Annotated in this window: 211 protein-coding genes and 4 tRNA genes (2 of these 215 cut by a window edge); 114 read left to right on the top strand and 101 right to left on the bottom strand. The window is 69.6% G+C overall.

Translation table 11 applies throughout. From position 1 onward, the window contains the following. Positions 1–883: the 5' portion of an AbrB family transcriptional regulator gene (locus AC1MGR_RS19875; protein ID WP_480232669.1), read on the bottom strand. The gene continues 167 nt to the left of window position 1, outside the view; only the first 883 of its 1,050 coding nucleotides appear in the window; its start codon is at positions 881–883; its stop codon lies off the left edge, out of view. A gap of 61 nt (positions 884–944) precedes the next feature. Then, the gene (locus AC1MGR_RS19870) at positions 945–1,919 is read right to left on the bottom strand and encodes a LysR substrate-binding domain-containing protein (protein ID WP_108034169.1); all 975 of its coding nucleotides are present in this window, start codon (positions 1,917–1,919) and stop codon (positions 945–947) included. Between the two features lie 150 nt (positions 1,920–2,069). Here AC1MGR_RS19870 and AC1MGR_RS19865 point away from each other — a divergent pair, with 150 nt between their 5' ends. The 3 genes from AC1MGR_RS19865 (at position 2,070) to AC1MGR_RS19855 (ending at position 6,892) form a co-directional block, all read left to right on the top strand. Continuing rightward, entirely contained in the window at positions 2,070–3,659 is a 1,590-nt protein-coding gene (locus AC1MGR_RS19865) for a catalase (RefSeq protein ID WP_480232668.1), read from the top strand. Between the two features lie 214 nt (positions 3,660–3,873). Further along, positions 3,874–4,628 (top strand): IS5 family transposase gene (locus AC1MGR_RS19860; protein WP_480232667.1). Its coding sequence is split into 2 segments (ribosomal slippage): positions 3,874–4,224 and positions 4,227–4,628, totalling 753 coding nucleotides; the frame shifts between segments, so codons are not numbered across the junction. 248 nt (positions 4,629–4,876) lie between these two features. Then, on the top strand, positions 4,877–6,892 hold the full coding sequence (locus tag AC1MGR_RS19855; RefSeq protein ID WP_480232666.1) for a putative bifunctional diguanylate cyclase/phosphodiesterase: 2,016 nt from the start codon (positions 4,877–4,879) through the stop codon (positions 6,890–6,892). A gap of 117 nt (positions 6,893–7,009) precedes the next feature. Here the strand turns inward: AC1MGR_RS19855 and rplS are convergent, their stop codons facing one another. After that, entirely contained in the window at positions 7,010–7,465 is a 456-nt protein-coding gene (gene rplS / locus AC1MGR_RS19850) for a 50S ribosomal protein L19 (RefSeq protein WP_055957797.1), read from the bottom strand. Between the two features lie 280 nt (positions 7,466–7,745). Here rplS and AC1MGR_RS19845 point away from each other — a divergent pair, with 280 nt between their 5' ends. The 4 genes from AC1MGR_RS19845 to AC1MGR_RS19830 all read left to right on the top strand — a co-directional run bounded on the left by AC1MGR_RS19845 (position 7,746) and on the right by AC1MGR_RS19830 (position 10,580). After that, entirely contained in the window at positions 7,746–8,312 is a 567-nt protein-coding gene (locus tag AC1MGR_RS19845) for a NifU family protein (RefSeq protein WP_463769733.1), read from the top strand. Positions 8,313–8,471: 159 nt separating this feature from the next. Further along, a complete protein-coding gene (gene tsaB / locus AC1MGR_RS19840) occupies positions 8,472–9,149 on the top strand; it encodes a tRNA (adenosine(37)-N6)-threonylcarbamoyltransferase complex dimerization subunit type 1 TsaB (RefSeq protein WP_480234846.1) in 678 nt (225 codons plus the stop codon). After that, positions 9,146–9,667, top strand: a complete 522-nt coding sequence (locus AC1MGR_RS19835; RefSeq protein ID WP_108034174.1) for a GNAT family N-acetyltransferase — start codon at positions 9,146–9,148, stop codon at positions 9,665–9,667. The genes tsaB and AC1MGR_RS19835 overlap by 4 nt, the downstream gene beginning before the upstream one ends. 34 nt (positions 9,668–9,701) lie before the next feature. After that, positions 9,702–10,580 (top strand): lysophospholipid acyltransferase family protein, encoded by an 879-nt coding sequence (locus tag AC1MGR_RS19830; protein WP_480232665.1) that lies wholly within the window; start codon positions 9,702–9,704, stop codon positions 10,578–10,580. Positions 10,581–10,599: 19 nt separating this feature from the next. Here the strand turns inward: AC1MGR_RS19830 and AC1MGR_RS19825 are convergent, their stop codons facing one another. Continuing rightward, positions 10,600–10,986: a BrnA antitoxin family protein gene (locus AC1MGR_RS19825; protein WP_480232664.1), complete on the bottom strand. Its 387-nt coding sequence runs from the start codon at positions 10,984–10,986 to the stop codon at positions 10,600–10,602. Next, positions 10,961–11,248, bottom strand: a complete 288-nt coding sequence (locus AC1MGR_RS19820; RefSeq protein ID WP_480232663.1) for a BrnT family toxin — start codon at positions 11,246–11,248, stop codon at positions 10,961–10,963. Before AC1MGR_RS19820 ends, AC1MGR_RS19825 begins: the two co-directional genes overlap by 26 nt. A 173-nt stretch (positions 11,249–11,421) precedes the next feature. On the opposite strand from AC1MGR_RS19820, the gene miaB reads away from it, so the two are divergent. From miaB to AC1MGR_RS19790, 6 genes are all read left to right on the top strand, one after another. Further along, positions 11,422–12,762, top strand: a complete 1,341-nt coding sequence (gene miaB / locus AC1MGR_RS19815; RefSeq protein ID WP_480232662.1) for a tRNA (N6-isopentenyl adenosine(37)-C2)-methylthiotransferase MiaB — start codon at positions 11,422–11,424, stop codon at positions 12,760–12,762. Positions 12,763–12,894: 132 nt separating this feature from the next. Then, complete coding sequence (locus tag AC1MGR_RS19810; RefSeq protein ID WP_480232661.1) at positions 12,895–14,019, top strand: PhoH family protein; 1,125 nt, start codon at positions 12,895–12,897, stop codon at positions 14,017–14,019. Next, positions 14,016–14,546, top strand: coding sequence for an rRNA maturation RNase YbeY (gene ybeY / locus AC1MGR_RS19805; RefSeq protein WP_480232660.1), 531 nt, complete (start codon positions 14,016–14,018; stop codon positions 14,544–14,546). Before AC1MGR_RS19810 ends, ybeY begins: the two co-directional genes overlap by 4 nt. Before the next feature lie 48 nt (positions 14,547–14,594). Further along, positions 14,595–15,707, top strand: a complete 1,113-nt coding sequence (locus AC1MGR_RS19800) for a hemolysin family protein (RefSeq protein ID WP_108034178.1) — start codon at positions 14,595–14,597, stop codon at positions 15,705–15,707. A gap of 10 nt (positions 15,708–15,717) precedes the next feature. Beyond that, complete coding sequence (gene lnt / locus AC1MGR_RS19795; RefSeq protein ID WP_480232659.1) at positions 15,718–17,394, top strand: apolipoprotein N-acyltransferase; 1,677 nt, start codon at positions 15,718–15,720, stop codon at positions 17,392–17,394. After that, on the top strand, positions 17,391–18,566 hold the full coding sequence (locus AC1MGR_RS19790) for an MFS transporter (RefSeq protein WP_480232658.1): 1,176 nt from the start codon (positions 17,391–17,393) through the stop codon (positions 18,564–18,566). Before lnt ends, AC1MGR_RS19790 begins: the two co-directional genes overlap by 4 nt. A gap of 73 nt (positions 18,567–18,639) precedes the next feature. Here the strand turns inward: AC1MGR_RS19790 and AC1MGR_RS19785 are convergent, their stop codons facing one another. Further along, positions 18,640–20,706 (bottom strand): protein meaA, encoded by a 2,067-nt coding sequence (locus AC1MGR_RS19785; RefSeq protein ID WP_108034180.1) that lies wholly within the window; start codon positions 20,704–20,706, stop codon positions 18,640–18,642. 595 nt (positions 20,707–21,301) lie between these two features. Here AC1MGR_RS19785 and ccrA point away from each other — a divergent pair. After that, positions 21,302–22,579, top strand: a complete 1,278-nt coding sequence (ccrA, locus tag AC1MGR_RS19780) for a crotonyl-CoA carboxylase/reductase (RefSeq protein ID WP_108034181.1) — start codon at positions 21,302–21,304, stop codon at positions 22,577–22,579. Positions 22,580–22,607: 28 nt separating this feature from the next. Here ccrA and AC1MGR_RS19775 read toward each other — a convergent pair whose 3' ends face one another. After that, the gene (locus tag AC1MGR_RS19775) at positions 22,608–22,775 is read right to left on the bottom strand and encodes a hypothetical protein (RefSeq protein ID WP_181017318.1); all 168 of its coding nucleotides are present in this window, start codon (positions 22,773–22,775) and stop codon (positions 22,608–22,610) included. 175 nt (positions 22,776–22,950) lie between these two features. On the opposite strand from AC1MGR_RS19775, the gene leuD reads away from it, so the two are divergent. The 4 genes from leuD to AC1MGR_RS19755 all read left to right on the top strand — a co-directional run bounded on the left by leuD (position 22,951) and on the right by AC1MGR_RS19755 (position 26,228). After that, the gene (leuD, locus tag AC1MGR_RS19770) at positions 22,951–23,553 is read left to right on the top strand and encodes a 3-isopropylmalate dehydratase small subunit (protein ID WP_056475361.1); all 603 of its coding nucleotides are present in this window, start codon (positions 22,951–22,953) and stop codon (positions 23,551–23,553) included. 148 nt (positions 23,554–23,701) lie between these two features. Continuing rightward, positions 23,702–24,907 carry a lytic murein transglycosylase gene (locus tag AC1MGR_RS19765; RefSeq protein ID WP_480232657.1) on the top strand — a complete coding sequence of 402 codons (1,206 nt, stop codon included), beginning with the start codon at positions 23,702–23,704 and terminating at the stop codon, positions 24,905–24,907. Next, on the top strand, positions 24,904–25,290 hold the full coding sequence (locus AC1MGR_RS19760) for a RidA family protein (RefSeq protein WP_480232656.1): 387 nt from the start codon (positions 24,904–24,906) through the stop codon (positions 25,288–25,290). The genes AC1MGR_RS19765 and AC1MGR_RS19760 overlap by 4 nt, the downstream gene beginning before the upstream one ends. A 14-nt stretch (positions 25,291–25,304) precedes the next feature. Beyond that, positions 25,305–26,228, top strand: coding sequence for an NAD-dependent epimerase/dehydratase family protein (locus tag AC1MGR_RS19755; RefSeq protein WP_480232655.1), 924 nt, complete (start codon positions 25,305–25,307; stop codon positions 26,226–26,228). Between the two features lie 61 nt (positions 26,229–26,289). On the opposite strand, the gene AC1MGR_RS19750 is transcribed toward AC1MGR_RS19755, so the two are convergent. The 4 genes from AC1MGR_RS19750 to AC1MGR_RS19735 all read right to left on the bottom strand — a co-directional run bounded on the left by AC1MGR_RS19750 (position 26,290) and on the right by AC1MGR_RS19735 (position 29,541). Further along, the gene (locus tag AC1MGR_RS19750; protein ID WP_108034184.1) at positions 26,290–26,619 is read right to left on the bottom strand and encodes a hypothetical protein; all 330 of its coding nucleotides are present in this window, start codon (positions 26,617–26,619) and stop codon (positions 26,290–26,292) included. 111 nt (positions 26,620–26,730) lie between these two features. Further along, entirely contained in the window at positions 26,731–27,573 is an 843-nt protein-coding gene (locus AC1MGR_RS19745) for a DUF1206 domain-containing protein (RefSeq protein WP_480232654.1), read from the bottom strand. A gap of 24 nt (positions 27,574–27,597) precedes the next feature. Continuing rightward, positions 27,598–27,942 (bottom strand): hypothetical protein, encoded by a 345-nt coding sequence (locus AC1MGR_RS19740; RefSeq protein ID WP_480232653.1) that lies wholly within the window; start codon positions 27,940–27,942, stop codon positions 27,598–27,600. Positions 27,943–28,095: 153 nt separating this feature from the next. Then, positions 28,096–29,541 carry a homospermidine synthase gene (locus tag AC1MGR_RS19735; RefSeq protein WP_480232652.1) on the bottom strand — a complete coding sequence of 482 codons (1,446 nt, stop codon included), beginning with the start codon at positions 29,539–29,541 and terminating at the stop codon, positions 28,096–28,098. A gap of 320 nt (positions 29,542–29,861) precedes the next feature. On the opposite strand from AC1MGR_RS19735, the gene AC1MGR_RS19730 reads away from it, so the two are divergent. Next, entirely contained in the window at positions 29,862–30,038 is a 177-nt protein-coding gene (locus tag AC1MGR_RS19730; protein ID WP_181259548.1) for a hypothetical protein, read from the top strand. Between the two features lie 24 nt (positions 30,039–30,062). Here the strand turns inward: AC1MGR_RS19730 and AC1MGR_RS19725 are convergent, their stop codons facing one another. Then, positions 30,063–30,632, bottom strand: coding sequence for a GNAT family N-acetyltransferase (locus AC1MGR_RS19725; protein ID WP_480232651.1), 570 nt, complete (start codon positions 30,630–30,632; stop codon positions 30,063–30,065). 155 nt (positions 30,633–30,787) lie between these two features. After that, positions 30,788–31,954, bottom strand: coding sequence for a type III PLP-dependent enzyme (locus AC1MGR_RS19720; protein ID WP_480232650.1), 1,167 nt, complete (start codon positions 31,952–31,954; stop codon positions 30,788–30,790). Between the two features lie 676 nt (positions 31,955–32,630). Here AC1MGR_RS19720 and AC1MGR_RS19715 point away from each other — a divergent pair. Next, positions 32,631–34,235, top strand: a complete 1,605-nt coding sequence (locus tag AC1MGR_RS19715; protein WP_480232649.1) for an OpgD/OpgG family glucan biosynthesis protein — start codon at positions 32,631–32,633, stop codon at positions 34,233–34,235. Continuing rightward, on the top strand, positions 34,232–34,726 hold the full coding sequence (locus tag AC1MGR_RS19710; RefSeq protein ID WP_480232648.1) for a GNAT family N-acetyltransferase: 495 nt from the start codon (positions 34,232–34,234) through the stop codon (positions 34,724–34,726). The genes AC1MGR_RS19715 and AC1MGR_RS19710 overlap by 4 nt, the downstream gene beginning before the upstream one ends. Positions 34,727–34,803: 77 nt before the next feature. Here the strand turns inward: AC1MGR_RS19710 and AC1MGR_RS19705 are convergent, their stop codons facing one another. Together AC1MGR_RS19705 and AC1MGR_RS19700 are read right to left on the bottom strand one after the other, a co-directional pair. Then, positions 34,804–35,043, bottom strand: coding sequence for a hypothetical protein (locus AC1MGR_RS19705; RefSeq protein WP_480232647.1), 240 nt, complete (start codon positions 35,041–35,043; stop codon positions 34,804–34,806). A 141-nt stretch (positions 35,044–35,184) separates the two neighbouring features. Continuing rightward, complete coding sequence (locus tag AC1MGR_RS19700) at positions 35,185–36,063, bottom strand: SDR family oxidoreductase (RefSeq protein ID WP_480232646.1); 879 nt, start codon at positions 36,061–36,063, stop codon at positions 35,185–35,187. A 107-nt stretch (positions 36,064–36,170) separates the two neighbouring features. Between AC1MGR_RS19700 and AC1MGR_RS19695 the strand changes: the two genes are divergently transcribed. Further along, entirely contained in the window at positions 36,171–36,569 is a 399-nt protein-coding gene (locus AC1MGR_RS19695; RefSeq protein ID WP_480232645.1) for a winged helix-turn-helix transcriptional regulator, read from the top strand. Between the two features lie 18 nt (positions 36,570–36,587). Here AC1MGR_RS19695 and glyS read toward each other — a convergent pair whose 3' ends face one another. Then, the gene (gene glyS, locus AC1MGR_RS19690) at positions 36,588–38,720 is read right to left on the bottom strand and encodes a glycine--tRNA ligase subunit beta (RefSeq protein ID WP_480232644.1); all 2,133 of its coding nucleotides are present in this window, start codon (positions 38,718–38,720) and stop codon (positions 36,588–36,590) included. Between the two features lie 60 nt (positions 38,721–38,780). After that, positions 38,781–39,710, bottom strand: coding sequence for a glycine--tRNA ligase subunit alpha (locus AC1MGR_RS19685; RefSeq protein ID WP_480232643.1), 930 nt, complete (start codon positions 39,708–39,710; stop codon positions 38,781–38,783). Positions 39,711–39,923: 213 nt separating this feature from the next. Between AC1MGR_RS19685 and AC1MGR_RS19680 the strand changes: the two genes are divergently transcribed. Further along, positions 39,924–40,163 carry a hypothetical protein gene (locus AC1MGR_RS19680; protein ID WP_108034194.1) on the top strand — a complete coding sequence of 80 codons (240 nt, stop codon included), beginning with the start codon at positions 39,924–39,926 and terminating at the stop codon, positions 40,161–40,163. Between the two features lie 38 nt (positions 40,164–40,201). Here AC1MGR_RS19680 and AC1MGR_RS19675 read toward each other — a convergent pair whose 3' ends face one another. Then, positions 40,202–41,056, bottom strand: a complete 855-nt coding sequence (locus AC1MGR_RS19675; protein ID WP_480232642.1) for a S49 family peptidase — start codon at positions 41,054–41,056, stop codon at positions 40,202–40,204. A 192-nt stretch (positions 41,057–41,248) separates the two neighbouring features. On the opposite strand from AC1MGR_RS19675, the gene AC1MGR_RS19670 reads away from it, so the two are divergent. Further along, complete coding sequence (locus AC1MGR_RS19670) at positions 41,249–41,575, top strand: hypothetical protein (RefSeq protein ID WP_480232641.1); 327 nt, start codon at positions 41,249–41,251, stop codon at positions 41,573–41,575. A gap of 9 nt (positions 41,576–41,584) precedes the next feature. Here AC1MGR_RS19670 and AC1MGR_RS19665 read toward each other — a convergent pair whose 3' ends face one another. Further along, the gene (locus AC1MGR_RS19665; RefSeq protein ID WP_480232640.1) at positions 41,585–42,355 is read right to left on the bottom strand and encodes a tRNA1(Val) (adenine(37)-N6)-methyltransferase; all 771 of its coding nucleotides are present in this window, start codon (positions 42,353–42,355) and stop codon (positions 41,585–41,587) included. Beyond that, the gene (locus AC1MGR_RS19660; RefSeq protein WP_480232639.1) at positions 42,348–42,572 is read right to left on the bottom strand and encodes a putative signal transducing protein; all 225 of its coding nucleotides are present in this window, start codon (positions 42,570–42,572) and stop codon (positions 42,348–42,350) included. Before AC1MGR_RS19660 ends, AC1MGR_RS19665 begins: the two co-directional genes overlap by 8 nt. Before the next feature lie 159 nt (positions 42,573–42,731). On the opposite strand from AC1MGR_RS19660, the gene AC1MGR_RS19655 reads away from it, so the two are divergent. Continuing rightward, the gene (locus tag AC1MGR_RS19655; protein ID WP_480232638.1) at positions 42,732–43,751 is read left to right on the top strand and encodes a polyprenyl synthetase family protein; all 1,020 of its coding nucleotides are present in this window, start codon (positions 42,732–42,734) and stop codon (positions 43,749–43,751) included. A gap of 24 nt (positions 43,752–43,775) precedes the next feature. Here AC1MGR_RS19655 and AC1MGR_RS19650 read toward each other — a convergent pair whose 3' ends face one another. From AC1MGR_RS19650 to AC1MGR_RS19635, 4 genes are all read right to left on the bottom strand, one after another. After that, on the bottom strand, positions 43,776–45,428 hold the full coding sequence (locus AC1MGR_RS19650; RefSeq protein ID WP_480232637.1) for a putative bifunctional diguanylate cyclase/phosphodiesterase: 1,653 nt from the start codon (positions 45,426–45,428) through the stop codon (positions 43,776–43,778). A 117-nt stretch (positions 45,429–45,545) separates the two neighbouring features. Next, complete coding sequence (locus AC1MGR_RS19645; protein WP_480232636.1) at positions 45,546–46,421, bottom strand: 4-(cytidine 5'-diphospho)-2-C-methyl-D-erythritol kinase; 876 nt, start codon at positions 46,419–46,421, stop codon at positions 45,546–45,548. A gap of 81 nt (positions 46,422–46,502) precedes the next feature. Beyond that, complete coding sequence (locus AC1MGR_RS19640) at positions 46,503–48,356, bottom strand: tetratricopeptide repeat protein (protein ID WP_108034200.1); 1,854 nt, start codon at positions 48,354–48,356, stop codon at positions 46,503–46,505. Positions 48,357–48,520: 164 nt separating this feature from the next. After that, positions 48,521–50,182, bottom strand: a complete 1,662-nt coding sequence (locus AC1MGR_RS19635; RefSeq protein ID WP_480232635.1) for an electron transfer flavoprotein-ubiquinone oxidoreductase — start codon at positions 50,180–50,182, stop codon at positions 48,521–48,523. A gap of 231 nt (positions 50,183–50,413) precedes the next feature. On the opposite strand from AC1MGR_RS19635, the gene AC1MGR_RS19630 reads away from it, so the two are divergent. From AC1MGR_RS19630 to moaB, 3 genes are all read left to right on the top strand, one after another. Further along, complete coding sequence (locus tag AC1MGR_RS19630; RefSeq protein ID WP_480232634.1) at positions 50,414–51,316, top strand: uracil-DNA glycosylase; 903 nt, start codon at positions 50,414–50,416, stop codon at positions 51,314–51,316. Between the two features lie 103 nt (positions 51,317–51,419). Next, a complete protein-coding gene (ypfJ, locus tag AC1MGR_RS19625; protein ID WP_108034203.1) occupies positions 51,420–52,331 on the top strand; it encodes a KPN_02809 family neutral zinc metallopeptidase in 912 nt (303 codons plus the stop codon). Positions 52,332–52,416: 85 nt separating this feature from the next. After that, positions 52,417–52,974 (top strand): molybdenum cofactor biosynthesis protein B, encoded by a 558-nt coding sequence (gene moaB, locus AC1MGR_RS19620; RefSeq protein ID WP_480234845.1) that lies wholly within the window; start codon positions 52,417–52,419, stop codon positions 52,972–52,974. A 198-nt stretch (positions 52,975–53,172) separates the two neighbouring features. Here moaB and AC1MGR_RS19615 read toward each other — a convergent pair whose 3' ends face one another. Next, on the bottom strand, positions 53,173–53,694 hold the full coding sequence (locus AC1MGR_RS19615; protein WP_480232633.1) for a hypothetical protein: 522 nt from the start codon (positions 53,692–53,694) through the stop codon (positions 53,173–53,175). 168 nt (positions 53,695–53,862) lie between these two features. Here AC1MGR_RS19615 and AC1MGR_RS19610 point away from each other — a divergent pair, with 168 nt between their 5' ends. Continuing rightward, on the top strand, positions 53,863–54,987 hold the full coding sequence (locus tag AC1MGR_RS19610; RefSeq protein WP_480232632.1) for a PA0069 family radical SAM protein: 1,125 nt from the start codon (positions 53,863–53,865) through the stop codon (positions 54,985–54,987). Here AC1MGR_RS19610 and AC1MGR_RS19605 read toward each other — a convergent pair. The 3 genes from AC1MGR_RS19605 to AC1MGR_RS19595 form a co-directional block, all read right to left on the bottom strand. After that, positions 54,953–55,582, bottom strand: a complete 630-nt coding sequence (locus AC1MGR_RS19605; RefSeq protein WP_108034206.1) for a ribonuclease HII — start codon at positions 55,580–55,582, stop codon at positions 54,953–54,955. The genes AC1MGR_RS19610 and AC1MGR_RS19605 overlap by 35 nt on opposite strands. 67 nt (positions 55,583–55,649) lie before the next feature. Next, the gene (locus AC1MGR_RS19600) at positions 55,650–56,729 is read right to left on the bottom strand and encodes a glycosyltransferase family 4 protein (protein WP_480232631.1); all 1,080 of its coding nucleotides are present in this window, start codon (positions 56,727–56,729) and stop codon (positions 55,650–55,652) included. Next, the gene (locus AC1MGR_RS19595; RefSeq protein WP_108034208.1) at positions 56,726–57,547 is read right to left on the bottom strand and encodes a UDP-2,3-diacylglucosamine diphosphatase; all 822 of its coding nucleotides are present in this window, start codon (positions 57,545–57,547) and stop codon (positions 56,726–56,728) included. The genes AC1MGR_RS19600 and AC1MGR_RS19595 overlap by 4 nt, the downstream gene beginning before the upstream one ends. Before the next feature lie 585 nt (positions 57,548–58,132). Between AC1MGR_RS19595 and AC1MGR_RS19590 the strand changes: the two genes are divergently transcribed. From AC1MGR_RS19590 to AC1MGR_RS19550, 9 genes are all read left to right on the top strand, one after another. Then, complete coding sequence (locus tag AC1MGR_RS19590; protein WP_480232630.1) at positions 58,133–59,341, top strand: aminotransferase class V-fold PLP-dependent enzyme; 1,209 nt, start codon at positions 58,133–58,135, stop codon at positions 59,339–59,341. A gap of 115 nt (positions 59,342–59,456) precedes the next feature. Continuing rightward, positions 59,457–60,395: a D-2-hydroxyacid dehydrogenase gene (locus tag AC1MGR_RS19585; protein WP_480232629.1), complete on the top strand. Its 939-nt coding sequence runs from the start codon at positions 59,457–59,459 to the stop codon at positions 60,393–60,395. A gap of 117 nt (positions 60,396–60,512) precedes the next feature. Continuing rightward, a complete protein-coding gene (locus tag AC1MGR_RS19580; RefSeq protein ID WP_055957917.1) occupies positions 60,513–61,373 on the top strand; it encodes an NADP-dependent methylenetetrahydromethanopterin/methylenetetrahydrofolate dehydrogenase in 861 nt (286 codons plus the stop codon). Between the two features lie 5 nt (positions 61,374–61,378). Then, a complete protein-coding gene (gene fchA / locus AC1MGR_RS19575) occupies positions 61,379–62,020 on the top strand; it encodes a methenyltetrahydrofolate cyclohydrolase (RefSeq protein WP_480232628.1) in 642 nt (213 codons plus the stop codon). A 240-nt stretch (positions 62,021–62,260) separates the two neighbouring features. Further along, positions 62,261–63,451, top strand: coding sequence for a malate--CoA ligase subunit beta (locus tag AC1MGR_RS19570; RefSeq protein ID WP_108034212.1), 1,191 nt, complete (start codon positions 62,261–62,263; stop codon positions 63,449–63,451). Between the two features lie 20 nt (positions 63,452–63,471). Beyond that, complete coding sequence (gene sucD / locus AC1MGR_RS19565; protein WP_108034213.1) at positions 63,472–64,365, top strand: succinate--CoA ligase subunit alpha; 894 nt, start codon at positions 63,472–63,474, stop codon at positions 64,363–64,365. A gap of 195 nt (positions 64,366–64,560) precedes the next feature. After that, on the top strand, positions 64,561–67,320 hold the full coding sequence (locus AC1MGR_RS19560) for a phosphoenolpyruvate carboxylase (protein WP_108034214.1): 2,760 nt from the start codon (positions 64,561–64,563) through the stop codon (positions 67,318–67,320). Positions 67,321–67,450: 130 nt separating this feature from the next. Further along, positions 67,451–68,425 carry an HpcH/HpaI aldolase/citrate lyase family protein gene (locus AC1MGR_RS19555; RefSeq protein WP_108034215.1) on the top strand — a complete coding sequence of 325 codons (975 nt, stop codon included), beginning with the start codon at positions 67,451–67,453 and terminating at the stop codon, positions 68,423–68,425. Positions 68,426–68,645: 220 nt separating this feature from the next. Beyond that, the gene (locus AC1MGR_RS19550; protein ID WP_108034216.1) at positions 68,646–69,080 is read left to right on the top strand and encodes a heme-binding protein; all 435 of its coding nucleotides are present in this window, start codon (positions 68,646–68,648) and stop codon (positions 69,078–69,080) included. A gap of 104 nt (positions 69,081–69,184) precedes the next feature. Here AC1MGR_RS19550 and AC1MGR_RS19545 read toward each other — a convergent pair whose 3' ends face one another. Further along, a complete protein-coding gene (locus AC1MGR_RS19545; protein WP_108034217.1) occupies positions 69,185–70,054 on the bottom strand; it encodes a porin in 870 nt (289 codons plus the stop codon). 230 nt (positions 70,055–70,284) lie between these two features. On the opposite strand from AC1MGR_RS19545, the gene AC1MGR_RS19540 reads away from it, so the two are divergent. Then, positions 70,285–70,464 carry a hypothetical protein gene (locus AC1MGR_RS19540; RefSeq protein WP_056189372.1) on the top strand — a complete coding sequence of 60 codons (180 nt, stop codon included), beginning with the start codon at positions 70,285–70,287 and terminating at the stop codon, positions 70,462–70,464. A gap of 131 nt (positions 70,465–70,595) precedes the next feature. Next, a complete protein-coding gene (locus AC1MGR_RS19535; protein WP_108034219.1) occupies positions 70,596–70,814 on the top strand; it encodes a hypothetical protein in 219 nt (72 codons plus the stop codon). A 7-nt stretch (positions 70,815–70,821) separates the two neighbouring features. On the opposite strand, the gene AC1MGR_RS19530 is transcribed toward AC1MGR_RS19535, so the two are convergent. From AC1MGR_RS19530 to AC1MGR_RS19520, 3 genes are all read right to left on the bottom strand, one after another. Beyond that, positions 70,822–71,667, bottom strand: a complete 846-nt coding sequence (locus AC1MGR_RS19530; RefSeq protein WP_480232627.1) for a formate/nitrite transporter family protein — start codon at positions 71,665–71,667, stop codon at positions 70,822–70,824. Positions 71,668–71,738: 71 nt separating this feature from the next. After that, positions 71,739–72,497 carry a competence/damage-inducible protein A gene (locus tag AC1MGR_RS19525; RefSeq protein ID WP_480232626.1) on the bottom strand — a complete coding sequence of 253 codons (759 nt, stop codon included), beginning with the start codon at positions 72,495–72,497 and terminating at the stop codon, positions 71,739–71,741. A 67-nt stretch (positions 72,498–72,564) separates the two neighbouring features. After that, the gene (locus AC1MGR_RS19520; protein ID WP_480232625.1) at positions 72,565–74,835 is read right to left on the bottom strand and encodes a lytic transglycosylase domain-containing protein; all 2,271 of its coding nucleotides are present in this window, start codon (positions 74,833–74,835) and stop codon (positions 72,565–72,567) included. Between the two features lie 187 nt (positions 74,836–75,022). On the opposite strand from AC1MGR_RS19520, the gene dapA reads away from it, so the two are divergent. Both dapA and smpB read left to right on the top strand, forming a co-directional pair. Beyond that, positions 75,023–75,922, top strand: coding sequence for a 4-hydroxy-tetrahydrodipicolinate synthase (gene dapA, locus AC1MGR_RS19515; RefSeq protein WP_480232624.1), 900 nt, complete (start codon positions 75,023–75,025; stop codon positions 75,920–75,922). A gap of 82 nt (positions 75,923–76,004) precedes the next feature. Beyond that, positions 76,005–76,478: an SsrA-binding protein SmpB gene (gene smpB / locus AC1MGR_RS19510; protein ID WP_055957959.1), complete on the top strand. Its 474-nt coding sequence runs from the start codon at positions 76,005–76,007 to the stop codon at positions 76,476–76,478. 309 nt (positions 76,479–76,787) lie between these two features. Here the strand turns inward: smpB and AC1MGR_RS19505 are convergent, their stop codons facing one another. The 3 genes from AC1MGR_RS19505 to rpoZ all read right to left on the bottom strand — a co-directional run bounded on the left by AC1MGR_RS19505 (position 76,788) and on the right by rpoZ (position 80,712). Further along, entirely contained in the window at positions 76,788–77,462 is a 675-nt protein-coding gene (locus AC1MGR_RS19505; RefSeq protein WP_108034224.1) for a LabA-like NYN domain-containing protein, read from the bottom strand. Between the two features lie 416 nt (positions 77,463–77,878). Continuing rightward, positions 77,879–80,122: a RelA/SpoT family protein gene (locus AC1MGR_RS19500; RefSeq protein ID WP_480232623.1), complete on the bottom strand. Its 2,244-nt coding sequence runs from the start codon at positions 80,120–80,122 to the stop codon at positions 77,879–77,881. A 179-nt stretch (positions 80,123–80,301) separates the two neighbouring features. Next, the gene (gene rpoZ, locus AC1MGR_RS19495; protein ID WP_056211011.1) at positions 80,302–80,712 is read right to left on the bottom strand and encodes a DNA-directed RNA polymerase subunit omega; all 411 of its coding nucleotides are present in this window, start codon (positions 80,710–80,712) and stop codon (positions 80,302–80,304) included. Between the two features lie 232 nt (positions 80,713–80,944). Here rpoZ and AC1MGR_RS19490 point away from each other — a divergent pair, with 232 nt between their 5' ends. From AC1MGR_RS19490 to AC1MGR_RS19450, 9 genes are all read left to right on the top strand, one after another. Continuing rightward, on the top strand, positions 80,945–81,667 hold the full coding sequence (locus AC1MGR_RS19490; protein ID WP_108034226.1) for a carbonic anhydrase: 723 nt from the start codon (positions 80,945–80,947) through the stop codon (positions 81,665–81,667). Between the two features lie 118 nt (positions 81,668–81,785). After that, positions 81,786–82,727 (top strand): ACP S-malonyltransferase, encoded by a 942-nt coding sequence (fabD, locus tag AC1MGR_RS19485; RefSeq protein WP_480232622.1) that lies wholly within the window; start codon positions 81,786–81,788, stop codon positions 82,725–82,727. A gap of 30 nt (positions 82,728–82,757) precedes the next feature. Beyond that, a complete protein-coding gene (gene fabG, locus AC1MGR_RS19480) occupies positions 82,758–83,498 on the top strand; it encodes a 3-oxoacyl-[acyl-carrier-protein] reductase (protein ID WP_480232621.1) in 741 nt (246 codons plus the stop codon). Positions 83,499–83,922: 424 nt separating this feature from the next. Then, entirely contained in the window at positions 83,923–84,159 is a 237-nt protein-coding gene (locus tag AC1MGR_RS19475; protein ID WP_018044468.1) for an acyl carrier protein, read from the top strand. An 87-nt stretch (positions 84,160–84,246) separates the two neighbouring features. Further along, positions 84,247–85,509, top strand: a complete 1,263-nt coding sequence (gene fabF / locus AC1MGR_RS19470; RefSeq protein WP_480232620.1) for a beta-ketoacyl-ACP synthase II — start codon at positions 84,247–84,249, stop codon at positions 85,507–85,509. A 1,301-nt stretch (positions 85,510–86,810) separates the two neighbouring features. Beyond that, entirely contained in the window at positions 86,811–88,172 is a 1,362-nt protein-coding gene (gene mltG / locus AC1MGR_RS19465) for an endolytic transglycosylase MltG (protein WP_108034229.1), read from the top strand. 268 nt (positions 88,173–88,440) lie between these two features. Continuing rightward, positions 88,441–89,319: a YicC/YloC family endoribonuclease gene (locus AC1MGR_RS19460; protein WP_480232619.1), complete on the top strand. Its 879-nt coding sequence runs from the start codon at positions 88,441–88,443 to the stop codon at positions 89,317–89,319. 12 nt (positions 89,320–89,331) lie between these two features. Continuing rightward, positions 89,332–89,994 carry a guanylate kinase gene (gene gmk, locus AC1MGR_RS19455; protein WP_108034231.1) on the top strand — a complete coding sequence of 221 codons (663 nt, stop codon included), beginning with the start codon at positions 89,332–89,334 and terminating at the stop codon, positions 89,992–89,994. A 100-nt stretch (positions 89,995–90,094) separates the two neighbouring features. Continuing rightward, on the top strand, positions 90,095–91,492 hold the full coding sequence (locus AC1MGR_RS19450) for a dihydrolipoyl dehydrogenase (RefSeq protein ID WP_480232618.1): 1,398 nt from the start codon (positions 90,095–90,097) through the stop codon (positions 91,490–91,492). A gap of 31 nt (positions 91,493–91,523) precedes the next feature. Here the strand turns inward: AC1MGR_RS19450 and AC1MGR_RS19445 are convergent, their stop codons facing one another. The 3 genes from AC1MGR_RS19445 to AC1MGR_RS19435 form a co-directional block, all read right to left on the bottom strand. Next, positions 91,524–92,438: an EamA family transporter gene (locus tag AC1MGR_RS19445; protein ID WP_480232617.1), complete on the bottom strand. Its 915-nt coding sequence runs from the start codon at positions 92,436–92,438 to the stop codon at positions 91,524–91,526. Positions 92,439–92,448: 10 nt separating this feature from the next. Further along, positions 92,449–93,555 (bottom strand): lysylphosphatidylglycerol synthase domain-containing protein, encoded by a 1,107-nt coding sequence (locus tag AC1MGR_RS19440; protein ID WP_480232616.1) that lies wholly within the window; start codon positions 93,553–93,555, stop codon positions 92,449–92,451. 100 nt (positions 93,556–93,655) lie between these two features. Next, positions 93,656–94,033, bottom strand: a complete 378-nt coding sequence (locus tag AC1MGR_RS19435; RefSeq protein ID WP_480232615.1) for a (2Fe-2S) ferredoxin domain-containing protein — start codon at positions 94,031–94,033, stop codon at positions 93,656–93,658. Between the two features lie 230 nt (positions 94,034–94,263). Here AC1MGR_RS19435 and AC1MGR_RS19430 point away from each other — a divergent pair, with 230 nt between their 5' ends. Continuing rightward, entirely contained in the window at positions 94,264–95,577 is a 1,314-nt protein-coding gene (locus AC1MGR_RS19430) for a KpsE/RkpR family capsule polysaccharide export protein (RefSeq protein WP_480232614.1), read from the top strand. A 26-nt stretch (positions 95,578–95,603) separates the two neighbouring features. Continuing rightward, positions 95,604–95,882: a hypothetical protein gene (locus AC1MGR_RS19425; protein WP_108034236.1), complete on the top strand. Its 279-nt coding sequence runs from the start codon at positions 95,604–95,606 to the stop codon at positions 95,880–95,882. A gap of 24 nt (positions 95,883–95,906) precedes the next feature. Here the strand turns inward: AC1MGR_RS19425 and flbD are convergent, their stop codons facing one another. From flbD to AC1MGR_RS19385, 8 genes are all read right to left on the bottom strand, one after another. Then, positions 95,907–97,274 (bottom strand): sigma-54-dependent transcriptional regulator FlbD, encoded by a 1,368-nt coding sequence (gene flbD / locus AC1MGR_RS19420; protein ID WP_108034237.1) that lies wholly within the window; start codon positions 97,272–97,274, stop codon positions 95,907–95,909. 63 nt (positions 97,275–97,337) lie between these two features. Then, positions 97,338–97,682: a flagellar motor switch protein FliN gene (fliN, locus tag AC1MGR_RS19415; RefSeq protein WP_055958008.1), complete on the bottom strand. Its 345-nt coding sequence runs from the start codon at positions 97,680–97,682 to the stop codon at positions 97,338–97,340. 40 nt (positions 97,683–97,722) lie between these two features. Continuing rightward, positions 97,723–98,322, bottom strand: coding sequence for a FliH/SctL family protein (locus AC1MGR_RS19410; RefSeq protein WP_108034238.1), 600 nt, complete (start codon positions 98,320–98,322; stop codon positions 97,723–97,725). Continuing rightward, positions 98,319–99,371 carry a flagellar motor switch protein FliG gene (gene fliG / locus AC1MGR_RS19405; protein WP_480232613.1) on the bottom strand — a complete coding sequence of 351 codons (1,053 nt, stop codon included), beginning with the start codon at positions 99,369–99,371 and terminating at the stop codon, positions 98,319–98,321. Before fliG ends, AC1MGR_RS19410 begins: the two co-directional genes overlap by 4 nt. A gap of 42 nt (positions 99,372–99,413) precedes the next feature. After that, positions 99,414–101,027, bottom strand: coding sequence for a flagellar basal-body MS-ring/collar protein FliF (fliF, locus tag AC1MGR_RS19400; RefSeq protein ID WP_108034451.1), 1,614 nt, complete (start codon positions 101,025–101,027; stop codon positions 99,414–99,416). 226 nt (positions 101,028–101,253) lie between these two features. After that, positions 101,254–101,529, bottom strand: a complete 276-nt coding sequence (sciP, locus tag AC1MGR_RS19395) for a CtrA inhibitor SciP (RefSeq protein ID WP_018044452.1) — start codon at positions 101,527–101,529, stop codon at positions 101,254–101,256. Between the two features lie 101 nt (positions 101,530–101,630). Beyond that, positions 101,631–102,308, bottom strand: coding sequence for a flagellar hook capping FlgD N-terminal domain-containing protein (locus AC1MGR_RS19390; RefSeq protein WP_108034240.1), 678 nt, complete (start codon positions 102,306–102,308; stop codon positions 101,631–101,633). A 12-nt stretch (positions 102,309–102,320) separates the two neighbouring features. Continuing rightward, positions 102,321–103,748, bottom strand: coding sequence for a flagellar hook-length control protein FliK (locus AC1MGR_RS19385; RefSeq protein WP_480232612.1), 1,428 nt, complete (start codon positions 103,746–103,748; stop codon positions 102,321–102,323). A 274-nt stretch (positions 103,749–104,022) separates the two neighbouring features. On the opposite strand from AC1MGR_RS19385, the gene mnmA reads away from it, so the two are divergent. The 4 genes from mnmA to AC1MGR_RS19365 all read left to right on the top strand — a co-directional run bounded on the left by mnmA (position 104,023) and on the right by AC1MGR_RS19365 (position 108,362). Further along, positions 104,023–105,174, top strand: a complete 1,152-nt coding sequence (gene mnmA, locus AC1MGR_RS19380; protein WP_480232611.1) for a tRNA 2-thiouridine(34) synthase MnmA — start codon at positions 104,023–104,025, stop codon at positions 105,172–105,174. A 52-nt stretch (positions 105,175–105,226) separates the two neighbouring features. After that, positions 105,227–105,880 carry a class I SAM-dependent methyltransferase gene (locus AC1MGR_RS19375; RefSeq protein ID WP_480232610.1) on the top strand — a complete coding sequence of 218 codons (654 nt, stop codon included), beginning with the start codon at positions 105,227–105,229 and terminating at the stop codon, positions 105,878–105,880. Continuing rightward, a complete protein-coding gene (locus AC1MGR_RS19370; RefSeq protein WP_480232609.1) occupies positions 105,877–106,686 on the top strand; it encodes a TVP38/TMEM64 family protein in 810 nt (269 codons plus the stop codon). Before AC1MGR_RS19375 ends, AC1MGR_RS19370 begins: the two co-directional genes overlap by 4 nt. A gap of 185 nt (positions 106,687–106,871) precedes the next feature. After that, a complete protein-coding gene (locus tag AC1MGR_RS19365) occupies positions 106,872–108,362 on the top strand; it encodes a sensor histidine kinase (protein ID WP_480232608.1) in 1,491 nt (496 codons plus the stop codon). Between the two features lie 37 nt (positions 108,363–108,399). Here the strand turns inward: AC1MGR_RS19365 and bioB are convergent, their stop codons facing one another. Then, positions 108,400–109,419 (bottom strand): biotin synthase BioB, encoded by a 1,020-nt coding sequence (gene bioB / locus AC1MGR_RS19360; RefSeq protein WP_480234844.1) that lies wholly within the window; start codon positions 109,417–109,419, stop codon positions 108,400–108,402. Positions 109,420–109,469: 50 nt separating this feature from the next. Further along, positions 109,470–110,354, bottom strand: a complete 885-nt coding sequence (locus tag AC1MGR_RS19355) for a fumarylacetoacetate hydrolase family protein (protein WP_108034246.1) — start codon at positions 110,352–110,354, stop codon at positions 109,470–109,472. 435 nt (positions 110,355–110,789) lie between these two features. Here AC1MGR_RS19355 and AC1MGR_RS19350 point away from each other — a divergent pair, with 435 nt between their 5' ends. After that, positions 110,790–112,127 (top strand): OmpP1/FadL family transporter, encoded by a 1,338-nt coding sequence (locus tag AC1MGR_RS19350; RefSeq protein ID WP_480232607.1) that lies wholly within the window; start codon positions 110,790–110,792, stop codon positions 112,125–112,127. Positions 112,128–112,140: 13 nt separating this feature from the next. On the opposite strand, the gene AC1MGR_RS19345 is transcribed toward AC1MGR_RS19350, so the two are convergent. Further along, positions 112,141–112,599 (bottom strand): GNAT family N-acetyltransferase, encoded by a 459-nt coding sequence (locus AC1MGR_RS19345; protein WP_108034247.1) that lies wholly within the window; start codon positions 112,597–112,599, stop codon positions 112,141–112,143. Positions 112,600–112,607: 8 nt separating this feature from the next. Next, positions 112,608–114,413, bottom strand: a complete 1,806-nt coding sequence (locus AC1MGR_RS19340) for a PHA/PHB synthase family protein (protein WP_480232606.1) — start codon at positions 114,411–114,413, stop codon at positions 112,608–112,610. Between the two features lie 144 nt (positions 114,414–114,557). Between AC1MGR_RS19340 and AC1MGR_RS19335 the strand changes: the two genes are divergently transcribed. From AC1MGR_RS19335 to AC1MGR_RS19320, 4 genes are all read left to right on the top strand, one after another. Continuing rightward, entirely contained in the window at positions 114,558–114,884 is a 327-nt protein-coding gene (locus tag AC1MGR_RS19335) for a hypothetical protein (RefSeq protein WP_108034249.1), read from the top strand. A 235-nt stretch (positions 114,885–115,119) separates the two neighbouring features. Beyond that, positions 115,120–116,352, top strand: a complete 1,233-nt coding sequence (locus tag AC1MGR_RS19330; protein ID WP_108034250.1) for an LL-diaminopimelate aminotransferase — start codon at positions 115,120–115,122, stop codon at positions 116,350–116,352. 163 nt (positions 116,353–116,515) lie between these two features. Beyond that, on the top strand, positions 116,516–116,728 hold the full coding sequence (locus tag AC1MGR_RS19325; RefSeq protein ID WP_108034251.1) for a hypothetical protein: 213 nt from the start codon (positions 116,516–116,518) through the stop codon (positions 116,726–116,728). 211 nt (positions 116,729–116,939) lie between these two features. Beyond that, the gene (locus tag AC1MGR_RS19320; RefSeq protein ID WP_480234843.1) at positions 116,940–117,260 is read left to right on the top strand and encodes a hypothetical protein; all 321 of its coding nucleotides are present in this window, start codon (positions 116,940–116,942) and stop codon (positions 117,258–117,260) included. Here the strand turns inward: AC1MGR_RS19320 and AC1MGR_RS19315 are convergent. Next, entirely contained in the window at positions 117,257–117,631 is a 375-nt protein-coding gene (locus AC1MGR_RS19315) for a ribosomal maturation YjgA family protein (protein WP_480232605.1), read from the bottom strand. The genes AC1MGR_RS19320 and AC1MGR_RS19315 overlap by 4 nt on opposite strands. A gap of 122 nt (positions 117,632–117,753) precedes the next feature. Here AC1MGR_RS19315 and prfB point away from each other — a divergent pair. Beyond that, a protein-coding gene (prfB, locus tag AC1MGR_RS19310; RefSeq protein ID WP_108034253.1) for a peptide chain release factor 2 occupies positions 117,754–118,882 on the top strand; the annotation gives its coding sequence in 2 pieces (ribosomal slippage) (positions 117,754–117,822 and positions 117,824–118,882; 1,128 coding nt in all). A 147-nt stretch (positions 118,883–119,029) separates the two neighbouring features. Here the strand turns inward: prfB and AC1MGR_RS19305 are convergent. Both AC1MGR_RS19305 and AC1MGR_RS19300 read right to left on the bottom strand, forming a co-directional pair. Then, positions 119,030–120,250 carry a peptidoglycan DD-metalloendopeptidase family protein gene (locus AC1MGR_RS19305; RefSeq protein ID WP_480232604.1) on the bottom strand — a complete coding sequence of 407 codons (1,221 nt, stop codon included), beginning with the start codon at positions 120,248–120,250 and terminating at the stop codon, positions 119,030–119,032. A 97-nt stretch (positions 120,251–120,347) separates the two neighbouring features. Continuing rightward, a complete protein-coding gene (locus AC1MGR_RS19300; RefSeq protein WP_480234842.1) occupies positions 120,348–120,815 on the bottom strand; it encodes a peroxiredoxin in 468 nt (155 codons plus the stop codon). A 173-nt stretch (positions 120,816–120,988) separates the two neighbouring features. Here AC1MGR_RS19300 and AC1MGR_RS19295 point away from each other — a divergent pair, with 173 nt between their 5' ends. Continuing rightward, entirely contained in the window at positions 120,989–124,438 is a 3,450-nt protein-coding gene (locus AC1MGR_RS19295) for a YhdP family protein (protein WP_480232603.1), read from the top strand. A 45-nt stretch (positions 124,439–124,483) separates the two neighbouring features. Here AC1MGR_RS19295 and AC1MGR_RS19290 read toward each other — a convergent pair whose 3' ends face one another. Continuing rightward, positions 124,484–125,374 carry an aldo/keto reductase family oxidoreductase gene (locus tag AC1MGR_RS19290; protein ID WP_480232602.1) on the bottom strand — a complete coding sequence of 297 codons (891 nt, stop codon included), beginning with the start codon at positions 125,372–125,374 and terminating at the stop codon, positions 124,484–124,486. A gap of 92 nt (positions 125,375–125,466) precedes the next feature. Here AC1MGR_RS19290 and AC1MGR_RS19285 point away from each other — a divergent pair, with 92 nt between their 5' ends. The 3 genes from AC1MGR_RS19285 (at position 125,467) to AC1MGR_RS19275 (ending at position 127,297) form a co-directional block, all read left to right on the top strand. Beyond that, entirely contained in the window at positions 125,467–126,420 is a 954-nt protein-coding gene (locus AC1MGR_RS19285) for a LysR family transcriptional regulator (protein WP_480232601.1), read from the top strand. A 423-nt stretch (positions 126,421–126,843) separates the two neighbouring features. Then, on the top strand, positions 126,844–127,086 hold the full coding sequence (locus AC1MGR_RS19280) for a hypothetical protein (RefSeq protein WP_108034259.1): 243 nt from the start codon (positions 126,844–126,846) through the stop codon (positions 127,084–127,086). Positions 127,087–127,096: 10 nt separating this feature from the next. Next, positions 127,097–127,297, top strand: a complete 201-nt coding sequence (locus AC1MGR_RS19275; RefSeq protein WP_480232600.1) for a hypothetical protein — start codon at positions 127,097–127,099, stop codon at positions 127,295–127,297. Between the two features lie 591 nt (positions 127,298–127,888). Here the strand turns inward: AC1MGR_RS19275 and AC1MGR_RS19270 are convergent. Both AC1MGR_RS19270 and tyrS read right to left on the bottom strand, forming a co-directional pair. Then, positions 127,889–128,113: a hypothetical protein gene (locus AC1MGR_RS19270; RefSeq protein ID WP_480232599.1), complete on the bottom strand. Its 225-nt coding sequence runs from the start codon at positions 128,111–128,113 to the stop codon at positions 127,889–127,891. Between the two features lie 100 nt (positions 128,114–128,213). Continuing rightward, the gene (gene tyrS / locus AC1MGR_RS19265; RefSeq protein WP_108034262.1) at positions 128,214–129,518 is read right to left on the bottom strand and encodes a tyrosine--tRNA ligase; all 1,305 of its coding nucleotides are present in this window, start codon (positions 129,516–129,518) and stop codon (positions 128,214–128,216) included. Between the two features lie 135 nt (positions 129,519–129,653). Between tyrS and AC1MGR_RS19260 the strand changes: the two genes are divergently transcribed. From AC1MGR_RS19260 to ribB, 3 genes are all read left to right on the top strand, one after another. Beyond that, positions 129,654–130,793 (top strand): anhydro-N-acetylmuramic acid kinase, encoded by a 1,140-nt coding sequence (locus AC1MGR_RS19260; RefSeq protein WP_480232598.1) that lies wholly within the window; start codon positions 129,654–129,656, stop codon positions 130,791–130,793. A 94-nt stretch (positions 130,794–130,887) separates the two neighbouring features. Then, complete coding sequence (aroC, locus tag AC1MGR_RS19255) at positions 130,888–131,991, top strand: chorismate synthase (protein WP_480232597.1); 1,104 nt, start codon at positions 130,888–130,890, stop codon at positions 131,989–131,991. A 50-nt stretch (positions 131,992–132,041) separates the two neighbouring features. Then, a complete protein-coding gene (gene ribB / locus AC1MGR_RS19250; protein WP_108034264.1) occupies positions 132,042–133,118 on the top strand; it encodes a 3,4-dihydroxy-2-butanone-4-phosphate synthase in 1,077 nt (358 codons plus the stop codon). A 77-nt stretch (positions 133,119–133,195) separates the two neighbouring features. On the opposite strand, the gene AC1MGR_RS19245 is transcribed toward ribB, so the two are convergent. Next, positions 133,196–133,405 carry a hypothetical protein gene (locus tag AC1MGR_RS19245; protein WP_480232596.1) on the bottom strand — a complete coding sequence of 70 codons (210 nt, stop codon included), beginning with the start codon at positions 133,403–133,405 and terminating at the stop codon, positions 133,196–133,198. Between the two features lie 372 nt (positions 133,406–133,777). Between AC1MGR_RS19245 and AC1MGR_RS19240 the strand changes: the two genes are divergently transcribed. After that, positions 133,778–134,911, top strand: a complete 1,134-nt coding sequence (locus tag AC1MGR_RS19240) for an FAD-dependent monooxygenase (protein WP_480232595.1) — start codon at positions 133,778–133,780, stop codon at positions 134,909–134,911. A gap of 126 nt (positions 134,912–135,037) precedes the next feature. Here AC1MGR_RS19240 and AC1MGR_RS19235 read toward each other — a convergent pair. Both AC1MGR_RS19235 and AC1MGR_RS19230 read right to left on the bottom strand, forming a co-directional pair. Continuing rightward, positions 135,038–135,122 (bottom strand) — tRNA-Leu (locus AC1MGR_RS19235). A gap of 135 nt (positions 135,123–135,257) precedes the next feature. After that, entirely contained in the window at positions 135,258–135,563 is a 306-nt protein-coding gene (locus tag AC1MGR_RS19230; protein ID WP_108034267.1) for a FliM/FliN family flagellar motor switch protein, read from the bottom strand. Between the two features lie 14 nt (positions 135,564–135,577). On the opposite strand from AC1MGR_RS19230, the gene lipB reads away from it, so the two are divergent. Continuing rightward, positions 135,578–136,369: a lipoyl(octanoyl) transferase LipB gene (lipB, locus tag AC1MGR_RS19225; protein WP_480234841.1), complete on the top strand. Its 792-nt coding sequence runs from the start codon at positions 135,578–135,580 to the stop codon at positions 136,367–136,369. A gap of 94 nt (positions 136,370–136,463) precedes the next feature. Here lipB and AC1MGR_RS19220 read toward each other — a convergent pair whose 3' ends face one another. From AC1MGR_RS19220 to AC1MGR_RS19205, 4 genes are all read right to left on the bottom strand, one after another. Beyond that, a complete protein-coding gene (locus tag AC1MGR_RS19220) occupies positions 136,464–137,147 on the bottom strand; it encodes a type 1 glutamine amidotransferase domain-containing protein (RefSeq protein ID WP_480232594.1) in 684 nt (227 codons plus the stop codon). Positions 137,148–137,546: 399 nt separating this feature from the next. After that, positions 137,547–138,149 (bottom strand): TetR/AcrR family transcriptional regulator, encoded by a 603-nt coding sequence (locus tag AC1MGR_RS19215; RefSeq protein ID WP_480232593.1) that lies wholly within the window; start codon positions 138,147–138,149, stop codon positions 137,547–137,549. A 107-nt stretch (positions 138,150–138,256) separates the two neighbouring features. Further along, positions 138,257–139,144 carry a cation diffusion facilitator family transporter gene (locus tag AC1MGR_RS19210; RefSeq protein WP_108034272.1) on the bottom strand — a complete coding sequence of 296 codons (888 nt, stop codon included), beginning with the start codon at positions 139,142–139,144 and terminating at the stop codon, positions 138,257–138,259. 137 nt (positions 139,145–139,281) lie between these two features. Continuing rightward, complete coding sequence (locus tag AC1MGR_RS19205) at positions 139,282–139,521, bottom strand: hypothetical protein (RefSeq protein WP_480232592.1); 240 nt, start codon at positions 139,519–139,521, stop codon at positions 139,282–139,284. Positions 139,522–139,691: 170 nt separating this feature from the next. On the opposite strand from AC1MGR_RS19205, the gene queA reads away from it, so the two are divergent. The 3 genes from queA (at position 139,692) to AC1MGR_RS19190 (ending at position 142,193) form a co-directional block, all read left to right on the top strand. After that, a complete protein-coding gene (gene queA, locus AC1MGR_RS19200) occupies positions 139,692–140,777 on the top strand; it encodes a tRNA preQ1(34) S-adenosylmethionine ribosyltransferase-isomerase QueA (RefSeq protein WP_480232591.1) in 1,086 nt (361 codons plus the stop codon). 58 nt (positions 140,778–140,835) lie between these two features. Next, positions 140,836–141,999, top strand: coding sequence for a tRNA guanosine(34) transglycosylase Tgt (gene tgt, locus AC1MGR_RS19195; RefSeq protein WP_480232590.1), 1,164 nt, complete (start codon positions 140,836–140,838; stop codon positions 141,997–141,999). A 118-nt stretch (positions 142,000–142,117) separates the two neighbouring features. Then, positions 142,118–142,193: transfer RNA gene (locus AC1MGR_RS19190), tRNA-Lys, on the top strand. Between the two features lie 159 nt (positions 142,194–142,352). On the opposite strand, the gene AC1MGR_RS19185 is transcribed toward AC1MGR_RS19190, so the two are convergent. Beyond that, positions 142,353–142,428 (bottom strand) — tRNA-Glu (locus AC1MGR_RS19185). A 152-nt stretch (positions 142,429–142,580) separates the two neighbouring features. Between AC1MGR_RS19185 and rlmB the strand changes: the two genes are divergently transcribed. Next, entirely contained in the window at positions 142,581–143,408 is an 828-nt protein-coding gene (gene rlmB / locus AC1MGR_RS19180) for a 23S rRNA (guanosine(2251)-2'-O)-methyltransferase RlmB (RefSeq protein WP_480232589.1), read from the top strand. Positions 143,409–143,440: 32 nt separating this feature from the next. On the opposite strand, the gene AC1MGR_RS19175 is transcribed toward rlmB, so the two are convergent. Next, on the bottom strand, positions 143,441–144,988 hold the full coding sequence (locus tag AC1MGR_RS19175; protein ID WP_480232588.1) for a CYTH and CHAD domain-containing protein: 1,548 nt from the start codon (positions 144,986–144,988) through the stop codon (positions 143,441–143,443). Between the two features lie 266 nt (positions 144,989–145,254). Between AC1MGR_RS19175 and AC1MGR_RS19170 the strand changes: the two genes are divergently transcribed. The 10 genes from AC1MGR_RS19170 to AC1MGR_RS19125 all read left to right on the top strand — a co-directional run bounded on the left by AC1MGR_RS19170 (position 145,255) and on the right by AC1MGR_RS19125 (position 151,530). After that, entirely contained in the window at positions 145,255–146,001 is a 747-nt protein-coding gene (locus AC1MGR_RS19170; protein WP_480234840.1) for a TlyA family RNA methyltransferase, read from the top strand. Beyond that, a complete protein-coding gene (locus AC1MGR_RS19165) occupies positions 145,998–147,263 on the top strand; it encodes a class I SAM-dependent RNA methyltransferase (RefSeq protein WP_480232587.1) in 1,266 nt (421 codons plus the stop codon). Before AC1MGR_RS19170 ends, AC1MGR_RS19165 begins: the two co-directional genes overlap by 4 nt. 44 nt (positions 147,264–147,307) lie before the next feature. After that, a complete protein-coding gene (locus AC1MGR_RS19160; protein ID WP_480232586.1) occupies positions 147,308–147,763 on the top strand; it encodes a hypothetical protein in 456 nt (151 codons plus the stop codon). Between the two features lie 288 nt (positions 147,764–148,051). Continuing rightward, positions 148,052–148,456 (top strand): hypothetical protein, encoded by a 405-nt coding sequence (locus tag AC1MGR_RS19155; RefSeq protein WP_146180429.1) that lies wholly within the window; start codon positions 148,052–148,054, stop codon positions 148,454–148,456. Then, positions 148,453–148,854 carry a hypothetical protein gene (locus tag AC1MGR_RS19150; protein WP_055952760.1) on the top strand — a complete coding sequence of 134 codons (402 nt, stop codon included), beginning with the start codon at positions 148,453–148,455 and terminating at the stop codon, positions 148,852–148,854. Before AC1MGR_RS19155 ends, AC1MGR_RS19150 begins: the two co-directional genes overlap by 4 nt. A gap of 98 nt (positions 148,855–148,952) precedes the next feature. After that, the gene (locus AC1MGR_RS19145) at positions 148,953–149,213 is read left to right on the top strand and encodes a hypothetical protein (protein WP_108034288.1); all 261 of its coding nucleotides are present in this window, start codon (positions 148,953–148,955) and stop codon (positions 149,211–149,213) included. Positions 149,214–149,319: 106 nt separating this feature from the next. Further along, a complete protein-coding gene (locus tag AC1MGR_RS19140) occupies positions 149,320–149,787 on the top strand; it encodes a DUF2934 domain-containing protein (RefSeq protein ID WP_480232585.1) in 468 nt (155 codons plus the stop codon). A gap of 208 nt (positions 149,788–149,995) precedes the next feature. Then, entirely contained in the window at positions 149,996–150,298 is a 303-nt protein-coding gene (locus tag AC1MGR_RS19135) for a hypothetical protein (protein ID WP_108034290.1), read from the top strand. Between the two features lie 105 nt (positions 150,299–150,403). Beyond that, a complete protein-coding gene (locus tag AC1MGR_RS19130) occupies positions 150,404–151,078 on the top strand; it encodes an HAD family hydrolase (RefSeq protein ID WP_480232584.1) in 675 nt (224 codons plus the stop codon). 242 nt (positions 151,079–151,320) lie between these two features. Then, complete coding sequence (locus AC1MGR_RS19125) at positions 151,321–151,530, top strand: hypothetical protein (protein WP_108034292.1); 210 nt, start codon at positions 151,321–151,323, stop codon at positions 151,528–151,530. A 10-nt stretch (positions 151,531–151,540) separates the two neighbouring features. Here the strand turns inward: AC1MGR_RS19125 and AC1MGR_RS19120 are convergent, their stop codons facing one another. From AC1MGR_RS19120 to AC1MGR_RS19105, 4 genes are all read right to left on the bottom strand, one after another. Further along, positions 151,541–151,774, bottom strand: coding sequence for a hypothetical protein (locus tag AC1MGR_RS19120; protein WP_480232583.1), 234 nt, complete (start codon positions 151,772–151,774; stop codon positions 151,541–151,543). A gap of 76 nt (positions 151,775–151,850) precedes the next feature. Continuing rightward, a complete protein-coding gene (locus AC1MGR_RS19115) occupies positions 151,851–152,156 on the bottom strand; it encodes a hypothetical protein (RefSeq protein WP_480232582.1) in 306 nt (101 codons plus the stop codon). Beyond that, positions 152,153–152,608: a hypothetical protein gene (locus AC1MGR_RS19110; RefSeq protein ID WP_480232581.1), complete on the bottom strand. Its 456-nt coding sequence runs from the start codon at positions 152,606–152,608 to the stop codon at positions 152,153–152,155. Before AC1MGR_RS19110 ends, AC1MGR_RS19115 begins: the two co-directional genes overlap by 4 nt. Before the next feature lie 131 nt (positions 152,609–152,739). Further along, positions 152,740–153,243 carry a peptide deformylase gene (locus AC1MGR_RS19105; RefSeq protein ID WP_480232580.1) on the bottom strand — a complete coding sequence of 168 codons (504 nt, stop codon included), beginning with the start codon at positions 153,241–153,243 and terminating at the stop codon, positions 152,740–152,742. 120 nt (positions 153,244–153,363) lie between these two features. On the opposite strand from AC1MGR_RS19105, the gene AC1MGR_RS19100 reads away from it, so the two are divergent. Beyond that, complete coding sequence (locus AC1MGR_RS19100) at positions 153,364–153,552, top strand: hypothetical protein (RefSeq protein ID WP_480232579.1); 189 nt, start codon at positions 153,364–153,366, stop codon at positions 153,550–153,552. Positions 153,553–153,555: 3 nt separating this feature from the next. Here AC1MGR_RS19100 and AC1MGR_RS19095 read toward each other — a convergent pair whose 3' ends face one another. Both AC1MGR_RS19095 and AC1MGR_RS19090 read right to left on the bottom strand, forming a co-directional pair. Continuing rightward, the gene (locus AC1MGR_RS19095) at positions 153,556–157,920 is read right to left on the bottom strand and encodes a translocation/assembly module TamB domain-containing protein (protein WP_480232578.1); all 4,365 of its coding nucleotides are present in this window, start codon (positions 157,918–157,920) and stop codon (positions 153,556–153,558) included. Beyond that, positions 157,920–159,818: an autotransporter assembly complex protein TamA gene (locus AC1MGR_RS19090; RefSeq protein WP_480234839.1), complete on the bottom strand. Its 1,899-nt coding sequence runs from the start codon at positions 159,816–159,818 to the stop codon at positions 157,920–157,922. Before AC1MGR_RS19090 ends, AC1MGR_RS19095 begins: the two co-directional genes overlap by 1 nt. A gap of 629 nt (positions 159,819–160,447) precedes the next feature. Between AC1MGR_RS19090 and AC1MGR_RS19085 the strand changes: the two genes are divergently transcribed. Further along, entirely contained in the window at positions 160,448–160,657 is a 210-nt protein-coding gene (locus AC1MGR_RS19085; RefSeq protein ID WP_055952791.1) for a cold-shock protein, read from the top strand. A gap of 252 nt (positions 160,658–160,909) precedes the next feature. Then, the gene (locus AC1MGR_RS19080; RefSeq protein ID WP_480232577.1) at positions 160,910–161,284 is read left to right on the top strand and encodes a DUF6481 family protein; all 375 of its coding nucleotides are present in this window, start codon (positions 160,910–160,912) and stop codon (positions 161,282–161,284) included. A gap of 128 nt (positions 161,285–161,412) precedes the next feature. Here the strand turns inward: AC1MGR_RS19080 and AC1MGR_RS19075 are convergent, their stop codons facing one another. Beyond that, positions 161,413–161,670 (bottom strand): hypothetical protein, encoded by a 258-nt coding sequence (locus AC1MGR_RS19075; RefSeq protein ID WP_480232576.1) that lies wholly within the window; start codon positions 161,668–161,670, stop codon positions 161,413–161,415. 115 nt (positions 161,671–161,785) lie between these two features. Then, complete coding sequence (locus AC1MGR_RS19070) at positions 161,786–163,903, bottom strand: TonB-dependent receptor (RefSeq protein ID WP_480232575.1); 2,118 nt, start codon at positions 163,901–163,903, stop codon at positions 161,786–161,788. Positions 163,904–164,139: 236 nt separating this feature from the next. Here AC1MGR_RS19070 and AC1MGR_RS19065 point away from each other — a divergent pair, with 236 nt between their 5' ends. The 4 genes from AC1MGR_RS19065 to AC1MGR_RS19050 all read left to right on the top strand — a co-directional run bounded on the left by AC1MGR_RS19065 (position 164,140) and on the right by AC1MGR_RS19050 (position 169,106). Then, a complete protein-coding gene (locus AC1MGR_RS19065) occupies positions 164,140–164,406 on the top strand; it encodes a ferredoxin (RefSeq protein WP_055952804.1) in 267 nt (88 codons plus the stop codon). After that, positions 164,403–165,710, top strand: a complete 1,308-nt coding sequence (locus AC1MGR_RS19060) for an NAD(P)/FAD-dependent oxidoreductase (protein ID WP_480232574.1) — start codon at positions 164,403–164,405, stop codon at positions 165,708–165,710. Before AC1MGR_RS19065 ends, AC1MGR_RS19060 begins: the two co-directional genes overlap by 4 nt. Further along, positions 165,707–166,969, top strand: a complete 1,263-nt coding sequence (locus tag AC1MGR_RS19055; RefSeq protein WP_108034301.1) for a cytochrome P450 — start codon at positions 165,707–165,709, stop codon at positions 166,967–166,969. Before AC1MGR_RS19060 ends, AC1MGR_RS19055 begins: the two co-directional genes overlap by 4 nt. A gap of 292 nt (positions 166,970–167,261) precedes the next feature. Then, the gene (locus tag AC1MGR_RS19050; RefSeq protein ID WP_480232573.1) at positions 167,262–169,106 is read left to right on the top strand and encodes a methyl-accepting chemotaxis protein; all 1,845 of its coding nucleotides are present in this window, start codon (positions 167,262–167,264) and stop codon (positions 169,104–169,106) included. 134 nt (positions 169,107–169,240) lie between these two features. Here AC1MGR_RS19050 and AC1MGR_RS19045 read toward each other — a convergent pair whose 3' ends face one another. Then, positions 169,241–170,815 carry a multicopper oxidase family protein gene (locus AC1MGR_RS19045; protein ID WP_480232572.1) on the bottom strand — a complete coding sequence of 525 codons (1,575 nt, stop codon included), beginning with the start codon at positions 170,813–170,815 and terminating at the stop codon, positions 169,241–169,243. A 407-nt stretch (positions 170,816–171,222) separates the two neighbouring features. After that, positions 171,223–172,227, bottom strand: a complete 1,005-nt coding sequence (locus AC1MGR_RS19040) for a DUF2778 domain-containing protein (RefSeq protein WP_480232571.1) — start codon at positions 172,225–172,227, stop codon at positions 171,223–171,225. 526 nt (positions 172,228–172,753) lie between these two features. On the opposite strand from AC1MGR_RS19040, the gene AC1MGR_RS19035 reads away from it, so the two are divergent. Beyond that, the gene (locus AC1MGR_RS19035) at positions 172,754–173,350 is read left to right on the top strand and encodes an AprI/Inh family metalloprotease inhibitor (RefSeq protein ID WP_108034304.1); all 597 of its coding nucleotides are present in this window, start codon (positions 172,754–172,756) and stop codon (positions 173,348–173,350) included. Positions 173,351–173,411: 61 nt separating this feature from the next. On the opposite strand, the gene AC1MGR_RS19030 is transcribed toward AC1MGR_RS19035, so the two are convergent. Then, positions 173,412–174,680 (bottom strand): outer membrane beta-barrel protein, encoded by a 1,269-nt coding sequence (locus AC1MGR_RS19030; protein ID WP_480232570.1) that lies wholly within the window; start codon positions 174,678–174,680, stop codon positions 173,412–173,414. A gap of 723 nt (positions 174,681–175,403) precedes the next feature. Here AC1MGR_RS19030 and AC1MGR_RS19025 point away from each other — a divergent pair. Beyond that, on the top strand, positions 175,404–176,432 hold the full coding sequence (locus AC1MGR_RS19025; RefSeq protein ID WP_480232569.1) for a KpsF/GutQ family sugar-phosphate isomerase: 1,029 nt from the start codon (positions 175,404–175,406) through the stop codon (positions 176,430–176,432). A 4-nt stretch (positions 176,433–176,436) separates the two neighbouring features. On the opposite strand, the gene AC1MGR_RS19020 is transcribed toward AC1MGR_RS19025, so the two are convergent. Continuing rightward, positions 176,437–177,525, bottom strand: coding sequence for a glycosyltransferase family 61 protein (locus tag AC1MGR_RS19020; RefSeq protein ID WP_480232568.1), 1,089 nt, complete (start codon positions 177,523–177,525; stop codon positions 176,437–176,439). A gap of 161 nt (positions 177,526–177,686) precedes the next feature. Here AC1MGR_RS19020 and mutL point away from each other — a divergent pair, with 161 nt between their 5' ends. Beyond that, the gene (gene mutL, locus AC1MGR_RS19015; protein WP_480232567.1) at positions 177,687–179,588 is read left to right on the top strand and encodes a DNA mismatch repair endonuclease MutL; all 1,902 of its coding nucleotides are present in this window, start codon (positions 177,687–177,689) and stop codon (positions 179,586–179,588) included. Here mutL and AC1MGR_RS19010 read toward each other — a convergent pair. Continuing rightward, positions 179,585–180,196, bottom strand: a complete 612-nt coding sequence (locus AC1MGR_RS19010; RefSeq protein WP_480232566.1) for an FMN-dependent NADH-azoreductase — start codon at positions 180,194–180,196, stop codon at positions 179,585–179,587. The two genes, mutL and AC1MGR_RS19010, sit on opposite strands and share 4 nt — an antisense overlap. 76 nt (positions 180,197–180,272) lie before the next feature. On the opposite strand from AC1MGR_RS19010, the gene AC1MGR_RS19005 reads away from it, so the two are divergent. Then, a complete protein-coding gene (locus tag AC1MGR_RS19005; protein ID WP_108034310.1) occupies positions 180,273–180,668 on the top strand; it encodes a winged helix-turn-helix transcriptional regulator in 396 nt (131 codons plus the stop codon). A 15-nt stretch (positions 180,669–180,683) separates the two neighbouring features. Here AC1MGR_RS19005 and AC1MGR_RS19000 read toward each other — a convergent pair whose 3' ends face one another. The 4 genes from AC1MGR_RS19000 to AC1MGR_RS18985 form a co-directional block, all read right to left on the bottom strand. Further along, complete coding sequence (locus tag AC1MGR_RS19000) at positions 180,684–181,817, bottom strand: SPL family radical SAM protein (RefSeq protein ID WP_480232565.1); 1,134 nt, start codon at positions 181,815–181,817, stop codon at positions 180,684–180,686. Between the two features lie 123 nt (positions 181,818–181,940). Beyond that, positions 181,941–182,498, bottom strand: a complete 558-nt coding sequence (rsmD, locus tag AC1MGR_RS18995) for a 16S rRNA (guanine(966)-N(2))-methyltransferase RsmD (protein WP_480232564.1) — start codon at positions 182,496–182,498, stop codon at positions 181,941–181,943. Beyond that, the gene (locus tag AC1MGR_RS18990; protein WP_480234838.1) at positions 182,495–184,492 is read right to left on the bottom strand and encodes a pseudouridine synthase; all 1,998 of its coding nucleotides are present in this window, start codon (positions 184,490–184,492) and stop codon (positions 182,495–182,497) included. The genes rsmD and AC1MGR_RS18990 overlap by 4 nt, the downstream gene beginning before the upstream one ends. Positions 184,493–185,605: 1,113 nt before the next feature. Continuing rightward, entirely contained in the window at positions 185,606–185,809 is a 204-nt protein-coding gene (locus tag AC1MGR_RS18985; RefSeq protein WP_056474959.1) for a CsbD family protein, read from the bottom strand. Positions 185,810–186,127: 318 nt separating this feature from the next. On the opposite strand from AC1MGR_RS18985, the gene AC1MGR_RS18980 reads away from it, so the two are divergent. Continuing rightward, on the top strand, positions 186,128–186,595 hold the full coding sequence (locus AC1MGR_RS18980; RefSeq protein ID WP_480232563.1) for a nucleoside deaminase: 468 nt from the start codon (positions 186,128–186,130) through the stop codon (positions 186,593–186,595). A gap of 112 nt (positions 186,596–186,707) precedes the next feature. On the opposite strand, the gene AC1MGR_RS18975 is transcribed toward AC1MGR_RS18980, so the two are convergent. Next, positions 186,708–187,028 (bottom strand): hypothetical protein, encoded by a 321-nt coding sequence (locus AC1MGR_RS18975; RefSeq protein WP_480232562.1) that lies wholly within the window; start codon positions 187,026–187,028, stop codon positions 186,708–186,710. Positions 187,029–187,127: 99 nt separating this feature from the next. Continuing rightward, the gene (locus AC1MGR_RS18970) at positions 187,128–188,618 is read right to left on the bottom strand and encodes an MFS transporter (protein ID WP_480232561.1); all 1,491 of its coding nucleotides are present in this window, start codon (positions 188,616–188,618) and stop codon (positions 187,128–187,130) included. Positions 188,619–188,749: 131 nt separating this feature from the next. Here AC1MGR_RS18970 and AC1MGR_RS18965 point away from each other — a divergent pair, with 131 nt between their 5' ends. Then, positions 188,750–189,007: a hypothetical protein gene (locus AC1MGR_RS18965; RefSeq protein ID WP_480232560.1), complete on the top strand. Its 258-nt coding sequence runs from the start codon at positions 188,750–188,752 to the stop codon at positions 189,005–189,007. Here the strand turns inward: AC1MGR_RS18965 and AC1MGR_RS18960 are convergent. From AC1MGR_RS18960 to AC1MGR_RS18935, 6 genes are all read right to left on the bottom strand, one after another. Beyond that, positions 188,991–190,073, bottom strand: a complete 1,083-nt coding sequence (locus tag AC1MGR_RS18960) for an ABC transporter permease (protein WP_480232559.1) — start codon at positions 190,071–190,073, stop codon at positions 188,991–188,993. The genes AC1MGR_RS18965 and AC1MGR_RS18960 overlap by 17 nt on opposite strands. Continuing rightward, complete coding sequence (locus AC1MGR_RS18955; protein ID WP_480232558.1) at positions 190,070–190,993, bottom strand: ABC transporter permease; 924 nt, start codon at positions 190,991–190,993, stop codon at positions 190,070–190,072. The genes AC1MGR_RS18960 and AC1MGR_RS18955 overlap by 4 nt, the downstream gene beginning before the upstream one ends. After that, the gene (locus AC1MGR_RS18950) at positions 190,990–192,591 is read right to left on the bottom strand and encodes a peptide ABC transporter substrate-binding protein (RefSeq protein ID WP_480232557.1); all 1,602 of its coding nucleotides are present in this window, start codon (positions 192,589–192,591) and stop codon (positions 190,990–190,992) included. The genes AC1MGR_RS18955 and AC1MGR_RS18950 overlap by 4 nt, the downstream gene beginning before the upstream one ends. A 4-nt stretch (positions 192,592–192,595) precedes the next feature. Then, positions 192,596–193,030 carry a GlcG/HbpS family heme-binding protein gene (locus tag AC1MGR_RS18945; RefSeq protein WP_055952868.1) on the bottom strand — a complete coding sequence of 145 codons (435 nt, stop codon included), beginning with the start codon at positions 193,028–193,030 and terminating at the stop codon, positions 192,596–192,598. A gap of 131 nt (positions 193,031–193,161) precedes the next feature. After that, entirely contained in the window at positions 193,162–194,145 is a 984-nt protein-coding gene (locus AC1MGR_RS18940) for an alpha/beta fold hydrolase (RefSeq protein ID WP_480232556.1), read from the bottom strand. Positions 194,146–194,707: 562 nt separating this feature from the next. Then, on the bottom strand, positions 194,708–196,582 hold the full coding sequence (locus tag AC1MGR_RS18935; protein WP_480232555.1) for an ABC-F family ATP-binding cassette domain-containing protein: 1,875 nt from the start codon (positions 196,580–196,582) through the stop codon (positions 194,708–194,710). A 185-nt stretch (positions 196,583–196,767) separates the two neighbouring features. Between AC1MGR_RS18935 and AC1MGR_RS18930 the strand changes: the two genes are divergently transcribed. The 4 genes from AC1MGR_RS18930 to AC1MGR_RS18915 are packed head-to-tail and all read left to right on the top strand — an operon-like array spanning position 196,768 to position 200,219. Beyond that, positions 196,768–197,460 (top strand): Crp/Fnr family transcriptional regulator, encoded by a 693-nt coding sequence (locus tag AC1MGR_RS18930; protein WP_108034322.1) that lies wholly within the window; start codon positions 196,768–196,770, stop codon positions 197,458–197,460. Positions 197,461–197,476: 16 nt separating this feature from the next. Then, on the top strand, positions 197,477–198,565 hold the full coding sequence (locus AC1MGR_RS18925) for an ABC transporter ATP-binding protein (RefSeq protein WP_480232554.1): 1,089 nt from the start codon (positions 197,477–197,479) through the stop codon (positions 198,563–198,565). Further along, positions 198,562–199,449, top strand: a complete 888-nt coding sequence (locus AC1MGR_RS18920; protein ID WP_480232553.1) for an ABC transporter permease — start codon at positions 198,562–198,564, stop codon at positions 199,447–199,449. Before AC1MGR_RS18925 ends, AC1MGR_RS18920 begins: the two co-directional genes overlap by 4 nt. After that, positions 199,446–200,219 carry an ABC transporter permease subunit gene (locus AC1MGR_RS18915; protein WP_480232552.1) on the top strand — a complete coding sequence of 258 codons (774 nt, stop codon included), beginning with the start codon at positions 199,446–199,448 and terminating at the stop codon, positions 200,217–200,219. The genes AC1MGR_RS18920 and AC1MGR_RS18915 overlap by 4 nt, the downstream gene beginning before the upstream one ends. A gap of 25 nt (positions 200,220–200,244) precedes the next feature. Here AC1MGR_RS18915 and AC1MGR_RS18910 read toward each other — a convergent pair whose 3' ends face one another. Next, positions 200,245–202,119 (bottom strand): AsmA family protein, encoded by a 1,875-nt coding sequence (locus AC1MGR_RS18910; protein ID WP_480232551.1) that lies wholly within the window; start codon positions 202,117–202,119, stop codon positions 200,245–200,247. 393 nt (positions 202,120–202,512) lie between these two features. Between AC1MGR_RS18910 and AC1MGR_RS18905 the strand changes: the two genes are divergently transcribed. From AC1MGR_RS18905 to AC1MGR_RS18890, 4 genes are all read left to right on the top strand, one after another. Next, entirely contained in the window at positions 202,513–203,241 is a 729-nt protein-coding gene (locus AC1MGR_RS18905) for a CoA transferase subunit A (RefSeq protein ID WP_480232550.1), read from the top strand. 23 nt (positions 203,242–203,264) lie between these two features. After that, positions 203,265–203,924 carry a 3-oxoacid CoA-transferase subunit B gene (locus tag AC1MGR_RS18900; protein WP_108034327.1) on the top strand — a complete coding sequence of 220 codons (660 nt, stop codon included), beginning with the start codon at positions 203,265–203,267 and terminating at the stop codon, positions 203,922–203,924. A 144-nt stretch (positions 203,925–204,068) separates the two neighbouring features. Beyond that, entirely contained in the window at positions 204,069–204,242 is a 174-nt protein-coding gene (locus tag AC1MGR_RS18895) for a hypothetical protein (protein ID WP_181259557.1), read from the top strand. A gap of 221 nt (positions 204,243–204,463) precedes the next feature. Beyond that, the gene (locus tag AC1MGR_RS18890; RefSeq protein WP_108034328.1) at positions 204,464–204,751 is read left to right on the top strand and encodes a hypothetical protein; all 288 of its coding nucleotides are present in this window, start codon (positions 204,464–204,466) and stop codon (positions 204,749–204,751) included. Positions 204,752–204,861: 110 nt separating this feature from the next. Here AC1MGR_RS18890 and AC1MGR_RS18885 read toward each other — a convergent pair whose 3' ends face one another. Then, complete coding sequence (locus tag AC1MGR_RS18885) at positions 204,862–205,356, bottom strand: HD domain-containing protein (protein ID WP_480232549.1); 495 nt, start codon at positions 205,354–205,356, stop codon at positions 204,862–204,864. 210 nt (positions 205,357–205,566) lie between these two features. Between AC1MGR_RS18885 and AC1MGR_RS18880 the strand changes: the two genes are divergently transcribed. Both AC1MGR_RS18880 and AC1MGR_RS18875 read left to right on the top strand, forming a co-directional pair. Beyond that, positions 205,567–205,977, top strand: coding sequence for a hypothetical protein (locus AC1MGR_RS18880; protein WP_480232548.1), 411 nt, complete (start codon positions 205,567–205,569; stop codon positions 205,975–205,977). Between the two features lie 425 nt (positions 205,978–206,402). Continuing rightward, positions 206,403–206,756 (top strand): DUF3140 domain-containing protein, encoded by a 354-nt coding sequence (locus tag AC1MGR_RS18875; RefSeq protein WP_480232547.1) that lies wholly within the window; start codon positions 206,403–206,405, stop codon positions 206,754–206,756. Positions 206,757–206,832: 76 nt separating this feature from the next. On the opposite strand, the gene AC1MGR_RS18870 is transcribed toward AC1MGR_RS18875, so the two are convergent. Further along, a tRNA-Ala gene (locus tag AC1MGR_RS18870) sits at positions 206,833–206,908 on the bottom strand. 121 nt (positions 206,909–207,029) lie between these two features. Between AC1MGR_RS18870 and AC1MGR_RS18865 the strand changes: the two genes are divergently transcribed. Both AC1MGR_RS18865 and AC1MGR_RS18860 read left to right on the top strand, forming a co-directional pair. Continuing rightward, the gene (locus tag AC1MGR_RS18865; protein ID WP_056474884.1) at positions 207,030–207,332 is read left to right on the top strand and encodes a YggT family protein; all 303 of its coding nucleotides are present in this window, start codon (positions 207,030–207,032) and stop codon (positions 207,330–207,332) included. Positions 207,333–207,424: 92 nt separating this feature from the next. After that, positions 207,425–208,471 carry a MaoC family dehydratase gene (locus AC1MGR_RS18860; protein WP_480232546.1) on the top strand — a complete coding sequence of 349 codons (1,047 nt, stop codon included), beginning with the start codon at positions 207,425–207,427 and terminating at the stop codon, positions 208,469–208,471. 117 nt (positions 208,472–208,588) lie between these two features. Here the strand turns inward: AC1MGR_RS18860 and AC1MGR_RS18855 are convergent, their stop codons facing one another. Beyond that, positions 208,589–209,389, bottom strand: coding sequence for a TSUP family transporter (locus AC1MGR_RS18855; protein WP_108034333.1), 801 nt, complete (start codon positions 209,387–209,389; stop codon positions 208,589–208,591). Positions 209,390–209,466: 77 nt separating this feature from the next. After that, positions 209,467–210,039 (bottom strand): L,D-transpeptidase, encoded by a 573-nt coding sequence (locus AC1MGR_RS18850; RefSeq protein WP_108034334.1) that lies wholly within the window; start codon positions 210,037–210,039, stop codon positions 209,467–209,469. A 275-nt stretch (positions 210,040–210,314) separates the two neighbouring features. On the opposite strand from AC1MGR_RS18850, the gene AC1MGR_RS18845 reads away from it, so the two are divergent. From AC1MGR_RS18845 to AC1MGR_RS18835, 3 genes are all read left to right on the top strand, one after another. Further along, the gene (locus AC1MGR_RS18845; RefSeq protein WP_480232545.1) at positions 210,315–210,746 is read left to right on the top strand and encodes a hypothetical protein; all 432 of its coding nucleotides are present in this window, start codon (positions 210,315–210,317) and stop codon (positions 210,744–210,746) included. Positions 210,747–211,076: 330 nt separating this feature from the next. Then, a complete protein-coding gene (locus tag AC1MGR_RS18840) occupies positions 211,077–212,441 on the top strand; it encodes an efflux RND transporter periplasmic adaptor subunit (RefSeq protein WP_480232544.1) in 1,365 nt (454 codons plus the stop codon). Positions 212,442–212,444: 3 nt separating this feature from the next. After that, on the top strand, positions 212,445–215,609 hold the full coding sequence (locus tag AC1MGR_RS18835; RefSeq protein ID WP_108034336.1) for a multidrug efflux RND transporter permease subunit: 3,165 nt from the start codon (positions 212,445–212,447) through the stop codon (positions 215,607–215,609). Between the two features lie 165 nt (positions 215,610–215,774). On the opposite strand, the gene AC1MGR_RS18830 is transcribed toward AC1MGR_RS18835, so the two are convergent. From AC1MGR_RS18830 to AC1MGR_RS18805, 6 genes are all read right to left on the bottom strand, one after another. Then, positions 215,775–216,578 carry a succinate dehydrogenase iron-sulfur subunit gene (locus AC1MGR_RS18830; RefSeq protein WP_055952937.1) on the bottom strand — a complete coding sequence of 268 codons (804 nt, stop codon included), beginning with the start codon at positions 216,576–216,578 and terminating at the stop codon, positions 215,775–215,777. 62 nt (positions 216,579–216,640) lie between these two features. Continuing rightward, entirely contained in the window at positions 216,641–218,461 is a 1,821-nt protein-coding gene (gene sdhA, locus AC1MGR_RS18825) for a succinate dehydrogenase flavoprotein subunit (RefSeq protein WP_480232543.1), read from the bottom strand. Positions 218,462–218,490: 29 nt separating this feature from the next. Then, positions 218,491–218,904 (bottom strand): succinate dehydrogenase, hydrophobic membrane anchor protein, encoded by a 414-nt coding sequence (gene sdhD / locus AC1MGR_RS18820; protein WP_480232542.1) that lies wholly within the window; start codon positions 218,902–218,904, stop codon positions 218,491–218,493. Between the two features lie 12 nt (positions 218,905–218,916). Next, on the bottom strand, positions 218,917–219,318 hold the full coding sequence (gene sdhC, locus AC1MGR_RS18815) for a succinate dehydrogenase, cytochrome b556 subunit (RefSeq protein ID WP_480232541.1): 402 nt from the start codon (positions 219,316–219,318) through the stop codon (positions 218,917–218,919). 165 nt (positions 219,319–219,483) lie between these two features. Further along, complete coding sequence (locus tag AC1MGR_RS18810) at positions 219,484–220,806, bottom strand: SLC13 family permease (protein ID WP_480232540.1); 1,323 nt, start codon at positions 220,804–220,806, stop codon at positions 219,484–219,486. Positions 220,807–220,906: 100 nt separating this feature from the next. After that, positions 220,907–222,524: the 3' portion of a glycosyltransferase family 2 protein gene (locus AC1MGR_RS18805; protein ID WP_480232539.1), read on the bottom strand. It continues 608 nt past the right edge of the window; 1,618 of the gene's 2,226 nt are visible here — the last part of the coding sequence; its start codon lies off the right edge, out of view — the gene reads right to left on this strand; it ends in the stop codon at positions 220,907–220,909.

The raw sequence follows: 222,524 nt of genomic DNA, 5'->3' as shown, positions 1-222,524 counted from the left end.
GGTAGGCGGTGAGGAAGTCGATCGGCAGCAGGAAGGTCAGGCCGTAGGCCCAGCCGCCGCAGAGGGCGATGACCCCGAGGGTGGCCACGACGATGCCCGGCATCGCGCTGAGCGTCTCGCGCAGGGTCTCGCGCCGGAAACGCAGGCCGACATACCAGCCGATGGTGGCGTAGGCGAGGTCGAGGATCGGCATCGGCAGCGCCATCGAGACCAGGCCGGAGGCGTGCAGCGCGGCGCCGAGCAGCATCGGCCCGGTCAGGGCGAAGGCCGGCAGGCGCAGGAGCCTGGCGAGGCCGGCACCGCAGGCGGCGACCGCCAGGGTCGCCAGGAGGGCGAGCGGGGCCACCGTGACGGGATCGGAGGCCGGGACCACGTCGGAGACGTTGGTGAGCAGGCGCGCCATGATGGAGGCCGAGAGCACCACGGCGACCACGCGGACGTACTGCATGAAGGCGACGAGGCGCGGGTCGGCGCCGTATTCCTCCGACATCGCCACCATGGCGGCGGCGCCGCCGGGCGACGAGCCCCAGGCAGCCGTGGAGCCCGGCAGGATGCGCAGGCGGGTCAGCGCCCAGCCGACCGCCCCGCCGACCAGAACGGTGACGAGGACCACGGCGAGGATGAGGAAGCCGTCATCGACTACGGTACCGACGATCTCGCCCGTCACCGTGTGGGCCACGAGACAGCCGATCATCGCCTGGGCGGCCTGGAAGCCGAATTTCGGCACCGACAGGTTCGCGCCCCCGACCCCGAAGGCGATGGCGGCCACCATCGGCCCGAGCAGGAGGGCCGCCGGGAAATGCGCGTGGTCCAGGGCGTAGGCGAAGAGGCCGGAGGCCGCGAGGAGAGCCGCCCAACGGCCGATGAAGCGCAGTGAGAGCACGGTGCTGCCGGGAGCTGGATGCCGGGAAAGGACCGGGCAGGAATGCCCGTCGCGCCGGGCGCTACACCGGATCGCTCACGCTGTCACGACGCCCGGTACGCGGACGAGGCATGCCGTCGTCCCGGCAGGCCGTGGTGCCCGCCGGTGCGTGGGCGCGGAAGAACGCCGCCAGATGGGCGAGGCCGTCGGCGCGCGGATCGCTGGTGCGCCAGGCCAGGGCGACGGTGCGGCCGGGTCCGTCGACATCGAAGCTGCGCGTCACCGTGAGGCCGCTGGGATCGGGCCCGGAGGGCACCGCCAGGGCGGGGAGCAGGGTGTAGCCCGCCCCCGCCGCCACCATCGAGCGCAGGGTCTCCAGGCTCGTCGCGTGGCGCCCGGCGGCCGAGCCGGCGCCGCAGGCCGCCACGGTCTGGTCGCGCAGGCAGTTGCCCTCGTCGAGGAGCAGCAGGTCGGGCCCGGCGATGTCGGTGGCCCGCAGGGCGCCGCCCCGGGCGAGGGGATGCTCGGCCGGGCAGGCGAGCTGGAACGGCTCGACGAACAGGGGCGATACGGTCAGGCCCGAGGCCGGGACCGGGAGGGACACGAGGGCGGCGTCGATGCGGCCGTTGCGCAGACCCTCGAGGATCTCGGCCGTCCGGGCCTCGCTCAGGGCGAGGGCGAGGAGCGGGAATTCCTGGCGCAGCGTGCGCAGGATCAGTGGAAACAGGTAGGGCCCGAGGGTCTGGATCGCCGCCAGGACGAGGCGGCCGGTGAGCGGCGCGCCGCGGCCCTCGCTCGCCAGCACCAGGAGGCGCTGGGCCTCGGCCATCACGATGCGGGCCTGCCGCACGATGGTCTGCCCGGCCGGCGTCAGCATCACGCGGCGGTTGCCGCGCTCGAACAGGGCGAGGCCGAGAAGATCCTCCAGCTTGCGGACCTGGACGCTGAGGGTGGGCTGGCTGACGTTGCAGCGCTCGGCCGCCCGGCCGAAATGCATCTCCTCCGCCACCGCGACGACGTATTCGAGATCCCGCAGAGACAGGCCGGACATATTCATAGGCGATATCTATCAGTGCGTTCGCCACGATGCATTAGCCAAATCGGTCGCAGCGGTTCATAAGGCTGTCTCAGAACCATTCCAGGTTTTCAGCCAAGGTCTGGACGCGGCCACCGCCGTGTCGACCTAACCTGAGCGAGAGAGCACCGCATGAGCGATCAGCGCCCGATTCTCACCACCCGTCAGGGCCATCCGGTTCGTGACAACCAGAGCACCCGTACGGTGGGCGAGCGCGGCCCGGCGACCCTCGAGAACTACCAGTTCATCGAGAAGATCACCCATTTCGACCGTGAGCGGATTCCGGAGCGCGTGGTCCATGCCCGCGGCGCCGGCGCGCACGGCTACTTCGAGGCCTACGGCAAGATCGGCAGCGAGCCGGCCTCCAAGTACACCCGCGCCCGCGTCCTCAACGAGACCGGCGTGAAGACCCCGATGTTCGTGCGCTTCTCCACCGTGGCCGGCGCCAAGGAGAGCCCCGAGACCGAGCGCGACCCGCGCGGCTTCGCGGTCAAGTTCAAGACCGTCGACGGCAACTGGGACCTCGTAGGCAACAACCTCAAGGTCTTCTTCATCCGCGACGCGATCAAGTTCCCCGACATGATCCACGCCTTCAAGCCGGATCCGGTGACGAACCGCCAGGAGGCGTGGCGCTTCTTCGACTTCGTGGCGCAGCACCCCGAGTCGATCCACATGGTCACCCACCTGAAGTCGCCGTGGGGCATTCCCGCCAACTATCGCGAGATGGAAGGCTCGGGCGTGAACACCTACAAGCTGGTCAACGACCAGGGCGAGGCCGTGCTCTGCAAGTTCCACTGGGAGCCCAAGCAGGGCGTGCGCAACCTGACCTCCGCCCAGGCCTCCGAGATCCAGGGCAAGGATGTCGGGCACGCCACCCGTGACCTCTACGACAACATCAAGGCCGGCAACTTCCCCGAGTGGGAGTTCTGCGTGCAGATCATGCCGGACGGCCCGAACGACCACCTGTCGTTCGATCCCCTCGACGACACGAAGCTCTGGCCCGTCGACCAGTTCCCGCTGCTTCCGGTCGGACGCATGGTGCTGGACCGCGTGCCGGACAACTTCTTCGCCGAGGTCGAGCAGTCGGCCTTCGGAACCGGCGTTCTCGTGGACGGCATCGACTTCTCGGACGACAAGATGCTTCAGGGCCGGACGCTGTCCTACTCGGACACGCAGCGTTACCGCGTCGGCGCGAACTACCTGCAGCTGCCGATCAACGCGCCGCAGCCGGGCGTGAAGGTCTATTCCAACCAGCGCGATGGGCAGATGACCTACGGCGTCGACGGCACCGGCCCTAACAAGCACATCAACTACGAGCCCTCGACCCTCGCCGAGGGCCTGCGCGAGGCTCCGAAGCCGGCCAAGGACTACCACCAGCCGGTCCAGGGCAACCTCGGCCGCTACCAGACCTCGCGCACCGAGGACGACTACACCCAGGCCGGCGTGCGCTACCGTTCGTTCCAGGATTGGGAGCGCGACGACCTGATCGCCAACCTCGTCGGCGACATGAAGCAGTGCCCGGAGCCGATCCAGCTGCGGATGGTCTGGCACTTCCTCCATGCCGATGAGGATTACGGTCGGCGCGTCGCCGAGGGTGCGGGCATCGACCTGGAGAAGGCGCGCGCCCTGCCGCCGCTGCCGGGCCGTGCGGCCCCGGGCAAGCGTCTTCAGTCCGAGACCTACACCGACGGCAGCCAGGCCCACAGCATCGCGGCCGAGTAAGTCTCAAGTCGTAAACGGGACGTCGTTCCTGAACGACGGTTAGAGCCCCGCCGGGTCACAGGACCCGGCGGGGTTTTTTCATGGGCAGCACGACCGATTGACGAGGCGACCCATCCGTTTTGCTGGCCTTCGAAACGAGGAGGACTAGCGTCCGGACCCATAACGGTGGCGCGGACGGCGTAGGTGTGATTCACGGCTCCCATGGGAGGGGCCGATGGATCAGTTCTGGCTGACGGACGAGCAGTTTGCGCGGATCGCACCGCACCTGCCCACCGACACGCGGGGCAAGGAGCGCGTGGACGACCGGCGGGTGATCAGTGGTATCGTCCACGTGCTCAAGTCCGGCGGCCGTTGGACGGACGCGCCGCGGGACGTCTACGGGCCGAAGAAGACGCTCTACAACCGCTTCGTGCGCTGGGCGGCCAAGGGGGTCTGGGTCGGGTTATTCGAGACGCTGTCCCAGGCCGGCGGGCCGCCCTCCCAGGTGCTGATCGACTCCACCGCCGTGAAAGCCCACCGCTGCGCCGCCGGGGGTAAAGGGGGGAGCAAAACCAGGCCATCGGCCGCTCGCGGGGCGGGCGCACGACCAAGATCCATGCTCTCACCGACCGCGCCTGCCGCCCGCTCGCCTTCCTGCTGACTGGCGGGCAGGTCGCCGACTGCAAGGCCGGTGCGCTGCTGCTCGAACGCCTGCCCGCCTGCCGCGTCGTGCTGGCTGACAAGGGCTACGACAGCGATGCCATCCGCCGACAAATCGAGGCGGCCGGAGCCGCGCCCAACATCCCGTCCAAGGTCAACCGGCGCTGGAAGCCGTGCTTCTCGCCTGTGCTCTATCGGGGCCGCAACAGCATCGAGCGGATGTTCGGTCGCCTGAAAGACTTCCGCCGGATCGCCACGCGCTACGACCGCTCGGCGATCAACTTCCTCGCCGCCGTCTGTCTCGCCGCGACCGTCAGCTACTGGTTATGAGTCCGGACGCTAGCGCTGCGCAGCCATCAATGTGCCGGGACGGCGCAAGACCTTCTGGAATCTCCGCAGCAGATAAGTGATACATACATGGAATGAGTATTCGATTATTTGAGAAAATCCAAATTTTATCAGAATTATAGCGCCAATCTGGAAAAGTATTACGCTCTTTTCATCTCTATCGCTGTCCAATGGTGTCAGGGCGGCCTCCGGTCGCCGGCCCGAAGGACAGATTGAGATCGGCATCGGCCATGACTCCCCCGCCCCCTGTCGACGTGAGCATCCGGCGCGATCAGGCCAGAGACGTCCTGCGGGGCATGAATGCGACCCTGCTCTCGAACCTGTTCGTGTCGTTCTCCCTGGCCGGCATGGTCTGGCCGTTCGTGCCCCATGCGGAGATTCTCGGCCTGTTCGCGGTCAATGCCGGGATCAATGCCGGTCGCGGCGCGCTCGTCCAGGTCTGTCAGCGGACGGGGCTGGCGATCTCCGCGCCCGAGCGGGTTCTCACCTATTGCTGGATCGGCGCCCTCCTGTCGGGGCTCTGCTGGACCGTGGCGCTCATCGGCCTCGCCCATCACGGGCAGGCCTACACGATCTCGTCCGGCCTCGCCTTCCTGAGCATCAATGCCGGAGCGATCATCCAGAACAAGTTCGCCCGCGCGCCGGCCTTCGCCTTCGTGCTGCCGAACGTCACGATCCTGATCCTCCTCTTCATCCTGGATCGCTCCTTCGGTGCGCAGATCGTCGCCGTGAATCTCATCCTGCTGACCGGCCTCCTGCTCCGCTGCGCCAATGAGCAGGAACGCCATTACCTGCGGGCGAAACGCCTGACCTACGAGGCGATCGCGCTCACGGATTCGCTGAAGGCCGCCAACGTTGCCGCCGGACAGGCCATGCAACGCCTGGAGCATTCGGCCACGCACGACCACCTGACCGGACTGGTCAACCGTGCCGCCTATCAGGCGGCCTTCGAGACCTGTCTGGCCGAGGCCGGTACGACCGCGTTCTGGATCATGATGATCGACCTCGACCGCTTCAAGCGAATCAACGACCGGTTCGGGCACGTGATCGGCGATGCGATCCTGGTGGAGGCCGGAGCGCAGCTGCGCCGGATCCTCGGACCGGATTCGGTGGTCGCCCGCCTGGGCGGCGACGAATTCGCCGCGCTGGTCCCGGGCTATCCGGACGACCAGGGGGGCGAGCGCCTGGCGCAGGCCGTGGTCCTGGGCCTGGAAAGCCTCCTCCTGCCCTCCGGGCAAACCCTGCAGATGGGCGCCAGCGTCGGCCTCGCCCAGCACCCTCGCGACGGGCGGACCCTGACGGACCTGCAGATCCACGCGGATCTCGCCCTCTACGCCGCCAAGACCGGGGGCCGCAGCACATGGCGGCCCTTCCACGAGACCATGGGCGCTCGGGTGAAGGCGCGCCACGTCCTCGAACGGGATCTCCCGGAAGCGCTGAAGAATGGGGCGATCCAGGCCTGGTTCCAGCCGCAGTTGAACTGCAGCACCGGGCAGGTCATCGGCTTCGAGGCACTCCTGCGCTGGAAGCATCCGGCGCTGGGCTGGGTCTCACCACCGGATGCGATCGCCGCCGCCGTCGCCACCCGTCGATCGCAGGCGCTGACCCAGACCATCCTGCGGCAGGCCTGCCGCATGGCCCAGGTGCTCGAAGCGAACGGGCACGACGCTGCCGTGGTCTCGGTCAACGTTTCGCCCAACGAGTTCGGGACCTATCCCATCGCCGACATGGTGGCGGCGGAACTGCGGGCGCACAACGTGTCCGCCACCCGGATCGCCCTCGAGATCACCGAGGAGGCGGTCTTCTCGAACGAGCGCGGCGGCAAGGACGTGGACGCCCTCGTCGACATGGGGGTGGGCATCATCGTCGACGATTTCGGGGTGGCGTATTCGTCGATCGGCGCGCTGCGCGATCTTCGCTTCGACAGCCTGAAGGTCGATCGGAGCTTCATCCAGGGGATCGTCGACAATCCCCAGGACCGGGTGCTGCTGGAGGCCGTCCTGGCCTTCGCCCGTACCCTCGGGGTCACGGTGCTAGCCGAGGGCGTCGAGACCGCCGAGCAGTTCCAGCTGCTGCGCCAGCTCGGATGCCCGGCCGTCCAGGGCTACCACTTCGCCCGGGCCATGCCGCCGAACCAGGCCCTGGCCTGGATCACCGGAAACGATCTCGTCGCGCGCATCGCCCGGCAGGGCTGGGCGGATGGCGGCTGGACGATCGCAGCGCGTCCGGCGCTCGCGCTGGCCTGATCGTCGCGGCCGAAAAAAAGCCCGCTCGATTACGCGAGCGGGCTTGATGGTGCGGGGGGCGGGCGCCGGAGGCGCTGCCCGAACCCTGCCCGGTGCCGGTCTTACCCGGCAGCGGTCTTACTCAGCAGCGGTCTTGGCGGCGCTCTTCGCGGCCTTCTCGGCCTTGCGAGCGTCCTTGTTCGCCTTGGAGGCGTCGGCCTTGGCGGCCTTCTCGGCGGGACGGTCGGCGCGCTCGACGATGCGGGCGGACTTACCGCGACGGTCGCGCAGGTAGTAGAGCTTGGCGCGACGCACCTTGCCGCGACGGACGACGGCGATCGAATCGATCAGCGGCGAGTAGAGCGGGAACACGCGCTCGACGCCCTCGCCGTAGGAGATCTTGCGGACGGTGAAGCTCTCGTTGAGGCCGCCACCGGAGCGGGCGATGCACACGCCCTCGTAGGCCTGCACGCGGGTGCGCTCGCCTTCCTTCACCTTGACGTTCACGGTGACCGTGTCGCCGGGCTGGAAATCGGGGATGGTCTTGCCGAGCGAAGCGATCTGCTCCTGCTCGAGCTGCTGGATGATGTTCATGGTCAAGTTCCTGCCGGTGCGCGCCCGAGGCCCCCGGATGGGGCCGCGTGCGTCAGGATTTCGGCATCCTGTTTTGAATTGAGGCGGGCCATACACGAGGTGCCGGCGCTTGTCCAATAGCCGGCGGCCGACCCTCGCGGGCGCGCCTGCGCATCCGGCGCGCATCCGGCGCGGTTGAGAAAATCCCGTGCGCGGTCCACATGGAGGGCGGCGGCGGAGACTCCCGCCGCCATTCCCGGCCGGCCTTGAACCGGCGCAGCGGACGAGGATCCCGTTCCCAATGTTCATCCAGACCGAAGCCACCCCCAATCCCGCCACCCTGAAGTTCCTGCCGGGCCGCGTCGTCCTGCCCGAGGGCACCTTCGAGGCGCGCGACAGCGAGGCCGCCGCCCGCTCGCCCCTGGCGAGCCGTCTGTTCGACGTGCCCGGCGTCTCGGGCGTCTATCTCGGCCACGATTTCATCTCGGTCACCAAGGCCGAGGACGACAACCTCTGGCCCCAGGTGAAGCCGGCCGTCCTCGGCGCCATCATGGAGCACTTCCAGTCCGGCGCTCCGGCCCTGGCCGAGGGCCACGTCGCCGGCAGCGAGGATGCCGAGGAGTTCTTCGATCCGGCCGACATCGAGACCGTCGAGACGATCAAGGACCTGCTCGAGACCCGCGTGCGCCCGGCGGTGGCCGGCGACGGCGGCGACATCACCTTCCGGGGCTACAAGGAGGGCGTGGTCTACCTGGAGATGAAGGGGGCCTGTTCGGGCTGCCCGTCCTCCACGGCGACCCTGCGCAACGGCGTGCAGAACCTGTTCCGGCACTTCCTGCCGGAGATCCGCGAAGTCCAGGCGATCTGACCCGTCGAATTCCGGCGGGCCGACGCAAAGCCGCAACAGGTTCGCCCGAATATCTCCACGATGGCCGCTCCGCCCTGACGGAGCGGCCGTTTTTGTCTTAAAGTCGTGGCCCCGGACGGCTCTGCGCTTTCCGGGCGTGTGGCACGATCGGGAGTGAGTTTGCGTATCCTCGCCATCGACACGGCGCTCGACGCCTGTTCCGTCTGCATCGCCTCGGATTCCACCGACGATCTCCTCGCGCACGAGTCGATGATCCTCGGCCGCGGCCATGCGGAAGCCCTCCTGCCGATGATCGAGCGGGTGGTCGCCCGGGCCGAGGGCGGATTCGAGGCCCTGGACCGGGTCGCCGTCACGGTCGGGCCGGGCAGCTACACCGGCCTGCGGGTCGGGCTCTCGGCGGCCCGGGCGGTGGGGCTGGCCACCGGCATCCCCGTGGTCGGCGTCACCACCCTGTCCGCCCTGCTGGCGCCCCTGCTCGCGCAGAACGGCGAGGGCCTGATCGTGGCCGCGATCGATGCCCGGCACGGCTCGGTCTACCTGCAGGCGATGAGCATGACGGACGGGATCGTCGTGCCGCCGAGCCATCTACCGGTGGCCGAGGCGGCGGCGATGCTCGACGGCGTCGTCACCCTGGTCGGGTCCGGCGCGCCCCTGGTCGCCCAGGCCGCGAAGGCCCGGGGCCTCGACACCGTGGTCGCCGGCACCGGCGCGGCCGAGATCGCCTGGGTCGCCTCCCTCGGCATGCTGGCCGACCCCGCCCAGGCGCTGGCGCGTCCCCTCTATCTCCGCGGTCCCGACGCCCAGCCGCAAGATCACGCGAGGCTCGCCCGCCGATGACCCGTTCGCTGACGCCGTTCTGGCCCTTCGAGATCTGGTCCGCCTGGTGGGAAGCCTGGGGCACGGCGCCCTACGTCACGCTGCTGCGGGATTCCGGGCAGGCGCGGGCCCTGGCGCGCATCCACGCCACCGCCTTCGCGCGCCCCTGGGACGCGCACGAGTTCGAGCGCATGCTGTGCGAGCGCTCCACGGAGGCGCATGCCCTGTGGAAGAGCGGCGCGATCCAGGGCTTCGTCCTGTCGCGGCGGGCGGCCGACGAGGCCGAGATCCTCACGGTCGTGCTGGCGCCGGCGGCGCGCGGCGGCGGCCTCTCGCACAAGCTCATCGCCGCCCATCTGGAACACCTGGTGCAGTCCGGGGTGCGGACGGTCCATCTCGAGGTCGACGAGGGCAACGCCCCGGCCCTGAAGCTCTACGCGCGCCACGGCTTCCGACAGGTGGGCGAGCGGACGGGGTACTACACCCGGGCCGACGGGGCTCGCGCCACGGCCCTGACCATGACGGCGGTGCTGGCGTGACGCCACCCGGCGCGCGCTAGGCGCTAGGCAGCCGATGTCCCGCCTTGGCGCGTTCTGCCGCCTGGCGCTCTGCGCCCTGGCCTTCCTCGTCATCGTGGGGCCGCACCTTCTCAGCCTCCGCTTCGGCAGCGGCCGGATCGCGGCCTGGATGCCCGTGCTGTTCCACCGGGCCTTCGTCGCCCTGTTCGGCCTGCGGGTGACCCAGAGCGGTACGCCGCCGGAGGCGGGCGAACCGGCGCTGGTGCTGTCGAACCACGTTTCCTGGCTCGACATCATCGTCCTCGGCTCCCTGCGCCCACTCTCCTTCGTGGCGAAATCCGAGATCGCCGGCTGGCCCGTCATCGGCACCCTGGCGCGGCTGCAGCGCACGGTCTTCATCGACCGGGCGCGCCGGGCCGACACCGCCAACGTCAACGCCACGGTGGCGCAGCGTCTCGGCTGCGGCGACCTCATCGTGCTCTTCGCCGAGGGCACCACCGGGGACGGCACCCGCCTGCTGCCGTTCCGCTCGTCGCTGGTGGGGGCCGCCCGCGCGGCCGTTGCGGGGGAGGGACCCGCCCGGGTCCGGCTCCAGCCGCTCGCCATCACCTATCCCCGGCGCAACGGCCTGCCGCTGGTTCGGAGCGAGCGCCCGGAGGTGGCCTGGTACGGCGACATGGAGCTGGCACCCCATCTCGCCGCCTTCTTCGACGGCGGACCCATCGACGTCCACGTGGTCTGGGGCGCGCCGATCGCCGTCGAGGCCGGCACCGACCGCAAGCGCGCCACCGCCCTGGCGGAGGCCTCCGTTCGGGCCGCCCTCCAGCGCGGCGTGACGGGCCGGCCGCCCCTGGGGCCGGTCTGGCCGGGGCGATTCCGGGAACCGGTGGATCGGGGTACGGCGGTCACGGGCGCAGACCTGACGATCCGCTGATCGTATCGCGTTCGCGGCATCACGCGGAGTTCGGGCCGACCTTCCGCAGCGATCTCGTGGGCCGTTGCGTCTCGAAAAAGTCTTGCTCAGCGGATGAGGCCTGCCGAGATCTCAAGCCTGCGGCCAGGGCGTCCTGCATCCTGACCTGCCAGCCGGGACCGGTCGCCTTGTAGGCCTCGATCAAGGCTGGCTCGACCCGCAGCGTGAGGTTGACTTTCGCGTCCGCACGCTTCGGCCGGCCGCGCCCACGCTGCGGAAGCAGGGCGAAGAGTTCGGGCATATCGCGGGCCGGGCGCAGATCGGCGAGCTCCGCTTCGGAGAGCTCCGGCGTGTCGGATACATCGTCCCAATCCACCTGGGTATAGCCGGGCTTGGCAGTATCAGGTTTCGGTGCGGTGTCGGTCATAGGCGGATCTCTCCGGAAGGCTGGCGCTGCGCAAGCTGACCAGGGACAAGGCCTCGGTGCCGAGAGGCGAGACGATCACGGCTACCACCCGCTGGCCATTCCAGTCCCCGATCAACAGGTAGCGAGCGCGACCGTTTCGACTGGGACGAGCCGGCCGGATCAGGGACGTCTCGCCATCGAAGTGAGTCTCGAAATCGGCGAAGTCGTAGCCGTGCTTCGCGAGATTCGCCTGCCGCTTCGCCTCGTCCCAGGTGATCGTCATGGCAGCGGGTTATCTCTGCGGGGAGGATGCCATACCAACGAATTTCTGCAACTGCGTAAATTCGAGAATGCGGCTTTCGGCGGACGGGGGAGAGAGACGACAGCGGTGCCGCGACGGCGCTGCCAATCCATGCTAAGGCCGCTCGCAGACCAAGAATTTCCGGAATCGGACTGTTGAAGAAAGCCTACGTCAAATCCTACGGTTGCCAGATGAACGCCTACGACGCCGCCCGGATGGCGGACGTGCTGGGCGCCGAGGGCTACGCGGCGACCGACGCGGTGGAGGAGGCGGACGTCGTCATCCTCAACACCTGCCACATCCGCGAGAAGGCCGCCGACAAGGTCTATTCCGAGCTCGGCCGGCTGCGGGTGCTCAAGGGTGAGCGGGCGCAGGCCGGGCACGAGACCCGGATCGTCGTCGCCGGCTGCGTCGCCCAGGCCGAGGGGGCCGAAATCCTGGCCCGCGCGCCGACCGTCGACGTGGTGGTCGGCCCGCAGAACTACCACCGCCTGCCGGACCTGCTGGCGCGCTCGGCCACGAAGCGCGTGGTCGACACCGAGTTTCCGGTGGAGGACAAGTTCGACCACCTCCCGGCCCGCAGCACCCACGGGGTCACGGCCTTCCTCACGGTGCAGGAGGGCTGCGACAAGTTCTGCGCCTTCTGCGTCGTGCCCTATACCCGCGGTGCCGAGGTCTCCCGCTCCGTGGAGGCGATCCGGGCCGAGGCCGAGAAGCTGGTGCGTGGCGGCGTTCGGGAGATCACCCTGATCGGCCAGAACGTGAATGCCTATCACGGGCTTGGTCCGGACGGCGGGAGCGCGACCCTCCCGGCTCTGATGCGCGCCCTGGAGGGCATCCCCGGCCTCCTGCGCCTGCGCTACACGACCAGCCATCCCAACGACATGGACGACGACCTCATCGCCGCCCACGGGACCCTGCCGGCCCTGATGCCCTACCTGCACCTGCCGGTGCAGTCGGGCTCCGACCGGGTGCTCAAGGCGATGAACCGCAAGCACACCGGCGACGCCTATCGCCGGATCATCGAGCGGGTGCGCGCGGCCCGGCCCGACATCGCCCTCTCGTCCGATTTCATCGTCGGCTTTCCCGGCGAGACCGATGCCGAGTTCGAGGACACCATGCAGCTGGTGCGCGACATCGGCTTCGCCAGCGCCTTCTCGTTCAAGTACAGCCCGCGCCCCGGGACCCCGGCGGCCGAGAGCGCCGACGCGGTGCCCGAGGCCGTGAAGTCCGAGCGCCTCGCTGCGCTCCAGACGCTCCTCGACGCCCAGCGCCACGCCTTCAACGCATCCGCGGTCGGCCACGTGGTCGAGGTGCTGGTGGAGAAGGCCGGACGTCATCCCGGTCAGGTGGCCGGTAAGACGCCCCATCTCCTGCCGGTCCAGTTCGACGCGCCGACGGCCACCATCGGCACCGTCGTCCCGGTGCGGGTGATCCGCGCCGGCTCGAACAGCCTGTTCGGCGAGGCCGCCGGCGGCACGGCGGCTGCCGCTTGAGGACGCGTCGCGGCCCGGTCGGTCGATACGCCGCGCCGATCCGCCACTGTCCGGCGCGGGCCGGCTGCCCATCTCGGGATCGTCTGCGATGCGGTGCGGCCCCGGCCGGCCGACGCGGATCCCCTGCAACGAATGAAGGACGACGGCGTGCCAGGATCTGAAGGATCGAGTGGACGCGGTGGCGTGCTGCGCGGGCGCGGCCCGGCGGCGCGGATCGGGGGACTGGTCGAGACCGAGGAGGTCTCCCTCACCTTCGACGATAACCGGCTCGCGAGCCTGGTCTTCGGCCAGTACGACCAGAACGTCGCCCATATCGAGCGGCGCCTCGCCGTGACCGCCACCGCGCTCGGCAACCACCTCGTGGTCAAGGGCAGCGTCGAGGCGGCCGAGAAGGCGCGGAAGGTGTTCGAGCGCCTCTATGCCCGGGTGAAGGCGAGCGGGTTGCCCCTGACTCTCGGCGACGTCGACGGGGCGATCCACGAGACGACCCAGCAGGGCAATCTCTTCCCGGCTGCTGAGGTCAGCGCCGAGCCCGACCGGGCGGTGTTCGACCAGCTCGCCACCCGCAAGCGCGGCGCCGTGCGCGCCCGCAACGCGGCCCAGGACGCCTACATCAAGGCCCTGCGCAGCCACGAGCTCGTCTTCGCGGAGGGGCCTGCCGGTACCGGCAAGACCTGGCTCGCCGTGGGCTATGCCGTTTCGCTGCTGGAGCAGGGGCATGTCGAGCGCCTGATCCTGTCGCGCCCCGCCGTGGAAGCCGGCGAGCGCCTGGGCTTCCTGCCGGGGGACATGCGCGAGAAGGTCGATCCCTACCTACGGCCGATCTACGACGCCCTCTACGACTTCATGGAGGCGCGCCACGTCGACCGCGGCCTGCAGACCGGCGTCATCGAGATCGCGCCCCTGGCCTTCATGCGCGGCCGTACCCTGACCAACGCCGTGGTGCTCCTCGACGAGGCGCAGAACACCACTTCGATGCAGATGAAGATGTTCCTCACCCGCCTCGGTGAGAATTCCCGCATGATCATCACCGGCGATCCGAGCCAGATCGACCTGCCGCCGGGCCAGAAGTCCGGCCTGGTCGAGGCGGTGCGCGTCCTCGATGGCGTCGAGGGTATCGGCCGCATCACCTTCCGGGACGTCGACGTGGTGCGCCACGACCTCGTCCGCCGCATCGTCACCGCCTACGAGGCCGCGTCCCACGGGGAGGGCGATGCCGACCGCAGCCCGGTCTCGCGCCGGAGGCCGCTGTCGTGAGCGCGCCCCCTGCCTGTGCGGCGGAGATCGACGTTTCGGTCGAGGACGCGCGCTGGGAAAGCGTGGCGCCCGATCTGGAAGCCTTCGTGATTCGCGCCGTCGAGGCCGGCCTCGCCGTGGCCCCCGAGCCGCCCGAGGGCTCTATCGAAATCAGTATCCTGCTCGCCACCGACGCGGTGGTTCAGGACCTGAATCGAACCTGGCGCGGCAAGGACAAGCCCACCAACGTCCTGTCCTTCCCTGCGCCGGCGCAACCCGCCCATGCAGGCATGCCGGTGCCCCTGGGCGACGTGGTTCTTGCGTATGACACGATGCTGCGCGAAAGTGCGGAGCAGTCGAAGCCGCTCAGCGACCATCTGGCCCATCTCCTCGTCCATGGCACCCTTCACCTCCTTGGTCAGGACCACGAGACCGGCGAGGCGGATGCCGACGCGATGGAGGCCCTCGAGGTCGCGGCCCTCCGCACCCTCGGTGTTCCCGATCCCTATGCGCCTGACCTCGCGCCGGCAGACCCGCCTGCCGCGTGAGCGGCCCCACGCGCGGCGATCCCGCCCGACACTCCAGATCAGAGAGACATGACAAACGATCGAAGTCGCGGCGCGGCCCAGGCCGCGCCCAGTTCCGGCGACGGTGAGAGCCAGGCCCGCGAGCCCTGGTACGACCGCCTCCTGCACGTCTTCCATCTTCGTCCCCGCGATTCGCTGCGCGACGACATCGAGGACGCGCTGGCCGAGCCCGACACCGGCGAGAACGCGTTCTCGCCCCTCGAACGCGCCATGCTCAAGAACGTCCTCGGCCTGCACAAGGTACGGGTCGACGACGTGATGATTCCCCGGGCCGACATCGTCGCGGTGTCGATGGAGACCAGCCTCGGCGACCTTCTGAAGCTGTTCCGCACGGCGGGGCATTCGCGCCTGCCGGTCTATGGCGAGACCCTCGACGACCCCCGCGGCATGGTCCACATCCGCGACTTCGTCGATCACATCGCCGCCCGGGCCGAAGCCGGCAGCCGCCGCACACCGCCCGCGGCGCCCGCGACCGATGGCGAGGCCGCTCCCGTGCTGCCGCCCCGGGCACGGCGGGGAGCACGGGCCCTGCGCACCCTCAACCTCGCCAATGTCGACCTCTCGGCCACCCTGGCCGCCACGCGCATCCAGCGCCCGGTGCTGTTCGTGCCGCCCTCGATGCCAGCCATCGACCTGCTGGTGCGGATGCAGGCGACGCGCACCCACATGGCCCTCGTCATCGACGAGTACGGCGGCACCGACGGACTCATCTCCATCGAGGACCTGATCGAGGTGGTGGTGGGCGACATCGAGGACGAGCACGACGTCGCCGAGGGGCATCTCGTCCAGCGCGTCGACGGGGAGGGCGACGTGTTCGTGGCCGATGCCCGGGCCGGCCTCGCCGAAGTTTCGGCCGCGAGCGGCGTCGACCTCGTGGCGGCTGTCGGCGAGATGGCCGAGGAGATCGACACCATCGGCGGCCTGATCGTGACCCTCGCGGGCCGGGTGCCGTCGCGCGGCGAGCTCATCAGCGGACCGGGCGACCTCGAATTCGAGGTGCTCGACGCCGATCCGCGCCGAGTAAAGCGCCTGCGCCTCCAGCGCGGCGACGCCCGCATCACGGCCGTGGTACCCCTGGCGCTGCCCGCGCCGAAGCCCGCGTCCGAATCACCCGCCGCGTGACGGAGCCGGCATGACCTCGATCCCCGCGGACCGCGCCGGGCGCGGTCCGGCGACGGGACCGCTCGCCGCCCTGGCCCAGTGGGTCATGCTGACCGCCGGCTGGCGCCGTCTCGCCGTCGCCATGGCCTCCGGCGCCCTCGGCGCCCTCGCCATGCCGCCCTTCGGGCTGTTTCCCGCCCTCGTGGTCTCCCTGAGCGTCGCCGTCTGGCTGCTCGACGGGGCCGCCACCGGGCGCAGGGCCACCCGCGGCGCGGTGCTCGCCAGCGCTCTGATCGGCTGGGCCTGGGGATTCGGCTACCTGACCGCCGGCCTGTGGTGGCTCGGCTCCGCCTTCCTGGTGGAGGCGGAAGAATTCCTCTGGGCCTTGCCCCTCGGCGTCGTCGGCTTGCCGGCGGTGCTCGCCCTGTTCTACGCCTTCGGCTTCGCGCTGGCCCGCCTGCTCTGGTCGCGGGGGGCCCTGCGCCTCGTCGGCCTCGCCCTCGGCCTCTCCGCCTGCGAGTGGCTGCGCGGGCATCTCTTCACCGGCTTTCCCTGGAACACCCTGGGCATGGCCCTCGGCCAGAACCTCTGGCTGATGCAGGGCGCGGCCGTAGCCGGCCTCTACGGCCTGACGTTCCTGGCGATCCTCGTCGCGGCGGCGCCCGCGACCCTGGCGGTCGCCGATACCTGGCGCGGCCGCTTCCTCCCGCTGGTCCTCGCCGGTCTCGCCCTGGCGGGGCTCGCCGGTTTCGGCGCCCGGCGGGTGCCGGCGGCTGCGGACCCGGTGGTCCAGGGCGTGCGCCTGCGCCTCGTCCAGCCGAACCTGAACCAGGACGCCAAGTTCCGGCCGGAGAACCGCCAGGACATCCTCGACCGCTACCTTGAGCTCAGCGACCGGGCCGCCGCGCCCGACCGCACCGGCATCGCCGATGTCACCCACGTGATCTGGCCGGAATCCGCCTTCCCGTTCCTGATCCAGCGCGACCCCGAGGCCCTCGCCCGTGTCGCCGCGGCGTTCCCGCCGGGCAAGCAGCTCATCACCGGCGCGGCTCGCGCCGAGGTGCCGGTGGGCGACGAGCGACCGCGCTTCTTCAACAGCATCCTGACGATCTCGGCCGGGCCGAAATTCGGCGACATCTACGACAAGGTGCACCTCGTGCCGTTCGGCGAGTACCTGCCAGGCCCCCTCGACGCGACCCTTCGGGCCCTGCACATCCGGCAGTTCGTCTCGATCCCGGGGGGCTTCACGGCCGGCGACCGGGCGACCCAGCGGATCATGACCGTGCCGGGCCTGCCGCCTGTGGCGGCGACGATCTGCTACGAGGCGATCTTTCCGGGCGCCATCGTGCCGGGCGCGACGCCGAACGGTCCGCCGCCGGTGGCTGGGCTGATCCTCAACCTCACCAACGACGCCTGGTTCGGCGATACGCCGGGACCGCGCCAGCACCTCGCCCAGGCTCGCCTGCGTGCCGTGGAGGAGGGGCTGCCTCTTATCCGCGACGCCAATACCGGCATCTCGGCCGTGGTCGACGCCCATGGGAGGATCACCGCCAGCCTGCCGCTGGGCGTCGAGGGCGTCCTCGACGCCGATCTCCCGGCGCGCCTCCCGGGTCGGACGCTCTATGCGCGCCTCGGCGACCTGCCCTTCGGCCTGGTCTGGCTCGGGGCCTTCCTCACCCTCTTGGCGGCACGGCGGCGAAGCGCGTGAAGACCACCCTGCCGGTCACGGCCCGTCCGATCCTGCTCGGCCTCGGCATCATGCTGGTTGCCTTCAACATGCGCCCGGCCCTGACAACCGTCGGCCCGCTCCTGGAACGCATCCGGGCCGAGACGGCCCTCAGCGCCGCCGGGGCGGCCCTGCTCACCACGCTGCCGGTGCTCTGCATCGGCCTCGCCTGCACCATCGGACCCTGGGTGATGCGGCGCCTCGGCTCCGATCGCGGCGTGCTCCTCGCCGTGGCGGTGGTCGCCCTGGGCTCCGGCCTGCGCGGCCTCGGGGGCTTGGGGCCGCTCTTCGCCGGCGCTTGCCTCGCCGCCCTCGGGATCGGTCTCTCGGGGGTGCTGCTGCCGGGCCTGGTCAAGCGCGACTTCCCGGGCCTGACGGGCGTCGTCACCGGCCTCTACACCATGGTGCTGTGCCTCGGCGCCGCGGCGGGGGCGGGGCTCTCGGTGCCCCTCGCCGACGGTCTCGGCGGCTGGCCCGCCGCGCTCGCCCTCTGGGCCGTGCCCGCCCTCGTCGCGACCCTGGCCTGGGCGCCCTTCGCCCGGGCGCCCGAGACCGCGCCGGGAGCGACGCGGCGGATCTCGCTCTGGCGGGATCGACTGGCCTGGCAGGTCACCGGCTTCATGGGCCTGCAATCGTCGCTGGCCTACATCATGTTCGGCTGGCTTCCGCTGGTGCTGCACGACCGGGGGCTGAGCGCGGTGGAGGCCGGCTTCGTCTCCTCGCTGATGAGCATCGGGCAGGCGCCGGCGGCGCTGCTGGTGCCGTCCTTCGCGGCCCGGGTGCGCGACCAGCGCGGCTTCGCCGCCGGCCTCCTCGCCCTCTGCGTCCTGGCCCTCGTCGCCCTGGTCTACGGTCCGCTCGCCTGGGCGCTGCCGGTCGGCATGCTGCTCGGTGCCGGCCTCGGCGGCCTGTTCGGCCTCGGCCTCACCATCATCGTCCTGCGGGCCCGCGACCCGGCCACCGCCGGCAGCCTCGCGGCGATGTCCCAGAGCGTCGGCTACACGGTGGCATCCCTCGGTCCCCTGAGCTTCGGGTTGGCGCACGACCTGACGGGGAACTGGGCCGCCTCGACGGCCCTGTTCTGCGCGATCGCGGCCTGCGCCTTCCTGTGCAGCCTGGGCGCGGGGCGCGACCGTTTCGTGGGCAAGCCCTGACGACGGGGCGCCGGTCGCCCGACGCGCGTCGCCTGCTCCGTCCGGAGCGAAGGCGACGCGTGCGGGCGGCGCGTCAGAACACCTTCTCGGCCGTGTCGCTGCGTGGGGTCGCCCCGGCGATCCCGGCTTTGGCGTCCGCCTGCTCGGCGGCGCGCTTGTCGAGGGCGCGCTCCACCACCTTGGCGATGCCCACCATGATGGTGTCGAGGACGTAGTCCTTCGGGGTGTAGACCGCCGTGACGCCCATGTTCTTGAGCACCAGCTCGTCGTCGGGCGAGATGATGCCGCCGACCACGAGGGGGATGTGGTCGAGGCCGGCCTCGCGCATCTTCGCCCGGACGTCGCGCACCAGCGGCACGTGGCTGCCCGACAGGATCGACAGCCCGACCACGTGGGCGCCGGTGGCCTTGGCCTTGGCGACGATCTCGGCCGGGGTTTGGCGGATGCCGTCATAGGTCACGTCGAAGCCCACGTCGCGGGCGCGCAGCGCGATCTGCTCGGCGCCGTTCGAGTGGCCGTCGAGGCCGGGCTTGCCGACCACCAGCTTCGGCGTCTCGCCGAGGCGCTCGCCGAGATCGGCGATGAGGAGCTTGGCGTCCTGGGCCGCCCCCGACGAGATGGTCTCCAGGGTGACGCCGGTGGGGGCGCGGTACTCGCCGAAGACCTGGCGCAGGCGCCCGCCCCACTCGCCGGTGGTGACGCCGGCCTTCGCCGCCGCGATCGAGACCGGCATGATGTTGGCGCCCGAGCGCGCCGCGGCCTCGAGATCGTCGAGGGCCTTCTCCACCGCCCGGCCGTCGCGCTTCGACCGCCATTCGCGGATGCGCTGCTCGGCCTCCATCTCCACCGTCTCGGAGACGGTGAAGATGGCGCCCTCGCCGGCGGTGAGCGGGGAGGGCTCCCCGGCCTGGAACTTGTTGACGCCGACCACGACCTGGTCGCCGGCCTCGATGGCGGAGATGCGCTTGGCGTTGGATTCCACCAGCGCGCGCTTGAGGGCGCCGGTCTCCACCGCCGCCACGGCACCGCCGATGCCGCCGATCTCCTCCAGGGCCTTGCGGGTCTCGGCCTTCAGCGCCTCGACCTTGGCGTCGATGACCTTCGAACCGTCGAAGATGTCGTCGTATTCCAGGAGATCGGTCTCGAAGGCGAGGATCTGCTGCATCCGCATCGACCATTGCTGATCCCAGGGGCGCGGCAGGCCGAGCGCCTCGTTCCAGGCCGGCAGCTGCACGGCGCGGGCGCGGGCGCGCTTCGACAGGGTCACGGCCAGCATCTCGATCAGGATGCGGTGGACGTTGTTTTCGGGCTGCTGCTCGGTGAGACCGAGGGAATTGACCTGGACGCCGTAGCGGAAGATCCGCTTCTTGGGATCGGTGATGCCGTAGCGCTCCTGGGCGATCTCGTCCCAGAGTTCGGAGAACGCCCGCATCTTGCAGATCTCGGTGACGAACCGCATGCCGGCGTTCACGAAGAACGAGATCCGGCTGAAGACGTCGGCGAAGCTCGCCTCGTCGAAATCCGGGTCGTCGCGGACGGTGTCGAGCACCGCGATGGCGATGGCGAGGGCGTAGGACAGCTCCTGCACCGGCGTCGCCCCGGCCTCTTGCAGATGGTAGGAGCAGACGTTCATCGGGTTCCACTTCGGCACTTCCTTGGTCGTGAACAGGATCACGTCCTTGGTCAGCCGGAGGGAGGGTGCGGGCGGGAACACGTAGGTGCCGCGCGACAGGTATTCCTTGATGATGTCGTTCTGGGTGGTGCCCTGCAGGCCGGCGAACGGCGCCCCCTGCTCCTCGGCCACCGCGAGATAGAGCGACAGCAGCCACGGCGCCGTGGCGTTGATCGTCATCGAGGTGTTCATCTGCTGCAGCGGAATCTGGTCGAACAGCGTCCGCATGTCGCCGAGATGCGCGATCGAGACGCCGACCTTGCCGACCTCGCCGCGGGCGAGCTCGTGGTCCGGGTCGTAGCCGGTCTGCGTCGGCAGGTCGAAGGCCACCGAGAGGCCGGTCTGTCCCTTGGCCAGGTTGCCCCGATAGAGCGCGTTCGACTCCTTGGCATTGGAATGACCCGCATAGGTGCGGATGATCCACGGCTTGTCGCGCTTGGTCTCGGCGACCGCTGCCTGTCCGCTCATCCCGGAACACTCCCTCAAGACTGAATTTGATGTGATCTCAAATTGCATTTGACTGCTGTCGATCACTTGCGGCGCACCCTAGCGAAGCGCGTTCGCCACGTCATCAGCACCAAAGAACATCCGAAGCAGCCCGCCGCTTCGTTGTCTTGCCGAGGCTTCGCACTCACGGAAATGTGCCGCGCATTGCACCGCCGTTCGATCCAACACGCGTGCACAAGCCCGCTTCTTCCGGCCGCTGCCCGGTGCCCTGTGGACAAGATCGGCGCGCCGAGGAGGATCGGCCAGCGTTCCGACACTTCGGAGGATTGGACATTGGTACAAGCCGGCGCCCGGCTTGTACCGCCGTATGCCAGACCTCCGAAGATCGAAACGGGTCGGATGCGGGCGAATAAGCCTGTGTATGAAGGGCGCTAAAGGCCCTGGGCACCACGATAATATTGAATACAGGATGGCCTTCACTCAGGGAGCGGCTTCATCTTGAGTGCGTGAAGGTTTCTTGGCCTCCGTCGAAAAGATTCTTGCCCGTTCGGGCTCTTGGACGGCTCTCGGTTCGCCGATATAGCGAGCAGCACAAGAAGTCATGGGGAGAGCCAAGATGGCCGCGAGCGCTGCGTCGAGCACGACGGAACTGAAGGACCTGTACGAGATGGGCGAAGTTCCGCCCCTCGGGCACGTGCCGGCGAAGATGTACGCCTGGGCGATCCGGCGCGAGCGGCACGGGCCGCCCGAGCAGTCGCACCAGCTTGAGGTGCTGCCCGTCTGGGAGATCGGCGACGACGAGGTTCTGGTCTACGTCATGGCCGCCGGCGTGAACTACAACGGCGTCTGGGCTGGCCTCGGCGAGCCGATCTCGCCCTTCGACGTGCACAAGGGCGAGTACCACATCGCCGGCTCGGACGCCTCCGGCATCGTCTGGAAGGTCGGCGCCAAGGTGAAGCGCTGGAAGGTCGGTGACGAGGTCATCGTCCACTGCAACCGCGACGACGGCGACGACGAGGAGTGCAACGGCGGCGACCCGATGTTCTCGCCCTCCCAGCGCATCTGGGGCTACGAGACCGGGGACGGCTCCTTCGCCCAGTTCTGCCGGGTGCAGTCGCGCCAGCTCATGGTGCGCCCCAAGCACCTGACCTGGGAGGAGGCGGCCTGCTACACGCTCACCCTCGCCACGGCCTACCGCATGCTGTTCGGCCACGCGCCCCACACCGTGCGCCCGGGCCAGAACGTCCTCGTCTGGGGCGCGTCCGGCGGCCTCGGCGTGTTCGCGGTGCAGCTCTGCGCGGCATCGGGCGCCAACGCCATCGCGGTGATCTCCGACGACACCAAGCGCGATTACGTCATGAGCCTCGGCGCCAAGGGCGTGATCAATCGCAAGGAGTTCGACTGCTGGGGCCAGCTGCCCAAGGTGAACTCGCCCGAGTACAACACCTGGCTTAAGGAAGCCCGCAAGTTCGGCAAGGCGATCTGGGACATCACCGGCAAGGGCAACGACGTCGACATCGTGTTCGAGCACCCGGGCGAGTCGACCTTCCCGGTCTCGACCCTTGTGGCCAAGCGCGGCGGCATGATCGTGTTCTGCGCCGGCACCACCGGGTTCAACATCACCTTCGACGCCCGCTACGTCTGGATGCGCCAGAAGCGAATCCAGGGTTCGCACTTCGCGCACCTGAAGCAGGCCTCGGCCGCCAACCAGTTCGTCCTCGACCAGCGCATCGACCCCTGCATGAGCGAGGTCTTCCCCTGGGAGAAGATCCCCCAGGCCCACACCAAGATGTGGAAGAACCAGCACGCCCCGGGCAACATGGCCTGCCTCGTCAACGCTCCCCGCGCCGGCCTGCGCACGGTCGAGGACGTGATCGAGGCCGGAAAGCGCTAAGCTTTCCGGACCGCCCGCGAAGCGATCATCACCTGCCCTTCTCGGAGGGCAGGTGTTTTGCGTATTCCTCGCGCTCTTCCTTCTGCTTGATCAGGTCCGCGTAGGCCTGGCGCATCTCGGGGGACACCGTCACCGAGCGGGCCTTCTCCTTCTTGCGTTTGGGCGCTTTCTTGAACTGGTTGGTGGTCTCGGCCATCGTTGCCCCCGTGTCGTCCCTCGGCCGCAGCATAGGCGCGATGCGCGACGATCGCGAGACGCGCGTCTCCGTCTTTCAGGGGCGCGCCCCGGCTGTTAGATGTCCTCCAAGCGCGACGCCCCGACCGTCCCCGGGAGAGGCCTCCGCGCATCGCGAGACCACGGCGACCGGCATCATGGACAAGTTCACCACCCTGGAGGGCGTCGCGGCGCCCATGCGGATCATCAACGTCGACACCGACCGGATCATCCCGAAGCAGTACCTGAAGACCATCAAGCGCACCGGCCTCGGCAAGGGCCTGTTCTCCGAGATGCGCTATCGCGACGATGGCTCGGAGAACCCGGACTTCGTGCTGAACAAGCCGGCCTACCGCAACGCCAAGATCCTCGTGGTCGGCGACAACTTCGGCTGCGGCTCGTCGCGCGAGCACGCGCCCTGGGCCCTGACCGATTTCGGCATCCGCTGCGTCATCTCCACCAGCTTCGCCGACATCTTCTTCAACAACTGCGCCAAGAACGGCATCCTGGCGATCACGGTCTCGCCCGAGGACCTCGAGAAGCTGTTCGAAGATGCGGAGCGCGGCTCCAACGCGACCCTCTCGGTGGATCTGGAGGCCCAGACCATCAAGGGGCCCGACGGCGGCACCCTGCACTTCGACATCGATCCCGGCCGTAAGGAGAGCCTCCTCAACGGCCTCGACGAGATCGGCCTGACCCTGAAGCGGGCGCCCGCCATTGACGCCTACGAGCAGAAGCTCGCCGCGCGCGGTTTCGCCTGAGCACGATCGGGGCGGGGTCTGGCCCGGGGCGGCCGGAATCCCGCGCCGATCGCCGCGGTCATTCGGTGCCGGCCTCAACCGTTCGTTAACCCTGGTATCGCCTGAATCGGCGATCACAGTCTCGACGAACGCATTGGCGGAGAACACGATGGCATTCGGCCGATCGGGTAAGACGGCGACCCTCTCCTGCGGAGCGGCCGCGGCCCTCCTGGTGATCTGCGTAACGGCCCGGGCCGACTTCCAGGATTGCCTCGGCAGCTTGCAGGCCCAGGCTGCCGCGCAGGGCATCTCGGCCCAGACCTTCCGGGCGGCGACGGCCGGGATCACCTACGACGAGAAGGTCATCGAGCTCAGCCAGGCCCAGCCCGAATTCAAGACGCCGATCTGGGACTACATGGCCGCCCTCGTCGACGAGGAGCGCGTCGACGACGGCAAGGCTGCCATGCGCCAGCACGCCCAGGCCCTGGCCAATGCCGAGGCGCGCTACGGCGTCGACCGGCACACCATCGCGGCGGTCTGGGGCGTCGAATCGAATTTCGGAAAGAACCTCGGCAAGATGCCGCTGGTGCAGTCCTTCGCCACGCTGATCTGCGCCAACCATCGCCGGAAGGAGTTCTTCAAGGGCGAGCTGATGGCCACCCTGAAGATCATTGAGCGCGGCGACATCGATCCGTCCCGCCTCAACGGATCCTGGGCCGGTGCCTTCGGGCAGACCCAGTTCATGCCCACCACCTATCAGCGCCTCGCCGTCGACGGCGACGGCGACGGGCGGCGCGACCTCGTCGATTCGGTGCCGGATGCCGTCGCCTCCACGGCAAACTTCCTGCGCGTGGCCAAGTGGAACAACGGACAGCCTTGGGGCTACGAGGTGAAGGTGCCGCGCGGCTTCAACGCCGGCGCGGCGGGCCGCAAGAACAAGAAGGCGATCGCTCACTGGGCCTCCCTCGGCGTCACTCGCGTCGACGGCCGCCCGCTCTCCGGCGAGGGGCCTGCCGGCATCCTGCTGCCGGCCGGCATTGACGGACCGGCCTTCCTCGTGACGAAGAACTTCGACGCGCTCTATTCCTACAACGCGGCCGAATCCTACGGCCTCGCCATCGCGGTGCTGTCCGACCGCCTGCGCGGGCGCGGCGGCATCCAGGCCGACTGGCCCACCGACGATCCGCCGCTGTCGCGGGCCGAGCGCCGCGACCTGCAGGCCCGCCTGACCAAGCGCGGATTCGACGTCGGCGAGCCGGACGGCAAGGTCGGGTCCAAGACCCGCGACGCCATCAAGGAGGTCGAGCGCAGTCTCGGCATGCCGGCCACCGGGCGCCCCGGGGCCAAGGTGCTGGAAGCGCTGCGGCGCGGATGAGCGGACGCCGCCTGATCGGCTCCGGCTCACCCTTCGAGTCGGCCTACGGCTATTCCCGTGCCGTGGTTCAGGGCGGCTTCGTCTTCGTCGCCGGCACCACCGGCTACGATTATGCCAGCATGACGATGCCGGCCTCGGCAGCCGCCCAGGCCGAGGCTTGCTGGCGGAATATCGGGGACGTCCTGGCGCAGGCCGGCGCCGGTCTCGGAGACATCGTGCGGGCGACCTACTATGTCATGGATCGGATGGAGGCCGAAGCGGTGCTCGGAATCTGCGGCCAGGTCCTGGCCGAGATCCGGCCTGCCGCCACGATCGTGATCGTGGCCGGCCTGTTGCGTCCCGAGATGAAGGTCGAGATCGAGGTCACGGCGCTGCTGCCGTAGGAGGGGTTCGTCCCATGGGTGGACCGCTGATCGCACTCACCGGCGCCACGGGCTTCATCGGGCGGCACCTGCTGCGGAGCCTGTCGCGGCGCGGCTTTCGGGTGCGCGTCCTGCTCCGGCGGCCGGTGGAGGTCCCGGAGGGGGCGAGCAGCGCCGTCGTCGGGGATCTGACCCGGCCGATGAACATGGCGGCGGCCCTCGCAGGCGTCGACGCGGTGGTGCATTCCGCCGGATTGTCCCTGACCATGTCGGGGACGCCCGAGGACGATTTCCGGTCGTCCAATACCGAAGCGACCCTCCGCCTCGCCGAGGCCGCAATCCGCGCCCGGGTCCAGCGCTTCGTCTTCCTGTCCTCCATCCGGGCGCAGACCGGCATCTCGGCCCCCGGGATCGTCACGGAATCCGATCCTGCGGCTCCGACCGAGGCCTATGGGCGCTCCAAGCTCGCGGCCGAGGCAGCCCTGGCCGAGACCGGGCTCGACTGGGTCGCGCTCCGGCCCGTGCTGGTCTACGGGGCCGGCGTGAAGGGCAATGTCGCGACCCTCCTGCGAGTGGCTCGCTCCGCCACGCCGCTGCCCTTTGCGAACCTCGGGGCCCGGCGCTCCCTCGTCTCGGTGGAATCGCTGGCCCAGGCGGTCGCGGTGGCACTGGAGGCGCCCGGTCCCCTCCGTCGTCCGCTGATCGTCGCCGAGCCCGACCCGCTGACCCCGGCCGAGATGGTCACGGCCCTGCGGGCGGGATTCGGGCGGAGTGCCGGACTCCTGCCGGCGCCGTCCGCGCTGCTCGGGCTCGCCTGCCGCCTGGCCGGACAGGACGCCGCCTATGCCCGGCTCTCGACCGGTCTCGTGGCACGGGCGGACGGGCTGACGTCCCTCGGATGGTCGCCGGAGAGCACCGCGCGCGAAGGTCTCGAACGCTTCGCCCGCAGTCAGGCATGACGAAGGCCCGGCATCACCTGCCGGGCCTCGATCAAAGCAAGCGGTTGAGCCGTGTGTCCGCTCAGCGGCGGACGTCGATCACGTCGCCGGAGCGGCTGTCGAGCACGACGCTGATGTCGTCGCCGCGCCGATCGGAGCCGCGAACAATCATCCGCGGCCCGCGGCGGTCGACGCCGTCGACATCGACCAGACCCTCGCGTCGCGCGATGCGGGCGGCCTCGCCACGGGTCAATTCGCTGCGCGGCGGGCCGCGGTCATCGTAACCACGGCGGTAGCCCGGATCGACCTGGACGCCGCCGGGTCCGATGGAAATGCCCTGCGCGAAGGCCGGAGCCGTCGCCAAGCCGAGGGCCAGGAGGCTCCCCGCGAGGATCGTCGAACGGATACGCATGATGTCTTCCCCCCCTCTGTCTGCGGCGGCGCGTCGACCAATGGCCGACGCGCCGCCGCCGCGAGATTCGGGCTTCAATCGCCGAACGTTCGCTTTTGTTCCTCGGACGCGTCAGTGCACTGCGCGGATCGCGGCCACCACGGCGTCGTCGGTCTGGTCGATATCGGGCGCATCGATGTGGCGGAAACGGGCCTGGATCAGACCGAAAGCGCCGAAGGCGAAGTGGCCCGCGGCCACGATGGCGAGCAGCATCCAGCCATAGGGCTGCGCCCGCAGAGCCGCGAAGGCGCCCGCGAGGCCCTTCACCTCGGAGGACGCCTGGTACCAGGCCGCCGCGATGAAGAAGCCGCCGATGATCAGGAAGGCGACGCCGCGCGCGGCGTAGCCGAACTGGCCCACGGGCTTGGCCCAGCGGCAATGGTCGGAATCGAGCTTGAGGCGGTCGGTGACGTCGCCCTTGAACGCCTTGACCAGGAACGCGACGCCGCCGCCCATGACGCCGAGGCCGATCAGGCCCACGAGCCACAGGCCGAAGGGCTTGGCGAGGAGCCAGGCCGTCCAGTCCTGGGCGGCTTCGCCGCCCTTGCGCCCGAGGCCGAGGGCGAGGCTCGCCGCGGTGATGGCAAGGCCGGTATAGATCGCGGCGCTCAGAAGATGGGCGAGGCGGACGGTCACGCCCTTGAGGGAGGTCCCGCGCCGGTCGGCATCGGTGATGCTCTCGATGAAGCGCCAGACGGCGAATCCGAGCAGGCCGGCGGCGATCAGGCCGACGAGCACCACACCGAAGGGCCCGGCAAGAACCCAGCGGAGCGCACTCTCGCTGTCGCCGGCGCGGCCGCCCTGGCCGATGGCGGCCAGCACCGCCAGCCCCCCGATGATGCAATAGACGATGCCGCGGGCGCCGTAGCCGAACCGAGCGACGCGCTCAATGGTGTTGTGTCCGAGGTTGAGCAAGGCGTTTCCCGGGGTCGCGCGACGTTATCCGTCGGAGGAACGCGCAGCCTTGCCAAATAGTGCCACGTAGAAACCGAGGCCGTCGCCAGCCGGAAGGGTCTGCAGGCGATCGACCAGGCCCTTGCGCTTGGCGTCGAGGAGGAGGCGCCCGACCGGCTGGAACAGGGTTTCGCCACCACCCTCCGGCGGCGGAGCGAGCCGGATCGCCACCGTCTTGCCTTTCCCGAAGCGGCTGCGTTCCAGCATGTCCGCCAAGGAGGCCTCCGCCGTCGGACGATTCGTCTCGCGCAGGTCGAGGATCGATTCCGCGTCGGTCACGCCCAGCGAACCGCGGAGCTTGTTGGCGTAGAAATCTTCGAAATGGGGCACCGGGCGGCTCAGTCCTGGCTGGAGACGAAGATGGCGCGCATCGCGGCGCGACGCCATCGTAGCCGTCCGTCAGTCCCCGGCACAACGGGCTTCGGATGCAATGGTCGCGTCCCCGGCGCGGAGGCCGTACCGGGGACGCGGAGGCGCAGGGTCTCAGCCGTGCACGAGCACGTTCCGGAACTGCCAGGGATCGCTGGTGTCGATGTCCTCGGGGAACAGGCCCGGGCGCCCGGTGAGCGGGGTCCAGTCTGTGTAGACGCCGATGACGGGGCCGAGATACGGGGTCTGCACCTCGAGGCAGCGACGGAAGTCCATCTCGTCGGCCTCGACGATGCCGGCCTCCGGGTTCTCGAGTGCCCAGACCATGCCGGCGAGCACCGCTGAGGTCACCTGCAGGCCCGTCGCGTTCTGGTAGGGAGCGATGCGGCGGGTCTCCTCGATGGAGAGCTGCGAGCCGTACCAGTAGGCGTTCTTGGCGTGGCCGTAGAGGAGCACGCCGAGCTCGTCGATGCCGTCCACGATCTCGGTCTCGTCGAGGATGTGGTGCTGCTCCTGAACCTTGCCGCCATTGCCGAACATCTCGTGCAGCGACAGCACCGCGTCATTGGCCGGATGGTAGGCGTAGTGGCAGGTCGGCCGGTACGCGGCGCGCTCGCCTTCCAGTACCGTGTAGTAGTCGGAGATCGAGACGGCCTCGTTGTGCGTGACGAGGAAGCCGAACTGCGACTGGGCCGTCGGCGTCCAGGAGCGCACGCGGGTGTCGGCACCGGGCTGTAGCAGGTAGATCGCGCAGCGCGAGCCCTTCTCCTGCTCCCGGGCATTCTCCGGCTTCCAGGTCTCGTGCGTGCCCCAACCGAGCTCGGCCGGCTGGTTGCCCTCGGAAACGAAGCCTTCCACCGACCAGGTGTTGACGAAGACGCCCATGGGCTTGGCCGACTTGGCGCGCTGCGTGTCCCGCTCGGCGATGTGGACGCCCTTGACGCCGACCTTGCGCATGAGGGCGGCCCAGCCGGCACGATTCTTCGGCTCCGGGGTCTCGAGGCCGAGGTCGCCGGCGATGTTCAGGAGCGCCTGCTTGACGAACCAGGAGACCATGCCCGGATTGGCGCCGCAGCACGACACGGCGGTGGTCCCACCCGGGCTCGCAATGCGGGCGTCCAGGATTTCCTGGCGCAGGGCGTAGTTGGTGCGGTCGCCCTGGCTCTTGTTCTTGTCGAAGTAGAAGCCCGGCCAGGGCTCCGCGACGGTATCGATGTAGAAGGCGCCGAGCTCGCGGCAGAGCTCCATGATCGCCCGCGAGGAGGTGTCGACCGAGAGGTTCACACAGAAGCCCTGGCCGCCACCCTCGGTAAGCAGGGGCGTGAGGATCTCGCGGTAGTTCTCCTTGGTCAGCGCAACCTGTTCGAAGCGCAGGCCGTGCTGATCGGCCAGGGATTTGTGCGCGTCGGACGGCTCGACGACTGTGAAGCGGTCCTTGTCGTAGGTGAAGTGACGCTCGATCAGCGGGAGCGTGCCGCGCCCGATGGAGCCGAAGCCGATCATCACGATGGGGCCGGTGATGCGGCCGTGGACGGGCCAGGCGGTAGCGGCGTCAGTCATGGGCGTGGAGTCCTTCTCATACGCGTGTCGTTGTCGGTCGTCGCACGGCGACCGCATGCCTTAGGCGGCGCAAATGACGAACAAGCGACGGGCTCAGTGACGTTTGCGGCTCCAGCGGTCAACCGCTGCGGCGCGGCCAGCCCCTGCGCGAAGCACGGAGTCTTACGGAAGATTGAAGGGGCGCATGTCCTGCACGCAGGGCGACATCCCATCGCGACGGATTGCGGCCCTGGTCCCGCGCGCCGATATTGCACTGCAACAGAACAAGAGCGACCCCCGACGAGGAAGCGTCCGTCCCCTCAACGATACGGACCCCTACCATGCTCGCACTCATCACCTCGCGCCTTGCCGCTCCGGCCGACGAGCCCATCGACCGCGATCCCGGCATCATCACCCTGGCCGCCTCGCTGCTCCGAGCGGTGACGCGCCGCCACGATGCAGCCTTCCAGCGCCGCTGCGAACTCGCTGCCAAGACCGAACATCACACGGCCGTCTGACCGGCCGCTGCGCCGGACCAGCCGTCAGGCGACCCGTCGTCGGGACCCTGTGCCGATCTCGGCCACCGCCGGCACCGGGGAGAGGGGGGGAGCCTGATCCCAGGCGCCCGCAGCCCGCAGGATGCCCCGGGCTCCAGCCAGGGCCCTGGGACGGAGTTCCAGTCCGAGGAAGCGCTCGCGCTCGAACGGCCCAGGCATGAACAGCCCCTCCGCGAGATCGGCCGAGAAGCCGAAACGCGTATAATAGGGCGCATCACCCATCAGCAGAACCGCGCCGTGGCCGAGAATGTCCGCGCGACGCAGCGCGGCCCGCATCAGGATCGAGCCGAGGCCGAGCCCCTGGATCGCCGGGTCGACCGCCAGCGGCCCGAGCAGCAGGGCCGGACGACGGGATCCGGCCTCGACATGCCAGAGACGGCAGGTGCCGACAACGCGTCCGTCCTGCTCGGCGATGAGGGCGAGGCCCTCCGCCGGAAGTCGGCCCTCGCGCAGGCGCTCGGACGTCTTGAGGCGGCGTGCCTCTCCGAGGCACGCGTCGAGGAGTTGCTCGCGGGCGACGACGTCGCCGGCCACTTCATCACGGATCTGGACCAAGGCCGCACCCTTCCCGAACGTTGGGCAGGCGACAGGACGAGTCCGTTCAGGCTGCGGCAGAAGCCGTCGACCTGCACGGGGCGAGCGTGTGGGGTTCCACCGCCGGGCGTCCCCAGAGGGAATGCCCGGCGTTCGCGTCATGACCTTGAAGGGGTTTAGATGACGTATTGCTGGAGGGGCGGGAAGCCGTTGAAGGCGACCGCCGCGTAGGTCGTGGTGTAGGCGCCGGCTCCCTCGATCAGCACCTTGTCGCCGATGGAGAGCGAGACGGGCAGCGGATAGGGCACCTTCTCGTAGAGCACGTCCGCCGAATCGCAGGTCGGGCCTGCGAGCACGCAGGGTGCCATGCGGTCCTCGTCGTGCTCGGTACGGATCGCGTAGCGGATGGACTCGTCCATGGTCTCGGCGAGGCCGCCGAACTTGCCGATGTCGAGGTAGACCCAGCGCACCTCGTCCTCGGCGTCGGACTTCTTGGAGACCAGCACCACCTCGGCCTCGATCACGCCGGCATTGCCGACCATGCCGCGACCCGGCTCGATGATGGTCTCCGGCATGTGGTTGCCGAAGTGCTTGGTCAGGGCGCGGAAGATCGCGTCGCCGTAGGATTCCACGCCCGGCACCGCCTTGAGGTACTTGGTCGGGAACCCGCCGCCGAGGTTGACCATCGACAGGCTGATGCCGCGCTGGGCGCAATCCTCGAAGATCGCGGCGGCGGAGGCCAGCGCGCCGTCCCAGGCGCCGGTATTCCCCTGCTGCGATCCGACGTGGAACGACACGCCGTAGGCGGTGAGGCCCTGGCGGTAGGCGTGCTCGAGCACGTCGACGGCCATCTCCGGCACGCAGCCGAACTTGCGCGACAGCGGCCACTCGGCGCCGGCGCCGTCGCAGAGGATGCGGCAGAAGACCTGCACGTCGGAGGCCTCGACGCCAGCGGCCTCGGAAGCCCGGGCGATCTTCTCGACCTCGGCCTGGCAATCGACGGCGAACAGGCGCACGCCGAGCTTGAGCGCGCGCGTGATGCAGCGCTCCTTCTTGATGGTGTTGCCGAAGGAGACCCGGTCGGCGGTGGCGCCGGCGGCGAGCGCCATCTCGACCTCGACGACCGAGGCCGTGTCGAAGCAGGAGCCCATCTCGGCGAGGAGACGCAGCACCTCCGGTGCCGGGTTCGCCTTGACGGCGTAGAACACGCGGGTGTCGGGCAGGGCGCGGGCGAAGGCCGTGTAGTTGTCGCGCACGACCTCGAGGTCGAGCACCATCACCGGGCCCTCGTCCTGGCCCATGTCGCGGCGTGCGCGCAGGAAATCGCGGATACGATCGGTCATGGTCGTTCCAACCCACAGGTTCGCAAGCGCCCTTATGGGGCGCGCTGTCGAATGTCAGGACGACAGGATGCCGTCCGGCGTCTGGGGGCGCTGCGACGCGACGCGCCACGTGCTTTGGAGACACGCGAGGGCATCGCAGGCGCGAGAGCACCCGGAAGCTGCCTTGGATTGGAAGGGGGATCCCCACCGCACGCCGGGCAAAGAGAAACAAGCCTCTTCGGTGCCGGCCTTTGGAGGGCCGACGAGACCAAAAAAGCCCGTTCGTCGTTGCTTTAAGCTGCGTCCCCCGTGGAGAGCGGGGTTCGCCGGTTTCGCCTCCGGCTGCCGGTTGTTGTCGGGGTCCGGTGTTGCCACCTGGATGCCGGCCGGAGGGAATCCACCCTGTCGACCATCGATCCTTTAAGACCCCTGGCGGCTGTCCGGCAGTTGGCCGGATGCCCACCAACCGACACGCGGCCACAGGCACGTGCGAAATTGGGCAAGGCGCATATACGGTCAGGGTGTTCTTGCGACAAGGGAAAACCGCGATTTTTCACCCGAATCCCGGTCGTCTCCCCCGGCTGTTGCACAAACGCCGCGGACTTCGCCGCCGAGCCTGTGATGGGCTCTTCCCAAGCCCGTGCGGACGGGCCATCAAGCGCACGGTTTCCCCTCAGGCGCACCGGATTGCAGGACGATGTCAGAACCCAACCGGCGCAGGATCGTCCAGGGACTCGCGGCCACGACCCTCACAGCCACGACTTTCACAGCGACGACCCTCTTGGCCGCGACCGGGGAGGCTCAGGCCCAGCGCCGCGACGGGCGACCCGAGACCCCGTTCGGCTTCGACGACGTGGAGCGCCGGGCGCAGGACCTCGCCAAGGTCGCCCACGATCCGCGCATCCCGACCCTGCCGACGCCGATCGCCAAGCTCGACTACGATGCCTGGCGTGACATCCGCTTCAAGCCCGACAAGGCCTTCCTCGGAGAGGGGAGCCCGTTCCGGCTCCAGCTCTTCCATCTCGGCTTCCTCTACACCCGCCCGGTGACGGTGAACCTCGTGCGCGGGGGCGTGGCGACGCCGATCGCCTACCAGTCGAGCCTCTACGACATGGGGCGCACGAAGCTCGACAAGGCTTTACCGGTCGATCTCGGCTTTGCCGGCCTGCGCATCCATGCGCCGTTGAACAAGCCGAATCTGCTCGACGAGCTCATCGTCTTCCTCGGGGCCAGCTACTATCGCTTTCTCGGGCGCGGTCAGCGCTACGGGCTCTCGGCCCGGGGATTGGCCGTCAACGTCGAGGGGCAGGGCGGTCCGGAGGAGTTTCCGGTCTTCCGCGAGTTCTGGGTCGGGGTGCCGGAGAAGACCGACGATGCTTTGACGCTCTACGCGCTCCTCGACAGCCCCTCGCTCACGGGCGCCTATCAGTTCACGGTGACGCCGGGCGACGAGACCCGCGTGGCGGTGCGCGCCACCCTGATCCCGCGGGTCGACCTCGCGACGGTGGGCCTCGCGCCGCTCACCTCGATGTTCTTCATCGGCGAGAACGATCGCCGCTACGCCGACGATTATCGTGCGGAGCTCCACGATTCCGACGGGCTCCAGATGGCGGCGGGCAGCGGGGAGTGGCTGTGGCGCCCGCTCCACAATCCGCGCGACCGGCGCATCTCCAGTTTCGTGGACCGTGACCCGAAGGGGTTCGGACTGATGCAGCGCGACCGAACCTTCGAGTCCTACCAGGATCTCGAGGCCGCCTACGATCGCCGGCCCGGCTATTTCGTGGAACCGGACGGCCCCTGGGGTGAGGGCGCGGTGATGCTGATGGAGCTGCCCACCGACACCGAGACCAACGACAACGTCGTCGCCTGCTGGCGGCCGGCGAGGCCCTATCCGGCGGGCACGCCGGTCACGCTGTCCTACAGGGTCCGCGCGGTCGGCGGCGCGGCGCTCCATCCCGGTGGACGGGTGGTGAACACCTTCAGCGTCGCCCCGGTGGCGAGCGGCACCGCCAAGGCCGAGGAGGCCAAGGGCGGCCTGACCCGTCGCTTCCTCGTGGATTTCGCCGGTGGCGACCTCGACTATTACCTAGCCGATCCGAGCCCGGTGGAGGTGGTGGTCAGTACCTCCGCCGGCCGGATCACCCACAGCTCAGTGGCGCCGAACCCGCATATCCGGGGCCTGCGCGCCGCCCTCGACGTGACGATGGAGGCCTCCGGCCAGACGACGGACCTGCGCGTCTTCCTGCGGGCCTCCGGCCGCGCCCTGTCCGAAACCTGGGTCTATCCCTGGACAGCCCAGTGAGCGCGCCCTCGATCAAGCTCGATCCGGCGCCGGTGGTGGCGATTCGCCCGGCGACCCCGGCCGATCTCGACGCCCTCGTGGCCCTCGAACACGCCGCCTTCGCCAGCGACCGGGCCGAGCGCCGGGCGATCCGCCATGCGATCCGCTCGGCCAGCATGTCGCTTCTCGTCGCGATCACGCACGATGCTGCGGGCCAGGAGACCCTCGTGGGCTCCGCCACCCTGGAGCGCCGGCGCAGCAGCCGCAGCGCCCGCCTCTCCTCCATCGCCGTCTCCCCGGCACGGGCCGGCCTCGGGCTCGGCAGCCTCGTCCTCGATGCCGCCGAGGCGGATGCGCGGGCTCATGGCTGCACGCGCCTGCGCCTCGAAGTCCGCGCCGACAACGGCGCCGGCATCCGGCTCTACGAACGGCGGGGCTACACGCGCTTCGCCGTCATCCCGGATTACTACGAGGATGGCATGGAAGCCTGGCGCTACGGGAAGATCCTTTGAAGGCGCCCCTGACACGCGAACGCCCGCCCCGGTGGGACCGGAGCGGGCGTCGCGACCATCCGGGATCGGACGGTGGGTTAGTCGCAGCTCTCCTTGGTGACTGTCTTGCGGTCGCCGAGATCGTTCTCCTTGGTCACGGTCTTCGAGGAGCAACCGTCGCTGGACTCCCGGCGCTCGACCGTGCGGCTCTCGGTGGACGGACGGTCGACCACGACGGTGTCGGGCGCATCGCGGCGGATGACCGTGGTCTCCGCCTGCGCGGCCGAAGCGCCGAACAGCGTTGCCAGGGTTAGGGCGGCGATGATGGGGTTGCGCATGAACATCTCCCTTCAGGAAAATCTGCTGCCCCAACGGCGATCATCGAGAAACCGTTCCGCTTATTCATGGTCGGCCTGATCGAAATCCAACGCCTTTCGACGCATCATTGAAGGATCTCTCGAAACCTCCGCCCCGAGACCTTACGCGATCGCCCCGGCGATGACGCTGGCGAACGGCGTCGTCGGCCGGCCGATCAGGTCGCGCAGGGCATGGCCGTCGTCGAACAGGGCGCCCCGCGCCGCACCGGCATCGGAATCCGCAAGCAGGCGCGCGACCCCCTCGGGAAGCCCCGCCGCGCGAAGGGCCGCCTCATAATCCGCGGGCGGCAGGTCCTGGTACCGGAGCGGCCGGCCGGTGGCCCGTGCGGCTTCCGCCGCGAAGTCGGGCAGAGTGTAGGCCTCGTCCCCCGCCAACTCGTAGACGCGCCCGACCGCCTGATCGGTGGTGAGTACCGCAGCGGCGGCCTCGGCGTAGTCGGCCCGGGCGGCGCTGGCGATCCGGCCCGACCCGGCGCTTCCGAACATCACCCCGTGCGCGAGGGCGGACGGCAGGGAGGCTGTGTAGTTCTCGGTGTACCAGCCGTTGCGCAGGACGATGGCCGGCAGGCCGGACTCCCGGAGGATTGCCTCGGTGGCGCGATGCTCCTCGGCGAGCCCGAGAGGCGAGGTGTCGGCGTGCAGGAGGCTGGTATAGGCGATCAAGCCGACGCCCGCTCTGGCCGCAGCCTCGATGACGTTCCGGTGCTGGCTCACACGCTGGCCGATCTCGCTGGAGGAGATCAGCAGGAGCCGATCGATCCCCGCGAGCGCCTCCGCGAGGGTCTCCGGGCGGCTATAATCGGCGACGCGCACCGTGACGCCCTGCGCGCGGAAGTCCTGCGCCGCCGGGGCCTCGCCGTGCCGGACGCCGGCGACGATCCGGGCCGCGGGTACCCGACGCAGGAGCGCCGCGACGACGAGGCGGCCGAGTTGACCGGTGGCTCCGGTGACGAACAGCTGTGGGGAAGAGGTTTGGGACATGTCTGGCTGCCTCGTGGTTCCGTCTCACCACGTGGTCTATAAAAGAGACCGACAGGCCCCGTAAGGCGGCAGGTTTTCGAACCCTGGTTACCTGGAAGGAACCGTCCATGCCCGATGGCCCCGATCTCGCGGATCGATTCGCGGCATGGCAGGGTCTCGGTTTCGATCCGCATCACTGCCCGGTGCGCGACGTGCTGAGTCACCTCGGCGACAAGTGGACGACCCTCATCATCGCGTCCCTCGCCGGCGGCACACGCCGGTTCGGCGCCATCCACCGGGTGATCCCCGACATCTCGAAGCGGATGCTGACGCAGACGCTGCGCGACCTGGAACGCGACGGCCTCGTCACGCGGCGCGTGTTTCCGACGAGCCCGCCCAGCGTGGAATACAGCCTCACGCCCCTGGGCGGTTCGTTGCTCGGGCCCCTTGCGGGGCTGGTCGACTGGGCGGAGCGGAATCACCCCGCCATCCGCGCGGCCCGGACGCGGTTCCGAGCCGAAGCGTGAGCGCCGAAACGCCGGCTTTCAGCCCTCGATGCGCGAGAAGTCCGCGACCTCGCGGGTTGCCGCCCGCAGGGCGTTGAGCAGGGCGAGGCGGTTCTGGCGCAGGGCCGGATCGTCGGCGTTCACCGTGACCCGCTCGAAGAACGCATCCACCGGCGCGCGCAGGGTCGAGAGCGCTTGCATCGCCCCGGCGAAATCCTCCGACGCCACCGCCGCCGACGCGGTCTCGCGCGCCGCCGCCAGGGCCTCGGCGAGCGCCCGCTCCTCGGGCTCGCCACCTGCAGCCAGGGCCGCATCGGGCGCGGCGTCGTAGGCGCGGCCGTCCTTCTTCTCCTCGATGCGCAGAATGTTGGCGGCGCGCTTGTAGCCGGCCAGCAGATTCTTGCCGTCGTCGGTCTCGAGGAAGCTGCCCAGGGCCTCGACGCGGCGAACCACCATCAGCAGATCGTCCTGGCCCGGCAGGGCGAAGACGGCGTCGATGAGGTCGTGACGGGCGCCCTTGTCGCGCAGGTAGACCTTCAGGCGGTCGGCGAAGAAAGCGAGGAGGCTTGCGGCATCCGCATCTCCGTCGGTTGCCTCGGCGCCCGCCGTGCCGCCGTAGTTCGCATGGCCGTCGGCGGCGGCCTGATAGCCGTCGCGCAGCAGCGACAGCTTGACGGTATTCTCGATCAGCAGCCGGATCACCCCGAGCGCCGCACGGCGCAGGGCATAGGGATCCTTGCTACCCGTCGGCTTCTCGTCGATGGACCAGAACCCGACCAGGGTGTCGAACTTGTCGGCGAGCGCCACGGCCGCGGCGACGGGATCGGTGGGCACCCGGTCGGAGGGGCCGACCGGCTTGTAGTGATCCTCCAAAGCCGCCGCGACGCTCGACGTCTCGCCCTGCAGCGCGGCGTATTTGCGCCCCATCAGGCCCTGAAGCTCGGGGAATTCGCCGACCATCTCGGTGACGAGGTCGGCCTTAGCGAGCGTCGCCGCGCGCTCGGCCTGATCCGGGTCGGCGCCGACCAGGGGCGCCAGCTCGCGGGCCAGGGCCGCGATGCGCTGCACCCGAGCGCCCTGCGTGCCGAGCTTCTCGTGGAACACGATGGTGTCGAGCTTCGGCAGCCGGTCTTCGAGGCGGATCGCCTTGTCGGTCTCCCAGAAGAACTTGGCATCCGACAGCCGGGCGCGCACGACGCGCTCGTTGCCGGCGGTGATGGCGAGCCCGCCGTCGCTGGCGACGAGGTTCGAGGTCAGGACGAAGGCCGGCGCCAGGGTGTCGGTGCCGGCACGGCGCAGCACGAAACACTTCTGGTTGGCCCGGATGGTGGCGCGGATGGCCTCGGCCGGGATGTCGAGGAACGCTTCGTCGAAGGAGCCCATCAGCACCACGGGCCACTCGACAAGGCCGGCGACCTCCTCCAGCAGGCCCTCGTCCTCCACGAGCTCGAGGCCCCGCGCGAAGGCGAGGTCGCGAGCATCGTGCAGGATGATGTCCTTGCGCCGCTCGACGTCGAGCACGACCTTCGCGCGCTCCAGGGATTGAACGTAGTCGTCGAAGCGCCGGACCTCGATGGCGTCGGGCGCCAGGAAGCGGTGGCCGTAGGTGGTGGTTCCGGCAACGATGCCGTCCACGGCGAATGGGACGACGTCCGGCGTCTCGGTCTCCGGCCCGAAGGTGGCCACGATGGATTGCAGCGGGCGCACCCAGCGTAAGCTCCCCGGCTGTGCGGAGGCCTTGCCCCAGCGCATCGACTTCGGCCACGGGAAGCTGCGGATGATCTGCGGCAGGATCTCTGCGAGGACGTCGAGGGTCTCGCGGCCGGGCCGCTCGATCACCGCGACGTAGAATTCGCCCTTTTTCGGGTCCGTGACGATGGTCGCCTGGTCGAGGCTCGCCAGCCCCGCGCTCTTCAGGAAGCCCTGGACGGCGCCGTCCGGCGACCCGACACGGGGGCCTTTGCGCTCCTCGCGCACGTCCTGGCCGCGCGGCGGCAGGCCGGCCACGTGCAGCGCCAGACGGCGCGGCGTGGCGAAGGCCTTGGCGCCCTCGTAGAGGAAGCCACGCTCCACAAGAGCGTCGGTGACGAGCTTCTTCAGGTCGTCGGCCGCCCGCCGCTGCATGCGGGCGGGAATCTCTTCGGAGCGCAGTTCGAGGAGGAGGTCGGGCATGGGATCAGGCGGCGTCCAGGTGATGGTGTTCGGGGTGGCGGTCGCGGTCGGCGACGCGGATCAGGCCGCGCCGCCTCCCGCCGTGCGCAGGTACGCCGCCCCGCAAGCCTTCGCGAGTTCGCGCACCCGCAGGATGTAGCTCTGTCGCTCGGTCACCGAGATGACGCCGCGAGCGTCGAGCAGGTTGAAGATGTGACTCGCCTTGATGCATTGGTCGTAGGCCGGCTGGGCCATCCGGTGCCGTTCGGTCTCATTCTCTGGTGCGCCGGCGTCGAGATAGGTCCTGCAGGCCTTCTCGGCGTCGGTGAACTGCCGGAACAGCATCGCGGTGTCCGCCGCCTCGAAGTTGTGGCGCGAATATTCCTGTTCGGACTGGAGGAAGACGTCGCCGTAGGACACCCGGTCCTCGCCGGTCCCCCCGTTGAAATTCAGGTCGTAGACATTCTCGACGCCCTGGACGTACATCGCCAGGCGCTCCAGACCGTAGGTGAGCTCGCCCGCCACGGGGGCACATTCGAACCCGGCGACCTGCTGGAAATAGGTGAACTGGCTCACCTCCATGCCGTCGCACCAGCACTCCCAGCCGAGGCCCCAGGCCCCGAGGGTCGGGCTCTCCCAATCGTCCTCGACGAAGCGGATGTCGTGCAGCTTCAGGTCCACCCCGATGGCGTCGAGGGAGGCGAGGTAGAGCTCCTGCAGGTTGGGCGGGTTTGGCTTCAGGATGACCTGAAACTGGTAATAGTGCTGCAGCCGGTTCGGGTTCTCGCCGTAGCGGCCGTCCTTCGGCCGGCGGGACGGTTGGACATAGGCGGCCTTCCAGGACTTCGGGCCGAGCGCCCGCAGGGTCGTGGCCGGATGGAAGGTGCCGGCGCCGACCTCCATGTCATAAGGCTGGAGAATCACGCAGCCCTGCGCCGCCCAGAATCGCTGCAGGGTCAGGATGAGGCCCTGGAACGAGGTTTTGGGCGCGAGATCGACGGCGCTCGACATGGGTTTTCCGGTCCGTGGAGGGGGCGGCCAGCGTTTAAGAGGCGGCCCGGTGGTGTCAAGCGACGGTACGGCGGGACGGGCGTGCGTCGGCACACACAATTCGGCCACGATTCGCTTTAGCGGTGGAACGGTCTCGCTTGCTGCCAAGTTTATCTGGCAATCAAGGGGTTCTCACCGTCCTCAAGGGCGGTCGACAATTTGGAACATCGCGCCATGCGCTCGTCCTTCACAGTCTTCGCCGCCCTCGTCGCAGCATCCCTGGTGGCCACGCCGCTGGTGATCACCGCGTCGAACGCGCTCGCCACGGCCGAATATTCGGATGCGGTCACGATGCCCGCCGCCGTGACTCCTATCGAGGTCGCGGCCGTGCCGGCTCCCGCTGTCGCCGAGACCTGCACCCGCAAGGTCCGGGTGGTCTATGCCGGCTACGGCACCGAGACCTGCAAACGGTGAGTTCTTGCAAGCGCTGAGTTCCTGCAAGCGCTAAGAACCTACAGGCCGTAGCGGGCGAAGGCCGCGCGATCCTCGATCGCCGCGAGCACTTCGCCCGCGACGCTGCTCCCGGGAGCCGAGCGCCGCAACAGGCGGGCAACGAGGGAGCCCTTCTTCTCGGCGATGAAGACGAGGTCGACCTTCTCCCCGTAGCGGGCCCGCAGGGTCGAACGGGCATCCCCCAGCCCATCGACGAGGCCGAGCGGCAGGGCCTGCTGGCCGGTCCAGACAGCCCCGGTGAACAGGTTCTCCTCGTTCGGCGCGAGCCTGAGGCGGCGGGCGCTGACGAGGGCCGTGAACAGTGTCTGCACGTCCGCCTGGATGGCCTTGAGACGCTCCACGTCGGCCGGGTCTTCGGGTCTGAACGGATCCAGCATGCCCTTGGCCTCGCCCTGCGTATGTACCCGGCGGTCGATGCCGATCCGCGCGATCAGCCGGTCGAAGCCGAAGCCGGCCGAGACCACGCCGATCGATCCGACCAGGGACATCGGGTCTGCGATGATCTCGTCGGCCGCGCAGGCGATCATGTAGCCGCCGGAGGCTGCCACATCCTCCACGAAGGCCAGGACCGGGAGCTGCTTCTCGGCCGCCAGGGCGCGGATGCGCTGATGGATCAGGTGCGACTGCGCGGGCGAGCCACCGGGCGAGTTGATGACCAGCGCGACCGCCGCGATGCCGGGGGTCGCGAAGGCTTGCTCCAGGCTGCTCGCGAGACCGGCGATCGACAATCCGGACCGGAACGGAGACACGGCGCCGATCGCCCCGCTGAGGCGCAGGACGGCGACGCGTGGGCCGGTACGGCGCCAGCGCCGGGGCAGCAACGCGCGCAGGGGACCCGGCAGGGAAACAGGCATGCGGTCTCGACTCGGATTCGAGGGACGGGAGGATGTCGCGCCTCGGCCATGGACAGCCGAGCGGCTTGGGCGTTGAGGTGGGGCGGGACGAACCCTTTTGCCAGCGTCGCCGTTGTCGCCTCACGCCGCCGGATCGTGGCGGCCGCCGAGCCTCCCGAGGAGGGCTCGCGCAGCAGCGAAGGAGATGCAACCATGCGCGTGATGCGTTGGATGGCCCTGGCACTCGGCATGCTCGCCGGCGCCATCGGATTCGGAGCCACGGTGAGCGCCGCACCGATGCCGGTGGCGGGTCTCGAGACCGGGGCGCAGGCCCCCTTGGTGGCGCAAGCCCGGTGGCACGGGCATCGGCGTCACTGGCACCACCGCCGGCACTGGCATCATCGCCATCACTGGCACCACCGCCGGCACTGGCATCACCGCCGTCACTGGCATCACCGTCACCATTGGCGCCGACATCACGGCTGGGGCCACCGCCATTACGGCTGGCACCGGCCGTACCGGGTCCGGACGTTCTACTGAGGGACGCCCTCAGGCGGACCCGCCGACGCCATCGATCCACCCGCGGCCCTCGTTCAGGGCCGCGGCGTGCGCGGTGAACGCACCCACGTCGTCATGAAGGATGAGGGGCGGCAGGAGCCGGAGCGGAGCGCGGCTCCCCTTCACGCCACTGACCAGAATGCGGATCGCCGGCTGATCGCGCTTCGCGTGGACAGGCCGGATCGCCAGCGCGCCGAAGCGACCCCGCAGCGCGTCGAGGCAGGCGGTGAGATGATCCGCCCGGTGGATCAGGCCGAGCCGCCCCCGTGGGCGGAGAAGATCGACGCAGCTCCGCATCCAGGCCTCGATCCCACCCTCCACATACGTATGGGCGCTGGCCTTGCCGGGTACGGGGGAGGGCCGGTGCCGTCCGGGTTCGAAGTAGGGCGGATTCGTGAGGACAAGGTCGGCGAGGCCGGGCGTGAGGCCATCGGCATGCCGCTGCGCCCCTGGCGCCAGAACATCCGCCTCGATCACCGTCGTCCGGTCGGATACGCCGTTCGCCTCCGCGTTACGCCGGGCATAGGCGGCCAGATCCGGATCGCGCTCCACCAGCACCACGCGGCAATCGGGGCTGCGCAGGGCGACGGCGAGGCCCACGGCGCCACTCGCCGCTCCGACATCGCAAACCACCCCACCGGGCTCGGGTTCGAGGAGACCCGCCAGGAGCACCGCATCCGTGCCGGCCCGGTGCGCCCCGCGCGGCGGCTGGATCAGCCGGAGCCGCCCGCCGAGCCAGAGATCGGCCCCGGCTTCAGGCATCCCGCAACTCATGGGCGAGGCCGGCATCGGTAAGGAGACGGCGGGCCTGCATCACCTGATCCTGCGGCACCAGGAGCCGCCGGGCGAAGGCGCCGATCGAGCCTTCGAGGAGGCTCATATGCTGGTCGGCCACGAGAGCCGGAATGTCGGCCGCCGCCAGGATCGACTGGGCGAAACCGATCAGGACGACATCGTTGCTGCGAATGAGTTCGGTCATACACCCTCTCCCCGGCGCCATCGCCGGCAACACCGGCGGATCTATACCTTGCGGCATGGTGCGTGTTGCAGCGCCTCCGGGCGCATGCGATGGGGTGTCACGGACGTGGTCGATTGGATCGCGCCGCGTTGGCGTAGGGAAGCGGGAGGCCTCGAGGTCTTGGGCGTCGTAGTTCCGATCGATGAGAGAAGTCCCGATCCCGAGGCGAGCCTGGCCGACCTCGTCGCCCTGGTGTCCGGTGGGATGGAGCGCGTCAACGCGACGATCCTGTCCCGCACCGGATCCGACGTCCAGATGATTCCCGAAGTGGCCAACCACCTGATCTCCTCGGGCGGCAAGCGGCTGCGGCCGATCCTCACCCTCGCGACCGCCGACCTCTGCCACTATGCCGGCGACGGCGCCGTGAAGCTCGCCGCCAGCGTCGAGTTCATGCACACCGCGACCCTCCTGCACGACGATGTCGTCGATGGCAGCGACATGCGGCGCGGCAAGGTCGCGGCCCGCATCAAGTGGGGCAACGAGGCCAGCGTCCTGGTGGGCGACTTCCTCCTCGGCCAGGCCTTCCGCATGATGGTCGAGGTCGGATCGCTGAAGGCCCTCGACATCCTCTCCGCGGCGGCCACCATCATCGCCGAGGGCGAGGTGATGCAGCTCACCGCGGCGAAGAACACCGAGACGAGCGAGGCGGAATACCTCGCGGTGATCAGTGCCAAGACGGCCGAGCTGTTTGCCGCCGCCTGCGAGGTCGGTCCGGTCCTGGCGGGGCGCGACGCCGCCGAGCAGGCCGCCTGCCGCGCCTACGGCATGAACCTCGGTATCGCCTTTCAGCTCATCGACGACGTGCTCGATTACGGCGGCACCAGCGATACCCTGGGCAAGAACGTCGGCGACGATTTTCGCGAGGGCAAGATCACGCTGCCCATCGTCCTGGCGGTCCGGCGTGCCACGGGCAGCGAGCGCGGCTTCTGGAAACGGACGCTCGAACTCGGCGATGTCGCGGACACCGATCTCGAGACGGCGCGCGCCATCCTGCGGCGTCACGGCGCCCTGGAAGAGACGATGGCCCGCGCTCGCCTGTACGGCGACCGGGCCCGGGATGCCCTGAAGACCTTCCCGGCGAGCCCGATGAAGCACGCCTTGCTTCAGGTCGTCGATTTCTGCATCGCCCGGGCGCACTGAGCGCCACCGCGCGGCTGCGGACCGTCAGGCCGCCGCCTGACGCATCACCGGGCTGGGCGCGAGGGAGACGAGCCCGCAACCGGTGGCCTCGGTCGTTTCGGCCTGCGACGGCGCGATCACGATCCGGCCGTCCTCAGCGGACCATTGCGTGAGGAGGCCGTCGGTGGTGGCCTTGTCCATGGGCCGTCCGAAGAGGTAGCCCTGGCCGTAGGTGCAGCCCTGGCCGGCCAGCCAGTCGACGCTGGTCCCGCTCTCGATGCCCTCTGCCGTGGTGAGAAGTCCGAGGCTGGAGCCGAGGGCGATGATCGCATCCACGAGCTTGGCCCGCTCGCTGCTCTGGCGCATCGATTCGACGTAGCTCCGATCGATCTTGAGCTTGTCGAACTGCAGCTCGCGCAGGTGGTACAGGCTGGAATAGCCCGTGCCAAAATCGTCGAGGGCGATGCGGACGCCGAAGCTCTGCAGCGACTTCAGGGCAGTCCGCGCCGCTTCAAGATCGTTGACGAGAGCCGTTTCGGTGATCTCGATCTCCAGGCGGCCCGGCGCGAATCCGGTCTCCGTCAGGATGCCGAGGATGTGCTCGGGCAGATGCGGATCGCGCAGTTGCAGCGGTGAGATGTTGATCGCCAGCTGGAGATGGGCGGGCCAGAGCCGAGCGTCCCGGCAGGCCCGGCGCATCAGCGACCAGGTCAGCTCGGCGATCAGGCCGGTCTCTTCGGCGAGGCTGATGAAATCGGCAGGGGTCAGGACGCCGAGCCGCGGATGATTCCAGCGGGCCAGCACCTCGAACCCGATCAGATCGCGGCCGGGCAGGGACACCACCGGCTGGTAGAACGGCTCGATCTCGCCCTGCTCGATACCGACCCGCAACTCGCCCTCCAGACGAGCCCGCGCCTTCAGCGCCTGACCCATGTCGAGATGGAAGAACCGATAGGTCCCGCGCCCGTCCCGCTTGCCCTGGTACATGGCGACATCGGCGGCGTGCAGCAGCGCCTCCGCGGTGCGGCTTTCCTCCGTCGCCGTGGCGATGCCGATGGTGGCGCCGATCTCGAGACGGCTCTGGGTCCAGGCGATCGGCTGTGAGAGCGAGGCGATGATGCTCTGTGCGAGACGGGCCAGGATCTCCGGATCGCTGCCGGCGTCGAGGAGGAGAGCGAATTCATCGCCTCCGAGACGTGCAACGAGGCTCTGGGGCGGGGCGAGCGCCCGAAGACGATCGGCGATGACGCAGAGGACCGCATCGCCCGCGGCGTGGCCGTGCACGTCGTTGACCGGTTTGAAGCGGTCGAGGTCGATCAGCATCACGGCGACCCGCGGAAGACCGGTGGCCACGCGGATGCGCGCTTCGAGGGTTTCCCGAAACAGGCGGCGATTGGCGAGACCCGTCATCGCATCGTGGCGTGCGACGGCCTCGGCATGGGCCTCGGCTCCGTCCCGGTCCTGCATCGCCTTGCGCAGCTTGAACGACTTGCGAACGGCCGCGACGACCACGCCCAGGCTCATGCAGAGGGACAGCATCAGGAGATCCTGAAGTTGATGCGTCCGGGTCGCGTCGATGAGAACCGTGAAGAATCCGAGCTGGGTGCCGACGATCCAGATGCAGGAGCCGATCATCATCAGGCACAGGAGTTCTCGGAGCTCGCCCTCTCCCCAAGAGTTGTTTTTGTGATCGGGCATGCACCGCTCCTTGCGCGTGCCGATCCTGCAGACTCAAACCTTGAGCGAGCGTAAAGCTGACGGCGCAAGTCGACGTGGATGCACGGAAAGTTGCTATCCGACCGGGATGCCGAATGCTTAGCGCAGCATCGCTGCGCTGACCCACCAACCTGGATGAGCCCTCACGATGCTGTGTGCAGCGCGGGCCGCCTCGGACCGATGCTCGAAGACTCCGAACACCGTCGCACCGGACCCCGACATCCGTGCCAGGCGGCAGCCGGGGGCGGCCCGCAGCGCTTCGAGCGTGACATCGATCACGGGGGCGATGCACCGCGCCGGGGCTTCGAGATCGTTCCGCGCCGGCGTGATCGCGTGGAGGAGTGCCTCCGCCCCGAGACCGGGGGCGATGACGGGATGTTCACCTGAGCCGTGGCGATCGCCGACCGCGAGCCCGAGGGCGCGGAATACCGGTGCGGTCTCGACCGGGACACCCGGATTGATCAGGACCGCCGGCAGCGGGGCCATCGCCAGGGCGGGCCCGACCGCTTCGCCGGCACCCGCCATCATGCGGGCGCAGGGGACGAGGCAGACCGGGACATCGGCGCCGGTGGCACGGGCAGCCGCGACCAGATCCGCATCGTCGGGGGCCATGTCGTTGAGGCGGCCGAGCAGGCGCAGGGCCGCGGCGGCGTCGGAGGAGCCACCGCCGATGCCGGCGGCGACCGGCAGGCGCTTCACGAGATGGAAGGTGCCGTGGCGCAGTCCGGGCCGCCGGCGTGCGAGGTGACGCGCGGCGCGGATGACGAGGTTGTCGTCGAGGGGGCCGGCCGGACCGGCCGTCGGGCCCGAAACGGTCAGGCCCAGTTCGGGTCCCGGCTCCAGGCTGAGCGTGTCGCCGGCCCCCGTGAACGCCACGAGACTTTCGAGCTCGTGGTAGCCGTCGCCGGCCCGGCGGCCGAGGACGTGAAGCGTCAGGTTGATCTTCGCCGGAGCGCGGGTGACGAGAAGGGACACGGACACTCGGGGCTCACGGATCGGGCAATCGCGGGGCCGGTCTGACCCCGCGATGCGCGTTCCGTCAAGCCTTCGCGCCGTTCAGCCGCCGCTCTTCTTGTCGGCAGCGCCCGGAGGCTCGTTCGGAGCCGGAGCGCCCTTCGGCAGTTCCGGATTGACCTTGCCCTCCGGCGGGTTCTCGGCGGTGGCCGCGGGCTTGTCGAGTTCCGGCAGTCCGTCCTTCAGCTTGGCGTTGATCTTTTCGAGATCGTCCGGCTCGGGGTTCAGGTCCTTGGCGTGCTGCCACTGGAACTTGCCCTCCAGGCGACGGCCGGCACGCCAGTAGGCGTCGCCGAGATGGTCGTTGATGGTCGGGTCGCCAGGCTTCAGCTCGATCGCCTTTTCCAGCTCGCGCACCGCGTCGTCCCAGCGGCCGAGGCGGAAATAGGCCCAGCCCAGGCTGTCGATGATCATGCCGTCGCGCGGAGCCGCATCGACGGCCTGCTTCAGCATCGTGAAGGCCTCGTCGATGTTCATGTTCTGGTCGACCCAGGAATAGGCCAGGTAATTCAGCACCTGGGCCCGGGCGCCCGGCTGGCTCGCGGGGACCAGCTCGAGGGCCTTCTTCAGATCGGCCTCGGCCTTCGGCCATTGCTTGGCGCGCTCGTAGGCGGTGCCGCGGAAGTAGAAGGTCGTCCAGTAGTTCGAGGCGGGCTTGTCGCCGATGAGCGCGATGGCGCGGCTGTAGGTCTCCGCCGCTTCCTCGTACTTCTTGCGCGAGCGCTGAACGTTGCCCAGCGCCGTGACGACGTCGATGTCGTCCGGATGCGCCTTCATCGCGGCATCGAGATGGGCGATGGCCTCGTCGCCCTTGCCCATTTGCTCGAGGTTCAGTCCGACCTGGACGTCGGCATTGAGGCGCAGGGGCGAGGTGGTGGGGATCTGCGAATAGGCTTCGTTCGCCCGCTCGGTCTGCTTCATCCGGTCGAGGATGTCGGCGAGGGTGAGCCGCGCGAGCGCATGCTCGGGGGCGAGGTAGAGGGCGAGGCGCAGGTAGACCACCGCCGGCAGCTCGTCGCCCTGGGTGGAGCCGGCCGAGCCGAGGCCGTACAGCACCTCGCCGGCGCCTTCCTGCGCCGAGTTGACGAGGCGGCTGAGGGGCTTGCCCTCCTTGAGCTTGGTCAGGGCGTCGCGCACGATGGGGTGGCGCGGCAGGAGTTTGTCGAACTCGGTGTAGGCCTGGATCGCGAGGTCGGTGCGGCCGGCCTGAGCCTCGAAGCGGGCATAGGCGTCGACGATGCGCAACGTGTTGCGGTCGGCGTCGTAGGCGGCCTTCAGGCGACGCTCCGCCTCGGCCTGATCCCCGACGAGGCTGGCGATCAGCCCGGCGTGGAAGTCGCGGAAGGTGTTGTAGTAGCGCTCGCCCTTGAGCTTGTTGATCGTCTCCAGCGCGCGCTTGCCGTCATTGGCCCCGGCGAAGGCCCAGGCGGTGAGCAGCGTTCCGGTCAGGTCGGCGGCAGCCCCCCGGCCGCTGCGCGCAAAATTCTGGCGCGCCTGGGCGAACTGTCCGGCCTTGATCTGGCGCACGCCGAGGGCGAGCTGGGCGAGGCCGTTCGAGCCGTCACGGCTGGTCAGGCGCTCGGCGGCCCGGAAGGCGTCCGGCAGGGAGCCGTCAGCGAGCAGCGACACGAAGGCGCGCTCAAGAAGCTCGGCATTGCGTGGATCGGCCTTCACCGCCTCGCGGTAGTAGCTCGCGGCGGCCGCGGTGTCCTTGGAGGCCCCGGCGATGTAGGCGGAGAGGAAGTTGCCCTCCAGCGACTCGGCCGGCTCGTACTCGGAGATCGGAGCGGATTCCCGCGGCTGGGCCGCGTAGGCCGCCGGCGAGCCCGCGAGGCAGACGGCGAGGGCCGAGAGGACCCGGCGGCCGGTCCGGCTGGTTTTGGCTGTTCCGTTCATGGGCACCGATCACGGCTCCTGCGCACCGGCCATCTCGGCGGCCGGGCTCGATTGGGGCGGGACACTGGACTCTTACCGCCATCCTCGCAAGGCATAAGGATGGCGGCCCCCGCGCCCGCCATCCCTCCTCGTCCGACCGTGATCCGGCGGCGTACCGACCGCCCTCACATGTTCGGGTAGTTCGGTCCGCCCGGACCTTCCGGGGTCTCCCAGTTGATGTTCTGGTTCGGATCCTTGATGTCGCACGTCTTGCAGTGGACGCAGTTCTGGGCGTTGATCTGGTAGCGGACGCCGTCGCTGGCTCCGGTATCCGCCACCCATTCGTAGACGCCGGCCGGGCAGTAGCGCGCGGACGGTCCGCCGTAGACGTCGTGCTCGGAGGCTTTCTGCAGCTCCATGTTCCGAACCTTGAGATGGGCCGGCTGGTCCTCCTCGTGGTTGGTATTGGAGAGGTAGACCGAGGAAAGCCTGTCGAAGGTCAGCTTGCCGTCCGGCTTCGGATAGACGATCGGCTTGACCTCGCTCAGTGGCTTCAGCGTCGCGTGGTCCGGCTTGCCGTGCTTCAGCGTGCCGAAGGGCGAGGCCTCTAGGATCGTGTTCGACCACATGTCGAGACCGCCGAGGCCGACGCCGACCAGCGTCCCGTACTTCGACCAGAGCGGCTTCACGTTGCGCACGCGCTTCAGGTCCTGGCCGATGGCGCTGTCGCGCCAGCCGTTCTCGTAGGTGACGAGCTCGTCGCCCTGCCGACCCGACTCCAGCGCCTGTGCCAGGGCCTCGGCAGCCTGCATGCCGGAGAGGACCGCGTTGTGCGAGCCCTTGATGCGCGGCACGTTCACGAAGCCGGCGGAGTCACCGACGAGACATCCGCCGGGGAAGACCAGCTTCGGGACGGACTGCCAGCCGCCCTCCATGATGGCGCGCGCGCCGTAGCCGATGCGCTTGGCTCCCTCGAAGGTCTCGCGGATCATCGGGTGCGTCTTGAAGCGCTGGAACTCCTCGAACGGCGACAGGGTCGGGTTCTCGTAGTTCAGGTGCGTGACGAAGCCGACCGAGAGCAGGCCGTCGTCGAAGTGATAGAGCCAGGAGCCGCCACCGGCCTTGTTCGGCAGCGGCCAGCCCATGGTGTGCTGCACGAGGCCGGCCTGGAACTTGTCGGGGTTGAGCTGCCACAGCTCCTTGACGCCGAGGCCGTACTTCTGGTGGTCGCTGTGGGCGTTGAGCTTGAAGCGGTCGATCAGCGCTTTGGTCAGCGATCCGCGCGCGCCTTCGCCGAAGACCGTGTACTTGGCCCGAAGCTCCATGCCGCGGGTGTAGTCGTCGCGCGGCTCGCCGGATCTGCCGATACCGAGGTCGCCCGTCGCGATGCCCACGACCGCGCCGGCCTCGTCGTAGAGGACCTCCGAGGCCGGAAAGCCGGGATAGATCTCGACGCCGAGTTCCTCGGCCTTGGCACCGAGATACTTCGTCACGTTGGAGAGCGAGCCGACGAAGTTGCCATGGTTCGACATCAGCTTGGGGAAGAACAGGTTCGGCATGGTCACGCCGCTGTTCTTGGTCAGGAACATGAACTCGTCGCGCTCGACCGCCGTCTTCAGCGGGCGCGCCTCGTCCTGGCGCCAGCCGGGGAGCAGGCCGTCGAGACCGGAAGGATCGATCACCGCACCGGACAGGATGTGGGCGCCGACCTCGGAGCCCTTTTCCACCACCACGATGCTGACGTCCGGCGCCAGCTGCTTGAGGCGGATGGCAGTCGCGAGTCCGGCCGGACCGGCGCCCACGATCACCACGTCGAACTCCATCGCCTCGCGTTCGGGCAGCGCCATCCGTCATCCTCCTGTCGTGCATCCGCTTTCCGCGGGCGCGTTGGTCGTGCGATCCCATGTTTGGCGATCACTCTCAACCCATTCCAAGTTTGGAACGCAAGCCGAGTTAAGGACGCAAGCGTCCCTACGCCCGGGGATGACGGGGGGTGACGATGTCGCGTGGGGCAAAAGGTGGTGCGCGGCGTCGCATGCCCCGTTGTCCACAGCTCGCTGAGGCGCCACATCAGGAACATGAGCCAGGGTGACGACCGACAGCGGGATCTGATCGTGAACCTCGACTTCCACGTCGAGGCCGGTCTCGACCTGTTTCTGGACGAGGTGCCCCACGATCGCTTCGCGGAGGTCGATGCGCCCGAGCCAGTGCGCGCCGCCCCGAGCCGTCCGGCCCCCGACAGACAGGTCGCCGAGAGACAGGCGCCCGACCCCGACCGTCCCGCCCTCGACGATACCTTCCGCACCGAGTTGCCCCCGCGCCGGCCGACACCGCCGCCGACCCGAACCTTCGGACAATCGGCGTCGGCCAAGCCCGGCGAGGCCGCGGGCGATGCCCGCGCGCGGGCAAAGGACGTGCAGACCCTGGAGAAACTGGAAGCCCTGCTTGCCGGCTTCGACGGCTGCCCCCTGAAGTTCACCGCCAAGAACCTCGTCTTCGCCGACGGCAATCCGGCGGCGAAGTTGATGTTCATCGGCGAGGCGCCGGGGGCCGACGAGGACCGGGTGGGCAAGCCGTTCATGGGCCGCTCGGGCAAGCTCCTCGACCGCATGATGGCGGCGATCGGCCTCGACCGGACGAAGGCCTACGTGACCAACATCGTGCCGTGGCGGCCACCGGGGAACCGTAACCCGACCCCTCAGGAGGTCTCGATCTGCAGGCCGTTCATCGAGCGGCAGATCGAACTCGCCGATCCTGACCTCATCGTCTGCCTCGGCAGCCCGGCGACCCAGGCGATCACCGGCACAAAGGACGGTATCCTGAAGGCGCGCGGTCGCTTCTACCCCTACCACGTCGGGGGGCGCGAGATCCGCGCCCTGGCGACGCTGCATCCGGCCTATCTTCTGCGCCAGCCGTTGCAGAAGCGCCTCGCCTGGCGGGACTTCCGGACGCTGCGCGCCGCCCTCGACGGGAAGGCGTGAGCCCGCTAGGGCCAGCGCCCAAGCGGAACCGTATCCCGCGACCGCGACTTACTTCACGCGGGCGTGTGTGACGCCGCGTGGCCGGACAGGGTGTAACGAGATCATGCGCTGGGAAGATTTCCGCTCGTCGGACAATGTCGAGGATCGGCGCGGCGAAGGTGGCGGCGGCGGTGGGTTCGGCTTTCCCGGCGGTGGCGCCGGTGGCCTCGGCATCGGCACCATCGTCATCCTGTGCATCATCGGCTGGGTCACGGGCATCAACCCGGCGATCCTGATCGGCGGGGCCGAGCAGATGTCCGGCGGCGGGCGCCCGCGCCAGGAGCAGGTCGATCCGCAGACGCAGGCCCAGCGCAAGACCAAGCCCACCGACGAGAGCGGCCGTTTCGCCGCAGCGATCCTCGGCAATACCGAGGACGTGTGGAAGGAGGTTCTGCCGAACCAGACGGGCCGACAGTACCGGCCGACCGCGATGGTTCTGTACACCGGTGGTACGCGCAGCGGTTGCGGTTCGGCCCAGGCCGCCATGGGGCCGTTCTACTGCCCGATCGACAAGAAGGTCTATCTCGACACCTCCTTCTTCAAGGAGATGGAGCAGAAGTTCGGCGTGAAGGGTGACTTCGCCTACGCCTACGTTATCGCCCACGAAGTCGGACACCACGTCCAGGACGAGCTCGGCATTCTCGGCAAGGTCCAGGGACGTCAGCAGAACGCATCGAGCAAGACCGAGGCGAACCAGCTCTCCGTGCGCATCGAGCTCATGGCCGACTGCCTCGCGGGCGTCTGGGCGAAGAATTCCAACGACAAGTACAACGCCCTCGAGCAGGGCGACATCGAAGAGGCGATGCAGGCGGCGAGCGCTATCGGCGACGACAAGCTCCAGAAGCAATCGCAGGGTTATGCCGTGCCGGATTCCTTCACGCACGGTTCGTCCGAGCAGCGGATGCGCTGGTTCATGACCGGCTATCGCAGCGGCCAGACGAAATCCTGCGACACGTTCCGGGCCGCGCGTAACTGAGGTGCAGCCGACGCGCTGTCGGGGAGTGGGGCTTTCGCGTACGATCGTTCCCGTCCCACCCGCGTTCGGTTGAAGGCATTCCATGATGGTCGCATCCGATAAGACCCGCAGCTTCATCCCGCTGGCGATCGCGGTTCTCACGGTGTCGGACACCCGGACGGACGAGGACGACCGCTCCGGCGACACCCTCGTCGAGCGCCTCAGGGCCGGCGGTCATTCTCTGGCGGCTCGTGCCATCGTTCCCGATGAAGTCGCGGCGATCCGCGAACAGGTCGAGACATGGAGCCGGGACCCGGCCGTCGACGTGGTCATCACCACGGGCGGCACGGGGTTCACGGGACGCGACGTGACGCCCGAGGCGATCGAGCCGCTGTTCGAAAAGCGCATGGACGGCTTCTCGGCCGTCTTCCACCGTATCTCCTACGACAAGATCGGGACCTCGACCCTGCAATCCCGCGCGACCGCAGGGGTCGCGAACGCCACCTACATCTTCGTGCTGCCCGGCTCGCCCGGCGCCTGCCGCGACGCCTGGGATGGCATCCTGGCCGCGCAGCTCGACTACCGCCATCGCCCCTGCAATTTCGTCGAGATCATGCCCCGCCTGGACGAGCATCTGCGCCGCGGCGCATCCATCTCGGTCTAGGGATCAAACTGGCCCGGACGCATCGATCCGCGATCGGTCTCCCGGGTCGAAGACCATCAGCATTCTCCGCAGCCATCGGGCGCTCCGGATTCGCCGCTGAAAGACGTGATCACCGAATTGCTGCGCCGTTCAACCGTCAGGAGAATGCGGCGGGTCGGTTGGCGAAACTATCGGGCGGCTTGGTTTCCCGCTTAAGCCTCAAGCCCTGTCGAGACGCGCGGAGAGCCGACGGGCCTTCAGGCGGCGGGCGAATTTCGGACCGGCGAGCAAGCGGTCGCGCCTGACGAGATCGCCGGGCCGTGGGGCGGTCACGCCGATCACGCTTTCCCCCCGCGCGGCGATCCGTGCGGGCAGGCCGGTATGCGGACGGCGCAGGCGGGCCAGCGAAACGTCGGGTCGGGCAGTGCCGATGAACCGATCAAGGAGGCGGATCCAGCCCTCGGCCGGAACGTCGCCAGCTTCGAGGCACAGGAGCCAGTCCCGGCGGGCGGCCTTGGCGCCGGCCGACCAGGGCGAGGCACCGCGCCCGCGGAGAACGACCTTGGCACCGGTCGCCTCCGCAACCGTTTCGATCGTCGCATTCGCCGCGGCCACGATGATCACCGCATCGCCGACGAGCCCCGCCGCGACGCCAGCCACCAGCGCGCCGAGGGTATCGACAAGCTGATCGATGGAATCGGGATCGGTGGGCCGGGTCACGGAGATGAGAGCCGAGATCATGCGCGCGCATACCGCATTTTTGCGTCGCGCAAAGCCATCGCATGGCGACGCATCGCCGGCGGAGGGGTGGAAATGCTGAGTGACAGCCGATCTGCCTGAAATATCCGCAGTCTCGTTGTTGTATGTTCGTGATATGTTCTCATCCGTCTCAACGGATGAGCCTGTTCCATGCCCGATGCCATCTCCGGCCCTTCGCAGCTCGGCCTGGGTTCGTCACATCGGCTGCCCGCAACGACGCCACAACCGGCCGTCCGTAGGGGTCGGGGGGCCACGGCCAATCCGAGTGGACGATTCGAGGCAACGCACCGGGAGGCCTTCGACGACGGATGGTCCGGTACCGACGAAGCGGCGCCCCTGCGCACGGAGGTGCGACCGGAGCACGCCCGGACCCTCATCACCCGCAACACCTCGCCCGATATCTCGTTCGACCGCTCGATCAATCCCTATCGCGGCTGCGAGCATGGCTGCGTCTACTGCTTCGCCCGCCCGAACCACGCCTATGTCGGCCTTTCGCCGGGACTCGATTTCGAGACCAAGCTGTTTCGAAAGGTCGATGCCGGCGCCCTGCTTCAGCGGGAACTGTCGGCTCCCGGCTACAGTCCGGCCACCATCGCCCTCGGTACCGCCACGGACCCCTACCAGCCGATCGAGCGGGAACATCGCGTCACCCGCGCGGTGCTGGAAGTCCTGGCGCGCTTCCGCCACCCCGTCGGAATCGTGACGAAGTCGAACCTCGTCGTGCGCGACCTCGATCTCCTAACCGATCTCGCGCGGGACGGCCTCGTGAAGGTGGCCATCTCGGTGACCACCCTCGATCCTATCCTGGCACGCAGGCTGGAGCCGCGCGCGCCGCATCCGCAGAAACGCCTGGATGCGATCGGCCGCCTGAGCGCGGCTGGCATTCCCGTGATGGTCATCGCCGCGCCGGTCATTCCTTCGCTAAACGACCACGAGCTTGAGGCGATCCTCGCCGAGGCGCGCGAACGCGGCGCGGTGGAGGCGAGCCACGTTCTCCTGCGCCTGCCGCTCGAGCTCGATGACCTCGTGAACGACTGGTTCGCCGAGCACTACCCCGGTCGCCAGCGCCACGTCATGTCGCTGGTCCGCGCTGCGCGGGGCGGAAAAGCCTATGATGCGAGCTTCGGCACGCGAATGACCGGTACCGGCGCCTATGCCGACCTGATCTGCCAGCGCATGCGACTGGCCCGGCTGCGCCTCGGCTATCCCGAAGTCCGACGGCGCCTGCGCACCGAGCTGTTCAGGGTGCCGACGGACCAGTTGAGCCTGTTCTGACATCGTAGGCGCGCGTGAAGCTGAGGCGGTGATGGGGTGAGCGGCCGCGGCGTGCGAGGCCGGCGAGGTGGAGGCGCGTGCCGTAGCCGACATTGCTCGCCCAGCCGTAATCCGGGTAGCGGCCGGCCAGCCGCCGCATCAGGGCATCGCGCAGGGTCTTGGCCACGATGGAGGCGGCGGCGATCTGCGGCACCAGCCGGTCGCCCCCCACCACGGCGTGGCCCGGGAGGGTCAGGCCCGGAACCGTATCGCGGCCGTCGACCCAGACCGGCGCGTCGAGGTGGAGCGCGAGGACCGCGCGCCGCATGGCGTCGAGGGTGGCGGCGCGTACGTTGATCCGGTCGACCAGGGCGCGCGACCCGGCTGCCACCGCGACGCGGGCCCGGGCCCGGATCAACGGCGTCAGCGCCTCGCGCTCCGCCGCCTTCAGACGCTTGCTGTCATCGAGGCGCGCCAGGATCTCGGGCGGAAACGCGGCCGGCGCGAACCATACCGCTGCGACGATCACCGGGCCGCAGAGGGCGCCGCGCCCGACCTCGTCGCAGCCGATCACGACTGGGTAGGTCTCCGCCAAGCATGGGTCGAAGGGCGGCATCGGGCAGGGTCCGGGGCAGGGGGCGGATCCGTTTCCCCTAGCGTGGGTGGCTAGACGGGTCCACGCATCAGCCGAGTTCCACGATGCCTTGCGACGTCGAAGCCGCGGCCCGGAGGCGCGCGGGCGTGCTGCCATGGGCGCGGGCGATGTTGTCGTAGAACTGGCGCGCGCTCTCGGCCCAGGTGTAGCGCAGGGCTTCTCGGCGGCAGCGTTCCCGCGAAATCGCGAGGGTGGCGAGGGCGGCGGAACGCAGGTCTCGATCGAGCACGCCGGCACCGGTGCGGCCGATGACGTCGAGGGGGCCGGTAACCGGATAGGCGGCCACCGGAACGCCGCAGGCGAGGGCTTCGAGAAGCACGATCCCGAAGGTGTCGGTCAGGCTCGGAAAGACGAAGACGTCGGCGGCTGCATAGAGGGCGGCGAGGGCGGCGCCCGTGCGGGTGCCGAGGAACCGGGCCTCCGGTGCAATGCCCGCGAGGCGGCCCCGGTCCGGGCCGTCCCCGACGATGACCTTGGTGCCGGGCAGGTCGAGGCGCAGGAACGCCGCGAGGTTCTTCTCCACGGCGAGCCGTCCGACGGAGAGGAAGATCGGCCGCGGCAGGCCGGCGAATTCCACCGGCTCCGGCGCGCTCGGTGCGCAGGGTCGGAACAGCTGGGTGTCGACGCCCCGCGTCCAGCGCATCAGGTTGGTGAAGCCGCGCGCGTCGAGGTCGCGCTCCAGGGAGGGGGTCGAGACCATCGTGCCGTTGGCCGCACCGTGGAAACGGCGCAGCCAGGCGTAGCTCCAGGCTTCCGGCACGGGGGCCCGGGCGGACAGGTATTCCGGGAAGCGGGTGTGATAGCTCGTGGTGAACGGACGACCATGGGCGAGGCAGTAGCGCCGCGTGGCATAACCCACCGTCCCTTCCGTGGAGATATGGACGTGGGTGGGACGCAGGTCGTCCCAGAGGCGCGCCACGTGCCGCTTGGTGGCGTAGGCGAGGCGGATCTCCGGATAGCCCGGCAGGGGAACGGACGCGAAGTCCTGGTGAGTCAGGAACACTGGGTCGAAGCCGTAGGCGGCACCTGCCGCGGCCATGTTCTCCAGGGAGCGGACCACCCCGTTGACCTGCGGATGCCAGGCATCCGTCGCGATGAGAAGTCTCACGCGACCGCCCGGGCTCCATCGGGCCGTGGGCGGCCGACGAGATCGGCGCGCGCGGTGCGGGCCCGCAGCAGGCTTGGATAATGCAACACCTCCATGGTGCCGTCGTAGTGCTCGACGATGGCGGTGCAGGATTCCACCCAGTCGCCAGTGTTCAGGTAGCTCAGGCCGTTGATCTGCCGGTTGGCCGCATGGTGGATGTGGCCGCAGATTACCCCGTCGGCCCCGACGCGCTTGGCCTCGGCGCTCAGCAGCTCTTCGAACTTGCCGATGAAGTTGACGGCGTTCTTCACTTTGAGCTTGGCCCAGGCCGAGAGCGACCAATAGGCGAGGCCGAGTCGGCGGCGAGCCGTGTTGACGTAGGTGTTCACGAAGAGGGCGAAGGTGTAGGCGCCGTCTCCCAGGAAAGCCAGCCACTTGGCATGCCGGACCACCATGTCGAACTGGTCGCCGTGAATGACGAGGTAGCGCTTGCCGTCGGCGGCCTCGTGCACGCGCTGGTCGGCGATCTCGATCCCACCGAAGGTCATGCCGATATAGTCGCGCAGGAACTCGTCATGGTTGCCCGGCACATAGACAAGCGTCGAACCCTTACGCACCTTGCGCATGAGCTTCTGCACGACGTCGTTGTGGCTTTGCGGCCAGTACCAGCCCGACTTGAGTTGCCAGCCATCGACGATGTCGCCGACGAGGTAGATCTCGTCCGCATCGTAATCGCGCAGGAATTCGAGCAGCAGATCGGCCTGGCAGCCCTTGGTGCCCAAATGCATGTCGGACAGGAACAGGGTCCGGACGCGGGTCGTCTCGGTGTCTTCGCCCACGCTCGCCTCCGGGACAGCCTCCGATGTCAGCAGCCAAACCGGATTCCCGTATCAGTTTGATGACGTTGGCCCCGCGAGACCCGGCGCCTTCTGCGCCGCGACGTAAGCTCTTCTTCCACAAAAAAAATTTTGATTTGAGACCAAGTATTTCGGGTTTTCCTTTCGGCAGGAAGCCGGGCATAGTCCCGCTCAAGGTGCCCCACCGGGCCGCGTTCGAGAACGCATGACCGGAGCCCATCGAGGCGAACTAAGGGTGCCGTCCCCGGGGACGACGACGCTGAAACGGCCCAGCGGTCAGCGCGTGTCGCGCGACCCGGCCCATGGAGAAGAGGCTTGAGGTATTCGGTGGCGCGCGCGGCGACGGGCGTCGAGGGGAGACCTTCGGCGCGGACGGACTTAGGTCTCGTCTCTGTCCATCCGTCGCGCGCGAGCGATTTCGTCCCGCGATTCATCTGACCAGCGGTCGCCAGGAGCATTCGGGATCGTCCCGGGACGCTCCGTGCGATCCGCCCCAACCCTCGGCGCATCATTGTCGCCGCACGCCAGGGGCGTGTGGGCGCTAACGTGAGAAACGGAGAAAACACCATGGCGGCAACGCGACGTCCCGGCCGGAACCATCTGTTCGTCCCGGGCCCGACGAACATCCCGGATCGCGTGATGCGCGCGATGATGGTCCAGTCCGAGGACCACCGCTCGGTGGATTTCCCGGCGCTGACGAAGCCTCTCTTCGAGGACACCAAGGCTGTCTACGGCTCGAAGGACGGCACCATCTTCCTGTTCCCGGCCTCCGGCACGGGCATCTGGGAATCGGCGCTCTCGAACACCCTGTCGCGTGGCGACAAGGTGCTGGCCGCCCGCTTCGGCCAGTTCAGCCACCTCTGGATCGACATGGCCCAGCGCCTCGGCCTCGAAGTGATCGTCCAGGACGAGGAGTGGGGCACGGGTGCGAACCCGGAGCGGATCGGCGAGGCCCTGCGCGCCGACAAGAACCATGAGATCAAGGCCGTCATGGTGGTCCACAACGAGACCGCCACCGGCGTCACCAGCGATGTCGGCGCCGTGCGCAAGGCCATCGACGCCGCCGGCCACCCGGCCCTTCTCTTCGTGGACGGCGTCTCCTCGATCGGGTCGCTGCCGTTCAAGATGGACGAGTGGAAGGTCGATTGCGCGATCGCCGGCTCTCAGAAGGGCCTGATGCTCCCCGCCGGCCTCGGCGTGATCTGCGTCAGCCAGAAGGCACTTAAGGCCGCCGAGACCTCGTCGGGCCAGAACGACCGCCTGGCGCACGTCTACTTCGACTGGGCCGACCACCAGAAGCAGAACCCGGCCGGCTACTTCCCCTACACCCCGCCGCTGCCGCTGCTCTACGGCCTGCGCGAGGCGCTCGCCTGCCTCAACGAGGAAGGTCTCGAGAACGTCTATCACCGCCACCACGTGCTCGGCGAGGCAACCCGCCAGGCCGTGGCGGCCTGGGGCCTGAAGACCTGCGCCAAGGAGCCCAAGTGGAACTCCGACACCGTCACGGCGATCCTCGTGCCGGAGGGCGTCGACGCCGCGGCGATCATCAAGCACGCCTACGTGCGCTACAACCTGGCGCTGGGTGCCGGTCTGAGCCAGGTCGCCGGCAAGGTGTTCCGCATCGGCCACGTCGGTGACATGAACGAGCTGTCGCTCCTGGGCGCCATCGCGGGCGCCGAGATGGCGATGCTCGACCATGGGGTGAAGGTGCAGCCCGGCTCGGGCGTCGCCGCCGCGTCGAGCTACCTGCGCGAGAACCCGCTCGCAAAGGCCTGATCGACCGTGCCGGAGCGGACGACCCCGCTCCGGCACACCTGACGCATTTTATCTGTGACGTGCCCGATCCGCGGCATGTCCATTCGTGACGTGGCCGGTTCGGCCAGAGGATTCCATGACGAAGAAGATCGTGTTCCTCGACCGCGAGTCCCTGGACGCCAAGGTCCGTGAATTCAGCTTTCCGCACGAATATGTCGAGTACGAGTCGACCTGGACGCCGGAGGAGATCGTCGAGCGCTTGCAGGGTGCCGAGATCGCGCTGATCAACAAGGTCCCGATGCGGGCCGACACCCTGAAGCAACTGCCCGACCTGAAGCTGATCGCGGTGGCCGCCACCGGCACCGACGTGGTCGACAAGGAGGCCGCCAAGACCCAGGGCATCACCGTCGTCAACATCCGCAACTACGCCTTCAACACCGTGCCCGAGCACGTGATCGGCCTGATGTTCGCTTTGCGCCGGGCGATCGTTCCCTATGCCAACTCCGTGCGCCGGGGCGATTGGGCGAAGTCGACCCAGTTCTGCTACTTCGACTACCCGATCCACGACATCGCCGGCTCCACCCTCGGCATCGTCGGCTACGGGGCCCTGGGTAAGTCGATCGCCAAGCGCGCGGAAGCCTTGGGCATGAAGGTCATCGCCTACGACGTCTTCCCCCAGGAGGGTCTCGTCGACTTCGAGACGATCCTCACCGAGTCCGACGTCATCACGCTGCACGCGCCCTTGACGCCCGAGACCCGCAACATGATCGGCCGCGAACAGCTCGCAAAGATGAAGAAGCATGCGCTCCTCATCAACACCGCCCGCGGCGGCCTCGTGGACGAGGAGGCCCTGGCCGAAGCCCTCAAGGCCGGTACCATCGGCGGCGCCGGCTTCGATGTGGTGATGACCGAGCCGCCGAAGAACGGCAACATTCTCTGCGAGCTCGACCTGCCGAACCTCATCGTCACGCCGCACGTGGCCTGGGCCAGCAAGGAGGCGATGCAGATCCTCGCCGATCAGCTCGTCGACAATGTCGAGGCCTTCGTCGCCGGCAAGCCGCAGAACGTGGTGTGACGCGGGTCCGCGCGCCCCATCCACACCGCCGCGCATCGTGATCGCCGCGGCGATCGACCAGATCGAACAACAAACGCCAGCCGCGCCGAGCGCGGGACCGACAGGGATCCAGAGACAATGAAGAAACTGCTGTTCCAATTCGACACCGACGCCGTCCCGAGCGTGTTCGACGTGGTCGTCGGTTACGATGGCGGCGCGGATCACATCACCGGCTACGGCAACGTCACCCCGGACAATGTCGGCGCCCTCGTCGACGGTACGATCTACACCCGCGGCGGCTCCGAGAAAAAGTCGACGGCGATCTTCGTAGGCGGCGGCAGCATGGCGGCCGGCGAGGCGGTGTTCGAGGCGGTGAAGAAGCGCTTCTTCGGCCCCTTTCGCGTCTCGATCATGCTCGATTCCAACGGCTCGAACACCACGGCAGCCGCCGGCGTCGCCTTGGTCCAGAAGGCGGCCGGATCGCTCCAGGGCAAGAAGGCCGTGGTTCTCGCCGGCACCGGCCCGGTGGGCATGCGCTCGGCCGCGCTCCTCGCCCAGGAAGGCGCCGAGGTCATCCTCTGCGGTCGCTCCCTCGACAAGGCGCAAGCTGCTGCCGACCAGATCAACACTCGCTTCAAGGTGAACATCAAGGCTGCCGAGACTCCCGATGCCGCTTCGCGCGCACAGATCGTCAAGGGCCAGAACCTCGTGTTCTCGGCCGGCGCGATCGGCCTCGAGCTCCTGCCGGAGGACGCTTGGAAGGATGAGGCCAGCATCGAGTTCGTGGCCGATTACAACGCCCAGCCGCCGCTCGGCTTCGGCGGCATCGAGGCCATGGACAAGGGCAAGGACCGCCACGGCAAGAAGGTGTTCGGCGCGCTCGGCATCGGCGGCCTGAAGCTGAAGCTCCACCGCGCTTGCGTCGGCCAGCTCTTCGACAACACCGAACAGGTGCTGGACGCCGAGGCGATCTACGCCCTCGCGAAGAAGATGGCCTGATCGTCATGGCCGCGAAAGAGAACGCCGCCAACGAGACCATCCAGACCTTCCTCGACGGTCTGGCGAGTTCCGCGCCCACCCCCGGAGGAGGTGGCGCGGCCGCCATCTCCGGCGCCATGGGGGCCGCCCTCCTTAGCATGGTGTGCAACCTCACCATCGGAAAGAAGAAGTACGTCGAGGTCGAAGAGGAGCTGAAGCAGATCCTCGGTCAGTCCGAGGCCCTGCGGACCGAACTCACCGGCATGATCGCCGACGATGTCGAAGCCTTCGACGCCGTGATGGGCGCCTACGGGCTTCCCAAAGTGACAGACGAGGAGAAGGCCGCTCGGGCGGAGAAGATCCAGGCCGCCCTAAAGGTCGCCACCGACGTGCCGCTCGCCTGCTGCCGTGCCTGTCGCAAGGTGATCGACCTCGCTGAGATCGTCGCCGACAAGGGCAACCTGAACGTCATCTCGGATGCCGGCGTCGCGGTGCTCTCGGCCCATGCCGGCCTGCGCAGCGCCGCGCTGAACGTCTACGTCAATGCCAAGGGCCTTGATGACCGGGCCTTCGCGGACGAGCGTCTCCGTGAGCTCGAAGCCTTGCTGGGCCCGGCCGGTCCGCTGAACGAGTCGATCTACGAGGTCGTCAAGGCAAAGGTGAACTGAGCCGCCGCCCTTTCGTGTCGCGCAGGTTTCGCGCGGCACGAAGACAAACTAAGAGTGCAGGTACAGCAAGAGCTGCTCCCGACGCCATCGGGGCAGCTTTTCTGCAAATTGAATACAGTTTCACGACCTTCAAGTCAGAGTGAAACAGACTGTAAAAAAAATATAAGTCGCAAAGCACTTTCCGTGAAGTGAAATTTACGAGACAGTCGCGGCAAGGAAGAAACGCCGAGGAGAACGCCCATGGACGTGCACGAGTACCAGGCCAAGGAACTGCTTGCCGGCTTCGGCGTCGCGGTCCCGAAGGGAGCGGTCGCCTTCAGCGCCGATCAGGCCGTCTACGCCGCCACGGAGCTCGGCGGCTCCTTCTGGGCGGTGAAGGCCCAGATCCACGCCGGTGCACGCGGCAAGGCCGGCGGCATCAAGCTGTGCCGGACCTATAACGAGGTCCGTGACGCCGCCAAGGAGCTCCTCGGAAAGCGCCTGGTCACCCTGCAGACCGGCCCCGAGGGCAAGCCGGTCCAGCGCGTTTACGTCGAGACCGCGGACCCGTTCGAGCGCGAGCTCTACCTCGGCTACGTCCTCGACCGGAAAGCCGAGCGCGTCCGCGTCATCGCCTCCCAGCGCGGCGGCATGGACATCGAGGAGATCGCCGCGAACGAGCCCGAGGCCCTGATCCAGGTCGTGGTCGAGCCGGCCGTCGGCCTGCAGCAGTTTCAGGCGCGCGAGATCGCCTTCCAGCTCGGCCTCAACATCAAGCAGGTCTCAGCGGCCGTGAAAACGATCATGAACGCCTACCGGGCGTTCCGTGATTGCGACGGCACCATGCTGGAGATCAATCCTCTCGTCGTCACCAAGGACGACCGGGTGCTGGCGCTCGACGCCAAGATGTCCTTCGACGACAATGCCATGTTCCGCCGGCGCAACATCGCCGACATGCACGATCCCTCGCAGGGTGATCCGCGAGAGGCCCAGGCCGCCGAGCACAACCTGTCCTATATCGGGCTCGAGGGTGAGATCGGCTGCATCGTCAACGGCGCGGGTCTCGCCATGGCCACCATGGACATGATCAAGCATGCGGGCGGCGAGCCCGCAAACTTCCTCGATGTCGGCGGCGGCGCCTCGCCGGACCGGGTTGCGACGGCTTTTCGTCTCGTTCTCTCCGACCGCAACGTCAAAGCGATCCTGGTCAACATATTCGCCGGCATTAACCGCTGCGACTGGGTCGCCCAGGGCGTGATCCAGGCCGCGCGCGAGGTGAAGATCGACGTGCCGCTCGTGGTCCGGCTTGCCGGCACCAATGTGGAGGCAGGTCAGAAGATCCTGGCCGAGAGCGGCCTCGACCTCATCACCGCCGACAGCCTCTCGGATGCCGCCGCGAAGGCCGTCCAGGCCTGCGAAGCGGCCAAGAACAGCCCCAAGACCAGCCACTGAGACGCAGGGGAGGATACGTCATGAGCATTCTGATCGACGAGAAGACCCCGATCCTGATCCAGGGCATCACGGGCGACAAGGGCACCTTCCACGCCAAGGAGATGATGGAGTATGGCTCCAACGTCGTCGGCGGGGTCACCCCCGGCAAGGGCGGAAAGACACACCTCGGCGTCCCGGTCTTCAACACCGTCAAGGAAGCCGTCGAGGCCACGGGCGCCACCACCTCGATCACCTTCGTGGCACCGCCCTTCGCGGCCGACGCCATCATGGAAGGGGCCGATGCCGGCCTCGCGCTGATCTGCTCGATCACCGACGGCATTCCGGCCCAGGACATGATGCGCGTGAAGCGCTACCTGCGCCGCTACCCCAAGGAGCGCCGCACCATGGTGGTCGGCCCGAACTGCGCCGGCATCATCTCCCCCGGCAAGTCGATGCTCGGCATCATGCCCGGTCACATCTACCTCAAAGGCAATGTCGGCGTGATCTCGCGCTCCGGCACTCTCGGGTACGAGGCCGCCGCGCAGATGAAAGCCGAGGGCATCGGCATCTCCACCTCCGTGGGCATCGGCGGCGACCCGATCAACGGCTCGTCCTTCCTCGACCACCTCGCCCTGTTCGAGCAGGACCCCGACACCCGGGCCGTCCTGATGATCGGCGAGATCGGCGGTCCCCAGGAAGCGGAGGCCTCGGCCTGGATCAAGGAGAACATGTCGAAGCCGGTGGTCGGCTTCGTCGCCGGCCTCACCGCTCCGAAGGGCCGCCGCATGGGTCATGCCGGCGCGATCATCTCGGCCACGGGCGACTCGGCCGCCGAGAAGGCCGAGATCATGCGCTCCTACGGCCTGACCGTGGCGCCGAGCCCCGGCGAGTTCGGCTCGACGGTGGCGCAGGTGATGCGCAAGCTGGCGGCCTGATCCGCGACCCCCTCCCTCCTCGCGGGGGAGGGGCGGCGGAGCGATCGGGAGAGGGAGCGCCTCACCGATCACAGCAGCCGTCAGACCGACTCTCCCCGCACGCGGGGAGATGTGGTTCTCGAAAACGCGACACCCATCCGATGCCCGCTTCCGTCGCGGTCGATCGGCGAAGAACTTTTCTCAAGGTGGCCTTCGATGACGGATACCCTTCACGCCCCGGTCGGAGCCGTCGACCACACCTTCGCGCCGCCCGTCATCACGGGCACCTCGTCGAAGGAAGCCCTCGACATCCTGTTCCACGCCCTGCTCGCCGTTGCGCGCCGGCACGAGCCCGAACTCGAGGACGTGCTGCACGGGCGCGCCAACATCTCGGAGTTCTCGCCCGAGCTTCTCGCTCGCGCCCTCCAGGTGCAGGGCATCTGGTTCCAGCTGCTCTCCATCGCCGAGCAGAACGCCGCCATGCGCCGGCGCCGGCAGGTCGAGCGCACCAAGGGCCGAGAGGCCTTGGGCGGCAGCTTCAGCGCCGTCCTGGCCGATGCGGCGGCGAGCGGAATCAAGGCACCGGAGATCCATGCGCTCCTGAAGGACTTGCGGATCCGTCCGACGATCACGGCGCATCCCACCGAGGGCAAGCGCGTCACGGTGCTGGAGAAGTTCCGCCGCATTTACCTTGTGCTGCGCGAGCTGGAGCTGCCGCGCTGGACCGAGCGCGAGCGCAATGGCCTGATGAACGAGCTGCGTGATCAGATCGAGCTCGTCTGGATGACGGGCGAGTTGCACCTGGAGAAGGCCACCGTCGAGCGTGAGGTCGCCTGGGGGCTGCACTTCTTCGACGAGACCCTGTTCGAGATGCTTCCCGAGGTGCTCTACTCCCTGGAAGAGAGCCTGGCGCAGTACTATCCGGACGAGAAGTTCGAGGTGCCGCCGTTCTTTCAGTTCGGCTCGTGGATCGGCGGCGACCGCGACGGCAACCCCTACGTCACTTCGTCCGTCACGCGCGCCACCCTTCAGCGCAATGCGCTCGCGTCCCTGCGTCGCTATCGCGATGGCGTCACCTCGCTCGGCCGCACGCTTTCGCTGACCGAGCGCTCGCTCCCTGTGCCGGAGTCCTTCAAGGCCGCGCTCGCGCAGATGCTGACCGAGAGCGGTGACGGCCGCGCCATCGCCAACCGCAACCCGGGCGAGGCCTATCGGCAGTTCCTCACCTGCGTCCTGCGCAAGCTCGAGGCGACGATCCTCCGCAACAAGGGCCAGCGCTCGACCGGACCGGACTATCCGAGCGCGGACGGCCTGATCAACGACCTGCGCACCCTGGAGCAGGGACTGGCCGATGCGAAGTGCCCGTCCCTGGCCGTCGATCTCGTGCGTCCGGTCCGGCGCATGGTGGAGATCTTCCGCTTCTCCACCGTCCGCCTCGACCTGCGCGAGAACACCACGCGGACCACCAAGACCCTGCAGGCCCTGTGGAGTCAGGCCAACGGGCAGAACCGCACGCCGCCGGACGTCGACTCTCCTGAGTGGAAGAAGTGGATCGTCGATGAGCTCGCTCGGCCGCGTAGGGCCGAGCGCAGCTTCGAGGATCTGCCCGACGACGCACGGGAAACCCTGGAAACCTTCGCGCTGGTCGGCGAGATGCGCGAGCAGCTCGACCGGGAGGCCTTCGGTTCGTTCATCCTGTCGATGACCCGTTCGGTTCAGGACATCCTGGGGGCCTATCTGCTCGCCAAGGAGGCGGGCAACTTCCTCGACGCGACCGGCACAGAGATCTGCTGCCTGCCGATCGTGCCGTTGTTCGAGACCATCGATGATCTGCGTGCAGCCCCCGCGATCATGAAGGAGCTGTTCTCGATCCCGCTCGTGCGCCGGTCTACCCGCTGGCAGGGCGGCGTGCAGGAGGTGATGATCGGCTACTCCGACTCGAACAAGGACGGCGGGTTCGTCGCCTCGAACTGGGAGCTCTACAAGGCGCAGGACAAACTGACCCAGCTCGGCAAGGCCTCGGGCGTGCCGATCGCGTTCTTCCACGGTCGCGGCGGGTCGGTGAGCCGCGGCGGGGCACCGACCGCCCGCGCCATCGCGGCCCAGCCTCCCGGCTCGATCAATGGACGCTTCCGAACCACGGAGCAGGGCGAGGTGGTCTCGTTCAAGTACGCGAACCGGGGCACCGCCGCCTATCAGATGGAGCTTCTCGCCTCGTCGGTCTTCCAGCATGCCCTGAAGTCGGAGCGTGAGGCCGCCAAGCTGCCCCGCAGCGAGTTCGACGATTGCCTGGAGGCTTTATCGGGTGCTTCGCGCGCCGCTTACGTGAACCTGATCCAGCACCCCGACCTCGTCACCTATTTCGGGGCCGCGAGCCCGCTGGACGAGATCGCGCTCCTCAACATCGGGTCACGTCCGGCCCGTCGCTTCGGCGCACGCTCGCTTTCCGATCTGCGGGCGATCCCCTGGGTCTTCGCATGGTCGCAGAACCGCCACGTCATCACTGGCTGGTACGGCGTCGGCTCTGGGCTGAAGAGCTTCCTCGACGTGCGCGGCAAGCAGGGTGAAGCGCAATTGCAGCGGCTCTTCGCGGAATCGAAGCCGTTCCGCCTCATCCTCGACGAGGTCGAAAAGACGCTGCTGATGGTCGATCTGGAGATTGCCCGCGACTATGCCGGCCTCGTGCCCGACGAGGGAGCGCGCAACAGCATCTTCCCGCTGATCGAAGCCGAGTACGCGCTCACCCGCGAGATGGCCCTCCGCGTCAGCGGCGGCACCGAACTCGCCGAACGCTTCCCGCTCTTCCGCGACCGCCTCAACGGGCGCCTGCCGACCATCAACCAGGTCAGCCGCGAGCAGGTCGAGTTGCTGCGCCGATTCCGCTCGGAGGAGGACGAGGACCAGCGCGAGGCGGTGAAGTCCGCCCTGCTGCTCTCGATCAATTGCATCGCCGTCGGCTTTGGCGCCACGGGATAACGGCTTTGACAGGATCCCGCGGGCCTGCGCCGGCCCCCGGTCGCGCACGCGGGTCCGTCCCGCCCAGTATGGTGGCCCGGCATCCGGGTCTCATGAACGACCAGAACACGTCCAACAGGAAGGATACCCAATGAGCTTCACCCTGATCCAGCAGGCGACCCCGCGGCTCCACCGCTCGGAGCTCGCCGTTCCCGGCTCCAACCCGACCTTCATGGAGAAGTCGGCCACCTCGAAGGCCGATGTGATCTTCCTCGATCTCGAGGATGCGGTGGCGCCGGACGACAAGGAGCAGGCGCGTAAGAACATCATCCAGGCGCTCAACGAGATCGACTGGGGCAACAAGACCATGATGATCCGCATCAATGGTCTCGACACCCACTACATGTACCGCGACGTCGTCGACATCGTCGAAGCCTGTCCGCGCCTCGATATGATCCTCATCCCCAAGGTCGGCGTGCCGGCGGACGTCTACGCCATCGACGTGATGGTGACGCAAATTGAGCAGGCCAAGAAGCGTGAGAAGAAGATTGGCTTCGAAGTGCTGATCGAGACCGCCCTCGGCATGGCCAATGTCGAGGCGATCGCTCAATCGTCGAAGCGCCTTGAGGCGATGTCGTTCGGTGTGGCCGATTACGCCGCCTCGACCCGCGCCCGCTCGACCGTGATCGGAGGCGTGAACAAGGATTACTCGGTCCTCACCGACAAGGACGAGTCCGGCAACCGCGAGACCCATTGGCAGGACCCCTGGCTGTTCGCCCAGGCCCGCATGATGGTTGCCTGCCGCGCCTACGGCCTGCGCCCGATCGATGGTCCCTTCGGCGACTTCTCCGATCCGGACGGCTACATCTCCGCCGCCCGCCGCTGCGCCGCCCTCGGCTTCGAAGGCAAGTGGGCGATCCACCCCTCGCAGATCGATCTGGCCAACGAGGTGTTCACCCCGTCTGCCGCCGAGGTCGACAAGGCCCGCCGCATTCTGGCGGCCATGGAAGAGGCCGCCAAGGCCGGCAAGGGTGCCGTCTCCCTCGACGGCCGCCTCATCGACATCGCCTCGATCCGCATGGCCGAAGCGCTAATCGAGAAGGCCAACGCGATGGCGGCGAACTGACGATTTTGCACGACGCCTGACGAAACCCGCACCTCGGCCGTCCCTCTCGGGGCGGCCCTTTTGTTTGGCGACCGGTTCAGAATCTGAACGGCACCAAGAACGCCCGTCATCCGTTAGCCCACGCTCGCCAGCGCCAAGCGTTGCGGCGAACGTGCAAGATCCGGCCGCCCGGCGGGCGCATGACACAAGACCTTCACCAGGTATCCAGGGAGATCCCATCATGCACGTGACCATCGAAGACGCGCACAAGGCCATCGAGGCCGCCCGCGCGAAGGCCGTGGAACTCGGCACGCAGATGTGCATCGCCGTCGTGGATTCCGGCGGAAACCTGAAGGCTTTCTACCGGATGGACGGCGCCTGGGTCGGTTCCATCGACATCTCACAGAAGAAGGCGAAGACCTCTGTCTTCTTCGGCATGATGACCGGCCAGATCGGCCAACTCTCGCAGCCGGGCGGACCGCTCTATGGGATCGAGCATTCGAACGACGGGCTCATTACCTTCCCGGGCGGCATCCCGATCGTCGACAAGGACGGCGAGATGTCCGGAGCCATCGGCGTCAGCGGGTCGACGGTCGAGAACGACCATGCGGTGGCGATGGCGGGCGCGAGCTGTATCGGATCGACGGAACTCCCGGCGCATCCCTGGCGGACCTGATCCGCTTTCGGCAGCCCCGAACAGTGAAAAGCCCCGCTCGCGAGAGCGGGGCTTTTCCGTATCATCGCCGAAGGGGCGGCTCCGGAGAGCCGCCGGATCGAACCTCACATGGAGCCGAACTTGTAGTTGAAGCCGGCCTTGATCAGGTTGCCCTCGGTGTTGAAGCGCGAGGTGTATGAACCGGTCGCCGGAGCGCCGAGACCGGTGTTGTTCACCAGCACGTTGCGGCTTCCGAGGTCGTAGCGGAGGTATTCGGCCTTCAGCGTGATGGCGCTGGCGCCGAGGAGGCCGCCGATGAAGTTGAAGCGGTTCAGGAAGCTGTCGGTGGGGATCGCGTACTCGATACCGCCGCCGTAGACGTAGCCCGTCTCCATGCCCTTGTAGCGGCCGAAGTAAGCGAGCTGGTTGGCCGTGTTAAAGAAGTCGGCCTGGTACTTGACCTCACCGTAGGCGAAGCCGCCGGTCCCGTACACGAGGAACCGATCGAAGGCGTAGCCGAGGCGGCCCTGGACCGTACCGAGATAGTTCAGGCGGTTCCGGTAGCTGCTCGGATCCGGGATGAAGTTGTTCTGGGCGATAGCCGGGCCGAAGTAGTCGCGGCGCTTGCCGATGTCGGTCCAGGTCACGTCGGCCTCGGCGCCGACGACGAAGCCGGAGCCCGGGGTGAACTGGTAATTATAGCCGATGCCACCGCCGATGTTGCCGATGCCGTCCTGCTCAGCCTTGAAGCTGGGAGCGCGGCGGCCGAGGGCGACGTTCGTGGCGGTGTTGGTGTTGTTGCCGACCGTGCGAATGGTCTGGTTGTCGCTGAAGGTGTAAGAGCTGTGCGTTCCGACATAGAAACCGGTCCAGGTGAAGACCGGCACCGGCACGAAGACCGGCGGCGGCGCCTGACGGCGCGGGAGATCGGCGGCATTTGCTGCGCCGATGGCGGCGAGCGAAGCGAGGCCAGCCAGGAAGGTCTTTGCAATCATCGGGGTGTCTGTCCCAGGGTCGGAGAATTGCCGTCAAGCTACTCGCGGTTGTCCGAGCCGACTATGCCCCGCAAGCCACACCTCGGTTGGAAGCGTCGGACGGCGGACGAAATTTCGTCGAACGGTCCATCAAGCTGCGACCCGTTGAGCGCTGCGGAGGCCGACAACGGGCGGTTAAGCACGTTGCGCTATTCGAGGGCGGCACCCCTCCAGCCGTGACAGGAGCGACGATGACACGGGACCAACTCGCCGCCGAACTGAAGCGCATCGCCACCGATCAAGTCAGCGATATCGAGCGCGCGGTCAAAGACGGCCACAAGACGATCGCCCTGAACGAGATCGCCGATCTCAACCGTAACCTGAAAGCCCTCGCGGCCGCGGTGAAAGGCAAGGGCCTGGTCCGGGCCTGATTTCGGCGCCGGCACATCTGCGGGTGCCGGTCCTCAGAGGTCGGGAGGCCGGGGAAAAAGCTCGGCAGCCCTGTTGACCATCCCAGGCCTTCGGCCACATGTTCCTGCTATGTTCTATAACAGGATCGCCGATGCAACCCCGTCCCACTCTCGCGCCTGCCTGGACCGCGCCGGCGGAGGCGATCGTGGCCGCCTATCTGGAAGAGGCTGGCGGCGATGCGATCCTCGCGCTCCATCGCGCGGTAGCGGATGCCCTGACAGACCTGTGCGAGGCTGAGCGCCGAACCCTGCGCCGGGATCGCCTGATCTCTCACGGCTACGTTCGCGGTCGGCCCGACCGGGACGGTTAGGAACGATTCAGACCTCGCCGTCGGAAGCTTTCTGCTCCTCGACCTCGGGCGCTACCTGCCCGAAGTTCAGGACCGCCACCAGGGCGGTACCGCCGAAGACGTTTCCGATCAGGGTCGGCAGGAAGAAGCGCCAGGCATAGTCGACCATCGTGGCTTGGCCGGAAAAGACCAGGTAGAACGTATCGACCGAGCCGGCGACGATGTGGCTTAGATCGCACATCGAGACGAGCCAGGTGATGAGGATGATGACGACGGGTGCGGCCGAGCCCGTTGCGGGCAACATCCACACCAGCAGGGCGATGAGCCAACCGGCGAAGACGGCCTTGATCACGGTGGTGCCGAACCCTGCGGCGATGGCGTGATGACTGAGCGCCGCGAAGGCGATGTGAATACTCGGCTCGAAGGCGTCGGAATAGGCGAGCACCGCCGCGATGGCGGCCGTCGCTGCGACATTGCCGGCCAGCACGATCCCCCAGAGCCGCAGCACCCGCCACAGGGTCGATCGGCTTCGGTCGTGCAGCAGCGGCAGGATCGGCGTCACCGTGTTCTCGGTGAACAGTTGCTGGCGTCCCAGGATCACGATGAGGAAGCCGGTGGCGTAGCCCAGGCTCGTGATCAGGCTGGTCCAGGGTGCATCGGGCAGATGAGACTTCAGAACGCCTGGTACGATCAGGGAGAAGCCCATGGTGAGGCCGGCCGCAACGGCCGACAGGAGGAGCGCGCCGCCCCGACGCCGCAACTCCTCGTCGCCTTCGAGCCGGATGACCTCGTGGAGAATGAAGGCATCGGGGCGCCCGATCTCCGCAACGGTCTCCGCTTTGGCGTCGGCCTCATCCTCGCGCTCGTCGGCCATCGCGTCTGCTTCCGGTTTCGCTCGATTGGAGAGGGGTCGCTCGAATGGAGACGGACCGGAGCAGGGGTTGTTCAGGCCGGCGTGCCGCCGCGCAATCCGTCGAGGAGCGCGTCCACGTCCGCCCGGGCCGCGGCCAGCGCCGCAGCGTCGCGGCCGCGCACCACGATGCGATTGGCAAAACCATTCGGGGTCATCGAAGGATAGGAGCCGATGGAGACGGTCGGGTGGGCCTTGGCGATAACCGTGAGACCGCCGGCATAATTGCCTTCGGGCAGATTACCGGCCTCGATCGTCTCCGACAGCACCTTGGCGCCCGTCACCAGCGTCGGCCCGACATTGTCCAGCATGGCCTGCATGATCCCGGGCACGCCCGCCATGACGATGACGTTGCCGATGCGGAAGCCCGGCGCCTTGGAAATGGGATTGGCGATGAGGTCGGACCCGGCCGGGATGCGCGCCATGCGCAGGCGGGCTTCGTTCAGGTCCTCGGGCTTGTGGCGTTCCAGCAGCATCGCTTTCGCCCGTGAATCGACGTCGATGGATACGCCGAAAGCGGCGGCCACGCAGTCGGCGGTGATGTCGTCGTGAGTCGGACCGATGCCGCCGGTGGTGAAGAGATAGGTGTAGGCATCGCGCAGGGCGTTGATGGCGGCGATGATGCGGTCAGCCTCGTCAGGTACGATCCGCACTTCCTTGAGGTCGATGCCGATGGCGGAGCAGTAATCCGCGATCGTGCCGATGTTCTTGTCCTTGGTGCGCCCGGACAGGATCTCGTCACCGATGACCAGGACGGCGGCGGTGACGGTGGCGGTTTCGGTGTGTTCGGGCACGGTGGATCCGGGGCAAGCGCGAGAGCCCTTGCAAGTAGCGCGGCCGGACCCGCCTGACGATGCGTCGTCAGCGCGCTCCGCGCTGGAGGTCGCCGTCGATGAGGAGGGCGCTCTTGCCATCCAGGCGGTTGCGATAGACCTGCAGGTTCTCCATCACCCGCTGGACGTAGTTGCGCGTCTCGGTGAACGGGATGCGCTCGACCCAATCGATGGGGTCGACCCCACCCTTGCGGGGATCGCCGTAGGCATCGATCCACTTCTTCACGTTGCCGCCGCCGGCATTGTAGGAGGCGAAGGCGAGGATGTACGAGCCGCGCCAATCCTCCATCAGTTCGCCGAGATGGGCCTGCCCCAGCCGGGCATTGTAGGCGGGATCGCTGGTGAGGCGGTCCGGATCGAAGCTGGCGCTGACCCGACGTGCCGTGCGCTGGGCGGTGGCCGGCATCATCTGCATCAGGCCGCGGGCGCCCACGCTGGATTGCGCCTGCGGGTCGAACTGACTCTCCTGCCGGGCGATCGCATAGACCATCGCCTTCTCGACCAGGGGGACGGCGGCGGAGGCCTCGTAATTCGGGATGCCGATGGTCGGGTAGGCATGGGCATCGAGCGGCAACCCGCGCTGCACCGCGATCTTACCGATGGCGACGAGGGCGCGGGAGTTGCGCTGCTCGGCGGCGACGTTGCCGAGGGCTTCGAGTTCGGACGCATCCGTGAGACGGTTCGCGGTGTCGATGTAGAGCGGCAGCGCGAGGTCGCGAATTGCTGCTGCCTCCAGCATCTTCAACGCGCGGACGTTGAGACGCTGGTCGAAGGCGGCCTGCTGGGTGGCGTCGAGGCCGGGAATGCTGCGCAGCGACAGGCTTGAGCGCCCGAGCTTTGTCCGCGCCAATTGCCCGTAATACGCAATGGGCTGGAGTGCGGCGCGCTCGTAGAACGCCTTGGCGGCATCGGCCTGACCGAGGGCCTCGGCGGCGCGGCCCTGCCAATAGGCGGTGCGGGCGAGCGAGATCGGCGTCTCGGCGATCTGGGCGGCCTCGGCGAAGTGCTGCGCCGCCTTCGCAGCATCGTCCTGGAAGCGCAGGGCGATCCAGCCGGCGTGGAATTCCGCCTCGATCCGCTTCTCGACGGTGCGGGCGCAGGACGCCCGTGCCACCGCGTAGGCGGCACTCGGATCGTTGGCATCGATGAGTTTGCGGGCGACGATCCGGCGCTCGACCCACCACTCGTCGCCGTCCACCAGCACCTCGGGATTCACGGGTGCGGTGGCCAGGATCGCGGCCGCCTCTACGACCTTGTCGTGCCGACGCAGATACTGCGCACGAGACAGGATGTACGAGGAATCGCTGCGCAACGCGGGTGGCACCGCGTTGAGGGCGGCCGGCGCGGCCGAACTCTTGTCCTCCACCGCGCGGCGGGCACGGACCAGGGTCGCGTAGCTGCCGCCGGCCAGGGTCGCCGCCCGTCCGGCAGTGTCGTAATCCTCCTTCAGGAGGGCCCGCTCCATGCGGTAGCGGTGATCGATCCGGGTCAGGACCGTCGGGAATGCCTCGATCACCTTCGTCTCGAGATTACGGCCAAAGGTTTCCGAGCGCCACAGGTCGCGCACCATGGCGGCGGCGTCCTCGTCGAGGCCATCCGCCCGGAAGGCCAATGCCAGAGCGAACTTGCCCGGTGCGCTCGCGGGCCGCGAGGCGGCGAAGAAGGCCCGCACCGTGGCGGAGTTCCTGCGCTCGGTCAGCAGAGCCTCTTCGGCGCGGCGGCGGAGCAGCGGGCCGGCCGGCCAGTCGGGATTGCTGCGCGTGAACGCAACGGTCCGTTCGAAGCCGATGCCGGCCCCGGCCCGGATCGCCACCCATTCGAGCAATGCGCGTGCGGCCGGGTCGGCGAAGGCGTCCCGCAGGCGATCGCCTTCAGAGACGCGGCCCTTGCGATAGGCATCGATCGCCTGCCGCAGGGCCGGCAGATCGACATCGGGCGCCACCTGCGCCGCGCGTGCCGGATCGGCGACCTCCGGGACAGGGGCGGCCGGTGACACGGCGGCGTCCGGCAGCGGAAAAGCGATGGCGGCTTCTGGATCGGCGGAGGCATAGGCCTTGGCCGCACTGGGTAGCCCCTGGCTCGGGGCGGCTTCCGGCGTCTTCGCCTCGATCTTCAGAGCGTCGGCAGCGGTCGGATCGGCGACTTTGGCTTCGGGCAGGGCGGAGGAGGGGGCGACCGCATCGCTGGCCGGGCGAAGGCTCGGGGTGTCCCCGTCAAGCCCAGCGGAAGCGGCGAGCGCTCCAGCCGAAGCCAGACTGAGGGCCAGCATCAGGGCTGCGCGTTGCGTCGAGAACACCATGGTTCTTCCAGTCCCATCACTGTGGACAGACCTTCAAGCTCACCCGAAGGGCATTAAGAAGGCATTAACCCCATGAAAGCAGCGTTTGCGCCGGTGCGGGCGAGGGCCTATGTCTGCGCGTCCGCGTGAAGCGGTGCCGCTGCCGGACAACCGGCGCATGACGAGACCGACGGCTGGGAACGCCAGGATGACCGAGACCTCCACACGACGCCTCAGGGGCGCGATGTCCGCCCTCGTGACTCCGTTCAAGGACGGCGCCTTCGACGAGGCGGCCTTTCGCAAGTTCGTGAACTGGCAGATCGCTGAGGGCATCCACGGGCTCGTTCCCACCGGCACCACTGGCGAGAGCCCGACCCTGAGCCACGCCGAGCACGATCGCGTGGTCGAGATCTGCATCGAGGAGGCCGCCGGCCGCGTGCCCGTGATCGCCGGCGCCGGCTCCAATTCCACCGCCGAGGCGGTGGAGCGCGCCCGCCATGCCGAGAAGGCGGGAGCGGATGCCGTGCTCGTCGTCACGCCCTATTACAACAAGCCAACGCAGGCCGGCCTCTACGCGCATTTCAAGGCCGTGAACGACGCCGTCGGCATTCCGATCATCCTCTACAACATTCCTGGGCGCTCCATCGTAGACATGAGCGTCGAGACGATGGCGCGCCTGTACGAACTGAAGAATATCGCCGGCGTGAAGGACGCTACGGCCAAGCTGGACCGGGTCAGCCTGCAACGCCAAGCCATGGGTGAAGACTTCATCCAACTTTCGGGCGAAGATGCGACGGCGCTGGGCTTCAACGCCCATGGCGGCCAAGGTTGCATCTCGGTGGTGTCGAACGTTGCACCACGGCTCTGCGCCGACCTCCAGGAGGCGACCCTTGGGGGCGACTACGCCAAGGCGCTGCAGATCCAGGACCGGCTGATGCCGCTCCATGCCAGCATGTTCGTGGAGCCGAATCCATCGCCGGTGAAATACGCCCTCGCGCGCCTCGGCCTGATGACCGACGAAGTTCGGCTGCCCCTTCTCACGGTCAGCGCCGAGACGAAAGCCCTGGTCGACGCCGCCCTACGCCATGCGGGTTTGCTCGACGCCTGAGCCCGACTGGCAAAGCGGCTTGCGCAGAACCATATTCCTCGGCCCGGTCGCGATGGCGCGACCGGCCTGACCCGACGTTGTGATGGCTCCCAAACCTGAATCGAACCGCCGCGTCGTCGCCGACAACCGCGCCGCCCGCTACCACTACGAGATTACCGATACGCTGGAGGCCGGACTCGCCCTGACGGGGACCGAGGTCAAATCCCTGCGCAAGGGCAAGGCGACGATCGGGGAGGCCTATGCCGGCCCGTCCGGCACCGACCTGATGCTCTTCAACGCCTACATCCCGGAATACGTCGAGGCGAACCGCTTCAACCACGAGACCAAGCGGCCGCGCCGGCTCCTGCTGCATCGAAAACAGATCAACAAGCTGATTGGCGCCACCCAGCGCGAGGGTTTCACAGTCGTTCCCTTGAAGATCTACTTCAACGAGCGCGGACGGGCCAAGATCGAACTCGGCCTCGGCCGGGGCAAGAAACTTCACGACAAGCGTGAAGCCTCGAAGGAGCGCGACTGGCAGCGCGACCGCGCCCGGATCATGCGCGACAAGGGCTGAAGTCGAGAGCCGTTCGCGAACCGGGACAGCGCTCTGGCCACGATCTGCGCAATTCGCAAAAGTACTTTTGTGAAAATTGTCAACTGGCGCAAAGTTGTCGTCTTCTTATTCCACTATCCCGATGCAAGAATCAGGGCCAAACAGCTACTCTCTCGGCTTTCAAGTGCTGACGAGGTTTTTCATTTCGCAGGTGGAATCGAGTCGAGCTAAGTAGGCCAACGAAGGTCAGACGACGTAAGTGAGGCCCGGCAACGTGATTGCCCGGCCTCTTGGGTTCGTCTCTGTTTCGGGGGCCAGCCAGCCGACGTCTCAGGACTCGACCACCTCGTCGCTCTGGCGGATACCGTAGCGGCTTTCCAGTGCAGGGCTCGGACGCGCGGAGCGCTCCGGCGTCTCGCCACGGAAGCGGTTGCCCGTGTCGCCTGATTGCCGGTTGTCCGGGGCCCGCGAGCCTCGCTCGCCGGGATCGCGGCCGATTCGCGAAACCAGTTGCGCGAGATCCACGAATTCGTCGGCCTGCCGGCGCAGATCGTCCGCGATCATCGCAGGCTGCGTCTGGATCGTGCTGACAACCGTCACGCGAACACCGCGGCGTTGCATCGCTTCAACCAGGGACCGGAAATCTCCGTCGCCGGAGAAGAGCACCATGTGGTCGATATGCGGAGCCAGTTCGAGCGCGTCGATCGCCAGCTCGATATCCATGTTGCCCTTCACCTTCCGCCGACCCATAGAGTCGACGAATTCTTTCGCGGGCTTCGTAACGACGCGAAAGCCGTTGTAATCGAGCCAATCGATCAGCGGCCGGATGGAGGAGTACTCCTGATCTTCGACGATCGCCGTGTAATAGAATGCACGAAGAAGGGAATCCCTCGACTGGAACTCCCTGAGGAGACGCCGGTAATCGATGTCGAACCCGAGTGCCTTGGTAGCTGCGTAAAGATTCGCGCCATCAATGAACAAGGCGCTGCGCTGTTGTGCGCTCATGTGGAGACCCGCTTAAGAGGATGATAGAAAAATGAATATTCTTCGAGAGAATGCCAAGCTTTGCTAAATCTGCAGCTTACTGCGCAGCTTTAGTTTTAATTACTTAAAATTTACACAAAGCAAAAACGAACCGCTTCATCACGCAACGAAGATTTTTCGACTGAAATACCTTACGCATGTCTAAAGCCGGATCACATCAAAAGTCAAATTTTGCCGGATATACGTTCAACCCGGTAACAATTTGCAAGGGTCTCTGTCCGACTCACAACCGCCAACGCCTATCGCGTGTGTTTGTTTGCGCTCCACGGTCTGAACCGAACGTGGCCTTCTGGCTTATGCGCTCAATGAAAAGTTGCCTGGTAGGCCGCTGAATCTGACCTTCGCAAGAAAGCCCCACGTCGTCGGCTTTCCGCAGATCAGCCGTTGACGCGTTCGACCTTGTTCACAGTCCGTTTTCCGCGAAGTTCGGAGATGATGGCATTCAAGTGCTTGAGATCCCAGACCGAGAGGTCGATGACGATCTGGGTGAAGTCCTGCGTCTTTCGCTTCATCGACACATTGTCGATATTGCCGTCGTGGTCGGCGATGACCTGAGCAATCTGCGCGAGGACGCCGGGCTCGTTGATCGATTGCAGGGCAAGGCGAGCCGGAAAGCGCTCGCTGGTCCCGGCTTCGACGTCCCAGCGCACATCGAGCCAGCGGTCAGGCTCGTTGTCGAAGTCGGCCAGGGCCGCCGACTGGATGGGGTAGATCGTGACGCCGACGCCTAGCGTCAGGATGCCGACGATACGATCCCCCGGAACCGCGCCGCCGTTGGGCGCGAAGCTGACGGGCAGGTCGCTGTCGAGCCCGCGGATCGGGATTCCGTCCGAGCGACCATGCTCAGCACTGCGCCCCTCCGGGAAGGTCAGGCGCATGGTCTGATCCTTGGCGAGGCTGAGGCGCCCGGCTCCGTCGGTCGAGGCCGGCTGCGGCAGCGGTGCCGGGGCGCTGCGACGCTCGTCCTTGTGATCCGGATAGACCGCCCGCACGACATCGCCGGAGAACATCTCGCCGCGTCCGACGGCAGCGAAGACGTCCTCGGTGCTTTGACGGGCGAGACGGGGCAGCGCCCCGCGCAGCTTGTCCTCCGAGAAGCTCTTGGCCGCCCGCTCGAAGGCGCGATCGAGAATCTGACGCCCCAGGCCCGCATATTGGCGGCGGACGGCCGAGCGGGTCGCGCGCCGGATCGCGGAGCGCGCCTTGCCCGTAACCACCAGGGATTCCCAGGCGGCCGGCGGCGAGGCGCCGTCCGACCGGGCGATCTCGACCTCATCGCCATTGACGAGCTCGTGCAGCAGCGGTGCCATGCGGCCGTTGATCTTCGCCCCTACCGCGGTGTTCCCGACGTCGGTGTGAACGGCATAGGCAAAGTCGATCGGGGTCGCCCCACGGGGAAGGGCAATCAAGCGACCCTTCGGCGTGAAACAGAACACCTGGTCCTGGAAGAGTTCGAGTTTGGTGTGCTCCAGAAACTCTTCCGGACTATCGCCCTCGGCAAGGAGTTCGATGGTCCGGCGCAGCCATTGGTAAGCGCCGCTTTCGGTCGCGAGACGTGGATGTCCGCCGCCGATCTCGTCCTTGCCGCCGTTTTCCTTGTAATGGGCGTGGGCCGCGATGCCGTACTCGGCAATCTCGTCCATCGCAGCCGTGCGGATCTGCAACTCGACGCGTTGACTCTTCGGTCCGATCACCGTGGTGTGGATCGAGCGGTAGTCGTTCTGCTTGGGCGTCGAGATGTAATCCTTGTACCGCCCAGGGACCATCGGCCAGCTCGTATGCACAACCCCGAGGGCGCCGTAGCAATCCGCCAGGGTCTCGACCACGACACGGAAGCCGAAGATGTCGGAGAGCTGCTCGAAGGCGACCGACTTGCGCTCCATCTTGGCCGAGATTGAGTAGGGCCGCTTTTGACGGCCCGTGACGACGGCCTTGATGCCCTGCGCCGAGAGCTTGGCGGTCAGGTCGTGCTCGATGCTCTCGACGAGGCGCTCCGACTTGGCGGACAGGTCGGCGAGCCGCTGCGCGATGGTGGCGTAGATCTCCGGCTTGAGGTTGCGCAGAGCGAGATCCTCAAGCTCCTCGCGCAGCTCCTGCATACCCATGCGCCCGGCGAGCGGCGCATAAATGTCGAGGGTCTCCTGTGCGATCCGCTCGCGCTTGTCCGCCCGCATGTGGTGGAGCGTGCGCATGTTGTGCAGGCGGTCGGCGAGCTTGACGAGCAGCACGCGGACATCGGCCGCCACCGCCAGGAGCAGCTTGCGGAAATTCTCGCCCTGCGCCGCCCGCTTGGATACCAGGTCGAGTCGCTTCAGCTTGGTCAGGCCGTCCACCAGGGCGCCGATCTCCGGGCTAAAGAGCTCGCGGATTTCGTCGAGGGTGGCGGCCGTATCCTCCACGGTGTCGTGCAGCACGGCGGCCACGATCGTGGCGTCATCGAGCCGGAGGTCGGTCAGGATCGCAGCGACTTCGAGGGGATGGGCGAAGAAGGGGTCGCCGGAGGCCCGCTTCTGCGTGCCGTGGGCGCGCATGGCGTAGACGTAGGCGCGGTTCAGCAGGGCCTCGTTCGCGGCGGGGTTGTAGCGCTTCACCCGCTCGACAAGTTCGTATTGGCGCATCATCCGCCGAAAGACCCTTTCACGCGCGACGGCCCCAGTGCGGCCCGTTCCCCCGATGTGTCCCGCATCGCACGCGGACACGCCAGCCCCACGGCGTCGCATCGGCCGTGATTCCAAGCCCGAAACGAAAAAACCCGGCTTGAGACCGGGTTCTTCGTCGGATCGAAGAGATCGGAGGAGGCTTACTCGGCCTCGTCGTCCGTCTCGGTGGGCGGGGCGAGGTTCTCGAGACCGCGGAGGAGGTCCTCCTCGCTCATGCGATCGAACTGAACCGCGCTGTCGTCGCTCGACGAGGGCGGTGCGACCGCGGCAGCGGCGGGCGAGCTCGACAGCAGCGGCACGGTCTCGGCCTCCGGCTCGTCGACCTCGACGTACTTCTGCATCGAGTGGATGAGCTGTTCCTTCAGGTCGTCCGCGGTGATCGTCTCGTCGCCGATCTCGCGCAGGGCGCAGACAGGGTTCTTGTCGCGGTCGCGATCGATCGTCAGCGGCGCGCCGGCGGCGAGCAGGCGGGCGCGGTGACTGGCCAGTAGAACCAGCTCGAAGCGGTTCTCGACCTTGTCGATGCAGTCTTCAACGGTGACGCGAGCCATGGCGGACGGCTCCTTCTTCGGACGGAATTTCTGGGCTGAGCCTGCCTCATACACCCCTTGCCGTCGGGCAACAAGCGTCGCGGCGAGTCTATCCCGTTGCGCACGTTCGACGATCCTTCGGCAATCCGCTGCCCTGGTCCCGCATAACGCCTCAGCGACGCAGTGCAGCTGTAAGGTGTAGATGGATTCGCGCCGGCCAGTGGTTCGGGCCGGACGCAGGGGGATCCCAAACATGATCACGACACTCAGTCGCCGCGGCCTGCTCTCCTGTGGATGCCGGCTCGGGGCGGGATGCTTCGCGGCCACCGCGCTGCCGAGCCTCGCCTTCGCGGCAGCCCCCTCGACCAAGAAGACCACACTCACCGCCGACCAGGCGCTGGAAGCCCTGAAGGAGGGCAACCGCCTTTACCAGACCGACAGCCCCGTCCGCGCCGTCCAGGGTCGCGAGCGCCGCATCGAGATCGCGCTGGGCCAGACACCCTTCGTGGTGCTGGTGAGCTGCTCCGATTCGCGCGTGTCGCCGGAGATCCTGTTCGGTCGCGGCCTCGGCGAGCTCTTCATCGTGCGCAATGCCGGCAATTGCGTCGACACCGCCGCCCTGGGGTCGATCGAGTATGGTGTCTCGCAGCTCGGCGTGCCCCTGGTTCTAGTCATGGGCCACAGCCGCTGCGGTGCCGTGGAAGCGGCGATCGATGTCGTCAAGAACAACACCATCTTCCCCGGCTCGATCGGCAGGATGATCGAGCCGATCGTGCCCGCGGTACTGTCGCAGCGCGACAAGCCGGGCGACTTCACCGAGAACTGCGTGCGCGCCAACGTCAACCGGGTCGTGGAACGCCTGCGAAGCGCGTCCGAGCCGTCGCTTCTCGACCCGCTGAAGTTGGGCAAGCTGCGGATCGTCGGGGCTTCCTACAGCCTCGATTCCGGCACGGTCGACTTCTTCAACGAGGGGTGAAAGCGGCCTGGCTCGCTGCGGTGCCATGTTGACACAGGTGGCGGGCGGTGCGACTGCGCCGCCCTTCCTGTCCCGGGCCGAGCCTCTCGGGGCGACCCGGACCGACGAGGATTTCACCATGGCGCGCGCTTGCATCTTCCCCGGCCAGGGCAGTCAGGCCGTCGGCATGGGACGGGCGCTGGCCGAGCACTTCCACCAGGCCCGCGACGTGTTCGCGGAGGTCGACGAGGCCCTGAACCAGCCGCTCTCGCGCCTGATGTTCGAGGGCCCGACGGAGGAGTTGACCCTCACGGCCAACGCCCAGCCCGCCCTGATGGCGGCGAGCCTGGCGGCTCTGCGGGTGCTGGAGGCCGAGCGCGGCCTCGACCTGAAGCGGGACATCGCCTGCGTCGCCGGCCATTCGCTGGGTGAATACACGGCGCTGGCCGCCGCCGGCACCTTCTCCATCGCGGACGCCGCCCGCTTGCTGCGCATCCGCGGCAGCGCGATGCAGGACGCTGTGGCCCCGGGGGCCGGCGCCATGGCGGCGCTGATCGGGGCCGACGCCGGGGCCGCGCAGGCGATCGCCGCGGAGGCCGCCGAGGGCGCGGTGTGCGAGGTCGCCAACGACAATGGCGGCGGCCAGGTGGTGCTCTCCGGCGACAAGCCCGCGGTGGAGCGGGCGGTCGCCCTGGCCCAGGGGCGGGGCATCAAGCGCGCAGTGATGCTCAATGTTTCGGCCCCGTTCCACTGCTCGCTGATGGCCCCGGCCGCGGCTCGTATGCAGAGAGCACTCGTCGAGGTCGCGATGCACAGCCCCGTCGTGCCGGTCTACGCCAACGTGCTGGCCGCGCCCCTCACCGATCCCGCCGCGATTCGCGAGGCCCTGGTCGCCCAGGTCACCGGAACGGTGCGCTGGCGCGAATGCGTCGCCGCCATGGCGGCCGCCGGGGTCGACCAGTTCACCGAGATCGGCACCGGCAAGGTGCTCACCGGACTCGTCAAGCGGATCGCCCCCGGCGCCTCGGCGAGCGCCGTCGGCACCCCCGACGACGTCGCCGCGTTCCCTGCCTTCGCCTGAACTGCAGGCGCCTGAACCACAGGAATGTCCATGTTCGACCTGACCGGCCGGAAGGCCCTCGTCACCGGCGCCACCGGCGGCCTCGGCGGCGCCATCGCCCGGGGCCTGCACGCGCAGGGGGCGACCCTCGCCATCTCGGGCACGCGCCAGGCGGCCCTGGAGGCCTTCGCAGCGGAGCTCGGCGGCGAGCGCGTCCACGTCGTGCCGGGCGACCTCTCCGACAAGGCTTCGGTGGAGGCCCTGGTGCCGGCGGCGGAGGCGGCGCTCGGCGGCCTCGACATCCTGGTGAACAATGCCGGCATCACCCGCGACAACCTCGTGCTGCGGATGAAGGACGACGAGTGGGACGCGGTGATCGCCGTCAACCTCTCGGCGGCGTTCCGGCTCTCGCGGGCGGCCGTGAAGGGCATGATGAAGCGCCGCCACGGCCGCATCGTGAACATCGGCTCCGTGGTGGGCGCCACCGGCAACCCGGGGCAGGTCAACTACGCCGCCGCCAAGGCCGGCCTCGTGGGCATGACCAAGGCCCTGGCGGCCGAGGTCGCTACCCGCAACCTCACGGTCAACTGCATCGCCCCGGGCTTCATCACCTCGCCGATGACCGATGCCCTCAACGAGAAGCAGCGCGAGGGCATCCTCGGCCGCGTCCCGATGGGGCGGCTCGGCACCGGCACCGACATCGCCGCCGCCGCGATCTACCTCGCCTCCGACGAGGCCGCCTACGTCACCGGCCAGACCCTGCACGTGAACGGCGGCATGGCGATGTACTGACGGCGTCGCCGTCCCCCCTCTCCACGGCGGAGAGGACGGCGCGAACCGCGATTTCTGCTGCGCCGCACCGTCCGAAAAACAGGCGATTGGCTCGAAAAGGCCACACCGATGAACGGGTTGTGAACAGGCTCTCGCCAGCGTCGGAACCCTGTGTTAACACCCCGGCTGCCGTGCGAGGGGGGTGCCGATTCAGCGTGTTGCGGAGGTTTGAAAAACGTGGGTCACTGACTGGACAAGTCCGGTGACTTGCCCGAAACGCGCGATCGAACACACCGGCCGCTCAATCCGACAGGTCGTCCCGGGACGGGACGGCGGCCACGGCACCTTCACAAACCTTCCACCAGCAAGACCTTCCACCAGCAAGACTCTTCACCCACAAGATCCTTGCACCATCACGACCTTGAAGAGCTAAGGACCAAGACCGATGAGCGATATCGCTGAGCGCGTGAAGAAGATCGTTGTCGAGCACCTCGGCGTGGAGCCGGAGAAGGTGGTCGAGGGCGCGAACTTCATCGATGATCTCGGCGCCGACAGCCTCGACACCGTCGAGCTCGTGATGGCGTTCGAGGAAGAGTTCAACGTCGAGATCCCGGACGATGCCGCCGAGACCATCCAGACGGTCGGCGACGCGGTGAAGTTCCTCGAGAAGAACTCCGCTTAAGGCCACGGGTCGTGCGTCAGCGGGGTCCGGTGAAACGGACCCCGCGCGCCATTCGTTGTGATGACAGGACCGGTTCGGGATAGCGCGATGCGTCGGGTAGTGGTGACGGGCTTGGGGATGGTGACGCCGCTGGCTAGCGGGGTCGAAGCCACCTGGAGCCGGTTGATCGCCGGCGAATCGGCAGCCAAGGTCGTGACGGCATTCCCCGTCGACGACCTGGCCTGCCGCATCGCCTGTTCCGTGCCCTTCGGCGACGGCAGCGACGGCAGCTTCAATCCCGACGCCTTCATGGAGGTGAAGGAGCAGCGCAAGGTCGATCCGTTCATCGTTTACGCGATGGCGGCCGCCGGCGAGGCCCTCAACGACGCCGACTGGCATCCGACCTCCTACGAGGACCAGTGCGCCACCGGCGTCATGGTCGGCTCGGGCATCGGCGGCATCGGCGGCATCTACGACGCCTCGGTGACCCTGCACGACAAGGGCCCGCGCCGGATCTCCCCCTTCTTCATTCCCGGCCGCATCATCAACCTGGCCTCCGGCCAGATCTCGATCGCGCACGGCCTCAAGGGCCCGAACCACGCGGTGGTGACGGCCTGCTCCACCGGCGCCCACGCCATCGGCGACGCGGCCCGGCTGATCCAGTTCGGCGATGCCGACGTCATGGTGGCGGGCGGCGCCGAATCGCCGGTGAACCGCCTCGCGCTCGCGGGCTTCGCCGCCTGCCGCGCCCTCTCCACCGGCTTCAACGACGACCCGACCAAGGCCTCGCGCCCCTACGACCGCGACCGCGACGGCTTCGTCATGGGCGAGGGCGCCGGCGTCGTCGTGCTCGAGGAGTACGAGCACGCCAAGGCCCGCGGCGCCCGGATCTACGCCGAGGTGATCGGCTACGGCCTCACCGGCGATGCCTACCACATCACCTCGCCGGCCCCGGACGGCGACGGCGCCTTCCGCTGCATGAGCGCTGCCGTGAAGCGCGCCGGCATCCAGGCCTCGGACCTCGACTACATCAACGCCCACGGCACCTCGACGCCCATGGGCGACGAGCTGGAGCTGAAGGCCGTGGAGCGCCTGCTGGGCGACCACGCGGCCCGTGCCTCGATGTCCTCCACCAAGTCCTCCATCGGCCACCTCCTCGGCGCCGCCGGCTCCGTGGAAGCGATCTTCTCGATCCTCGCCATCCGCGACGGCGTCCTCCCGCCGACGCTCAACCTCGACAACCCCTCCGTCGAGACCGCGATCGACCTCGTGCCGCACGAGGCCAAGCGCAAGCAGGTGGATACGGTGCTGTCGAATTCGTTCGGGTTCGGTGGGACGAATGCGAGCTTGGTGATGCGGCGGGTGGATTGAGCTCGGGCCACTTGGTTCCGCGCTCGAAATACACAACTGGGATGCGACGTGTCAGCCGTATCGGTAGCGTCTGACAATTTTTACTTCCCCCAATTCATTGAGTATTCTCTATTTAACCCGCCTGCCGCTGCTCCCGCGAAAATCGACAGTCAAAGTCCGTCGATGATCCCCGCAAGCGAAGGATCACGACAAGTGATCGAGGATATAGCCTCGATATTGGCGTTATCATCGTCGAAGGATTTAAATCCGACATCACTGGTTCGACGGGCGCAAAACATCGAACGCGCTGACGGCTTGCAATCAGATTTTGCAGCGACGGCGGATCGCTTTTGGAAATCATTCCGTCATTCCGGGGCGCCGAAGGCGAGCCCGGAATCCAGAGCCGCTTTCGGTGCAAAGCCATCACGAACCTGCGTTTCTGGATCCCGGGCTCCGCTGCGCGGCCCCGGGATGACGCGTGCCGGGACGCAACGGATGAACCGGACGCACCAACGAATTCGATGCGCGTTCGAGGGCTAAATGCTTCTTGGCGTTGTCGCACAGTCACTCATGCACAAGAGCCAACCCGAGCGCCGTAAGGAATCGCCCCTCCTGCTACCGGTATAGCGACAGGGTGGCCCCTTGGGCGGACATCGTCGGCGACGGGCGCATCTTTGGCCTCGGTGCAAGCAGTTCAAGGACAATCATCAAAAATATAAAGACATAGAACAGGAGACGTATTCGCTTCTCGTGTAGACTCATAAACCTTAGTATTGACGATATGACGGGAGAGGAGTCGATATAGGCCTGAAGGATTTTCGCGTTGCTGACCGAAAGATACAAAAAGCTTATAACCCAAGCGATCCCGCCGAAAAGCATCCCGACCAGCAAAAACCCTCTTAGCCTGCCTGGGTAGTCGGGCGGCATTCCGAGAAGAATTGCCACAATGACGAAAAATGGGAATTGAAAGAACAGGGCGATAGTATTCCCGAGACCCATTTGAAGAACCCTCGATTCAGCGGATATCATAGCCTCAGTCGGAGGGAAGAATAGAAATCTTCCGGCGACGGCGGAAGAATTAGGTTCATGCCGAGTCGCTATGGGTCAAACGCCTTCCCGCTGGTAAACACGCGCGGCCACGCGCTGCGCCGCCCAGACGGGTCGCCCGGGCCGGATCACCCCATCCTCTTTCGCCACAAAACCCACCAAGTTCGCGCGCCAGAATGTCGGTCCCGTGCGCCCCTCTCGACTCGGGCGTACGGACTCCCCTAAAAAATCCGGCGGCGGCCGGGGCGGGGACCTGAGGCCCGAACAGGATGTCCATGTTCTTCCGCAAACGCCCAGATCCGGCGCCGACGCCGGTGCCCTCCGACGAGCCGGCCCTTCCCAACCGGCTCTCGCCGCGCAGCCCCTCCGAGGCGATCAAGCCCACTGCCGCGCCGCCGCCGCCCGACCGTCCGGTCCGTGAGCGCGGCGGCCTGCTGGCCCGCATCTCCGGCCTGCTCACCGCCTCCGTGGTGCTGGCCATCGCGGTGATGATCGGCGTGACGCTGTTCGAGCGCCAGACCAAGGAGCCGGGTCCGCTGCCCGCCGACAAGGTCGTGGTGATCCCGCCCCGCAGCGGCACCACCGAGATCGCCGAGGCGCTCAGCCGCGAGGGCGTCATCACCCACACCGCCCTGTTCGAGTGGGCCGCCCGCTTCTCGGGCAAGGCCCTGAAGGCTGGCGAGTACACCTTCAAGGCCCATGCGAGCATCGGCGAGGCCATCGACACCCTGGCCTCCGGCCGGCAGGTGCAGCACGCCATCACCTTCCCGGAGGGGCTGACCTCCGAGCAGATCGTGATGCGCCTCAACGACAACGACGTGCTGACCGGCGACATCAACGAGATCCCGCCCGAGGGCTCGCTTCTGCCCGACACCTACAAGTTCGAGCGCGGCGCCACCCGCCAGCAGATCGTCAACCTGATGCGCGCCAAGCAGCGCGAGGTGCTGAACCAGATCTGGCTGCGCCGCTCGGCCGAGATCCCGGTGAAGACGCCGGCCGAGATGGTGACGCTGGCCTCCATCGTCGAGAAGGAGACCGGCCGGGCCGACGAGCGGCCCCGCGTCGCCGGGGTGTTCGTCAACCGCCTCAACAAGCGCATGAAGCTGCAATCGGACCCGACCATCGTGTACGGGCTGGTGGGCGGGCGCGGCACCCTCGGGCGCGGCATCCAGCGGGCCGAGATCGAGCGCGCCACGCCCTACAACACCTACGTGATCGAGGGCCTGCCCCCGGGCCCCATCGCCAATCCGGGCCGCGCCGCCCTGGAGGCCGTGGCCAACCCCTCGCGGACCAAGGACCTGTTCTTCGTGGCCGACGGCACCGGGGGGCACGCCTTCGCCGAGACCCTCGAGGGCCATTCCCGCAACGTCGCCCGCTGGCGCCAGGTCGAGCGCGCCCGCCAGACCCCGACGCCGGACGCGGTGGTGGACAAGGCCGACCCGCCCGGCGCCGCCGCCGTCCCCGGCACCGCCTCGGCCTACGCGCCCGACGGCACCAACATGGCCGCCAGCCCCGACGGCACCGGCAATCGCGTGAAGGCCTTCGATGCCTCCGAGGGCACGCGCCTCGACCCCCTGCGCAACAAGACCTTCGACCTGAACTCGCCCAAGACCGTGCCGGTGCTGAAGCAGCCGTAGGCGTCGGGAACCGCTAGCGGAGAATCCCTCCCCCTTGTGGGGAGGGGTAGGGGTGGGGGTGGCGCCGCTCGCCTCCGCACCCGCCAGAGCTTGCCTCCGCACCCCGGCAGGGTCTCCCGATCACCCCCACCCTCGATCCCTCCCCGCAAGGGGGAGGGAGGGGCCGCCAGAGCCTGCCTCCGCACCCGGCAGGGTCCCCCGACCACCCCCACCCTCGATCCCTCCCCACACGGGGGCGGGAGGCGTCGAAACGAACGCGAAGACAGCCATGATCCTCTCCAGCATGACGGGCTTCGCCCGCGCCGCCGGCACCACCGGGCCGGTCCAGTGGGCCTGGGAGGTCCGCAGCGTGAACGGGCGTGGGCTCGACGTGCGCCTGCGGGTGCCCAACGGCTACGACGCCGTGGGCGAGGTCGCCCGGACCGCCCTGCAGAAGAGCCTCGCGCGGGGCCAGTGCCAGCTCTCTCTCAACCTGACCCGGCCGGAGGCGGCGCCCCGCGTCCGGATCAACGAGGGGCTGCTCGCCCAGCTCGCCGGCGCCATCGCCCGGGTGCCGCGGCCCGAGGGCTTGGCGCCCGCCACCCTGGACGGGCTCCTGGGCATCCGCGGCGTGATCGAATCCGACGAGGAGCCCGGCGCCGACGCGGAGGCCCTGGCCCGGGACCTCGCGGAGGGCGTGGTCCGCCTCGTCGCCGACCTCGTGGAGGCGCGTCGCAGCGAGGGCCGGGCCCTGCGCGGGGTCATCGAGAACCAGCTCGCCGAGATGGCCCGGCTCACCGCCGCCGCCGAGGCCTGTCCGGCCCGCAAGCCCGAGGCCGTCCGGGCGCGCCTCGCCGCCACCGTGGCCACCCTGCTGGAGGCCGGCAACCTCGATCCCGACCGCCTGCACCAGGAGGCGGTGCTGCTGGCCGCCAAGGCCGACGTGCGCGAGGAACTTGACCGGCTCCAGGCCCACTTCGCCAGCGCGGCCGAGCTGCTGGCCGCCGGCGGCGCCATCGGGCGCAAGCTCGACTTCCTGGCCCAGGAGCTCGGGCGCGAGGCCAATACCCTGTGTGCCAAGGCGAATGACATCGCCCTCTCGCGGATCGGACTCGACTTGAAGGCCGTGGTGGAGCAATTCCGGGAGCAGGTTCAGAACGTCGAGTAGGTTTTTTCAGCGATGCGGGACGCTTTGACGATGGAGGCCGGGGTGATCGCGCGGCGCGGGTTCATCCTCATCCTGTCCTCGCCCTCCGGCGCGGGAAAGACGACCCTGACCCGGGCCGTGGCCGCCGACCCGAAATGGGGCCTCGACCTCTCGATCTCGGTGACGACCCGGCAGCGCCGCCCCTCCGAGATCGACGGCAAGCACTACCAGTTCATCGACCGCGAGGCCTTCGACGCCCTGCGCAGCGCCGACAACCTGCTCGAATGGGCCGAGGTGCACGGCAATTTCTACGGCACCCCGCGCCGCCCGGTGGAGAAGGTGCTGGGCGCCGGCCGGGACATGATCTTCGACATCGACTACCAGGGCACCCGGCAGGTGCGGGCCAAGCTCACCGACGACGTGGTGACGGTGTTCATCCTGCCGCCCTCGCTGGCCGAATTGCGCCATCGCCTGGAGCGGCGGGCCGAGGACTCGCCGGACACCATCGAGAAGCGCCTCGCCAACGCCCGGATGGAGATCCAGCGCTGGAGCGAGTACGACTACGTCATCGTCAACGACGACCTCGACGACGCCTTCCGCTCCCTGGAGGGCATCCTGATCGCCGAGCGGCTGAAGCGCGCCCGCCGCACCGGGCTGAACAGCTTCGTCGAGGGGTTGCTCGCAGAGCCCGACTGACGCGCGGGTTGCCGCAGACAGGAACGTTCGCCCAAGCGTGCGGGTTGGCCCGCGATTCCGATGGTCGGGGTCGAGAGGCGCGAACCCGAGAGCCGTCGCGATGCGCGAGAGATCCTGTGACATCGCCGTGATCGGCGCGGGCACCGCCGGCCTCGCCGCTTTCCACGCCGCCCGCGACGCCGGCGCCGATGCCGTCCTGATCGAGGCCGGCCCCGGCGGCACCATTTGCGCCCGCGTCGGCTGCATGCCCTCGAAGCTGCTGATCACCGCCGCCAACGCCGCCCACGCGGCCCGCCACGCCGAAATCTTCGGCATCGCGGCCGGCCCCGTGCGCGTGGACGGCCGCCGCGTGATGGCGCGTGTCCGGCGCGAGCGCGACCGCTTCGTCGCCGGCGTCTTCGAAGGCGTCGACGCGCTGCCCGCCGAGGCCCGCATCGCCGGCCGCGCCCGCTTCACCGGCCCCGACACGCTGGCGATCGACGATCACACCGCCCTGCGCTTCCGCGCCGCCATCGTCGCCACCGGGTCGAGCCCGGCCGTCCCCGAGCCCCTGCGCGACCTCGGCGACCGCCTGCTCACCAGCGACACGGTCTTCGAGATCCCCGACCTGCCGGACTCCCTGGCGGTGCTCGGCGGCGGCGCGGTCGGTCTCGAACTGGCCCAGGCCATGGCCCGCCTCGGCGTCGCCGTGACCCTGTTCGATCCCGGCACGCACCTCGCGTCGCTGCGCGACGACGGCCTCGCCGAGACGGCCCGCCAGCTCTTCGGGGCCGAGATGACGCTGCGCCTCGGCTGCACGGTCACCGAAGGTGAGCGCGATCGCGCGGGCGCGCGCCTGACCTGGACCGACGCGAGCGGGGCGACGCGGACGGACACCTTCGCGTGCGTCCTCGCGGCGGCGGGGCGTCCGCCCAACGTCCGGCATCTCGGCCTGGACGCCGCCGGCCTCGCCCTCGACACGCACGGCATGCCCGACTTCGACGCCCGCAGCCTGCTCTGCCGCGGCGGCCCGGTCTTCATCGCGGGCGATGCCAATGCCGACCGGCCGGTGCTGCACGAGGCCGCCCGCCAGGGCCGGATCGCCGGCGCCAACGCCGCCCGCCTCGTCGCCTCGGGGCGCGACGCGGTGGAGGCGCCCCGGCGCTGGACCAACCTCGCCATGGTCTTCACCGAGCCGCAGGCGGCGAGCGTCGGCACGCCCTACGATCCCGCGGATGCGACGCTCGTCCTCGGCACCGTCGATTTCGGAGACCAGGGCCGAGCCCGGATCATGGCCGAGAATGCCGGCGCTCTGCGCCTCCACGCGGATCGCAGCGGCACCCTGAGGGGCGCCGAGATGCTGGGACCGGCCTGCGAGCACCTCGCCCAGTTCCTCGCCCTCGCCATCGCGGACGGGCTCACCGCCCGGGCGCTCCTCGACCGGCCGTTCTACCATCCGACGGTGGAGGAGGGGCTGAAGACCGCCCTGGAGGCGATCGTCGCCGGCCTGGATCCCTGAATCGCACCCGGTTCGCGCAGGAGGCGGTGCCTCAGACGGGCGTCATCGCGGCCGCGGCGGCGACCCGGCCGCGATGGCTCGTCACCGTGTTGCCCACCGAGGCCACCACGATGCAGGCGATGGCCAGCCACTCGGTGGGGGTGAGGTGCTCGCCGAGGATCGCGAGCCCCGCCAGGGAGCCCACGGCCGGCTCGAGGCTGAGCAGGACCCCGAAGCTCTGCTTCGACAGGCGTTTCAGGGCGACCATTTCCAGCGTGTAGGGCAGGGCGCTCGACAGGGCCGCCACCGCGAGGCCGAATCCCAGCATGGCCGGCTGCAGCAGCAGCGTCCCCGCCTCGGCGATGCCGAAGGGCAGCACCACCAGGGCCGCCACCGACATGCCAATGGCCACTGCCCGTCCGCCGTGGAGGTGGCCGACGCGCTGGCCGAAGACGATGTAGAGCGCCCAGCACAGGGCCGCGCCGAGCGCGCAGGCGACTCCGACGGGATCGAGCCCGCCCGAGAGGTCACCGACGGGCAGCAGCAGCGCCAGGCCGAGAACGGCGCAGCCGATCCAGGCGAAATCGATCCCCCGGCGGGAGACCGCCAGGGCGAGCGCCAGGGGCCCGGAAAACTCGATCGCGATGGCGAGGCCGAGGGGGATCGTGCGCAGGGACAGGTAGAACAGCAGGTTCATCGCGCCGAGCACGGCCCCGTAGCGCAGCAGGGCCCAGCGGTCGGCGCGGCCGGGCCGCAGGCGCCAGGGCCGCCAGATCGCTGCGAGCATCAGCGCCGAGAGGCCGACCCGCAGGGCGGTGGTGCCCTCCGCGCCCAGGATCGGGAACAGGTGCTTGGCGTAGGAGGTACCGACGCTGAGGGAAACGATGCTGCCCAGGAGGGCGGCGACGGGCAGCAGCGTGGCGGCGAGGCCGCCGGGGCCCGACGAGCCTTGCGATGGGGGAGCCATGATGCGTGCGTCAGGTCGCCGGCGGCAGGATCATCGCCCGCCGGGCTTCCAGGGCCTGCCACAGCAGCAGGGCCGGCAGGCCGAGGACGACGTCGGGCACGCGCTTGATCAGCGACAGGGCCAGGGCGGTTCCGGCATCGATGCCGAAGAGGCTGCCGAGGAGGACGAAGCCCCCCTCCTGCACGCCGAGGCCGCTCGGCACCGGAAAGGCCGCCGACTTGATGGCCTGGCTCAGGGCCTCGATCACTACGACCTCGGTGAAACTCACCGAATCGACGCCGATGCAGCTGAGGGCGATCCAGATCTCCAGGGCGCCGAGGCCCCAGGCGGCGAGATGCAGCAGGACGGACGCCGCGAGTTTCCCGTACCGGCCCGGTGCCCAGACGGCATCGAGGGCGTCGTAGACGCTGCCCCCCGCCGGCGACGGATCGACGGCGTCGCCGCGAAAGACCCGGCGCAGGCCGTTGACGGCCCTGCGCCCGGCCGCCCGCGCCGCGGCGCTGCGCTGGACCGCCAGGAAGGCCCCAAGCAGCAGGGCGGTGACCGCGAGGGCGCGCAGGACCCATGTGGCCAAAGTCTGCGCCGCCTCACCCCCGACCTGCAGCAGGAGACCCACCCCCGCCAGGGCGAAGACTGCCTGCGTCCCGGCCTGGAACAGCATGTCCACGAGGATCGAGGCCGCCGCCAGGGTTCCGGCGGTGCCCCAGAAGGTCAGCAGGCGGCCGCCCACGACGTCGCCGCCGACGGAGGCCACCGGAAGCAGCACGTTGATGCCCTCGCGCACGAGGCGCAGCAGCACGAAGGCCCCGGTGCGCGCCTGTCCCAGGCCCGCGAGCCCCTGGATGACGCAGCCCCAGGCGAGCCCGCACAGCAGGATCACCGACAGGCGCACGAGCACGATGGCCGCGAGGCCCCCGGCGCCGACCCGGCCGAAGGCGTCGGCGACGGCGTTGAGGTCGTTGGTGGCGATGAGCCAGACGCCGAGGGCGAGACCGAGAAGAGTTCCGACCAGGGGGAGGCGGCGTAGGACGAGTCGCCCGAGACGCGCGGGCCACGGGCGCTCCCCGGCCGGACGCTCGGTGAGCCCGGTCGTCGCGAAGCTCGGCTCGTCAGGCATCGGAGCCGTCACGCATCGTCCGTTTCAAGGTTTCCCCGCTCCCGCATCCGTCGCGCCGGCGCAGCGGCCCCGGCTTCCCGTTCCGGTGCGCGGTCCCGGCCTAGCGGCGCGGCGGTTCCGGAGCGTCCGCCAGGGATAGGCGGCCTTTGGGGCCGAAATCGGGGAACAGCGCATCCACGGATTGGGCCGGCGTCGCCTGCGGGTCAAGCAGGTGGATGCGCTGCTTGGCGAGGCTGTCCGCTGTGATCACCGCCAAGGCGCGCTTGGGACAGGGGCCGAGGCACCCGACCTCGACCACGCGCGGCTTGCGCGCCGTGACGCGCCGCTTGAGCTCGCCCTTGAGTTGTCGCCGCACCGAACCCTTCTTCAGGCCCTGGCGCTTGACGCACTTGCTGCAGACGAGCACGAGTTCCGTGAACCCGGCCCGCGCCATGCGGATCCGCGCCGGGCGTGCGGCGTCCCTGTCCTTGTCATCCATGCCGTAAACGATGTCCCCTGCGGGCCTCCGCGCCCGGGCGGCCGCCATCACGGCGGCACGCCTTAAAAAGGGCCGAAAAACGAAGGACTCGTCGGGCTCAACACGAGGATGGCGAGAGGGCTCCACAGGCGTGACCATATGCATCGTCATCAGGCTCGTGCAGACTTGCCGCCCATGATGCTGAGTCCATCGTCTGCCCTGATCGCGCAGAGCCTCGGGAACCTGAAATCATGAATGCCGACGAGGTCAAGCAGACCGACCGCGTGCGGGGGGTGATCGATATCGCCCTGCGTTCCCTCCCGGATCTCCGCCGCAACGCCGAGACGGTCGATCCCGTCTCGCGGAGCCGCGTCCCGGCCCTCCTGCGCCGGGCGCAGGAGCGGCTTGATTGGCGCCAGATCCCGGGTCTGCGGCCGCCGCCCAGCAAGCCGGTGAATCTCGTCGGCAGTCTGCTGCGCCAGTTCGGAATCTTCGTCGTGCTGCCGACGATCCTGGCAGCGATCTACTTCTACGTGTTCGCCGCCAATCAGTACGTAGCCGTGTCGCAATTCGCGGTGCGCGGCAACGTCGAACAGCTGGAAGAGAGCTCGGGCGGGCAGTTCTCCGACCTAATCATGAAGCACAACAGCCAGGACAGCTTCATCATCCGCGACTTCGTCGAGAGTCGCGCCATCGTCGCGAAGATGGAAGAGAGCCTTCACGTCTCGAACATGTTCTCGCGGCCGGAAGCCGATTTCTGGACACGCTTCCGGGTCGGCCAGCCCATGGAGGAACTGGTCAAGTACTGGAATAAGCATGTCGGCACCCGGATCGAGGTGCTCTCCGGCATCATCACGCTGAGCGTGCGTGCTTTCACGCCGGAGGATGCCCTCGCGATCAACCGCGGGATCGTCGCCCGCAGCGAGGCGCTCATCAACGACATCTCCCGCCGGGCTCAGGCCGACATGGTCAAGCATGCGGAGGCCGATGCGGCGAAGGCGCAGGAGCGCCTGCGCAACGCCCATATGGCCCTGCAGGTCTTCCGGAACCGCTGGGGCATCATCGATCCGGCGAAGACGGCCGAATCCACCCTGACGACGATCGCCACGCTGCGGAAGGATCGACTCAAGGCCGAGTCCGACCTCGCGGTCCTTCGCGGGTCCAATCTCGACGAGAAGTCGCGCAGCATCCAGAATCTCGTATCGACCGTCGCGGCCCTCGATCAGCAGATCCAGAAGCTGACCGGCCAGCTCACCAGCGACGGCCTGTCGGGCTCGGATTCCTCGAACAACCTGACCCGCGCGCTCCTGGAATTCGAGGGTCTGCAGGTCGAGCGCATCATCGCCACCAAGCTCAACGAATCGGCGAACCTGATGGTCGACCGGGCCCGCATCGCAGCGAATAAGCAGCAGATCTACCTGGCGACCTTCGTGGATCCGGCGCTGCCGGACGATTCTATCTATCCCGAGCGCGGCTACAGCATCATGGTGGTCTTCTTCGGCTGCCTGGTGGTCTGGAGCTCGATCGCCCTGATCCTCGCGGGCGTCAACGACCAGCGCCTCTAGCCCGATCGAAGCCCCCCTCAGCCCGCATGTCCGAATTCACCGATCTCATCGCCCGCGCGGTCAATCCAACCATGTCTCGCGCGGAGCGGGAGGCGGTCTACGGCGTCGTCAAGCAGGCGGTCGAGCGGCTTCAAGAGCGCGACGGCCAGGAGCCGAACGATCCGCGCAGCGTCCTGCAGCAGCATCTCGTCGAGGAGACGATCCGCGACGTGGAGGCCGACATCGCCCGGTTCCATTCGATGGAGAAGCTGGAGCGCGCGCACGAGGCCCAGATGGCGGCGGAGCGGGCCGCCGGCCATCGCTGACGACGAGACGTCTCTCAGCCGCCCTCAGCCGTAGGCGGCGATGGCCCGGACGCTGCCGGGCTCGGCCACCGACAGGCCGGCATCGACGTACTCGTTGAGCTTGTTGCGCAGGGTCCGGATCGAGATGCCGAGGATCTTGGCGGCGTGCGTCCGGTTGCCGAGGCAATGGTCCAGGGTATCGAGGATGAGGTCGCACTCGACCTGCGCCACCGTCTGCCCGACGAGGCCGCGCGTGGCCGCCTCCGCCACCCGGGCGGCGCGCTCGGCCGGCCCGGCCGAGACCGGTGCGATGCTGTCGCCCTCCGGGGTGAGGATCGCGTCGGGTCCGATCTCGGGGCCCGAGGCCAGGAGCACCGCCCGGTGCAGGGTGTTCTCGAGTTCGCGGACGTTGCCGCGCCAGGGATTGGCGCGCACCAGGCCCTGCGCCTCGGCGCTCAGGGGGCGCACCGGCACGCCATTCACCTCGGCGTATTTCTTGGCGAAGTGCGACGCCAGTTCCAGGATGTCGGCGGGACGCTCGCGCAGAGCCGGCAGGCGCAGGTGCACGACGTTCAGCCGGTAGTAGAGATCCTCGCGGAAGGTGCCCTTGCGGACTTCCTCCACCAGGTTGCGGTTGGAGGTGGCCAGCACCCGGATGTCGACCTTGACCGGCGCGGTCCCGCCGACCCGGTCGATGACCCGCTCCTGCAGGGCGCGGAGGAGCTTCGACTGCAGCCGCACGTCCATCTCGGAAATCTCGTCGAGGAGGAGCGTGCCGCCATGGGCCTCCTCGAAGCGGCCGATGCGGCGCGCCACGGCACCCGTGAAGGCGCCCTTCTCGTGGCCGAACAGCTCGGATTCCAGCAGCGCCTCGGGAATCGCGGCGCAGTTCACCGAGACGAAGGGACGGTTGGCGCGGTTCGACTTGCCGTGGAGATGCCGGGCCAGGACCTCCTTGCCGGTGCCGCTCTCGCCGGTGATGAGCACCGAGGCCTCGGAGCGCGCCACCTGCTCGGCGAGCTTGACCACCTTCTCCATGGAGGCGTCGCGCCAGACGAAGGCGCGCCCGTCCTCGGAGACCGCCTGCAGCACCGCCGCGATCAGCTCGGGATCGGGGGGCAGGGGGATGTATTCCCGGGCGCCGGCCTGGATCGCGGCCACCGCCGCCTTGGCGTCCGTGGCGACCCCGCAGGCGATGACGGGGGTGCGAATGCGCTCCTCGGCGAGGGCCGTCACCAGGTCGCGGATCGCCAGGGCCACGTCGACCATGATGAGGTCGGCACCCTTGGCCCGCAGCACCGCGAGGCCCTGGGCCAGGCTCTCGGCGTTGGTGACGGCCGCGCCCCGGTTCATGGCGATCTTGGAGGCGGTGATCAGCTCGCCGTTGAGGCGTCCGATGATGAGTAGCCGCATGGCTCTGGGTCTCCGTCAGGGTCGGCTTCGCGCGGAGGCGCGGCGGCCGGAAAGGCGCGGGGGTCAGTGATCGCTCTTGATGATCTCGGTCATCGTGACGCCGAGCCGGTCCTCGACCAGCACCACCTCGCCGCGCGCCACGAGGCGGTTGTTGACGAAGATGTCGATGGCCTCGCCGACCTTGCGGTCGAGCTCGAGCACGGCGCCGGGCTGGAGCCGGAGGAGGTCGCCGATCGGCATGCGCGAGGAGCCGAGCACCGCCGAGACCACCACCGGCACGTCGAAGACCTGCTCGAGGTCGGCAGCACTCTTCGGCGTGGTCGGCGTCTCGCGGATCGACTCGGTGCCGAGGCCGTCGAAGGAGGCGTCGCCTCCGTTGAGCTGGGGCAGGCTGAAATCGTCGGACATGCGCTGGCGTCTCGGGCTGGATTCGGGTGGAGCGGGCGGATCAGGCGATGAGTCCGAGGGCGGAGAGCACCGCGGCTTCGATCTGGGCCCGGTCCCGGACGACGCCGCCATCGGCCCATTCCATGCGGGCATCGCCGGGGGCGAGATCGGGTTCGCCGAGCACCACGAGGCGGCCCTCGAAGCCGCGCTCGCGGGCGAGGCGCTTCACCAGGGCCTCGGATTCGTCGACCAGGCTCTCGTGGACCCGGACGACGAGGTGGGGCACGCCGCGCAGGTGCTGGAGGGCGGCGCGGGCCGCGTCGCCGATGGCCGCCAGGGGCTGCGCGTCCAGGGCCTCGCCGGCGATCTTGCGGGCGAGCTGGATGGCGAAGTCGAGCGCCTCGTCCTCGCGCGCCTGGTCCCGGGCGTCCGACTGCCCGATCAGGCCCGCCGCGGCGAGCCCGACGCGGGTCAGGGCGTCGGACAGGCGCGCCTGGATCTGCTGCTCGGCCAGGGCCTGCCCCTCGCGCAGGCCGCGGGCATAGCCCTCGGCCTCGGCGCGCGCCACGGTCTCCGCCAGGGCGGCCGCCTCCTGGGCGGCGACCGGGTTGTCGGGCCGGGGGCGGAAGTCGGTGTCGAACAGGAAGCGGCGCGCGTTCAATAGACCAGCTCCTCCTCGCCGCTCGACTTGGCGATCATGATCTCGCCCTTCTCGGCGAGCTCCTTGGCCAGCTCGGTCATCTTGGCCTGCGCCTCATCGACGTCCTTCAGGCGGATCGGGCCGAGGGAGCCCATCTCGTCGGTGATGTTCTTGGCCGCGCGGGTGGACATATTTTTGAGGAAGAAGTTGCGCACCCGGTCGTCGGCGCCCTTGAGGGCCCGGCACAGGGTCTCGTTGTCGACCTTGCGCAGGAGCGTCTGGACGCTGCCGGCATCGAGCTTCAGCAGGTCCTCGAAGGTGAACATCAGCTGGCGGATCTTCTTCGCCGAGCCGCGGTTGGCCTGGTCGAGGGCGGTCAGGAAGCGGCCTTCCGTCTGACGGTCGAAGGCGTTGAAGACGTCGGCCATCAGCTCGTGGGCGTCGCGGCGGGTGGTCTGCGCGATGGTCGACACGAACTCGACCCGCAGGGTCTCCTCGATGTGGCGCAGGGCCTCCTTCTGCACCGTCTCCATCCGCAGCATCCGGTTCAGCACGTCGATGGCGAATTCCTCGGGCAGGATGGTGAGCACCCGGGCCGCGTAGTCCGAGCGCACCTTGGAGAGCACCACCGCCACGGTCTGCGGGTACTCGTTGCGCAGGAACGAGGCCAGGATCTCGGGATCGATCTGGGTCAGGCTCGCCCAGACGCGCTTGCCCGAGGCGCCCTTGATCTCTGCCATGATCGAGGAGACCTGCTCGGTCGGGAAGATCTTGAGGAGCAGGGACTCCGTCCGCTCGAAGTTCGAGGTGATGCCGCCGCCGGAGGAGAGGCGGGACACGAAGTCGACGATGAGCTTCTCGACGGTCTCGGCCTCGAGGGAGCCGAGCTGAACCATGGCGTGCGAGACGAGCTTGACCTCGTCCTCGTCGAGCATCTGCCAGATCGGGGCGCCCTCGCTCTCGCCGAGGAGGAGCAGGAGCGCGGCGGCGCGCTGGGCGCCGGTCATGGCGCCGAAGGCGCCGTTGCTGCCCTTGGCGAGCTCGGCCTGGATGTTCAGTCCCGAGGACATAGTCTCAACGCCTCACGGTCGGGTGGGGGGACAGGGGGCGCATCAGCTCTCGTGAATCCAGTTGCGGAGCACTTCCACGGTCTCGCTCGGGCTGGCGCGGACCATGTCGACCACGCGCTGGACGGTCTCGGCCTGGACCTTGCCGTTGAGCTGCGCGAAATCCACGAGGCGGGCGGTCGGGTTGTCGGGCGGCACCATCAGGGCCTCGCCGCCCGCCACCGCCCCGGCCGCGCCGGCGCCCGAAACCAGGGCGATCTGGATCGGCTCCGAGGCCAGGACCTTCTTCAGGAGCGGGCGGACCACCGCCATCAGCACGATCAGCGTCAGCATCGTCAGGACGCCGAGCTCCACGATCCGCATGATCTCCTCTTTGGAGGGAGAGAGCAGCGACTGGACCAGGGACGGCTCGGCGAAATCGGCCGGGACCGGCGTCTCGGCGAAGCGCAGGTTCACCACCTCGACCTGATCGCCGCGCGCCTTGTCGAAGCCGATGGCCGAGCGCACCAGGGCGGCGATGCGGTCCACCTCGGCCGCCGGGCGCGCCTGGTAGACGGGCTTGCCGTCCGGGCCGGGCACGTAGGCGCCATCGACCACCACCGCCACGGAGAGGCGCTTGATCCGGCCGCCCTCGGCGATCTCCGTCTTGGTCACCCGGGAGATCTCGTAGTTCGTGGTCTCCTCGTTCTTGTTGGTGGAATCCTTCTGGGTCGGCGTTTGGCCGGGCTGGTTGGCGCCCGGAAGCTCGTTGCCGACGCTGACCGCGCCCTCGGCGCCGCCCGTCAGTGAATTCTCGCTGCGGGTCTGGGTCGAGCGCACCACACGGCTCTCGGGGTCGAAGCTCTCGGACTTGCTCTCGATGCGGTTGAGGTCGAGCTCGGCGCTGACCTGGATGCGGGCGCGCCCGGCGCCGACGATGCCGGCGACGATCTCCTCGATCTGCGAGCGCAGGCGGCGCTCGATGCCGACCTGCTTCTCCTCCATGCCGGCGCCGGTCTCGGCCTCGGCCCCGCGGGCGCCGTCCGCGAGCAGGCGCCCGCGCTCGTCGACGATGGAAACCCGCTCCGGCTTCAGGCCCTCGACGGCGGAGGCCGTGAGGTGCCGGATGGCGCGGACCTGGGACGGATCGAGATCGCCCATCAGCTTGAGCACGATGGCGGCGCTGGGCGTCTCGCGGTCGCGCTCGAAGAGGCGCCGCTCGGGGATCACGAGGTGGACCCGCGCCGCCTGGACCCGCCCGATGGCGCGGATGGAGCGGGAGAGCTCGCCCTCCAGGGCGCGCAGGTGGTTCACGTTCTGGACGAAGTTGGTGGACGAGAAGGCGTCGCCCTTGTCGAAGATCTCGTAGCCGACGCCCGCGGCGCTGGGCAGGCCCTTGCCGGCGAGGTCCATGCGCAGGCGCGGCAGGTCGGCCCGGGGCGCCAGGATGGTCTGGCCCGCATCGCCCTTGGTCTCGTACTTGATGCCGCGCGCGTCGAGGTCACGGATCACGGCCGAGGAATCCGACATCGACAGGTCGGCGAAGAGCACGCCCATGTCGGGCTTGGAGACGCGCAGGATCACGAAGGCGAAGAAGCCGATCAGCGTCATCGTGACGGCGGCCATGGCGGCGAGGCGCGCCGGGCCCAACTTGGTCACGAGGTCGAGGACCGGTTTCACGACGCGACGCACCCACCCGAGACGCGGCGCCGGACTGCCGGCACCCGCTCGGCAAAATTTGCCCGGGTCGTGGTTAGCGCCGAGTTAACATTCCTGAACGAAGGAAGGTCGGCGGCACCGCGCGACACCGGGAAACGCGAAAGCCGCGCCCGGGTGAGGGGACGCGGCTTCCGGGTTCGGAACGAGAGGCGACGGGGTCCGACGGAGACCCCGGCCGTCGCCCGGCTCAGTGGCGGTAGTGCTGGATGCGCGTGGTGCGCAGGCCGGCCAGACCGTGCTGATCGATGGAGAACTGCCAGCTCAGGAACTCCTCGGTGGTGAGGGTGTAGCGCTGGCAGGCCTCTTCGAGGCTGAGCAGTCCGCCTCTGACGGCGGCGACCACTTCGGCCTTGCGACGGATCACCCATCGCCGGGTGGTGGTCGGAGGAAGGTCCGCGATGGTTAACGGACTTCCATCAGGCCCGATGACGTACTTAACTCTCGGGCGGCTTGGTTCGGTCATGATACGCTCTACAACTCGACTGACCTGTCGAGATTGGAAGCTACTTGGGCCCACTTAAGATATCTTGAAGCGGATCGATCGCATTGGATTCGCCCTGTTCGTCATGTGGACAACCCCGCTCCGATGTCCTGGACGGTGGAGACCGGGACCCGCGATGTCCCGACCATCAGCACCGGCTCCGAGCCGCTGAGATCGACGCTGTCGACGGTCCCGCTCACCTTCGTATCGACGGTCACCTTCGACCCCGTGGCATCCACGGCATCGACCTTGATCGAGTAGGTCCCGTTGGGCGCGGTGAAGCCGCTGGACGAGCGTCCATCCCAGGTGAAGCTCTGCGCACCGGCGGTGAGCGCCTTGGTCTGGGTCGCCACCACGTTGCCCTTGGCGTCGCTGATGGTCATTGTCGCCTGCTTGGCGGCCCGCGCCGGGGTCAGGGTCCAGCTCGCGGCCCCGTCCTTCAGGGCGGTGGACTTGCCGTCCGCCGTGATCGTCTGGCCGATGAAGCCCGTGGCCGAGGCGGCGCTCGACGACTTCGCGTTGCTCAGGATCGAGTCGAGGCGGTCGTTCGACTTCAGCTGCTGCTCGACGCCGGCATACTGCACCAGCTGCTGCGTGAACTGGTTGGTGTCCATCGGGTCGAGGGGGTTCTGGTTCTTCAGCTGCGTGGTCAGCAGCGTCAGGAACTGGGTGAAGTTGCCCGCGATCTCCTGCGTCGAGGAACTGGTGCTCGCCACGCCGGCCGAGGCCGTGCTCGCTAGGCTGCTGATGCCCGTGGTCATCGTGGTCGCTCCTCAGATGCGGATGTCGATGCCGAGGACGGCGCCGTAGCGGCGCAGCGGAACGGCGGAAACGGGGGTCGGCTCTCGGAATTCAGCGCCGGCGCGTGAGGCTCCGCCGGCGTCGGGTCTCTGCCCGTCGGCACCGGAGCCGTTCGACTGGCCATTGGCCGGGCCGTCTCCGCGGAGCGACAGGTTGATGCTGCCGTCGGCGGCGTTGAGCCCGGCCTGGTTGAGCGCCTGCTGCAGATTGCCGGCATCGCGCTGGAGCAGCGCCAAGGTCTCGGGCCGGTCCACGATCAGTTGGGCCTGGACCGTGCCGGTCTCCTTGTCGATGTCGAGCTTGACGTCGATGCGGCCGAGATCCTTCGGATCGAGGCGGATCTCGAACTGGTTGTTGCCCGCGAGGGAGCGCAGCCCGATCGTCATCGGCACGGCGCCCAGGGGCACCGGGGCCGGAGCGGGGGCGCCCGGCACGCTCGGGGCGACCGCCTCCGCGGCCTTGGCGTGCGTCGGCGCTGGGGCCGCCGGGACCGCGGCCGTCAGGTCTGTGCGGGTGCCGGCATCCGAGGCCGGGGCGAGCTCGGCGGCGAAACCGCCCGGCGCCTTGCCGTTGCCCGGCTCGCCGTTCTCGGCCCCGTCACCACGGCCCGCGGGTGCCTGGACCGTCAGGCCGGGCGGGCCCTGGGTCGTGGTCCCGTCGGGGTTCGGCCCCACGGCCACGGCCGGCGCGGCCGTTCCGGACGGATCCTCGGGGGGAACCGGCCCTTCCGCACCGGCCGCCGCCGCACCCTGCGCCGCCGAGGCCAGGGCGGTGGGCGGCGGGGCGGTCGGCAGGAGCAGGGCCGGCGTTGCGGTGGCTGGCGTCGCCGCCTCCGCCTCTTCCGGCTTGTCGGCGGACGCGGTTTTCCCGGCCGCCGTAGTCCCTCCGGACCCGTCCTTCTCGGCGGGCGCGGTCGCCGTCGCGCTCGCGCCGGCCCCGGGCGTCGCGGTGGCGTCGGGGCGGGGGGCCTGCGCCGTGTCCGATATCCCAGGGCGGGAGGGTTCGTTTCCGGGGCGGACCACGGCGCCGGCAGGTCCCGGCTTCGTGGTCGCCGATGGGCTGGCCTCGCCTGCCTCGGCCTCGCTCTGCTTGGCCTGTCTCGCCTCCGCGTCGTTCGCCTTGGCCGCGCGCGCGTCGGCGACGGCCTTCGCGGCGTCGCGGCCCTGCGCCGCCGCGCGGGTCGCCGCCGCGTCCCTGGCCCGCTCGGAGGCGATCCGGTCGTTGCGGTCGTCGGCCGCCGCACGGTCGTCCCGGGCGCGGGCCTCCGCCGCCCGGGGGCGGGGATCGGGGGCGGCCGGGTCGAGGCGGAAGGTGACGGCGGCCGCACCCCGCAACGGAACCGCGCCCGGCGAGGCCGCGCGCCGGGTCGTTGCGTTCCAATCGATCGATGAGACAGCCATGGGCGACAATCCTCTACGAGGCTATCGTCAGCAAGGCGCAGGCCAAGCTGCGTGCAATGCAAGACATTGCCAATAAACGTCTTTTTCGCAGATGCCCTGTCCCGCGCCGGTTCAGCCGGGCAAATCCTGCCGGGCGCCCGGCAGCATTCGCCCGGCCCCGGCGCCATGCGCGGGGACACACCCGGTGCAGCCGCCTCCCTGGAACTCGCGCCCGAGGATCGCTATAGACTCACGCGCGGGGCCGGACCGGTCCCTCCCGGCACACCCTGGCGCGATGAATTCCCTCGATCTTCCCAAGGCTCCCCACGAGACGCGCGTCGTCGTCGCCATGTCGGGCGGCGTCGATTCCTCCGTCGTGGCCGGGCTCCTGAAGCGTCAGGGCTACGACGTCGTCGGCATCACGCTCCAGCTCTACGACCACGGCGCCGCCACCCATCGCAAGGGGGCCTGCTGCGCCGGCCAGGACATCCACGATGCGCGCCGGGTGGCCGAGACCCTGGGCATCCCGCACTACGTGCTCGATTACGAGGACCGCTTCCGGGAATCCGTGATCGACCGCTTCGCCGAGAGCTACCTCGCCGGTGAGACGCCGATCCCCTGCGTCGAGTGCAACCGCTCGATCAAGTTCCGCGACCTCCTGCGCACGGCCCGGGACCTTGAGGCCGACTGCCTCGCCACCGGGCACTACGTGGCGAGCCGGCCCGAGCCTTCCGGCGGGCGCGGGCTCTACCGCGCCCTCGATCCGGCCCGGGACCAGAGCTACTTCCTCTACGCCACCACGGCGGAACAGCTCGACTTCCTGCGCTTCCCCCTGGGCGAGCTGCCGAAGGACGAAACCCGTCGCCTCGCCCGCGACCTCGGCCTCGCCGTGGCCGAGAAGGCGGACAGCCAGGACATCTGCTTCGTCCCCCAGGGTCGCTACGCGGACGTGATCGCCCGGCTGCGGCCGGACGCGGCCCGGGCCGGCGAGATCGTCGATCTCGGCGGCCAGGTCCTGGGGCAGCACGAGGGCATCATCCACTACACCGTCGGCCAGCGCCGGGGCCTGCGCCTCGCGGTGGGCGAGCCGCTCTACGTCATCCGCCTCGAGCCCGACACCGCCCGGGTGGTGGTCGGCCCGCGCGCGGCCCTCGCCACCAGCCGCATCCGCATCACCGACCTGAACTGGCTTGGCGGCGCGGGCCCGGTGGAGAACCTGCCCGTGGCGGTGCGCGTGCGCTCGACCCGGGAGCCGCGACCGGCCCTGCTGACCCGCGACACGTCGGGCAGCGGCGCCGAGATCGTCCTCGCCACGCCGGAGGACGGCGTGTCGCCCGGACAGGCCTGCGTGCTCTACGCCGATGACGGCCCGCGGGCCCGTGTCCTCGGCGGTGGCACCATTCGGCGCATCGACGCGTTGGCGACCGGCGCGGCCGAAGCGGCCTGACCGGTTCACGGCCCGAACGAACCCTATCCCCAAACAGGACGACGAGATCGACATGCTGAGCGAGCCGCGGGAGGCCGGTCCGAGCACCGCCCTGATGCGCAAGGCCTATGCGCGCTGGGCGCCGGTCTACGACGTCGTCTACGACAAGCTGACGGAGCCGGCCGCCCGCGACGCGGTGGGAGCCGCCGTCGCCTGCGGCCCGCGCATCCTGGAAGCCGGCGTCGGCACTGGCCTGTCGCTGGGCTACTATCCGCCGACGAGCTTCGTCTGCGGCGTCGACCTCTCCGAGGACATGCTGAAGCGCGCGCGCGCCAAGGTGCTGCGCCGCGGCCTGCGCCACGTGCGCGGCCTCCAGGTGATGGATGTCTGCCGCCTTGGCTACGCCGATGCGAGCTTCGACGCCGTGGTGGCCCAGTTCCTCATCACCCTGGTGCCCGACCCGGAGGCCGCCCTCTCCGAGTTCCTCCGCGTCGTCCGGCCGGGGGGCGAGATCGTGCTGGCCAACCATTTCGGCCAGAACACCGGGCCGGTCGCCAAGGTCGAGGAGATCATGGCGCCGCTCTGCACCAAGATCGGCTGGTCCTCCGACTTCAAGTCGAGCCGGATCGAGGCCTGGGCCCGTTCCCACGGGGTCGAGTTCATCGGCGTCGCGCCGACCTTCCCGGGCGGGTTCTTCAAGATCCTGCGGATGCGCAAGCGCGGGTGAGCGCGTCGACGCCTCCGCCCGTCGGACCCGACGAAGCGCCGACGCGGTGGAAGCGCCTCCTCCGCTGGGGACCGCTCCTCCTCCTCGTCTGCGCCTCCCTGGCGGTGCTGGCCTCCGGCGCCTCGCATCTCCTCAGCCTCGACCGGCTGCTCGCCTCCCGGGCCTGGCTCAACGCCTGGGTGGCCGAGGATCGCTTCCGCGCGATGGTGGTCGCCTACCTCGTCTATGTCGGGGCGGTGGTGGTGTCGGTCCCGGCCTCGCTCTTCCTGACGATGCTGTGCGGCTTCCTGTTCGGGATCGTCCCCGGCGCCCTCGTCGCCGTGGCCTCCGCCACCACGGGGGCCGCCATCGTCTTCACCATCGGGCGCGGCGCGGCCACCGACCTGCTCCTGCGGCAGGCCGGCCCCCGCCTGGCGGGCCTCGCGGCCGGCTTTCGCGAGGACGCCTTCGGCTACATCTGTTTCCTGCGCCTGCTGCCGATCTTCCCGTTCTGGATGACCAACCTCGCCCCGGCCGCCTTCGGGGTGAGGCGCAGCACCTTCGTTCTGGCGACCCTCGTCGGCCTCCTGCCGGGGGCCTTCGTCTACGCCGCCACCGGCGCGGCGATCGAGGACGTGGTGCTGGCGCACGAGACCGCCAAGGCGGCCTGCCTGGCCGTCGACGGCCTCGATTGCGAGAACGCCCTGACGCTGCGCGCCCTGATCACCCCCAGGATGGTGCTCGGCCTCGGCGCCCTGGCGGCTCTCGCCCTGATCTCGGTATTCCTACGACGTCGCGTTCAGGCACGGCGCCGGGTAGAGTCCTGATCGAATTTGGCCATACATCTGATCAAAAAACTCGTATATCCTGACGCAGCCTAATGCGGTCCGGAACGTTGGTGGGCAATCGCGCTCCGAGCCGTCGCCCTGAAAACGCCACTGGACCACGCTCCAGATCGGGTTCACGCCGTCACCCGCCGCGCCGTTGGGACACCGGAAACGCTAGTACCGAGATGGCTGTGACGTCGCGCGTCGAATTTCAGCAGGAGGCGGCCGCCGCGAACCCCGTGGCCGCCCGCGGTCTCGGCCGGCATCTCGGCCTGTCCGGTCGGCTCTTCCTGCTCACGGTGGCGTTCGTCGCCCTGATCGAGGTGCTGATCTACGTCCCGACGGTGGCGAACTACCGCCGGATGTGGCTGTCGGACCGGATCGCCGCCGCCCAGGTGGCCGCCCTCGTCCTCGACGCGGCCCCCGACCAGCAGGTCTCGGAAGGCCTGTCCCAGCGCCTGCTCGCCGGTGCCGGCGCGCGCGCCATCGCGGTCCGCGGCAACGGCACCCGCCGGCTCCTCGCCAACGAGACGGTGCCGGACACGGTCTCGGACATCATCGACCTGCGGTCGGAACACTGGATCCGGTCGATCCGCGGTGTCGCCCGGACGCTCATGACCGAGTCGAACGATCCGATCCGGGTGATCGGACACGGCCGCGACGGCTTCGACCTCGTCGAGATCCTCATGGACCCGCGGCCCCTGCGGGAGGCGGTGGCGGACTTCTCGATCCGGCTGGCCCTGTCGTCCCTGGCCCTGGCGGCGACGGTCGCCGGGCTGATCTTCCTCGTCCTGCAACGGGCGATCGTGAAGCCGGTCCGGCGGCTCGTCCAGAACATCACGGGCTTCGCCGACGATCCCGAGGCGATCGACGGCGTGATCGTGCCCTCGCGCCGGACGGACGAGATCGGCCATGCCGAGATCGCGCTCGCCCGAATGGAGACGGCGCTCGCCAGCGAGCTGCGCGAGAAGCGGCGGCTAGCCGGCCTCGGATTGTCGGTGAGCAAGATCAACCACGAGCTGCGCAACCTGCTGACCACGGCGCAGCTGCTCAGCGACCGCCTCGACGGCGTCGCCGATCCGGTCGCCCAGCGGGTCGCCCCGCGCCTCGTCGCGACGCTCGATCGGGCGATCCGGTTCTGCGAGGAGACTCTGGCCTATGGCCGGGCGACCGAGCGCAACCCGAGCCGCCGCCTCGTGCCGATCGCCCAGATCGTCGCCGAACAGGCGGACCTCGCCGGGCGCGGCCGCGATTCGAAGATCGTCATCCGCGAACTCTGCCCAAGCGAACTGCGGATCTTCGTCGACCCGGACCAGTTCTCCCGTGCGCTGGCCAACATCGTCCGCAACGCCGTCCAGGCCCTGAGCCCGCAGGGGACCGGCTACGAGGCGCCGTCCCAGGAGAATCCCGAGATCACCATCCGGGCCCGCCGCCAGGGCCAGCCCGGCGCCGGCGAGACCACGATCCTCGTGGCCGACAACGGTCCCGGCCTGCCGCCGCGGGCCCGGGAGCACCTGTTCTCCCCGTTCAAGGGCTCGTCGCGCTCAGGGGGCACCGGCCTCGGCCTCGCCATCGCGTCGGAGCTGATCGAGCTCAACGGCGGACGCCTCAGCCTCGACGACACCGCGATCGGCACCTGCTTCCGCATCACCATCCCGGACGCGGCCGGCGCCTGAACCGGCGCCGGATGGGCTAGTTCTTTGCGGGCGAACGCTACTCCGCCGCCGCCAGAGTCAGGCCCGGAACGGTGATGCCGATGTCGCGCAGGAGCTCGGCATCCGAATCGGTCTCGTTGTTGGCCGTGGTGAGTAGGCGCTCGCCGTAGAAGATCGAGTTGGCCCCGGCCAGGAAGCACAGGATCTGTGCCTCGCGGGTGAGGCCCTTGCGGCCGGCGCTGAGGCGCACGCGGGCGCGCGGCATCACGATGCGAGCGGTGGCGCACATGCGCACGAGGTCGAGGGGATCGACCGCCGGGCGGTCCTCCAGGGGTGTGCCCCCCACCGCCACCAGGGCATTGATCGGCACGCTCTCGGGATGCGGCGCGTGGTTGGCCAGAACCTGGAGCATGCTCGCCCGGTCCTTCACGCCCTCGCCCATGCCGACGATGCCGCCGCAGCAGACGCCGATGCCGGCATCGCGCACGTTCTGCAGGGTGGTCAGCCGGTCCTCGTAGGTGCGGGTAGAGATGATGTCCCCGTAGAAGTCGGGGCCGGTGTCGAGGTTGTGGTTGTAGGACGTCAGACCGGCTTCCGCGAGGCGCTCCGCCTGCGAGGGCGAGAGCATCCCGAGGGTGACGCAGGCCTCCATGCCGAGGCCGCGCACGCCGCGCACCATCGCCAGCACGGCGTCGAATTCCGGGCCGTCCTTGGGCTGGCGCCAGGCCGCGCCCATGCAGAAGCGGTGGGCGCCCGCGGCCTTGGCCTCGGCCGCCTCGCGCAGCACCGCATCGACCGGCATCAGGCGCTCACGGGCCATGCCGGTGCCCTTGTGGTGGGCCGATTGCGGGCAGTAGGCGCAATCCTCCGGGCAGCCCCCGGTCTTGATCGACAGCAGGGCGGCGCGCTGGATGTCCGCCGGATCGTTGTGGGCGCGATGGACTTCCGCCGCCCGGAACACGAGGTCGAGCAGCGGCAGGTCGTGGATCGCCTGGATCTCGGCCACGGTCCAGTCGTGACGGATCGCGGCTGTGGCGGAGGCCGGGCGGGCGGCGAGGGGGGCCAGGGTGTCGGTCATGGTCCCCATGAGGCGAATCTCGGCCGGAAAATCAAGCCGGCCGAGCGACCTCAGTGCGTCGGCTCGCCCGCCGCCACCTTGGCGGTCCAGTCATCGAAGGCGATGATCTCCTGGCGCTGCGCGCCGAGGCCATCGATGCCCAGGGTCACGACGTCGCCGCTGCGCAGGAAGCGGGGCGGCTTGCGCGCCATGCCGACGCCGGGGGGCGTTCCGGTGGTGATGATGTCCCCGGGCTCCAGCATCATGAAATGCGAGACGTAGGCCACGAGCTGCGCCGCATCGAAGATCATCGTGGCGGTCGAGCCGGTCTGCATCCGGGTGCCGTTCACATCGAGCCACATGCCGAGCGACTTGAGGTCGGGAATCTCGTCGAGGGTGACGAGCCAGGGACCGAGGGGGCCGAAGGTCGGGCAGCCCTTGCCCTTCGTCCAGGTGCCGCCCCGCTCCATCTGGTACTCGCGCTCGGACACGTCGTTGCAGATGCAGGCGCCTGCCACGTAGGACAGGGCCTCGTTGGCGTGCACGTAGGAGGCGCGCGCGCCGATCACCAGGGCGAGTTCCACCTCCCAGTCGGTCTTGGCCGAGCCCTTGGGCAGGATGACCCGGTCGTTCGCCCCCGCGAGGCAGGAGGGCGCCTTGTTGAAGAGGATCGGCTCGGGGGGAATGTCGGCGCCGATCTCGGCGGCGTGGTCGGTGAAGTTCAGCCCGATGGCGACGAAGTTGCGGGTTCCGCCGACGCAGGGGCCGAGGCGGGTGTCCGCCGGCAGGGCCGGCAGGCTCGCCGGATCGAGCCGGCGCAGGCGCTCCAGGGTCTCGCGGGAGAGGGCCGGCCCGGCGATGTCGCGTACATGGGCCGAGAGGTCGCGCAGGACACCCTGCGAATCGATCAGACCCGGCTTCTCGTCTCCGCTCGCACCGTGGCGTACCAGTTTCATCGCTCGTGCCTCCGCATGGCTGTCCGCTGCCTGACATCGATCGGAGCGGGACGAGCGGCAAGGGGCAACCCGCGACGGATGCCAAACCCTCTCATCGGCGCAGCATGACGGAGAGCCAGGGCGGCGATCAGTTTGTCGCCGAAAGGTCACACCCCCGTCCGGAGATGCGCCGGGCGCATTTTTTCGCACGCTCGGCTTACTCACGCAGACGAGAGTTTAGATGTGAACCATTCTGCAGGCTTCCTCACCAGCTCGAATCCAGTCCTGCAATATTGCTCTATTTTCAGTATAGTTACGGACTAATGCTGATATTTCACTTGTAAAACGTCGATTTGCGAAGTCGCGCCACTCGCGTCATTGTCACACCCAAGGTGCGAGGCCGTTCCGATCGGGACAGGACAAGCGAGCACCAACAACAGGGGTGGGTCTTACGTCATGATGGGCACGATTCGACGCCGTTCCCTGCGCAGCCTCGCGCAGTCGGGAGTTTCCGCAGCCATCCTCTGCGCCGGCGTGGCCGGCGCCTCGGCCGGCGCCTTCGGCATCCGCGAGCAGAGCACCGAAGCCCAGGGTCTCGGCTGGGCGGGCGCCGCCTCCGGCTCCGGCGGCGTCTCGTCGATGTTCTGGAACCCCGCCACCGTGACCATGCGTCCGGGCTGGGTCACCGAGCAGAACCTCTCCTTCATCAACCTGTCGGCCAAGATCACGCCCGATGTGGGCACCAATCCGGCCTTCGCCCGCCTCGGCGACAGCGGCGAGCTCGGCCAGGGCGCCGTGGTGCCGGCCGGCGCCACCTCCTACCAGCTGAACGACCGCCTCTGGATCGGCATCACCTCGGGCGCGCCCTTCGGCCTCGTGACAAAGCCGCGTCAGACCTGGTCGGGCGAACTCTACGGCCGGTCCAGCCGCATCTTCTCCCTGGCCTTCAATCCGGTCATCGGCTTCAAGGTCAATGAGTGGCTCTCCGTCGCCGCCGGCCCGAACATCGAATACTTCAAGCTCGTCCTGCGCCAGGCCCTGCTCTCGCCGCTCAGCGTCAACCCGGCCGCCCTGCCGAGCTCCGGCTTGAAGGGCGATTCGTGGGGCGTCGGCTTCACGACCGGTGCCCTGATCACGCCCTTCGACGGAACCGCGATCGGCATCGGCTTCCGCTCCTCGGTCCACCACGACATCGGCGGCCAGCTCATCCTGCCCGGGCCGCTCGCGGCGCTCGGCGGCGACGTGAGGGCCAAGCTGAACACCCCCGAGAAGCTGAGCGTCGGCCTCACGCAGGCGATCACCCCGGTGGCCCGGGTCAATCTCGGTTTCGAGTGGGACAACTGGAGCCGTCTCGGCACCGTCAACGTCCTCCTCGACCGGACCGGCGCCGTCGCGACGCAGCTGCCGCTCAACTACAAGGACGGCTACACCTATTCCATCGGCGGCGAGTACGACTGGTCCCCGGCCCTGACGGTCCGGGCCGGCGTCGCCTACGAATCCTCCCCGATCGATTTCTCGAACCGCTCGGTGCGCCTGCCCGACGGCGACCGCGTGAACGTCTCGGTGGGCGGAAGCTACCGCTGGAGCGAGAAGCTGACCCTCAACGTCGCCTACTCGCACTTCTTCGTCGACAAGGGGCGGATCCTCGCCGGCCCCGGCCGCGACTACAACGTCCAGAACGTCGTCTTCGCGGGCGTGGCCGACAGCAGCGCCGACATCGTCTCGGTGGGCTTCCGCTACGTCTTCGGCGAGCCCGTCGTCGCCGCGCCGGCCCCACTCGTGCGCAAATTCTGAGGGCGCCGAACCGTCAGGGCGGCAGGATCGGCTCGGTCCCGCCGCCATCGAAGCGCTTCACGTAGAAGATCCGGTCATGGCCGGGCGGATAGTCACGGATCCGCCCGCACTCGGTGAAGCCGAGGCGCGCGTAGAAGCCGGGGGCCTGGAAGGTCCAGGTGTCGAGCCAGATCCCGGACAAGCCGCGGCGCAAGGCCTCGGCTTCCGCGTCCTGCATCAGGCGCCGGCCGAGGCCGCGCCCCCGGGCCGGGCCGAGGGCCAGCAATTCCACGAACAGCATGCCGTAGCCGGTCCGGCCCCAGAGGCCGCCGACGACGGCGCCGGCCGCATCGCGCACCGTGAGGGCGAGCAGGCCCCAGTCTCCGTTCGGCACCTGGGCCTCGTTGTAGGCGACCAGCGGTGCCAGGATCGCGGCCCGCATCGCCGGGTCGGGCTCGGCCTCGAGGCGGATCGTCCAGCCGGGCGCCGCCATGCCCGCGCTCAAGCCTTCATGCGGACATAGGTGCCGGGCGCCGGTCCCAGCGAGGCGAGGCCGCCTTCGCCCGGCACCCGCGCCGGGACGCGGGCGGGGGCCTGGTGCTCCAGCCACTGGAACCAGTAGGGCCACCAGGATCCCTTGGTCTCGGTGGCCGCCGCCATCCAATCCTCGAACCGGCCCTTGGCCGGTCCCCCGGTCCAGAAGCCGTATTTCGGCTTGGCCGGCGGGTTCACCACCCCGGCGATATGGCCCGAGCCGGCGAGAACGTAGTCGACCGGTCCGCCGAACTTCGAGGAGCCCTCGAACACCGACAGGGCGGGCGCGATGTGATCCTCCTTGGTGGCGAGGTTGAAGATCGGGATCTTCACCTTCTTCAGGTCGAGCCGGACGTTGCCGAGGATCATTTTGCCCTGCGCCAGCGTGTTGTTGAGGTAGCAGTTGCGCAGGTAGAACGAGTGGTTGGCCGCCGGCATCCGGGTGGAATCGGCGTTCCAGTACAGCAGGTCGAAGGGCATTGGCGTCTGACCCTTGACGTAGTTGTTGACCACGTAGGACCAGATCAGGTCGTTGGGGCGCAGCATGTTGAAGGCGGTCGCCATGCCGGTGCCTTCGAGGTAGCCGCGCTTCTGCATCCGCGACTCGATCAGGCGGATCTGATCCTCGTCGGCGAACACCTTCAGGTCGCCCGCATGGGTGAAATCCACCTGCGTGGTCAGGAAGGTGGCGCTCTTGATGCGCTTGTTGCCGGTGGCGGCCTGCATCGCCAGGGTCACGGCCAGGAGGGTGCCGCCGACGCAGTAGCCCGCCGCCGCGACCTCGTTCTCGCCCGTGGCGACCCCGATGGCATCGATCGCGGTCTCGATGCCCTCCCGCATGTAGCTCTCGAAGTCCTTGTCGGCGTGGCGCGCATCGGGGTTGACCCAGGAGATGCAGAACACCGTCAGGCCCTGGCTCACCATCCAGGCGATGAGGCTCTTCGAGGGGTTCAGGTCGAGGATGTAGAACTTGTTGATCCAGGGCGGTACGATCAGGAACGGCCGCTTGAGCACGGTATCCGTGGTCGGGGCGTACTGGATCAGCTCCATCAGGTCGTTGCGGAAGACGACCTCGCCCGGCGTCACCGCCACGTTGACACCGACCTCGAAGCCCGCCGCCGGATCGGTCTGTCGCACCCGGAGCTGGCCCTTGCCGGCCTCGATGTCCTCGGCGAGCATCTTCATGCCGCGCACGAGGTTGGCGCCGTTCTCCTGCAGGGTGTGCCGGATCAGCTCCGGGTTGGTCATCACGAAATTCGAGGGCGAGAGGGCGCCGGTGATCTGGCGCAGATAGAACTGCGCCTTGTGCCGCGTGTGCTCGTCGATGCCCTCGGCCTCGTTCACCAGGCCCTCGGCCCAGCGGGAGGTGATGAGGTAGCTCTGCTTGATGAAGTCGAAGATCGGGTTGGTGGACCATTCCGCGTGGGCGAAGCGGCTGTCCTTCGGCTCGGGCTGGGCCACGGGCGGGGCGTTCTCCCCCTGCAGCCGCTGCCAGGTCGAGCCCCAAAGGGTGATGAAGGCCTCGCTCAGCTTGGTCTGCGCCTCGACGGTCTTCTTCGGGTCGGCGAGCCAGGTCTCGGCGACGCTGCCGAGGGTGCGGACCACGTCGTTGACCTCCTCGGGCGGCTCGACCGCCTCGACCGGCAGGGCGTCCGGGGTGCCCACGGGCTTCATGTAGCGCGAAGCGGCCCGGCCGAACTCCTCGACCAGCAGGCTCGCGTTGCGGGACAGGGCCTCGATGTCGGGCAGCGGCGTCGTCCGTTCGGTCGTCACGCGTGCGTCTCTCCCCGGGTGTGGCCCGACCTTTCGCCCCGCGACGGCTGCCGCGCGGCCGAGGGGGGCCTCGTTTCCGACAAATTAACGCGCCATCGCGGAGTTCCGCCAGAGCGCGCGTCTCCAAAACGGCCGACTTCTCCCATGTCCCGGCTTCACAACTCTCAGTTTGTCGCGGTCGTCGCCGTGGCCGTCCTGCTCGCGGGATGTTCCGGCGACCTGAATCCCATGCGGATCGCCTACGGCACCGGCGAGGCCGGACCGCCCGCCAAGGCGCCGGACTTCGTGGCGCAATCCCGCCGCGGCAGCGACGACTTCATGCCGGTGGGCGTATCCGCTCCGGCCCGGCCGATCCGCGCCAAGACGCCCGAGGGCACCAAGGCCCTGGAGGCGGACCTCGTCGCGGCCCGCGGGCGCAACGAGGCGCGGGGCCGCTCCGCCGAGAGCGCGGCGCAGGCCGCCAAGCCGTAGGGATTCCCGAGATATCGTTCGGCGTCGGGGCACAAAACTGCTAGACCTGAACCGAGCGTGCGAATTCTGCGACGGCCCTGCACCCGGCGAGGCCGTCAAAAGACGTCCGGATTCCGCCCGAGGGACCTCCGGACTAGACCACGCTGCCGTCTCGGGATGATGACAGCTCCGCGCCGGGTGACGCCCCGCGCCCCAACTCGTATCCTCGCTCGTATTCTCGGACATCGTGAAGGCCATGACCGACTTCCACCGCATCAAGCGCCTGCCCCCCTACGTGTTCGAGCAGGTGAACCGGATCAAGGCCCAGGCCCGCGCCAACGGCGCCGACATCATCGACCTCGGCATGGGCAACCCGGACCTCGACGCCCCGAAGCACGTCATCGCCAAGCTGGTGGAAACCGCCGGCCGTCCGCGCACCGACCGCTACTCCGCCTCCAAGGGCATCGCCGGCCTGCGCCGCGCCCAGGCGAACTACTACAAGCGCCGCTTCGGCGTGAGCCTGAACCCCGACACCCAGGTGGTGGCGACGCTGGGCTCGAAGGAGGGCTTCGCCAACATGGCGCAGGCGATCACGGCGCCGGGCGACGTGGTGCTGGTGCCGAACCCGAGCTACCCGATCCACGCCTTCGGCTTCCTCATGGCCGGCGGCGTCATCCGCTCCGTGCCGGCCGAGCCGACGCCCGCCTTCTTCCCCGCGGTCGAGAAGGCGATGCAGCACTCGATCCCGAAGCCGGTGGCGATCGTGGTCTGTTATCCCTCGAACCCCACCGCCTACGTGGCGAGCCTCGACTTCTACCGGGACCTCGTCGCCTTCGCGAAGCGGCACGAGATCATCATCCTGTCGGACCTCGCCTATGCGGAGGTCTATTTCGACGGCGATCCGCCGCCCTCCGTGCTGGAGGTGCCCGGCGCGATCGACTGCACGGTGGAGTTCTCGTCCCTGTCGAAGACGTTCTCCATGGCCGGCTGGCGCATGGGCTTCGCGGTGGGCAACGAGCGCCTGCTCGCCGCGCTCACCCGCGTGAAGTCCTACCTCGACTACGGCGCCTTCACGCCGATCCAGGTCGCCGCCACCGCCGCCCTGAACGGGCCGGAGGACTGCATCGTCGAGATGCGCGGGATCTACAAGAAGCGCCGCGACGCGCTGGTGGAATCCTTCGGCAAGACCGGCTGGAAGATCCCGACCCCCTCGGCCTCGATGTTCGCCTGGGTGCCGATCCCGGAGAAGTACCAGGCGCTGGGCAGCCTCGAATTCTCGAAGCTGCTCCTCGAGAAGTCGGACGTCGCGGTGGCCCCCGGCATCGGCTTCGGCGAGCACGGCGACAACTACGTCCGCATCGCCCTCGTGGAGAACGAGCAGCGCATCCGGCAGGCGGCGCGCAACGTCCGGCGCTTCTTCGAGACCTCGGACAAGACGCTGCACAACGTGGTGCCGATGCCCGAGGCGCCCCTGTCGAAGGCCGGCTGAGGCCACGCCGCAGGGATGTTGCGGCCGGGAGACAGCCGGCCGCAAAGCTTGCCGAAACGCACCGACGTGCTTGTCACGGCGGTGCGCGCTCAGCAGGGTCGCAACGAGGCCGCGCCGCGTTTCCTGTGTGCGCGCGGCGCGTTCGCCGAGGCCCGAGGTTCGTATGCGTCGCCTGACCCTTGCCGTCGCCCTGGTGCTGAGCGCCTCCGCGGGCGCCTGCGCTCCGAAGCCGATCGTCGCCCGCGACCCGGTTCCGGCGCCCGAGCCGACCCTCGGCTACGAGTGCAGCTCGCGCCCGACCGTGCTGAACGGCTTCTATTCCACCTGCGAACCGGTGCTCCAGGAGCGCTCGGTGGTGGTCCGCGCCAAGGGCTGAGATCACCGGAGCGCGTCGCGGGGCCGGGCCGACGCCCGGCCTTCGTCGTTCCGGGGCCGGCCGACGCAACCGCTTTCGCATTGGACAGCGACGATTGTCGCGCCCGCGCGACCGAACGGACACGGACAGGCGCACCGGATTGGGGCATGGTGGCCCCGGGCGCGTCCCTCCGGGTCTCCTGACTGCCCGCCGGAATTTGATCGTGGTGCTGATGATGCGGACCCTCCTCGCTGCTGGCCTGATCGGTCTCGGGTTCACCGTCGCGGCCTCCGCGCAGACCCTCTATCTCGGCACGAACGGCCCGGTGGTGCTACCGACCAGCCCGAGCTCCGGCCGGCCGATCCCGGACGTTCCCGAGGCGATTCCCGTCCCGCACGTCATGAACGGCGGCGGCTTCGGCCTGACCGGGACCGATTATTTCAGCGACGGGATCACCGAGGGGCCGCTCAACCAGCGCCACCGCCCCCGCGAATTCGTCCTGGCGCCGGCCCGGATCGGCCCGCCGGACTACGTCCGTCCCGCTCTCCGCTAGCGCCGGTCGGCCCAGCGCGCGGCCAGGATACCGGTTGCGTAGGCGGCGAGGTTCCACAGCGAGAAGACCCGCCCGAGCAGGAGCTTGCCCGCGAGCGTCAGCCGGAAGGCGTCCAGCGCCGGCGTGTGAACGAGCCTGAACAGCTCCACCGCCAGGGCGATCGCCGCCGCGACGGCCACGATGCGCCGGCGCGGCAGCGGCACGACGAGACCGACGAGGCCGTAGACCATCGCGCCCCAGAGGATCGATCCACCCCACTTCACCACCGGCCCCGGCAGCCCAAGCGCGAAGAGCCGCAGGGCGAGGCCGGCCGCGATCACCAGGGCGGTCCCGGCGAGCAGGCGCAGCCGGATTCCGTCGATCTCCGTCACGCCGAACGCTCCTGGAAGGGCGCGCGACGCACCCGCGGTTTCAGGTCCGCGCCGTTTACACCATCCGGCCGGCCCGGTATCACCCGCTCCCACACCCCGCACACACGAGCCCGAAACACCAGATGCGCGCCGAGATCGAACAACTCTCGGATGCCGCCAAGCAGTCGATCGGACTGCTGAGGAGGCATCTTTGACTGGGATACCGTCGAGAAACGCCTCGCGGAGCTGAACGCGGCTTCCGAGAACCCCGAACTCTGGAACGACGCCGAGGCGGCCCAGAAGGTCATGCGCGAGCGCACCCAGCTCGATGACGCCGTGACCGCGATCAAGAAGCTGAGCCAGGACCTCGAGGACGCCCACACGCTGATCGAACTCGGCGAGATGGAGGGCGACGACTCCACCATCCAGGAAGGCGAGGCCGGCGTCCGCGCCGTCGAGAAGGAGGCCGCGCGCCGCCAGATCGAGACCCTGCTCTCCGGCGAGGCCGACGGCTTCGACACTTACCTCGAAGTCCATTCGGGCGCCGGCGGCACCGAGAGCCAGGACTGGGCCAACATGCTCCAGCGCATGTATGCCCGCTGGGCCGAGCGCCGGAAGTACAAGGTCGAGATCGTCGAGTGGTCGGACGGCGACGAGGCCGGGATCAAGGGCGCCACGCTCCTGATCAAGGGCCACAACGCCTATGGCTGGCTCAAGACCGAATCCGGCGTGCACCGCCTGGTCCGCATCTCGCCCTACGATTCCAGCGCGCGCCGCCACACCAGCTTCGCCAGCGTCTGGGTCTATCCGGTCATCGACGACCGTATCGAGATCGAGATCAAGGAATCCGACTGCCGCATCGACACCTACCGGTCGTCGGGCGCCGGCGGCCAGCACGTGAACACGACCGATTCGGCGGTGCGCATCACGCACATCCCGACGGGCATCGTGGTGGCGTGTCAGCAGGAGCGTTCGCAGCACAAGAACCGGGCCACCGCCTGGAACATGCTGCGCGCCCGCATGTACGAGGCCGAGCTGAAGAAGCGGGAGGAGAAGGCGAGTGCCGAGGCCGCCGCGAAGACCGATATCGGCTGGGGCCACCAGATCCGCAGCTACGTGCTGCAGCCCTACCAGCTCGTGAAGGACCTGCGCACCGGCACCCAGTCCACCGATCCGGACGCGGTGCTGGACGGCTCACTCGATCCGTTCATGGAAGCCTCCCTGGCCCAGCGCGTCTATGGCGGCGCCGACGTGGTCGAGGACATCGAGTAGGGCGGCCATCCGCGTTTCGGGGTCGTCGGACGGCGTCTCCCCCGTTCGGGGAGGCGCCGCCGCGATCCCGGGGTCGGGGCAGGCCGGTTCCGCAACGCGATCGCCCGGCATCCCCCGCGTCCCGATGCGGGGGCGGCGCGGGGCCGTTCAGAGCGCGTCGGCGGCCCTGAGGAAGCGCACGGGGTCGACCGGCTCGCCGTCGATGCGGGTCTCGTAATGCAGGTGGCTGCCCGTGGAGCGGCCGGTCGAGCCGACGCGCCCGACGATCGTACCCGGCTCGACCGACTGGCCCGGCGTCACGTCGAAGGCGGAGAGGTGGGCGTAGCGGGTGACGAGGCCGTGGCCGTGATCCACCTCGACCATGTTGCCGTAACCGCCATTGTATTCCGCCACGGTGACGCGCCCCGCCGCCGTGGCACGGGCCGGCTCGCCGGTCTCCGCCCGCATGTCCATGCCGGTATGCATGGCGTAGCCGCGGGTGAAGGGATCGAGGCGGGCGCCGAAATTGCTGGAGAGGCTGATCTCCCCGGCGAGCGGACGACGGACGGGGAGGGCGGCCGTGATCCGGCGCAGATGCGCCTCCTCGGCCAGGGAGCGCTGAACCTCGGATAGGGACAGGGCGAAGGCGTCGCCGCTCAGGGGCACCAGCGGGCCGCCGATGCCGGCCGGGCGCTCGTGCTCGAAGCGGGTCGGGTCGAGGCCGAGGCGGGTGACGAGGCTACGCAGGCGCTGGGCGCCCTTGCCGGCCCGCAATCCGATGGTGGCGAGCACGCGGGACTGGGCCTCGGCGAGGCCGTCCAGGCGCTGCTCGAGGGCCGCGACCGTCCCCTCGACCACGCGGGCGGATTGTCGGCCGGGGGTGGGTTCAACATCGGTGCGAAGCTGGAGCGCTTCGGGCGTCGGGAAGGGCTTGGCCCCCGGTAGCGATCCGGACAGGGACCCCGACGGGAATTTGGGCGCAGGCTCGGGCGCCTCGATCGCAGGGGTCGGGAGGGTCGCGGCGCCGGGGTCGCCCGCCAGGGTGGCGATGGCGACCTGGCGGGCCTCCATTGCGGCCTGCCGGCGCGCGAGTTCGGCCATGCGCTGGGCGAGGCCGTCGCGCGACGCTGCTTGCTCCATCGTCACCCGGTCGAGCTGCAGGCGCAGGGTACCGATCCGCTCCTCGTAGCCGTACTGGAGGGCGCTCTGCTGTGAGACGAAGCGGGCCAGCACCTCGTCGTGGAAGACGAGGTAGTACGTCGCCCCGCCGGCCCAGGTGACGGCGACGGCCAGCGCTCCGGCAAGGAGGCGGGACCGCAGGGTCGAGGCCGGGGCGGCGGAGACGACGCGGGTCGCCGTCGAGGAAGGTTTCCGAGAAGACGATCGCATGGGACGCGTGACCTGATCCACCGCGTCACCCTGCCCGAATCAGGGTTAACGAACCGCCAAGGCGCTGCCCCGGCGATTCATCATGCAGATTCCGGCGTCAGGCGAGGTCGCGGGCGGCGGCCAGGACCTCCTCGGCGTGGCCCGGCACCTTCACCTTCGGCCAGATCCGGGCGATGCGCCCCTCCCGGTCGAGGAGCATCGTCGTGCGCTCGACGCCCATGTACTTCCGGCCGTACATGCTCTTCTCGACCCAGACGCCGTACGCCTCCAGCATCGCCTTGCCCTCGTCGGAGGCGAGCGGGAAAGTGAGGGCGTACTTGGCGCGGAACTTGTCGTGGCTCTTGACCGGGTCCGGCGACACCCCGATCACGATGGTGTCAGCCGCGGCGAAGTCCGGGCCGAGGGCGTTGAAGCCCTGCGCCTCCAGGGTACAACCGCTCGTGTCGTCCTTGGGGTAGAAGTACAGGACCGCCTTGCGGCCCTTCAGCTCTCCGAGGCTGATCGTCTCGTCGCCGGCGCCCGGCAGGGTGAAATCGGGCGCCTGATCTCCGGTATCGAGGGGCATCATGCCTTCCTTTCGGCCGATTGATGGTGTGCCTCGGGGGTTGTACCGCGACGGGAGCCCGATCCCCCGGTGCACCAGGACCGACAAACGCCATAGACCCGCGAAAGCTGAAACCCGTAGGACTGCCGCTCGATAGCCCGAGGGGACGTTCCGATCCAGCGGCACAAGGATTGATGGACCAGGAAACGGCCAAAGGTTTGCGGCCCGCGCGGCCCGCCGCACGGCGGCGGCCGCTGCTCTGGATTGCGGCCGTCCTCGTGGTCGGCCTGATGGTCGCCGTCGGCGGCGTCATCGGTCGCCTGTCGATGGGCCCCCTGCGCATCGACGGCATGTCGGAGCGCGTGGCTTCGGCGATCGCCAGCAGCATCGGTCCCGGCTGGCGCGTCGCGCTCAGCGACAGCGCCCTGGAGATCGATTCCGAACAGTCCCTGGCCCTGCGGGTCGCCGGCCTCGACATCCACAATCCCGAGGGCGCCCTGGTGGTGCGGGCGCCCCTGGCCGTGGTCAGCCTCGACACCTGGAGCCTGCTGCGCCTCTCGGTGCAGCCGCGGGCCATCGAGTTCCGGGACCTGCAGATGACGGCCCTCGTCCATCGCAACGGCAGCATCGCCTTCGCGGCCTCGGACAGCAGCCAGGGCAGCGCGGTGGTGCCCCACACCCTTCCGAGCGTCGATGCCGCGGCCGGCCACGTCTCGCCGATCTCCGCCAGCGTCGCCTCGATCTTCGGGGTGGTGCTCGATTCTGCCGGGGTCATCGGCGCCCTCGACCGGGCGCGGATCACCAACGGACGCCTCACGCTGATCGACGACGATGCCCGCCAGCGCGCCGTGTTCGAGCACGTCAACGGGCTGTTCCGCCGCGATGCGGTGCGCGACGCCCGGGTCTTCGAACTGCGCATCGACGGCCCGCACGGGGAATGGCGCTTCGGCGGCGACCTGCACGAGGCCGGCGGCACCAAGCGCACCGGCATCATCACCCTCGACGACCTGCCGATTACCGACCTGCTGCTCCTGTCGGGCCAGTCGAAGCTGCCGGTGGACACCGACCTCAAGCTTTCGGCGAAAGCCGACGTGGCCATCGACGCCGGCCGCATCGAGACGATGACGGCGGAGATCCGCACCGGCGGCGGCAATGTCCTGATCGAGGAGAAGGACTTCAACCCGGTCACCATCGACAGCCTCGCGGCCGCGGTGAGCTGGGACGAGGCCGGCCGTTCGATGAGGCTGGATGCCCTCGACTATCGCGGGGCCGGCAACACGGTGCACCTCACCGGTGCCTGGACCGCCGCGCCCGCCGGCGCCGAATCCGCCTGGACCCTGGAACTCGCGGGCAAGGATGCCGTGCTGCGCGGAGCGAACGCGGTCGACAGGCCCGTGAGCCTCGACACCGTCTCGACCCATCTCACCGGCAAGGCCGGCGGTGTCGTGATCGACGATTTCTCGGTCCGGGCCGGGGCCGCCAACGGCCGGATTACCGGGACCATCGGCACCTCGGCCGACGATGACGGGCTGACCCTGCACATCGTCGCCGCCGACACCGATGGCCGCATGGCGCTGCGCCTGTGGCCCGAGCACGTGGCGCCGCCCGCCCGCAACTACCTCGTGGACAACCTGCGCGGCGGCAAGGTCAATTCCGTCGACATCACCGTGGACATGAGTGGCTCGGAGCTCGCCGCCGCCACCCGCGGCGAGCCGATGCCCGACAACGCGGTGCATATCGATTTCGCGGTTTCCGACGCCACGCTGATGGTGGTGCCCGACTCGCCGCCGCTCACCCGAGGCAAGGTGACCGGCACGATCACCGGGCAGACCACCAAGATCCGCAACGTCACCGCCGACGTGCGCATGGCGGACAACCGGACCCTGTCGATCTCGGACGGGTCCTTCGTCATCCCGAAGATCACCCCGGACACGGTGACGGCGCAGATCGGGCTGCGCCTCAGCGGCGGCGCGGACGCCCTGGTCTCACTGCTGCAGACCAACATGTTCAAGACCCTCACGGGCCTCGACCTCGACCCCGGGACGGTGAAGGGGGCCGCGGATCTCCGGATAGACTTCCCCCTCAATCTGAAGCACATCCCCGACCTGCCGGACCTGCCGGTCAGCATCACCGGGACGCTGTCGGACATCGCGGTCGACAAGGTGTTCGGGAAGGAGCGTCTCGAGGGCGGACGCTTCACGATCCTCTGCGACAGGGGCGCCTTCTCGCTCAAGGGCGACGGCCGCGTCATGGGCGCTCCCATGACGGTGGACCTTCGCCAGCCGAAGGCCGGCGCCCCCGGCGAGATGAACGTCGGCCTGGCCGTCGACGATGCCCTGCGCGCCCGCAAGGGCCTGCCCCAGGCGCCCCAGATCGCCGGCACCATCCCGGTCCGCCTGACCCTTCCGATCGGCCGGACCGGACCGGGCAAGCCCCCGATCCGCGTGGAGGCCGACCTGACCCGGATGGGGAGCGACGGCCTCCTGCCGGGCGTGACCAAGGCCGTCGGCAAGCCAGGGCGCGCCAGCTTCACCGTGAACGAGGGGGCGAACGGGACCCAGGATCTGCGCGATCTCGTCGTCGACGCCGCGCCGCTGATGGCGCGCGGCAGCGCCAGCCTCAACGGCGACGGGGGACTGGAGCGCCTGGACCTGACGGCGCTGAAGCTCTCGCCCGGCGACGACATGCGCCTCCAGGTCGACCGCACCGGCGGCAACGCCTACCGGGTCGCTGTCCGCGGCGCCGTGGCCGACGCGCGCCCGTTCCTGCGCGGGCTCGCCGGCCCCGATGCCAAGGGCAGCCGGGACGCCAGTCCGAAGGATGTCGAGGCCGATCTCAACCTCGGCATCGTCAGCGGCTTCAACGGGGAATCCCTGACCAACGCCAGCGCCAAGCTGTCCCTGCGCGGCCGCGACCTCCGGAGCGGCCGCGTCCAGGGCAAGTTCAGCAGCGCGCCCTTCTCGGCGCAGGTGACGCACACCGACCGCGGCGGATCGAGCGTGACCATCGAGACGCTCGATGCCGGCTCGACCCTGCGCTTCGCCGACATCTACAAGCGGATGTACGGCGGCAAGCTGATCATGACGAGCGCCCTGAACGACGGGCCGCAGCCGGGCTCCGTCCAGATCCGCAACTTCATCCTGCGCAACGAGCCGGCCCTGTCGAGCATCATGGCGCAGGGACCGGCGACCAGCGAGGTCACGGACGCGCGCGGCCGGAAATACGTGGTCCAGAATGCCGGCAACGACGTGGAGTTCGACCGCCTCCGGGCGATCTTCACCCGCACGGGCAGCCGGATCGACATCAGCGACGCGGCGATCTCGAACCCCGCCATGGGCTTCACCATGACGGGCTTCCTCGACACCGCCAAGGAGCGCACCGACATCAACGGCACCTTCGTACCCCTCTACGGCCTGAACAACGTCGTCTCCCAGCTGCCGATCCTCGGCCAGCTCCTGGGCGGCGGCCGGAACGAGGGCCTGTTCGCCCTCAACTTCCGGGTCTCGGGCCGCCTCGCCAAGCCTGACGTGAGCGTGAACCCACTCTCGGCCCTCGCCCCCGGCATCCTGCGCAAGCTGTTCAGCGCGGGCGGCGGCAACGATGGGCTCGCCGCCGGCACGCCGATGAACGAGACCGAGCGCTGAGGGCCTCGTCCACCGGCGGGTCGTATACGCGACGGGCGGTCGCGATCAGGCCGCGCCGCCAATGCCGTCGAGCTCCGCCATCGCGTCCTCCGGCAGTGCCAGGGCGGCGGCCGCCATGTTCTCGCGCAGGTGAGCCGGCGACGACGTGCCGGGGATGAGCAGGATGTTGGGCGCCCGTGCGAGGAGCCAGGCGAGGGCGACCTGCATCGGCGTCGCGCCGAGGCGCGCGGCGACGGCCGACAGCGTCGTCGACTGGAGCGGGCTGAAGCCGCCGAGGGGGAAGAACGGCACGTAGGCGATGCCGGCCGCGGCGAGTTCGTCCACCAGCGGGTCGTCCGCCCGGTGCGCGAGGTTGTAGGCGTTCTGCACGCAGACGATGGGCACGATCGCGCGCCCCTCCGCCACCTGGCGCGGGGTCACGTTGCTGAGCCCGATGTGACGCACCAGCCCCTGGCGCTGCAGGTCGGCGAGGGCGCCCAGGGGCTCCGCGATGGACCCCTCGGCGGGGCCGTGGGCGTCGAACATGATCCGCAGGTTCACCACGTCGAGCGCCGCGACGCCGAGGTTCCGCAGGTTGTCGTGGACGGCGGCGGTCAGGTCCTCGGCCGAGGCGGCCGGGTTCCAGGAGGCGTCCGGTCCCCGCCGGGCCCCGATCTTGGTGACGAGAACGAGGTCGTCCGGGTAGGGATGCAGCGCCTCGCGGATGATCTGGTTCGTGACGTGGGGTCCGTAGAAGTCGCTGGTGTCGATGTGGTTGACGCCCGCGGCCACCGCCTCCCGCAGCACGGCGACGGCCCGGGGCCGGTCCTTCGGGGGGCCGAACACCTGCGGGCCGGCGAGCTGCATGGCGCCGTAGCCCATCCGCCTCACCGTCCGGTCGCCGAGTCGGTAGGTGCCGGCCGTTTCGAGCCCGTTCGTCCTGTCGTGGTCGGTCATGGAAAACTCCTCTGTGGTGCGTCCCACCTAGGCCCTGCCGGTCCGCGCGATAATCCGGCACAATGTGCACGGGCCGTGCGGGAAAACGAACGATGGGCACCGATCTCGGGGAACTCGCGGCCTTCGTCGCCGTGGCGGAGGCGGGCGGTTTTCGCGATGGCGCCCGCACAAGTGGTCTCAGCGCCTCCGGACTGAGCGAGGCGGTGCGGCGGCTGGAAGCGCGCCTCGGGGTCCGGCTCCTGAACCGGACAACCCGCAGCGTCGTCCCGACCGAAGCCGGCCTGCGCCTGCTGGAACGCCTGAAACCCGCCCTCGGCGAGGTCGCCGCAGCGGTCGACGTGGTCAATGGTTTTCGCGATCGGCCGGCGGGGACGTTGAAGCTCAACGTGCCGGTGAGCGCGGCCCGGTTGGTGCTGCCCCGGATCGTCCCACCCTTTCTGGCAGCCTATCCCGAGATCCGCCTGGAGGTGATCGCCGATGACAGTTTCGTCGACGTGCTGGCCGCCGGCTGCGATGCCGGCATCCGCTACGACGAGCGCCTGGAGCAGGACATGGTGGCGGTCCCGATCGGCCCGCGGGAGCAGCGCTTCGCCACTGTGGCGGCCCCGGCCTATCTCGACCGGCGCGGTCGTCCGGAGCACCCACGCGACCTCCTCGCCCATGCCTGCATCGGCGGTCGCTTCGCCAGCGGCGCCATGCCGGCCTGGGAGTATGAGCGGGACGGCGAGATCGTCCGGGTGGAGCCGACGGGACCGCTGGTGGTGCGCGTCGGAGGCGCGACCGAGTTGGCCATCGACGCGGCGATCGCCGGAGTCGGTATCCTGAACCTGTTCGAGGACTGGATCCGGCCGCACCTCGACAGCGGCGCCCTGGAGCCCGTGCTGGAACCCTGGTGGCAGCGATTCCCGGGCCCGTTCCTCTACTATCCCGGTCGGCGCTACCTGCCGGCGCCGCTACGCGCCTTCGTGGACTTCATCGGCCGCCAGCGCCGCACGGAGCCTCTCGCGGTGGATCGTCCCCGGAAGGCTCCGCACGCGCCTCCGTGAGGGGCCGCGCTCCAACTTCCGGGGGCCGAGGCGGCGCTAGGGCAGGAGCGGATAGCGGTGGACGATCGCCTGCGAGACTCCATCGCGGATCTCGGCGGAGGTCGGTCGAACGCCCGCACACGGCTCGTCGATCAGCTTTTTCACGTGCGCTTTCGCCGAGTCCAAGTCGCCGGTCCAGGCCTTCGAACCGAGAGCGGAGGCTTCGTGGCGGAGAATAATACGGAACATGGATCGCCTTTTTCTAAATATAGAGATGAACATACACGTGTTTCCACGATCACCGACAAATAAAAACGCTGTCTGATTTATTTTTCAGGATTGCCAGAACCCTGCGCCGAGCGCATCACTGACGCCGCGTCTTGCGCGGCGCCGACCGACAATTCGCATGCCGGCGCCCGCAGATCAGTCTTCCGAGGATCGCCGATGGACGTCGTACTCACGCCGGTGAAATCGGATGTCGATGTCTGGTCGCTGAAGGATCGCTTAGGTCGCGACCTGGGAACGATCCGGAGAAGCGCGACGGGAGAAACATTCAGCATCAGACCGGAGCCGGGAACGATCCTCCAGACCGTGAAGGTCCGGCACCCGAGCCTCGACGAGGCCATGACGGCCATCGCCAAGCTGACGAACGGAGCCTGCAACCTCGATAGCCAGCAATGGGATTAGGTCGTCCAGGATGAAAGACTTTCTCGAAGCAGTGCTCGACGTCGCGGTTGCGACGGCCGCTCTGGCGATCGGCGCCAGAATGGTCTGGGCTCCGCCCGGCCGTCAGGCGAAGACGTTTCCTGAGATGACGTCTTCCGCTCTGCAAGTGTGCGCAGCAGCGATCGTCTTCATCGTCGGGACATGCATGGCCGCGCCCTGGATCCAGCGCTGATCGCGACGGAAGATCCGAACCGCCGCCGCGCCTCGCTCCTGGGGCCAAGCAAGAATCGACCGGCCATCGGACGTCCCGATTTTGCCTGCGCATCACGTACACAGCGGTTCGTCCGGTCCGAGGGAAGCAAGGACGGTCAGGCGGTGGGCCGGCCGCTCAGGCCAGGCTCCAGCGGTCCCGGGGCGTTGCCCGTACGTTCGTCGAATCTCGGCGGCCTCTAGGCGGCGTGCGCTCCCCGGCAGTCCATCCCGTCCGCTCCGACGGTCTCTGTCGCGATTGCTCTTCCGTCATCAGGCGGCCACCACGGTCCCCCCGGGACTCGCGACCACTTCCAGTTCGATCAGGGCGGCCAAGGCCCGACCCAGACGGTTGAGTGTCTCGTCGTTCTCGATGAGGGGAAACGCCCTCTCCAAGGCACGAGTCGCACCGACAACGGCCGCTTGTGCTGCCGACGATCGACGCACTCGAATGAATTCTTGAATTGTCATGGAGCACCCTACCCGAAAATCAGTATACGCTCCGATCGATCATTCACCTACATTTATTGTGCACTCGTTCGATGCCGCCGACGCGGTTTCGATGTGTGCGAGACTAAAGCCAGCTCCCGTCGTTGATCCGCGAGCGGATCGGGTGCCGGTCGGCCAGGACATGCGCGTGCGAGATCCCCGCCGCGAGCGCGTGGGCCGCGGACGGGTAGGTGTCCGGGGACCGGTAGGGATGGTAGCCCGTCGTTCGAACCGACCAGCGAAAGCGACCTTTCACGCTTCGGCAGGCCGAGACGGCCACGCGATAGTCGGGAAGCGAAGGAATGCGCATCGAACGGTCATGCCACGTCCATGGGCTTCGACCAAGGCGAGGGACCTTGCAGGTTTCCGATCTTCCCGCGGGGTCTTCACACGCTACCGCGAGCCCTGTCTCAGCCGACCCGGACGAGCACGTGCTTCTTGCGGCCGAACGAGAGCTTGATCACGCCGTCCGCCGTGAGATCGGCCGTGCGCAGAACTGCGCGCTCGTCCGTCACCGCCACGTCGTTGACGCGTAGGCCCCCGCTCTTGATCTGGCGACGTCCCTCGCTGGTGGAGGGCAGGAGCTTGGCGTAGTCCGGGCCGAAGGCCGAGAGTACGCCGAGGCCGGCCTCCAGGAGGTCGGGCGACACCGTGATGCTCGGCAGGTCCTGCGCCACGGTGCCCTCGACGAAGGTCTTGCGGGCGGTCTCGGCGGCGGCCTCCGCCGCCTCACGTCCGTGCATCAGGGCGGTGGCCTCTGTCGCCAGGACCTTCTTGGCCTCGTTGATACCGGCACCCGTCAGGGCCTCCAGGCGGGCGATCTCGTCCATCGGCAGCAGCGTGAACAGCTTGAGGAAGCGGCCGACATCGGCGTCCTCGGTGTTGCGCCAGAACTGCCAGTAATCGTACGGGCTGAGCATCCCGGCATCGAGCCAGACAGCCCCGGCCGCGGTCTTGCCCATCTTGGCACCCGAGGCGGTGGTGAGGAGCGGACAGGTCAGCCCGTAGAGCTGCGGCGTCCCCATGCGGCGGCCGAGGTCGATGCCGTTGACGATGTTGCCCCACTGGTCCGAGCCGCCCATCTGCAGCACGCAGCCGTAGCGGCGGTTCAGCTCGACGAAGTCATAGGACTGCAGGATCATGTAGTTGAATTCCAAGAACGAGAGTTCCTGGTCGCGCTCCAGGCGCATGCGCACACTGTCCATCGACATCATGCGGTTCACCGAGAAGTGGCGCCCGATGTCGCGCAGCATCTCGATGTAGTTCAGCTTCGTCAGCCACTCGGCATTGTCGATCATCGTCGCGCCGTTGCCGCCGGCCTCGAAGCCGAGGAAGCGCGAGAAGGTCTTCTGGATGCCGGCCTTGTTCTCCTCGATCTGCTCGAGGGTGAGGATCTTGCGCGATTCGTCTCGGCCCGAGGGATCGCCAACCCGCGTCGTGCCGCCGCCCATCAGGGTGATCGGCGTGCCGCCCGTTGCCTGGAGCCAGTGCAGCATCATGATCGAGAGAAGGTGGCCGACATGCAGGGAGGCGGCGGTGCAGTCGTACCCGACATAGGCCGTCAGCCGGCCCTCGCGCGCGGCCGCATCGATGCCGGCGAGGTCCGACCCCTGGTGGATGTAGCCGCGCTCCGTCAGCACCTTCAGAAAGTCGGATTGGGGCACGAAGGCGTCGACGGGCTTGGCGGGTGCTGCCTGGGTGGCGTCGGGGGACATGCGAGGTTCCGGTCTGGTGGATCGCGGCGCGGGACAGGGCCGAAGGCCGCGTGATAGCACCGCACGGGTTGTTGGGGCGGCTCTTAGCAGGGCTGCGGACGGAAGGCACGGGCATCGAGGCCCGGGGAGGGCACCATGACGATGATGCGCGCGATCGGACTGATGAGCGGCACGTCCCTCGACGGCGTCGACGTCGCCCTGATCGAGACCGACGGCGAGACCGTGCGGGTGGTGCAGAGCCACAACGGCTACCTCGAACCCCTCGGGCCGACGGGCTATCGCGGCTACAGCGAGGAGGATCGGGCCCTGCTCCGCCAGGCGCTGATGGATTCGGAAGGAGTCACCGCCCGCGAGGACCGGCCGGGCTGCCTCGCCGAGGCCGAGGCCTTCGTCACCGCCGCCCATGCCGAGGCTGTCGAGAGCTTCCTGGCCGACAACCACCTGACGCCGGCCGACATCGACGTCATCGGCTTCCACGGCCAGACCGTGGTGCACCGGCCGGACCAGCGCATGAGCGTGCAGATCGGCGACGGCGCGGCGCTGAGCCGTCGCCTCGGCATCGCCGTGGTCTCGGACCTGCGCCACGCCGACGTGCTGGCGGGCGGGCAGGGCGCTCCCCTGGTGCCGGTGTTCCACCAGGCCCTGGCCCGCGCCTCCGGCTTCGAGGGAGCACTGGGCATCCTCAACATCGGCGGCGTCGCCAACGCCACGATCCTGTCCTCGAACGGCAACGTCATCGCCTTCGACACGGGGCCCGGCAACGCGCTGATCGACGACTGGATGCGGGAGCGCACCGGCCGTCCCCTCGACGACGGCGGCCGCACCGCCGCCCGCGGCCGTCCCGACGAGCCGCTGCTGGCCTGGCTGCTGATCCACCCGTTCTTCGCCCGGCGGCCGCCGAAATCCCTCGACCGGAACTGGTTCTCTCACAAGCTCGCGGGCCAGCTCTCCACCGAGGACGGCGCCGCGACCCTCACGGCCTTCACGGCCCGCGCGGTGGCCCGGGCCCTCGACCACGCCCCCGAGATCCCGGCGCGCTGGATCGTCGCCGGCGGCGGCGCCCGCAACGGCGAGCTCGTCCGCCTGCTGAACTATCACCTGCGCGCGGAGATCACGACGGCGGACGCCATCGGCTGGTCCTCGGCCTACCTGGAGGCCCAGGCCTTCGCGCATCTCGCGGTGCGCTCGCTGAAGGGCCTGCCGATCACCTTCCCGTCGACCACCGGCGTGCGCGAGCCGACCACGGGCGGCGTGCTGGCGCGACCGGACGTCTGAGGTGCGGCGCGTGTCCTGGCGCACGGTCGCCCCCGGCGCCGCGCATGGCCCCACGCTGGCCCTCCGGCCAAACCCGCGCTAGAGCGAGGGCGCCATGTCGCACAATACGTTCGGACACCTGTTTCGCGTCACCACCTTCGGCGAGAGCCACGGGGTCGCCCTCGGCTGCGTGGTGGACGGCTGCCCCCCCGGGCTGGCCCTCTCGGCGGAGGACATTCAGGCCGAACTCGACCGGCGCAAGCCCGGCCAGTCGCGCTTCACGACGCAGCGGCGCGAGCCCGACCAGGTCCGCATCCTCTCGGGCGTCTTCGCCGACGACCGCACCGGCGGCGTCCAGGTCACCACCGGCACGCCGATCGCCCTGGAGATCGAGAACACCGACCAGCGCTCGAAGGACTATTCCGAGATCCGCGACAGCTACCGGCCGGGCCATGCCGATTACGCCTACGACGCCAAGTACGGCATCCGCGACTATCGCGGCGGCGGGCGCTCCTCGGCCCGCGAGACCGCGGCGCGCGTCGCGGCGGGCGCGATCGCCCGCAAGGTCCTGCCGGCCGGCGTCACCATCCGGGCCGCCCTGGTGCAGATGGGCCCGCACGCCATCGACCGCGCGCGCTGGGACTGGGAGGCCGTGAACGCCAACCCGTTCTTCTGCCCGGACCCGGAGACCGCGCGATTCTACGCGGATTACCTCGACGGCATCCGCAAGGACGGCTCCTCCGTGGGCGCGGTGATCGAGGTCGTGGCCGAGGGCGTGCCCCCCGGCCTCGGCGCGCCGATCTACGGCAAGCTCGACGCGGACCTCGCCGCCGCCATGATGTCGATCAACGCCGTGAAGGGCGTCGAGATCGGCGACGGCTTCGCCTCGGCGGCCCTGCGAGGCGAGGAGAACGCCGACGAGATGCGCTCGGGCAATGCCGGCGCCCCGACCTTCCTCGCCAACCATGCCGGCGGCGTCCTCGGCGGCATCTCCACCGGGCAGCCGGTGGTCTGCCGCTTCGCCGTGAAACCGACCTCGTCGATCCTCACCCCGCGCATGAGCGTGACGCGGGAGAACCGCGACGTCGACCTCGTCACCAAGGGCCGCCATGACCCCTGCGTCGGCATCCGCGCCGTCCCGGTGGCCGAGGCCATGATGGCGTGCGTCCTCGCCGATCACTATCTGCGCCACCGGGGGCAGGTCGGCGCGCGGGTCTGACCCCGCCAGCGCCCGCCGCCGTCGATCCGCGAACCGTCAAGAGACAGCCCGTGCCCCACACCCACATCACCGAGGCCATCGAGGCCTATGCCCGCGGCGAAATCGTCGTCGTCACCGATGACGACGACCGCGAGAACGAGGGCGACCTCGTCGTCGCCGCCTCGCTCTGCACGCCGGAGAAGATGGCCTTCATCATCCGCAACACCTGCGGCATCGTCTGCGCGCCCCTGACCCGGGCCGAGGCCCGGCGCCTGCGCCTCGACCCTATGGTGGCCTCGAACGACGCCCCCCTGGGCACCGCCTTCACCGTAACGGTGGACGTCAAGCACGGCCTCACCACGGGCATCTCGGCCGAGCAGCGCTGCAACACGGTGCGGGCGCTGGCCAACGGCAACATGGGCGAGGACGATTTCGTCCGGCCGGGCCACGTCTTCCCGCTCATCGCCAAGGATGGCGGCGTGCTCATGCGCTCCGGCCATACCGAGGCGGCGGTCGACCTGTGCAAGCTCGCGAACCTGCCCCCGGTGGGCGTGATCTGCGAGCTGGCCAACGACGACGGCACGGTGATGAAGGGACCGCAGATCACGGCCTTCGCCGAGCTGCATAACCTGAAGCGGGTCTCGGTGGCCGATCTCATCGCCTACCGGCAGGCCCGCGAGACGCTCGTGGAGCGGGTCGGCACCTTCCCGGTGAAGACCGAGTTCGGCGAGATGACGGGCTACGCCTACACCACGCCCTTCGAGACCGTGCAGCAATTCGCCTTCGTCCACGGCCGCATCGGCGACGGCAAGGACGTGCTGGTGCGCCTGCACCGGTCGAACGTCGTGGCGGACGTCATTGAGGGTGGCCGCCAGATCGAGGCGGTGATGCGTCGCTTCGCCGAGGAGGGCCGCGGCATCCTCGTCTACCTGCGGGACGGCACGGCCGGCGTGCCCCTCAAGCCCTTCGCGGCGGAGGGCGCGGAAGCCCAGCGCGTGGCGCAGTGGCGCGAAGTCGGGCTCGGTGCCCAGATCCTGCGCGATCTCGGGGTCTCGTCGATCCGCAATCTCGCGACCTCGTCGCGGGCCTATGTCGGCCTGTCGGGATTCGGGATCGAGTTCCTGGGCGACGAGCGCCTCGAGAGCTGAGCCGAGGCGCGCGACGCGGTCATTCCCGGACCGATCGACCCGTCACGCGGTCGGTTCGGCGAAGGGCCGGAAGAGACTCAGGCCTTGGGACCGCTCGACCAGGACAGCCGGCGCGGATGGGACTCGGCACGCGATTTCGGATAGGCGGTCGACCCGTCCCGGTCGTGCTGGGTGTCGCGGCGCGTCAGGATCTCGCGAACGGCCAGGATGGTGAAGCGGTACCAGATATAGGCGCCGCGCAGGAGCCGACGCCCCCCTCTCGCATCCACGTCCTCGATCAACCGCATTCCGCTTCCCCCTGCGCTCGGCGAGCGTCTGCGTAATACCTACGTAGATTCGGCCGCGATGACACCCGTTTTCATTCACCGCGTCCGGGCGGCGATGCGAGACGCCGCGAGCAAGCGTCGCCTCCGACGCCGACACAGAGCTTGCAAGCGCCGGGCCGTGGGCATCGGTCTCGTACAAGCCGGGCCCGGGCAAGACAGTTTTGCACAGGGCAGACCTGCACGCTCGGTCCCCGTACTGAGCGAATTCACACGGCGGCGACCCGCAGCAGGAAGGTTCGGCGGGGCAGACGGTTCCGTCGCGCTCGCCCTATCGTCACCCTGGCGCCGGTGCCGAGCGTTCGGCCGCAACCGGGACGCGGATGGAGAAACTAAATGATCGATGATGCAGGCGATCGCGTTCTCGTTGCCGGCGGCGGCATTGTTGGCCTCGCGGTGACGCGGGCCCTGCATCGGCGTGGGGTACCCGTCCTCGCCCTGGAGCGGCGCACGGCGCCGGGGGATGGTGGGCTCGCCATCAATCTCCCGGGCAACGCCGTGCAGGCCCTCGGGCAGCTCGGACTGGGCGACGACCTGCGGCGCGTCGGATCGCCCGTCCGCCGGCGCGCCTACCGCACCCATCGCGGCGACCTGCTGTTCGCCGTCGACGAGGCGGCATTCTGGGGGGAGGCGGCCTGCCCGCACTGCCTGCGCCGCACCGACCTGCAGCGCCTCCTGGCCCAGGATCTTCCGGCGGAGGCGGTCCGGCGCGGCTGTACCATCCGCGCGGTCCAGGCGACCGCCTCCGGCGTGACCGTCGATCTCGGCGCGGACGGGTCGGAACGGGGCGGCCTGCTCGTCGGCGCGGACGGGGTTCATTCGACGGTCCGGCGCTCCGTGTTCGGCGAGCAGACGACCCGCGCGGCCGTGCTCGGCCAGGCCAGCTGGCGTTTCATGGCCCCCAATCCCGGGATCGATGCCTGGACCCTCTGGGCGGGGGCGGGCGGCCTGTTCCTGCTGATCCCGGTCGACCAGGGCGAGGTCTACGGCTGGGCGTCGATCAGCCGGTTCGGTGCGGGCGACTGGGACCTCGCGAAGGTCCGCCGGGTGTTCGACCGCTTCCCGCGCGCCGTGCAGGAGACGCTGGACCGGGTGCTGCCGCATCCCGGCGCGATCCATCATTCCCCGCTCGAAGAGGTACGGATCGCGCGCTGGAGCGAAGGCCGGGTCCTCCTGGCCGGCGATGCCGCCCATGCCACCGCGCCGGTCTGGGCACAGGGGGCCGCCCTCGGCCTGGAGGATGCCCTGGTGCTGTCCGACCTCGTGGCGCGGGAACGGGACTGGACCGCGGTCGGCCCCGCCTACGAGGCGCGCCGTCGGCCCCGCGTGGTCCACGTCCAGGCCATGACCGATCGCCTGTCGCGCACCGCCACCTGGCCGGACTGGGCGCGAAACCGGCTGCTGCCCGTGATCGGGCCACGCAGCTACCGCGCCACCTACGCGCCCCTGCGCGAGCCGGTCTCGATGTGAGATCCGCCCTGCAAAAGGGTCCCGCACGCCGGTGCAGGGCGTCGGATCGATCGGAATGTCGGAGGAAGATGGGGAGGCCCGGTAGCGGCCTCGTCAGTTCAGGAGGGGACACCAACTCAGTTGAGTTGGTGCGGCCAAGAGGACTCGAACCTCCACCCCTTGCAGGACTAGCACCTCAAGCTAGCGCGTCTACCAATTCCGCCATGGCCGCATCGTCAACACACCGTTCGCGTCGGTCACCGGGCCCGGAGATCCTGTCTCACTCGGCTGCGGCGGCCGATCTCTCGGGGCGCGGCGCAGCCAATAACAGAGGGATTTCCGTCCGACAAGCGCCGCGAGGGCGGGATCAGAGAAAATCGACGCCGCTTTCGAGGACGGGGACCGCGCCCTCGCCGATGGTCACGCCGGCGAGGCGCACCACCTCGGCCTTGCGGATCAGCTCGGTGATTTCCACGGAGATGCGGTTGCCCGTCACGACGATCTGGCCGCGCGCGATCGGGTGGTCGTTCGCGAGGATCTCGACCATATCGGATTCGGTGGATTCGAGCTCGATCACGGCGCCCCGGCCCATGCGCAGCAACATGTGCAGCGGCATGTGACTGCGGCCGAGCACCACCTTAAGATCGACCTTCAGGTCTTCCAGAACCGCCACGCGCCCAGTCCCCCATTCCGGGGCGGCGCGCGATGCGGCGTCCACCCTTCCCTCCACCTTCCACGCGCGATGGTGAAGTCTTGGTAAACGAAACCCTAAACGCCGCCCGGCTGGCGCTCCCGACGCGGGACTTCCGGCCCAGGGCCGGCGCACCGCCGGTGGACTGGCGGGTCAGCGACGCGCTCGTGCCCTACGAGGAGGCCGTCGCCGCCATGGAAGCGCGGGCCGCGGCCATCGCGGTGGGGCAGGCGCCGGAGCTGGTCTGGCTGCTGGAGCATCCGCCGCTCTACACGGCCGGCACCTCGGCGCAGGATGCCGACCTCGTCGCGCCCGGGCGCTTTCCGGTGCACCGAACGGGGCGGGGCGGGCAGTACACCTATCACGGCCCCGGCCAGCGGGTGGCCTACGTGATGCTCGACCTCGACCGGCGCCGCCGGGACCTGCGGGCCTACGTGGCGGCCCTCGAATCCTGGATCATCGCGACCCTGGAGGCTTTCAACGTCCGCGGCGAGCGGCGGGAGGACCGGGTCGGGGTCTGGGTCCGGCATCCGGAGCGGGGCGCGGCGGTCGAGGACAAGATCGCCGCCATCGGCATCCGGGTCCGGCGCTGGGTCAGCTTCCACGGCATCAGCCTCAACGTCGAACCGGACCTGTCGCACTTTTCCGGCATCGTGCCCTGCGGCATCGCCGGCCACGGCGTCACCAGCCTCGTCGATCTCGGCCACCTCGTCTCGATGCCCGAAGTCGACATGCAGCTGCGCGCCGCCTTCGAGACGATCTTCGGGCCGACGGTTTCGGTCGACTGACGCACCCGCCCGAGATTCGATGAGGTGGGCGCGACCGGCTGGGATGCCGAGCGCGCCGTAACGACAGCGCGACCCGTCTTGGCTTCGCGGAGCCTCAGGCGCCCGCGAGCAGGCCCAGCAGGCGCTCGGCCGCGGGGCCGGACGAGGCCGGGTTCTGCCCGGTGATCAGCAACCCATCGGCGACCACGTACGGCTCCCAGTCGCCCGCCTTCGAGAATCTGCCGCCGTTGCGGGCGAGCTCGTCCTCCACGAGGAACGGAACGACCTCGGTCAGGCCCACCGCCGCCTCCTCGGTGTTGGTGAAGCCCGTGACGGCCTTACCGGAAACGAGCGGCTTGCCGTCCGGGGCCTTCGCGTGGCGCAGCACGCCGGGGGCGTGGCAGACGAGGGTCACCGGCTTGCCCGCGCCGAGGGTGGTCTCGATCAGCCGGATCGAAGCGGGGTCCTCGGCCAGGTCCCAAAGCGGCCCGTGCCCGCCGGGATAGAACACGGCATCGAATGCGTCGTGGCTGACGCCGTCGAGCCGGACCGTGTCGGACAGCTGGGCGTTGGCCGCGCCATCGGCCTCGAACCGGCGGGTCAGGTCCGTCTGGAAATCCGGCTCGTTGCTCTTGGGGTCGAGCGGCGGCCGGCCGCCCTTGGGCGAGGCCAGAACCACCTCGGCGCCCGCGTCCTTGAAGACGTAGTAGGGCGCGGCGAGTTCCTCCAGCCAGAAGCCGGTCTTCCGCCCGGTGTCACCGAGCGTATCGTGCGAGGTCAGGACCATCAGGATCTTCATGGGTGCTCTCCGTCTGCGAAATTAGCGGGTGTCGTGAAGGGATACGGGGTCGGGGCCGCAGGGCCGGCCCGTCAGTGGGTCGGGAATCGGAGCTCGGCTACGACGCGCATTGCGCGGGATCGTCCTGCCTCGGCCTGCCGATCGGGATCGTCAGTGCGGCGGATCAGGCCGAACCCCGCCATCCCGACGGCGCCGATCACCGAAAAGGTGATACGCGCCTAGGCCGAGGCGGTGGAGCCCCCGAACGGCGAGGTGCCGCGTTCGCCGCGCAACGGGCCGGGGGCGACGGTGTGGGTGTACTCCGATGGCATGTCCACGGCCCTTTCATCCTTCATCAGTAGACCAGTCGTCTGAAAACTGAGCCGATCCCATCCGCGATGCACTATCTGTGTCGCGCGATCAGTCCGGTTGCAGGTCGAGGACGCGCCGGGTCGTGGCCATGGCGGCCTCGAACGGCGCGTCGGTTCGGTCGATCTTCGCCATCAGGCTCGCCCCGAGCCAGAGGTGGTAGAGCATCTCGGCGGTCTCGCGGGCGCCGCCGGCGACCCGAAGCGACCCGTCCGCCACGCCGGCCTCGATCGCGCCCGTCACCCGGTCGATGATCCCGGCCGTTCCGGCCTTCAGGGCCAGGCGCATGGGCTCGGAGAGATCCGAGACTTCGGCCGCCAGCTTCACGGCGAGGCATTTGCGCTGGTGATCGATGCTCCCCTGCGTCGCCTGCCACTTGCGCCAGTAGGTCATCAGGCGTTCGCCGTGGCTGAGACCAGGTTCTGACAGGGTCACATCGATGTCGGCGAGGTAAGCCGCGAAGTAATCTGCCAGGAGCGCTTCGCCGAAAGCCTCCTTGGATCCGAAGTAGTGGTAGAACGACCCCTTCGGGACCCGCGCCGCCAGCAGGATCTCGTTGAGCCCGACGCCGGAGAAGCCCTTCACACCCACGATCCGGTGGGCCGTGTCGAGGATTCCCTGCCGGACGTCGATGGTGCCGCTCGCCTGTGCCATAAGGGCTACTTAAGGCAAATTAGACCGGTCGTCTAGTGTCGGCTAGGTGATTTCTTGACCGACGTTACGACCGGGCCGGGGCGTCGGCAGCCTCTGCGGCGAACGCCCTAGATCACCGGCACGCCCCGGCCCTTCGCGTGCTCGCCCGGTTCGACGTGAATGACCACCACCGAGCCCTCGATGGCGGTCTCGATGGCGGCTTCCAGCCGGTCGCAGATGGCGTGCGAATCCTGCACCGTCATCGTGCCCGGCACCACGAGGTGGAAATCGATGAAGGTGGCCTGTCCGGCATGGCGGGTGCGGACGTCGTGCGCCTCGAGGGCGCCGGTGCTGTGGAGGGAGATGAGTTCGCGGATCTGGGCGACCATCTCGCTGGGGGCCGCCTTGTCCATCAGCCCGCTGACCGAGTCACGGACCATGCCCCAGCCCGACCACAGGATGTTCAGGGCGACCAGACCGGCGATGAGCGGGTCGAGGATCGCGTAGCCGGTGAGCGCCACCAGGGCGACGCCGGCGAGCACGCCGCCCGAGGTGACGACGTCGGCCATGACGTGGCGGGCATCCGCCACAAGGGCGGGGGAGCGCCATTCCCGGCCGCGGCGCAGCAGGATCATGGCCCAGGCGCCGTTGATCGCGGTGGCCACCAGGTTCACGACGAGGCCGGTCACCGGCGCGTCGAGGGGCTTCGGGTCGATGAGTCCGTGGAACGACTCGCGCAGGATCAGGATCGCCGCCACGATGATGAGCGCGCCCTCGATCACGGCGGAGAAGTACTCGGCCTTGTGGTGGCCGTAGGGGTGGTCGTCGTCGGCCGGGCGGGCGGCGACCCGCAGGGCGACGAGGGCGAACACCGCCGCCACCACGTTGATGATGCTCTCCAGGGCATCCGAGTACAGCGCGAGGCTGCCGGTGACCCAGTAGGCGACGAACTTCAGGCCCATCACCAGGGCGCCGAGGCCGGCGCTCAGGAGGGCAGCTTTCTGGGTACGGTCCATGGTGACGTCCGGTCTCGACCCGGACGCGGCAGCGACGCCCGGTCGGGCGGCCATAGCGCCCGTCCCCGCCCCAAGGCCACGGCAAAGGTTGAACCCGCCGCTGAACGATTGAGCCGGGGCTATGCCGTCTCGGAGGCTCAGGAGATCTCGGGCGTCTCCGGCGGGGCGGGTTTGCGCGCCTGCTCGCGGGCGGCGAAGCGCGCGCCCTCCGCCCGGGCGCGCTCGGCCTTGCGGCGGAAGCTCCGGGCGCTCCAGTTCCAACGCGCGGCGTCGGCGAGCGCCTCGAGACGCTGCGCCTCCCGCTCCCAGTACGACACCAGTTGCCCGTCCAGGGTAACGCGGCCCGGCCGCACCGGCCGGGTGATCCCGTCGCTCATGCCTCTAACTCCTGAACCTGATCTCGCTCGCCGTAAAATCGACTATCGCAACCTGAGGTACGAAAATCCAGGCGCGCCGGGCGGTCGCCCGACCTCCACGTCGAACCGGCCCGGCGCCGTTGGGTTCCGAACCATTGATCCGCGCGGGCAAACCATGCAGGTGGCGCGGTATGCGCGTCGATCTCTTCGATTTCGAGCTGCCGGAAGACAGCATCGCCCTCAGGCCGCCGGTGCCCCGCGATGCCGGCCGCCTCCTCGTGGTCCGGCCGGGCGAGGGCCTGGAGGACCGGCGGGTGCGCGACCTCGCGCAGCTCCTGCGCCGGGGCGACGCCCTGGTCTTCAACGACACCCGGGTGATCCCGGCGCGCCTCGCCGGCATCCGCCACCGCCCGGGCTCACCGGGCCTGCGGATGGAGGCGATGCTGCACCTGCGCGAGGCGGCCGACACCTGGCGCGCCTTCGCCCGGCCGGGCAAGCGCCTCGCCACCGGCGACCGGGTCAGCTTCGGCCGCCACGGCGCCAGCGAACCCCGCGAACTCGGCAGCCTCGACGCCACCATCCTGGCGAAGGGGGAGGGCGGCGAGATCAGCCTGCGCTTCGATCTGGCCGGACCGGCCCTGGACGCCGCCATCGCGGCCATCGGCGACCTGCCGCTGCCGCCCTACATCGCCGGCAAGCGCCCCACCGACGCGCAGGACACCACCGACTACCAGACGGTCTATGCCCGCGAGCCCGGGGCGGTGGCGGCCCCCACCGCCGGGCTGCACTTCTCGGAGGCGATGCTGGCCGCCCTCGACGCCGCCGGCATTGCCCGCCACACCGTGACGCTCCACGTCGGCGCCGGCACTTTCCTGCCGGTGAAGGCCGACGACACGGCCGACCATCGCATGCATGCCGAGATCGGCCGCCTCGACGCCGACACCGCCGCGGACCTCAACGCCGTGCGGGCGCAGGGCGGGCGCATCGTCGCCGTCGGCACCACGGCCCTGCGCCTCCTCGAGAGCGCGGCCGACGGGGAGGGGCGCCTGCACCCATTCGCCGGCCAGACCGAGATCTTCATCACCCCGGGCACGCCCATCCGCGCGGTGGACGCCCTGATGACCAACTTCCACCTGCCGCGCTCGACCCTGTTCATGCTGGTCTCGGCCTTCTCGGGCCTGGAGACCATGCGGGCGGCCTACGCGCACGCCATCGCGGGCGGCTACCGCTTCTACTCCTACGGCGATTCCAGCCTGCTGTTCCCGGCGCGCCGCTGACGGCGCCGGCCCGGGCGGGGTTTGCCTCGAAACCGCCGGAGGCTCTAAGACGGCGCCCATGTCCGAACCCGCTTCCCCCGTCGCCTTGCCCACCGAGTTCACCTTCCGCGTCGACGCCACCGACGGGGCGGCGCGCACCGGCGCGATCACGATGCCGCGGGGTACCATCCGGACGCCGGCCTTCATGCCGGTGGGCACGGCCGCCACCGTCAAGGCGATGTATCCGGGCCAGGTCCGCGAGCTCGGCGCCGACGTGGTCCTCGGCAACACCTACCACCTGATGCTGCGCCCCGGTCCCGAGCGCATGGCCCGCCTCGGCGGCCTGCACCACTTCATGAACTGGCCGCACCCGATCCTCACCGATTCCGGCGGCTTCCAGGTCATGTCGCTCTCGGCCCTGCGCAAGCTCGACGAGCAGGGGGTCACCTTCCGCTCCCACGTGGACGGCTCGACCCACCACATGAGCCCGGAGCGCTCCATCGAGATACAGGGGCTGCTCGGCTCCGACATCCAGATGCAGCTCGACGAGTGCGTCCGCCTGCCCGCCGAGCACGCGGCGATCGAGAAAGCGATGCACCTGTCCCTGCGCTGGGCCGAGCGCTGCCGCGTGGCCTTCGGCACCCAGCCCGGCAAGGCGATGTTCGGGATCGTCCAGGGCGGCGACGTGCCGGCCCTGCGGGTGGAGAGCGCCCGCGCCCTCGTGGACCTCGACCTCAAGGGCTACGCCATCGGCGGCCTCGCGGTGGGCGAGCCCCAGGACGTGATGCTGGCGATGATCGAGACCGTGGAGCCGCACCTGCCCGCGGGCAAGCCGCGCTACCTGATGGGCGTCGGCACCCCGGACGACCTGATGCGCTCGGTGGCCCGCGGCATCGACATGTTCGACTGCGTGATGCCGACCCGCGCCGGCCGCCACGGTCTCGCCTACACCCGGCACGGCCGGATCAACCTGCGCAACGCCCGCCACGCCGAGGACACCCGCCCCCTCGACGAGGCCTCGTCCTGCCCGGCGGCCCGCGACTATTCCCGGGCCTACCTGCACCACCTGGTGCGCAGCGACGAGATCCTGGGGATGATGCTGCTGACCTGGAACAACCTGTCCTACTACCAGGACCTGATGGCGGGCCTGCGCCGGGCCATCGCGCAGAGCCGCCTCGCCGACTTCAGCGACGAGACCCGCGCCGCCTGGGCCCGCGCCGAGGCCGAGCGCGCTGCGGCCTGACGCACCATCCCCGGGGGATGGACGCGAAGCCGGTTGACCCCATACCGCCGACCCCCTATTGCGAGCCACGCTGTTCGACACGGCGCGGCGCCGAGCGCCGCAACGCCCCGTCGCACACGAGCGCGTAGCTCAGTTGGTAGAGCAACGGACTTTTAATCTGTAGGTCCTGGGTTCGAGCCCCAGCGCGCTCACCACCCTTCCAAATCCTGCAATCTGATCCCTGCCGCAAGGCCGATCCTCGCTAGTCCGCAGGCATCGTCGGACTGCGTCCGCCGGGCGGGCGCCAGCGGTGTCCGAGCGTCCGATGCGTTCTGAGAAAGGGAGTGGGTCGCGTTCAATTGCGAAAACATCGCTGGCGCGCCCTACGGGAATCGAACCCGTGTTTTCGCCGTGAAAGGGCGACGTCCTAGACCGCTAGACGAAGGGCGCCGCTGCGGTGAGCGGTTCTATATGCGGCTTCGGGCGCGGGGGCAACGGGGGAATCGCCGCGGGTTTGCGGCTTGACGAATGCGGCCCCGGCCGGTTTGTCGGGGGGACACGCGGACCGCTCCTTCCGGCGGCCGGAGAGCGGACCTGACTGCATGACCACGCGACGCGACGGCCCGCCGGGGCCGAGGACGAACAAGCCCGGCTTCGGGCGGGGTCCCTTCCGGCGCGGGCCGCCGCAGAACCAGCGGGGCGCGGCGAGCGTCGCGGCGGCCTCCGGCGACCACGTCGTGCTGTACGGCTGGCATCCGGTGGCGCAGGCGCTCGCCAACGAGGGGCGCAAGCTGCACCGGCTCCTCGCCACCGAGAACGCCATGATCCGGCTCACCGAGGAGATCGGCACGCTGCGGATTGATCCCGAACTCGTGCGCCCGAGCGCCATCAACGCGCTGCTCGGGGCCGACGCCGTGCATCAGGGCCTCTACCTCGAGGCCGACCCGCTGCCCGGGCCGGATCTCGACGAGTTGGGCGACGATGTGCTGCTCCTCGCCCTCGACCAGATCACCGATCCGCACAATGTCGGTGCCATCGTGCGCACCGCCGCCGCCTTCGGGGTGGCGGGCATCATCACCACCGCTCGCCACTCGCCCAACGCCACCGGCGTGCTGGCGAAGTCCGCCTCGGGTGGGCTGGAGCACGTGCCCCTGATCGTGGTCCGCAACCTGTCGGACGCCCTGGTCGACCTCGGCAAGCGCGGCTTCACACGCATCGGCCTCGATTCCGATGCCGAGACCGCCCTCGACAGCATCGGCCCGAAGCGCCCGGCCGTGATCGTGCTCGGGGCCGAGGGCAAGGGGCTGCGCCAGCGCACCCGCGAGAATTGCGACGTGCTGGCCCGCATCCCGTTCAGCGGCGAGATCCGCAGCATCAACGTCTCGAACGCCGCCGCGATCACGCTCTACGCCCTCAGCCCCCGCGGCTGACGGCGCATCGCCAAATCGGCGACCGGCGCGCCTCAGCGCCAGAACGGCTTGACCGCCACGAGGTCCCCGTGGGCTTCGGCGGCGGCTTTCAGCAGCTTCTTGCCGTCGGCCTCGTTGTCGCCCGCCGCGAGGCCGGCCGCGAAGGCCGTTTCACCGGGAATCTCCTGCGGATCGGGCACCGCGACCAAGCCAGCCAGCACGGTATGGGCGGTGGCCTGGTCGTTCAGGCTGCCGAGATGGTCCTGCAGGTCGGACAGGGCCGAGACGAAGGCCTTGTGGCGCTTGCGCAGCTTCTTCTCGGTGTAGAGGCTCGCGAAGAACTCGGCGCCGTAGCGCAGCTTCTTCGCCTCGATCCGGACCCGGTGGCGCTCCTCGGCCTCCAGGCGGTCGAGGTGGCGTCCGCGCTTGCGGATGCGGCGCAGGGCCTTGTCGAGCACCTGGGCGGCGAAGTCGCTCGCCGGCCCATCGCGGTCCGGGGCGGCGGGTCCGGTTCGCCATCCGCCGGTCTCCAGCCAGGCGGCGACGTCGAGGACGAGGCCGCGCCATTCCTGGGACTCGAGGGTAGCGAGGACGCCGTCATAGGCCCGGTCCCGCTCCGCTTCGAGGCGCCGTTGCAGGTCGTCGAGGCCGGCCTCGTCGGGCCGCTTGGCCATCTCCGCCGGAAGGGTCTCGGCCAGGAACACGTCCAGGTTCCGGGCATGGCCGAAGGGCTCGGTGATGCGCTTGATCTCGTCGCGCAGGGTCGCGGCCGTGGCGTCCTGTGCCAGCACCGGCTTGAATAGGGTGAAGGCCGAGCGCAGGCGGCGCAGGGCGACCCGCAGCTGGTGCAACGCCTCTACGTCCCGGTTGTGCAGGAACACGTCCTCGTTCAGCCGCAGGTGCGACAGGCATGCGAAGGCGATGGCCCGGAAGGCCTCGCCGGCCGTGGCGTCGGGCGCCAGAGCCACCGGCCGCGCCTTGCTCGGGCGCCGCAGGGTCCCGTCGCGAAGGCTGAAGCCGCGGGCCGACTTGCTCATCGCGCCGAGGCGCAGCGGCACGGTCTCGGCCAGGGCCTGGGCCAGGGTGAACAGGTCCTCGGGCCGGCCTTCCTTGAGCTCGAGTTCGAGCTCCCACAGGGGCGCATCGCCGTTCGGGGTCTCGATCCGGCCCTCGTCGAAGGCGACCTCGATCCGGGAGGCCCCGTAGCGCACCAGACGGCTGCGCCGCTCCACCAGGGTGGCGAAGGCGGGGGACAGGTCGGGCGCCTCGGCTGCCGACAGCACGTCCGGGACCGGCGTCTCGGAGAGCTGGGTGAGGTCGGGCGCGTTGCCGGCGACGGGCGCCTCCCATTCCGCGCGATCGAACAGGCCCGGGGCGGCGGCGGCGGCCTTGACGGTCTGGACGAAACCGTCACCGTCGCGGCGCACCCGGAGGGTGAGTCCGGCCGCACGCAGGTCACCGCCTTCCGTGTCGAAGTAGGTCGAGGTGAGGAAGCGGGAGTCCTCCGCGGCTTCCGCCTGCAGGAAGGGGTGGCGGCTCAGCTCCGCGAGGTCGCTGCCCTCGCATTCCAGCTTCAACTCGATCTCACGCGGCGCGACCATGATCTGTCCCAAGTCCCGGATCTGTCCCAAGTCCCGGCCCTACTCCGTCGTCCGCGACGGGGTGGCGGACCCCTACCGACCGGGACAAGCCCGGCCCGCAGCAACCGTTCCGTGCGGAATCAGCGGCCACCCTCGTCGTTTATGGAGCAGGGCGGCCCGGACGCGCGACTGAAATCGTGACGAATTTCATTCGCCCCCGGCGCCGAGTGGTGTAGCGGGAAGGACCGGCCCGGGGCCGGCGGGAACGAGACGCGTTGGGCGTGAGGATGAATCGGGAGCGGCTGCGGGCGGACCGCCTTCTGGTGGAGCGGGGCCTGTTCGAGAGCCGGGCCAGGGCGCAGGCGGCCATCGCGGCGGGTCTCGTCCGGGCGGACGACCAGCCCGTGACGCGGGCCTCAGACCTCCTCGACCGCGATGCGCGCCTCGAAGCCTCCGCGCCTCATCCCTTCGTGTCCCGCGGGGGTCTGAAGCTCAACGCCGCCCTCGACGCCTTCGGCTTCGACCCGGCGGGCCGGGTCTGTCTCGACGTCGGCGCCTCCACCGGGGGGTTCACCGACGTGCTGCTGGTGCGGGGCGCGTCCCATGTCTACGCCGTCGACGTGGGACGCGACCAGCTCCACGCCTCGTTACGGACCGAGGCCCGCGTCACCAGCCTCGAGGGCACCGACGCCCGCAGCCTGGACCGCGCCGCGATCCCGCGGCCACCGGACCTCTGCGCCATCGACGTCAGCTTCATTTCCCTTAGGCTGATCCTGCCGGCGCTCCTGCCGCTTCTGGCCCCCGGCGCTGCCCTGGCCGCGCTGATCAAGCCGCAATTCGAGGCCGGGCGCGACCGGGTCGGGCGCGGCGGGATCGTCCGCGATCCCGCCATCCACGACGCGGTCTGCGCCGAGATCCGCGTCGCCTTCGAGACCCTGGGGCTGCGCATCGTCGGCCTCATCCCGTCACCCGTCGCCGGCGGTGACGGCAACCGCGAGTTCCTGATCGGGGCCCGCCTGGACCCACCACCATGACCGAGCCGGACACCCAGCCCACCGAGACCCTGGAGATCCGCCGCCTCGGCGCCCGCGGCGACGGGCTGGCCGAAGACGGCACCGCCGTCGCCCTGGCCCTGCCGGGCGAGCGGGTGACGGTGCTGCGGTCGGGCACGCGCGGTACGCTCGTCGAGGTCCTCGAGGCCTCTCCGGATCGGATCGCACCGTTCTGCCCGTATTTCGGCGCCTGCGGCGGCTGCACCGTGCAGCACCTCGCCCCCGAGCCCTACGCCGCCTGGAAGCGCGACCACCTCGTCCAGGCCCTGTCCCATGCCGGGCTCGGCCTCGCGCCGGAGCCGCTGGTCGATGCGCGGGGGGAGGGGCGGCGACGCCTCACCCTGCACGTGCGGGCCGTCGAGGGCCGGGCGGAGGCCGGGCTGATGGCGGCGCGCAGCCACGACCTCGTCGCCATCGACCATTGCCCCATCACCGTCCCGGCCCTGCACCGGGCGCCCCAGGTGGCGACGGCCCTGAGTGCGCCGCTCGGCCATGGCCGCAAGCCCCTCGACGTCGCCGTCACCGCCACCGAGGCCGGCCTCGACGTGGATGTCCGCGGGCACGGCCCCGCCGCCGAGGGGGTCCGCGCCGCACTGGTGCGGCTGGCCGGCGATCTCGACCTGGCGCGCCTGTCGCTGCACGGGGAGGTGCTGGTGGAGCGCCGGGCTCCGGCGGTCACCACCTCGGGCCTGCGCCTGGTGCCGCCGGCCGGCGGCTTCCTGCAGGCCACGGAGGCCGGCGAGGCCGTGCTGACCGAAACCGTGGTCGCGGCCCTCGACAAGAAGACGAAGCGGGTCGTGGACCTGTTCTCCGGCAGCGGCCCGTTCAGCCTCGCCATGGCGCGCACCCGGGACGTCCATGCGGTCGAGGGCGAGGCGGCCGCCTCGGCCAGCCTCGACCGGGCGGTGCGCGCCGTGCCGGGCCTGCGCCGGGTCACCACGGAGCGCCGCGACCTGTTCCGCCGGCCGCTCCTGCCCCTCGAACTCGAGGCCTACGACGCCGTGGTGTTCGATCCGCCCCGGGCGGGGGCCGGTGCGCAGGCAGCCCGCATCGCGGAATCGAAGGTGCCGCTCGTCATCGGCGTCGCCTGCGACACCGGCACCTTCACGCGGGATGCCGCGACCCTGGTGGCGGGCGGCTACACCCTGGAGCGGGTGATCCCGGTCGATCAGTTCGCCTATTCGGGCCATCTCGAAATGGTCGGGGTGTTCCGCCGTCCCCGCCCGCCGCGGAAGCGGCTGTAGCCGCGGCGCTCGACAACGGCCGGGCCGCCCTTAGGTGAGAGGGAATGCGCGCATTCTCTCCCATCTTGGCCGCGAGCCTCGGCCTCCTCGCCCTCGCGGGCCCCGCCGCGGCGGATAGCTGCGGCGACCTCATCGACCGGGTGGTCGCCGAGACCCAGGCCACCCTGGTCAAGCGAACGGCGGATTTCGCGGAGTTCAGCGGCCCCGACGGGATCGGCATGACCCTGGCCTGCGGCGAACTCTCCGCCACGGGCGTCCAGTTCCGGGGAACGCCGCTGCCGGCGGGCTACTTCGACCTGTTCGGACGGGCCGGACACGCCGTCACGGGCCTCGCGTCCGAGGAACTGGCGCAGGCGGCCCGGACGGCCCGCACCGCTGCCGCGACCACACGGCACAGCAACGTCGATGCCGGGAAGGTCCTCGTCACATGCTCACTCTCCGGAACGCGCGAGGCGCCCGTCACCGCCTGCGCGGTGATCGAGCGCGACGAACGCCGGTAAGGGAACGCTCCCAAATGTATGGCCAGGACATGCTCACGAGCGCATGGCCAACACGCGCTCACGAGCGCATGGCGATGACCATGTAGCCGGAATACAAGAGGGCGGCGGCCATCAGGAGGTAGACGTTCGGTTCCATGGCGTCCTGTTAGGCCGCCCCGGCATCGGGGGTCGAGCGGACGCGCTGCCGCTGCGGCATCCGGTTCCCTTCAGGCATCGTTAACCCTGTTCAGACGAACGATGTCAGCCGGCATGGGCGATTCCCGCGCCGGCCCGCCCAACGAGGAGCCGATGCCCCGTTCCCTTGCCGCAGCCCTGGCGATCGCGGGTAGCCTGACAGCCCTCGCGCCTGCTATCGGGTTGGCGACGGCAGGCCCGGCTCTCGCTCAGGAACCGCTGTTCATCCGGATCCGCCCCGGCGGCGAGGCGAGCCTCGGCTCCGGCGGAGCCGGCGCCTTCGACGAATCCGCAGCCCAGGCGGCGCGGGCCCGCAGCGAGGCGGTCTGGCAGCGGGCCGAAGCGCGGTCCCGCATCGCCATCGCCTCGGTCTGCACCGGCTGCCTCGCGGCCGTGCCGCCCCCGACGGTGCCGGTCGCGGCACCGCCCGCCCGCGCCGATGCGGGCGGACCCACCACCCCGGCGGCCGATTCTGCGGCCGTTCCCCCTCCGCCCCTCGCACAGGCAGATGCCCCATGACGCAGGCTCACCCGACCAGCGGCGCCGTTCCCGATCCGGATTGCCCGGTCTCCCTCGAACTCCTCGGCCAGGTCTACCGGGCGGACGAGGACGACCTGCCGGAGATCCTCGAGGCAATGTCGACCACGACACGCGCGCGCCTTGCCGTCTATCTCTACGGCAAGAGCCACATGCACCAGCTCGGCCTGCGGGTCGCCCGGGCCTGCGAGCGCGAAGATCTCGTGCGCGTCGCCGACGAGATCGGATCGGTGGTCTACGGCCAGTCCCGCCTCAAGCCGGCGCGGCCGGCGACGCCGAGCCCGGCCGCCGCCCCGCCGAAGAAGATCAGCCTCGGGGGATCGGGCACCAAGAAGATCAGCCTCGGGGGCTCCGGCGCGAAGAATCGCCTGTTCGACTGATCGAACGGGACCCCGCCCGGGGACCGGGTACGGAACCCCTGCCTACAGCCCGAGCCGCCCTGCCGGCTCGGCGCCATCATCTTCGAAAGTGGATTCGGATGTTCGGTTCCTGGTGGAAGCTCGGCATGGACGCGACCCTGCTCGCCATGGAATCGCAGCAGGTCATCGGCCTGCGCCTCGCCAAGTTGTCCCTGGGCGGCGCCGCGGCGCAGGCCGAGGCGCAACGCATGGTCAGCGAGAAGATCATGGCCGCCAACGAGGCCGCCTTGCTGATCGCCACCGGCGGCTCCACGGCCGGGGTCGTGGCCGGCTACCGTCGGAAGGTCCGCGCCAACGCCCGTCGCCTGTCCAAGGGTTGAGCCTGGACCGCCCGGCGTCGGAGAGCAGCCGGCGCGGTTAACGCCCGCTTAACCATCCGGTTTCATCCTCGCCCGGGACGTCGGACCGATCGGACGAGGAGAGACCATGAAGCCCTTCGAGCAGCAGGTGCGCGAGCGCGCCTATTACATCTGGGAAGACGAGGGCCGCGTGTTCGGCCAGGCGGAGGCGCACTGGCTGCGCGCCGAGATCGAGCTCCTGACCCCGTCGCGGATGGGCATCGAGGTCATCCAGGCCGCCACCGCGGACGTCACCCTCTCGGCCAGCCCGGCCGCCGTGCTCGCCGAGACCCTGAAGACCAAGCCGACCCGCAGCCGCAGCGCCGGCGCCAAGGTCGAGACCAAGGCGAAGGCTGCCGCCGACACGAAGGCCGCCAAGCCGGCCGCGGTGAAATCGGCCGCCGCGAAGGCGCCCGCCGCCAAGGCTGCCGCTGCCAAGACGGCTGCTGCCAAGACCCCCGTGACCAAGGCTGCCGTCGCCAAGGCGGCGGTCGCCAAGGCACCCCGGGTTCCGGCCCGCGGCCGGGTGGTCGAGAACGTCGCCACCGTTCACTGAGACGCGCGGGCCGGAGCAAGTCCGGCCCCGCCACGGGACGACCCAAAGCCCGCCCCACCGGACCGGTGGGGCGGGCTTTTGGCTGGCCGCGACGGACGCCCCCTCACGGGGGGTGCCGGAACGAAGGAAAACCTTGACCGTTGTCAGGCCAGATCCAGAACCATGGCCGCGGCCCCCGGGACCGCGCGCCGTCTGAGGCGAGGCTTCGATGAAGACGACGATCAGGAAGACGACGGTCGCGGCCGTCCTGGCCCTCGGCACGGCCGGCCTGCCGCTCGCCGCCGCGGCCGGCCCCGTCGTGCTGCGCGGCGGTCCCGCCGTCATCGACGTCGACACCACCGGCGGCGTCGGCGGACGCGCCCCCTGGAGCCGCCCCTACGAGTATGATTCCGGCGGCGACAACGACCGCCGTCCGGAGCTGCCCTACTACCAGCAGGGCCGCGGCCAACAGACCGGCGGCCCGGCCCGCAACCTCCTGCCCGACGACGGCCTGCACCTCTTCCCCCGCTGAGCCGGCCGCGAATCCCGTCCCCCCGGCGGAACAGCGCGGGGAGCCATCCGTTCGCCCACGGAACGCCGGCCTGTCGGTCGGCGTGCAGCGGATCGGGATGACGCGATGACCAGGACCGTACGGGCGGTGATCTTCGATATCGACGGGACCCTGCTCGACAGCGTCGACCTCCATGCCCAGGCCTGGGTCGACGCCTTCGCGCATTTCGGCGTGCGCGTCAGCCACGACCAGGCCCGCAGCCAGATCGGCAAGGGCGGCGACCAGCTGCTGCCGGTCTTTCTCGACGCGGAGCGGGTGGAGCGCGAGGGCGAGACGATCGAGGCTTATCGCTCGGACCTGTTCAAGCGCGACTATCTCTCCAAGGTAAAGCCCTTCCCGGCCGTCCGCGCCTTGTTCGAGCACCTCAAGCGCGAGGGCCTGACCATCGCCCTGGCCTCCTCCGGCAAGGCGAAGGAGGTCGAGCACTACCAGTCGCTCATGGACGTCGAGGATCTCACGGACGTGGTCGTCAGCTCCGACGACGTCGAGCGCTCGAAACCCTTCCCCGACATTTTCCAGGCCGCCCTCGAGAAGCTCGCGCCGATCACGGCGGCGCAGGCGGTGGTGATCGGCGACACGCCCTACGATGCCGAGGCGGCGGGAAAGGCCGGCCTGCCCACCATCGGCGTCCTCTGCGGCGGCTTCCCGGAAGCCAATCTCAGCGCCGCCGGCTGCATGGCGCTCTACAAGGACCCGCGGGATCTCCTCGACGGCTACGCCGCTTCGCCGCTGGCGCGCTGATACGGCGCGCCGCCGTGCACTCGGGTTGTTGATTCGGACAGGTCCGACGGCAAACCCGACACGCACCACGTGGAATCGGCCGCGATCCACACATTTCCCGCGTAATCCCGCTTTGTTCCGTCGCGCAGGGCAGGATTGCGTGCCGGCTATGGATAGATGGCAAAAAACCCTGGCGCCGGCCCTGGCGATGGCGTAGCGAGCCGCCCGTGATCGCGCCTGATCACGCCACGGATCCGCGGACCATGCCCCAGCCGGCCCAGACGAACCTGAAAACGCTCGCCGCCAGCGAGCCGGCACCCCTCCGGGTGCTCATCGACGCGGCGGTCCAGGACCGCACCACGCCGATCAGCCGACTGCTCCGCCTGATGGCCGCCCTCGACGCGGACACCAACGACAACGAGAACCTCCGGCACGTCCTCCGTGCCCGGATCGGCGCCCCCCTCAGCGTCTGATCGCGCCGTCTCAGGAGGCGCGCGCCCGCTCCCGCCGGCGAGGCCCGGGCTGCGCGCGCTTCATGCAGGCGAAGTAGAGCTGGCGGCCGATCGCGTAGAGGCCGAGCCCCTTCGGATCGGGCGTCGAGAACACCCGGTTGCGGGCCTCCGTGCGGCAGGCCGCATCCTGAGGACTCTGGATCGGCGTGGATTCGCCCTGCGCAAGGGCCGCCGAGGCGAGGGCCGAGAGCGTCAATCCCAGCACCGGCCCTCGCCACATCCCCGTCTTCCGCATCCTGTTCCCCCTGCTGTCGTAGTGGTGAAGGTGTTCGGCGTGCCGGTCAGGGCATGACCCAGACACAGTCGCTCTCATTCGTCACGCCGAGGCACTCGAACGGGGCCCCGCCGACCATGGCGCGATGCTCCGCGGCGCCGATGCGCGCCCGCGCGATCCGGCGGCACTCGGGATGTTGCGGCAGTGCCGCCTCAGCGGCGGCCCGGTCCCCGCTGGCCATCAGGACCCGCAACGCCACTAGGCTCTTGCAGGCGACGACATCGGTGGATTCGGTCGGCTGGGCACGGGCGGCGCTGACGGCGGCGAGCCCGAGCAGGAGGGCCGCGAGGCCGGCACGCGACGGTCGGGTCATCGGCGGTTCTTCTCCGGTGGGACGGACTTGTCCGGGGACTTGTCGACGGGTTTGGATTTCTCGCCCGCACGCGGCTTCGCCACGGCCTCGGTGGGCTTGACCGTACCGGCGACGACCCACTGGCATACGCTCGTGCTGCGCAGGGTCAGGCAATCGTAGGCGCTGCCGTTGAGGGTCAGGTGCTCGGCGATACCCGAGACGGCGTCGCGCGGAACCACCTGGCAGCCGAGGTGGTCGGCCTTGTCGTCGTTGAGGCGTGCGACGACGGTGGCGACCGCATCCTTGCTCTCGCGCAGGAGCAGCCGCAGGTTCGCCAGGGACGCGCATCCGATGGCCGGAACCGGCGTGGACGCCGACGCGGCGGGCGCCGGTGCAGCCATGGCTGCCCGGGCAGTCGCCTGCGCCGTGCCGGCCAGGGCCAGGACGAGCAGGAGAGGTCGGATCGAACGCATCGGGAGGGTCTCGGCGAACACGATCTGGTCGGGCGAAAACGAGCGCAATCGGCAATGCGCCTCTCGGGTGAGGGACGCGCCGCCGAGCTATAACGCGCCCGCGGCCGATCCGCCGCATAACGATGGCGCGTTCAGCCGCCGGGTCGGCGCAGCTTGGCGAAGCGCTTGATCGCCCGGTCCCGGCGCAGCCGCGACAGGCGTTCGATCCAGAAGATGCCGTCGAGCTGGTCGATCTCGTGCTGGAGGCAGGCCGCCCGGAAGCCCTCAGCTTCCTCCTCCTGCTCGCCGCCGTCGAGGTCGCGGTAGCGCACCCGGACCCGCACGGCACGGTCGACCATGTCCATCACCCCCGGCATCGAGACGCTGCCCTCCTGCTGCGGCCCGCGCTCGGGAGAGGCCCAGACGATCTCCGGATTGACGTAGGCGGTCACCGGCTCGCCTGGTTCCATCCGCAGCAGCACCAGGCGCTGCCCCTGTCCGATATGCGGCAGGGTGAGCCCGAGGGCGGAGACCGCCAGCATCACCGCCTCGAGGTCTCGCGCCGATTCGTGCAGGGCGTCGTCGAACTGCGTGACCGGCTCGGCGGCCCGGCGCAGGCGGGGATCGGGATAGATCAGCAGGGACGAGGCGGACACGCGAGTCATTCCGGTGCGGGGTGGGACGTCACGGATGCGCGAGGACGGCCGGGGGGCGTCGCCCTGGCCCGTGGCTTGCGGCGTTCAGGCCGGACACCCCAGGCCCGACCCGGAGATGGAATGACACGACAACGCATCGAGACCCAATCCCCCCGAGCAGCCCAGCGCTTCCTGAGGCTGCGCGATTCGGGCGAGGTGATCCTCGTCGCCCTGACCACGATCCTCGGCATGCTCTGGGCGATCGTCCTCGTAACGCATTTCCACGAGGGCCTGAGCGGCGTCGGACAGTCCCTTTGGCTGACGCGCTGAGGCTCAGTACTCCCACTCCGCTCCGACGCCCACCGCGGTGCGGCCGTCGCTCCCGGCCTCGCCCTGGATCTTGACCCGCCGGGTCACGTCGTAATCCACCGTCGCCGCCGTGTCGGCAGGCTTGGCGCCCGCCTTCACGCCGACGCTGAGGCGGTCGCTGAGATAGCGCGAGGCTCCGAGCGCCGGTCCGCCGCTGGCCCCGGTGGAGACGTCGAGGCTGTCGAGGCCCAGGCCCTTGCGCGCCTGCTCGAACACGTCGACGCCGCCGGCCCCGCCGGAGAACTGCGCCACGGCCTGCGCCAGTTGCAGGGCCTGGAACGGCGACAGGCCCCCCGAGGCCTTCTTGAAGAGCAGGCGCGACAGCACCTCGTCCTGGGGCAAGCTCGGGTCGGAGGTGAGGAGGAAGCTCGGCTGGTTGGCCGGACCGGTCACGGCGATCCGTGCCGTGACCTCGGCGGCCTTGGTCTCAGCCACGAAGTCGAGGTCGGGCGTGGCGATCTCGCCCCCGAAGGTGAGCCGGCCGCGGGTGAAATCGAGGCGCTGGCCGACGACGCTGAGGCGGCCGCGGCGCATCTCGAAGTCGCCGGTCGCCACGGGGTCCCGCGACGACCCCGTGATCCGAAGTGCGCCGCCGAGCTCGGCATCGATGCCGCGGCCGCGCACGAAGATGCGGTTCGGGGCGTTGACCGCGACGTCGAGGGTGGCGTCGAAGGGCGGGGCGACCTTGCCGCGCTTGCCCAGGGCCGCGACCTTGGCCCGGCGATCGGCCCGGGCGGCGAGGCGAGCGCGCACCTCCGGCGGGGTGTTCACCCGGCGGATCTCCGGCAGGGGCTGCACCGTGGCGGGCAGGCGGTCCGGCACCGAGACGTCGACCGAGACGAGGTCGATCCGGCCGGCGATCTTCGGGGTCCGGGCCAGCGGCCCGGTCAGGGCGAGGTTGAGGCTCGCCACCGCGGTCATGAGCGGGCTGGAGACGAGTTCCGCCCGCTCGGCCGAGACCCGGAGCGAGCCCGGGAAGCCGGCGGCGGGCTCCAGGGCCACCCGGCCGTCGCCCCGCAGGCTCCCGCCGTTGCGGGTCTGGGCCGTCAGGCGCTCCACGACGAGGGTGTCGCCGCGGCCGGTGACGCGACCTTCGATGTTGGTGAGGCGGATGCCCTGGAGCGGATCGGTGAAGGCGCCGCCCGTCAGCGTGGCGGCGCCCTCGGCCCGGGGGGCGGCCAGGGTTCCGGTCACGCCGGCATCGAGGGCGATGCGGCCGGCGACGCGCTGGCCGCCGACGCTGAGGAGGCTGTTCGCGAGCGCGGCGTCGAGGGTGCCGCGCAGCTTTACCGCCAGCGCTTCGCCGGGGGCCACCGGCAGGGAGCCGGTCACCGTCATCTCGGCGCCGCGACCGGCCGAGACCCGGCCGTCGATGCCGGCGCGGCCGTCGCTCACCGTCCCGCTCGCGCGGGCGTCGATGGGCGGCAGGCCGGCCTTGCGGGTCTCGGGCGTGACGAGGCGGGCCACCGTCAGGGCGTAGCGCCCCTCGGGGCGGTCGGCGGAGCCGCGCAGGTCGGCCTCGCCGTCGAGGGTGCCGGTGAGCGCGAGGCTCGGCGAGGCGATCCGGGCCAGCGCCAGGGGCAGGCTACGGATGCCGAGCTTGAGGTCGAGAGCCTGGCCGACCCGGCCGGACAGGCTCAGCCGGCCGCTGCCCGCCGCCACCACGAGGGAGTCGATTACCGCCGAGCCGCCGTCGAGGGTGACGCTGGCCGGTCTGGCCAGGGCGAGGCGATCGCCGCCGCGCACCGCCGCGAAGCGCGACAGGTCGATGCGGGTGCGCTCGCCCGGCACGAGCCGGGCGGCGCCGTCGAGGTCGAAGCCGCGCGCCTTCGCGCTCAGGGTGATGTCGCTGGCGTTCGGTGATCCCACGGCCACGAGCCGGACGGTGTCGAGGCTCTGGCCGGCCGCGACGATGCGGTCGGCGTTCACCCGGCCATCGACCACGGGCCGGGCCAGCAGGTCGCGACCGCTGAGGTCCGCGTCCAGGCGCGACAGGCCGATCTCGCCGAAGCGCAGAGCCGCCCCGGTCGTCTTCACGGCGGCGTCCTGGCGCCCGTTCGCCCGGGAGAGCGTGACGGCGGCGTCGAGGTTGCCCGCCATCGGCGTCAGGGCGAGGGGGGCGAGGTCGTCGAGGTTACCGGCCGCGAGGGTGAGGGCGCCCTCGGTCAGCTGGGTTCGGGCGTCCACGGCGGCGCGGCCGTCGAGGGCGACGGAGCCGAGGCGGAAGGCGAGGCGGTCGAGGGTCCAGGCGTCGGGCGTCGGACGGGCCACGTGCGCGTCGCCCTTGAGCGCCTTGCCGGCGACGTCGCCGGACAGGCGCAGGGTGCCGTCGAGCGCCCCTGTGAGGTCCTTGAGGGCCGTCTCGACCCGGAGGTCGCGGAGCGGCCGGCCGAGGGCGCGGGCCTCGCCCGCCGTCAGGGTGGCGGTGAGGTCGGGCTTCTCCAGGGTGCCGCTGAGCCGGCCGTCGAGGAGGGCGCGCCCGGCGAGCTTCGGATCGAGGCTGGACAGGTCCTTCAGGGCGACCACGAGCTTGGCATCGGCGAGGCGCGCGGTGGCGCGGCCGTCGAGGCGCCCGACGATCTCGGCGCCCTCGAAGCGGGCGCCGTCGAAGGCGTAGCCGTCATAGACCTGGGAGAGCCGGCCGCTGAAGCGCGGTGCGGTCCCGAGGGTGCGGTCGAGGGCCGGGAGCGAGAGGGCGAGGCCGCTGGTGCGCAGGTCGACATCGGCGCTGACCGCCTTGCGGGCCGGGTCGCCGGTCAGGGCGGCCCGGGCCGTCAGGGCGCCGGCGAGGGGCCGCCCGGCGACCTCCGAGAAGGCCGCGAGATCGGACAGGGCCGCGTCCACCGTGCCCGTCAGGGTGTTCTGGCCGATCCGGCCCGCATAGGCCGCCGTCGCCGTCGGCCCGTCGAGCTTGAGTTCGGCGACGTCGAGGACGTTGTCGGGCTGCAGGGTGCCGCGGAAGGTCAGGGCCGCCCGGGTTCCGATAGCCCGGCGCAGGGCCGGGTCGGCGAGGCGCAGGCCGTCGACCCGGGCGTCGGCCGCGAGGGCGAAGCGGGCCGCGGAGGGGTCGGGCCCGGCCGGCAGCATCGACAGGGTGGCGTCGACCCGCTCCAGGGCGGAGCCGCCGGCGCGCAGGCCCGCGGCCTTCAGCGTGCCGTTGACCGTGGGCCGCGCCACCGGTCCCTTCAGGCTGCCGTCGAAGACCAGGGTGTCGAGCTCGGCATCCGCCGCCTTTGTGACTCCGCCCTCGGTGGGCACGGCGCGGGCGGAGAGGAGGAAGTCGGCCACCCGGTCGGCCGTGAGGGTCCCCTTGGCTTCGAGCCGGGCGGTGCGTGAGGTCAGTTCCAGGCGGTCGATGCCGAAGGCGCCGCTGTCGGCGAAGCGCAGTCCCCCGTCGAGCTTGGTCGTCCCCGAGAAGATCGCCGCGGCCGGGCCGGGCAGCAGACCCTCGATCCGCGAGGCGAGGTCGAGGGCGAGCCGGCGCTCGGCCCCGACGCGGGAGATGCGCGCGGTGCCCCGGGCGCCGAGGTCCGGCCCGGCATCGAAGTCGAGGCGGGCGTTCCAGGCGTCGAGCGTGCCCCGCCCGTCGAGGTCGAGGTTGATCGGCGGCGTGCCGGGCAGGTTGGCGGCCTTGGACAACAGGCCGCCGGCCGGCTCCACCAGGGTGGTCTTGAGCTCCAGGGTCTCGCCCTTCGGCACGAAGAGCAGCCGCGCGCCGAAGCGCCCCTCGGCATCGAGGCGACGCACCGCGACGTCGAGGTCGAGGCCCTCGGACGGGGCGCCGAGCTTGGCCCGGCCCTGGGCGGTCAGGCGGGCCGGCTGCCCGGCCAGGGCCTCGCCGAGGACGAGTTCGGCCAGGGTGAAGGCCTTGACCTCCACCTTCACGGGCAGGTCGGGGAGCAGCGATCCGTCGGGCTCCGGGGTCGCCGAGACCGGAGCGGGGAGGGGTCGGCGCAGGACTTCGAGGCGCCCGACTTCCAGGGTCTCCACCTCCAGTCGGCCGGACAGCAGGGCGAGGCGGCGCCAGACCAGCCGCGCCCGGTCGAGCTTCAGCCAGACGCCGTTGGCGTCGCTGACCGCCACGTCACGGATGGTGGCGTCCGAGGACAGGGCGCCGTCCACGGCGCCGATGGCGACCCGCGAGCCCGGCGTCGACAGGGCCTTGGACAGGAGCCCGCCGAGCACGGTCTTCTCGCCCTCGTCGGCCCGGGTCAGGGTGGCCGGGCCGGCGACGAAGAGCGCGAGGCCCAGGATCGCGGCAAGGCGCAATCGCCCCCGACGCGGGGGGAGGGGCGCGATCCGGGCGGTCCGTGCGGTCCAGAATTCCATCAGAAGGACTGCCCCAGGCTGATGTACAGGGCCACCGGGCGCTCGTGGTTGCCCTTGATGCGGTCCATCGGGAAGGCGACGTCGACCCGGATCGGGCCGATGCCGGTGTAGTAGCGCAGGCCGAGGCCGACGGCGTAGCGGATGCGCTCGTCGAAGTCGGGCAGGCTGCCGGCGAAGGCGGTGCCGGCGTCGATGAAGGGCACCACGCCGATGGTGTCGGTGACCTTGATGCGGGCCTCCACCGAGGCCTCGAGCAGGCTGCGCCCGCCGATGGGCAGGTTGAAGGGCCCGCGCGGTCCCAGCGTCCGGTAGGGGAAGCCGCGGACCGAGCCGCCGCCGCCGGCGAAGAACCGGATGTTGGCCGGGATGTCCTCGAGGTTCGCCCCGGAGATCGAGCCGAAGCCGATGCGGCCGGCCAGGATGTAGCGGGCCTCGTCGTCGAAGGCGTAGTAGGTCGAGCCCTGTGCCTTGGCGACGAAGATCGACGGATCGGAGCCGAGGAAGCCCGCATAGGGTGTGGCCGATGCGGTGAGGCGCACGCCCTCGGTCGGGTCCAGCAGGTTGTCCGTGGAATCGTAGCTCACCGAGAGCGGCACGCCGACGAGGCGGTAATCGACCTTGCCGAGGGCGTCCTGCGAGCGCCCGGCCTGTCCGTCGAGGCCGACCTGGGCGAAGAAGGTGTCGGAGAAGCGGTGGCGCAAAGCCACCGTGCCGCCGGCCGCGTCGCTGACGTAGGATTGCTGCGCCTCGCGGCCCGCGAAGACGTTGGCGATGAAGTCGTTGCGGGTGCCGAACAGGGCCGGCTTGACGAAGGTGGCCGAGAGACGGCCGCCGAGGCCGTTCGAGTCGATGCCGGCGGCCTTGCGCTGCTTGGCGTAGAGGTCGTTGCCCAGGTAGTAGATGTCGGCGTCGACCCGGAAGGTCTCGCCGCCGCCGAACAGGTTGCGGTTGGCGTAGTAGGCCCGGATGCCCGGCCCGTCGACGGTGGAGTAGCGGGCGGCGACGCCGATCAGGTTCTTCTCGCGCTCCGTGACGTCGACGAAGATCGGCAGGTTGCCGGACGGATCGAGGGTCTCGCCCTCGCGCACCCGGATCGAGCCCAGGCCCTCGACCTTGGCGACCGAGCGGCGGATGTCCGACACGGCTTTCGGCGAGTAGGGGTCGCCCGGCTCGGCATAGATGAACGAGCGCACCACGGCCGGATCGATGTCCTGCGTACCGCGCACCGCGACCTCGCCGAGCCCGGCGATCGGCCCCGGATCGATCGTGAAGGTGACGTCCATGACGTGGGCGGCGTCGTCCACCACCGGGTCGCGGGAGACCGCCTTGGCGAAGGGATGGCCCAGCGACCGGAAGCGATCGACGATCTTGGCCTCCCGGGCCAGAACCGTGGCCGAGCGGGCCGGCACCTCGTCCCCGACGCGGGTGAAGCGCTCCGGCAGGACCTCCTCGGGAAACGGGTTGCCCCGGGGGTCGCGGGCCCGGATCGACCGCAGGGTGTAGAGCGGACCGGGATCGACCACGACCTTGACCGGCACCAGGGCGCGCGCCCGCGACGCCTCGGCCGCGCGGGCAGCCGGCACCACGCTGGGCTCGCCCGCCAGCACGACGCCGTCGATGCGGATCGCGACGGTGCCCTGGTAGTAGCCGTAGCCCGAGAGCACGTCGGCGAGGCGGCGCTGGTCGGCTTCCGCCCGGCGTACCAGGCCCTCTCCGTCCGGCGGCGCCTCCTGGCGCAGGCGGTACAGGGTGGAGGTGTCCTGCAGCGCGCGCAGGACATCGTCGTCATCGATGCCGGAGAACTTCACCGTATAGGGCAGGGCGCCGGCGCTCGGGGCCGGGGGCTCCTCCTCGGAGCCGAACAGGCCGAACAGGTCGAAGGCCCGGGCCGGCCCCACGGCGAACCCGGCCCCGGCCGAACCGAGGACGAGCGGCCAGGCGGCGCAGGCGAGCCTCCAGACCGATGCACGACGAATCCGCCCCCGGATACCCGTCACGAATGGCCGTTCCGGCGAGCCCGGCGCGCCTGCGCTCCCGGCTCTCGTCGCTGCGTCGCAGGCCTCGCCATCCCATCCCCTTCCGGGCCGCGGCCCCGCCGTCGGTCCCGCATTCCGGTCCTGTCCCCGGGCCCTTCGGACCCACATATGTTGGCGGCCAGAGTACCGGTCCGGGGCCGGTGCAGCAACCACGGGGCGCCGCGCCACCCCCAGGCACGGTAGCGGTTGCGCGGTTCGCCGCAGGCCCGGCCCGGCCGCGGCTTTCCGCAATCGGACAGGGAACCCGGCTTTGGCTGGCGCCTTGTCCTTGCGTCGCAGGCTTCCTACTTTTGTAACCATCGCTCCATGGCCGGCTCATTCCGGGTAGCACACCCGCCCTTTTCACAGGACTGTTCGACAGTCCTGTTCGCGGGTGCCGCTTCGATCGCACATCCCATCCGACGACCCTGCGCCTCGGGTGCCCGCGCGATTGCGACGCGGGTACCGGGCAGCCGATGGCAGGCAAAACAACGCTTCAGGAGAACAGCACCATGAGCACGGGCACCGTGAAATGGTTCAATGAGACCAAGGGTTACGGCTTCATCCAGCCGGATGACGGCGGCAAGGACGTGTTCGTCCACATCTCCGCCGTGGAGCGCGCCGGGATGCGCAACCTGATCGAGGGTCAGAAGGTCTCCTACGAGATCGAGAACGACCGCCGCACTGGCAAGCAGTCGGCCGGCAACCTCCAGGCCGCCTGAGCTCGGTCGGCCGGTCCGGGTCGCCCGATCCGGGTGACCCGGACCGGCGAGACGAGGCCCGCGTGCTGAGGCATCGTTTCAACAACCTGTCAGAAGCCGCTTCACGACGAGCGGCTTCTGTTGATTCCCGGCAGGCAGTCAGGCATTGGCTTGCTGCGGTGCAAGACTAGCAATTAACCGGTTTCTTTCACGGCCCCATGCCGCGCGTGCTCCACGCCGGATGCGGGCGACACACCACATGAGAAAGGTCAGATGGGCGCCTTCGACTACAGGAATTTCGACGACCGCCGTAAGAACTCCCTCAGCGCGAAGCAGATGCTGCTGGAAAAATTCAAGGCCCGTCCTCCGGCCGATGATCCGGAGATGATCGCCAAGGCGCAGGCCCGCGCCGAAGTGGCCCGCGCCCGCGAAGAGCGCGCCCGCGAGCGCGAGGCGGCCCGGATCGCCGCCGAGAAAGCCGCGGCGGAAGCGAAGCGCGCCCGCGAGGAAGCGGAGCTCGCCGCGCAGATCGCCCGCGAGGAGGCCGAGGCCCTGGCTGCGGCCGAGGCGAAGGCGGCCGAGCTCGCCGCCAAGAAGGCGGCCCGCGACGCCCGCTACGCGGCCCGCAAGGCCAAGGCACGCCGCTAGAGGTCGGGGCGCGCCGCTCACGCGGCGCCCGGACCGACGAGACGCGAACAGAAAAAGGGCCGACGCGATGCGTCGGCCCTTTCTTGTTGAACGATCGGACGGAGCGGACGAACCGCGTCCGACCGACCTCAGGCCTCGGAGCGGGTCTCGGACTCGGTGTCCTCGCCCTCGGCGGTCTCGTGACCCTCGGTCTGGGCTTCGGCCGGCTCCACCGTCTCCTCTTCGGGACGGGGACCTGCCTTGAAGGTGCGACGCGGCGCGTTCCCGCGCTTCATCTGGACCGGCTTCTCGATCGCGCCCAGGCGCTCGGACAGGAGCTTCGCGCGCTCGTTGAAATCATTGGTCGATCGCGACTGCGACGCACCGCTCTTGAACGCATTTGCCACTTGGGCCTCATGGGGTTGCCCAGGGCACGGAGTCGTGCGGGGTTGGCTCCGTGTAGCACGGTTGGGCCTCCGCGTCGGCTTTTATCTTCACGGCGCGGAGAGGACGCGTCGCGGCTCAGAACCGCGCCGTCAGGAAAAGGCGGACGTTGCGGCCCGGCAGCAGGATCTCGTCCTTCTTGAACGAGGCCGAGTTGCGGATGTCGTCGTCCAGCAGGTTGCGCCCCTGGAGGCCGAGGGTGAACTCGCTCGCGCCATAGATCGCCGGGTCGACGGCCTTGGTGTAGCTGACCTCCGCGCGCAGGTCGTTCCACCCGGGCGTGACCGTCTCGAACGGCGCGATCTCCACGTGGTCGAAGGCGTGCAGCAGGTTCACCCGGGCGAACCAGCCGTCGGTGGCCAGGAACACGCCGCCGCCCAGGCGATGGGGTGGGATGCGCGGGACGTAGGAGCCGTCGTCGAACTGCGCCCGGACGAAGTCGTACTGCGCTTCGAGGCCGGCCCAGCCGTTGCCCACCGGGATCACGTCGAGCTGCGCGGCGATCTCGGCGCCGTAGAAGGTGGCGTTCTGCTGCGAGTAGACGATCTGCCGGAGTTCATCGCCGCTGCCGCAGGAGGCGAAGTCGTCGCCGCAGCGGTTGCCCGTGTCCCGCTTGTAGATGAAGCCCGTATAGCGGGTGTAGTAGCCCGTCGCGTCGAGGCGCAGCGGCCCTTGCGCCCGGCGGAGGCTCATCTCCACCGTGCGGGCGCGTTCGAGCTTCAGGCGGGGATCACCGATCTCGAAGGTCTCGGTCGCATCGTGCGGCCCCTGCGAGAACAGCTCGTAGGCCGTGGGCGCCCGCTCGACGTAGGAGCCGTTCACGCTGGCCACGAAGCCGTAGGGCAGGTCCTGCAGGGCGCCGAAGCTGGCGCTCTTCGGGGCGAACCGGCGCTTCAGGCCGAAGCTGGCCGGGTCCTGCCCCTCCACCGGCAGGTAGTCGCTCGGAAACTGCACCGCCGTGCTCGCGGACCGCGTGCCCTCGATGCGGCCGGCCGCCTGGAAGCGCAGGCCCTGGCCGATGTCGAGTTGCTCGAAGAGGTAGACCGCGTTCGAGCGTGATTCCGTCGGCGGCAGGAAGCTCTCGCCCTGCGTGTTCAGCACGCGCCGCCCGCTCTGCACGCCGAGGGCGCCCGTCAGCGTGCCGAGGGGGGTGAAGACCGGCACGTGCTGCGCCTCCACGCGGCCTTCCGCCTCGCGGCTCTTGAAGGTGGCCTGGATGCCGTCGATGCCGTCGCCGCCGATGCCGCGCTCGTCGTGCCGGTAGACCGAGCCGCCGGCCCAGAACCGGATCACCTCCAGGGGGCCGTCCAGGGGGCGGTACTCGCCCCGGGCGACCACCCGGTCCTGGCGCGGGTCGAGGCGGGTCCGGCTGTCGGCCGCCTCGCCTCCGGGGATCTGGTAGAGTGCATCGTAGTGGCTGAAGGCGATACCCACGAAGCCGCGGTCGCCGATGGCCGAGATGCCGACGGAGCCGCCCTGGGATTCGGTGGCCGAGTTGCGCTGGATCCCGCCCGGAATGGCGTAGCTGTCCGTGGCGCTGCGGAAACCGTCGGCATGGACCGCGATGCCGTCCTTGCCGGCATCCACCGTCGCGGCGCCGAGCCGCCCGTTGTCGACGCTGGAGAACCCGGTCGTGACCTGACCCGAAACCCCGTTCACCGGGATGAAGGTCGGAACCCGGTTGTTCTCGGCCGAGACCACGCCGCCGATCGCCCCGGAGCCGTAGCGGAGGGTGGCGGGCCCGCGGATCACCTCGATCCGGTCGCTGACCAGGGGGTTCACCGGGACGGTATGGTCCTCGCCCAGGTCCGACACGCCGTTGTTGATGACGCCGTTCTCCTGGATGCGCACGCGGGCATTGTCGAGGCCGCGAATGATGGGCCGGCTGGCGGCCCCCGGCGCGTAGGTCGAGGAAGAGATGCCGGGGCGATCGAACAGGGCGTCCCCGAGGGTGCGCGGCTGCTCCCGGGCGATCTGCTGCTGCGTCACCACGGTGACGGGGGAGTAGGTGCTGGTGACCACCGGGAGCACGCCCACCGGGAACGTGTCTCCCGAGGCGGCCCCCGTGGGGCGGACGGGCTGGATCGGGCTCGGCGAGGTCACGCTGAGCTCGTCCAGGGTCGCCTGGGCCTGCTGCGCCGCGCCGGCATTCGCCCCGAGACCGGCCCCCGCCAGGGCCGCGCCGGCCCACACCATCCGCGATCGCCGCACCCGCTCACCCCATCAATCAACGTTATAATGTTTCATGCGTGGGATGTTATTGTATGACAAGCGCCAAGCGTGGCCGGAACACCGCTTCCCGCCCGGCTGTGGCGTGCGGGCATCACTGCTCATCGGACGGATCCGCGGGATCCGGCGAACGAGCGGGGCCGCGTCCCCGTACCGCGTGGCGCAGGTCGGAACCGGGAGCGGGCCGGGTACATTGCGCAAGCATGTCCGACTTGAACCATCACGACCGGCCGAGCGCCGACGGGCGGCGCGCCGCCGGAGGCCTGCGGGTCACCGTCGACCTCAACCTCTGCCAGGCCTACGCCCAGTGCTGCTACGCGGCCCCCGACCACTTCGTCCTGAAGGGTCGCGAGGCCCTGCACTACGACCCGGCCCCCTCGGCCGCCGCCCGCGACGACATCGAACGTGCCCGGATCGCCTGTCCGGTCCAGGCCATCCGCGTCGAGGATGCCGGGGCCGACCCGCGATGAGCGACGCCGAGATGCGGGTCGTGGTGGTCGGCGCCTCGCTGGCCGGCCTGCGCGGCGCCGAGAGCCTGCGGCAGGCGGGCTTCCGGGGCCCTTTGACGATCATCGGGGCCGAGCCCCACCGCCCCTACGATCGGCCGCCCCTCTCGAAGGCGGTGCTGACCGGCGAGGTCGCGGCCGACGCCACGACGCTGCCGAACCTCGTGGCGCTCGAGGCCGACTGGCGCTTCGGCGACGCGGCCACGGGCCTGGACCGCACCCGACGAATCGTGACCCTCGCGAGCGGCGAGGGGGTGCCCTACGACCGGCTGCTCATCGCTACCGGGGCCTCCGCGCGCGCCTGGCCGAACCCTGCGGAGGCGGGGCTCGCGGGGGTGCACACCCTGCGCGGCCGCGACGAGGCCGAGGCCCTGCGGCGCGACTTCGCCGCCGGCCCGGCCAACGTCGTCGTCATCGGCGGCGGCTTCATCGGCTGCGAGGTCGCGGCCGCGTGCCGGGCCCTCGACCTCGCCGTCACCCTGGTGGAGACCGGCCCGACCCTGCTCGCCAAGGTGCTCGGCCAGCATCTCGGCTCCGTGGTCGAAGCCCTGCATACCAGCCTCGGCACCACCATCCGCAGCGGCGTGAAGGTGGCGGCCCTGGAGGATGACGGCGCCGGCCGCGTGGCGCGGGTCCGCCTCGCCGACGGCACGGTCCTGCCCGCCGACGTGGTGGTGGTGGCCCTGGGTGCGGTGCGCAACACCGGCTGGCTCGCCGGCTCGGGCCTCGCGTTCGACGAGGGCGGGATCGATTGCGACGCACAGGGCTACGTCCTCGACGAATCCGAGCAGCCCGACACCCGGATCGCCGCCGCCGGCGACGTCGCGCGCTTCCCCCATCCGCTCTATCCCGGGCAACGTATCGCGCTCGAGCACTGGGGCCACGCCGTCGCACAGGGCCAGCATGCCGGCCGGCTCCTGGCCGGCCTCGCGCCGGAGCCCTATGCCGAGGTCCCGGCCTTCTGGTCGAGCCAGGGCGGCATCACCCTCAAGTCGGTGGGCCTGACCACGGGCGCCGACGGCTTCGTCGTGGCCCGGGGCAGCCTGAAGGAGGGTCGGTTCGTGGCGGTCTACGGCCGCGAAGGCCGCTGCATCGCCGCCGTGGCCTTCGACTGCGCCCGCTGGCTCCCGACCTATGCCGAGCTCATCGCGGCGGGGGCGCCGTTCCCGCCGGAGCCCGGGGGCGTCGATGCCGGCCCCTTCACCGTGCTGCCCCCGGCCTTTCCCGAACCCGCCGAGCCCACATCTCCCGAGAAGGACGCGGCATGAGCGACCACACCCTGTTCGCGCAGATCAAGGACGAGGCCGCCCGGCCGGACCCGTACCCGCTCTTCGCCCGCCTGCGGGAATGCCCGGTCTCGCGCCAGGAGGACGGCACCTACGTGGCCGCTTCCCACGCGGCGATCGCGAGCCTGTTGCACGACCCGCGGGTGAGCTCCGAGACCCTGCCGCCGGCCGACCGGCCCAAGACCGGCAATCCGCTCAAGGACTGGCTGGTGAAGCCGGTGCGCGACCACATCACCGACACCCACCGCCCCTTCATCTTCCGCGATCCCCCCGACCACGACACCTTGCGCGCCGCCGTGATGCGGCAGTTCACGCCGCAGCGGGTGCAGGCCCTGCGGGCCCGCTCGCACGTCCTGGTGGACGAGATCCTCGACAGGCTCGGGGATGCGACGGCGATCGACATCGTCGACGACCTCGCCTATCCGCTCCCCGTCACCGTGATCTGCGAACTCCTCGGCATCCCGCCGGCGGACGAGGCGCAGTTCCACGGCTGGGCGACGCAGCTGGCCACCGCCCTCGAACCCGACACCCTGCAGGACGACGACCTGCGCGCCGAGAACAGCCGGACCTTCGACGCCATCTCGGACTACATGCAGGGCCTGATCGCCGAGAAGCGCAAGGACCCGCAGGACGACATGCTGTCGGGGCTGGCGACGGAGCGCGTCGACGGCCACGGGCGCATGAGCGACTTCGACCTCATCGCCACCGCGATCCTGATGCTGGTGGCCGGCCACGAGACCACGGTGAACCTCATCACCAACGGCATGCTGACCTTGCTGCGCCATCCGGAGGAGCTGCGGCGCCTGCGCGAGGACCCGACCCGCGCGCCCCGCGTGGTGGAGGAGCTGCTGCGCTACGAGCCCCCGGTCCAGTTCCGCACCCGCAAGACCCTGTGCCCGATCACCCAGAACGGGGTGACCATCCCGGAGGGCGCGCCCCTCGTGCTGCTGCTGGCCTCCGGCAACCGGGATCCCGAGGTCTATGCCGAGCCGGACCGCTTCGACCCCGACCGGACCGACAACCGCCATCTCGGCTTCGGCGGCAGCCTGCATTACTGCGTCGGCGCGCCCCTGGCCCGCTTCGAGGTCGAGGCCGCCCTGGTGGCCCTGGCCCAGCGCCTGAAGAACCCCCGCCTGGCGAGCGATCCGCCGCCCTACCGTCCCGGCTCGGCCCTGCGCGGCCCCAAGCACCTGCGCCTCGTGATCGACGGGATCGCGCCCCGGACACCTATGCCAGACTAAGACCCGAATTGTAGCGTAAAAGCCGATCATGTGATTGAAAAAGGGCCACTCATCTCCTGAGAAAGGCGGTCGTTTTAACAGCTTCTTTCAATCTGCATTTGAAAATGGCCGCCTCGCTAGCACGCCACGAGACGGACCCATGAAGCTCGGTATTCGCGCACGGCTCTTTGCCGGGATTGGCATGTTGACGCTCCTTACCGCTGGAATCGGCGGTGCGGCGCAGTATCAGCTCCAAAACGTTCTTGCTCAATTTGAGCAACGCGATCGAATACAGGTCAACACGCGCCACATCGTGACGATTTCTGGTCTCGCCGACCGGTTCGCCGCGCAGGCGCTCGACTACCGGAATTCGGCGAAGCCCGACCTGCTGACGACGCTCGAGGAGACGCGCCAGCGCATCGTGCACCAGAGCGCGACCGTCACCAGCAACACGGTGTCCGAGGAACGCCGGAAGCTCTACGCCGAGTTGCGCGACCGGGGCGAGGATCTCAGGCAGGACGTCGTCCGCCTCGGCACCACCGGTGCCGCGGTGGCGGCGGCCCGCGCGCGTCTGTTCGGCGGCGGCAACGACCTGACCCGCCTGACCGGCGCCCTGATCGCCGAGGTCCGGGCGAAGGGCACCGAGGCGCAGCTGCTTCAGGCTCAGACCCTGGAGAGCGCGATCCTGATGATGCGGTTGTCCAACTGGCGTTTCCTCGCCACGCTGGAACCGACCGGGCCGTCCGTGTTCACGGAGAGCAGCCGGACGGCGACGGCCGCGGCCAGGGCCCTGCATAACATCGATTCCGGCCGGAAGTTCACCAGCGCGCTGACGCTGACCGAGGGAGCCCTCACCGTCTACGACGTCACCTTCCAGGAAGCCGCGAAGGCGCTGGAGGAGAGCCGCGCAGTGTTCGAGGAGAGCGTCAAGCCGAAGCTGGCGGGCATTCAGGCCGTCGCCGCCAAGGCGCTGGCCATGGCCGAGGCGCGGATGGCGGAGGTCCTGGTGGAGACCCAGGGCGGCATCCAGGCCAGCGAGCGCCTGCAGCAGGGTCTGCTCGTCGTGGCGCTGATCTTGAGCGGGACGCTGGCCTTTCTGATCGCCCGCAGCCTCATCCGGCCCATCGCCGGCATGACGGAGGCCATGACCCGCCTGGCCGCCGGGGAAACGGCGGTCGCGGTGCCGTCGCAAGATGCGACGGACGAGATCGGCGCGATGGCCAAGGCCGTGGACGTCTTCCGGCAGAATGCCATCGCCCGCATCGCGCTGGAGGCCCAGCAGGTCTCGGAGCGCTCCGCCCGCCAGCGCCGCGCCGACCGCGTCGACGAACTGGTCGGGGGGTTCGAGCGGACGATCGGCGGCGCCATCGCGGTCGTCACGGCGGCCGCCACCGAACTCGACGCCACCGCCCGCTCGATGACGGGCGTGGCCGACGCGACCAGCCACCAGGCCCAGGCCTCCAGTGCCGCAGCCGAGCAGACCTCCGCCAACGTGCAGACGGTCGCCTCGGCGGCGGAGGAGATGGTGGCCTCCCTGCGCGAGATCGAGCGTCAGGTGCAGCAGTCGAACACGGTCGCGACCACGGCGACGCGGGAAGCCCAGGCGACCGACGCGGCAATGACCAGCCTGTCGGCGGCCGCCGAGCAGATCGGCGAGGCCGTGACGATGATCTCCAGCATCGCGGGCCAGACCAATCTCCTGGCCCTCAACGCCACCATCGAGGCGGCCAGGGCCGGCGAGGCCGGACGCGGCTTCGCCGTGGTCGCCACGGAGGTCAAGGAACTGGCCGGCCAGACGGCGCGGGCCACGAGCGAGATCGGCGGACACATCGCGGCGATCCAGCAGGCCACCGCCCAGGCCGTCACGGCGATCCGGCAGATCAGCCAGACCATCGGCTCGGTCAGCACGATCACCGAGACCATCACGGCAACTGTCATCGAGCAGACGGCGGCGACCGGGGAGATCTCGCGCAATGCCGTCGAGGCCGCCCGCGGCACCCAGGACGTCTCGGCGAACGTCGCCCAGGTGCTGGCCTCGGCCGGCGAGACCGGCAGCGCCGCCCAGCAGGTGATGATGGCGGCGGCCGAACTCTCGACCCAGGCCGTGGCCGTCCAGCGCGAGGTCGAGACCTTCCTCGACGCCATCCGGGCGGCCTGACGTCGACCCCGCGCGGGCGTCGGCGGGCGGATGTCCCAACGGCCGGGGAGGGCGGTCCCGGCCCCCGCGCCCAGGCCGAGAATGAGACTGAGATCGCGTCCGGGATCCGAAAGGCGCGCGCCGGCCGGGTCGGGTCAGGCCCGGACGTCGAGCGTGCCCATCATGCCGAGATCCTCGTGTTCGAGGATGTGGCAATGGTACATCCGTGGTCCCGGCAGATCCTGGCGCAGGCGGATGCGGACCGTCTCGCCGATCGCGACGTTCACGGTGTCCTTCCAGGACCGGTATGCGGGCGTCCGGACCACGCCGGCCTTCTCGATGTCCACGATCTGGAACTGGGTCCCGTGGATGTGGAAGGGATGGTCCATGTCCGACCCGTTGACGATGGACCACGACTCGACCTGACCGACCTTCGAGACCGCGTCGATGCGTTTCGCATCGAAGCTCCGGCCGTTGATCAGGAACCGCATGCCCATGCCGTCGAGGGGCGCGGACGGGCTGGCCTCCGTGTGCGCCGTGGCGCCCTGGGACATGCCCTTCATGGCCAGCATGTCCTTCATGCCGTCTAGGCCACTGTCCTGCATCCCGTCCTCGCTGAGGACGAAGCGCCGGGAGACGACCGGTTCGCCGAGCGCGACGATCGGTCGGAGGACCTGCGGCAGGGGTGGGTAGGCGGCAGCCGGCCGTCCCGAAACCCGGGCGGTCAGCAGGACCCGTCCGGTCTCCTTCGGCTCGTCCGGCCCCATCCAGCCCCGGTCGTAAGCGCGCGTCGTCAGCCGGGCCTCGCCGGGCCGGTCGAAGGTCACGATGAGTTCCACGCGCTCGCCCGGCGTGATCATCACCTCGTCCACCGAAACCGGGGTCTCGACCAGACCACCATCGGTGCCGACGAGAAGCATGCGCGCGCCGTCGAAACCCATGCGCAGGAACCGGGCATTCGTCGCGTTGACGAGACGGATGCGGCGCTTCTCACCGGGCGCCACGGCCAGGACCGGGTTCTTCTGTCCATTGACCAGGACATGGTCGCCGATGCGGCCGTTCATGGCGTCGGCCCTGGTGCTCGGCGGCATCGTACCATCGGCGGCGATCCGCAGATCCGTCATCATCAGAAGCGTGTCGCCGTAGGCGGCCGGGATGGGATCGACCTTGGGCCGGACCAGGAACACGCCAGCCAGGCCGCGATAGACCTGCTCGGCCGTGAAGTCGTGCGGGTGCGGATGGAACCAGTAGGTCGCCGCGCTGTCCGCGGGGAGGTCGAAGGCGTAGAGGCGCTCCTCCCCCGACGCGACCGGGTTCATTGGGTTGCCGTCCTGATCGGATGGGACCGCGATCCCGTGCCAGTGAATCGTGGAAGGCTGTCCGGGGATTCGGTTGCGGAACCGGATCGCGATCCGATCGCCCTCCGTCGCCTCGATCACGGGCTGGACGCCGTCGAAGAGCAGGACGGGCGTCTCCAGCCCCTCCGCGTAGCGCACCACGCCCGGGCCGGCCGTCACCGTCGCGCTGAAGCGGCCGGGCACGGTCGATTCGTTCGACAGGCGCGGCAGCGCGCGCAACGGTTGCCCCTGCGGCAGGACGGGTCCGGCCGGCTTCGCGTGTGGGCGGGTGCCGTGGCCCGCCATGGTACCCATGTCGTGCATCATCTGCGCCGATGCGGAACGGGACCCGATGAGCCCCATGAGACTCGCCACGAAGGTACGGCGCCGCATCCTGAATCTCTCGCCTGATCATTCAGCCCATCAGCGGACAGGCTTTATCAGGCAAGACCAGAACCAATCTATCGTTAATCTCGATTTTGTTTCGAAACCATCAATATTGAACACAGAGTATTAGATCGGTTTCATTTGTAATGATCGTGCACTCTAGGCGGTGGCAGCGCAGGTTCCTGGCGTCGTGGCGACGCGTGGACAACGGGCCGACCGTCGTCGCAAGGTCTTTTGCGAACCGAGTCGAGCCCAATGCTGTGACGGGTGCCGAGAGGTAGCAGCGGTGGACGCGCCGGCCTCCGTACGAAGACACGGGCAGGGCGCGTGCGGCGGGCCGAATGCCCTGGCATCCGGCGTCAGATCTTCCGACCCGGCCGAACTGCGAAGTGCCGCCGGGCGGCCGCGGGGTCCTAGCCGCCCGCGACGACGACGAGGCGCTGGACCTCGCCCCGCAGATACGCCTGCAGGAACGTCTCGTAGTCGCGGAACGAGACGCAGCCGTTCGAGGCACCGCTGGCACCCAGCATGTAGGTGTGAGCGAGGAGGCCGACCCGACCGTGGACCGCCTCGGGGCCTCCGACGGGCGTGAGGCGCAGGGCGCGGACGCCGTGGAACGGCTGCTCGCGCTCGCGGATGTCGTAGGTGCCCAGCGGCGTCGGCCCCTTCATCCGCACGTGCGTGTGGCCGGGATTGTCCATGCTCTCCCCCAGACCCGAATGGGCCTCGAGCTTTTGTCCGTTCGGGAGGGTCACGACCTTGGCGCGGATATCGTAGACCGCGACGCCGCCGGTCGGGCTGGTCGGCACGGCGCTCAGGGCGCGCCGGAACACGTTGTCGACGGGCTTCGTCTCCAGGGCCGCGTAGGCGAGGCGCGGCGGCTCGGGGCTCTCCACGCCGAAGAGCTTCTCGATGAAGGAGCGGGTGTCCTCCGGGGGCGGCGCCGCGCTGGTGGTGCGGGCGGGCGCCGCGCGCGGCGCCCGGGCTGAGACGCGCCCGGCGCGGAATTCCGGGGGACGCGGCACGGGCAGCGGCACCCACCGCGCCACGAGGGGAGGCTGTGCCACCACCGGCTCCGCCGCGGCCGTGGGTGCAGGCTCCGGCGCCGCATCGGACGCGACCTCGGGACCGGGGGTCGCGGCGTCGGCGACGCGCTCGGGAAGCGAGGCGACCGGCGCCGCGGGCGTCGCCTCGTCGGGCGTCGCGGCCGCGATCTCCGAGGCGGGGGCTGGGTCGAAACCGACGGGCAGCGGCGGCGTCACCGCCGTCGCGACGACAAGGCTCGGATTCTCGGCCGGCGGACGGGACCAGGCGACGACGCCCGCGGCACCGGCGCCGAGGAGGAGGGCCACGAGGCCGAGGCCACGGGCGATACGCCCCGACCCGATCGACTTGGAACGCTCGGCAGCTTCAGCCATGGTCGGCGCCATCCCCTGCATGGGCCGGCGCGACTGCCGGGCCTTCGATCCGGGCCCGAGGGGGCGCGGGCGACGGGCGCGAGACTGCGCCATCCGTCACGAGGCTATCCGACCCGGTCGACTCGGCATTTGTGAGGCAGGATTGTGCCGAAACTGGACAGCTGCTTGCACCCCGACACGCTCTACTGGCAGAATCTTCTCAGTCACTCTCAAGAGACTGTCGAACACATGTCGCCACAATTTGGCCCGGAGTGCGACCCGTGGACCGCCGCCCCGGGTTCGAACGCGATTCCGTCGCTCGGCCTGACGGGAGGTCGGCGGGCGGTCTCCCGGCAGGCCCCTGCGACGGGCCGGCGGCCGGCCCCTGAGGCACGAACGCCACACCCGCCGCCAAACATCGAGCGGTCCCGGCAAATCCCGCGCGGGCCGGGTTCGGTGCCTTGCCGCCAGCGCAATTGCCGGTGACGCAGGCCGAAACGCCGAGCCCCCCGGCTCCGCGCCCGCACCTGCCCGGAACATGACATCGATGCCGCGTTCGCTCCTGTCGACAGCCGCCGTCCTCGCGCTCGCCGCCAGCCTCGGCGCCTGTGCCTCCCAGCGCCTCGACGGTCCCACCCGCAGCCGGATCGCCCCCGGCCCCCAGGCGGCCCTGGAGCCCGTCGTCCCCGCCATGCCCTCCGGCCCGGTCACCTCGGAGCCGCTGGCCCCGCCGCCGGGCGCCACCGCCGCCCCGGCCGACCTGCCGCCCCCCGTGGGCGGGACCGTGGCCGTCGCTCCCTCGACCCCGGTGATCGCCCCGGACGCGCCCCCGGTCGCCCCGGCCCCGCCGCCGGTGGTGGCGAGCGGCCGCTCGTCCGTGGTTGGGACCTGGAATGCCAAGGACGCCACCGGCGCGAGCTGCAAGGTCTCCCTCTCGAGCGCTCCGGCCCTCGACCTCTACAAGGCCAGCGCCTCCGGTTGCCCGAACAAGGACCTCTCCAAGGTCACCGCCTGGGATTACCGGGACGGCGAGGTCTACCTCTACCAGCCCGGCGGCACCGTCGCGGCCCGGCTGCGCCAGGGTGGCGGGGCCCTCGACGGCGCGCTGTCGAAATCCGGTGCGTCGCTCGCGATGGTGCGCTGAAAACCCCGCGACCTCGTCACGACCCTCTCGGTATACCGCGCGGAAAAAGTGGGCCTCCGCGTCACGGATTGACGCGCAGGCCGAGCAGGAACGTGTTCGCGTGGAAGCTCGAACCGGCCGAGGTGCTGTCGAGGCGCTGGTAGATGTAGCTCCCGCGCATCGCCAGCCAGCGGTTGAAACGATAGTCGATCCGCGCCGTCGCCGAGAATCCGCGTTCGGTGATGTTCACCCGGTCGTAGTCGTTCGACAGGTAGCTGATCCCGCCGGTCAGCGAAAGATTACGCAGGAGGTCGTGCTGGACTTCCAGCGTCGCCGTTTGTGTCAGCACACCGCTCGAACCGGGCACCGACGTCTCGATCACGCCCGTCGCTCCATTGAGGCGGACCGTGGTGAGCGGGCTCGCGCTCCAGATCAGCGCCGCATTGATGACGGGCGCCGTCAGGTCGCGCAGGGCCGGGTCGACGTAGCTGCGGTGCTGAAGTCCCACCGAGATTTCGCCGGTCACGAAGCGGGTCAACGCGAAGGTCGCGCCGGCCGAAAGCGTGATGCCATCCGAATCGCGCCGTATTCCGGAGGAATCGACGCGTAGATCGTAGACCCGCGTGTCGGCCAGGACATCGACGAAGGGCGTGATGATGGGCGAGATCTCGTATCCGGCCCGCAGTTGCAGGCCGTACTGGTTCAGGTTGCGATCGCTCTGCCGTATGATGGTGCCATCGGAGAGCTGCGCATCCTCGAACTCCGAGCGGTCGAGCAGGCCCCTCAAGCTGACCTGGACCCGGTTGAACCGCTCGGTGACCCCGACCGTGGTGCCATAGCTCGCGATCAGCGGCCGGGTCGCCGTGGCGGCCGCCAGGTCGGGCGTGCCAGTGCGTTGTGTTTCCAGGAGAAATCGGCCTTCGACCTCGATCCGCGTATCGCGGTTCGCATCGATCCGTAGGCGCGTCACGCCGGCCCCGTTCGGGCGACTGGCGCCCTGATTGTCGGGATAATCGACGTAGCCGCCCCGCAGGTCGCCGGTGAGCTCGCTCGACGACCAGTCGCTCCGAAAGCTCAATTCCCCGTCCGTCCGCAGCGCCAGCGACGGCTTGGCCAGCCGATTGGTGATCTGGTCGGGGTTGGTGTCGTAGCCGATGCTCTGCTGGATCGCCGGCAGGATCGTGAAGGTCCCGACCTTGATCCCGAGCGGCGCATAGGCCTCGTCGATCGTGATCGGCCGCCGCAGCGCCGTCGAGAGGAAGAAGCCCGGCGTCTGGACACCGGCCAGCGGCAGCACCGTCGGCAGCGGGACACCGCTCACGGCACTGCGCACCACCGGTGTGAGACGCAAGTCGTACGAGGGCACCTGCGTGATCGAGCGGACCGGCCGGACGGTAGCGCTGCCGAAGCGGCGCGGCGGGATCGCCCGGAGCCGCAGGAGGTTCGTCAGACCGCGATTGTTGGGTCCATTCGTTCCGCCGGAGGCAAGGGCGCTACCGGATCGGCTGCCGGCCAGCGCACGGGTGGCTAGGCCTCCACTGCCTACCGTCTCACCGCCGGTGGCTGAACCGTTGCTGTTCAGGACCCCGCTGCCCGAGACGGCACTGCCTCGCAGACCCGCGCCCAACGGTTGAACATCGCCCACGGCGGGCGTTCCGAGGACGCTGTCGGGCGCACCGGAGGGGAGCGCCTGAGCCTGGGCGTAGGACGGCAGCGTGAGGGCAGCGATCAGGGCAAAGCCGCGAAGGCCTTGGTTGCGCCATCCTGCAATCGGCCCTGCGCGTGTCACGGATCGACGTCTTTCCGCTGACCTTGACGCCGAAGACGGCGCTTCGAGACCTGGACCGCCTGCGGATGCGCGAGACGGACGATGCCTGGCCGCCCCCCCTATGGAAGACGCTTCGACCTCATGGTTAACAGGCCTACAACCGGCACGGTTAATGGGTCGTCAACGCGGCTCGGAGGACATCACGGGGGTGCCGGAGAGTCGCCATCCGACCACATTCCCTGTTCATAGGCAGGCGACCGTGGCGCCTTAAGCGCACGCGATCTGACGAGAAGGATACGGGCCGGTATGGCTCCAGCAGACAGCGTCCAGGCCTTGCACCCCACCTCGATCCCCACGGATTCGACGCTCTCGCCGGCGGTCGCCTCCGCCCTGCGGACCATCGAAACCGAACGCGACGGGCTCGCCTGCTTGATGGAGTCCATCGGCAATGGTCTCGGTGCAGCGTTCACCGAGGCGGTGTCGCGCATCGCCCGCGCCAAGGGTCGCGCCATCCTCACCGGCATGGGCAAATCGGGCCATATCGGACGCAAGATCGCGGCGACGCTGGCCTCGACCGGGACGCCCGCCCTGTACGTTCATCCCGCCGAGGCGAGCCACGGCGATCTGGGCATGATCCAGCCCGAGGACGTCGTGATCGCGCTTTCGTGGTCAGGCGAGACGACGGAGCTGGCCGATATCATCGGTTACGCCCGTCGCTACCGCGTCGGTCTGATCGCCATCACGTCCAACAGTTCGTCGACCCTGGGCCGCGAAGCCGACATCTGCCTGACCCTCCCCAAGGCGCGCGAGGCCTGTCCGAATGGCTTGGCCCCGACGACGTCCACGGCGATGCAGCTCGCCCTCGGCGATGCGCTCTCCATCGCACTTCTCGAGGCGCGGGGCTTCTCGGCGCGGGAATTCAGCATCTTTCACCCGGGCGGTCGCCTCGGCGCCTCGCTGCGTCAGGTTCGCGAGGTGATGCATACCGGATCCCAGCTGCCGGTGGTCCCACGCGGGACACCGATGCGCGCGGCTATCGCCGAGATCGATGCGAAGGGGTTCGGCTCGGTGGTGGTGGTGAACGCCGATGGACGCCTCGCGGGAATCCTCACGGACGGCGATCTACGCCGAAATGTCTTCCGCACGGATCTCGATAGCCTCGCGGTCGAGGCGCTGATGAGCGGCACGCCGCGGACGGTTGCTCCCGAGACGCTGCTGGCGAAGGCCCTGGAGATCCAGGAATCGATGAAGATCACGGCGCTGATCGTCGTCGAGGACGACCGCCCGGTCGGGCTCGTTCACTACCATGATCTGCTCCGATCGGGCGTCGCCTAAGCCGTCACAGGCGACGTTCGAGCCAGCGCTGCACCGGCTTCCAGCCCGGGATCCACTTGGCTCGCCACCGTGCCGCGTCCTCGGCGGCATCGCGGGCATCGAGGCTATCGAAGGCGTTCGCGCGCTCGATCATCTCGTTCGCGACCGCGTGGGGATCCGGGATCGACCAGCCGAAATGAAAGCCCGGCTCGTCGCCGATCGTGCTCCCAGGAACGTAGTAGTACCGCGCCTGGGTGCCGTTCAGTGCATCGAGCAGGGGGAAGTTGGCGTGGACCGGAGGCGTCCAGTTCAACGCCAGGATCCGACGGTTCGGAGCGGCGAAGACGGCGGTATGGAACGCCGACCCGGCCGTTCCCATGACCATTCTACGCTCCGAGAGGAGCCGGACCAGTTCGGGAAACCGCAGCATCTCCGGGAAGACGATGTCGACCCCCTGCCGCGCCAGTGCCTCGCACAACACGTCCTCGTTGCGGAGTCGCGAGATCCCCGAACCCAGCCTGGCCTTAGATAGGTAGACAGGTCGCGCTTCCCGATCGACAGCGGCCAGATCGTAGAAGGCTTCGCCGGTAAATCGCGTCAGCGTGCCGTAGATTGCGTGGGTGAGATCCTGCTCCTTCACGCTCGGCTCCGGGACCAGCAGCGTCGGGACCCGCGTCACGTTCTGAAAGGTGACGAGGTCTTCGATGGTCAGGTCGAAGCGAGCGAGAATGTCGGCGAGGAACGGTAGCGTCGCCCACTTCGCGTGCAGCGCATCCAGGGGGCCTTCCGCATAGCAGAGGAGGCGCGGCTTTGGTCCCGTCCAGGAGAGGAGCGGCCAGAGGCGCGCGAACGTGCCGAGGAGGAAATGGCCATAATGGGTGATCAGCGGACCGATGAAGAGTGTCGGGCGATCGTCTGCCTCGTCCACGACGTCGGTCAGCATGGGATTGGCGCCGAATTCAATGATGGTGCCATCGGCATCGCACAGGGCCCAGCTCCCGTCAGGAGTCGCCGGCTGGTACACGGCGTTGGTCACGGTACGCAGGCCCGGAAGTGTCTCGCGCTGTTCGGTACGGCCCCATACGGTGCGGCAGCGCTGCAGCTTGGCCCTCACGCGCGGACGCGCCCTTCGAAACGAAACCGCAAGGTCTTCATACCGCCGAACTTGTTTCCAACGATGGAAGCGAGGGTGAAAGCGACAACCGGTGTGACACGAACCAACGTTTCCCTCATGACCTTTCGGCTGGGTCCGAGGGCACCTATAGTTTCCTCCGCATGTCCACGCCACCTCGCCCCGTCCGTCGCCTCGATCCGATCCTCGTCGACCGTATCGCAGCGGGCGAGGTCGTCGAGCGACCCGCTTCTGCTGTCAAGGAACTCGTCGAGAACGCAATCGATGCCGGCGCACGCAGCATCGAGGTCACGATCGAGGGAGGCGGTCGACGCCTGATCCGCGTCGTCGATGACGGTGCGGGCATGGATGCGGACGATCTTGCGCTCGCTGTGGAGCGGCACGCCACGTCCAAGCTGCCGGGGGGAGATCTTAGCTGTATCGAAACGTTGGGCTTTCGCGGCGAGGCCCTACCCTCCATCGGGGCGGTCGCGCGCCTGACCCTGACCAGTCGGACGGCCACGGCCGAGACCGGTGTCACGCTCACGGTGGATGCGGGCAACAAGGGCGAGGTCCGCCCAGCCCCAAGCGCGCGCGGCACGCGCATCGAGGTGTCCGATCTGTTCTCCGCTACTCCTGCGCGCCTGAAATTCCTCAAGTCCGACCGGGCCGAAGCGGCGGCGATCGGAGATACCCTGCGTCGGCTCGCGGTTGCTCAGCCCCAGATCCGGTTGGTCCTGCGATCCGAAAGTGGGACACCGCTGGTTGTCCCGGCCGTGACAGAGGCGGGTCCTTCGGCGGTTCTCCGGCGGCTGACCGGCGTGTTCGGTACCGAGTTCGGTGGGAACTCGCTGGCCCTCGACATGGCCCGCGAAGGCTTCGCCCTTTCGGGTCACATCGGTCTGCCGAGCTTCCATCGGGGCGCCGCGAGCCAGATCCACTTCACCGTCAATGGCCGGCCAGTCCGGGACCGACTGCTGCTCGGCGCCGTGCGGGGGGCCTATGCCGATACGATGAGTTCCGACCGCCACCCGGTCCTGGCCCTGGCGATCCTGTGTGATCCGGCTTTGGTGGACGTCAACGTGCATCCGGCCAAGACTGAAGTGCGTTTTCGCGATCCCGGTCTGGTCCGAAGCCTGATCGTTAGCGCGATCCACGAGACTCTGCGCCAGGCGGGCCTACGTGGCTCGACCATGGGCAGCGCCCACACGCTGGACGCCCTGCGGCCGACGGATCTCACCGCTCATTCCGGGGCCGGTGCCTACCCGGTGTTCTCGGCGAGCCGACCGCGCTCGATGCCGTCCGTTGCCGCGCCCTACTCGTATCACCAGACGGCGCCGCACTCGCCGGCTCTCACAGGTTTGGCTGAGGGCCCCCAGGCCCGCTTCGCACTGGATTTCGCGCCCCCGGCGGCAGATCTGCGCCCGGCTCTTGCGCCGGCGGAGGACCAGGCGCACCCCCTCGGCGCGGCGCGGGCTCAGTTACACGAGACCTACATCGTCGCCCAGACGGCCGACGGTCTCGTCCTTGTGGACCAGCATGCCGCCCACGAGCGCCTGGTCTACGAACGCCTCAAAGGCGAGCGCGCGCGGGGCGGCATCGCGCGTCAGGGCCTACTGATCCCGGACGTGGTGGAGATGGCGCCCGGCGAGGCGGAACGCCTCGTGGCGGCGGCACCCGATCTCGACCGGCTGGGCCTGACGCTGGAGCCCTTCGGCTCGGGCGCCGTCTTGGTGCGGGAGGTACCGGCCGCGCTCTCCGGCGCCTCGATCCGGGACCTCGTCATCGATATCCTCGATGCACTCAGCCAGAGCGGTCTCGAAGACGAGAGCCCGGACGGGACCGACGAGGGTGCCGGGCCCCTCGGTCGGCGCCTGGACGCGATCCTGTCGCGGATGAGTTGCCACGGCTCGATTCGGGCCGGCCGGCGTCTGCGCCCGGAGGAGATGAACGCGCTCCTGCGCGAGATGGAAGCGACGCCGCTCGCCGGCACCTGCAACCACGGCCGCCCGACCTTCGTGGAGCTGAAGCTCCACGACATCGAGCGGCTCTTCGGTCGACGCTAGACCGCCGGCAGGTTCGCGGCGGCCTTCAGCGCCTCGTCCAGAGCTTTCTGGCGGGCATCCGGGCCGAGCGCGATGCCCTCGGCGACGATGACCTCCGGATTCGTGATGCCGATGAAGCCCAGGACCACGCGCAGGTAGGTCTCGCAATGCTCTGCCGCGGCGTTCGGCGTTCCGGGTCCATAGAGGCCACCCCGGGCTACGGCGACGATGACCCGCTTCTGTGGAACGAGGCCGACGGCGCCGCTCTCGGTGTACTTGAAGGTCTGGCCCGCCACGAGGATGCGATCGATCCAGGCCTTGAGCTGCGAGGAGATCGTGAAGTTATACAGGGGCGCGCCGATCACCACGATGTCGGCGGCGAGGAACTCGGCGAGGACGGTCCGGCCGAGCGCCACGTCGTGCTGGATGTCCGGCGTGTTCGTCGCGTTCGGCTGCTGGCCTGCCAGATAGGCGCCGGAGAGATGCGGAATCGGCGTAGCGGCGAGATCGCGGTAGGTGACGTCGAGGTCCGATGCCCCCGCCTGCAGATGCGTCACGATCGCGGCTGAAACCGCGCGGCTGACCGAATGGTCGCCCAGAATGCTTCCATCGACGTGGAGGAGTTTCATCTTCGATTCCCGGTATCAGAAGTGTACCGAGGCGGTATAGAGGACCAGACGCGCTCCCGCGCAAGGAGGCACATTCGTGGAACTGGGGCACAACGAGGGAACCAGGACGGACACACGGCACAACCTGGGCGATTGCCGGGTCGTCGGCACGGTCCTGTCGCGGATCGGGGACAAGTGGTCGATTCTCGTGGTGATGATCCTGACGGATGGGCCCCGGCGCTTCAACGAACTGAAGCGCCTAGTCGGGGGCGTTTCGCAGCGGATGCTGACCTTCACGCTGCGGGGCCTCGAGCGCGACGGCCTCGTCTCCCGGACCGTGTATCCCACCGTCCCGCCGCGGGTGGAGTATGAACTGACGGATCTCGGCCGGTCCCTCCAGGACCCCGTCCAGGCCCTGGGCGCGTGGGCATTCTCGAATCTTCCGGCGATCCAGGAAGCGCGCAGCCGCTTCGACGAGGGCTTACCGCGCTGAATTCGCGACAAGACCTCAAGTCCAGTAGAGGATACGGGCCTTGGGTAAGGTGCGCTGGATCTCTTCCGTCAGGCAAGCGCGCATGGATTGCATCAGATCTTTCGGGAAGACGTACTTGACCGATCCGAACTTGGTCAGCTTACGACTTCGCTCCGCCTCGGACATGGGCAGATCCGAACCGGGATACCAATCTTGCAGCACGGTTTTCGAACCGGGCGTGAAGCGGTGGGTGATGAGCTCGACGGTCAGATCCACGTCCGTCACGCCGGCCAACGCCACCGAGACGTCGTGGATCAAGCCCGCATAGGCGTCCCGCCAGTCCGGCACGGGCAGGATCGGCGCGATGGTGAGACCGACCGGATACCCGGCCTCCGCGACGTCCCGGAGAGCCGTCAGCCGCGCATCCAGGCTCGCCGTTCCACCCTCGTAGCGAGCGGCGGCGCGTGCATTGACCGAGAACCGGATGCGGGTACGCCGGTTGTGCGCGAGGCGGAGCAGGGGCGTTACGGCCGCGAACTTGGTGGTGAAGCGGAGTTGGACCGGCGCGTCCCAGGCGCCGAACCGGGTGATGGCGGCAGAGAGCGAGCCGGTGAGGTGTTCGATGCCGAGGGGATCGGTGTAGCAGGAGGCCTCGAAGGTGGTGCCTTCTCGGGCGCGATCGGCCTGGGTCGAGGTGATGGCGCCCTGGCCGAGATAGGCGTGGAGGTTGTCGAGGATCGCGTCGAGGTTGGCGTAGGCCCGCGTCACCGGGGGGCCGGAGAGCGAACCCGCGAGATAGCAGTACTGGCAATGGGCCGGACAGCCCTCGGCGAGGTCGAAGCGCCAGTCGGCGCTCGGGGGAATCGGCTGGAGCTTCAGCTTGGTCGGCGGCGCGACGACGATGGCCAGCGTCGCCTTGGCCTCGCGATAGGCGGTCCGCGGATCCGAATTCCGTAGACCTGTCAGGCGGTTGGCAGCCAAGCGCTCGACCGGCAGGCCGAGGGCCTCGGCGCGGGCCACCATCGCGCGGCCGTGGGCGTGCTCTAGGGCGGCCGGGGTGACGAGGACCCGGCGCGGGCGCCAGAGACGGGACGGACCCGGCGCCGGGGCAGGCGCGGAGGCGGCCGGATCGCTCTCGGCAAGATCGGTTCGGGGTTCGGCGAGGGCCATACCGGGGAAACGCGCCCGGGCGCCGCGGGGGTCCGCCGCGCGCGCCTGGGTCGCGCCCGTATACCACGAAGGTCGTGGCGCGGGGGCGTCCGTATACCAAGAGGGTCGTGACGAGGTCGCGCCTCAGCCGGCGTAGCGCGCGTAGGCGAGCGCGGTGTCGCCATAGACCCGGCGTTCCAGCTCGGTAAATCCGGCCGGCAGGGCGACGTGGACGCTCGCGGCTTCCTCGACGACCGCGAGGGCGCCGGGGGCGAGCCAGCCGCCATCCGCCGCGCTGGCGAGCGCCGCCGGGGCGAGGTCGCGGTTGTAGGGCGGGTCGCAGAACACCAGGGTGAAGGTGCCGCTGGTGCCGGCCGGGCCGAGCCGGGTGGCATCGCGCCGGAACAGGCGGGTCGCGCCTTCGGCGCCGAAGGATTCGATGTTCTCGCGAATCAGGGCTCGGGCCTCGGTGCCCTCGTCGACCAGGAGGGCGTAGGCCGCACCGCGGGACAGGGCCTCGAAACTGAGGGCGCCGGTGCCGGCGAACAGGTCGAGGACCCGGGCTCCCGTGACGGCGTCGTTATAGGCATGCGCGAGGACGTTGAAGATCGCCTCGCGCAGGCGGTCCGAGGTCGGCCGGATGGCGTCGGTCTTCGGGGTGGCGAGGCGGCGACCACGGTGATCGCCGCCGACGATCCTCACCGTGCGCCACCGCGAGGCGGACGGGCGCCGCCGGGCTTGCCGCCACCGGAGCCGCCGCGGCTGAAGCCGCCCGGTTTGCCGCCGGGCTTGCCGCCCGCCTTGAAGCCGCCGCCCGGCTTGCCGCCGCCCTTGAAGCCACCGCGCTCGCCGTCGGGGCGGGCGCCCTTGTAGCCACCGCGATCGCCGTCGGGGCGGGCGCCCTTGTAGCCACCGCGATCGCCCTCCGGGCGGGTCCCTTTGTAGCCGCCGCGCTCGCCATCCGGGCGGCCGCCCTTGAAGCCACCGCGCTCGCCGCCGGGGCGGTCGTTGCCGCGGAAGCCACTGGGCTTGTCGCCCCGGAAAGCGTCCCGGCGGTCGTCGCCGCCCTCGGCGCGATTCGCGCTGCTGCGGAAGGGGCCGCGCGGACGGTCTTCACTCCCGCGGGGCGGACCACGGCGCTCGGCGCCGTCCTGGTTCCCGCGCGGGGGACCACGGCGCTCCGCGCCGTCTTGGCTCCCGCGGGGCGGACCACGGCGCTCGGCGCCGTCCTGCGCGCGGAAGTTCCCGCGCGGACGGTCGTCGTCCCGACGCGGCGGCCGGCCTTCGCCGCCGAAGCTGCGGGCGGGCCGGTCACCGGCCGTGCGAGGCCCCGAGGCACGGTCGTCGGATTGCCGGAAGGGGCGGGCCTGCGCCTCGGCGCGGGGGAAGCGGTCCTCGCGAGGGGCGGTCTCATCGCTGCGACGGCGCACAGCGCTGTCGCGGCGGTGCGGCTCGGCGGCAGGCTCCTGCGGGCTCGACTTCAGGCGCTCCACGAGGACGCGGCGCTCGCCGGTGCTGATGGCACCGACGCGCTCGCGGCCCCGGGAGGCGGCGGCCTCGCGCTCGGCCTTCGGATCAGCGCCCCGGCGCGGGATCTTGACCCGGCGCGCCGCGTCCTCGGGACGAGCCTCGTCCTCGGCGCGCCACACGGAGCGGCGCGGCCCGGCGCTGTTGCCGCCGGTGGGCACCCGGGCGGGCTTGACCGGCGCCATCGGGCGGCCACCCCCGCGCGGCGCCTCGTCGTCGGAGGACCGGCGCTGGGCGGCCGAGGCACTGCGGGCGGGCTGCTTGGCCTGCTGCTTTGGCGAGCCGAAGGGCGCGATCGGCTCGCGCACCGGGCTCTCGAAATCGACGCCGGCCTGCTCGGACAGCGCCAGACCGAGCTGCTCCTTGAGCACCTTGGTGCGGATCTCCTCGGTGAGGCCCGCCTCGAGATCGCCGAGCTGGAACGGCCCGAAGGAGAGGCGGATCAGGCGGTTCACCGCGAGCCCGAGATGCTCGAGGATGCGCTTGACCTCGCGGTTCTTGCCCTCGCGCAGGCCGAGCGTCAGCCAGAGGTTGTCGCCGGACGCGCGGTCGAGGGTCGCGTCCACCGGGCCGTAATCCATGCCGTCGATGGTGACGCCCCGGCGCAGCTTGTCGAGCTCGGCCTGGGTGGTGTCGCCGTGGGCGCGCACGCGGTAGCGGCGCAGCCAGCCGGTATCCGGATGGGCGATGACCTTGGCGAGGCCGCCGTCGTTGGTGAGGAGCAGCAGCCCCTCGGTGTTGATGTCGAGGCGCCCGATGGCGACGACGCGGGGCAGGTCCTCGGGCAGGTTGTCGAAGACGGTCTGGCGCCCTTCCGGGTCGCGGGCCGTCGTCACGAGGCCGCGGGGCTTGTGGTAGATCCACAGGCGCGTGCGCTCGCGGGCCGGCAGCGGCTCGCCGTCGACGGTGATCCGGTCGTCGGGGGTCACGTTCATCGCCGGCGAGGTCAGCACCTTGCCGTTGAGGGTGACGCGGCCCTGCTCGATCATCGCCTCGGCGTCCCGGCGCGAGGCGATGCCCGCGCGGGCGATGGCCTTGGCGATCCGGTCGCCCTCGGGCGTGCCCTCGTCACGGGCCGGGCCGGCGGATGCGGGGGCCTCGGGTCGCGATTGGGCGGGCTTCGCCAGTGGGGTCTTGCGGCGCAGGGGCGCATCGCCGCCGCGGGGCATGGCGGCGTGCCGGACCTTCGGCTTCTCCTCGGCCGAAGGGCCGGGAATGCCGGCATCGGTCGCCGGAGCCCAGGGCTCGGCCGAAGCCTTCGGTGCGGCCGAAGCCTGCGGCTCTTCGGGGGCCTTGACCTTGGTGCGCTTGGGCGCGGGCTCGGCGGCGGCAGGCGCGTCCGCCTCGGCCGCGGGAGCCTCGGCCTTTGAGGATTTGGCTGCGGGTGCCTCGGCCTCGGCGGCGGCCGACTCGCGCGTCGCAGTTTCGGGAGCCTTCGCCTTCGAGGTCTTCGCCTTCGCGGTCTTCGCCGTCCCGGCCTTGGCCTTGGATGTCTCCGGGGCGACTTCAGCAACGGCCTCGGCCTTGGCCGGCTTGGACTTCGCGGCTTTCGTCTTCACCAATTCGGCGGCTTCGACGGGAGCCGGAGACTCGGCGGACGCGACAGACTTGGCGGGCGCGGCGTCGGCGGTCTCTGCCTTCGCCTTGGCAGTCGCTTTCGAAGCTTTGGCCTTCACCGGCTCGGCGGGCGTCGGCGCGGAGGCGTCCGGCTTCGCGGACTTCGCTTTCGAAGGCTTCGCGTCGGCAGGTGGGGCGTCCGAAGCCGTCGCCGCCGAAGCCTTCGCCTTGCCGGCGCCGGTCTTCACGGCGGACGTCTTGACGGCCGGAGCTTCGGCAGGGCTCGCCTGCGCAGGCTCGGCCGTTCCGGCCTTGGCCTTCCCTACACTGGCCGACTTCGCGGGCTTGCGCGCCGACCCCCCGGCCGCCTCGGCGGCGGGTGCGGCGGCGCGGGCCTTCGGTTCCGCGGTCGTCTGTTCCGGGATCTTCGGCGCCGCCACGGTCTTGCTCGGCGCCTTTGTCGAGGCCTTGGGCTTCGAACGGGAGGTCTTGGCAGGCGCGTCCTCAGACTTGCCCATCGTATCGTCAGTCTTGTCGGTCATGCCTGCCCCATAACAGAGCGGACGCGTTGTTGCGAGTGATCCCGCGCGCAAGGGCCGCGGGTTCGGTGGATGCAGGCCCCGGACAGGGAAGCTTCAGACGTGAAAAAGGCGGCTTGCGCCGCCTTTCCGAATTCATCAGGCCGAAATCAACGCGCCCGGATCATCGCTCCAGGGCCGCGCGAGTCAGAGCTTGCTCTTGACCGTGTCGGCGGCGTTCTTGACGCCATCCTTGGCGTCGCCGACGGTCTTCTGGGTCTCACCCTTGAGCTCCTGGGCCTTGCCCTCGGCCTTCAGCTTGTCGTTGTCGGTCACGTTGCCGATGCCCTGCTTGACGTTGCCGACAGCCTCGTTGGCGAGACCCTTGATCTTGTCGGTGGTGCTGCTCATCGTGCGCTCCTCGTCTTCGGGTTGGCGGTCGGCGTCGTCTCGGCCGTGCCGCATTGCTCACCCCAACGGCCACGCCCGGATGATGTTCCGGCTTTTAACATGCTCGTGAAGCCGGCCGGGTCCGTGCCACGGCCCAGAACGGCGGACCGACCGCATCGTGGGCGTCGAGGATCGTGACGCCGAGTAGCATGATGCCGAATAGCGTGACGCCGAGGACTGTGACGCCAAGGATCGCCGGCACCGAGAGTTGCGGAGCGGCGTCGCGGGCGCCAAGGATCGGGCGCCAGGGATCGGGGGCCGATCCGCAGGATTCCGCCGATGCCAGAGACCGAGCCCGCCGCCACCGACCCCTTGAGCCTCGCCTTCGCGGCGGCGCGCCGGGCGGCCGGGGAGGGCGAGGTGCCGGTAGGGGCGGCGGTGGTGCGGGACGGAGTCGTCGTCGCCGTGGCCCACAATCGCCCGCGGGCGCTGCGCGATCCGACCGCCCACGCGGAGATCCTGGCGATCCGGGCCGCCTGCCAGACCCTCGACGACGAGCGCCTGAGCGGATGCGACCTTTACGTGACCCTCGAACCCTGCGCGATGTGCGCGGCCGCGATCTCGTTCGCCCGCATCCGGCGCCTCTACTTCTCGGCCGCGGACCCGAAAGGTGGGGCGGTGGAGCACGGGTCGCGCTTCTTCAACCAGGCGACCTGCCACCACAGGCCGGACGTCTATGGGGGCCTGCGCGAGGGGGAGGCCGCGGCGCTGCTGCGGGACTTCTTCGCCGAACGCCGCGAGCCCTGATCCGGCGTCCGGATCGATCCTCTCGGCCGGAACAGGTCCGTACGTCCAGGCAACAGAGGCGTCGCGTGCGAGAGCGGTGACGTCGCTGTCGCGCGAGGGGGAGCCGGACGGATCAGCTTCCGCCGCCGCCCCCGCCGCCGGTGTTGCCGATCGGCTTCTGGTTCTGCTCGGCATTGCCGGAGGCGCCGGAATTGTTCGAGATGCTTGAGGCGCCCGTGGCCCCTGGGGCGATGGTGCCGATCGATCCGGGGCCGCTGTTGTCGATACCGCCGGGCTTCACCACAGGGCTGCCCACCACGCCCGGTGCCGTCATGCGCGGCGGGCCGGGCTGCTTGATTTCGGCCGGGGTATTGCCCTCGGCGAAGGCCACGGAGCTGCCGGCGAGGAGGCCGCTGGACAGAACCAGCGCGAGCGTGGGGGAGATGATCCGCATGAGGTCCTTCCGGGGATGGGCGTGATGGGGGTCGGTTTTTAGACCAACACCGACCATCCCCGGTGGTTTCAAGCTTTGCCGGCACCAAACGGAAGGTTCTCAGGCCGCGGCCAAAGGTTTCGAGACCTCTTCGAGAGACTTGCCCTCCGCTGCCGTGCCGAAGATCCCGCCGACCACGGCGGCCACCGCCATCAGGGTCGCGCCGATCAGGTAGCCGATCAGCACGTTGTCCCGCGACCCGGTCTCCACCAGGGCGCCGAACAGGAGCGGGCCGGAGACGCCGCCGATGCCGGTGCCGAGGGCGTAGAACACCGCGATGGCCAGCGCCCGGATCTCCAGGGGGAAGGTCTCCGCCACGGTGAGGTAGGCGGCGCTCGCGGCGGCCGAGGCGAAGAAGAACACCACCATCCAGGCTGCCGTCTGGCCCACCGGGCCGAACACGTCGATCTTGAACAGGTAGCCGGTGATTGCCAGCAGGATCGCCGAGATGCCGTAGGTGAAGGCGATCATCGGCCGGCGGCCGATGGTGTCGAACAGGCGGCCCAGCAGCAGCGGACCGAGGAAGGAACCAAGCGCGAAGGGCAGCAGGTACCAGCCGACATGGTCGCCCGGCACGTTGTAGAACCTCTGCAGCACCAGGGCGTAGGTGAAGAACAGGGCGTTGTAGAAGAACGCCTGCGCCACCATCAGGGCGAGACCGACGAACGTCTGCTTGCGGTGGCCGACCAGCATGGTGCCGAACACCTCCTTGAGGGGGGTGTGGCTGCGGGTCCGGAGCTTCATGCGCTTGCTCTCGTCGATGGGCGGCAGGATGTGGCCCTCGTCGGTGAAGCGTTTCTCGATGCCGGTGACCACGCGGTCGGCCTCGGCGACGTAGCCGTGGGTGGCGAGCCAGCGCGGGCTCTCGGGAATCCAGGTGCGCAGCAGCAGGATGATCAGGCCGATGCCGCCGCCGACGAAGAAGGCGATGCGCCAGCCCCAGGCCGGGTCGATCATGCCCGGGCGCAGCACCACGATCGACAGGAACGACCCCATCGCGGCGCCGATCCAGAACGAACCGTTGATGACGAGGTCGGTCCAGCCGCGCACGCGGGCCGGCACGAGTTCCTGGATCGTCGAATTGATGGCGGTGTACTCGCCGCCGATGCCGGCGCCGGTGAGGAAGCGGAACAGGCAGAAGCTGTAGATATTCCAGGACAGGCCGGTGGCTGCGGTGGCGGCGAGGTAGAGCGCCAGGGTGATGAAGAACAGCTTCTTGCGGCCGATGCGGTCGGTGAGCCAGCCGAAGCCCAGCGCCCCCGTGACGGCGCCGACGAGGTAGGAGCTCGCCGCGAGGCCGATGTCGAACTCGGTGAAGCTCATGGGTTCGGCCCGCAGCGCCCCCACCAGGGAGCCCGCGAGGGTGACTTCGAGGCCGTCGAGCACCCAGGTGATGCCCAGCGCCACGATGACGAGGACGTGGAAGCGCCCCCAGGGCAGGCGGTCGAGCCGGGCGGAGATGTCGGTGTCGATCACGGTCCCCATCGGGACCCGCTCCGGCGTCGTCCCCGCGCTCGCGCTGCCCCGGTCGGCCACGGCCTTGGTTGCCATCAGATCCTCGTTAACCGTGCTGTACGACAGTTGTTAACAATCCTGCGCGACGCCCGGCGGTTCCGCCAAGCTTCGCGCAAAGGTTAAGTGATCTGGGCTGAACTCGGCGTGTTCTCCCGGACGCCCTGCCGATGCCTGCCTTCCCGTTCCGCGTTTCTTCCGCCCTGGTCCTCGCCCTCATCACCCTCGGACTTCAACCCGCCGCCGCCGCCGAGGCGGGACGCGGCGCCACCGCGCACGGGCTCGATCCCTGGCGGCTCAGACCGAGCGATGCCGTGCCCCCGGAGACGGAGCCGGCGCGGGACGCCAAGGGCCGGCCGGTCTCGGAGATCCCGGAGGCGCGGCGGGTCGTCCGGGTCGTCTATCCCGGGCTCACCGGTCCCCGCTGAGGCGCGGGTCGAGGGCCTCGGCGAGGCCGTCGCCGAGCAGGTTCAGCGCCACCAGGGTGGCCACGAGGAACCCGGCGGGGGCGGCGAGCATCCAGGGCGCGGACTCGATCGCCCGCGATCCCTCGGCGATGAGGGCGCCCCAGCTCGTCGACGGTTCCTGTACGCCGAGGCCCAGGAAGGAGAGGAAGCTCTCCAGCAGGATCACCCGCGGCACCAGCAGGGTCGCCGCCACCGTCACCGGCCCGAGGGTGTTCGGCACGATGTGGCGCCGCAGGATCGCGGCGGCGGAGAGGCCCAGCGCCTCGGCCGCGCGGACGAAGTCGCGGTGGCGCAGGGACAGGGTCTGCGCCCGGGTGATCCGGGCCATGTCGAGCCACTCCACCGCGCCGATGGCGATCAGGATCAGCCCGAGCCCGGCCCGGAAGAACACCAGCAGCATGATGACGAAGAACACGAAGGGCAGGGCGTAGAGCACGTCGACCAGGCGCATCATCACCGCGTCGACCCGGCCGCCGGCATAGCCCGCCACCGCCCCGTAGGTGACGCCGATCAGGAGCGCGACGCCGGTGGCGACGAGGCCGATCAGCAGCGACACCCGGCCGGCCACGAGGCTGCGGCTGAGGAGGTCGCGGCCGAGCACGTCGGTGCCGAGGGGAAAGACCAGCCGCCGCACCGGCGCCGCGACCCTCAGGCGCCGGCCGTCCTCCGCCCGCATCAGGATCGTGACCGGACCGAACAGGTCCGAGCGGGGCAGGTAGCTCAGGACCCGCTCGTTGATCGGGCCCGGTGCCGACAGGGTGACGTGCAGGATTCCGTCCTCGACCCGGATGTCCTCGGCCGTCACCCGCATCCGGAAGGCGAGGCGCTCCACAGCCGGCGCGATCGCCTCGGGCCGCGGATGGGCCTGGAGGGAGGGCGGGGTGCGCACGAGGTCGGGATAGATCCGCCCGGGATCGTGGCCGGTGAGGGGGGGACCCGCGAGGCAGGCGAGGGCGACCAGGGCCAGCACGGCGAGGGCCGCCAGGGCGCCCCGGTTGCGGGCGAGGCGCCCGAGGACGCGCCTCACCGGGCCGCCCGCAGGCGCGGGTCGAGGAGGCCGGAGAGGAGGTCGGCCACGAGGTTCAGGAGGATGACGAAGAGGGCCACCAGCACCACGGTGCCCATCACCAGGGTGTAGTCGCGGTTGAGCGCCCCGTCGACGAAGTAGCGGCCGATGCCGGGCAGGCCGAAGATGGTCTCGACCACCACCGAGCCGGTGAGCAGGGAGGCCGCCGTCGGCCCGAGGATCGCCACCACGGGCAGCAGGGCGCCGCGCAGGGCGTGGCGGGCGATGCGGTGGGGCGGCAGGCCCATGGCGCGCTGGGTGCGGACCGGCTGCGCGGCCAGCACCTCCGTCAGGGCGGCGCGGGTGAGCCGGGCCAGCGCCCCGATCTGGGGCAGGGCCAGGGTGATGACGGGGAGCACGAGGTTGGCCGGCGCGCCGTTCTCCCAGCTGCCCACGGGCAGCCAGCGCAGGCTCAGGCCGAAGACGATCTGCAGCAGGGGCGCCACCACGAAGGTGGGCACCGCCAGCGTCAGGCCGGCGCCGAGGCCGACGAGCCGGTCGACGGCGCTGCCCCGGCGGAAGGCCGCCAGCGCGCCGATGCCGATGCCGACGACCAGGGCCAGCGCCAGGGCGAGGGCGCCGAGCGTCATCGAGACCGGCAGGCCGCGGGCGAACAGGTCGCCGACGCTGAGGTCGCGAAACGAGAAGGACGGCCCGAAATCGCCGGTGAGCAGGGCGCCGAGGTAGCGCCCGTACTGCACGACGAGCGGCTGGTCGAGGCCATAGACCCGGGCGAGGTTGGCCATGGCGGCCGGCGGCAGGGGCCGCTCCAGGTCGAAGGGCCCTCCCGGGGCGAGCCGGATCAGGAAGAAGCTCGCGGTGACCACGGCGAACAGGGTCGGGATCGCCTGGAGCAGGCGGCGCAGGACGAAGCCGATCACGCCGTCAGCCTCAGGAACCGGGTCGGGGCGGCGTTGCGCAGGTTCGGGTGGTAGCCCGAAAGGCGCGGCGCGATCAGGGCCTTCGAGCGGGTGTGCATCACCGGGATCCAGGGCAGCTCGGTGACCACGATCGTCTCGGCCGCGAAGAGGAGGTCTGCCCGCCGGGCGATGTCGCGCTCGGCCGCCGCCCGCCGCATCAGGGCGTCGTAGGCCGGGTTGCTGTAATGGCCGGGGTTGAGGCCGTCATTGCCCGTCTCCAGCAGGAACAGGAAGTTCTGCGGGTCGGAATAGTCGGCGATCCAGGACATGCGGGCCACGTCGAAGTCGCCGCCGTCGCGCAGGTAGGCGAAGTGGGTCTTGGCGTCGGTGTAGACGAAGCGGGTCTCGATCCCGATGCCGCGCCACATGTCGGCGATGGCCAGCGCGGTGTTGCGGTTGTTGTCGCTGGTGTTGAAGCGATATTCGAGCCGCAGGGGCCGGCCAACGCCGAATCCGGCCGCCGCCAGCAGGGCCCGGGCCTCGTCCTCGCGGTCGATCGGCAGGGCCTCGCGTCCTTCGGTCTCGGGCGGCGTGCGGTAATGGTCGAGGCCCGGCGGGCAGAGCGAGTAGGCCGGGTCCATGGTCTCGCCCCAGAGTTTCTGGGCCAGGAACTCGCGGTCAATGAGGAGGGAGAGGGCGCGCCGGACCCGGACGTCGTCGAAGGGCGCCTTGCGGGTGTTCACCGCGAGCGCGTAGAGGCCGAGCGAGGGGCCGAGCACCACTTCGGAGCCGAAGCGGGCCTTCAGGGACGCGATCTGGTCGCCGGGCAGGTCGGCCAGCGAATCGATCTCGCCGGCCGCGTAGCGCCGGACCGCGCTGGACAGGTCCGGCGTCGGCAGGAAGGCCACCTGCGGGATCGCCACCTCGGCCGCCGCATGGAAATACGGGTTGCGCTCCAGGGTGATGCGATCGTTCGGCACCACGTCCGCCAAGCGGTAGGGGCCGTTGGTCACGCTGTTGCCGGCCCGCGCGAAGGCGTCGCCGTGGCGGGCGACCGAGGGCGGATGCACCGGCAGCGCGGTCTGGTGCGTCAGGAGTTCGAGCAGGTACGGCGTCGGCTGCTCCAGGGTCAGCACGACGCGCCAGTCCTCGGGCGCCGCGACCCCGAGGGTTTCGAGGGGCGCCGTCCCCTGGTTCACCGCCCGGGCGTTCTTCAGGGGGAACAGGACCTCGGCGTATTTGGCCGCGGTGGCGGGGGCGAGGATGCGCCGGAGGGCGAAGACGAAATCCCCGGCGCGGACCGGATCGCCGTTCGACCAGCGCCCGTCCGGGCGCAGGGTGAAGTCGTAGGTTAGGCGATCCTCGGACAGCGTCCAGGCGGTGGCCGCACCCGGGATGATCGCGCCGTGATTGTCGTAGGTGAGCAGGCCTTCGTAGAGGTCGCGCAGGATATGCGCCTCGGCCACCGTCGAGGATTTGTGCGGGTCCAGGGTCTCCGGGTCCGCATCGTTGCCGCGCCGGTAGAGCTCGGCCGGCGCGGCCGAGGCCCGGCCGACGCCGCCGGCGGCCAGGAGCGCCGCACCGCCGACGAGCCAGTGCCGCCGATGCGGGCGCGGCATCGGTTCAGGCGCCGGTCTGCGCGGTGAGCCCCGCCGCCTCGATGCCGGCCAGCGCGCAGAGCTCGTCGTTGTCGGAGGTGTCGCCCGAGATGCCGACGGCGCCGATCACGGCCTCGCCCCGGCGGATCAGGACGCCGCCCGGCACGGGCACCAGGGCGGCCGGGCCGACGAGGTGGCTGACGGCGGCGACGAAGTAGGCCTGCTCCTCGGCGCGCTTGTGGATCGCCCGGCCGCCGAGGCCGAGGGCGAGGCAGCCATTGGCCTTGCCCATGGCCACTTCGGCGCGGCGCAGGGAAGTCCCGTCCTCGGCGCCCATCGCCTTGAGGGCGCCGCGCGCGTCGTAGACCACCACCGCCAGGGGCTTCAGCTTGTGGGCGCGGGCGGTCTCCAGGGCGGTGGCAACGATGGTCTGCGCGGCGGCGAGGGTGAGGTCGGACATCGGGGCTCCGGGTTTTTATCGAGCGGGCGTGCCCCTCGACTAACCCGGCGCGGCGCGACCGACCAGGGCCTCAACCGCCCAAGCCGCTCTAGGCAGGATTCTCGGTGCGCTTGGCGCGCCAGGCAGAGCTCTCAGCGCGCGTGGCGCGCCAGGAAGGCGTCGTAGCGGGCGGTGACCGCGCCCAGGCGCTCGAAATGCGGGAAGGCGCCCGTCTCCACTACGTCAAGGGTCCAGTTCGGATCGCCGCGGAAGCGGTCGGCGTGGCGGTAGTCGACGAAATCGCCCCGGGTGCCGTGGATCATCCAGACCGGCCGGTCGAGGCGGGGATAGACCCGGCCCGTCTCGGTGGCGAAGAGGTGCCCGGCCAGGAACGAGAAGGGCGCGAATTCGGCGCCGGGCTGGTGGGCCGAGACCTGGTCGTATTCGAGCAGGCCCTCGTCGATGCTGCGCGAGCCCCAGGTCTTCTCGAGAAAGAACCGCATGCTCGGGCGGCTGACGAGGAGGTCGAACAGCGCCCGGCCCCAGAGCGGATAGGCCGCCACCGCCCGGGCCGTGTCGCTGCCGGACGGATTGCGGCGCTCGTAGCGCTTGTCGAAACCGGTCGGGCTGATCAGCCCCAGGCTGCGGTAATCGTCGGGGCGCGCCAGGGCCGCCCGGGCCAGGAACTCGGCCGAGAGGGAGAGTGCCATCGCGTCGATGGCGCCGCCCCCGTGCCGGTGGCGGATCTCCGCCACCATGGCGTGGATCGCGTCCGTCATGAGTTCCGGCGTGTAGATCCGGTCGCTGCGCTCGGAGAAGCCGAAGCCCGGCAGGTCGAGGGCGTAGACCGGGCGCGTCCTCGCGTAATAGCGATAGAGCGGCCGGACCTCGTAGGCGTTGGCCGCCGCGTTCACGGAATGGATCAGCAGGAGCGGCACGCCCTCGGCCGGCCCATCGGCGTAGAACGACAGCCCGCCCGCATCGCTGCCCAGGCATTCCTGCCGGCCGGGGAGGGCGGGCGGCATCCGGCGACGATGGTCGATGCCGAGGCGGCTATAGGCGATCCAGGCCCCGGCGGCACCGAACGGAAGCAGCGCCAGTAAGGGCCCGAGCCGGCGGCGGGGGGCATCAGGCATCGTCGGGGTCCCTCGGGTTGCGCGGTCGGAAACGCCCCGGCGGTTTGGATGTTTCCGAGCGGCTTTGCGGTCGGTGCTGGCCCTATCGAGATCAGGGCGCGTCTCGCTTCCCTTGGGGGGAGGAGGTCTGCGTCGTGCCTCTCCACGCAAACGACGCCCCAGGACAGGGCGCGTTCCTCTCCCCCTTGTGGGGAGAGGTGAGGCGTAGGGGTGGTTCCGCCAGACGCCGCAAGTCGAGGGTCGCCCAACCACCCCCACCTCCAACTCCTCCCCACAAGGGGGAGGAGGGCCGCGTCGTGGATTTCGCGCAAACGACGCCCGAGGGCACGGCGCGTTCCTCTCCTCCTTGTGGGAGGAGGTCTGGGTCGTGCCTCTCCAGCAAACGACGCCCCAGGACAGGGCGCGTTCCTCTCCCCCCTGTGGGGAGAGGTCAGGTGTGGGGGTGGTTGGGTGACCCTCAGGCGGGGGAGGCCAGCGGAGCCACCCCCACCTCCAACGCCTCTCCACAAGGGGACGAAGGCCGCGTCCGGCCTCTGCGCGCAGCCGACGGCCGGTTCCGGCGTCAGGCCGTCGCGCCCTCGATCTCGCCGCTGAGTTCCAGCCACTCCTCCTCGGCCGTCTCCAGGGCGGCGGCGGCGTCGGCGCGCATCTTGGCGAGTTCGCCGGCCTTGGCCGGGTTGGCCTGGAAGGCGGTGCCGTCGGCGAGGGCCGCGTCGATCTTGGCCATGGCGTCGGTGAGCTTCTTCATCCGCACCTCGACGCCCTCGAGCTTCTTGCGCAGGGGGGCGAGGGCGACGCGACGATCGGCGTTGGAGCGGCGCTCCACGGCCTTGGCGCCGCCGGTGGACTCCGCCGCGCCCTTCTCGGCCTCGCGCTCCGGCCCGGCGAGGACGTAGCGGCGGTAATCGTCCATGTCGCCGTCGAAGGCCTTCACGCTGCCGTTCGAGACGAGCCAGAGCCGGTCGGCGCAGGCCTCCACCAGGAAGCGGTCGTGGCTGACGAGGATGACGGCGCCCTCGAAGTCGTTGATCGCCTCCACCAGGGCCTGGCGGCTCTCGATGTCGAGGTGGTTCGTCGGCTCGTCGAGGATCAGGAGGTGCGGGCCGCGGAAGGCCGCGAGCCCCATCAGCAGGCGCGCCTTCTCGCCGCCGGAGAGCTGGGAGACCGGCGTCTCCGACTTGGTGCCCGAGAAGCCCAGGCGGGCCGCCGCCGCGCGGGCCTTCGATTCGGGAACGTCCGGCATCAGGTCCCGGACATGGGCGTAGGCGCTCTCGGCCGGGCGCAACTCGTCGAGCTGGTGCTGGGCGAAGTAGGCGACCTCCATCTTCGAGGAGCGCCGCAGCTCGCCGCTGAGGGGTGGCAGGCGCCCACCGATGAGCTTGCAGAAGGTCGACTTGCCGTTGCCGTTGGCGCCGAGCAGGGCGACCCGGTCGTCGGGGGCGAGGCTGAGGTTGAGGCCCGAGAGCACGATCCGGTCGGGATAGCCCGCCTGCACCCGCTCCATGGCGACGATGGGCGGCGAGAGCGGCCGCTCCGGGCTCGGCAGGCGGAAGGCCGGCACGTCGTCCTCGATCACCGAGGCGATAATCTCCATCTTGGCGAGGCGCTTGACGCGGGACTGGGCCTGGCGGGCCTTGGTGGCCTTGGCCTTGAAGCGGTCGACGAAGCTCTGGAGATGCGCCCGCTCCGCGTCCTGCTTCTGCTTCGCCTTGGCCTGGAGCACGCGCTTCTCGGCCACCTGACGGGCGAAGCTGGTGTAGCCGCCCCGGTAGATGCTGAGCTTGCCCCGGTCGAGGTGCAGGATGTGGTCGACGCACTCGTCGAGGAGGTCACGGTCGTGGCTGATGATCACGGCCGTGCGCGGATAGCGCTCCAGGTAGTCGTAGAGCCAGATCGTACCCTCGATGTCGAGGTAGTTGGTCGGCTCGTCGAGCAGCAGGAGGTCGGGCTCGGAGAACAGCACCGCGGCGAGGGCCACGCGCATGCGCCAGCCGCCGGAGAAGTCGGAGCAGGGGCGGCCTTGCGCCTCCGCGTCGAAGCCGAGGCCGTGCAGGATGGCCGCCGCGCGGGCCGGCGCGGAGTGCGCCTCGATGTCCACCAGCCGGGTCTCGATCTCGGCGCGGCGCAGGCCGTCGGCGTGCTCGGCTTCGGCCATCAGGCGGGCGCGCTCGGTGTCGGCGGCCAGCACCACGGCGTGCAGGGTCTCGGGGCCGGCCGGCGCCTCCTGCGCCACCGCGCCGATGCGCATGCCCTTGGGCATCGACACCGTGCCGCCCTCGGTGGGCAACTCGCCGAGGATCGCCTTGAACAGGGTGGTCTTGCCGGCGCCGTTGCGGCCGACGAGGCCGACGCGGGCGCGGTCCGGGATGACGAAGGTGGCGCCGTCGAGGATCAGGCGCTCGCCGATGCGGTAGGTGAGGTCGTTGACGCGGAGCATGGCGCGCTTTTGCGGGGTCGGGGCCTCACTGGCAAGCGGCCGGTGCGGTGCGCGCCGCGCCGGCCCGCGCAGTTGGCGCGAAGCTCGCATCCACGCCTATCGGCAGGCGGGAAGTGCGGGACAGCTTGACCCAGGAATTGCACGGCGTATCGATCTTAAGACGAATAACCCAGGGGGCAGGACGCGTGACCACAGGACGGCTGACGACCATCCCGTTCTTCAAGGAGCCGGGAATCGAGCTGTCGGTCTACGAGACGCGCTGCCACTGGCGCCGCTTCGACGAGAACGAAGTGCTGGTCGATTACGACGACGTCTCCACCGACGTCTATTTCCTGGCCTCCGGCGAGGTGCGCATCCTCAACCGCTCGCAATCGGGCAAGGAAGTGATTCTCGGCGAGATGCGCGGCGGCGCCTTCTTCGGCGAGCTCGCGGCCCTCGACGGCATCGGCCGCTCGGCCAACGTGACGGCGCTGACCCGCGGCGAGGTCTGCGTCGTGCCCGCCCCGGTGTTCCGGCAGATCATCTTCGCCTCCGAGGCCATCGCCGACCGGCTGTTCCGCCTGCTGGCCAAGCGCGTGCGCGAACTGAACACCCGCCTGATGGAGCACGCGCTCCTCGACCTGCGGCACCGGCTCTACGCCGAGCTGCTGCGCCTCTCCGTCCCCCGTTCCGGCGGCGACGGCGAGCGGGTGGTGACGCCGCCGCCCTATCATCACGTGCTCGCCGCCCGCATCGGCTGCCGCCGCGAGCAGGTGACGCGGGAATTCACCGTCATGGCCGCCGACGGCCTGATCGACCGGACGCGCGGCGCCCTGGTGATCCGCCGGCCCGACCTCCTCGAGGCCCGCGTCGCCGAAGCGCTGCGCGAGGACAGCTGAGGGTTCGGCACCCGCGATGGCGTCGACGCACGCGCCCGGTCCGGCCGGCCTGCTGAGCTGCGCCGGCCTCGGCAAGCGCTTCGGCGCCCACGCGGCCCTGGCCGACCTCGACCTGACCCTGCAGCCCGGCGAGTTCGTCTGCCTGCTCGGCCCCTCGGGCTGCGGCAAGAGCACGCTGCTGCGCCTGATCGCCGGGTTCGAGACCCCGACCACCGGCACGATCCGCCTCGGCGGCACCGACATCACGGCCGACCCGCCGCACCGCCGGCCGGTCAACATGATGTTCCAGTCCTACGCCCTGTTCCCGCACCTGAGCGTGGCCGCCAACATCGCCTACGGGCTCAGCGGCCTCGGGCGCGCGGCGCGGGCGGCGCGGGTGGACGAGCTCCTGCGCCTCGTGCGCCTCGACGGATTCGGCCCGCGCCGGCCCGACACCCTGTCGGGCGGCCAGCGTCAGCGGGTGGCCCTGGCCCGGGCACTTGCGCGGTCCCCGCAGGTGCTCCTCCTCGACGAGCCGCTCGGCGCCCTCGACCGCGCCCTGCGGGAGGAGACGCAGGGGGAGCTGCGCGCCCTGCAGCGGCGCCTCGGCACCGGCTTCATCGTGGTCACGCACGACCCGGCCGAGGCCCTGGCCCTGGCCGACCGCATCGGCGTGATGGAGGGCGGCCGCCTCGTGCAGATCGGCGACGGGGCGAGCCTGTACGAGCGCCCGGCCAACCGCTTCGTCGCCGGCCTCCTCGGCGACGTGAACCTGATCCCGGGACGGGTGCTGGAACGCGATCCCGGCGGCCTCGCCACCCTGGACACCGCCCTCGGCCCCCTGCGCGCCCGCGGCGACGCCGCGGGGGAGGGGGTCATCGCCCTGCGGCCCGAGCGCATCGCGCTGGCCCGCGTCCCGTCCGGTGATGGGCCGGATCTCGCCGGGCAGGTGGTCGAGACGACCTATCTCGGCGATCGCATCCGCCTCCAGGTCCGTCTCGCCGACGGATCGGTCTGGCGGGTGAACGCGCCGAGCGACACCGACGCGCCCACCGTCGGGGACACCGTCCACCTGTCCTATCCGCCGGAGCGGGCCTGGCTGATGCCGGCGGCGGGATGCGCATGAAGCGCTGGCTCCCGGTCCTGCCCGCCCTCTGGCTCGCCGCCTTCGTGCTGCTGCCGGTGATCCTGACCCTGAAGATCAGCTTGTCGACGCCGGCCACCGCGCAGCCGCCCTACCTGCCGGTGCTCGACTGGAGCGCCGGGATCGAGGGCTGGGGCAGCTTCCTCGAAGCCCTCGACTTCACCAATTTCGAGACCCTGGCGGGCGACGCCCTCTATCGCGACGCCGCCCTGTCCTCCCTGACTCTCGCGGCCGTCGCCACCGCGATCCTCGCCCTGATCGGCACCCCGATCGCCCTGGCGATGGCCCGCGCGCCGGAGCGCTGGCAGCCGCGCCTCGTGGCGCTCCTGATCGTGCCGTTCTGGACGAGCTTCCTCATCCGCATCTACGCCTGGATCGCGATCCTGAAGCCCGAGGGCCTGCTCAGCGCCGGGCTGATGAAGCTCGGGCTGATCGCGCGGCCCCTGGAGATCCTGAACACCCAAGGGGCGGTGCTGATCGGACTGACCTACGCCTACCTGCCCTTCATGGTGCTGCCGCTCTACGCGGTGCTGGCCAAGGCTGATCCGCGCCTGCCCGAGGCGGCGGCCGATCTCGGCGCCGGGCCCGCCCGGGTGTTCTGGACCGTGACCCTGCCGCTCGCCCGCCCCGGGCTGACCGCCGGGGCGCTGCTCTGCTTCGTGCCGATGGTGGGCGAGTTCGTCATCCCGGACCTGCTCGGCGGCTCGGACACCCTGATGCTCGGGCGCGTGCTCTGGAGCGAGTTCTTCTCCAACCGCGACTGGCCCCTCGCCTCCGCGGTGGCGATCCTCGTGCTCGTCCTGGTGGTCGGCCCGCTGATCCTGTTCCGCGAGGACGAGGCGACCGCGAGAGAGGCCGGCCGGTGAGGGCCCTCGACCGCATCGCCCTAACGCTCGGGCTCGGCTTCCTCTACGCGCCGATCCTGATCCTGGTGATCTACTCCTTCAACGCCTCGGCCCTGGTCACGGTCTGGGGCGGGTTCTCGACCCGCTGGTACGGCGTGCTCGTCGCCGACGTCCCCTTGCGCGAGGCGGCCGGCGTCTCCCTCGTGGTGGCGCTGGCCTCGGCGGCCCTGGCCACGGCCTTCGGGACCCTCGCGGCCCTCGCCCTCGACCGGGGCGGGCGCTTCGCCGGCCGGCGGGTCTTCACCGGGCTGATCTACGCGCCCCTGGTGATGCCGGAGGTGATCACCGGTCTGTCGCTGCTGCTGCTCTTCGTCGGCCTCGGCCTCGATCGCGGGCTCCTCACCCTCGTGGTCGCGCACGCGACCCTCGGCCTCGGCTTCGTGGCGGTGATCGTCGGGGCGCGCCTGCGCGGCCTCGACCGGTCGCTTGAGGAGGCGGCCGCCGATCTCGGCGCGGCGCCGGGCCGGGTCTTTGCCACCGTCACCCTGCCGCTGATCGCCCCCTCGCTGGCGGCGGCCTTCCTCCTGGCCTTCACCCTTTCCCTCGACGACCTCGTCATCGCGAGCTTCGTCTCGGGCCCGGGGGCGACGACCCTGCCGATGCGGCTCTACAGCCAGGTCCGGCTCGGGGTGAACCCGGAGATCAACGCGGCCTCGACGCTGCTCGTCGGCACCGTCACCGCCCTCGTGCTCGCCGCCTCGTGGCTGACCGGGCGCAGGGGTGTGGCCTGAGGCGACGCGGAGAGTCGGGCGTCCGCTACGGGGCGTAGGCGCGGGCCCCGGTCGGAAGCGCCAGCCCGGCGGCGGGCACGCGCAGGGGGCTGGCCGGCGTCACCGCGCCGCCGCGCAGGTCCGGCGCGGCATCCCGGGCGAGGCTGCGCACGTCGAGATTGCCGAAGGGACCCGCGATCTGGAAGCGCATCGGCGACCGCTTCTCCGAGGCCGTCCCCCGGGCGGAGATCTCCGCGAAGGTGTCGCAGCGGCGGTCCGGCAGCGAGACGGTGCCGCGCAGGGAGGCGGCCAGGACGGTGGCCTCCATCGTGCCCTCGGTGATCTCGCCGATCCCGTCGCGGAAGCGCAGGCTCAGGGTCGCGCGCTCGAACGCCGTGCGGCCGACGCGCCGGGCCGGCATCCGGCTGCGCTGCGCCGCCTCGTTCAGGTCGAACCCGATCAGGGTGCCGCCGTCGACCGAGAGGCCCGCATGGCCGTCGAGGTGCTGCAGGAGCGCGTGCAGGTCGGCTCCCGAGCCCTCCGCCTGGAACTGACCTTGGGCCGTGCCGAGCATCCAGTTCTCGGGGCGCAGCACGTCCGGGAAGGCCGCGAGATCGAGCCGGTCGAAGGCGCCCTGGACCTTGGCGTCGGTCACCGCCGCGTCCTTGGGCGAGGTGGCGAGGGCGAGGCGACCCTTGAGGGTTCCGCCCCCCAGAGAGGCGCGGCTGAGGGAGGCCTCGATGTTCCCCTCCCGGACCAGGACGCTGGCGGCAAGGTCCTCGGTGAGGATCGGACCGAACCGGGCCGCGCCCGCCGAGATCCGCAGGTCGAGGTCGCCGCCGGTATAGGGCGCGAGGGCCAGGGCCCGCAGGCGCCAGTCGGGCGCGTCGGCGGGGGCGGCAGTAACCCCGACGGCTCTCAGCAGATCCGCCAGGAGCGGGGCGAGGTTCAGGGTCTCGGCCGCCAGGGTCGCCTGCACGGCCGGCCGGTCCCGTCCGAAGGAGACCGCCCCCGCCCCCTCCAGGCGATTGTCGCCGAAGGAGACCCGGACGTTCGGCAGCAGGAGTTCCCGACCGTTCATCTCGAAGTTGCCGGTCATGCCGAACGCCGCCACGAAGGGTGACAGGGCGACGTTGCCCCCGGCCCAGGCGAGGGTTTCCGGCAGGGACCGGGTCTCGAACTGGCCGAGCCCGGTCAGGGCCAGCCCGTCGGCCCGGACGAAACCGTTGCCCTCGGCCGTGAGCGTCCCGGCGGCCCAGTGCGCCGTCAGGGCGAAGGGCGTGGAGCCGCCGTCCAGAAGGTCGATCACCCGCAGGCCCGAGACGGAGAACCGCGTCGGCATGGCGCTCCACTGGAAGCTGCCGGAAATCTCCGCCTGGGCGCTCCAGAGCGGCCAGGACAGGGTCAGGTCGAGGTCGCGCGCGGTCTGGGGGGATCCGTCCCGGGGGTCGAGCCCGATGGCGACGGTGCGCGAGAGGCTGATCCGGCGGGGATGCGAGGCGCCGTCCGTCGCGAGCCGGCTGCCGAGGCGGCGGACGGGCTCGGACCAGCGGGTGTCGTCGGCATTCGCCGGCAGGTAGACCGTCGCCCCGTCGAGGCCGAGGGTGTTCACCTCGAGGCGCCCCGTCAGCAGGGCCAGCAGGCTGAGCTGGAGGGAGAGGGCGCCGCCCTCCGCCAGGACGGGACCGTCGACGTCGCCCGCGGCGAGGCGGACATCGCGAAAACCGAGGCGTGGCAGCGGCAGCAGGGTGACTTCGGTCGGCCCCTTCGCGGTCATGGCGAGCCCGTAGGCGCGCACGAAGTCCCGTGCCACGAAGCCCCGCAGGCGCGGCGTCGCGACCGACCAGGGCAGGCAGGCGGCCGAGAGGGCGACGACGAACGCCGCGAGGCTCATCAGGGACAGGAGGCGGCGCAGGGGCATTCCCCTCCATCCGGTGGGTGGGACGCACGGCGAACCGCGCGATCGACGATGGGATGGGCGCGCCCGGCCCCGGCAGCCGCGACGCGCGGAGGAACCGGCGACCCTCTTCTGATAGTCCCCGGCGCCCGGCTTGTCTCCCCGGGCCACGGCGACGCCCCGGCGCCATCCACCGCGCAGAGGGGTAGACCGGTCCCGCCTGCGAAACCCTCTCCGGTCCGCGCATCCGCGATCCGCGCAGGCGCCACCGTCCGGTCAAACCCGCCCGCGGACCCGGACCGGGCTGTTCCGCGCAGTGCAAAATGTAACGGCCGCACCGCGACAAGGGGTTGGCAGGACGCCGCTTTCGCGTGACGGTCGCGCCGACGAAGAACAGAACCACACAGGAGGGCATCCATGAAGAAGGTTTATCCCGACGCCACGGCGGCGCTGGCCGGCGTGCTGAAGGACGGCATGATGATCATGTGCGGCGGCTTCGGCCTCTGCGGGATTCCCGACGCCCTGATCGATGCGATCCGCGCGTCCGGGGTGAAGAACCTGACCGTGGTCTCCAACAATGCCGGCATCGACGGTGTCGGACTCGGCAAGCTCTTGGAAACCCGCCAGGTCGCCAAGATGATCTCGTCCTATGTTGGCGAGAACAAGGAATTCGCCCGGCAGTATCTCGGCGGCGAGCTCGCCATCGAGTTCAATCCCCAGGGCACCCTGGCGGAGCGCATCCGCGCCGGCGGCGCCGGCATCCCGGCCTTCTACACCAAGACCGGCGTCGGCACCCTGATCGCCGAGGGCAAGGATGTCCGCGCATTCGACGGCGAGGACTACGTGCTGGAACGCGGCCTGTTCGCGGACCTCGCCATCGTCCATGCCTGGAAGGGCGACACCGAGGGCAACCTGATCTACCGGAAGACGGCGCGGAACTTCAATCCGATGATGGCCACCGCCGCCACCATCACCGTGGCGCAGGTCGAGCACCTCGTGCAGCCCGGCGAGATCGACCCCGACACCATCATCACCCCCGGCATCTTCGTGAAGCGTATCGTCCACGTGCCGGAGCGCGAGAAGCGCATCGAGCAGCGCACCACCCGCAAACGCGGCGAGCCCGCCGTGCCGCCCGCCGCCGTCTGAGAGCCGAGCTAAGGAGAACCATCATGGCCTGGACCCGCGAACAGATGGCCGAGCGCGCCGCCAAGGAGCTGCAGGACGGCTTCTACGTGAACCTCGGCATCGGCATCCCCACCCTCGTGTCGAACTACATCCCGGACGGGATGTCGGTGCAGCTGCAATCCGAGAACGGCATGCTCGGCATGGGCCCCTTCCCCTACGAGGGCGAGGAGGACGCCGACCTGATCAATGCCGGCAAGCAGACGATCACCGCGCTGCCCACCACCAGCTACTTCTCCTCGGCCGAATCCTTCGGGATGATCCGGGGCGGGCACATCAACCTGTCGATCCTGGGCGCCATGCAGGTGGCCGAGAACGGCGACCTCGCCAACTGGATGATCCCGGGCAAGATGGTGAAGGGCATGGGCGGCGCCATGGACCTCGTGGCCGGCGTCAAGAAGGTGGTGGTGGTGATGGAGCACACCGCCAAGGGCAAGGACGGCTCGGAGAGCCCGAAGCTGCTCCAGGCCTGCGACCTGCCGCTCACCGGCACCCACGTGGTCGACATGGTCATCACCGATCTCGGCGTCTTCACCATCGACAAGAAGGGCGACGGGGGCATGGCCCTGGTCGAGCTCGCCGAGGGCGTCACCGAGGACGAGGTCCGGTCGAAGACCACCGCCCGCTTCACCACGAAGCTCGCCTGAACGGCGCGGCCCGGGTGGCGCCTCCCCGCCCGCGCCACGAAAACCCGCCCGGCCCCGGCCGCGGCGGGTTTTTGCCGACCAAAGGGTCCCCGTCGGCCTGCGTCGCCCTACCGTAAGGCAGAGGTCCATACGGGAGCGCGCGACATGGCAGTGGTATCCAAGACGGTGATGGAAGAGGGCAAGGCGGCCAAGCAAGCCGGCCAGCCGGATTCCGCCAACCCCTATCCGGCCGGCTCGCAGAACAGCGCGGACTGGCTCGAAGGCTACACCTACGACGAGGCCGAGCAGAACACCGACCGGGCCGAGAGCGACACCTGAGCGACAGGCGGGGGCCGGCCGGGGCCGGCTCCCGCAGTCGTGGCCGTCTGAACGGTCCGAAACCGAAGGCGCCGCCTATCAGCTCGACAGTCGAGCGTCCGCGAGATCGGCGGTGTCACAGGATCAGGCATCGGCGGGCATCGCATCGAGAAAGAAATTGAACAATTTATCGTGGACTCGCGTTGGTTGACCAGAGAATGACAACTGGGAGACACCGCAGCATGTCTATCAAGACCCTGGCCTTCGCCGGCTCGATTGCCCTGGCCCTCACCGGCACTGCCTTCGCGCAGACCACGACCGGTACCGAGCGCAACATGAACAATCCGGGCAGCGTGAAGAGCAACAGCGAGAAGTCGATGGACCGGATGGGCGCGCCCGCCACCACGGGTTCGACCATGGCACCCGCTGGTACGTCCGGCGGCCCGAGCACCGCGACGGTCGGCGCCCCCGGCGGCAGCACCGGCGGCAACGGCGTGACCGGCAGCGGCGCAGCCCCCAGCGGCAAATAAGCTTCGGATAGCAAGTAAGCTTACAGCAGCCAATGTGAGCGTGCGGGGTTCCCGAGAGCCCTGTACGTCGCGAGCTCCGCAGCCCCGCTGCGGGGCTTTTCACATGGCGGTTACGGGCCGGTGTAGCCGAGCGCCGCGGCGGCGGCCTTCAGACAGGCGAACGCCTCCGCGTAGCGTGCTCGCCGGGCCTCGCCGTCGGCCAGCGTCCGGTCGGGGCTGAGATTGTCCTCCGTGTCGGACATCTTGATCAGCATCGCCCCGAGATGGTCCTTGGCGATGAGCGCCGCGATGCGCGCGTCGTAGGGCACCGGTTCCGCCGGCTTCGTCAGCATCACCACCATGGCGACCACCGCCTCGGAGAAGCCCTCGGCCCGCAGGGCGATCGGCATGGTCGGGGTGTCCTCGAGGACGTCGTGCAGGATCGCGGCCTGCATCACCTCCATCGGCTCGACGGCGAGGCGGTCCACCGATTTCGCGTGCCCCGCCCGGCCGACCGCCGCGTTGGCAACCCGCTCCAGGTGGCGGATGTAGGGTTGCCCGCCCTTATCGATCTGCCCCGCATGCGCGATCATCGCGAAGCTGTGGGCCTCGAAGATGGATGCCATGCCGCGCGTTCCTCTCCGGCCGGACCTGCCGGCCCGGTAGACCATTCCGCCGGGCGATCCACAAGCGCGGCCGCACGGCAGGGCCTCGGCCCGGAAACGGGACGCCGCCGGCCGGTAACGTTAGCTGCCCGTTAAGCCGAACCGTCGAAATCAGGGGATGTGCCGGGCTGTTCGCCCGGCCCTTCGAGTGCAGCGTGAGGACAGTGGCGTATGGGCAGCGTTCCGGCGACGATGGACAATGTGGTCCCCTTCCGACGCGCCCTCCGTCCCCAGGCATCGGCGGCGACGCCGGCGCCCCACGGCGGCCTCGCGGCCCGGCGCAGCGAGCAGCGCGCCCTGATGGATTCGGTCTATGCCACGGGCAGCCTGTCCGTGGCGGCGGGCGACCGCGAGACCAAGCTGATCGCGGCCCGGCTCCAGGTCTACGGCTTCGTGCTGATCGAGGAGATCGGGGCCGACGGCACGCCCCGGCGCCTGCGCCCGTCCGAGGCGATCCGCGCCCGGACCGAGTCGCCCTGGCGCCTCTCGAAGGCGAGCTACGGCGCGGGCGCCGGCCTCGCGGTCACCATCCCGGCCGTCGACGACTTCCTGTTCGACCAGCCCGCCGACCGTCCGGCCTGAAGGGGGCCTGCACGCGGCTGTGGCCGGCGGGAGACATCGGCAATTTCCTCGTCGTACCCGCAGTTCTGATCATCGAATTCTAAGGCTGGGCGTGAGATGAAGGTTCTCGTTCCACTCCCGGCCATACCGCCATGCTGTCCGCCTCAGAAAACATCGTCATCCAGCACCGTGAGATCGTCGCCGTCCTGGTGACGTACGGGATATTCCTGGCCGGCGTGATGGGCGTGGCTTGGTTGATCGCGTAGGCGCGGCCCGGTTGATCGCGTCGGCGCGGCCCGGTTGATCGCGTCGGCGCGGCCCGGTTGATCGCGTCGGCGCGGCCCGGTTGATCGCGTCGGCGCGGCTCAGCGGACGCGCCGTCGCGGGGCCGGAACCCCGCGGGTTTCGCCCCGGTTTCCCGCCCGATCATTCCGGGAGCGAACCGCATGGCAGACAAGGGCGACGACCACGCCGAAACCTACAAGGCGTTCCACGAGGCCGTGAACATGACGGCGGCCAAGCTCGATGCCTTCCTGAAGACCGACGAGAGCCAGTCGGTCGGCCAGAAGAAGGACGGCGGCGAGGCGACCGGCCACCGCGAGGGGCGGCATATCGTCGAGCTCCTGCGCACCAAGAAGACCGACCTCACCGACGACGACTACGCCCACATGGCCAAGGTCGTCGGCTACGTGCACCGTCACCTGAAGCAGGGCGGTCCGAAGGACGCCGACGCGGTGGAGGATTCCCCCTGGCGCCTGTCGCTGATGAACTGGGGACACGATCCGCTGAAGGATGGCTGAATCCGGCCCGGAGCGGGCTCGGCATCAGGTCGTTTCGCGTGTCGTGAAAACCACCGGCCGTCCCCTTGGGGAAACCTGGTGGAGCTGAGCGGGATCGAACCGCTGACCTCCGCAGTGCGATTGCGGCGCTCTCCCATCTGAGCTACAGCCCCGTTCCGGGGTGGCGGCCTTTTAGGCTCGCACACGCCGACCTGTCAATTCCAGAAATCCTGCAGCTTTGCGTGCGCGTGATGCGTCCCGCGGGCGCGGGCCACGAGGACATCGTTTCCGCGCATGAACGCCTTCATCTGGCTCTTCGACACCGTCGTGCAGCTCTACATCTACGTCCTGATCGCCAGCGCCGTCCTGAGTTGGCTCGTGGCGTTCAACGTGGTGAATGTCCGCAACCCGATCGTGTCGCAGATCGGCGAGGTGCTCTACCGCCTCACCGAACCGGTGCTGCGCCCGATCCGCAACATTCTGCCCAACCTCGGCGGCGTCGATCTTTCGCCGATCGTGCTCGTGCTGCTGCTGCTGTTCGCCAGCCGGCTCCTCCACGAATTCGTGCCGACGCAGACCTACGTCTACACCCGCTGACCGGACGGGTTTTCGAGGGGCGGGACGCAACGACGGCCCGCCCGACACAAGAAACGAACGCGCCACCGCGCCGCCCTGGGGACGAGACCGTCATGAAGACCAATCCCGGCCGCTTCTTCGAGGATTATCGCCTCGGGGAGACCATCCGACACGCCACGCCGCGCACGGTCACCCTCGGCGACGTGGCGCTCTACACCGCCCTCTACGGCCCGCGCTTCGCCGTGCAGTCCTCGGACGCCTTCGCGCGCGCCATCGGCTACCCGCAGAGCCCCCTCGACGACCTGCTGACCTTCCACGTGGTCTTCGGCAAGACCGTGCCGGACATCTCCCTCAACGCGCTGGCCAATCTCGGCTACGCCGAGGGCGGCTTCCGCCGGCCGGTCTATCCGGGCGAGACCCTCTCGACCGTGTCGGAAGTCATCGGCCTGAAGGAGAGCTCGAACCGCCAGACCGGCGTGGTCTACGTGCGCTCCACCGGCTCGGACGCCAACGGCGAGACCGTGCTGAGCTACTGCCGCTGGGTGCTCGTGAAGAAGCGCGACCCCGACGCCCAGATCACCCAGGAGCACGTGCCGACCTTCGCCAAGGTGGTGGACCCGGCCGACCTCGCCGGCGCCCTGCCGCCCCTGAACCCGGGCGCCTACGATGACGAACTCGCCGGTTCGCCCCACCGTTTCGGCGACTACGTGGTCGGCGAGAAGATCGACCACGTCGACGGCATGACCGTCGAGGAGGCCGAGCACCAGATCGCCACGCGCCTTTACCAGAACACCGCCAAGGTGCATTTCGACGGCTACGCCGCGAAGGACACCCGCTTCGGCCGGCGCCTGATCTACGGCGGCGTCGTGATCTCCCTGGCCCGGGCCCTGAGCTTCAACGGCCTCGGCAACGCCTTCGCGCTGGCGGGCATCAATGCCGGCCGCCACGTCGCCCCGCTCTTCGCCGGCGACACGGTCTATGCCTGGAGCGAGGTGCTGGAGACCGCAGAGCTCCCCGGCCGCACCGATATCGGGGCGCTCCGCCTGCGCACGGTGGCCACCAAGAACCAGCCCTGCGGCAACCACCCCGACAAGGTCGGCGACGCCTACGAACCGTCGGTGATCCTCGATCTCGACTACTGGGCCTTCATGCCGCGCTAGCGCTTCGACCCGGCCCTTCGCGCGACGGGCCGGATGAACCTGCCCGGCTGGAATCGAAGGCGGATACCACGCGGGGTCGGCGCTCTTGCATCGCGGGCGATGCGGTCGGGGCGGCGGTCAGCCCCCGAACAGCCCCATCACGGTCCGACGCAGCGGGTTGGCCGGGTCGGAGAGGAGGCGCAGCGCCATCAGGCACGCGATCGTCACGAGAAGCGGGCGGATCAGCCGGGCGCCCATGCGGATCGCCAGGCGGGAGCCGATCTGCGCGCCGATGAAGGCGCCCACCGCCATCATCAGGCCGATCGCCCAGACCACGTGGCCGCCCAGGGCGAACAGCGCGAGGCTGCCGAGATTGCTCGCGGCGTTGGCGAGCTTGGTGTGGGCGGTGCCCTTCACCACGCCGAGCCCCAGCAGGGTCACGAAGCCGATCATGTAAAAGGCGCCGGCGCCGGGGCCGAAGACGCCGTCGTAGAAGCCCACCGCCGGCGCCCAGGTCAGGGCAAACCAGTTCGGGGAAATCCGCGCGGTGGCGTCCTCGTTGCTCATGCGCTTGGCGGTCGCGAAGTAGATCGCGATGGCCACGAGGAGGATCGGCACCGCGGCGTCGAGGACGGCGCGCGGCAGCAGGCTGACGCAGAGCGCCCCCGCCACCGAGGCGCAGCCGGCGCTCACCGCGATCTTCCAGGCGTCGGGCCAGTGGATCAGGCGGCGGCGGGCGAAGGCGAGGGTCGAGGAGACCGCACCGGCGCTGCCCTGGAGCTTGTTCGTGGCGATCGCCGAGACGGGATCGAGTCCGGAGAGCAGCAGGGCCGGCAGGGTCAGGAGGCCGCCGCCGCCCGCGATCGCGTCGACGCAGCCGGCCGCGACCGCAACCGCGAACAGGCCCGCGATCAGGCCGATATCCACCCCGAAGATCATCCCGTCCTCACGTCAGAATCCAGTGAGGGCCGACTGGAGGCGGAATGGAGATCGCGGGGAGGCGCCGGGCAGGCGCCTCAGTTGCGGACGACGACCCTGGTCCCGACCTTGGCGCGGTCGTAGAGGTCGACCACGTCCTTGTTGGTCATGCGGATGCAGCCCGACGAGACCGCGGCGCCCATGGTCTCGGGCTCGTTCGAGCCGTGGATGCGATAGAGCGACGAGCCCAGATAGAGCGCGCGGGCGCCCAGCGGGTTGTCCTGGCCGCCGGCCATGAAGCGCGGCAGGTCGGGGCGGCGCGCCAGCATCTGCGACGGCGGACGCCAATCCGGCCATTCCTTCTTCATGGTGACGCGCTTCTCGCCGGACCAGGAGAAGCCCTGGCGGCCGACGCCGACGCCGTAGCGCACGGCCTGGCCGCCGCCGAGCACGTAGTAGAGCCGGCGCTGGCTGGTGGAGACCACGATGGTGCCGGGCTTCTCCGCGCCCTTCCAGGCAACGGTCTCGCGCGGGATCGCCTGCTCCTTGAAGATGTTCATGAAGTCGGCGATCGGCCCGCTGTCGAACGGGTTTCCGGCGAAGGCCGGTCCGGTCGATACGGTCAGGGCCGCCGCGAGGGCGGATGCGGCGAGAACGCGGCGCGTCTGCATGGTCTCTCCTCCAGCCGAGAGCCGGCAAAGGGCGGGCGCGAAGACCCGGCTTTCCCGGAGGCCTGTGGTCGGGGGCGAGAGCCTTGGCGCGATGGAGGAGGGGGGTCAACCGCGCCGGCACCGAACGCAGCACCCCTGTGTGATCCCGGCAACGCCCCTGGGCCTGGCGCCACCGCGGGCGCGTCGGACCGGGCGCGTCGAACCGTGCGTCAGGACACCTGACACAATGCCGCAGGAACTTGCGGCCAAGCCCGCCTGCCCCCAGACTCGGAGCGGTGAGACCCAACGCTGTCCATATCGCACGCGCCGCCCAGGCGGCTTCGCGCGTACCTGCACCGGCCCCGCCCTCGGCGGCGCGCCCGGTCGTGCACGCCGTCGGCGTGGCGGCGTCCGGTCTCCTCGCGCTCCTGCTGCTCGTCTGCGCCGTCCTGCCCCTGCTGCGGATGGCAGGGGACGTCCCGCACGGCTTCGCCCACCAGGCGGTGCTGTCTCAGGCCTCGCTGCCCGAGAACCGGGACACGACGCTGCGCGTCTCGGCCGCGATGGTCGACCTCGACGACAGCTACGGCAGCGTCGCGACCCTACGGATTCCGGGCGCGACGAAGCACCGGGCGGATCGCCTCGCGCTGCCGCGCATCCTGCCGGTCCTGGCGACCCGCGCGGTCGCCCCCCTCGAGCGTCCTCCCAGGCTCGCCCTCTCGGCCTGACGGTCTGTCGCCCTCCGGCGCGCACGGCATTCGACCGCACTTTTTCGCGTTGAATACAACCTGTGTCGTCGGAACGCCCAGATTGTCGGGCATCTCCGGAATCGTCATCGGACGATTCGGACCGGGTCCGAGCGATGCGACCCGCGCCGCAGCGGCGTGGGCGACGCCTCCGCACCTGTCACCGCCCCCACCGTGCCCGGCCATGCGACATGGCCCGGCGCTTACCATGGCCCGGACCGCTCGCAGCGGCGGGGCCCTGGACCCTGAACGCGGCGATGCCGGCCCCGCCACGCGGGCCATCCGCCAGAATCTCGCAGGAGCGACGCGATCGTGACGTCTTACAACCACCGCCTGTTCGGGGCCCGGCCGACCGCGCTCGCCGCGGGCGTCGTCCTGGTCGCACTCTCGGCCTGCAATCAGAAGCAGCAGGCCGCGGCGCCGGTTCCGGGACCGATCCCCGAGGTCAACATCGTGACCGTCCGCGAGCAGCCGATCCCCTACGTCCGGGATCTGCCGGGCCGCGTGGCTCCCCTGCGCATCGCCGAAGTCCGCTCGCGCGTCTCCGGCCTCGTCGTGAAGCGCACGTTCGAACAGGGCAGCCTCGTGAAGGAAGGCGACCTCCTGTACAAGATCGACCCGGCCCCCTTCGAGGTCGAGCTGCAGAGCGCCGAAGCCGCGCTCGCCCGTACGGAGGCCGCCCAGGTCCTCACGGGCCAGCAGGCCGACCGCCTGGAGCAGCTGCTCTCGCGCCAGACCGCGAGCCAGGCCCAGTACGACAGCGCCTATGCCGCCCTGAAGCAGGCCGAGGCCGAGGTGGCCGGCGCCAAGGCGGCCCGCGACCGGGCCAAGCTCAACCTCAGCTGGACCGACGTCCGCGCGCCCATTTCCGGCCGCATCGGCCGCGCGCTCCTCACCGAGGGCACGCTGGTGGAGCAGGGCGGCGCCGCCAACCTCGCCACCATCCAGCAGCTCGACCCGATCTACGTCGACATCACCCAGTCGGTGGGCGAGCTGAACAAGCTGCGCCGCGACCTCGCCAGCGGCGAGCTCTCGCGTCTCTCGGCCGACACCGCCAACGTCCACCTCATCATGGACGACGGTACGCTCTACGGCTCGGCCGGCAAGCTGCTGTTCTCCGACGTGACCGCCGACCCGAGCACCGGGCAGGTCACCCTGCGCGTGCTGTTCCCGAACCCGCACGACGAGCTCTTCCCCGGCATGTACGTGCGCGCGCGCATCAAGCAGGGCATCGACACCGACGCCTTGGCGGTGCCGCAGCAGGCGATCCAGCGGACCAGCGACGGCAAGGCCGAGGTCTGGGTGGTGCGCGAGGACAGCAAGGTGATGCTGCAGCCCGTCGAGGTCGGCCCGGTGGTCGACAACCAATGGGTGATCCGGTCCGGCCTCAAGGCGGGCGACCGCGTCGTCGTCGAGGGCGTCCAGAAGATCGTCGCCGGCCAGCAGGTCAAGACCATCGAGCCCAAGACCGCCGCCCTCGACCACGAGCCGAAGCCGCGGGACACCGACACCGCCGATGCCGTCGCGGAGGCCACGCCGGGCCAGCCCAAGGCCGACGCGGCCAAGGGCGAGGCAGCGAAGGGGGATGCCGCCAAGACCGACGCGGCCAAGACCGACGCAGGCAAGACCGACTCACAGAAGCCCGGTGTGGCCAAGCCCGTCTCACAGGTGCGCTGAACCATGGCCCGCTTCTTCATCGACCGACCGGTCTTCGCCTGGGTCGTCGCCCTCTTCATCATCCTGGGCGGCGTACTCTCCCTGCCGATGCTGCCGGTGGCGCAGTACCCCGTGATCGCGCCGCCCTCGATCGCCCTCTCCACGGCCTTTCCGGGCGCCTCGGTGGAAAGCCTCTACACCGGCACGACCCGGCTCATCGAGGACGAGCTGAACGGCGCGGCCAACATCATGAGCTTCGAGTCGACCACCGACTCGTTCGGCTCGATCAACATCACCGCGACCTTCCTGCCCGGCACCGACCCCGCCCTCGCCTCCGTCGAGGTGCAGAACCGTCTCAAGCGCGTGGAGGCGCGCCTTCCCGCCGAGGTCCGCCAGCAGGGCATCCTGGTCGAGGAGGCCTCGGCCGCGACGCTCAACATCATCACGCTGGTCTCGACCGACGGGAAGATGGACGAGATCGGCCTCGGCGACTTCCTCATCCGCAACGTCATCAACGAGATCCGCCGCGTGCCCGGCGTCGGGCGCGCGACGCTGTACTCGACGGAGCGCAGCCTCCGCGTCTGGGTGGACCCCGACAAGCTACGGGGCCTGTCGCTGTCGCCCGAGGACGTCACCGACGCGATCCGCAACCAGAACATCCAGATCGCGTCCGGTGCGGTCGGCGCCCAGCCGAGCCCGAGCACCCACCCGGTCTTCGCCCCGATCATCGTCAAGGGCCAGCTGAACACCGTCGAGGATTTCGGCGCGATCGTGCTGCGGGCGAATTCCGACGGCTCGAACGTGCGCCTGCGCGACGTGTCCCGGATCGAGCTCGGCGGCGACGCCTACCAGTTCTCGACCCGCCTCAACGGCGGCGAGGCGGCGGGCATCTCCGTGACCCTGGCCCCGGACGGCAACGCCCTCGAGACCGCCCAGGCCATCCGCGCCAAGATGGAGGAGCTGTCGCAGTTCTTCCCGCCCGGCCTGAAGTGGGACATCCCCTACGACATCACCCCGGCGGTCCAGGCCTCGATCAAGAAGGTCCTGATGACCCTCGTCGAGGCGGTGGTGCTGGTCTTCGTCGTGATGTTCCTGTTCCTGCAGAACATCCGCTACACCCTGATCCCGACCATCGTCGTCCCGATCGCGCTGCTCGGCACCGTGACGGTGATGCTGCTCGCCGGATTCTCCATCAACGTGCTGACCATGTTCGGCATGGTGCTCGCCATCGGCATCCTCGTCGACGACGCCATCGTGGTGGTCGAGAACGTGGAGCGGATCATGAACGAGGAGGGCCTTCCGCCGAAGGAGGCCACCCGCAAGGCGATGAGCCAGATCACGGGCGCGATCATCGGCATCACCCTGGTGCTCGTCGCGGTGTTCATCCCGATGGCGTTCTTCCCCGGGTCGGTCGGCATCATCTACCGGCAGTTCTCGATCGCGATGGTCACCTCCATCGGCTTCTCGGCGCTGCTCGCCCTGTCGCTGACGCCGGCCCTGTGCGCCACCCTGCTCAAGCCGATCGAGAAGGGCCACGGCCATGCCAAGGGCGGCTTCTTCGGCTGGTTCAACCGGATCGTCGACCGCGAGACGGCGCGCTACGGCCGCGGCGTCTCCGGGCTGATCAAGCGCTCCGGCAAGGTCATGATGGTCTATCTCGCCCTCCTGGTCGGGGTGGGCTTCGCCTTCCTGCGCCTGCCCGAGGGCTTCCTGCCGGTGGAGGACCAGGGCTTCTTCACCGTCGACATCCAGACGCCGCCCGGCGCCTCGTTCAACCGGACCCAGACCGCGGTCCGCGAGGTGGAACGCTACCTGCTCACCCGGCCCGGCGTCGCCACGGTGACCATGCTGAACGGCTTCTCGTTCTCGGGCCAGGGCCCGAACCTGAGCCAGGCCTTCGTCACCCTGAAGCCCTGGAGCGAGCGCGACGCCGCCAATTCCGCGAGCGCGCTGGTGGCCGACACCAACGCGGCCCTGGCCGGTTACCGCGATGCCATCATCGACGCGCAGGAGCCGCCGCCGGTGGACAATCTCGGCAACGCGGCCGGGTTCTCGTTCCGCCTCCAGGACCGGGCCCTGCGCGGCTACTCGGCCCTGACGGCGGCCGAGTCGCAGCTGCTCACCCTCGCGAAGAAGAGCCCCATCCTGCAGAAGATGAAGATCGAGGGCCTGTCCCCGACGCCGCAGGCGGAGCTCATCATCGACCGCGAGAAGGCGGCCGCCCTCGGGGTGAAGTTCGAGGACATCAACACCACGATCCAGGTCAATCTCGGGTCGGTCTACACCAACGACTTCCCGAACCAGGGCAAGATGCAGCGCGTCTACGTCCAGGCCGAGCAGCTGCAGCGGATGCAGGCGGCCGACCTGCTGAACTACGGGGTGAAGAACGCCTCGGGCACGATGGTGCCGATGTCGTCCTTCGCCGAGCTGAAATGGGGTGTCGGACCGTCCCAGATCGTCGGCTTCAACGGCTACCAGTCGGTTCGCTTCACCGGCGAGCCGGCCGAGGGCTACACCTCGGGTGATGCGATCGCCGAGATGGAGCGCCTGATGCAGCAATTGCCGAAGGGCTTCGGCTATGCCTGGACCGGGCAATCGCTGCAGGAGAAGCAGGCGGGCTCCCAGGCCTCGCTGCTGCTCGGCCTCTCGATCCTGATCGTGTTCCTCTGCCTCGCCGCCCTCTACGAGAGCTGGTCGATCCCGTTCTCGGTCCTGCTCGTCATCCCCCTCGGCGTCATCGGCTCCGTGGCGGCGGTGTACCTGCGCGGCATGCCCAACGACGTCTACTTCAAGATCGGCATCATCACGATCATCGGTCTCTCGGCGAAGAACGCGATCCTGATCGTGGAATTCGCCAAGGACCTGTGGAAGCCGGGCAAGTCCCTGATCGATGCCACCATCGAGGCCTCGACCCTGCGCTTCCGCCCGATCGTGATGACCTCGCTCGCCTTCATCTTCGGCGTGGTGCCCCTGGCCATCGCCACGGGCGCCGCCTCGAAGAGCCAGCAGGCGATCGGCACCGGCGTGCTCGGCGGCATGATCTCGGCCACCATCTTGGCGGTGCTGTTCGTACCGGTGTTCTTCGTGGTGGTGATGCGGCTCTTCCGCCGCAAGGACGCCACCGAGGGCATCCGGCCCGAGGCGGAGCCCGGCGCGGTGCACGTGCCCCATCACGCTCCGGCCGAGTAGGCCGGCAGGGCGGGGCTCTCCGTTCGGCGGGCCCCGCATCGTCGATCCGCGGGCGCCGGCTCGCCCGGCCCACCAAACTTGCCCGGTTCATGAAAAAAGGGGCGCGCGGTCCATTCGACCGCGCGCCCCTTCCTGTCGGTGTCCGGCCGCGACCGCGGCCGTGCCTCAGACCTCGCGGGCGATCATCATCTTCTTGATCTCGGCGATGGCCTTGGCCGGGTTCAGGCTCTTCGGGCAGGTGTTGGCGCAGTTCATGATCGTGTGGCAGCGATAGAGCCGGAAGGGATCATGCAGGGCGTCGAGGCGCTCGCCGGTGTTCTCGTCGCGGCTGTCGATCAGCCAGCGATAGGCCTGGAGCAGGGCCGCCGGGCCGAGGAAGCGGTCGCCGTTCCACCAGTAGCTCGGGCAGGAGGTGGTGCAGCAGGCGCAGAGGATGCACTCGTAGAGGCCGTCGAGCTGGGCCCGGTCCTCCGGCGTCTGCTTCCACTCGCCCTCGGGGGCGGGCGTCTCGGTCTGGAGCCAGGGCTCGATCGACGCGTGCTGAGCGAAGAAATTCGTCAGGTCGGGGACGAGGTCCTTCAGCACCGGCATGTGCGGCAGCGGGTAGATCCGCACCGCCCCGGTCTTCTTGCCCTTGGCGTGCTCCTGGCACTCGTCGATGCCCATGGTGCAGGCCAGCGCGTTCTGGCCCTCGATGTTCATGGCGCAGGAGCCGCAGATGCCCTCGCGGCAGGAGCGGCGGAAGACCAGGGTCGAGTCGACCTTGCTCTTGATCCACAGCAAGGCGTCGAGGACCATCGGGCCGCAATCGTCCCGGTCGACCTGATAGACGTCGACGCGCGGGTTCTTCCCGTCATCGGGATTCCAGCGGTAAATCCGGAATTCCTGCAGATTGTTCGCCCCCTGGGGCCGAGGCCAGGTCTTGCCCTCGGTGATCTGGGAGTTCTTGGGGAGATTGAACTGAGCCATGGTGTGGCGTGCCTAAATCCGTCTCGTGAGAACCAGTCCGGGGAACGACGCGGGTCGTCGCCTCAGTACACGCGCGCCTTCGGCTCGATGTACTGGATCTCGTTCGACATCGTGTAGGTGTGGACCGGACGGTAATCGATGCTGACCTGCTTGGAGGTGTCGTCCATCCAGGCGAGGGTGTGCTTCATCCATTCCTTGTCGTCGCGGTCCGGGAAGTCCTCGCGGGCGTGGGCGCCGCGGCTTTCCTTGCGGTTGGCCGCCGATTCCATGGTGACGACCGCCTGGCCGATCAGGTTGTCGAACTCCAGGGTCTCGAGGAGGTCGGTGTTCCAGATCAGCGAGCGGTCGTTGACGTGGATGTCCGGGATGCCGGCGGCGACCTTGTGGATGAGGGTCTTGCCCTCTTCCAGCACCTCGCCGGTGCGGAACACGGCGCAGTTGTTCTGCATCGTCTTCTGCATCTCGGCGCGCAGCTGCGCCGTCGGCGTGCCGCCATTGGCGTAGCGGAAGCGGTCGAGGCGGGCGAGGGCCTTGTCGGCGGAGTCCTTCGGCAGCTCCATCTGGCGGGCGCCCGGCTCGACGATCTCGGCGCAGCGCAGGCCTGCGGCCCGGCCGAACACCACGAGGTCGATCAGCGAGTTCGAGCCGAGGCGGTTGGCCCCGTGCACCGAGACGCAGGCGGCCTCGCCCAGCGCCATCAGGCCCGGCACCACCGTGTCGGGGTTACCGTTGCGCAGAGTCAGGACCTCGCCGTGATAGTTCGTCGGGATGCCGCCCATGTTGTAGTGCACCGTCGGCAGCACCGGGATCGGCTCCTTGGTGACGTCGACGCCGGCGAAGATCTTGGCCGATTCCGAGATGCCGGGGAGGCGCTGGTGCAGGATCGCCGGGTCTAGGTGGTCGAGGTGCAGGTAGATGTGGTCGTTGGACTTGCCGACGCCGCGACCGGCCCGGATCTCCATGGTCATGGAGCGGGAGACCACGTCGCGCGAGGCGAGGTCCTTGGCCGAGGGGGCGTAGCGCTCCATGAAGCGCTCACCCTCGGAATTCGTCAGGTAGCCGCCCTCGCCGCGGGCGCCCTCGGTGATGAGGCAGCCGGCGCCGTAGATGCCGGTGGGGTGGAACTGCACGAACTCCATGTCCTGCAGGGGCAGGCCGGCGCGCAGCACCATGGCGTTGCCGTCGCCGGTGCAGGTGTGGGCCGAGGTGGCCGAGAAGTAGGAGCGGCCGTAGCCGCCGGTGGCCAGGATCGTCATCTGGGCGCGGAAGCGATGGATTTCGCCCGAGGCCTGATCGATGGCGATGACGCCCAGGCAGCGGCCCTCCTCGTCCATGATGAGATCGAGGGCGAAGTACTCGATGAAGAAGTTGGTGTGGTTCTTCACCGCCTGCCCGTAGAGGGTGTGCAGCATGGCGTGGCCGGTGCGATCGGCGGCCGCGCAGGTCCGCTGCGCGGTGCCCTTGCCGTAATCGGTGGTCATGCCGCCGAACGGACGCTGGTAGATCTTGCCTTCTTCGGTGCGGGAGAACGGCACGCCCCAGTGCTCGAGCTCGTAGACCGCCGCCGGCGCGTTGCGCACGAGGTACTCGATCGCGTCCTGGTCGCCGAGCCAATCCGACCCCTTCACGGTGTCGTACATGTGCCAGCGCCAGTCGTCCGGGCCCATGTTGCCGAGGGAGGCCGAGATGCCGCCCTGCGCCGCCACGGTGTGCGAGCGGGTGGGGAACACCTTCGAGATGCAGGCGGTGCGCAGGCCGGCCTGGGAGCAGCCCACGGTGGCGCGCAGGCCGGCGCCGCCCGCACCCACCACCACCACGTCGAAGGTGTGGTCGTTGATCGTGTAGGCGGGAGCGCCGTTGCCGTTGGTTCCGTTGGTGGCCATGGGCTGATCCTTCGGGTTCGGGGTGCGGGTCAGACGAGCTTGCCGAGGCTGACGCGCAGGATCGCGTACAGGCAGGCGACGGCGACGATGACCGCGTAGAAGTTGTTGGCGAGCAGGCTCAGGAGCTTGAGCGTCTTGTCGTGGACGTAGTCCTCGATGATGACTTGCATACCGATCCTCATATGGGCCGTGACCGAGATCACGGCGAGGATCAGGATCAGGGCCACCACCGGGTGCGACATCAGCGCGATGGCCTCCGGATAGGGGCGGTTCGCCATCAGGGCGACGACGACCACGAAGGCCAGCATGAGCGGCGCGTTCGCCGCGGCGGTCAGGCGCTGGATCCAGAAATGGCCCGCGCCGTGGCCCGAGGCCCCGAGGCCCTTCACCCGGGCACGGGGGGTGCGCATGGTGACGTTGGTGTTCTGGCGATTGTCGACCATCGGTCGGCCTCCTCAGCGCAGGGTCAGGGCGACCGCCCAGATCAGGACGGTCAGAATGACGGAGCCGATCAGGGTGGCGCGGGCGAGGCCCATGCGCTGGGCGCGGTCGAAGCCGTAGCCCAGATCCCAGATGAAGTGGCGCAGGCCGCCCAGCATGTGGTGCATCAGGATCCAGGTGTAGACGAACAGTACCAGACGCCCGACGATGGAGCCGAAGAACCACGACACGGTGCCGTAGGCGCCCGGACCCGAGGCGAGGGCCACCAGCCAGATCGCCACCAGGGCCGAGCCGCCGTAGAGCGCGGTGCCGGTGATGCGGTGGAACACCGACATCGCCATGGTCCAGGTCCAGCGGTAGATCTGGAGGTGGGGCGAGAGCGGCTGGGCGACCGTGGGACGGACGGTGGGAGCCATCGTGCGGAAGGTCCTCGACTGGGCGGCGCACCCGTTTTTGACAGGACGCCAAGAAAAATTTGGATCGTCTCTAAAGTGCTAGCGGGCAGGCGCCAATGCGCAACCCCGGTTTGCCGCAGCGCACATGCGACACAGGCGCCAAATCGTCATTCGGTCGCGATCGCCTCATGGCAGCCATCCGAGCGTGCGCCACCAGAGATAATCCAGGGGTGCGACGACGAGGAGGGAGATGAGCCCAGTCGTCAGCGTCAGCTTGGTTGCGGCCCGCAGCGGTACCTTGCCGAGATCGACTGCGAGCACGATCGGCGGGGCCTGATAGGGCAGGAACAGGGTCGAGTAGCCGACCACCTGAATCATCACCACGGCCATCAGGTCGAGGCCGCTGGCCCGGGCCATCTCGCCGGCCAGCGCCGTGTAGAGCGCCGGGGCGCCATTGGCGGTGACCGCGAGGGTCAGGATCGCCGCGAGACCTGTCAGAATCCCGAAATTGTAGCCCGGCGCCCTAGGGGTCAGCGGCGCGACGTGCAGGAGGGCATGGCCCAGGCGGGCGCCGAGGCCGGTCTCGTTCACGGTGGCGACGAGGCCGAGGAGGGCGGCGACGTAGAAGCAGGTGCGCAGGTTCACCGCCCCGAACGCATCTGCGGGCAGGACGCCGATGCGGGGCATCAGGCAGAGGATCGCGGCGACGAGGCCGACCCAGGCCGGTGCGATGTGGTGCAGGCTGTCCGTGACCCAGAGGGCGAGCGTGGCGGCGAGGATCACGGCGAGGCGCCGCGCCTCCGGCCGCAGGGGCTCCTTTACCAGGGCGGCCCCGTTCTCGCCGTGGTCGAGCCGGTCCGGAAACAGCCAGAGGATCGCCAGGACGAGCAGGACGCCCTTCGCCAGGGCCAGCACCGGCGCGTGCAGCAGCAGGTAGGGCAGGTAGGCGATGTGGAGGCCGTACTGCGTCTCCGCGGTGCCGGCCATCACAAGGTTCGGCACGTTGGCGGGCAGGATCGCGGCCGAGAGCAGCGGCGTGGCCAGCCCCACCGCCAGGACCGCCCCGTGCCGCCCCGGGCGCCCACGCGCGAGACCGAAGGCGTCGCAGAGGGCGAGCACGACCGGGACCAGCAGGGCGATCCGTCCGAGATTGGACGGCATCACGAAGGCGACGGCGAAGGACAGGGCGACGATGCCGGCGATGAAGGCCGGGTAGGAAGCGGAGAGATGACCCGACAGGCTTCGTGCCAGGCGGTCGCCGAGGCCCGAACGCGTCATGGCGAGGCCCACCACCATCCCGCTCAGGACCAGCCAGAAGGCCGAGGAGGCGAAACCCGAGAACACCGTCGCGGGGGGCGCGAGGTGGAACAGCATCGCCCCGGCGAAGAACAGCATCGCGGTGACGATCTCGGCGATCAAGCCGCTGGCCCAGAGGCCCATGCAGAGCACGAGCAGGAGCCCGGTCACCGCGACCGTCGCCTCCCCGCCCATGAACGCCCCTGCCGGCATGCCTCGATCCGTCCCGTCGATTCCGGCGGGACAATGATCCTACCTTGGAGCCGTTCGCAATTCGGAGTTTGCCGATCCAGCCTTCGCGGTTCACGAAAGCTCAGAAGCGCGCCGGGTCGAGTTCGAAGGTCGGGGGCAGCGCCTCGAACCACTCGGCGTAGTAGGGATCCCGGGGGAGCTTCGCCGCCCAGCGATCGCGAAAACGCTGGTGTTCGAGCGGATCGACGGTTCGCGCCCGGTTGCGACTCTCGTAGTGGTAGAGGGTGGCCTGGGCGCAGTAGACGCTGCGCAGGCCGCGCTCGCGCAGGCGGAGACACAGATCGACGTCGTTGTAATTCACCGCGAAGCCCGCGTCGAAGCCGCCGATGGCCTCGAAGTCCGCACGCCGCACCATCACGCAGGCGCCGGTGACCGCCAGGTAGTTGCGGCTGCCGACGGTGGAGAAGAAGTGTCCGGGATCGTCGCCGGGATAGCCGCGCCGGACATGGTCGGGGGTGGCGTCCACGATCGAGACGCCGGCATGCTGGATCTCGCCGGTCTCGAACAGGAGTTTCGGGCCGACGGCGCCGACGCCGGGGATCTGCAGCTGGGCCAGCATCGCCTCGATCCAGTCGGGGGTGATGACGGCGATGTCGTCGTTGAGGAAGACCAGCACCGAACCGGTCGCCGCGCCCGCGCCGAGATTCATCTTGGCGGCCACGTTGAAGACCGGCTCGGACCAGGTCACGCGCCGGGCGCCGTGGCGGGCCAGGGCCGCCTCGGTGCCGGGGCGCAGGTCGCCGTTGTCGACCACAACGAACTCGATGTCGCGATAGGTGCTCGCCGCCGCGACGCTGTCGAGGCAGGCAGCCAGGAGGTCCACGGTCCGCCCGCCGACCGTGCTGTCGCGCCCGGCGGTGGGGATCACGATGGAGACGCGGGGGCGCTCGGTCAGCGTGCGTCGCATCTCGAAGCAGCCCTTGAAGGCGCTCGGGCGGGCGAAGTCGAGCGCGCCGGTGCGCCGGGCCCGGTCCTCCAGGCCGCGGATCGCCGCGGCGATGACGTAGTCCTTGTTGTCCATGGTCTGGGCCGTGGAGCCCGGGATCGCGCGCCAGTGGTAGAGCACCTTCGGCACGTGGACGACGTTGCGGACATGCTCGGTGTAGCGCAGGGCGAAGTCGTAATCCTGCGCCCCGTTGCACGCGTCGCGGAAGCCCCCGATCCGTTGGACGATGTCCATGCGGTAGAGCGCCAGATGCGCCGTATACATGCAGGATTCGAGGGCTTCGGGCGACCAGTCCGGCTTGAAGAACGGCTCGTAGCGCACTCCGTCAATCGAGATCTTGTCCTCGTCCGAATAGATGAAGTCGACCGTCTCGTCGGCGTTGAGGATGCGGACGAACTCGTAGAGCGCGTTCTCGGGAATCGCGTCGTCGTGGTCCATCAGGGTCATGTAGCGGCCGGTCGCCAGCGCCATGGCGTCGTTCGAGGCGGCCGAGATGCGCCCGTTGGTGGTGCGGCGGTGGAGCTTGATGCGCGGGTCGGCCGCCGCGCAGGCCTTGAGAAGGGGCCAGATCTGCGGGTCCGTCGAGTTGTCGTCGCAGAGGCAGAGCTCCCAGTCGGGATAGGCCTGGGCCTGCACGGACGCGATGGCGGCTTCCAGCCAGCGCCGGGGGGTGTTGTAGACCGGCATGACGATGGAGATGCGGGGGCGCAGGCGAAAGCCGTCGATCTCGGCG

It is taken from the genome of Methylobacterium sp. BI1, from assembly GCF_056680125.1.
This window is presented reverse-complemented; position numbering and strand designations above follow the sequence as displayed.

What these genes read in the sequence shown, in the direction of transcription:
- AC1MGR_RS19350 (WP_480232607.1), top strand. Translation starts at nt 110,790, where the DNA reads ATGATGGGCACGATTCGACGCCGTTCCCTGCGCAGCCTCGCGCAGTCG.
- AC1MGR_RS19675 (WP_480232642.1), bottom strand. Translation starts at nt 41,056, where the DNA reads ATGCCTGTTTCCCTGCCGGGTCCCCTGCGCGCGTTGCTGCCCCGGCGC.
- AC1MGR_RS19500 (WP_480232623.1), bottom strand. Translation starts at nt 80,122, where the DNA reads ATGATGCGCCAATACGAACTTGTCGAGCGGGTGAAGCGCTACAACCCC.
- AC1MGR_RS19375 (WP_480232610.1), top strand. Translation starts at nt 105,227, where the DNA reads ATGCTGAGCGAGCCGCGGGAGGCCGGTCCGAGCACCGCCCTGATGCGC.
- AC1MGR_RS19220 (WP_480232594.1), bottom strand. Translation starts at nt 137,147, where the DNA reads ATGAAGATCCTGATGGTCCTGACCTCGCACGATACGCTCGGTGACACC.
- AC1MGR_RS19125 (WP_108034292.1), top strand. Translation starts at nt 151,321, where the DNA reads ATGCCCCAGCCGGCCCAGACGAACCTGAAAACGCTCGCCGCCAGCGAG.
- AC1MGR_RS19055 (WP_108034301.1), top strand. Translation starts at nt 165,707, where the DNA reads ATGAGCGACCACACCCTGTTCGCGCAGATCAAGGACGAGGCCGCCCGG.
- AC1MGR_RS18850 (WP_108034334.1), bottom strand. Translation starts at nt 210,039, where the DNA reads ATGCAGACGCGCCGCGTTCTCGCCGCATCCGCCCTCGCGGCGGCCCTG.
- AC1MGR_RS19130 (WP_480232584.1), top strand. Translation starts at nt 150,404, where the DNA reads ATGACCAGGACCGTACGGGCGGTGATCTTCGATATCGACGGGACCCTG.
- AC1MGR_RS19570 (WP_108034212.1), top strand. Translation starts at nt 62,261, where the DNA reads ATGGACGTGCACGAGTACCAGGCCAAGGAACTGCTTGCCGGCTTCGGC.
- rlmB (WP_480232589.1), top strand. Translation starts at nt 142,581, where the DNA reads ATGACCACGCGACGCGACGGCCCGCCGGGGCCGAGGACGAACAAGCCC.
- AC1MGR_RS19365 (WP_480232608.1), top strand. Translation starts at nt 106,872, where the DNA reads ATGGCTGTGACGTCGCGCGTCGAATTTCAGCAGGAGGCGGCCGCCGCG.
- AC1MGR_RS18975 (WP_480232562.1), bottom strand. Translation starts at nt 187,028, where the DNA reads ATGCGGATCATCTCCCCCACGCTCGCGCTGGTTCTGTCCAGCGGCCTC.
- AC1MGR_RS18965 (WP_480232560.1), top strand. Translation starts at nt 188,750, where the DNA reads ATGCCTGCCTTCCCGTTCCGCGTTTCTTCCGCCCTGGTCCTCGCCCTC.
- AC1MGR_RS19285 (WP_480232601.1), top strand. Translation starts at nt 125,467, where the DNA reads ATGGGCACCGATCTCGGGGAACTCGCGGCCTTCGTCGCCGTGGCGGAG.
- AC1MGR_RS19775 (WP_181017318.1), bottom strand. Translation starts at nt 22,775, where the DNA reads ATGGCCGAGACCACCAACCAGTTCAAGAAAGCGCCCAAACGCAAGAAG.
- lnt (WP_480232659.1), top strand. Translation starts at nt 15,718, where the DNA reads ATGACCTCGATCCCCGCGGACCGCGCCGGGCGCGGTCCGGCGACGGGA.
- AC1MGR_RS19830 (WP_480232665.1), top strand. Translation starts at nt 9,702, where the DNA reads ATGTCCCGCCTTGGCGCGTTCTGCCGCCTGGCGCTCTGCGCCCTGGCC.
- AC1MGR_RS19445 (WP_480232617.1), bottom strand. Translation starts at nt 92,438, where the DNA reads ATGGCTCCCCCATCGCAAGGCTCGTCGGGCCCCGGCGGCCTCGCCGCC.
- AC1MGR_RS18890 (WP_108034328.1), top strand. Translation starts at nt 204,464, where the DNA reads ATGTCTATCAAGACCCTGGCCTTCGCCGGCTCGATTGCCCTGGCCCTC.
- AC1MGR_RS19460 (WP_480232619.1), top strand. Translation starts at nt 88,441, where the DNA reads ATGATCCTCTCCAGCATGACGGGCTTCGCCCGCGCCGCCGGCACCACC.
- AC1MGR_RS19165 (WP_480232587.1), top strand. Translation starts at nt 145,998, where the DNA reads ATGACCGAGCCGGACACCCAGCCCACCGAGACCCTGGAGATCCGCCGC.
- AC1MGR_RS19025 (WP_480232569.1), top strand. Translation starts at nt 175,404, where the DNA reads ATGGCTCCAGCAGACAGCGTCCAGGCCTTGCACCCCACCTCGATCCCC.
- AC1MGR_RS18985 (WP_056474959.1), bottom strand. Translation starts at nt 185,809, where the DNA reads ATGAGCAGCACCACCGACAAGATCAAGGGTCTCGCCAACGAGGCTGTC.
- AC1MGR_RS19425 (WP_108034236.1), top strand. Translation starts at nt 95,604, where the DNA reads ATGTCCGAATTCACCGATCTCATCGCCCGCGCGGTCAATCCAACCATG.
- AC1MGR_RS19535 (WP_108034219.1), top strand. Translation starts at nt 70,596, where the DNA reads ATGCAACCCCGTCCCACTCTCGCGCCTGCCTGGACCGCGCCGGCGGAG.
- sdhD (WP_480232542.1), bottom strand. Translation starts at nt 218,904, where the DNA reads ATGGTCGACAATCGCCAGAACACCAACGTCACCATGCGCACCCCCCGT.
- AC1MGR_RS19765 (WP_480232657.1), top strand. Translation starts at nt 23,702, where the DNA reads ATGGCATTCGGCCGATCGGGTAAGACGGCGACCCTCTCCTGCGGAGCG.
- AC1MGR_RS19835 (WP_108034174.1), top strand. Translation starts at nt 9,146, where the DNA reads ATGACCCGTTCGCTGACGCCGTTCTGGCCCTTCGAGATCTGGTCCGCC.
- AC1MGR_RS19560 (WP_108034214.1), top strand. Translation starts at nt 64,561, where the DNA reads ATGACGGATACCCTTCACGCCCCGGTCGGAGCCGTCGACCACACCTTC.
- AC1MGR_RS19205 (WP_480232592.1), bottom strand. Translation starts at nt 139,521, where the DNA reads ATGAGCGACGGGATCACCCGGCCGGTGCGGCCGGGCCGCGTTACCCTG.
- AC1MGR_RS19355 (WP_108034246.1), bottom strand. Translation starts at nt 110,354, where the DNA reads ATGAAACTGGTACGCCACGGTGCGAGCGGAGACGAGAAGCCGGGTCTG.
- AC1MGR_RS19295 (WP_480232603.1), top strand. Translation starts at nt 120,989, where the DNA reads ATGGACCAGGAAACGGCCAAAGGTTTGCGGCCCGCGCGGCCCGCCGCA.
- AC1MGR_RS19530 (WP_480232627.1), bottom strand. Translation starts at nt 71,667, where the DNA reads ATGGCCGACGAGCGCGAGGATGAGGCCGACGCCAAAGCGGAGACCGTT.
- AC1MGR_RS19610 (WP_480232632.1), top strand. Translation starts at nt 53,863, where the DNA reads ATGCCCGATGCCATCTCCGGCCCTTCGCAGCTCGGCCTGGGTTCGTCA.
- AC1MGR_RS18830 (WP_055952937.1), bottom strand. Translation starts at nt 216,578, where the DNA reads ATGGCTCAGTTCAATCTCCCCAAGAACTCCCAGATCACCGAGGGCAAG.
- leuD (WP_056475361.1), top strand. Translation starts at nt 22,951, where the DNA reads ATGGACAAGTTCACCACCCTGGAGGGCGTCGCGGCGCCCATGCGGATC.
- AC1MGR_RS19140 (WP_480232585.1), top strand. Translation starts at nt 149,320, where the DNA reads ATGAAGCCCTTCGAGCAGCAGGTGCGCGAGCGCGCCTATTACATCTGG.
- AC1MGR_RS19330 (WP_108034250.1), top strand. Translation starts at nt 115,120, where the DNA reads ATGACCGACTTCCACCGCATCAAGCGCCTGCCCCCCTACGTGTTCGAG.
- AC1MGR_RS19115 (WP_480232582.1), bottom strand. Translation starts at nt 152,156, where the DNA reads ATGACCCGACCGTCGCGTGCCGGCCTCGCGGCCCTCCTGCTCGGGCTC.
- AC1MGR_RS19045 (WP_480232572.1), bottom strand. Translation starts at nt 170,815, where the DNA reads ATGCGGCGCCGTACCTTCGTGGCGAGTCTCATGGGGCTCATCGGGTCC.
- AC1MGR_RS19145 (WP_108034288.1), top strand. Translation starts at nt 148,953, where the DNA reads ATGTTCGGTTCCTGGTGGAAGCTCGGCATGGACGCGACCCTGCTCGCC.
- AC1MGR_RS19040 (WP_480232571.1), bottom strand. Translation starts at nt 172,227, where the DNA reads ATGGCTGAAGCTGCCGAGCGTTCCAAGTCGATCGGGTCGGGGCGTATC.
- AC1MGR_RS19735 (WP_480232652.1), bottom strand. Translation starts at nt 29,541, where the DNA reads ATGACTGACGCCGCTACCGCCTGGCCCGTCCACGGCCGCATCACCGGC.
- AC1MGR_RS19450 (WP_480232618.1), top strand. Translation starts at nt 90,095, where the DNA reads ATGCGCGAGAGATCCTGTGACATCGCCGTGATCGGCGCGGGCACCGCC.
- fabG (WP_480232621.1), top strand. Translation starts at nt 82,758, where the DNA reads ATGTTCGACCTGACCGGCCGGAAGGCCCTCGTCACCGGCGCCACCGGC.
- AC1MGR_RS19555 (WP_108034215.1), top strand. Translation starts at nt 67,451, where the DNA reads ATGAGCTTCACCCTGATCCAGCAGGCGACCCCGCGGCTCCACCGCTCG.
- AC1MGR_RS18895 (WP_181259557.1), top strand. Translation starts at nt 204,069, where the DNA reads ATGGCAGTGGTATCCAAGACGGTGATGGAAGAGGGCAAGGCGGCCAAG.
- AC1MGR_RS19070 (WP_480232575.1), bottom strand. Translation starts at nt 163,903, where the DNA reads ATGGTGTGGGCCGGCGCGGCCCTGGCGGGGGCCGGTCTCGGGGCGAAT.
- AC1MGR_RS18920 (WP_480232553.1), top strand. Translation starts at nt 198,562, where the DNA reads ATGAAGCGCTGGCTCCCGGTCCTGCCCGCCCTCTGGCTCGCCGCCTTC.
- ccrA (WP_108034181.1), top strand. Translation starts at nt 21,302, where the DNA reads ATGGCCGCGAGCGCTGCGTCGAGCACGACGGAACTGAAGGACCTGTAC.
- AC1MGR_RS19750 (WP_108034184.1), bottom strand. Translation starts at nt 26,619, where the DNA reads ATGCGTATCCGTTCGACGATCCTCGCGGGGAGCCTCCTGGCCCTCGGC.
- AC1MGR_RS18835 (WP_108034336.1), top strand. Translation starts at nt 212,445, where the DNA reads ATGGCCCGCTTCTTCATCGACCGACCGGTCTTCGCCTGGGTCGTCGCC.
- AC1MGR_RS19870 (WP_108034169.1), bottom strand. Translation starts at nt 1,919, where the DNA reads ATGAATATGTCCGGCCTGTCTCTGCGGGATCTCGAATACGTCGTCGCG.
- AC1MGR_RS18885 (WP_480232549.1), bottom strand. Translation starts at nt 205,356, where the DNA reads ATGGCATCCATCTTCGAGGCCCACAGCTTCGCGATGATCGCGCATGCG.
- AC1MGR_RS19825 (WP_480232664.1), bottom strand. Translation starts at nt 10,986, where the DNA reads ATGACCGACACCGCACCGAAACCTGATACTGCCAAGCCCGGCTATACC.
- AC1MGR_RS19345 (WP_108034247.1), bottom strand. Translation starts at nt 112,599, where the DNA reads ATGGCGGCGCCCGGCTGGACGATCCGCCTCGAGGCCGAGCCCGACCCG.
- AC1MGR_RS19160 (WP_480232586.1), top strand. Translation starts at nt 147,308, where the DNA reads ATGCGCGCATTCTCTCCCATCTTGGCCGCGAGCCTCGGCCTCCTCGCC.
- AC1MGR_RS19155 (WP_146180429.1), top strand. Translation starts at nt 148,052, where the DNA reads ATGCCCCGTTCCCTTGCCGCAGCCCTGGCGATCGCGGGTAGCCTGACA.
- AC1MGR_RS19730 (WP_181259548.1), top strand. Translation starts at nt 29,862, where the DNA reads ATGCTCGCACTCATCACCTCGCGCCTTGCCGCTCCGGCCGACGAGCCC.
- AC1MGR_RS19435 (WP_480232615.1), bottom strand. Translation starts at nt 94,033, where the DNA reads ATGGATGACAAGGACAGGGACGCCGCACGCCCGGCGCGGATCCGCATG.
- fliG (WP_480232613.1), bottom strand. Translation starts at nt 99,371, where the DNA reads ATGTCCTCGGGACTGAACATCCAGGCCGAGCTCGCCAAGGGCAGCAAC.
- AC1MGR_RS19685 (WP_480232643.1), bottom strand. Translation starts at nt 39,710, where the DNA reads ATGTCGAGCGCCGTCGATCTCGCGCCCAAAACCTCGTTCCAGGGCCTC.
- AC1MGR_RS19010 (WP_480232566.1), bottom strand. Translation starts at nt 180,196, where the DNA reads ATGAAACTCCTCCACGTCGATGGAAGCATTCTGGGCGACCATTCGGTC.
- AC1MGR_RS19695 (WP_480232645.1), top strand. Translation starts at nt 36,171, where the DNA reads ATGCCCGATGGCCCCGATCTCGCGGATCGATTCGCGGCATGGCAGGGT.
- tyrS (WP_108034262.1), bottom strand. Translation starts at nt 129,518, where the DNA reads ATGTCCCCCGACGCCACCCAGGCAGCACCCGCCAAGCCCGTCGACGCC.
- AC1MGR_RS19430 (WP_480232614.1), top strand. Translation starts at nt 94,264, where the DNA reads ATGAATGCCGACGAGGTCAAGCAGACCGACCGCGTGCGGGGGGTGATC.
- AC1MGR_RS19820 (WP_480232663.1), bottom strand. Translation starts at nt 11,248, where the DNA reads ATGACGATCACCTGGGACGAGGCGAAGCGGCAGGCGAATCTCGCGAAG.
- AC1MGR_RS18945 (WP_055952868.1), bottom strand. Translation starts at nt 193,030, where the DNA reads ATGTCCGACCTCACCCTCGCCGCCGCGCAGACCATCGTTGCCACCGCC.
- AC1MGR_RS19095 (WP_480232578.1), bottom strand. Translation starts at nt 157,920, where the DNA reads ATGGAATTCTGGACCGCACGGACCGCCCGGATCGCGCCCCTCCCCCCG.
- AC1MGR_RS19275 (WP_480232600.1), top strand. Translation starts at nt 127,097, where the DNA reads ATGAAAGACTTTCTCGAAGCAGTGCTCGACGTCGCGGTTGCGACGGCC.
- flbD (WP_108034237.1), bottom strand. Translation starts at nt 97,274, where the DNA reads ATGCGGCTACTCATCATCGGACGCCTCAACGGCGAGCTGATCACCGCC.
- mltG (WP_108034229.1), top strand. Translation starts at nt 86,811, where the DNA reads ATGTTCTTCCGCAAACGCCCAGATCCGGCGCCGACGCCGGTGCCCTCC.
- AC1MGR_RS18950 (WP_480232557.1), bottom strand. Translation starts at nt 192,591, where the DNA reads ATGCCGCGCCCGCATCGGCGGCACTGGCTCGTCGGCGGTGCGGCGCTC.
- AC1MGR_RS19000 (WP_480232565.1), bottom strand. Translation starts at nt 181,817, where the DNA reads ATGGCCCTCGCCGAACCCCGAACCGATCTTGCCGAGAGCGATCCGGCC.
- AC1MGR_RS19210 (WP_108034272.1), bottom strand. Translation starts at nt 139,144, where the DNA reads ATGGACCGTACCCAGAAAGCTGCCCTCCTGAGCGCCGGCCTCGGCGCC.
- AC1MGR_RS19085 (WP_055952791.1), top strand. Translation starts at nt 160,448, where the DNA reads ATGAGCACGGGCACCGTGAAATGGTTCAATGAGACCAAGGGTTACGGC.
- AC1MGR_RS19845 (WP_463769733.1), top strand. Translation starts at nt 7,746, where the DNA reads ATGTTCATCCAGACCGAAGCCACCCCCAATCCCGCCACCCTGAAGTTC.
- AC1MGR_RS19755 (WP_480232655.1), top strand. Translation starts at nt 25,305, where the DNA reads ATGGGTGGACCGCTGATCGCACTCACCGGCGCCACGGGCTTCATCGGG.
- AC1MGR_RS19335 (WP_108034249.1), top strand. Translation starts at nt 114,558, where the DNA reads ATGTCCCGGCTTCACAACTCTCAGTTTGTCGCGGTCGTCGCCGTGGCC.
- AC1MGR_RS19170 (WP_480234840.1), top strand. Translation starts at nt 145,255, where the DNA reads ATGAATCGGGAGCGGCTGCGGGCGGACCGCCTTCTGGTGGAGCGGGGC.
- AC1MGR_RS19270 (WP_480232599.1), bottom strand. Translation starts at nt 128,113, where the DNA reads ATGCGCATTCCTTCGCTTCCCGACTATCGCGTGGCCGTCTCGGCCTGC.
- AC1MGR_RS19785 (WP_108034180.1), bottom strand. Translation starts at nt 20,706, where the DNA reads ATGAGCGGACAGGCAGCGGTCGCCGAGACCAAGCGCGACAAGCCGTGG.
- AC1MGR_RS19300 (WP_480234842.1), bottom strand. Translation starts at nt 120,815, where the DNA reads ATGCCCCTCGATACCGGAGATCAGGCGCCCGATTTCACCCTGCCGGGC.
- AC1MGR_RS19440 (WP_480232616.1), bottom strand. Translation starts at nt 93,555, where the DNA reads ATGCCTGACGAGCCGAGCTTCGCGACGACCGGGCTCACCGAGCGTCCG.
- AC1MGR_RS18900 (WP_108034327.1), top strand. Translation starts at nt 203,265, where the DNA reads ATGGCCTGGACCCGCGAACAGATGGCCGAGCGCGCCGCCAAGGAGCTG.
- AC1MGR_RS19035 (WP_108034304.1), top strand. Translation starts at nt 172,754, where the DNA reads ATGCCGCGTTCGCTCCTGTCGACAGCCGCCGTCCTCGCGCTCGCCGCC.
- AC1MGR_RS18880 (WP_480232548.1), top strand. Translation starts at nt 205,567, where the DNA reads ATGGGCAGCGTTCCGGCGACGATGGACAATGTGGTCCCCTTCCGACGC.
- AC1MGR_RS19605 (WP_108034206.1), bottom strand. Translation starts at nt 55,582, where the DNA reads ATGCCGCCCTTCGACCCATGCTTGGCGGAGACCTACCCAGTCGTGATC.
- AC1MGR_RS19280 (WP_108034259.1), top strand. Translation starts at nt 126,844, where the DNA reads ATGGACGTCGTACTCACGCCGGTGAAATCGGATGTCGATGTCTGGTCG.
- fabF (WP_480232620.1), top strand. Translation starts at nt 84,247, where the DNA reads ATGCGTCGGGTAGTGGTGACGGGCTTGGGGATGGTGACGCCGCTGGCT.
- moaB (WP_480234845.1), top strand. Translation starts at nt 52,417, where the DNA reads ATGGTCGCATCCGATAAGACCCGCAGCTTCATCCCGCTGGCGATCGCG.
- AC1MGR_RS19640 (WP_108034200.1), bottom strand. Translation starts at nt 48,356, where the DNA reads ATGAACGGAACAGCCAAAACCAGCCGGACCGGCCGCCGGGTCCTCTCG.
- AC1MGR_RS19585 (WP_480232629.1), top strand. Translation starts at nt 59,457, where the DNA reads ATGACGAAGAAGATCGTGTTCCTCGACCGCGAGTCCCTGGACGCCAAG.
- AC1MGR_RS18855 (WP_108034333.1), bottom strand. Translation starts at nt 209,389, where the DNA reads ATGATCTTCGGGGTGGATATCGGCCTGATCGCGGGCCTGTTCGCGGTT.
- AC1MGR_RS19305 (WP_480232604.1), bottom strand. Translation starts at nt 120,250, where the DNA reads ATGCGATCGTCTTCTCGGAAACCTTCCTCGACGGCGACCCGCGTCGTC.
- AC1MGR_RS19385 (WP_480232612.1), bottom strand. Translation starts at nt 103,748, where the DNA reads ATGGCTGTCTCATCGATCGATTGGAACGCAACGACCCGGCGCGCGGCC.
- AC1MGR_RS19150 (WP_055952760.1), top strand. Translation starts at nt 148,453, where the DNA reads ATGACGCAGGCTCACCCGACCAGCGGCGCCGTTCCCGATCCGGATTGC.
- AC1MGR_RS19700 (WP_480232646.1), bottom strand. Translation starts at nt 36,063, where the DNA reads ATGTCCCAAACCTCTTCCCCACAGCTGTTCGTCACCGGAGCCACCGGT.
- fabD (WP_480232622.1), top strand. Translation starts at nt 81,786, where the DNA reads ATGGCGCGCGCTTGCATCTTCCCCGGCCAGGGCAGTCAGGCCGTCGGC.
- AC1MGR_RS19650 (WP_480232637.1), bottom strand. Translation starts at nt 45,428, where the DNA reads ATGCCCGATCACAAAAACAACTCTTGGGGAGAGGGCGAGCTCCGAGAA.
- AC1MGR_RS19660 (WP_480232639.1), bottom strand. Translation starts at nt 42,572, where the DNA reads ATGACCGAACTCATTCGCAGCAACGATGTCGTCCTGATCGGTTTCGCC.
- bioB (WP_480234844.1), bottom strand. Translation starts at nt 109,419, where the DNA reads ATGACCGACACCCTGGCCCCCCTCGCCGCCCGCCCGGCCTCCGCCACA.
- AC1MGR_RS19520 (WP_480232625.1), bottom strand. Translation starts at nt 74,835, where the DNA reads ATGGTGTTCTCGACGCAACGCGCAGCCCTGATGCTGGCCCTCAGTCTG.
- AC1MGR_RS18865 (WP_056474884.1), top strand. Translation starts at nt 207,030, where the DNA reads ATGAACGCCTTCATCTGGCTCTTCGACACCGTCGTGCAGCTCTACATC.
- AC1MGR_RS19475 (WP_018044468.1), top strand. Translation starts at nt 83,923, where the DNA reads ATGAGCGATATCGCTGAGCGCGTGAAGAAGATCGTTGTCGAGCACCTC.
- AC1MGR_RS18925 (WP_480232554.1), top strand. Translation starts at nt 197,477, where the DNA reads ATGGCGTCGACGCACGCGCCCGGTCCGGCCGGCCTGCTGAGCTGCGCC.
- AC1MGR_RS19615 (WP_480232633.1), bottom strand. Translation starts at nt 53,694, where the DNA reads ATGATCTCGGCTCTCATCTCCGTGACCCGGCCCACCGATCCCGATTCC.
- aroC (WP_480232597.1), top strand. Translation starts at nt 130,888, where the DNA reads ATGTCGCACAATACGTTCGGACACCTGTTTCGCGTCACCACCTTCGGC.
- queA (WP_480232591.1), top strand. Translation starts at nt 139,692, where the DNA reads ATGCGCGTCGATCTCTTCGATTTCGAGCTGCCGGAAGACAGCATCGCC.
- AC1MGR_RS19680 (WP_108034194.1), top strand. Translation starts at nt 39,924, where the DNA reads ATGCGCTCGTCCTTCACAGTCTTCGCCGCCCTCGTCGCAGCATCCCTG.
- AC1MGR_RS18940 (WP_480232556.1), bottom strand. Translation starts at nt 194,145, where the DNA reads ATGCCTGATGCCCCCCGCCGCCGGCTCGGGCCCTTACTGGCGCTGCTT.
- mutL (WP_480232567.1), top strand. Translation starts at nt 177,687, where the DNA reads ATGTCCACGCCACCTCGCCCCGTCCGTCGCCTCGATCCGATCCTCGTC.
- glyS (WP_480232644.1), bottom strand. Translation starts at nt 38,720, where the DNA reads ATGCCCGACCTCCTCCTCGAACTGCGCTCCGAAGAGATTCCCGCCCGC.
- ypfJ (WP_108034203.1), top strand. Translation starts at nt 51,420, where the DNA reads ATGCGCTGGGAAGATTTCCGCTCGTCGGACAATGTCGAGGATCGGCGC.
- gmk (WP_108034231.1), top strand. Translation starts at nt 89,332, where the DNA reads ATGCGGGACGCTTTGACGATGGAGGCCGGGGTGATCGCGCGGCGCGGG.
- AC1MGR_RS19540 (WP_056189372.1), top strand. Translation starts at nt 70,285, where the DNA reads ATGACACGGGACCAACTCGCCGCCGAACTGAAGCGCATCGCCACCGAT.
- AC1MGR_RS19760 (WP_480232656.1), top strand. Translation starts at nt 24,904, where the DNA reads ATGAGCGGACGCCGCCTGATCGGCTCCGGCTCACCCTTCGAGTCGGCC.
- AC1MGR_RS19320 (WP_480234843.1), top strand. Translation starts at nt 116,940, where the DNA reads ATGATGCGGACCCTCCTCGCTGCTGGCCTGATCGGTCTCGGGTTCACC.
- AC1MGR_RS19810 (WP_480232661.1), top strand. Translation starts at nt 12,895, where the DNA reads ATGAAGGACGACGGCGTGCCAGGATCTGAAGGATCGAGTGGACGCGGT.
- AC1MGR_RS19715 (WP_480232649.1), top strand. Translation starts at nt 32,631, where the DNA reads ATGTCAGAACCCAACCGGCGCAGGATCGTCCAGGGACTCGCGGCCACG.
- dapA (WP_480232624.1), top strand. Translation starts at nt 75,023, where the DNA reads ATGACCGAGACCTCCACACGACGCCTCAGGGGCGCGATGTCCGCCCTC.
- sdhA (WP_480232543.1), bottom strand. Translation starts at nt 218,461, where the DNA reads ATGGCCACCAACGGAACCAACGGCAACGGCGCTCCCGCCTACACGATC.
- mnmA (WP_480232611.1), top strand. Translation starts at nt 104,023, where the DNA reads ATGAATTCCCTCGATCTTCCCAAGGCTCCCCACGAGACGCGCGTCGTC.
- AC1MGR_RS19855 (WP_480232666.1), top strand. Translation starts at nt 4,877, where the DNA reads ATGACTCCCCCGCCCCCTGTCGACGTGAGCATCCGGCGCGATCAGGCC.
- AC1MGR_RS19720 (WP_480232650.1), bottom strand. Translation starts at nt 31,954, where the DNA reads ATGACCGATCGTATCCGCGATTTCCTGCGCGCACGCCGCGACATGGGC.
- AC1MGR_RS19800 (WP_108034178.1), top strand. Translation starts at nt 14,595, where the DNA reads ATGACAAACGATCGAAGTCGCGGCGCGGCCCAGGCCGCGCCCAGTTCC.
- AC1MGR_RS19865 (WP_480232668.1), top strand. Translation starts at nt 2,070, where the DNA reads ATGAGCGATCAGCGCCCGATTCTCACCACCCGTCAGGGCCATCCGGTT.
- AC1MGR_RS18875 (WP_480232547.1), top strand. Translation starts at nt 206,403, where the DNA reads ATGGCAGACAAGGGCGACGACCACGCCGAAACCTACAAGGCGTTCCAC.
- AC1MGR_RS19630 (WP_480232634.1), top strand. Translation starts at nt 50,414, where the DNA reads ATGAGCCAGGGTGACGACCGACAGCGGGATCTGATCGTGAACCTCGAC.
- sdhC (WP_480232541.1), bottom strand. Translation starts at nt 219,318, where the DNA reads ATGGCTCCCACCGTCCGTCCCACGGTCGCCCAGCCGCTCTCGCCCCAC.
- AC1MGR_RS19490 (WP_108034226.1), top strand. Translation starts at nt 80,945, where the DNA reads ATGATCACGACACTCAGTCGCCGCGGCCTGCTCTCCTGTGGATGCCGG.
- AC1MGR_RS19390 (WP_108034240.1), bottom strand. Translation starts at nt 102,308, where the DNA reads ATGACCACGGGCATCAGCAGCCTAGCGAGCACGGCCTCGGCCGGCGTG.
- AC1MGR_RS19175 (WP_480232588.1), bottom strand. Translation starts at nt 144,988, where the DNA reads ATGGTCGCGCCGCGTGAGATCGAGTTGAAGCTGGAATGCGAGGGCAGC.
- AC1MGR_RS18905 (WP_480232550.1), top strand. Translation starts at nt 202,513, where the DNA reads ATGAAGAAGGTTTATCCCGACGCCACGGCGGCGCTGGCCGGCGTGCTG.
- AC1MGR_RS19245 (WP_480232596.1), bottom strand. Translation starts at nt 133,405, where the DNA reads ATGCGGTTGATCGAGGACGTGGATGCGAGAGGGGGGCGTCGGCTCCTG.
- AC1MGR_RS18810 (WP_480232540.1), bottom strand. Translation starts at nt 220,806, where the DNA reads ATGCCGGCAGGGGCGTTCATGGGCGGGGAGGCGACGGTCGCGGTGACC.
- AC1MGR_RS19065 (WP_055952804.1), top strand. Translation starts at nt 164,140, where the DNA reads ATGTCCGACTTGAACCATCACGACCGGCCGAGCGCCGACGGGCGGCGC.
- AC1MGR_RS19635 (WP_480232635.1), bottom strand. Translation starts at nt 50,182, where the DNA reads ATGGCGCTGCCCGAACGCGAGGCGATGGAGTTCGACGTGGTGATCGTG.
- AC1MGR_RS19215 (WP_480232593.1), bottom strand. Translation starts at nt 138,149, where the DNA reads ATGGCACAGGCGAGCGGCACCATCGACGTCCGGCAGGGAATCCTCGAC.
- AC1MGR_RS19290 (WP_480232602.1), bottom strand. Translation starts at nt 125,374, where the DNA reads ATGACCGACCACGACAGGACGAACGGGCTCGAAACGGCCGGCACCTAC.
- AC1MGR_RS19060 (WP_480232574.1), top strand. Translation starts at nt 164,403, where the DNA reads ATGAGCGACGCCGAGATGCGGGTCGTGGTGGTCGGCGCCTCGCTGGCC.
- AC1MGR_RS18970 (WP_480232561.1), bottom strand. Translation starts at nt 188,618, where the DNA reads ATGGCAACCAAGGCCGTGGCCGACCGGGGCAGCGCGAGCGCGGGGACG.
- AC1MGR_RS19100 (WP_480232579.1), top strand. Translation starts at nt 153,364, where the DNA reads ATGACACGACAACGCATCGAGACCCAATCCCCCCGAGCAGCCCAGCGC.
- AC1MGR_RS19260 (WP_480232598.1), top strand. Translation starts at nt 129,654, where the DNA reads ATGACGATGATGCGCGCGATCGGACTGATGAGCGGCACGTCCCTCGAC.
- sciP (WP_018044452.1), bottom strand. Translation starts at nt 101,529, where the DNA reads ATGACCGAACCAAGCCGCCCGAGAGTTAAGTACGTCATCGGGCCTGAT.
- AC1MGR_RS19505 (WP_108034224.1), bottom strand. Translation starts at nt 77,462, where the DNA reads ATGAGCGCACAACAGCGCAGCGCCTTGTTCATTGATGGCGCGAATCTT.
- AC1MGR_RS18935 (WP_480232555.1), bottom strand. Translation starts at nt 196,582, where the DNA reads ATGCTCCGCGTCAACGACCTCACCTACCGCATCGGCGAGCGCCTGATC.
- AC1MGR_RS19545 (WP_108034217.1), bottom strand. Translation starts at nt 70,054, where the DNA reads ATGATTGCAAAGACCTTCCTGGCTGGCCTCGCTTCGCTCGCCGCCATC.
- rpoZ (WP_056211011.1), bottom strand. Translation starts at nt 80,712, where the DNA reads ATGGCTCGCGTCACCGTTGAAGACTGCATCGACAAGGTCGAGAACCGC.
- AC1MGR_RS18990 (WP_480234838.1), bottom strand. Translation starts at nt 184,492, where the DNA reads ATGCCCCGCGGCGGCGATGCGCCCCTGCGCCGCAAGACCCCACTGGCG.
- fchA (WP_480232628.1), top strand. Translation starts at nt 61,379, where the DNA reads ATGGCCGCGAAAGAGAACGCCGCCAACGAGACCATCCAGACCTTCCTC.
- fliN (WP_055958008.1), bottom strand. Translation starts at nt 97,682, where the DNA reads ATGTCCGACGATTTCAGCCTGCCCCAGCTCAACGGAGGCGACGCCTCC.
- AC1MGR_RS19080 (WP_480232577.1), top strand. Translation starts at nt 160,910, where the DNA reads ATGGGCGCCTTCGACTACAGGAATTTCGACGACCGCCGTAAGAACTCC.
- AC1MGR_RS19665 (WP_480232640.1), bottom strand. Translation starts at nt 42,355, where the DNA reads ATGCCTGAAGCCGGGGCCGATCTCTGGCTCGGCGGGCGGCTCCGGCTG.
- rplS (WP_055957797.1), bottom strand. Translation starts at nt 7,465, where the DNA reads ATGAACATCATCCAGCAGCTCGAGCAGGAGCAGATCGCTTCGCTCGGC.
- tgt (WP_480232590.1), top strand. Translation starts at nt 140,836, where the DNA reads ATGTCCGAACCCGCTTCCCCCGTCGCCTTGCCCACCGAGTTCACCTTC.
- AC1MGR_RS19240 (WP_480232595.1), top strand. Translation starts at nt 133,778, where the DNA reads ATGATCGATGATGCAGGCGATCGCGTTCTCGTTGCCGGCGGCGGCATT.
- AC1MGR_RS19110 (WP_480232581.1), bottom strand. Translation starts at nt 152,608, where the DNA reads ATGCGTTCGATCCGACCTCTCCTGCTCGTCCTGGCCCTGGCCGGCACG.
- AC1MGR_RS19325 (WP_108034251.1), top strand. Translation starts at nt 116,516, where the DNA reads ATGCGTCGCCTGACCCTTGCCGTCGCCCTGGTGCTGAGCGCCTCCGCG.
- AC1MGR_RS19550 (WP_108034216.1), top strand. Translation starts at nt 68,646, where the DNA reads ATGCACGTGACCATCGAAGACGCGCACAAGGCCATCGAGGCCGCCCGC.
- AC1MGR_RS19135 (WP_108034290.1), top strand. Translation starts at nt 149,996, where the DNA reads ATGAAGACGACGATCAGGAAGACGACGGTCGCGGCCGTCCTGGCCCTC.
- sucD (WP_108034213.1), top strand. Translation starts at nt 63,472, where the DNA reads ATGAGCATTCTGATCGACGAGAAGACCCCGATCCTGATCCAGGGCATC.
- AC1MGR_RS19670 (WP_480232641.1), top strand. Translation starts at nt 41,249, where the DNA reads ATGCGCGTGATGCGTTGGATGGCCCTGGCACTCGGCATGCTCGCCGGC.
- AC1MGR_RS19705 (WP_480232647.1), bottom strand. Translation starts at nt 35,043, where the DNA reads ATGCGCAACCCCATCATCGCCGCCCTAACCCTGGCAACGCTGTTCGGC.
- AC1MGR_RS18860 (WP_480232546.1), top strand. Translation starts at nt 207,425, where the DNA reads ATGAAGACCAATCCCGGCCGCTTCTTCGAGGATTATCGCCTCGGGGAG.
- AC1MGR_RS18910 (WP_480232551.1), bottom strand. Translation starts at nt 202,119, where the DNA reads ATGCCCCTGCGCCGCCTCCTGTCCCTGATGAGCCTCGCGGCGTTCGTC.
- AC1MGR_RS19590 (WP_480232630.1), top strand. Translation starts at nt 58,133, where the DNA reads ATGGCGGCAACGCGACGTCCCGGCCGGAACCATCTGTTCGTCCCGGGC.
- AC1MGR_RS19580 (WP_055957917.1), top strand. Translation starts at nt 60,513, where the DNA reads ATGAAGAAACTGCTGTTCCAATTCGACACCGACGCCGTCCCGAGCGTG.
- AC1MGR_RS18980 (WP_480232563.1), top strand. Translation starts at nt 186,128, where the DNA reads ATGCCAGAGACCGAGCCCGCCGCCACCGACCCCTTGAGCCTCGCCTTC.
- smpB (WP_055957959.1), top strand. Translation starts at nt 76,005, where the DNA reads ATGGCTCCCAAACCTGAATCGAACCGCCGCGTCGTCGCCGACAACCGC.